At 43.1% G+C, this 230,686-nt stretch carries 183 protein-coding genes and 2 tRNA genes (1 of these 185 cut by a window edge); 80 read left to right on the forward strand and 105 right to left on the reverse strand.

Annotation, left to right across the window (positions count from 1 at the left end; all coding sequences use genetic code 11):
- From ACLI08_RS13290 to ACLI08_RS13315, 6 genes are all read right to left on the reverse strand, one after another.
- Positions 1–10,449 (reverse strand): DUF6443 domain-containing protein (locus ACLI08_RS13290; RefSeq protein ID WP_411428988.1); only part of this gene is annotated, 10,449 nt, incomplete at its 3' end.
- Positions 10,450–10,656: 207 nt separating this feature from the next.
- Entirely contained in the window at positions 10,657–11,355 is a 699-nt protein-coding gene (locus tag ACLI08_RS13295) for a hypothetical protein (RefSeq protein ID WP_411428989.1), read from the reverse strand.
- A gap of 11 nt (positions 11,356–11,366) precedes the next feature.
- A complete protein-coding gene (locus ACLI08_RS13300) occupies positions 11,367–20,675 on the reverse strand; it encodes a PKD domain-containing protein (protein WP_411428990.1) in 9,309 nt (3,102 codons plus the stop codon).
- A 21-nt stretch (positions 20,676–20,696) separates the two neighbouring features.
- Positions 20,697–26,630 (reverse strand): hypothetical protein, encoded by a 5,934-nt coding sequence (locus ACLI08_RS13305; RefSeq protein ID WP_411428991.1) that lies wholly within the window; start codon positions 26,628–26,630, stop codon positions 20,697–20,699.
- Positions 26,627–27,244, reverse strand: a complete 618-nt coding sequence (locus tag ACLI08_RS13310; RefSeq protein ID WP_411428992.1) for a hypothetical protein — start codon at positions 27,242–27,244, stop codon at positions 26,627–26,629. Before ACLI08_RS13310 ends, ACLI08_RS13305 begins: the two co-directional genes overlap by 4 nt.
- On the reverse strand, positions 27,228–27,710 hold the full coding sequence (locus ACLI08_RS13315) for a hypothetical protein (RefSeq protein ID WP_411428993.1): 483 nt from the start codon (positions 27,708–27,710) through the stop codon (positions 27,228–27,230). The genes ACLI08_RS13310 and ACLI08_RS13315 overlap by 17 nt, the downstream gene beginning before the upstream one ends.
- Positions 27,711–28,340: 630 nt before the next feature.
- Between ACLI08_RS13315 and ACLI08_RS13320 the strand changes: the two genes are divergently transcribed.
- Positions 28,341–28,802 (forward strand): transposase, encoded by a 462-nt coding sequence (locus ACLI08_RS13320; RefSeq protein WP_411429201.1) that lies wholly within the window; start codon positions 28,341–28,343, stop codon positions 28,800–28,802.
- A gap of 138 nt (positions 28,803–28,940) precedes the next feature.
- Here the strand turns inward: ACLI08_RS13320 and ACLI08_RS13325 are convergent.
- From ACLI08_RS13325 to mraZ, 15 genes are all read right to left on the reverse strand, one after another.
- Positions 28,941–29,013, reverse strand: a tRNA-Arg gene (locus ACLI08_RS13325).
- 80 nt (positions 29,014–29,093) lie between these two features.
- On the reverse strand, positions 29,094–29,543 hold the full coding sequence (locus ACLI08_RS13330) for a GatB/YqeY domain-containing protein (RefSeq protein WP_411428994.1): 450 nt from the start codon (positions 29,541–29,543) through the stop codon (positions 29,094–29,096).
- Between the two features lie 89 nt (positions 29,544–29,632).
- Positions 29,633–31,729, reverse strand: a complete 2,097-nt coding sequence (ftsZ, locus tag ACLI08_RS13335; protein WP_411428995.1) for a cell division protein FtsZ — start codon at positions 31,727–31,729, stop codon at positions 29,633–29,635.
- Positions 31,730–31,742: 13 nt separating this feature from the next.
- Positions 31,743–33,239: a cell division protein FtsA gene (gene ftsA / locus ACLI08_RS13340; protein ID WP_411428996.1), complete on the reverse strand. Its 1,497-nt coding sequence runs from the start codon at positions 33,237–33,239 to the stop codon at positions 31,743–31,745.
- Position 33,240: 1 nt separating this feature from the next.
- A complete protein-coding gene (locus tag ACLI08_RS13345; protein ID WP_411428997.1) occupies positions 33,241–33,966 on the reverse strand; it encodes a cell division protein FtsQ/DivIB in 726 nt (241 codons plus the stop codon).
- Positions 33,953–35,302 carry a UDP-N-acetylmuramate--L-alanine ligase gene (gene murC / locus ACLI08_RS13350; RefSeq protein ID WP_411428998.1) on the reverse strand — a complete coding sequence of 450 codons (1,350 nt, stop codon included), beginning with the start codon at positions 35,300–35,302 and terminating at the stop codon, positions 33,953–33,955. Before murC ends, ACLI08_RS13345 begins: the two co-directional genes overlap by 14 nt.
- A gap of 98 nt (positions 35,303–35,400) precedes the next feature.
- Positions 35,401–36,495, reverse strand: coding sequence for an undecaprenyldiphospho-muramoylpentapeptide beta-N-acetylglucosaminyltransferase (gene murG / locus ACLI08_RS13355; RefSeq protein WP_411428999.1), 1,095 nt, complete (start codon positions 36,493–36,495; stop codon positions 35,401–35,403).
- A gap of 123 nt (positions 36,496–36,618) precedes the next feature.
- Positions 36,619–37,926, reverse strand: a complete 1,308-nt coding sequence (locus tag ACLI08_RS13360) for an FtsW/RodA/SpoVE family cell cycle protein (protein ID WP_411429000.1) — start codon at positions 37,924–37,926, stop codon at positions 36,619–36,621.
- Positions 37,927–37,981: 55 nt separating this feature from the next.
- A complete protein-coding gene (gene murD / locus ACLI08_RS13365; RefSeq protein WP_411429001.1) occupies positions 37,982–39,313 on the reverse strand; it encodes a UDP-N-acetylmuramoyl-L-alanine--D-glutamate ligase in 1,332 nt (443 codons plus the stop codon).
- Between the two features lies 1 nt (position 39,314).
- Positions 39,315–40,541 (reverse strand): phospho-N-acetylmuramoyl-pentapeptide-transferase, encoded by a 1,227-nt coding sequence (gene mraY, locus ACLI08_RS13370; protein WP_411429002.1) that lies wholly within the window; start codon positions 40,539–40,541, stop codon positions 39,315–39,317.
- A 12-nt stretch (positions 40,542–40,553) separates the two neighbouring features.
- The gene (locus ACLI08_RS13375) at positions 40,554–42,014 is read right to left on the reverse strand and encodes a UDP-N-acetylmuramoyl-L-alanyl-D-glutamate--2,6-diaminopimelate ligase (protein ID WP_411429202.1); all 1,461 of its coding nucleotides are present in this window, start codon (positions 42,012–42,014) and stop codon (positions 40,554–40,556) included.
- Positions 42,014–44,029 (reverse strand): penicillin-binding protein, encoded by a 2,016-nt coding sequence (locus ACLI08_RS13380; protein ID WP_411429003.1) that lies wholly within the window; start codon positions 44,027–44,029, stop codon positions 42,014–42,016. Before ACLI08_RS13380 ends, ACLI08_RS13375 begins: the two co-directional genes overlap by 1 nt.
- Positions 44,020–44,367 (reverse strand): FtsL-like putative cell division protein, encoded by a 348-nt coding sequence (locus ACLI08_RS13385; protein WP_411429004.1) that lies wholly within the window; start codon positions 44,365–44,367, stop codon positions 44,020–44,022. Before ACLI08_RS13385 ends, ACLI08_RS13380 begins: the two co-directional genes overlap by 10 nt.
- Positions 44,368–44,380: 13 nt before the next feature.
- Entirely contained in the window at positions 44,381–45,277 is an 897-nt protein-coding gene (gene rsmH, locus ACLI08_RS13390; RefSeq protein ID WP_411429005.1) for a 16S rRNA (cytosine(1402)-N(4))-methyltransferase RsmH, read from the reverse strand.
- Positions 45,264–45,737: a division/cell wall cluster transcriptional repressor MraZ gene (gene mraZ / locus ACLI08_RS13395; RefSeq protein ID WP_411429006.1), complete on the reverse strand. Its 474-nt coding sequence runs from the start codon at positions 45,735–45,737 to the stop codon at positions 45,264–45,266. Before mraZ ends, rsmH begins: the two co-directional genes overlap by 14 nt.
- 416 nt (positions 45,738–46,153) lie before the next feature.
- On the opposite strand from mraZ, the gene ACLI08_RS13400 reads away from it, so the two are divergent.
- Positions 46,154–46,921, forward strand: coding sequence for an alpha/beta fold hydrolase (locus ACLI08_RS13400; RefSeq protein WP_411429007.1), 768 nt, complete (start codon positions 46,154–46,156; stop codon positions 46,919–46,921).
- A gap of 172 nt (positions 46,922–47,093) precedes the next feature.
- Entirely contained in the window at positions 47,094–47,711 is a 618-nt protein-coding gene (gene yihA / locus ACLI08_RS13405) for a ribosome biogenesis GTP-binding protein YihA/YsxC (protein WP_411429008.1), read from the forward strand.
- A 165-nt stretch (positions 47,712–47,876) separates the two neighbouring features.
- On the opposite strand, the gene gldC is transcribed toward yihA, so the two are convergent.
- Both gldC and gldB read right to left on the reverse strand, forming a co-directional pair.
- Positions 47,877–48,218 carry a gliding motility protein GldC gene (gene gldC / locus ACLI08_RS13410; RefSeq protein WP_411429009.1) on the reverse strand — a complete coding sequence of 114 codons (342 nt, stop codon included), beginning with the start codon at positions 48,216–48,218 and terminating at the stop codon, positions 47,877–47,879.
- Positions 48,218–49,183: a gliding motility lipoprotein GldB gene (gene gldB / locus ACLI08_RS13415; protein WP_411429010.1), complete on the reverse strand. Its 966-nt coding sequence runs from the start codon at positions 49,181–49,183 to the stop codon at positions 48,218–48,220. Before gldB ends, gldC begins: the two co-directional genes overlap by 1 nt.
- An 85-nt stretch (positions 49,184–49,268) precedes the next feature.
- Here gldB and nadE point away from each other — a divergent pair, with 85 nt between their 5' ends.
- Positions 49,269–50,075: an NAD(+) synthase gene (gene nadE, locus ACLI08_RS13420; RefSeq protein WP_411429011.1), complete on the forward strand. Its 807-nt coding sequence runs from the start codon at positions 49,269–49,271 to the stop codon at positions 50,073–50,075.
- Positions 50,076–50,149: 74 nt separating this feature from the next.
- A complete protein-coding gene (locus ACLI08_RS13425) occupies positions 50,150–50,779 on the forward strand; it encodes a LuxR C-terminal-related transcriptional regulator (RefSeq protein ID WP_411429012.1) in 630 nt (209 codons plus the stop codon).
- Positions 50,780–50,887: 108 nt separating this feature from the next.
- Here ACLI08_RS13425 and dnaG read toward each other — a convergent pair whose 3' ends face one another.
- Positions 50,888–52,870, reverse strand: coding sequence for a DNA primase (dnaG, locus tag ACLI08_RS13430; protein ID WP_411429013.1), 1,983 nt, complete (start codon positions 52,868–52,870; stop codon positions 50,888–50,890).
- Between the two features lie 120 nt (positions 52,871–52,990).
- Here dnaG and ACLI08_RS13435 point away from each other — a divergent pair, with 120 nt between their 5' ends.
- Entirely contained in the window at positions 52,991–53,539 is a 549-nt protein-coding gene (locus ACLI08_RS13435) for an exonuclease domain-containing protein (protein ID WP_411429014.1), read from the forward strand.
- Between the two features lie 43 nt (positions 53,540–53,582).
- On the opposite strand, the gene ACLI08_RS13440 is transcribed toward ACLI08_RS13435, so the two are convergent.
- Positions 53,583–53,653: transfer RNA gene (locus ACLI08_RS13440), tRNA-Gln, on the reverse strand.
- 262 nt (positions 53,654–53,915) lie between these two features.
- On the opposite strand from ACLI08_RS13440, the gene ACLI08_RS13445 reads away from it, so the two are divergent.
- The gene (locus ACLI08_RS13445; RefSeq protein WP_411429015.1) at positions 53,916–57,200 is read left to right on the forward strand and encodes a DUF2723 domain-containing protein; all 3,285 of its coding nucleotides are present in this window, start codon (positions 53,916–53,918) and stop codon (positions 57,198–57,200) included.
- A 43-nt stretch (positions 57,201–57,243) separates the two neighbouring features.
- On the opposite strand, the gene ACLI08_RS13450 is transcribed toward ACLI08_RS13445, so the two are convergent.
- Both ACLI08_RS13450 and ACLI08_RS13455 read right to left on the reverse strand, forming a co-directional pair.
- On the reverse strand, positions 57,244–58,008 hold the full coding sequence (locus tag ACLI08_RS13450) for an alpha/beta fold hydrolase (RefSeq protein ID WP_411429016.1): 765 nt from the start codon (positions 58,006–58,008) through the stop codon (positions 57,244–57,246).
- A gap of 1 nt (position 58,009) precedes the next feature.
- On the reverse strand, positions 58,010–58,723 hold the full coding sequence (locus ACLI08_RS13455; protein ID WP_411429017.1) for a pyridoxine 5'-phosphate synthase: 714 nt from the start codon (positions 58,721–58,723) through the stop codon (positions 58,010–58,012).
- A gap of 98 nt (positions 58,724–58,821) precedes the next feature.
- On the opposite strand from ACLI08_RS13455, the gene ACLI08_RS13460 reads away from it, so the two are divergent.
- The 8 genes from ACLI08_RS13460 (at position 58,822) to murI (ending at position 67,242) form a co-directional block, all read left to right on the forward strand.
- Positions 58,822–59,481, forward strand: a complete 660-nt coding sequence (locus ACLI08_RS13460) for a CBS domain-containing protein (RefSeq protein ID WP_411429018.1) — start codon at positions 58,822–58,824, stop codon at positions 59,479–59,481.
- 2 nt (positions 59,482–59,483) lie between these two features.
- The gene (locus ACLI08_RS13465; protein WP_411429019.1) at positions 59,484–60,368 is read left to right on the forward strand and encodes an NAD kinase; all 885 of its coding nucleotides are present in this window, start codon (positions 59,484–59,486) and stop codon (positions 60,366–60,368) included.
- A 158-nt stretch (positions 60,369–60,526) separates the two neighbouring features.
- The gene (locus tag ACLI08_RS13470) at positions 60,527–61,216 is read left to right on the forward strand and encodes a DUF6089 family protein (RefSeq protein ID WP_411429020.1); all 690 of its coding nucleotides are present in this window, start codon (positions 60,527–60,529) and stop codon (positions 61,214–61,216) included.
- Positions 61,217–61,226: 10 nt separating this feature from the next.
- The gene (locus ACLI08_RS13475) at positions 61,227–61,967 is read left to right on the forward strand and encodes an isoprenyl transferase (RefSeq protein ID WP_411429021.1); all 741 of its coding nucleotides are present in this window, start codon (positions 61,227–61,229) and stop codon (positions 61,965–61,967) included.
- Complete coding sequence (locus ACLI08_RS13480) at positions 61,864–64,641, forward strand: outer membrane protein assembly factor (RefSeq protein WP_411429022.1); 2,778 nt, start codon at positions 61,864–61,866, stop codon at positions 64,639–64,641. The genes ACLI08_RS13475 and ACLI08_RS13480 overlap by 104 nt, the downstream gene beginning before the upstream one ends.
- Positions 64,642–64,685: 44 nt before the next feature.
- The gene (locus ACLI08_RS13485; protein WP_411429023.1) at positions 64,686–65,810 is read left to right on the forward strand and encodes an OmpH family outer membrane protein; all 1,125 of its coding nucleotides are present in this window, start codon (positions 64,686–64,688) and stop codon (positions 65,808–65,810) included.
- A 56-nt stretch (positions 65,811–65,866) separates the two neighbouring features.
- Positions 65,867–66,379 (forward strand): OmpH family outer membrane protein, encoded by a 513-nt coding sequence (locus ACLI08_RS13490; RefSeq protein WP_411429024.1) that lies wholly within the window; start codon positions 65,867–65,869, stop codon positions 66,377–66,379.
- A gap of 77 nt (positions 66,380–66,456) precedes the next feature.
- Positions 66,457–67,242, forward strand: coding sequence for a glutamate racemase (gene murI / locus ACLI08_RS13495; protein WP_411429025.1), 786 nt, complete (start codon positions 66,457–66,459; stop codon positions 67,240–67,242).
- Here murI and ACLI08_RS13500 read toward each other — a convergent pair.
- Positions 67,239–67,757: a gamma carbonic anhydrase family protein gene (locus ACLI08_RS13500; RefSeq protein ID WP_411429026.1), complete on the reverse strand. Its 519-nt coding sequence runs from the start codon at positions 67,755–67,757 to the stop codon at positions 67,239–67,241. The two genes, murI and ACLI08_RS13500, sit on opposite strands and share 4 nt — an antisense overlap.
- 91 nt (positions 67,758–67,848) lie before the next feature.
- A complete protein-coding gene (locus ACLI08_RS13505) occupies positions 67,849–68,859 on the reverse strand; it encodes a type IX secretion system membrane protein PorP/SprF (RefSeq protein ID WP_411429027.1) in 1,011 nt (336 codons plus the stop codon).
- A gap of 486 nt (positions 68,860–69,345) precedes the next feature.
- Between ACLI08_RS13505 and ACLI08_RS13510 the strand changes: the two genes are divergently transcribed.
- Positions 69,346–70,248 (forward strand): NifU family protein, encoded by a 903-nt coding sequence (locus ACLI08_RS13510; protein WP_411429028.1) that lies wholly within the window; start codon positions 69,346–69,348, stop codon positions 70,246–70,248.
- 61 nt (positions 70,249–70,309) lie between these two features.
- Here ACLI08_RS13510 and ACLI08_RS13515 read toward each other — a convergent pair whose 3' ends face one another.
- Positions 70,310–73,144 carry an AsmA family protein gene (locus ACLI08_RS13515; protein WP_411429029.1) on the reverse strand — a complete coding sequence of 945 codons (2,835 nt, stop codon included), beginning with the start codon at positions 73,142–73,144 and terminating at the stop codon, positions 70,310–70,312.
- 147 nt (positions 73,145–73,291) lie between these two features.
- On the opposite strand from ACLI08_RS13515, the gene ACLI08_RS13520 reads away from it, so the two are divergent.
- A complete protein-coding gene (locus tag ACLI08_RS13520; protein WP_411429030.1) occupies positions 73,292–75,463 on the forward strand; it encodes a M3 family metallopeptidase in 2,172 nt (723 codons plus the stop codon).
- A gap of 345 nt (positions 75,464–75,808) precedes the next feature.
- Here the strand turns inward: ACLI08_RS13520 and ACLI08_RS13525 are convergent, their stop codons facing one another.
- Positions 75,809–76,231 (reverse strand): arsenate reductase ArsC, encoded by a 423-nt coding sequence (locus tag ACLI08_RS13525; protein WP_411429031.1) that lies wholly within the window; start codon positions 76,229–76,231, stop codon positions 75,809–75,811.
- A gap of 270 nt (positions 76,232–76,501) precedes the next feature.
- On the opposite strand from ACLI08_RS13525, the gene ACLI08_RS13530 reads away from it, so the two are divergent.
- Both ACLI08_RS13530 and ACLI08_RS13535 read left to right on the forward strand, forming a co-directional pair.
- Positions 76,502–77,422 carry a pseudouridine synthase gene (locus tag ACLI08_RS13530; RefSeq protein WP_411429032.1) on the forward strand — a complete coding sequence of 307 codons (921 nt, stop codon included), beginning with the start codon at positions 76,502–76,504 and terminating at the stop codon, positions 77,420–77,422.
- Positions 77,422–77,778, forward strand: a complete 357-nt coding sequence (locus tag ACLI08_RS13535; RefSeq protein WP_411429033.1) for a nuclear transport factor 2 family protein — start codon at positions 77,422–77,424, stop codon at positions 77,776–77,778. Before ACLI08_RS13530 ends, ACLI08_RS13535 begins: the two co-directional genes overlap by 1 nt.
- Before the next feature lie 156 nt (positions 77,779–77,934).
- Here ACLI08_RS13535 and ACLI08_RS13540 read toward each other — a convergent pair whose 3' ends face one another.
- The 4 genes from ACLI08_RS13540 to ACLI08_RS13555 form a co-directional block, all read right to left on the reverse strand.
- On the reverse strand, positions 77,935–79,323 hold the full coding sequence (locus ACLI08_RS13540; RefSeq protein WP_411429034.1) for a serine hydrolase: 1,389 nt from the start codon (positions 79,321–79,323) through the stop codon (positions 77,935–77,937).
- 51 nt (positions 79,324–79,374) lie between these two features.
- Positions 79,375–79,794 carry an arsenate reductase ArsC gene (locus ACLI08_RS13545; protein WP_411429035.1) on the reverse strand — a complete coding sequence of 140 codons (420 nt, stop codon included), beginning with the start codon at positions 79,792–79,794 and terminating at the stop codon, positions 79,375–79,377.
- Positions 79,795–79,933: 139 nt separating this feature from the next.
- Entirely contained in the window at positions 79,934–80,401 is a 468-nt protein-coding gene (locus ACLI08_RS13550; RefSeq protein WP_411429036.1) for a DUF6428 family protein, read from the reverse strand.
- 11 nt (positions 80,402–80,412) lie between these two features.
- Complete coding sequence (locus ACLI08_RS13555) at positions 80,413–80,745, reverse strand: ArsR/SmtB family transcription factor (RefSeq protein WP_411429037.1); 333 nt, start codon at positions 80,743–80,745, stop codon at positions 80,413–80,415.
- A 152-nt stretch (positions 80,746–80,897) separates the two neighbouring features.
- On the opposite strand from ACLI08_RS13555, the gene ACLI08_RS13560 reads away from it, so the two are divergent.
- The 3 genes from ACLI08_RS13560 to ACLI08_RS13570 all read left to right on the forward strand — a co-directional run bounded on the left by ACLI08_RS13560 (position 80,898) and on the right by ACLI08_RS13570 (position 83,592).
- Complete coding sequence (locus ACLI08_RS13560; protein ID WP_411429038.1) at positions 80,898–81,977, forward strand: diphosphomevalonate/mevalonate 3,5-bisphosphate decarboxylase family protein; 1,080 nt, start codon at positions 80,898–80,900, stop codon at positions 81,975–81,977.
- Positions 81,978–82,058: 81 nt separating this feature from the next.
- Positions 82,059–82,997, forward strand: a complete 939-nt coding sequence (locus ACLI08_RS13565; RefSeq protein WP_411429039.1) for a mevalonate kinase — start codon at positions 82,059–82,061, stop codon at positions 82,995–82,997.
- 7 nt (positions 82,998–83,004) lie between these two features.
- On the forward strand, positions 83,005–83,592 hold the full coding sequence (locus ACLI08_RS13570) for a hypothetical protein (RefSeq protein ID WP_411429040.1): 588 nt from the start codon (positions 83,005–83,007) through the stop codon (positions 83,590–83,592).
- A 75-nt stretch (positions 83,593–83,667) separates the two neighbouring features.
- Here ACLI08_RS13570 and ACLI08_RS13575 read toward each other — a convergent pair whose 3' ends face one another.
- From ACLI08_RS13575 to ACLI08_RS13615, 9 genes are all read right to left on the reverse strand, one after another.
- The gene (locus ACLI08_RS13575; protein ID WP_411429041.1) at positions 83,668–84,885 is read right to left on the reverse strand and encodes an NAD(P)/FAD-dependent oxidoreductase; all 1,218 of its coding nucleotides are present in this window, start codon (positions 84,883–84,885) and stop codon (positions 83,668–83,670) included.
- Positions 84,882–85,580 carry a glycerophosphodiester phosphodiesterase gene (locus ACLI08_RS13580; protein ID WP_411429042.1) on the reverse strand — a complete coding sequence of 233 codons (699 nt, stop codon included), beginning with the start codon at positions 85,578–85,580 and terminating at the stop codon, positions 84,882–84,884. Before ACLI08_RS13580 ends, ACLI08_RS13575 begins: the two co-directional genes overlap by 4 nt.
- A gap of 133 nt (positions 85,581–85,713) precedes the next feature.
- Complete coding sequence (locus tag ACLI08_RS13585; protein ID WP_411429043.1) at positions 85,714–87,129, reverse strand: T9SS type A sorting domain-containing protein; 1,416 nt, start codon at positions 87,127–87,129, stop codon at positions 85,714–85,716.
- 90 nt (positions 87,130–87,219) lie between these two features.
- A complete protein-coding gene (locus tag ACLI08_RS13590) occupies positions 87,220–88,686 on the reverse strand; it encodes an alpha-amylase family glycosyl hydrolase (protein ID WP_411429044.1) in 1,467 nt (488 codons plus the stop codon).
- A 27-nt stretch (positions 88,687–88,713) separates the two neighbouring features.
- Positions 88,714–90,552 (reverse strand): glycoside hydrolase family 13 protein, encoded by a 1,839-nt coding sequence (locus tag ACLI08_RS13595; protein WP_411429045.1) that lies wholly within the window; start codon positions 90,550–90,552, stop codon positions 88,714–88,716.
- Positions 90,553–90,674: 122 nt separating this feature from the next.
- A complete protein-coding gene (locus ACLI08_RS13600; protein WP_411429046.1) occupies positions 90,675–92,984 on the reverse strand; it encodes a glycoside hydrolase family 65 protein in 2,310 nt (769 codons plus the stop codon).
- A gap of 11 nt (positions 92,985–92,995) precedes the next feature.
- Positions 92,996–93,652 carry a beta-phosphoglucomutase gene (gene pgmB / locus ACLI08_RS13605; RefSeq protein WP_411429047.1) on the reverse strand — a complete coding sequence of 219 codons (657 nt, stop codon included), beginning with the start codon at positions 93,650–93,652 and terminating at the stop codon, positions 92,996–92,998.
- Between the two features lie 40 nt (positions 93,653–93,692).
- On the reverse strand, positions 93,693–95,054 hold the full coding sequence (locus ACLI08_RS13610) for an MFS transporter (RefSeq protein ID WP_411429048.1): 1,362 nt from the start codon (positions 95,052–95,054) through the stop codon (positions 93,693–93,695).
- Between the two features lie 330 nt (positions 95,055–95,384).
- A complete protein-coding gene (locus ACLI08_RS13615) occupies positions 95,385–96,446 on the reverse strand; it encodes a LacI family DNA-binding transcriptional regulator (RefSeq protein ID WP_411429049.1) in 1,062 nt (353 codons plus the stop codon).
- Between the two features lie 688 nt (positions 96,447–97,134).
- Between ACLI08_RS13615 and ACLI08_RS13620 the strand changes: the two genes are divergently transcribed.
- The 6 genes from ACLI08_RS13620 to ACLI08_RS13645 all read left to right on the forward strand — a co-directional run bounded on the left by ACLI08_RS13620 (position 97,135) and on the right by ACLI08_RS13645 (position 108,889).
- Positions 97,135–100,098 carry a SusC/RagA family TonB-linked outer membrane protein gene (locus ACLI08_RS13620; RefSeq protein ID WP_411429050.1) on the forward strand — a complete coding sequence of 988 codons (2,964 nt, stop codon included), beginning with the start codon at positions 97,135–97,137 and terminating at the stop codon, positions 100,096–100,098.
- A 15-nt stretch (positions 100,099–100,113) separates the two neighbouring features.
- On the forward strand, positions 100,114–101,709 hold the full coding sequence (locus ACLI08_RS13625; protein ID WP_411429051.1) for a RagB/SusD family nutrient uptake outer membrane protein: 1,596 nt from the start codon (positions 100,114–100,116) through the stop codon (positions 101,707–101,709).
- 32 nt (positions 101,710–101,741) lie between these two features.
- Positions 101,742–102,839 (forward strand): SusF/SusE family outer membrane protein, encoded by a 1,098-nt coding sequence (locus tag ACLI08_RS13630; protein WP_411429052.1) that lies wholly within the window; start codon positions 101,742–101,744, stop codon positions 102,837–102,839.
- Positions 102,840–102,906: 67 nt separating this feature from the next.
- Positions 102,907–105,723 carry an alpha-amylase family glycosyl hydrolase gene (locus ACLI08_RS13635; RefSeq protein ID WP_411429053.1) on the forward strand — a complete coding sequence of 939 codons (2,817 nt, stop codon included), beginning with the start codon at positions 102,907–102,909 and terminating at the stop codon, positions 105,721–105,723.
- An 88-nt stretch (positions 105,724–105,811) separates the two neighbouring features.
- Positions 105,812–108,238, forward strand: coding sequence for an alpha-amylase family glycosyl hydrolase (locus ACLI08_RS13640; RefSeq protein WP_411429054.1), 2,427 nt, complete (start codon positions 105,812–105,814; stop codon positions 108,236–108,238).
- Positions 108,239–108,385: 147 nt separating this feature from the next.
- Entirely contained in the window at positions 108,386–108,889 is a 504-nt protein-coding gene (locus ACLI08_RS13645) for a hypothetical protein (RefSeq protein ID WP_411429055.1), read from the forward strand.
- 37 nt (positions 108,890–108,926) lie between these two features.
- On the opposite strand, the gene ACLI08_RS13650 is transcribed toward ACLI08_RS13645, so the two are convergent.
- The gene (locus ACLI08_RS13650; protein ID WP_411429056.1) at positions 108,927–110,951 is read right to left on the reverse strand and encodes a M13 family metallopeptidase; all 2,025 of its coding nucleotides are present in this window, start codon (positions 110,949–110,951) and stop codon (positions 108,927–108,929) included.
- 146 nt (positions 110,952–111,097) lie between these two features.
- Positions 111,098–111,529 carry a hypothetical protein gene (locus tag ACLI08_RS13655; RefSeq protein WP_411429057.1) on the reverse strand — a complete coding sequence of 144 codons (432 nt, stop codon included), beginning with the start codon at positions 111,527–111,529 and terminating at the stop codon, positions 111,098–111,100.
- A gap of 242 nt (positions 111,530–111,771) precedes the next feature.
- Here ACLI08_RS13655 and rplM point away from each other — a divergent pair, with 242 nt between their 5' ends.
- The 6 genes from rplM (at position 111,772) to ACLI08_RS13685 (ending at position 117,786) form a co-directional block, all read left to right on the forward strand.
- Positions 111,772–112,227, forward strand: a complete 456-nt coding sequence (rplM, locus tag ACLI08_RS13660; RefSeq protein ID WP_411429058.1) for a 50S ribosomal protein L13 — start codon at positions 111,772–111,774, stop codon at positions 112,225–112,227.
- 1 nt (position 112,228) lies between these two features.
- Complete coding sequence (rpsI, locus tag ACLI08_RS13665) at positions 112,229–112,615, forward strand: 30S ribosomal protein S9 (protein ID WP_411429059.1); 387 nt, start codon at positions 112,229–112,231, stop codon at positions 112,613–112,615.
- A 173-nt stretch (positions 112,616–112,788) separates the two neighbouring features.
- A complete protein-coding gene (gene rpsB / locus ACLI08_RS13670; RefSeq protein ID WP_411429060.1) occupies positions 112,789–113,559 on the forward strand; it encodes a 30S ribosomal protein S2 in 771 nt (256 codons plus the stop codon).
- A 115-nt stretch (positions 113,560–113,674) separates the two neighbouring features.
- A complete protein-coding gene (tsf, locus tag ACLI08_RS13675) occupies positions 113,675–114,499 on the forward strand; it encodes a translation elongation factor Ts (RefSeq protein WP_411429061.1) in 825 nt (274 codons plus the stop codon).
- Positions 114,500–114,777: 278 nt separating this feature from the next.
- Positions 114,778–115,563: a DUF3050 domain-containing protein gene (locus ACLI08_RS13680; RefSeq protein WP_411429062.1), complete on the forward strand. Its 786-nt coding sequence runs from the start codon at positions 114,778–114,780 to the stop codon at positions 115,561–115,563.
- Positions 115,564–115,725: 162 nt separating this feature from the next.
- Positions 115,726–117,786 carry a M43 family zinc metalloprotease gene (locus ACLI08_RS13685; RefSeq protein ID WP_411429063.1) on the forward strand — a complete coding sequence of 687 codons (2,061 nt, stop codon included), beginning with the start codon at positions 115,726–115,728 and terminating at the stop codon, positions 117,784–117,786.
- A 338-nt stretch (positions 117,787–118,124) separates the two neighbouring features.
- On the opposite strand, the gene infB is transcribed toward ACLI08_RS13685, so the two are convergent.
- From infB to rimP, 3 genes are all read right to left on the reverse strand, one after another.
- On the reverse strand, positions 118,125–121,139 hold the full coding sequence (infB, locus tag ACLI08_RS13690) for a translation initiation factor IF-2 (protein ID WP_411429064.1): 3,015 nt from the start codon (positions 121,137–121,139) through the stop codon (positions 118,125–118,127).
- 75 nt (positions 121,140–121,214) lie between these two features.
- Positions 121,215–122,456, reverse strand: a complete 1,242-nt coding sequence (nusA, locus tag ACLI08_RS13695; RefSeq protein WP_411429065.1) for a transcription termination factor NusA — start codon at positions 122,454–122,456, stop codon at positions 121,215–121,217.
- 19 nt (positions 122,457–122,475) lie between these two features.
- The gene (gene rimP / locus ACLI08_RS13700) at positions 122,476–122,940 is read right to left on the reverse strand and encodes a ribosome assembly cofactor RimP (RefSeq protein WP_411429066.1); all 465 of its coding nucleotides are present in this window, start codon (positions 122,938–122,940) and stop codon (positions 122,476–122,478) included.
- A 176-nt stretch (positions 122,941–123,116) separates the two neighbouring features.
- On the opposite strand from rimP, the gene ACLI08_RS13705 reads away from it, so the two are divergent.
- Positions 123,117–123,944, forward strand: a complete 828-nt coding sequence (locus tag ACLI08_RS13705) for a universal stress protein (RefSeq protein ID WP_411429067.1) — start codon at positions 123,117–123,119, stop codon at positions 123,942–123,944.
- Positions 123,945–124,045: 101 nt separating this feature from the next.
- Here ACLI08_RS13705 and ACLI08_RS13710 read toward each other — a convergent pair whose 3' ends face one another.
- From ACLI08_RS13710 to ACLI08_RS13720, 3 genes are all read right to left on the reverse strand, one after another.
- Positions 124,046–124,654: a GAF domain-containing protein gene (locus tag ACLI08_RS13710; RefSeq protein ID WP_411429068.1), complete on the reverse strand. Its 609-nt coding sequence runs from the start codon at positions 124,652–124,654 to the stop codon at positions 124,046–124,048.
- Between the two features lie 39 nt (positions 124,655–124,693).
- The gene (locus ACLI08_RS13715; RefSeq protein WP_411429069.1) at positions 124,694–124,873 is read right to left on the reverse strand and encodes a hypothetical protein; all 180 of its coding nucleotides are present in this window, start codon (positions 124,871–124,873) and stop codon (positions 124,694–124,696) included.
- Positions 124,874–124,939: 66 nt separating this feature from the next.
- Complete coding sequence (locus tag ACLI08_RS13720) at positions 124,940–126,472, reverse strand: GH3 auxin-responsive promoter family protein (protein ID WP_411429070.1); 1,533 nt, start codon at positions 126,470–126,472, stop codon at positions 124,940–124,942.
- Between the two features lie 40 nt (positions 126,473–126,512).
- Between ACLI08_RS13720 and ACLI08_RS13725 the strand changes: the two genes are divergently transcribed.
- On the forward strand, positions 126,513–127,307 hold the full coding sequence (locus ACLI08_RS13725; RefSeq protein WP_411429071.1) for a DUF2797 domain-containing protein: 795 nt from the start codon (positions 126,513–126,515) through the stop codon (positions 127,305–127,307).
- Between the two features lie 56 nt (positions 127,308–127,363).
- On the opposite strand, the gene ACLI08_RS13730 is transcribed toward ACLI08_RS13725, so the two are convergent.
- The 3 genes from ACLI08_RS13730 to ACLI08_RS13740 form a co-directional block, all read right to left on the reverse strand.
- A complete protein-coding gene (locus ACLI08_RS13730) occupies positions 127,364–128,761 on the reverse strand; it encodes a T9SS type A sorting domain-containing protein (protein ID WP_411429072.1) in 1,398 nt (465 codons plus the stop codon).
- Positions 128,762–128,925: 164 nt separating this feature from the next.
- Complete coding sequence (locus ACLI08_RS13735) at positions 128,926–129,609, reverse strand: LytR/AlgR family response regulator transcription factor (RefSeq protein WP_411429073.1); 684 nt, start codon at positions 129,607–129,609, stop codon at positions 128,926–128,928.
- A complete protein-coding gene (locus ACLI08_RS13740) occupies positions 129,606–130,682 on the reverse strand; it encodes a sensor histidine kinase (protein WP_411429074.1) in 1,077 nt (358 codons plus the stop codon). The genes ACLI08_RS13735 and ACLI08_RS13740 overlap by 4 nt, the downstream gene beginning before the upstream one ends.
- A gap of 200 nt (positions 130,683–130,882) precedes the next feature.
- Between ACLI08_RS13740 and ACLI08_RS13745 the strand changes: the two genes are divergently transcribed.
- Positions 130,883–134,185, forward strand: a complete 3,303-nt coding sequence (locus ACLI08_RS13745) for a T9SS type B sorting domain-containing protein (RefSeq protein WP_411429075.1) — start codon at positions 130,883–130,885, stop codon at positions 134,183–134,185.
- A gap of 56 nt (positions 134,186–134,241) precedes the next feature.
- Here the strand turns inward: ACLI08_RS13745 and ACLI08_RS13750 are convergent, their stop codons facing one another.
- The 4 genes from ACLI08_RS13750 to ACLI08_RS13765 all read right to left on the reverse strand — a co-directional run bounded on the left by ACLI08_RS13750 (position 134,242) and on the right by ACLI08_RS13765 (position 137,171).
- On the reverse strand, positions 134,242–134,571 hold the full coding sequence (locus tag ACLI08_RS13750) for a ferredoxin (protein ID WP_411429076.1): 330 nt from the start codon (positions 134,569–134,571) through the stop codon (positions 134,242–134,244).
- Positions 134,572–134,659: 88 nt separating this feature from the next.
- Positions 134,660–135,712, reverse strand: coding sequence for an NAD(P)/FAD-dependent oxidoreductase (locus ACLI08_RS13755; RefSeq protein ID WP_411429077.1), 1,053 nt, complete (start codon positions 135,710–135,712; stop codon positions 134,660–134,662).
- 87 nt (positions 135,713–135,799) lie between these two features.
- Positions 135,800–136,039 (reverse strand): NifU family protein, encoded by a 240-nt coding sequence (locus ACLI08_RS13760; protein WP_411429078.1) that lies wholly within the window; start codon positions 136,037–136,039, stop codon positions 135,800–135,802.
- A 1-nt stretch (position 136,040) separates the two neighbouring features.
- Positions 136,041–137,171: a P-loop NTPase gene (locus ACLI08_RS13765; protein ID WP_411429079.1), complete on the reverse strand. Its 1,131-nt coding sequence runs from the start codon at positions 137,169–137,171 to the stop codon at positions 136,041–136,043.
- A gap of 584 nt (positions 137,172–137,755) precedes the next feature.
- Here ACLI08_RS13765 and ACLI08_RS13770 point away from each other — a divergent pair.
- Positions 137,756–138,511 (forward strand): helix-turn-helix transcriptional regulator, encoded by a 756-nt coding sequence (locus ACLI08_RS13770; RefSeq protein ID WP_411429080.1) that lies wholly within the window; start codon positions 137,756–137,758, stop codon positions 138,509–138,511.
- A gap of 74 nt (positions 138,512–138,585) precedes the next feature.
- Here ACLI08_RS13770 and ACLI08_RS13775 read toward each other — a convergent pair whose 3' ends face one another.
- The 3 genes from ACLI08_RS13775 to trmB are packed head-to-tail and all read right to left on the reverse strand — an operon-like array spanning position 138,586 to position 140,257.
- On the reverse strand, positions 138,586–138,918 hold the full coding sequence (locus tag ACLI08_RS13775) for an MGMT family protein (protein ID WP_411429081.1): 333 nt from the start codon (positions 138,916–138,918) through the stop codon (positions 138,586–138,588).
- A gap of 20 nt (positions 138,919–138,938) precedes the next feature.
- Positions 138,939–139,580, reverse strand: coding sequence for a LysE family transporter (locus ACLI08_RS13780; RefSeq protein ID WP_411429082.1), 642 nt, complete (start codon positions 139,578–139,580; stop codon positions 138,939–138,941).
- A gap of 2 nt (positions 139,581–139,582) precedes the next feature.
- The gene (gene trmB / locus ACLI08_RS13785; protein ID WP_411429083.1) at positions 139,583–140,257 is read right to left on the reverse strand and encodes a tRNA (guanosine(46)-N7)-methyltransferase TrmB; all 675 of its coding nucleotides are present in this window, start codon (positions 140,255–140,257) and stop codon (positions 139,583–139,585) included.
- Positions 140,258–140,353: 96 nt separating this feature from the next.
- Between trmB and ACLI08_RS13790 the strand changes: the two genes are divergently transcribed.
- Positions 140,354–141,418, forward strand: a complete 1,065-nt coding sequence (locus ACLI08_RS13790) for a glycosyltransferase (RefSeq protein WP_411429084.1) — start codon at positions 140,354–140,356, stop codon at positions 141,416–141,418.
- Here the strand turns inward: ACLI08_RS13790 and ACLI08_RS13795 are convergent.
- Entirely contained in the window at positions 141,392–142,435 is a 1,044-nt protein-coding gene (locus ACLI08_RS13795; RefSeq protein WP_411429085.1) for a sensor histidine kinase, read from the reverse strand. The two genes, ACLI08_RS13790 and ACLI08_RS13795, sit on opposite strands and share 27 nt — an antisense overlap.
- Positions 142,435–143,118: a response regulator transcription factor gene (locus ACLI08_RS13800; protein ID WP_411429086.1), complete on the reverse strand. Its 684-nt coding sequence runs from the start codon at positions 143,116–143,118 to the stop codon at positions 142,435–142,437. The genes ACLI08_RS13795 and ACLI08_RS13800 overlap by 1 nt, the downstream gene beginning before the upstream one ends.
- A 183-nt stretch (positions 143,119–143,301) precedes the next feature.
- On the opposite strand from ACLI08_RS13800, the gene ACLI08_RS13805 reads away from it, so the two are divergent.
- The 5 genes from ACLI08_RS13805 (at position 143,302) to ACLI08_RS13825 (ending at position 151,002) form a co-directional block, all read left to right on the forward strand.
- On the forward strand, positions 143,302–146,112 hold the full coding sequence (locus ACLI08_RS13805; protein ID WP_411429087.1) for a TonB-dependent receptor domain-containing protein: 2,811 nt from the start codon (positions 143,302–143,304) through the stop codon (positions 146,110–146,112).
- A gap of 262 nt (positions 146,113–146,374) precedes the next feature.
- The gene (locus ACLI08_RS13810) at positions 146,375–147,556 is read left to right on the forward strand and encodes a hypothetical protein (RefSeq protein WP_411429088.1); all 1,182 of its coding nucleotides are present in this window, start codon (positions 146,375–146,377) and stop codon (positions 147,554–147,556) included.
- A 187-nt stretch (positions 147,557–147,743) separates the two neighbouring features.
- Entirely contained in the window at positions 147,744–148,079 is a 336-nt protein-coding gene (locus tag ACLI08_RS13815) for a T9SS type A sorting domain-containing protein (protein ID WP_411429089.1), read from the forward strand.
- 106 nt (positions 148,080–148,185) lie between these two features.
- Positions 148,186–149,940 carry a T9SS type A sorting domain-containing protein gene (locus ACLI08_RS13820; RefSeq protein WP_411429090.1) on the forward strand — a complete coding sequence of 585 codons (1,755 nt, stop codon included), beginning with the start codon at positions 148,186–148,188 and terminating at the stop codon, positions 149,938–149,940.
- Between the two features lie 81 nt (positions 149,941–150,021).
- Complete coding sequence (locus tag ACLI08_RS13825; RefSeq protein ID WP_411429091.1) at positions 150,022–151,002, forward strand: acyl transferase; 981 nt, start codon at positions 150,022–150,024, stop codon at positions 151,000–151,002.
- A 51-nt stretch (positions 151,003–151,053) separates the two neighbouring features.
- Here ACLI08_RS13825 and tyrS read toward each other — a convergent pair whose 3' ends face one another.
- A complete protein-coding gene (tyrS, locus tag ACLI08_RS13830; protein WP_411429092.1) occupies positions 151,054–152,358 on the reverse strand; it encodes a tyrosine--tRNA ligase in 1,305 nt (434 codons plus the stop codon).
- Positions 152,359–152,499: 141 nt separating this feature from the next.
- Between tyrS and ACLI08_RS13835 the strand changes: the two genes are divergently transcribed.
- A complete protein-coding gene (locus tag ACLI08_RS13835; protein ID WP_411429093.1) occupies positions 152,500–153,507 on the forward strand; it encodes an NAD-dependent epimerase/dehydratase family protein in 1,008 nt (335 codons plus the stop codon).
- A gap of 40 nt (positions 153,508–153,547) precedes the next feature.
- On the opposite strand, the gene ACLI08_RS13840 is transcribed toward ACLI08_RS13835, so the two are convergent.
- From ACLI08_RS13840 to ACLI08_RS13850, 3 genes are read right to left on the reverse strand one after another with little or no spacing between them, the layout of a single operon-like run.
- A complete protein-coding gene (locus ACLI08_RS13840; protein WP_411429094.1) occupies positions 153,548–153,964 on the reverse strand; it encodes a DUF4296 domain-containing protein in 417 nt (138 codons plus the stop codon).
- A 26-nt stretch (positions 153,965–153,990) separates the two neighbouring features.
- Positions 153,991–155,334, reverse strand: a complete 1,344-nt coding sequence (locus ACLI08_RS13845; RefSeq protein ID WP_411429095.1) for a dihydroorotase — start codon at positions 155,332–155,334, stop codon at positions 153,991–153,993.
- A gap of 9 nt (positions 155,335–155,343) precedes the next feature.
- The gene (locus tag ACLI08_RS13850) at positions 155,344–156,063 is read right to left on the reverse strand and encodes a polyprenol monophosphomannose synthase (RefSeq protein WP_411429096.1); all 720 of its coding nucleotides are present in this window, start codon (positions 156,061–156,063) and stop codon (positions 155,344–155,346) included.
- 103 nt (positions 156,064–156,166) lie between these two features.
- Between ACLI08_RS13850 and ACLI08_RS13855 the strand changes: the two genes are divergently transcribed.
- Together ACLI08_RS13855 and ACLI08_RS13860 are read left to right on the forward strand one after the other, a co-directional pair.
- The gene (locus ACLI08_RS13855; protein ID WP_411429097.1) at positions 156,167–156,829 is read left to right on the forward strand and encodes a DUF4271 domain-containing protein; all 663 of its coding nucleotides are present in this window, start codon (positions 156,167–156,169) and stop codon (positions 156,827–156,829) included.
- A 15-nt stretch (positions 156,830–156,844) separates the two neighbouring features.
- Positions 156,845–157,594, forward strand: coding sequence for a uroporphyrinogen-III synthase (locus ACLI08_RS13860; RefSeq protein WP_411429098.1), 750 nt, complete (start codon positions 156,845–156,847; stop codon positions 157,592–157,594).
- A 152-nt stretch (positions 157,595–157,746) separates the two neighbouring features.
- On the opposite strand, the gene pckA is transcribed toward ACLI08_RS13860, so the two are convergent.
- Both pckA and ACLI08_RS13870 read right to left on the reverse strand, forming a co-directional pair.
- The gene (pckA, locus tag ACLI08_RS13865; RefSeq protein ID WP_411429099.1) at positions 157,747–159,348 is read right to left on the reverse strand and encodes a phosphoenolpyruvate carboxykinase (ATP); all 1,602 of its coding nucleotides are present in this window, start codon (positions 159,346–159,348) and stop codon (positions 157,747–157,749) included.
- Positions 159,349–159,431: 83 nt separating this feature from the next.
- Positions 159,432–159,815, reverse strand: coding sequence for a DUF423 domain-containing protein (locus ACLI08_RS13870; RefSeq protein WP_411429100.1), 384 nt, complete (start codon positions 159,813–159,815; stop codon positions 159,432–159,434).
- A 127-nt stretch (positions 159,816–159,942) separates the two neighbouring features.
- On the opposite strand from ACLI08_RS13870, the gene ACLI08_RS13875 reads away from it, so the two are divergent.
- Entirely contained in the window at positions 159,943–161,313 is a 1,371-nt protein-coding gene (locus ACLI08_RS13875) for a saccharopine dehydrogenase family protein (protein ID WP_411429101.1), read from the forward strand.
- A 135-nt stretch (positions 161,314–161,448) separates the two neighbouring features.
- Positions 161,449–161,919 (forward strand): Lrp/AsnC family transcriptional regulator, encoded by a 471-nt coding sequence (locus ACLI08_RS13880; RefSeq protein WP_411429102.1) that lies wholly within the window; start codon positions 161,449–161,451, stop codon positions 161,917–161,919.
- A 117-nt stretch (positions 161,920–162,036) separates the two neighbouring features.
- Here ACLI08_RS13880 and ACLI08_RS13885 read toward each other — a convergent pair whose 3' ends face one another.
- The 7 genes from ACLI08_RS13885 to ACLI08_RS13915 form a co-directional block, all read right to left on the reverse strand.
- Positions 162,037–162,741 (reverse strand): zinc metallopeptidase, encoded by a 705-nt coding sequence (locus ACLI08_RS13885; RefSeq protein WP_411429103.1) that lies wholly within the window; start codon positions 162,739–162,741, stop codon positions 162,037–162,039.
- Positions 162,742–162,842: 101 nt separating this feature from the next.
- On the reverse strand, positions 162,843–163,526 hold the full coding sequence (locus ACLI08_RS13890) for a hypothetical protein (protein WP_411429104.1): 684 nt from the start codon (positions 163,524–163,526) through the stop codon (positions 162,843–162,845).
- 156 nt (positions 163,527–163,682) lie between these two features.
- A complete protein-coding gene (locus ACLI08_RS13895; protein WP_411429105.1) occupies positions 163,683–164,315 on the reverse strand; it encodes a YiiX/YebB-like N1pC/P60 family cysteine hydrolase in 633 nt (210 codons plus the stop codon).
- The gene (gene truB, locus ACLI08_RS13900) at positions 164,316–165,014 is read right to left on the reverse strand and encodes a tRNA pseudouridine(55) synthase TruB (RefSeq protein ID WP_411429106.1); all 699 of its coding nucleotides are present in this window, start codon (positions 165,012–165,014) and stop codon (positions 164,316–164,318) included.
- 6 nt (positions 165,015–165,020) lie between these two features.
- Complete coding sequence (locus ACLI08_RS13905) at positions 165,021–165,833, reverse strand: undecaprenyl-diphosphate phosphatase (RefSeq protein WP_411429107.1); 813 nt, start codon at positions 165,831–165,833, stop codon at positions 165,021–165,023.
- A gap of 3 nt (positions 165,834–165,836) precedes the next feature.
- Entirely contained in the window at positions 165,837–166,130 is a 294-nt protein-coding gene (locus tag ACLI08_RS13910; RefSeq protein ID WP_411429108.1) for a DUF3098 domain-containing protein, read from the reverse strand.
- Positions 166,131–166,256: 126 nt separating this feature from the next.
- Complete coding sequence (locus tag ACLI08_RS13915; protein WP_411429109.1) at positions 166,257–167,132, reverse strand: cell division protein FtsX; 876 nt, start codon at positions 167,130–167,132, stop codon at positions 166,257–166,259.
- A 5-nt stretch (positions 167,133–167,137) separates the two neighbouring features.
- Here ACLI08_RS13915 and ACLI08_RS13920 point away from each other — a divergent pair, with 5 nt between their 5' ends.
- Positions 167,138–167,272, forward strand: coding sequence for a hypothetical protein (locus ACLI08_RS13920; protein ID WP_411429110.1), 135 nt, complete (start codon positions 167,138–167,140; stop codon positions 167,270–167,272).
- A gap of 135 nt (positions 167,273–167,407) precedes the next feature.
- Positions 167,408–170,512 carry a leucine--tRNA ligase gene (locus tag ACLI08_RS13925; protein ID WP_411429111.1) on the forward strand — a complete coding sequence of 1,035 codons (3,105 nt, stop codon included), beginning with the start codon at positions 167,408–167,410 and terminating at the stop codon, positions 170,510–170,512.
- Between the two features lie 95 nt (positions 170,513–170,607).
- Here ACLI08_RS13925 and ACLI08_RS13930 read toward each other — a convergent pair whose 3' ends face one another.
- A complete protein-coding gene (locus ACLI08_RS13930; RefSeq protein WP_411429112.1) occupies positions 170,608–171,210 on the reverse strand; it encodes a thioredoxin family protein in 603 nt (200 codons plus the stop codon).
- A gap of 102 nt (positions 171,211–171,312) precedes the next feature.
- Here ACLI08_RS13930 and ACLI08_RS13935 point away from each other — a divergent pair, with 102 nt between their 5' ends.
- The 9 genes from ACLI08_RS13935 to ACLI08_RS13975 all read left to right on the forward strand — a co-directional run bounded on the left by ACLI08_RS13935 (position 171,313) and on the right by ACLI08_RS13975 (position 178,445).
- Positions 171,313–172,095, forward strand: coding sequence for a patatin-like phospholipase family protein (locus ACLI08_RS13935; RefSeq protein ID WP_411429113.1), 783 nt, complete (start codon positions 171,313–171,315; stop codon positions 172,093–172,095).
- Between the two features lie 74 nt (positions 172,096–172,169).
- Positions 172,170–172,880: a UMP kinase gene (gene pyrH, locus ACLI08_RS13940; protein WP_411429114.1), complete on the forward strand. Its 711-nt coding sequence runs from the start codon at positions 172,170–172,172 to the stop codon at positions 172,878–172,880.
- Between the two features lie 33 nt (positions 172,881–172,913).
- Positions 172,914–173,474 carry a ribosome recycling factor gene (gene frr, locus ACLI08_RS13945; protein ID WP_411429115.1) on the forward strand — a complete coding sequence of 187 codons (561 nt, stop codon included), beginning with the start codon at positions 172,914–172,916 and terminating at the stop codon, positions 173,472–173,474.
- A gap of 110 nt (positions 173,475–173,584) precedes the next feature.
- Complete coding sequence (locus ACLI08_RS13950; RefSeq protein WP_411429116.1) at positions 173,585–173,833, forward strand: hypothetical protein; 249 nt, start codon at positions 173,585–173,587, stop codon at positions 173,831–173,833.
- Positions 173,833–174,114 carry a type II toxin-antitoxin system RelE/ParE family toxin gene (locus tag ACLI08_RS13955; RefSeq protein ID WP_411429117.1) on the forward strand — a complete coding sequence of 94 codons (282 nt, stop codon included), beginning with the start codon at positions 173,833–173,835 and terminating at the stop codon, positions 174,112–174,114. The genes ACLI08_RS13950 and ACLI08_RS13955 overlap by 1 nt, the downstream gene beginning before the upstream one ends.
- A 27-nt stretch (positions 174,115–174,141) precedes the next feature.
- Positions 174,142–176,625, forward strand: coding sequence for a DUF5686 family protein (locus ACLI08_RS13960; RefSeq protein ID WP_411429118.1), 2,484 nt, complete (start codon positions 174,142–174,144; stop codon positions 176,623–176,625).
- 31 nt (positions 176,626–176,656) lie between these two features.
- Positions 176,657–177,331 (forward strand): DUF6928 family protein, encoded by a 675-nt coding sequence (locus tag ACLI08_RS13965; RefSeq protein ID WP_411429119.1) that lies wholly within the window; start codon positions 176,657–176,659, stop codon positions 177,329–177,331.
- A 39-nt stretch (positions 177,332–177,370) separates the two neighbouring features.
- A complete protein-coding gene (locus ACLI08_RS13970) occupies positions 177,371–177,937 on the forward strand; it encodes a Crp/Fnr family transcriptional regulator (RefSeq protein WP_411429120.1) in 567 nt (188 codons plus the stop codon).
- A 55-nt stretch (positions 177,938–177,992) separates the two neighbouring features.
- A complete protein-coding gene (locus tag ACLI08_RS13975; RefSeq protein WP_411429121.1) occupies positions 177,993–178,445 on the forward strand; it encodes a hypothetical protein in 453 nt (150 codons plus the stop codon).
- On the opposite strand, the gene ACLI08_RS13980 is transcribed toward ACLI08_RS13975, so the two are convergent.
- Entirely contained in the window at positions 178,442–178,768 is a 327-nt protein-coding gene (locus ACLI08_RS13980) for a DMT family transporter (RefSeq protein ID WP_411429122.1), read from the reverse strand. The two genes, ACLI08_RS13975 and ACLI08_RS13980, sit on opposite strands and share 4 nt — an antisense overlap.
- A 160-nt stretch (positions 178,769–178,928) precedes the next feature.
- Between ACLI08_RS13980 and asnS the strand changes: the two genes are divergently transcribed.
- From asnS to ACLI08_RS14000, 4 genes are all read left to right on the forward strand, one after another.
- Positions 178,929–180,362, forward strand: coding sequence for an asparagine--tRNA ligase (gene asnS / locus ACLI08_RS13985; RefSeq protein ID WP_411429123.1), 1,434 nt, complete (start codon positions 178,929–178,931; stop codon positions 180,360–180,362).
- 68 nt (positions 180,363–180,430) lie between these two features.
- Positions 180,431–180,988, forward strand: coding sequence for a hypothetical protein (locus ACLI08_RS13990; protein ID WP_411429124.1), 558 nt, complete (start codon positions 180,431–180,433; stop codon positions 180,986–180,988).
- Positions 180,989–181,107: 119 nt separating this feature from the next.
- Positions 181,108–182,577 carry an RNA polymerase factor sigma-54 gene (gene rpoN, locus ACLI08_RS13995; protein WP_411429125.1) on the forward strand — a complete coding sequence of 490 codons (1,470 nt, stop codon included), beginning with the start codon at positions 181,108–181,110 and terminating at the stop codon, positions 182,575–182,577.
- Positions 182,578–182,580: 3 nt separating this feature from the next.
- Complete coding sequence (locus ACLI08_RS14000; protein WP_411429126.1) at positions 182,581–183,198, forward strand: hypothetical protein; 618 nt, start codon at positions 182,581–182,583, stop codon at positions 183,196–183,198.
- Positions 183,199–183,212: 14 nt separating this feature from the next.
- On the opposite strand, the gene ACLI08_RS14005 is transcribed toward ACLI08_RS14000, so the two are convergent.
- Positions 183,213–183,935, reverse strand: coding sequence for a porin family protein (locus ACLI08_RS14005; protein WP_411429127.1), 723 nt, complete (start codon positions 183,933–183,935; stop codon positions 183,213–183,215).
- Positions 183,936–184,273: 338 nt separating this feature from the next.
- On the opposite strand from ACLI08_RS14005, the gene ACLI08_RS14010 reads away from it, so the two are divergent.
- The gene (locus ACLI08_RS14010; RefSeq protein WP_411429128.1) at positions 184,274–185,032 is read left to right on the forward strand and encodes a DUF2490 domain-containing protein; all 759 of its coding nucleotides are present in this window, start codon (positions 184,274–184,276) and stop codon (positions 185,030–185,032) included.
- A gap of 41 nt (positions 185,033–185,073) precedes the next feature.
- Here the strand turns inward: ACLI08_RS14010 and fabF are convergent, their stop codons facing one another.
- From fabF to ACLI08_RS14025, 3 genes are all read right to left on the reverse strand, one after another.
- The gene (gene fabF, locus ACLI08_RS14015) at positions 185,074–186,336 is read right to left on the reverse strand and encodes a beta-ketoacyl-ACP synthase II (protein WP_411429129.1); all 1,263 of its coding nucleotides are present in this window, start codon (positions 186,334–186,336) and stop codon (positions 185,074–185,076) included.
- Entirely contained in the window at positions 186,333–186,767 is a 435-nt protein-coding gene (locus ACLI08_RS14020) for a PaaI family thioesterase (RefSeq protein WP_411429130.1), read from the reverse strand. Before ACLI08_RS14020 ends, fabF begins: the two co-directional genes overlap by 4 nt.
- 67 nt (positions 186,768–186,834) lie before the next feature.
- On the reverse strand, positions 186,835–187,425 hold the full coding sequence (locus ACLI08_RS14025; protein ID WP_411429131.1) for a TetR/AcrR family transcriptional regulator: 591 nt from the start codon (positions 187,423–187,425) through the stop codon (positions 186,835–186,837).
- Between the two features lie 162 nt (positions 187,426–187,587).
- On the opposite strand from ACLI08_RS14025, the gene ACLI08_RS14030 reads away from it, so the two are divergent.
- A complete protein-coding gene (locus ACLI08_RS14030; protein WP_411429132.1) occupies positions 187,588–187,905 on the forward strand; it encodes an HPF/RaiA family ribosome-associated protein in 318 nt (105 codons plus the stop codon).
- Positions 187,906–187,969: 64 nt separating this feature from the next.
- On the opposite strand, the gene ACLI08_RS14035 is transcribed toward ACLI08_RS14030, so the two are convergent.
- Complete coding sequence (locus tag ACLI08_RS14035) at positions 187,970–188,437, reverse strand: low affinity iron permease family protein (protein ID WP_411429133.1); 468 nt, start codon at positions 188,435–188,437, stop codon at positions 187,970–187,972.
- Positions 188,438–188,602: 165 nt separating this feature from the next.
- Between ACLI08_RS14035 and ACLI08_RS14040 the strand changes: the two genes are divergently transcribed.
- Positions 188,603–190,057 (forward strand): glycoside hydrolase family 30 protein, encoded by a 1,455-nt coding sequence (locus ACLI08_RS14040; protein ID WP_411429134.1) that lies wholly within the window; start codon positions 188,603–188,605, stop codon positions 190,055–190,057.
- A gap of 89 nt (positions 190,058–190,146) precedes the next feature.
- On the opposite strand, the gene ACLI08_RS14045 is transcribed toward ACLI08_RS14040, so the two are convergent.
- Genes ACLI08_RS14045 through ACLI08_RS14070 form a run of 6 tightly spaced genes read right to left on the reverse strand, consistent with a single transcriptional unit; the run spans position 190,147 to position 198,631 of the window.
- The gene (locus tag ACLI08_RS14045) at positions 190,147–191,820 is read right to left on the reverse strand and encodes a sodium/sugar symporter (RefSeq protein ID WP_411429135.1); all 1,674 of its coding nucleotides are present in this window, start codon (positions 191,818–191,820) and stop codon (positions 190,147–190,149) included.
- A 54-nt stretch (positions 191,821–191,874) separates the two neighbouring features.
- Positions 191,875–192,921 carry a UDP-glucose--hexose-1-phosphate uridylyltransferase gene (locus tag ACLI08_RS14050; RefSeq protein ID WP_411429136.1) on the reverse strand — a complete coding sequence of 349 codons (1,047 nt, stop codon included), beginning with the start codon at positions 192,919–192,921 and terminating at the stop codon, positions 191,875–191,877.
- Positions 192,908–194,092, reverse strand: a complete 1,185-nt coding sequence (gene galK / locus ACLI08_RS14055) for a galactokinase (RefSeq protein ID WP_411429137.1) — start codon at positions 194,090–194,092, stop codon at positions 192,908–192,910. The genes ACLI08_RS14050 and galK overlap by 14 nt, the downstream gene beginning before the upstream one ends.
- A complete protein-coding gene (locus tag ACLI08_RS14060) occupies positions 194,089–196,422 on the reverse strand; it encodes a glycoside hydrolase family 2 protein (RefSeq protein WP_411429138.1) in 2,334 nt (777 codons plus the stop codon). The genes galK and ACLI08_RS14060 overlap by 4 nt, the downstream gene beginning before the upstream one ends.
- 55 nt (positions 196,423–196,477) lie before the next feature.
- Positions 196,478–197,575 (reverse strand): arabinogalactan endo-beta-1,4-galactanase, encoded by a 1,098-nt coding sequence (locus ACLI08_RS14065; protein ID WP_411429139.1) that lies wholly within the window; start codon positions 197,573–197,575, stop codon positions 196,478–196,480.
- Entirely contained in the window at positions 197,576–198,631 is a 1,056-nt protein-coding gene (locus ACLI08_RS14070) for an aldose epimerase family protein (RefSeq protein ID WP_411429140.1), read from the reverse strand.
- Positions 198,632–198,737: 106 nt separating this feature from the next.
- Here ACLI08_RS14070 and ACLI08_RS14075 point away from each other — a divergent pair, with 106 nt between their 5' ends.
- The gene (locus tag ACLI08_RS14075) at positions 198,738–199,736 is read left to right on the forward strand and encodes a GntR family transcriptional regulator (protein WP_411429141.1); all 999 of its coding nucleotides are present in this window, start codon (positions 198,738–198,740) and stop codon (positions 199,734–199,736) included.
- Between the two features lie 126 nt (positions 199,737–199,862).
- Here the strand turns inward: ACLI08_RS14075 and pbpC are convergent, their stop codons facing one another.
- The 3 genes from pbpC to ACLI08_RS14090 form a co-directional block, all read right to left on the reverse strand.
- Entirely contained in the window at positions 199,863–202,247 is a 2,385-nt protein-coding gene (pbpC, locus tag ACLI08_RS14080; protein ID WP_411429142.1) for a penicillin-binding protein 1C, read from the reverse strand.
- Positions 202,248–202,337: 90 nt separating this feature from the next.
- On the reverse strand, positions 202,338–207,839 hold the full coding sequence (locus ACLI08_RS14085; protein ID WP_411429143.1) for an alpha-2-macroglobulin family protein: 5,502 nt from the start codon (positions 207,837–207,839) through the stop codon (positions 202,338–202,340).
- Positions 207,840–208,210: 371 nt separating this feature from the next.
- Positions 208,211–208,651 (reverse strand): nucleoside deaminase, encoded by a 441-nt coding sequence (locus ACLI08_RS14090; RefSeq protein WP_411429144.1) that lies wholly within the window; start codon positions 208,649–208,651, stop codon positions 208,211–208,213.
- Between the two features lie 95 nt (positions 208,652–208,746).
- On the opposite strand from ACLI08_RS14090, the gene ACLI08_RS14095 reads away from it, so the two are divergent.
- The 3 genes from ACLI08_RS14095 to ACLI08_RS14105 are packed head-to-tail and all read left to right on the forward strand — an operon-like array spanning position 208,747 to position 212,142.
- Positions 208,747–209,328: a hypothetical protein gene (locus ACLI08_RS14095; RefSeq protein ID WP_411429145.1), complete on the forward strand. Its 582-nt coding sequence runs from the start codon at positions 208,747–208,749 to the stop codon at positions 209,326–209,328.
- 31 nt (positions 209,329–209,359) lie between these two features.
- Positions 209,360–211,135 (forward strand): 1-deoxy-D-xylulose-5-phosphate synthase, encoded by a 1,776-nt coding sequence (locus ACLI08_RS14100; RefSeq protein WP_411429146.1) that lies wholly within the window; start codon positions 209,360–209,362, stop codon positions 211,133–211,135.
- Between the two features lie 56 nt (positions 211,136–211,191).
- Positions 211,192–212,142: a DUF3078 domain-containing protein gene (locus ACLI08_RS14105; protein ID WP_411429147.1), complete on the forward strand. Its 951-nt coding sequence runs from the start codon at positions 211,192–211,194 to the stop codon at positions 212,140–212,142.
- A 175-nt stretch (positions 212,143–212,317) separates the two neighbouring features.
- Here the strand turns inward: ACLI08_RS14105 and ACLI08_RS14110 are convergent, their stop codons facing one another.
- From ACLI08_RS14110 to ACLI08_RS14135, 6 genes are all read right to left on the reverse strand, one after another.
- Positions 212,318–213,658, reverse strand: coding sequence for a deoxyguanosinetriphosphate triphosphohydrolase (locus tag ACLI08_RS14110; RefSeq protein ID WP_411429203.1), 1,341 nt, complete (start codon positions 213,656–213,658; stop codon positions 212,318–212,320).
- 93 nt (positions 213,659–213,751) lie between these two features.
- Positions 213,752–213,985 carry a hypothetical protein gene (locus ACLI08_RS14115; protein ID WP_411429148.1) on the reverse strand — a complete coding sequence of 78 codons (234 nt, stop codon included), beginning with the start codon at positions 213,983–213,985 and terminating at the stop codon, positions 213,752–213,754.
- An 11-nt stretch (positions 213,986–213,996) separates the two neighbouring features.
- Positions 213,997–214,491 carry an RDD family protein gene (locus ACLI08_RS14120; RefSeq protein WP_411429149.1) on the reverse strand — a complete coding sequence of 165 codons (495 nt, stop codon included), beginning with the start codon at positions 214,489–214,491 and terminating at the stop codon, positions 213,997–213,999.
- Between the two features lie 67 nt (positions 214,492–214,558).
- Entirely contained in the window at positions 214,559–215,077 is a 519-nt protein-coding gene (locus tag ACLI08_RS14125; protein WP_411429150.1) for an RDD family protein, read from the reverse strand.
- A 103-nt stretch (positions 215,078–215,180) separates the two neighbouring features.
- Complete coding sequence (locus ACLI08_RS14130) at positions 215,181–217,583, reverse strand: ribonucleoside-diphosphate reductase subunit alpha (protein WP_411429151.1); 2,403 nt, start codon at positions 217,581–217,583, stop codon at positions 215,181–215,183.
- Positions 217,584–217,668: 85 nt separating this feature from the next.
- Positions 217,669–218,646, reverse strand: coding sequence for a ribonucleotide-diphosphate reductase subunit beta (locus ACLI08_RS14135; protein ID WP_411429152.1), 978 nt, complete (start codon positions 218,644–218,646; stop codon positions 217,669–217,671).
- 208 nt (positions 218,647–218,854) lie between these two features.
- Here ACLI08_RS14135 and ACLI08_RS14140 point away from each other — a divergent pair, with 208 nt between their 5' ends.
- Positions 218,855–219,034, forward strand: coding sequence for a hypothetical protein (locus ACLI08_RS14140; protein ID WP_411429153.1), 180 nt, complete (start codon positions 218,855–218,857; stop codon positions 219,032–219,034).
- Between the two features lie 31 nt (positions 219,035–219,065).
- Here ACLI08_RS14140 and ACLI08_RS14145 read toward each other — a convergent pair whose 3' ends face one another.
- Complete coding sequence (locus ACLI08_RS14145; RefSeq protein ID WP_411429154.1) at positions 219,066–219,653, reverse strand: DUF3109 family protein; 588 nt, start codon at positions 219,651–219,653, stop codon at positions 219,066–219,068.
- 248 nt (positions 219,654–219,901) lie between these two features.
- Between ACLI08_RS14145 and ACLI08_RS14150 the strand changes: the two genes are divergently transcribed.
- The 4 genes from ACLI08_RS14150 to ACLI08_RS14165 all read left to right on the forward strand — a co-directional run bounded on the left by ACLI08_RS14150 (position 219,902) and on the right by ACLI08_RS14165 (position 222,454).
- Positions 219,902–220,477: a MarC family protein gene (locus ACLI08_RS14150; RefSeq protein ID WP_411429155.1), complete on the forward strand. Its 576-nt coding sequence runs from the start codon at positions 219,902–219,904 to the stop codon at positions 220,475–220,477.
- A 60-nt stretch (positions 220,478–220,537) separates the two neighbouring features.
- The gene (locus ACLI08_RS14155) at positions 220,538–220,738 is read left to right on the forward strand and encodes a hypothetical protein (protein WP_411429156.1); all 201 of its coding nucleotides are present in this window, start codon (positions 220,538–220,540) and stop codon (positions 220,736–220,738) included.
- Between the two features lie 2 nt (positions 220,739–220,740).
- Positions 220,741–221,349: an FAD-dependent oxidoreductase gene (locus tag ACLI08_RS14160; RefSeq protein WP_411429157.1), complete on the forward strand. Its 609-nt coding sequence runs from the start codon at positions 220,741–220,743 to the stop codon at positions 221,347–221,349.
- A 145-nt stretch (positions 221,350–221,494) separates the two neighbouring features.
- Entirely contained in the window at positions 221,495–222,454 is a 960-nt protein-coding gene (locus ACLI08_RS14165) for a glycosyltransferase family 2 protein (protein ID WP_411429158.1), read from the forward strand.
- A gap of 33 nt (positions 222,455–222,487) precedes the next feature.
- Here the strand turns inward: ACLI08_RS14165 and ACLI08_RS14170 are convergent, their stop codons facing one another.
- The 4 genes from ACLI08_RS14170 to ACLI08_RS14185 form a co-directional block, all read right to left on the reverse strand.
- Complete coding sequence (locus ACLI08_RS14170) at positions 222,488–223,960, reverse strand: hypothetical protein (protein ID WP_411429159.1); 1,473 nt, start codon at positions 223,958–223,960, stop codon at positions 222,488–222,490.
- A gap of 214 nt (positions 223,961–224,174) precedes the next feature.
- Positions 224,175–225,758 (reverse strand): S41 family peptidase, encoded by a 1,584-nt coding sequence (locus tag ACLI08_RS14175; RefSeq protein WP_411429160.1) that lies wholly within the window; start codon positions 225,756–225,758, stop codon positions 224,175–224,177.
- Positions 225,748–226,194: a deoxycytidylate deaminase gene (locus tag ACLI08_RS14180; protein ID WP_411429161.1), complete on the reverse strand. Its 447-nt coding sequence runs from the start codon at positions 226,192–226,194 to the stop codon at positions 225,748–225,750. The genes ACLI08_RS14175 and ACLI08_RS14180 overlap by 11 nt, the downstream gene beginning before the upstream one ends.
- A gap of 48 nt (positions 226,195–226,242) precedes the next feature.
- The gene (locus ACLI08_RS14185) at positions 226,243–226,830 is read right to left on the reverse strand and encodes a HupE/UreJ family protein (RefSeq protein WP_411429162.1); all 588 of its coding nucleotides are present in this window, start codon (positions 226,828–226,830) and stop codon (positions 226,243–226,245) included.
- A 154-nt stretch (positions 226,831–226,984) separates the two neighbouring features.
- On the opposite strand from ACLI08_RS14185, the gene ACLI08_RS14190 reads away from it, so the two are divergent.
- On the forward strand, positions 226,985–227,416 hold the full coding sequence (locus ACLI08_RS14190) for a TerB family tellurite resistance protein (RefSeq protein ID WP_411429163.1): 432 nt from the start codon (positions 226,985–226,987) through the stop codon (positions 227,414–227,416).
- Positions 227,417–227,519: 103 nt separating this feature from the next.
- A complete protein-coding gene (gene nudK / locus ACLI08_RS14195; protein WP_411429164.1) occupies positions 227,520–228,098 on the forward strand; it encodes a GDP-mannose pyrophosphatase NudK in 579 nt (192 codons plus the stop codon).
- 88 nt (positions 228,099–228,186) lie between these two features.
- Here the strand turns inward: nudK and fbp are convergent, their stop codons facing one another.
- Positions 228,187–229,200: a class 1 fructose-bisphosphatase gene (gene fbp, locus ACLI08_RS14200; RefSeq protein ID WP_411429165.1), complete on the reverse strand. Its 1,014-nt coding sequence runs from the start codon at positions 229,198–229,200 to the stop codon at positions 228,187–228,189.
- Between the two features lie 120 nt (positions 229,201–229,320).
- Between fbp and ACLI08_RS14205 the strand changes: the two genes are divergently transcribed.
- Both ACLI08_RS14205 and ACLI08_RS14210 read left to right on the forward strand, forming a co-directional pair.
- Entirely contained in the window at positions 229,321–229,812 is a 492-nt protein-coding gene (locus tag ACLI08_RS14205) for an N-acetyltransferase family protein (protein ID WP_411429166.1), read from the forward strand.
- 20 nt (positions 229,813–229,832) lie between these two features.
- On the forward strand, positions 229,833–230,686 hold the 5' portion of the coding sequence (locus ACLI08_RS14210) for an aspartate kinase (RefSeq protein ID WP_411429167.1). The gene runs 406 nt beyond the window's last position; only the first 854 of its 1,260 coding nucleotides appear in the window; its start codon is at positions 229,833–229,835; the stop codon falls past the right edge of the window.

Raw genomic sequence — 230,686 nt, forward strand, 5'->3', positions numbered from 1 at the left:
GTACGCTACCACATCTGGTTTATACCCTTGTGTAGGGCTATCTATAAACTCTGTAATGGTTAAATTATCTATGTAGAACGTAACCTCGTTTGCCGGTGCGGTGCCGCCGTAAGATAATAAAAATCCAACATTTATATTAGGGTCATTAGCATTTATTGGGTTTGCAGGGGTTTGTATTACATACGATATCTGCCTTGCACCATTTTGTGCAAAGTATTGCATCGTATTCGGGTTTGTTAAATACACCGTAGGTGAGTAATTGGTCTGCATAGCGGTAAAAGCCTGATTACTGGTGCCTAATTCTACATCAAGGGACACATAGTACTTGGTATTTGCCTTTAATGTAAAATTCTTTTTAACCTGAGCTGTACCGGTAGTAACTACTTGAAGCCTATTCCCCACAATACTTGCGGTTATGCCTGTTGCATTTAACCATCCTGCCGGTGTGGTTGTGTTAGGAACATTAAAATTATCTAGGTAAGTAGGCGTACTTGCTAAAATGGCATTACCTCCTACCATCTTACGGTCTGTAACTACGCTTAATACGTTACCTAAGTGATTAGAAAGCTCGTAGCGCTTGTCTCCTACCTTACGCCCTGATAAATATCCAGCCTCTTTAAGCGCAATTGTACCACTACCCTGGTCGTCTCCGGCACAAGGTACTATGGTTTGATCTTCATTCGCAATTCGCGGACAATTATCACATACATCTCCATAGGTATCACTATCGCTGTTGGTTTGGTCGTTGTTAGGTACTTTGTTACAGTTATCGCACCCGTACATTATTTGTCGATTGGTTACCGGATCCAACTCAAAATAAATGTCTCCTACCCCGTCATTGTCATCATCGGTTTGTCTTGGGTTAGGATTATGAATACAGTTGTCGCATACATCCCCTACATTATCATGGTCTTGGTCTTCCTGTAACGGGTTAAATGTAAACGGACAGTTATCTATGTTATTTGTTAAACCATCGCCGTCACTGTCTAAATCTGCGTCGCCACAATAGCCAGCTGTAGCATCTACCCCTGCTTTAATCATAGGTCGCTGTTGAGTAGAGTAGATTGTGCTATTTCTACTTGGTGCATTAGTGCCGGTATAATCAAAGGTAAAATCATTATTATAAGGCTCGGTATTACCTTGTACAGTATACTTATAGTTAAATTCACACATTTGAAGCGGTGCACCTTGCTCAGTAGTGTTAGGTATAAAATTCATATAAGAATTTACATACTTACCTAAAGTATTAAAAATATTAGGGGCAATAACTTCTGCCTTGAGCTTACTTTGCTTTACATCAACAATAGTAGAAGTGGTTTTCTTAAAATCTGCAGTTGTAAATATATTATCATTAATTGTTAATTTAGGTATAAAACTGTTACCCAAATAACCTAAATCTAACGTTAAATCCCATTCTGCGGTAGGAATACTACTTATATTTTCCCTCAACTCAAAAACAGTTTTTGTAGTTTTAAAGTCAATGTAGTTCATCCACTTCCTATTAAGGCTGCCCCCTTCATGGCCACTTCTCCAAACCATTCTTGAAGACTCAATCTCAAGAACCGGTCTAAACGCATTGTTAACTTTCTTTATATAAAGTTTTATATGTGAACGGTTCCACACTTTGTCATCATTAGGGTTTTTACCGCCACCCTGTAAACTAAATACACTTTGTTTAGCATTTGCAGGAAAAGTTTCGGCTATTTTAAACGTCGTAGAGATAATCGCTTTTTTGGTTATCGGGAATCCATCACCACCAAAGTTGAGCGTATATTGATCATCAATCCATGCTGTATTATTGTTACCTGTAAAGGCAAGACCTGCCTTAGTAATTGTAGGAACGCTCGTGGTGGTACGTGCAGTTGAAGCATTTGTTACCCTCCTTGCAGAAGGTGCTTGTGTACTAAGTAGACTAAGGTCTGCTTCTTCCACCCCTAACCTGCTGCTACCATATATATCCTGCTCTTTTAGCCTGTAGTCTGTACCTTGACTGTCTACCGTAAGTACATAAGTACTCATAGGGTTACCCTGGGCATCCCTTAAGTAATAGGTATTAGTTACAACGCCTGTAGCGTTAGTGTAAGACTTAACCAGCCTGTTACCAAGTCCGTCATACTGAAAATCTATATGGCTGCCATCAGTTTTATTAATTCTTTTAACTTTTCCATCAACGCGCCATTCTATATCAATACCTTCGCTGTAATCTTTTACTAACTGACCTATATTATCGTACTCATAATTATAAGGATTTTGTCCTAAATAAGGTAAGTCATTCCTGTTTGCTGTAGTAGCATCTGCAAGGGTAGGCGCAGTATCCCTTATCCATAGTAACTGGTTAGAATTTTTCTTATAATGATAATTTAGCAAATCAAACTGTAAAGTAGGACTTTCTTTACGGTTAAGTGATATAATATTACCATTTCGATCGTACGTAAGCGACTCTTCAAAAGAGTTATAGCCTGTAGGTAAAGGCTGTGCAGATATCTGATTAGGGTAATATAATATCTTTTTAGAATATGATTGAGCTAACCTGTTTAGCTGATCATATCTATAATAACTAAACCGGGTAGGTAATACATTTTCATCAATACCCAATAATGATGTAACCATTTCTTTAATATTCCCGTTATAAAGATTATTACCTCCAGAGGCACTTTTACCTTTAGAGAAATACGCTAACATCTTATCTACAGGAGTATTTGACGAATGAAATCTTGAAGTATAGTCGTTATTATTATAATTAAGTGTAAACGCAAAAGCATCTTTGGCAAATACATCATCACCACCATCTTTACCAGCATCGTAAATATTTCCGATAGCTTCAGAATTTACAGCCTTAAGCCAGCCTTGTAGCGTATATATATAATCCAGCCCCTGTACTTTTTTATCACCAAGTTCTACCCGGGCTAATGGACCATGTTCATAATAACGATACTTTGCATCGTTTTCCCAAATTATATTATCCTTACTGGTTTGTACATTTGTAATACGGTTATCGGCATCATATTGGTATCTGTGTATAAACTGATCTTTCTTACCTGGCTGGTAGGTTACTTTATTAACATTACCGCTTATAAGATCATATTCATAAACAAGATTTTTATGTTTGTGTTCATCGGCAAGCTTCGCGTCATTAATATAAGATACCAGTTCTCTTACGTTGCCATGAATGTCATAATCATAAAAAATTGCATTATCGTATGCAACAGATTCAAAATCTGTGGTGGCAATAGTATTGTAGGACAATATAGATGTAACTCTTTTTCTTGAATTCCACGAATAACGGCTAAACAACGAGGCAGAGTCTTGGTAAGGCACATCATATATGGTACGTGTAACCTCGCGCTTAGTAAAACTTATTGCTGATTCATCAAATCCATTTTGTTCGTTATCGTCGGTACCTAAAATAAGTTTCCCTTCATCATTTATTTTATAAGGCAGTCCTCCTTTATTACCTGCGGTAATTTCTCCGGCTTCAAATATACGGCCTAAGGCGTCATATTTAGTATAGCTAAAAACATTAGCGGTATTATAATTTACTAAACGAAGGCCATATACCGAAGAAACTGGGGTCGCACTATTATAATATAAAGCGGCATCTATCAGCATTGGCGCTGTACCTGCACTCTTAGAATCAAGAAGAGTATAGTTATAATAATAATTTATTACCCCGTTCTTTCTTTCAATCCTAAAAATGTCAGATACTTTTGTTGCTCCCAAATTCCTGAAAGGATTAGGATTATTAGGTGCCCTAAAAAAAGCGTTACCGAACTGATCTATTTCAACAGAATAACCTGTATCAATTATACTAGTACTATTTGTAAAACTTAAACCTATACGTACGCCACGGGTATAAGTAATAGGGGAGATATTTACTCCAGGCACATTATTAGGTGTAGGCAAAGAGAATTCAATAAAACCATCTCCAGGTAATACATACCCGGTATGTGCATCAATATAGCCATTGCCCGGCGCTACTTTTTTCAGCCTGTTGTTTTCCATTACATAATTAGAAGACGGAACAAACTGTGGCACACCATCAAAGCTTACCTGCTGTTTCTCATTCTGTGAGGCTATTATCCTACCCTTATCATCATAGGCAAACTTTGTTGTACCGCCATCAGGAGTTTTTTGCCACACCAGCTGGTTTAACGAGTTATACTTATACTGTGTTTTAAATGTATGCTGAGGCTCCTGTGTACCATCTGTACGCTCCACGCCCTGTGGCGGCACGGTTTGTAAAAGGTTACCTGCCTGATCATAGTAGTAGAGCGTATATTGGTATTCACGATCTGGTGCTGAATATTGTAAGGTTTCTGTAAGGTTTTCAATAGCTTTAGCTAAAAAACGCTGTTTAAATAATTGCTTTTGCTGCTCATAATATTCGTTAGATAACTCTTGCCTATAAGTTTCATTTACTGCATCAACAAAACTGCTACATGGTTCTGCAATCTCTATAGTAATTAGCGTGTCTGTAACCGGTAAAATAGCTTTTGATGTGCATACGCCATTTTTATACATATAAACATGCTTCACATAATCAAGCCATCCCATTTGTGGATCTACCGTTAAGTATTCTCTAAAGGCAGCTATAGCACTTGCGGTAGATGGGTTGCCATACCCTAAATCATTTGAAGCAAACTGTTGAAGCGTAAGGAATAACGGATTTTGTGGATTTTGTATACTTAATGTAGTTATGTAATTAATATAATCGTCTGTTACATACTGTAATTGAGCATCGCAGTATTCTTGTGCTGTAAAGGTTGAAGATATGTTATACCCTATTTGGTTACAAATGTTTAAGTACCTTGTGTAAGCATCTGTACAGGTAACCGGGGAAGGAACAACAGGAATACAACTATAACAAGGAGTTACAGGCGATTCAACACAATTAGGTAAACGCAAACATGGAACATAAATCTCCCAATGTCGATTATCTACCATATTAATATCATGAGTCAAAAGGGTATTACCACAGTAATACGTCTTTGTAGTATCATCAAGACTATAAGAAGGATCATTTAACCAATACGGTATATCAGATACCGTCATTGATTGAAACCTCGCGGTAATCGGACAGTTGGCACCATCAGGTGTAAATGACATAACGGTATAATTAACACCTTGATAATTATATTCATTTACAGTTACATTATGCACTCCAGATGAAGTGTTTGGAAGATATGCAGAAAAAGCAGCCATATTTTGGCTTTCAAAACTATAAATACCAGCCCTATAGTTATTTGATACTTCTAAAAGCAAATTATTAAGCGGTTCATAAGTTTCCTGGGCACATGCTGTACCATAATTATAACAATTAGATGAAAAAGATATTCTATGCGTTCCGGCCGGAATATATTGTGAACCATTATAGTAGGCATCATAATAAGCATCTAAAAAAAACACACCACTATCACGGTCAATTCGAAAATTAGAAAAAAATCTGTAATCTGGGTGGTTCCTCGGCATAGTTACCTTTATACCACAACCACTACTTAAACCAATAGATAAAAGTTCTTCGTTAGGAAAATGTTCGTCATTTTGAAAAGTCAACGATATAATGGGTGTACCGTGTAAGTTGAAATAAGGCTGAATTAAAGAAAAACTACTTGGTTGATAATGTGAATTAATAATATTATCTTTATTTAACCATGTTTCATTTATAAATTTAGTAAAACCTATTTCAAAAGCTGTTAATCCGATTAGTTCCTGTGTACATATACACTCAAAGCTAAACCCATCAGTATATGTAAAACTGCCTTGCACGCTTACTACAAGCCCACTGGTATTTATGTAGGTAATGGTAATTACAGAACCCTGCACACTAACATTTGTAAAACGCACTACATCTCCAGTATCAATAAGTCCGCCATTTAAATTAAATGTCAGACTAAAACCAGGAGAATCTATATGGTACATATCTGAATCAACATACCAGTGCGCCTGTTTGCTATCATCATCTAAAAGTTCAGGCAGTATACTTAAATTATAACCATAAGTATCTACATATAATAGATTTGTTAACGATATTTCGGAATTGTAAAGATTAATGAAATTGTCGGAATTAAACTCACCTCTGGTTTTTAAAACATTAAACATTTTTAACAGCGCCTTTTCAAACTTAGCTCTTTTGTCGCAACCCGAAGCACCGTTGCCTGAAATAGACTCGCTACTTAAAACAGTAGCACCCGGTACCGCAGCATTTCCAAAGGCACATTCTCCAACGGGTATTTTACTAATACCCTGAATCAATATTTCGAGAGGTGCTGAAGATGTACATGATGCCCTTGTTATTTTTGCCACGATATTAAAAGTAAAAGTACCCGTTTGGCTATTGTATGAACCCGGCACATAATAAATGTCTTTAAACTGTGTAATTACAAAGCTATTAAGAGCATAATCGTTCCAGGTTACAGAGGTACAGCCCGATCCTCCAGGTAAAATTGAAAGATCTATATACCCAGTACTGCCAATAGCTAATCTCAGCACTTGTCCTGACGAAGTTATAGAGCCACTCATTTCAGGATTTGTAAGGGTAACATTTCCTCCTAATTGCGTATAAAAAGCGGTATTTAAAAACGGTAAATCAGTAATACTTACCCTATTCAACAATGAACTTAAGGCATAATTCCCTGAAACAAGACTATTTAAAAAGTCCTGCATTACAATTGCCTGAGGACATTTACCAGAAGAAAGGTAAAGTTGAGCTGCAGCGTCTGAGGCTAGATTTTCAGATCCATTACTTCCTCCGGTACTTCCGTCAGTAGTTACGGCGCCAGAGTTGTAACCGGTGTTAGGGGAAATATATTTTTTAGTTTTATCAGCATACAAATACGAGGTACTGCTACTACAAATGGAAAGGGCTCCATTCGCTCCTTGTGTATCATTGTACGCTAATGCAGCATTAATCTTGTTAAGTAGCGAGCTGTAAATATTATTTTGGGTATAATGAGTAAACATTGTGATAAAGTTATCCGCATCGCCTGCAGCCCCTCCAATACATTCGTTATACCTGCGATTATTTGCTGCATAAATGGATGCATATACAAACTTTATTTTTTCTTTAAAATTAAGATAGCTCTCCCTGAACGAAAGCCAAATCCTGTCTTTTGTTGCGGTAGATATAGAGGTATTAGCATTAATTTGCTGTGGTGTTAAACTATTAAAGTCTACCTGAGATGTATTGGGCAGGTTACCATATAATATTGTAAATGCGGCAACTTTAAACATAGAAAGACAGGTACTGTTTATTCTTGCACCTTCGTAAGAAAGATTTGTATATTGTAAAAGTTGTTTTTTAATATTAAATAATGCTGAATCTTCTACGCCTGTATAATTAATATTATAAAAAGGGTCTGGAGAAGTAAATTGAGAAACATTTGTAGACACAGTGCAACCAGTAAGATTGCAGTTACCCGTTGAATTACATATTAGGCTGTTAAGTGTATATGCTGTACCCTGCGTACCAGCGTATGCATCTGCAAAAGTATCTATATTGCGTAATGTGTTATCAAAATCATCAGACGTGATATTGTTATAACGCATTTCTGAAACTTTAGAATGATATTGATAGTATGGATATTCCGGGTGATACGGTAGTAATGAATTTACCCATGAAGGCTCGTATGCCCTTAGAAAATCATATACATATTTCAACTTTTCCGGCTTAACATAAAACTGATCTGGACTTGCCGAAGGAATAAGATCGGTTTCATCCTTAGGTTCAGGAGAATAGGTGTCATCAGCTCTCTTCGTTATTAAGATTTTCGATTCATTACCATCAGAATCTAAATATGGGGTTACAGGATGTCTCCATGAAATCGCAGATATGGGGCTTTCACCTAAAGATTGGGTAGTGTATCCACCGTAATAAATCAAATTCTCATCATTGTAAATACTTAAAGCGTCAGTTTGATTACTTTCTATCTCTTCATTGGTTAAATTACTTTCATCGCCTAGCCCTGTTATATCTCCATATTGCCCACCAATACTTAAATCAGATATTAACATATTTTGATACACCGCAGCATTACTTAACGTAACGCCTGTTAGGCATAAATCCCTACAGTCTACAATTGCTGTTGTAAACTCTGTTTTATACTTATTAACGTAGTTGTTAACTTCGCTATAATCAGTACCATCACCCGCATCTGTGTACAGCGCTTGTGAGCCATTATACAAAAATGTATCGTTATTATATGTAGCCTTTAGTTTCGTGGTTATATAGTTATTCCTGGCAACAGCAATTAATGCTTCGCGTTCGTTAGGGTTACCTAAATCTTCTGGATTTACAGCAGAATTTATCAATGCAGAAAATGCCGTTGCCTGTTGCTGATCTAAATACTGCTTAACAAAATCCTCTTCGCATACTTTACAACTAACATCACAACCTGTAAGTGGTTCATTAGGACCAAATATATCTTTACTTACATAACATGGATTTGTTTGCTGCTTAATCTTTGAAATAAAATCATTAGCATAATTTTCTACAGATTGCGGATCTACAGCGATTTCCTTGTAAAGTGAATATGTGCCTGTAGTTACTGCGTCGGCAGCCATTGCATTATTAACCTCACCTGCAGGGCTCGTTGTACCAGTTGTATCAAAAACACCATATGTACCTGATTTGTTTCCAGTTAATACATCCCGACCACAAATATCTCTAAGGCTTACATACCAATTATAGACAAACGGATATGAAATACTTAAACATGGATCTGTATAAGGCTGGCTATTAATAATATAGTTAAACGTAATTCCGGAAGGCACATTACTGCCAGCAGCAGCAGGTGTTACAAAAGCTATCTCAGAACTTGTTACTACTGCATCTTTATAAACATTAAAGGCTCCGGTAGCCAATTGATTTTCAACAGGCGATTTTTGGTCAATAACTTTAGTTATTAAAGGAGCGGTATTGGGTGCGTCTTTTAGTAACGTTAAATTGTCCGAAGTGCCTCCCGTTAAAGCAGTTGCTATAGTATGGCCTTTAGGATCTATATAGCTCACACTTAACTGGCCGTTAGGGTCTTTAACAGTATTCTTTTTGTACCTGTTTTTGGGTCCTACGTTGCTACCAAATAGACGGTTTAATTCTATCTGTTGAGGCTCAGAGTAAGAATATCTCATCTCAAGCCCGTATGAGTGTCCTAGCTGATATAGTTCCCCTACTCCTCCTTTACGACTTATCCGACCAGTATTATCCGGGGTATACTCAATTTGAGAAAATGGGTATTTGTTGGCAACAGGGACGTAATTCTGAAAAAGAGAAGATGGATTTTGTGTATTGTTACTTGAATAATATTTAGATGCTCCGCTTGTATCTGCCATAAAGGAAGGCATAGCTATATTACACACAGAGTTTCCTAGATCCCAATCGAAATCTAAATGACTATATGGCTTTCCTGTGGAGTTAAGATTAAGTGCGTCATAAAATTTTATAGCAGATTGTTGTAGGGGGACAGGTAAAACCTCTATTGCAGGCCTACCTTGTGTATCATAAATTGTTTCACCTACAATAGTTTGCTTATTAGTGTTCATTCTTGTCACAGTTTGCCTGTTTCTTAATGAACCGTCAAAGTAACTTACTACCTCTTTCTTTTTCCCGTCTTCAGCAAAACTGGCTTGGTACTGCCAGTTTTTGTTACCTTCATAATTTTGCGTAATTTGCAAAACATTTGGCCAGTCACTTACATAAACTTTATCATTTTGCCCACTACTCCATGGCCCAAAATAAGGTTTAGAAATTTCATTTAAAAATCTTCCAACCGCTCTTACCCTGTAGATAAAATAACCTTTAGAAAAAATCAGGGGTATATAATAAAAATTATCTTTAGTTTGAACCCTGGTACTATTGTGCTTGAATTCGTCCTCAGAAAGTGAAATATCAGAAGACGCCAATGTATTATTATCCGGGCCAAAATTATCGACCCATGCCCACTCAAGCTCATAGTATTCAGCAGGATAGTTAACATTATTATTCCATTGTATTTTAATTTCATTTTCTCCTGCAATAATCCCATTGGCAGGTACAGGAGGATTTTCTGTAGTTCCGTTATATGTTATAAGAAACTCTTTAAGCGGAGCAATGTTATTTTGAGCCAGGTTATAAAAACGTTGTACCTCAAACCTTGACCTTAAATATACCGGGGAGCTGTTTACAGCAACTGGAGTTCCATCGTCCTGAGTAAATGTAATTGATGTTATATTAAATATTGCTTTATGTACACCCGGTATTTTGAAAACTGCCTGGTCTACAATTTGCTCACGTGTTTTAATTAAATCATGCGTTATACTTAAACTAAAATTTTCAATAGTGTCTGTACCAGTTAATGTAAAGCTTTTAACAGTACCTTCCACTTTACAATTATAATATTGTAATTTACTTGTATCCGTTTCCAGCGCAGGATTTATATCAAGATATAATAGTATAGCAGGGTTTAAAGAAACCATTCTATGGGTATCGCCTGCAATACTATATGCATTATCTGTTATAGCTAAGGAGTTAGAAATAACAGCTCTGTTAGAATCCGTATTAGACCCTGAACTAAGATAAGGAGATGTTACTTCTTGAATTTGCCCAAAAACAGTTGTGCAAACTAATAAGCTATAAATTAGGATGAGCTTTTTGATATTCATAATTATTAGTCAGTGGTTGGTTTAATTTCTATTGTCAGTTATTTTGTACTCCCTAAACTCAGGTTTTGCGTAAACTTTCTTCTCTTTAATTACAAAATATTTATTAAAATCAATTGTCTTTAGTTTACTCTTACCTGAAGTTTTTAAATATGTTACCTCTAAACGAGGCCTACTTAATTTTTTTTTAGTAAAATCCTCTGAAAAATCTACAACATTTGCATAATACAAAACTTGTCGCCGAAGTGTATAATCACTATTAACAAACAAATCTATTTTTATATAATCATACTTACTTGCCGTTCCATCTGCATATAATAATACTTTCCATCCACTAGGTAACTTTTGAGTCTCTGTTACTTTAAACCCTTTGATAATATCTTTTACGTTAAACTGATCCGGAATTTTAGTCATATTATTATCTACAATAATAGACTTATTAATATGATCAATTTGAGCCGAAATTTTTTCGTCGCAAAAAAATTCCAGATTACCATATTTAAAATAATATTGTGATTTAGCCCTACGGCTTAAAATCCCTTTTTCGCTTTCAATGACTGTTGAACTCGTATAAGTCTTGTATAAATTATAAGTAGTATAGAATTCATACTGATAATCTGTATTAAATTTATTTACCACATGTTCAATAACATCAGTTTTATCCTGAGAATAAGAACAAATACTAAAAAAAATGACAAAAGCTATATTAATTATATATTTCATATTATTAATCATTAGTTCGTAGTTGTTTTTATTTTGTTACCCGAACGGCTTTCCTGAATTGTTTTAACACCTTGTGAAGTCTCTTTTTTAACCCTTATAAGACTTCCCTCTTTATCATATTCATAAAAGGTAGAATAGTTATTATCATCAAGTTCTGCAGCTAGTTTAAAGGTTTCAGGGTCATAAACAAATGTTTTCATACTTCCATCAATTGGATGCAGCCTTATATCATCAAAGAATACAGGAGTACCCGGGCTTGCATTAACAAGTTCAATACTAAACAATGAAGTATTTTCAGGTATACTAAAATTCATAGCAAAACGCTGCCATCCATCTATAATGTCTCCTGAAGGAAAAATCTGAACTGATGTGCCTGTTTCATTTCCTACACTGTCTGTGAAACGAAGTTTGACCAATGCGTTCGCATAGGTAGTAACCTGATAAGTTACTAATTCTTTAACCCACCCTGTAATAAAATAATTACCTTTTTCTGGCTGGAAAGTTTCACAGTCATCACAGTACACTTTTGGGGTAACCTGTCCACCGCAACCGTAGTGAGCCCTTGCCATTTTATCTGAAAAATACGTTTTATCTAATGCAATATCATTAAAGTTTGCATATTCGTAAAAATCTCCCCTGTCTATATCATCTCTATTACTCACAGGAAAATCAGTAGACGGCAATTCAAATAAATACTTTAAGGAAGCTATTAGCTTACCTGTAACTTCACTTCTAACATTAGCGTCGTTATTAGCATTACGGCGCAGAGGGTCTAAATCTACATATGAACCAGAGCCTATACCATAAACATATAGATGCGAATTACTGCGAATATCCCTAATTATGTTTTTCAGGTTTTGCAGGTTAGCGGTCTGAGATCCATCTGTAATCACTACTACAACATCTGGCCTTATGTCCTGAGTCATCGCAGTTTTTAAACCACTAGCCCAGTAATCCGAATTGGGCGTTATTCCTTTCAGTCTGCCTTCGGATGTATAGCCTGCTTTATATCGCTGTAGCCAATTTTTAAAGTCTCTTACTTGATCGTCAGTAGTAACCTGACTGTAGATATGATCGTGACGCGTATCGTTATCTGAATCAGACATACCTATAAAAGATATGTAAGTTTCAGCACCAAAATCATGTTGTTGTTGTACAAAATTGGTCAATTGCATTTTTATATAAGACCCTTCCTCTTCAGATATAGAACCCGATTCATCGAGTACAAAAGAAATGTGTTTACGACATTCGGGCGCTGCCGGACAGAAATTGACATGCTTTATCTGCGCTGTATCAGTACTGCCATTTGCATAGCTTACAATAGCGGTAGTATAATTTCCGGATGTTGTATAACCAACAAAATTTATATCTGTTACTAAGCCATAATTTTTTATAACAACATCCGGAGAAGTGCTATTCTGAGAAAATGAAAAAGATAAGGTTTGACCCGAATAAACAGCGTTATAAATCCTTGGATTATTATCTGTAATAAATTGTATCATGTCGTCTACTTTATCACTAAGATAGCCTGTAGCAGGTAACGACTGTTGTGTAAATATGTCGTTAATCATACTTACAAAGGCATTACTTGCTGTTGATGATCTTTCGTTTGTTTCTGTACAGAAAGATGTACAGGTATTGCTAACTGTTATGGTTTTTGTGTAAGTAGATAAACAACCATCATCAAGCCTTATGCTTAGGGTAACTTTATAAGTTCCCTCCTCGTTGTATATTTTAACAGGAGTTGCACCATGCACAGGTGCACCAATCATAGCACCAAACCTGTCGTAAAAATTCCATGTATAGTCTGATATATGAGTACTATTACCCATATACTTAAACTTAATTTCGTTATTAGTCTGCACACAAGACAAGCCGGTTTCAAGAGCTATAGCACCCGGTTGGTGTATGCAAATAATACCAGGACAAAAGTCAACGTGCCTTACTTTATGCTGTAATGAAGTTATTGGTTGAACCGTTAAACTGTAAGGATTTGAAGCCAATTCATAAGTGATAGCAAGTGTTTGTAATCCTTCATCATTTGCATTGTAGTTAAGAAGGTTAACATCACTTACGCGGTATGGTATCCTAAAATTTATAAAAGGGGTATGAATGTTTAACTTATTTGGAATAAAGAGTTCTACATCATAGTTTACACCATGTGGAGCAAATGAAAACTTGGCAATTCTTGTTGTAGTATTAAACGATAAGTTATAAATACCCGGGTTAGTATCTACTAGATATGGCTCAAGTTGAGAAACTTCAGATATACCCGTACCGTTTACAATAGTATTACCCGCCAAACATGTTGTTATTACCCTATTTAATAAAGCTATATACTTCTGTTTAACATCTGCAGATAAGTCATTGGTTTCAGTACAATAGGTAGAACAATTATTAATACTACCTGTACGTAAAACCGTTAGGTTTTTATAAAAGCTCCCTGTACAGCCATTATTGTATGTTACGTCTAGCTGAATCAGGTAATTGCCCGCAGTTGGGTAACTAAACTCTAAACTAGACACGTTAGACTGTGAAAACAATACCGTAGTATTATCTGAATCAAGAAACTTCCATGTATATGAATTGATATTTGTAGCAGTAGTTTGTAACAAAAATCGCTTCGCTACATTTTGCATTACACATGAAAGACCATCGGCCATCTCTATACTTACATATATAGAAGGACATTCAATGCTTTGACAGAAATCCACACCTTTTATGCTATGTGTCATTTCTACATGACCATTGTTATAAATAGTCCTTGGCATAAAAGCCTGGTCTGCTGAAGTAAATCCAGACAAAAGTAAATTACTTACCGGCACGCCAATATCTTTAACCGCTACATCATAACCAGCATGATCCCCAAAACTGAAAGACAAAATTTGGGTAGCCGGATCATACTGTACATTGTACAGCATTTCTGCATCTGTGTTTAAATACGGTAAAAGTGCTACAAGCTCCTCACAATTATAAGGAGACGTAACAGGATTTTGAGGATATAGAGCTAAAAGCTTATTTATTAAAGCCAGATATAAAGCTTTTATAGTATTAGGATTTTGCTCGGTACAACTTTGTGAATCACAACTTGTTTTAATTTCAAATTCTTTGTGGAAAGTTTCCCTACATCCTGAAGCAGTACTCACTGTAACTTCAAGATCATACATTCCAATAGTGCTTAAACCGTTTAGTAAGAACTCAGAACCCACATAGCTTCTAATCAAATTGCCGGTAGAATCTTTTAAAATCCAGGTTTTAGCAGATTGTACATTACTTTGTGTAGTAAATGTAAATGTAACAGCACTACCTGCTAGTACACACGATTCACCTACGCTTGAAGTTACTAATCCTGTAATAACAGTATTACATGGTATGTCCGGACAGAAATTAATTTTACGTACCTGGCCAGATAAGTTAGCTTCAGTATGATAATAGTCATCGTTAGTTCTTGCAAATTGTAAACTAGTTAACTGGTTTACATCAAAAGTAGAAGTAAAGGCAAACGACTGATAGTATCCACTAGGTGGCATATGTATGGTAACGTCGCTACTTCCATATACTCCTAAAGAGAAATTAAAAGTTATAACATCATTATTTATCCTCAAACTATAAATTCTAGGTGATTCTACAGCTATGTAAGGGGCCAGCGCCATAAGTTCAGGACAGTTAAAACCAGAAAATCGCGGAAGATTATCTCTATTTGCTATTACATAATTTATTAAATTTATAAACAACTGTTTTACCTGCGGCGATCGGCTATTTGTGTCTGCACAGGTTGAAACAGAACCGGAAACGCAAATTAAAAAACTGTTAGGTGTATTTACAGAAGTTGTATATACCCTTACTTTATATGTTTCTCCCGGAATAAGGTTATTAACCATCGTCTGGGAAATATTATCGCTACAATATACCTGTGTAAGATTGTTACAATTACCCGTGTATAGCGCAAATTTAATATGTGTCTCCTGTCCGTTTATGCCTGAAAGCTGGATATAATGTACAGACGATGTAGCAACAAATTCATACCAAACTTCAGCAATAGGTGCTGGAGTACAATTTGTAAGTGGAACAGTAGATAATGAAGCATTACTAAAACTACCCGTTGTAGGACTACAGTTACCTATAGAAGATACCGGTAATGTTGTAGCTCCTTCGCATGGAACGGCACATACTCCATTCGCTAAAACAGTAAATGTTCTTGAACTACCAAATTTACAAGAAGCAGAATAAGAAATATCTAATGTTAAAGTGTAGGTACCTTCCGTAAAGTTATAAGCAAAACTATCGGCATTCCCTGTCATTAATTGTGTACCATCCACTGTACCCTGGAATAGTTTCCAAGTTACCGTAGATATTGATGGGGCACTTGTAAGATAGGTAAATGTCGATAATCCTCCAGGTAGGCAATCAGTTGCGTTTGGTGCAACAATTGATACCGAGTACTCTGGGCAAGCAATATCGCTAGCACAAAACTTAACATGCCTTACAGCATTTTGAGTATCAGTAAGTCCGTTAACGTATACAGTATTTAAATTAATAGTATTTTCCGGAACAGTATAAGTGCTTATATCAATATCGGCTATTGGCACCCCATAATCTTTTACCACTACATCGTAACCTGCATGGTTACCAAAAGAGAAACGTAGGGTATTTGTATTGTAGTCATACAACGCATTATAAATCCCAGGGTTCTGATCTGATAAATGAGACGAAAGCGCAGATAGTTCTGCACAGGTATAACCTTGAGATACCGGTGTTGCAGGATATAAATCTAAAAGATGATTAACAAGACTTTTATATAAATTCTTTATATAAAGAGATTCATCTTCAGGACAAGTAAGTGAAGGTACATCTGTACAAGTACTATTAACCGTTACTGTTTTATAAATTTCAGTATAACAAGTACTAAAAACGCTCGTGCTTAGCATTAATTTAATAATATAGCTGCCAGCGCTAGGAAAAGTAATATTTACAGAACCCGTACCCGGATAAGTCATACTGTATGTACCATCATAACTTTTCACGGTCCAGCTAACGACTGATACATTAGATTCAATGCCAGGAAAATAGGCACTAGTACTTTCACCCTGAACAATACATGGCGACGAAGTAGCTAAAATTATATCTCCCGTAATAGCAGGGGTACAGGGGGCAGAAATATCTTTACAAAAATCAATATGCCTGATGCGACCTTCATTCTGTACACCGTAAAATAAATCCTGAGAGGTATTGGCATCACCTTGAATATATTTTACCAAAGATCCATTAACAGAATAGTCGTCTATATATTCAAAATCAGAAATATAGCCCGGTGTTTGCATGAACACTGTAACATCGCGATCAATACCGTGATTTGCAAAACTAAAAGACAGCGAGTTAGGTGTAGCTGTAAGATTATAAATACCTAAAGTGGGTGCTGCATCTGTGATATACGGAGCCAGAGCTGTTAGTTCATTGCAAGTATATGGCTGTGACTGTCCTTGTATTGCAGAAGAGTTAGCAATTAAATGATTTATAAGGTTAACAAACAGTCCCTTAGCTGTCTTTGCACTAGCCAAATTATCTATACAAGTAGCAGTTGGGCCTGTTACACAAAGCTCAAAATCTAAAGGGGGATTAATTCCTGCAATCGCGTACACTCTTACAAAATACGTATTACCTATAATAAAATTGTTTAACGTAGTTTGATTTTCGTTTCCACAAGCCATAAGAGTCAAGCTATTACAACTGCCAGTATATAAAGCATATCTTAATTGTGTGCCTAAATTACCTGGCGCAGCAAGTTGTATATGTTGTGTATTAGCAGTAGCCTGAAAAGAATACCATCTTTCTACAGTAGGATGCTGGCCGCATATAATATCATTTGGATTTGATGAAAAACCAGAGCTTAAACTACCGGCTACAGGCGTACATTCTCCTGTAGGATATATATTAACATTAGTTACAGTTTGGCAAATAGGGTTACAATTAGTAGATGCAGAATTTATATTAATTGTTTTTGTAAATGTATTTACACAACCTCCTGACCTCACAAGTTTAAGACTTATTATGTACTCACCGGCAGCAGGAAGTGTATAGGTAAAACTATTATTATCATTTCTTACTACAACCGCATTATTTTGAGTAATAGTCCAATGAGCGGATTGGATGTCGCTTACGGGTGCTAAATAAGAAATATTAACAAGATTACCTGTATTTAAACAACTTGTATTAAGTAATATAGATGCCGCATAATCCTCGCAATTGTTGTTTATATTACAAAACTTAACATGTCTTACAGAATTAGCAACAATACTGCCATTTTCATATACTGTAGGTAGTGTTGTTACCAAACTTGTATCTGACGTTACATCAATAATATTGATATCGCTCACATGAGCACCTAAATCTTTAATGGAAATATCGTAACCTGAATGCGTACCAAAAGAAACATTTAAAATATTTGTACTATAGTCGTAACTCATACTCTGTATAGCAGGATTTACATCATTAATATATGGTGCCAGTGCTGTGAGCTGCGGACAAGTATATGGCAATGTAATATTTTCTCCCCCCGGATATAAGTCTAAAAGATGGTTAACCAAATTAATAAAAAGACCTTTTACCAATGTAGAATTAACATTATCGGCACATTGATCAGGGCATATTTTAGAAACAGTATATATAAAACGGAACGTATTAGAACAACCCTGTGCCTCAGCTACTACAGAAACTTGGTAATCTCCATAAGTAGAAAAACTTCTTGTTATACTTGGTACGGTTGTTGTAACAGTTTCAATTGTACTTCCGTTACTTGTAAATGTCCACGTAAAGTGATTTGTAGGACGGCTGGTAGTTACCGTAAATAATGTAGGATGTTGAGCTGATACGCAAGACCCGCCGCCCGCTATTACAATATTACCTGTCATTTCAGGCAGGCAACGAACCTCTGTAGTTGAAGGACAAAAATTTACAAATGTTACAAACCCATTATCAACCGAACTATTTAAATAATCAGCTGAGCTCTCAATGTTACCCGAAACTGAACGTATGGGTGTTTGTGAACTCACACTGAACTGATCCATGAACAAAAAGTTTGATATAAAATCGGTAGCATTCCGGAAATAAATTTTCAAATCGTTGTTTCCGCCATGGTTTGAAAAACTAAACGTAATAGAATTAGGAGTAGCTACAAAATTGTTTATAGACGGATTAGCAATTGTGATATAAGGTGCTAGGAGCGACAATTGGCTGCATGTGTACCCGTTGCCTGTTTGCGCTATTTGGTCCTTATTTACCCACAAATGATTTATAAGGTTTATAAACATGTGCTTTATCGTCGGAAATTGGGGGTTATTGTCAGCACATGTGGTCACGGCTCCGCTTACGCAAAGGTTAAAATCAAGATTATCAGAAAATGAAGTGGCATACACCCTTATCCTATATATCTGGCCTACGGTTAATCCTGTAACAGTACCTTGCGACCCTGAAGAACAATATAATTGTTCTAGATCAGGGCATTTTTTATAAACTGCAAATTTTAAATTTGTATTACCAAGGCTGCCGCTTGTAAGTACAATGTGCTGTTCTGAAGAAGTAGCTGTAAAATCATACCATGCATCTACAACAGGCTGCGGGCTGCAATTTTGTAGTGTTACATTTGATAATGACCTATCCTGTAAGCTACCCTGAACATTTTGGCAGTTACCTGATTGGGATACATTAACGGTACCAATAGTTTGGACACAAGCATTAGTATCATACTGTGTTAATATGTTACTAAGTAAAAAACAGGAAGGATTTTGAGGTTTTTCTAATAAAATATTTACGTTATCTATACCACTGAAAGGCCCAAACTGGTAAGTACCCAGTTCATTTATAGTTTGGCTTGCCGTAACAACTCCATTTACAAGACACTTTGCCACTAAAGACAAAGAACCATCAAAACTAAGAATGTTTGTGCTTACATTGAACCGACCAATATTAGTATCGCTTACTGCGGTGAACGATGCTTGTATACCATTTACACAGGCATTTGATTTTGTCATAGTAAATACAGCTGGATACCCTTTTGGAGTTTCAGGAGTAGCTAACAATGCATAATAGGTATGTCCTGCCAAAGCATGAAAATTAGATATTAATGCTGTATTATTAGCATTGTTTGTAGCAGAAGCAATACAATTATTAGGAAGATTGGCACAATCATCGTATAAAAAAATCCCAAATGCCGCCAGCGATACTACTTTAATATCTATATCTTCTGTTACAGAAGGGGTATATGAGTAAATCGTTTGTCGGTCAGTAAAATAAAATGAGGCATTAGTACCACAATTAGATGGATTACTTCCTCTATAAGAATAATTAATAAATTCGTTATATCCTAGGGGGGAACGATAACGAACAAAAGGTAAAGTAGCAACGAATGGCGCTTCGCACTCTTCTCCGGGTTGAATGCAATAACTTCCAACCTCTTGCCAATCACTTCGTAACCCATCATCACAAACGGATCTGATATTAAGATAAAATCCTTCTCCACTTGATAATGGCTGGCCCAAATGATTTGTGCTTATGTTTATTGATGGCTGATTAACTGTTATAATATTACCAGGATAATTATTATACGAATCCCCTATTCGAATTTCCCAATGCGAGATGTTTTCAGGGCAGGTCCATGAAAAATCTACCGAATTTAAATGTTTATCTACAATCACATTTCTGGGAGCTGCACAACCAACAGAAAAATCTCTTAACACCCAATAACTATCCGAATTAAAAGAACTGGAATTTGTACAGTCAACTAAAAAAAAGATGCATTTTTGCTGCCCTCTGTATATAGAAGGTATAGGAATATGCAAATATTCAATTGAATAGATATCCCTATACCTACCAGTATCTGTATTAGTAGTCCCTACAGGAAATTCAAATATTGGAGTACTATTAATTGTGGTTACATCATTAGGATTATCTCCAATAAAAACCTTCAAGCTTGACCCTGAAGGCAATTGTGAATTTGAATAAAAAAATGACCCAATCCTAAGCTCACTTTCTGTAACAGCCGGTAACGTAAACACAGGTGAAATAAGCCAGTCTTTACCTCCGCTTTGTTCAAAACATGAAAGTTCACCGTATGAAGTAGGACCAAATTGCGATTCCCCCCATGAAAATGAACCAGCTTCATTAAATATACGCCAATTTCCACTATGGGTATAATTTACTGTACTAGAATTTCCCACAGTTGTAGTTGGTATCCGAGGAAAGTATGAGAAATCCTGTTCTATAACCTGCGCAGAAGACAGGTTAACTACAAATAATACAATTAAAAAAGATATAATTTTTTTCATAGTTGGCAGGTTAATGGTAAATTAGTTTCCACTTGCCGGAGGACAAGGCTTTATTTGTTTTACTATTGAGGCTTTTTTACCCGGAGATACCTTTAGGCTCTTTTTACCAGTATGAGATTGCTCTTTCGTAGTATATACCTGGTTAGGCACAATACTTCCTTCAACACTAAAGTGCGCCTCTGTACCACAATGATTAAAATCATAATCTTCAAAACCGTCTGAGGCTATTTGGCTGTATTTAGCATTGCTACTTACAGCAACAGGGAAACGGTAATTATACCCGTAAATAGCTGCCGAATATATACCAAGGGCATCTTTGTTTTCTACCTCAAAGCCGTAAGGGTTATACTGAGTTATTTCAGATGCAAATTTCCATTTGTTAAACATCGTTCGGGTTTGCTGATCTGTAGCATTATCCGGAACAAATATTGACCACTTGTTAAGAGATGGATCAAAAACATAAAATGGCATAAAGTTGTTGTAGTAACCACTGGTTCTAATTAAGATATTATCATTAGTATTAGGCACTGAACCAGGATTAACATTACGGGAGGTAAGATAAGCGTAAGACTTATTAGGACGCCAGTTACCTTTTACATTATACTTGTAAGGATTGTATGTTTTATCTCCAAAAATGCCTTCATCTTTATAATTAAATGTTAACTTCCCGTTGTTATCATACTTCATTTTAGGCAGATTACATTCGCATTGAGCAGCCCATTCATCCTGATATTGTATTGCAGAAGCGTTTACAATACGGTAGTCTGACCAATTTGAAGATTTAAATAAATCATTCGGAAGCTTTCCGTTAACAACTTTATCTAAAGGATTAACCATAGAAGTTATAGATGCCATACCTGCGGTAGCCAAATTTCTTCGTCCGGATCTTATCACTGTTATTTTTGCTTTATCTACCTGGTCTTTTGTTATATATTTACCGTCCTCTGTAATCAGTGTAAATAAATTATTTTCAAGCTTAACTACATACGCCTTTATTTCATCCCTAAAGATTTCTCTTGATTCATCATAGTTCATCACATAAGGTTCTACCCAAAGTTCATCTCCTTCAGTAAGGTAATCTTTAGCTTTGTAAAGAGCACCTGAAAACCTGTAAGAATAGTTTTCACCCCCTAAAAAATCAATTTCCCAAGAAGTACCTATGTTTTGCGCTGACTGACCCATAAGGTCATACGCCCAGTAAGCAGGATAATTAAACGTATAATACTTATCGTTAAATTCATTAATAGTTTCTGTAACCAGTACTTCTCCTGTATTAGCATCCCAGGCTAAGTTTCTGGTATAAACATTAGAGTCTCCATCAAAAACCCTCTGTTCCCTAAGTATGCCTATACTATTAATAACTTTTGTAACAACAGCAGTACGTGCTAAACTCTCTGTATCAGAAAAATTAGGTAAGAAAGTTCCTGAAGTAACTACAAAAGGCCCCGCACTATTTACTGCAATATTTGCGCTTACACCTCCCTGCCCCGTTTCAATGTAAGACTCTCTAAAATCATTTATGCAGTCATAGTCAACTCCCATTACCCTTTTAGACACGTTGCCTTTAGGATCTATGGTTGTAACTTCGTTATTCAGCTTACCTTTAATGTTGTTAGCCGCATCAGATGTTTGCGTTGAAGGCGATACATCATAAATATACTCCGTTTTAGATATTGGGTTATCATCCTTATCTTCTGCGTAAACATACTGACCTTTCATTTTACCGTCCATATCGTTAATGTGGATTGTATATCCTTGCGATAAGGTTAAATGTGTTTTGGTTGAACCCTTGGGGAATTTAATACTAAAACCACTTTTATATCTCGTTACCATATCGGTCATCTCTGTAAGTGTGGGGTAGTCCTTAGTGGTAAAAAATTTGGTGACTACTTTTCCTGTAGCATGTCGTTTTACTTTTACAGCAGTATTATTTACAGAGCTCTCTCTGGCAATATTTTTAACTGTTACTGTACCATAAGTAATCCGGGGAGAAGGAAAGAACATTTCTCCAAAAGGTTTTTCAACGTAATTTTCTAAATCCGGCCCTAAAATTGCTGTCCTATCTCTTGCGTCATAGAAAGGCTGAACAAAAGGGTTTTCTTTATTACCTAATGGCTCATAAGCCGCCACACCCGAAGTGTTAGCAGATTCATCATCATAGCTGTATTCTTGTCCGTAATATTCACTATAAATATCGTCACCATTGTGATTGGTCATAACATCCCAATTGTCATAAATTTTTATACTCTTAACCCTTGATCCGCCTCCAAACTTTCTCCCAGCAGGATTCATTAGCCTTACCCAGGCTTTACCTGCCACAAATTTTTTAGCAATACCCGAATTATAGAGCAATCCGTTAGGGCACTTAAAAATATCCTTAATATTAGAATATGCACGTACAATGTTTGTAAGGATTTCACCTAAATCATCCGTAACTTCATCTGATGGATGATTATAAACCAAATTATTTAAGTACTGTCTTCCAAACTCCCAACCCGCCCTACTAATAGGATTTACCATAAAATTTGAACTAGAAAATCCATCACCTTTAGATTCCTTCTCTACTTTTATACAGGCATATTTAATTCCATTATAGTTTCTAAGTTTATACTCACCGGCAAATTTCATATAACCTGTAACATAATCATACCTGTCCTGGTAAGTACCAGGAGGCGCCATATTTAACAGGAAACGGAAGTATACAGGATTATCGGTTAGCTGTTTGATGTAGTGTTTAATTAAATCTTCATCACTATTAATATTATTAACTACTACATCATCGTTAGCGCCTGTGAGTTTTATATATATGTAAAAAGGATTAATATCTATATCCGTATAAAAATCGCCATATAAATTAGTATTTGTTACATAAGCCGCGCCAGGATCAGAAGAAACTCCAACACCAGTTACTTTAAACATTTGCATAACTTCCTTATCCTGAACATAGGCATAGTCATCAGATTCATAGTTTACTGCTAACCTACCACCGGAAGGTAAATCTACCGCATTTAATAACCATTTTGTATTATTAAAGTCTGCCTTGCTCTTTGTTTGTTCTGTAAATGGGAATTCCCCATTCGTAGGAGTATCCAGAGCCCCCGTGCCAGACAAAGGGTCATTCGGTTTATAGTTACCCCAACTATCAAACGCCTTAGGATCGTAATTATCTGGTAAATCAGCAGGTGCAGATACATACGAAAATTCATAAGGTGTATATTTACCCATATTTGACTTACCATATGTAAAATATACTTTTTTTAATGTAAGCTTACCCCTGTCATTAGATATTTCATTGCTGGTTAATGTACCAGTAAAATTATTTGGAACATTTTTACACAAACTATAGTCATAAACAAAATTTGCAGTTTTTATGGGTATGGCATTAGCCCCCTTAGCTATGAACTCAGGTTTTGAGTACAATTTAATCTTATCTAATTTGTACATTGGGGCTGAAATACCAATAGCGCCGCCGCCATTTTCACCAACAACTCCGTAACCATCCTTTCTTTTAGAAATCTCAAAAATTGCAATATGGGTTTTGGTTACAATGGTATCAATATATAATAATTCCTTTTCACCATAAATATAACTCCCTTTGTCATCTTTTTTACTTGACTTCAATCCCTCATCATAATTTGCCTGCATATTTCCATAAGGCATTCTCCATTTATACGGAGTATTTCCTGTTTTAGAGTTATATACAAATTTTGTATAGCTTCCTAAATCATCATCGCTGGGTCCATTTCCGGTTAAATCAGAATAATCATTGGATAGCACAGAAGTAAGTAGATAAGTATGAGCATAAGCCGGAGTAGTTATAGCATTAAAATAATGATCTCCCCCTGCATTATTTTTTATGCTGTTATCACCAGCACCGTAGGTTACAATACCTGAGTGACCATTAAACGACCTTCCGCTTACATCAAACGTTACTTCTTTCTTCTTAATATTATAAGCTGCCCTACCGTACACGTAGCGCTCTCCTCCTTCTTTTATTATTCTAATTTCGGAAGTATGGTGGTCATGTATATATGGTTTACAATGCTTACTGAATATAGTACCAAAACCATATTTAGTCGCTTCTTTACGAGTTAGCTTTTGTATTACCTGTCCACGAAGTGCGCGGTTAGTCCTTTTTATAGGGGATGTTATATCTATTGGAGTAATTCCAGTAGCCGAAGATTTAAATTCATACCTGCTCGCTAGGCTTGCACTGTAGTCTTTGCCATCAACACCATTTCTTACGGCATTATAACCACCTATTTTATCCCTAAAGCTGTTTGCATAATCAGCATCAATATTACCAACACCAATATTTTTAAAATATATTTTTTCGTAATCCGGTCTGTTTCCTGATTTAATTTCTCTTAGTTTAGGAAGTATGTTGTTATTATTTTCCCATAAGCCTGTATGACTATTACTCTTTACAATATCTACATCTACACCAAATTTAAAGTTAGGGCTTGTAAGTCCGAATTCCAACCCCAAAGACTTACTTTTAGAATTATCATTTACCTGCCTGTCATAAATATATCCTACCTGGTTACTGTATGGTCTGAAAGTTCCCCCTACTCCTTGGCCTTGTACAGTATATATATCATATGTATAGTTTGTAAGTGGAAGAGACTTCGTGTTTTTACTAAAAGGCCGATCTTTTTCCCGGTTAAAATCTACAATATCATTCCTTGTAGCTTTAAATGTATTTTGATAACCGTATGCTTTCTCCTTAGTTATTTTTTCATTATCAGGAATAAATTGCTTAGATTTAAAACCTGTTAATTTAGGTCCTGGTTCTACTCCCCACATCTCACCGGTGTACATGGCACTGTAAGTATTGCATTCAGACAACATAGTAGCGCGCCTTGAAGGAGTATACGACGCATCTACAAAAGATATACTACTTCCAAAATTAAGTCCTCCCCCCCCTTTGAAACCTCTCTTACTGGACTCTCCTGTTCTTGCTTTCTCATAACCTAAATTCAACGACCTGTTTATTGAAATTGACTCCATACCCCTTCTACTACTGTAAGAAGTACCCATATTCAATCCTAAATCAACACTTTTATTTTTAAGAAATCCCATTTGGTATCCAAGGCCTACTGTAGAAGAAATAGATGGCCCGTTACTGCCCGAAGAGGAGATACCGATACCACCATCTATACTTAATGATTTTAATAACGGATATCCAAAGTTTGCACCAACGTCAATTGTATGGTCAAAACCAGTATAATTATTTAAAGTTACACCCAAGGATGCACTTAAGCGAACTGATAAACCATCGGCTAAGTCTGTTGTGCGTATTGGCCCGCCTGAAGACCCCCCAGATGGACCAGTAGGAGAACTACCAGAACCTCCAGTAGGAGAACTACCAGAACCTCCAGTAGGAGAACCTCCAGAACCACCAGTAGGAGAACCACCAGAACCACCAGTAGGAGAACCACCAGAACCACCAGTAGGAGAACCACCAGAATTATTAATAGTTGAACCTGAACCCCCTCCTTTTTCTCCATTTTCACCTATACCGATAAAAGCCAGCGAAGCACCTAGTTTGCCCCCTACGGTAATGTTTTCCTTCATACTATTCTCGTAAGTCATTTCATCGCCATCAAAATCATCCGGTATCCCTCTAACCTGGCGGTTAATCTGACCTATACTTAAATCCCATCCTAAACCTACCCATGATGCTTCTTGATCCATAGAAACATTAGATGAGTATGCAAGGTTTATAGGATAACCACCTACATCCATAATAGGAATATTATAGCTAAAATCTCCACTGGAAAGATCTACCATATCTGAGGTACCTATAGGGGTAAAAGAGTTAAATTCAGGCTGTCCGGGCCCTCCTGTTAATGCATAAGCACTCATAGGCGCTAAAATCTCCAGCAACATCATCATTGCCAGATACATAGACACAACCTTAGTAACCTTACTTTTTCGGATTTGTTGGATCATAATACTATTTTTGTAATGTTTTCTTTAAAACTGAATTTTACCAAACCTTTTCCAAACAACTTATCATCATAAACAAGTTGAACCGGCCTGTTAGGTGCTACACCACTAAAAAAGAGGAGCAACTTACTGGACGGAGAAACCTTATAAGCACTTTGGAATAAGACACCCTGGCAACGGATAGTGTCTTTTTGTGCGCTAACCAAAAAAAAGTCTTTATAAATATTGAAAGACATGTATTCAACCGCGCTTTCATAATCCATGGAAAGGAGATTACTTTCTAACAAATTCTTCTCCTCATCATGTAAAAATTCAAACTCAATAATGCGCTCAGTTTTGTTAGCCTTACTGATGGAATCTGCAACCACAACATCTTTACTCTCTTGAGAATTTAGTATATAGTAATCAAGTGGCACCTCAGTGGCAGTATAATGTATATCATCAATCTTTTGGGAATTGCTAAGAGATTTCCAGCCTTTTTCCTGAAAATTATAATATCGTTCCTCTACCTCGTTCTGTTTTTTTTCTCTAGCTGTTGACGATTCCTTTTTACAGGAACTAATGCAAAAGCATACAATTAAAGAAATCATTAATAGTTTTTTACCGATCTCCTTCATATCTTTTATTTATATAAGATATAAACTCCTCTGTAACATCATTTTTACTGTCGCCGGAAATAACGGACATATCAGGACCTAATCCCAATAAAACTGAATACCCTTTAGAATTTGAAAAATCTGTACCGTAACTTCTAATCCTTGAGTTAATTTTTTTTAATTCCTGGGACATTAAATTATTGCTAAGAATTTCCAGATTATTTTTTTCAGCAATAAGCTGTTGCATAATCTTTGTTTTAGTATTCGTTTCATTAGAAGCTTCTAGAGATGAATATAAACTATCTACCCGTTTTTGATATTCATAAACTTCCTTATTTGAATTAATATCCTTAGACATTTTGAATTCATTCAAAACTTTAGAAAAGTTTACATATCCAACCTTAGGTAACTGGATATAAAAAATATAAGAGATAAGAATTAATGCAGATAAAAGAACTACTGATAGAAGTACTAAGGTCCTATTCATTTACTTTGGTAGATTGGTTTATGCAAAGTTATTTTTTTTTTGGATAAAAAAACCTACAAAAAAAAATTTAATTATATCCCAACATTTTATTAAAAAAATATTCACATTGCAAACAATACACAACAAAGAGGTATGAAAAATATAAAAAATCAAATTTTACACACTACCATTATATTTAGATGTATTACCGCACAGTTAAACCGATTAACAAAAATATGCCTTACAAATTATGTATCCACTAAATCAAAAAAATGTCTATTTTTAATAAGGAATTATTTAGATAGTGTTTATAACAGGCGTAGGTGAAAGCTTTTTCCGTATTTTGAACATTTAAGACAACGCCTTTCAGATTGCTTTAATGAGTTTGAAGATTGCTTTATTGTGAATGGTATACCTTTAGAAATATGTAAGTTATCACGTTCAGCAAGAAGTAGGATTTGTAAAGAATCGCCTTTAAGTTATCTAAATAAAGGCTACTGTGCAGCGCAATCAAAACACTATTATGGCTATAAGTTACACGCGGTATGTTCTTTTAGTAGAGTGGTTAAGAGCCTTGACATTACAACAGATTCAGTACACGATATATAGTCTCTGAAGAATATTCAACATCAGATTAAAAACTATACATTACTGGGAGACAGAGGGTATTTATCTTCTGAAAAACAACTTAATCTTTTTGAAAGCTGCCAGATAAAATTAGAAGTTTCGATGCAAAAAAATCAGCACAACCATATGCAACAACTCTATATTTTTGGAAAATGCAGAAAAAGAATAGAAACATTTTTCTCTCAGCTATGTGACCAGTTTATGATACAAAGAAACTATCCGAAATCTTTTGAAGGGTATAAAACAAGAATCCTATCAAAGATAACCGCTGCAACTTTAGTACTGTATATCAAAAAATTATCTTTGACAGGAATATCAATAATATTGAAACCAGCATTATTTAAAATGCTCAACGGGATAATATATAAAAAAAGGGAAAGTCTTCCGGCCATCCCTCTAAAAACTATAACCTTGGTTAAGCAAAATAGAAACTGGAAAGACCAGCCCAACCGAAGAACTTATGCACAAGTTAGCAGAATCAGTTAACACACGTATCCGGTACGGAGAACTATAAACTGGCTGTAAAACGCTTGTTATAACACGTATCAACGGGAAAATAACGGTAATTTACAACAGGTTTTAGTTTTAAAATAATGTAAATAAACTACTTACAAAATCATTAAGTGACCCCATCGGGATTCGAACCCAAATCGTCAGAACCGGAATCTGATATTCTATCCAATTGAACTATGGGGCCTGTTATTTTGTTTGAGGTTTAAAGCTTCAATTTGAGACAGAACACCCAAAAACCGAAACTTTAAGCCTCAAACAAATTCCTTAAGCCAGTGCTTTTTTAACCGCACCCGATATTGTTTTACCATCTGCAGTACCGGCAAGCTCTTTATTAGCAATACCCATAACTTTGCCCATATCGGCCATACCGCTAAAACCATTTTCGGCAATAATTCTGCGTACTACGGCTTCTACCTCCTCTTCGGTTAGCTGCGCAGGAAGAAACTTTTCTATAACAGCTGCCTGTGCAAGTTCCGGATCAGCTAAATCCTGACGCCCTTGCTGTATGTAAATAGCCGCGCTGTCTTTACGCTGCTTTACAAGCTTCTGAAGCAGTTTTATTTCGTCTTCAGCAGATATTTCTTCTTTAGCACCACTCTCTGTTTGTGCCAGTAGTAGGCCTGATTTTATAGCCCTGAGCGACTCCAGCGCTACGGTATCTTTTTCTTTCATGGCCGTTTTCATGGCGTCCATGATCTGTGATTGCAAACTCATAACTCGTGGTTTTATTTGTGGGGCGAAGATAAAAAAATAACCCGAAAACATCATTATATTTTCGGGTTAAGGTTCACATTCGGGTTAGTTTAATCTACATTATCATGAAGGAACGAATTGTTCGATCTGATTTGCAAATCATTATTACTATCAAATCCTAACGACAGGCGCGACCTGTTACTAGCACTTTGAGAATCGTTTAAATCTATGCCCATTCTCTTATAAGCGGGCTCTTTTTCTATCTCGTCAATTCTTGAGTTGTGGAATTTATGGTTAAACTCCTTCATCTTCCTCCTGCGTTCTTCAGCACGTAACCTAAGGGTTTCCTCAATGGTCATTTCTACCGGAGAAATCTCCTCGGCCACCGGCGTAAACCTTGGCGCTACAGGCTCAGGCTGAGCTGGTGCTACAGGCTGCTGTGCTACAGGCTCTACAACAGGTTCTGCCGGAGTTACAGCTTCATTAGCAGGCTCAAAAATATTTCTTAGCGTAAACTGAAGTTCCTGTGCCAGTGGTTCCTCTTTTTGCTGTGGCTTAGAGTTTAACAACTCGTTCTCTTTTTCAAGATAGTCCTCAAGCGAATAACGTACCACACCACCTTCATTAACTTGCGGAGCCGGCACTGCGTTTACAGCAAGAGCAGCAGGTGCTTCGTCGTTAAGGCTAAAGTAAGTAGCTTTTTCCTCTTTCCTTGCATTGTCTATAGACAGGTCAAATGAAAAAGCAAACTGATCCTCTTTCTTCTCTACTATTACAAACTCAGGATCTATTACTTCAATATCCCTGAAATCTTTAATAGCAGGAGTGGCAACAGCTACAGGAGCGGCAACAACCGGCGCAGCAGCAGCAGCAGGAACAGCAACTACCGGGGCAGCCACAGGCACCGCAGCAGCGGGAGTTTCTTTTACAGGAGCCACAATTTCAAAGAAAACATCAAGGTTATTTATAAATTCTGAAGCGGGCTCCGTTATGGTCACTTCAGCTATTGGCTTTTTTTCCTCAACCTCCTCCTCAAGGGTATGTACAATACGTGTTTCTGCAACAGGCTCAGCAACCACAACCGGTTCGTGCTTGGTCTCTGTAGGCGCAGAAAAATCAAATGAAGTCACTACTGTTCTTTTAGACAGGTCGTGTACCATTTTTTGTTCTTCTTCCAGCGCGTGTACTATCTTCTTCGGCTCGTTGTTTACAATTTCGTTTTGCTGTTCTATGTTAAAGCCTGTAGCTATAATAGTTACAGCAATAGCATCGCCCAGGGTTTCGTCTTCGCCCACACCCATAATAATGTTGGCATTGTATCCTGCCTCACTTTGTATATGGTCGTTGATTTCACCTATTTCGTCAATGGTAATTTCAGTAGTACCAGAAACGATAAGAAGCAGTACATTTTTAGCACCGGTAATTTTATTATCGTTAAGCAGCGGGCTGTCCAGCGCACTAACAATAGCATCTTTAGCACGGTTTTCGCCCACAGCAGTTGCCGAACCCATAATGGCCGTACCACTGTTGCTTAGTACTGTTTTAGCATCTTTAAGGTCAATGTTTTGAGTGTAGTGGTGCGTAATTACCTCTGCTATACCGCGAGATGCCGTTGCTAACACTTCGTCGGCTTTAGAGAAACCGGCTTTAAAGCCAAGGTTACCATACACCTCCCTAAGCTTATTATTGTTTATAACAATAAGCGAATCTACCTGTTTACGAAGACGCTCTACACCTTTAAGTGCCTGCTCGCCCCTTACCTTACCTTCAAACTGAAAAGGAATGGTTACAATACCAACCGTAAGTATATCGCGCTCTTTAGCCAGCTGAGCAATAACAGGTGCCGCACCGGTACCGGTACCACCACCCATACCTGCTGTAATAAAAAGCATTTTGGTATTGGTATCGAGCATTTTTTCTATGTCTTCTATACTTTCAAGAGCAGACTGTTGCCCTACCTCAGGGTTGGCACCTGCACCAAGACCCTCGGTTAGGTTTACACCCAGTTGAATTTTTGTAGGGACAGGGCTGTTTTGAAGCGCCTGGCTGTCTGTATTACAGATAACAAAGTCTACCCCTTTAATCCCTTGCTTAAACATGTGGTTGATTGCGTTGCTTCCACCGCCGCCAACACCTACTACCTTGATCACGTTCGACTGGTTTTTAGGTAAGTCAAACGAAATACTTCCAAAATCTGTGTTCATCATAATCAACGGGTTATTATTCTGCGTTATCTAAAAAATCTTTAATCTTATCTATATACTTGTCAAAAAACGACCTCTTCACTTTTTTCTCGGTCGATTCTTCCATCACGTTTTCTACCATTGGCCTTGTAGCTGTAGCAGTGGCTGTAGCCGATGCCGTTTCCAAAACAGGTTCTTGTGCTGTTACCGCTACAGGTTCCGGCTGTGGTACTGCTGCCTGTGGCTGCGGGGTAACCGGTTTAGCTGTCGTAGCTGCATTTACAACCAGCTGTACCGGCTGCTGGTACCTTACTACCGGTGGCTGTTGGTACATAGGCTTTTGCAATTCTACAAGCGGTGTAGCACTAAGCGTATTGTTCCTTAGGCTATTCATTACAAGTCCTACTGCTGTAGCATAAAGCGGGCTCGAAATTTCTTCGCCTGATTTGCCGGCAAGGTGCTCGTTAGGGTATCCTATACGGGTATCCATACCGGTAATATATTCTACAAGTTGCTTTATATGCTTAAGTTCGGCACCACCTCCGGTTAGCACAATACCAGCAATCAGCTTTTTGCGCGGATCTTCGTGCCCGTACGCCTTAATTTCTGCAAATACCTGTTCTACGATTTCTACCACGCGGGCGTGGATAATCTTTGAAAGGTTTTTAAGCGAAATTTCTTTTGGCTCACGTCCGCGAAGGCCGGGGATAGAAACTATTTCATTATCCTTGTTTTCACCTGGCCACGCCGAACCGAATTTTACCTTAAGCAGTTCTGCCTGCTTTTCTATAATAGAGCAACCTTCCTTAATATCGTCAGTAATCACGTTACCGCCAAATGGTATAACCGCTGTATGGCGGATAATGCCATCTTTAAAAATGGCCAGGTCTGTAGTACCACCACCTATATCTATAAGTGCTACACCAGCCTCTTTTTCTTCCTGGCTAAGTACTGCATCTGCAGAGGCAAGCGGCTCAAGGGTAAGGCCAGAAAGGTCTAAGCCCGAACTTTTAATGCATCGGCCCACATTACGTATGCTGGATGCCTGACCCACTACCACGTGGAAACTGGCCTCAAGCCTCCCGCCGTACATGCCTATAGGTTCTTTGATTTCTCCTTGTCCGTCTATTTTAAACTCCTGCGGAAGAACGTGTATTATTTCCTCACCCGGAAGCATGGCCAGTTTGTGCACCTGGTTAATCAGTAAATCTATATCAGCATCGCCTATTACCTCGTCAGGGTTCGTCCTGCTTATGTAATCACTGTGCTGAATGCTGCGTATGTGCTGGCCTGCTATGCCTACCACCACATCGTTTATACGATAGCCGCTATTAGACTCAGCCTCTTGTATGGCCTGTTGTATAGACTGTATGGTCTGGGTTATGTTATTAACCACACCACGGGCCACACCAAGGCTTTTAGATTTCCCTATGCCCAGGATTTCCAGTTTACCATACTCGTTCTTTTTACCTATCATCGCAACGATTTTCGTTGTTCCGATGTCTAATCCTACTGCAATGCTCTCTCTTTCCATATTACTGTTTTTTGGTGCACACAACCTGCTGCGCAAACTTCAGGTTTATTGTTTTGTATTTCTCTGTCAATGTATCCTTAATGGCGTTGTGCAAAAACGCCTTGTAATTATCAAATTTCCTGTCGATGTTAATCGGACTGCCAAACATTATTTCAAAATCATACCCCCGTGGAATCATAACTATATTACCCTTAGGTAAAATTTCCATTCCGGTGATGTGCTTTTTTAAAAAATCATCATCATAAATATAATCCAGCAAAAGCTTCAGCCTTTTTTCCTCTACAAGGCCACGGCTGCCTGTAAGCAGCGGAACCCTTGCGGTTTCGTTTTGGCTCAGCGGCATCTCTTTGCCTTCATAATCAATATAGAACGATTTGGCTCCCTCAAACACTCTCGCAACAGGTTTTCTTTGCGTTACTTCAGCTTTAAGCTTTCCGTCTACAGTGGCGTAAACTTCAGCCTTACTTACCATAGGATTTTCACAGATTGTTCTTTCCACCCTACTCAAATCTAGCTGAACTTTCTTAATGCTTGTAAGTGAGCCCAAATTTTGTTTCAACAACTTATTAACGTCTTCTTTCGTTATAAAACTCTCGTTGTCAACGAATACGATTTCAGGCTGCTTTAAATTCCTGTTTTCATTACGATACGCCGAAAAAGAATACAGGAAAACTACCACCGCCAGCATAACCACCAGCCTTATGTTTGTCCAGTTAATATTTTTCATGCAAAAACGCTTTTATTTCAGGTACCATTTCGCCTATATCGCCGGCACCTATGGTTATTACCACCTGTGCATCTGTTTCTTTAAGCAACGGCAGCAAATCTTCTTTGCTTACCAGTTTCTTATTAGGGTTCTGTATCTTATCTAACAACCACTGGCTTGTAATGCCTTCCATAGGCAATTCCCTTGCAGGGTATATATCTAACAACACTATATTTTCAAACTTGCCAAGGCTTTCTGCAAAACCATCAGCAAAATCACGCGTACGGCTAAACAAATGCGGCTGAAACACCGCCAGTACCTTTTTACCCGGGTACAGCTCTGTAACGGCCTGGTATACCGCGTTAATCTCTGTAGGGTGGTGTGCATAATCGTCTATATACACCAGTTCATCAGTTTTTATCTGGTAGCTAAACCTTCTCCTTACACCTTTAAAACTTGCCAGTGCAGCCTTAATATCCTCAGCCGAAACACCGTAGGTATACGACATTGCTAAAGCCAGCGTAGCATTGGTTAAGTTATGGTGACCCGGCAGACCAAAATGTATATCGGTAATTACACCGGTTGGTGTTACCACGTCAAATACATAGGCGCTGTCTTCTATGCGAATGTTTTGTGCCGAAAACGCTCCGCTGCCCACACCTACCGTTACACCTTCAAGCGGAAGACCTGTAGCTACAAACAGCTTACTTTTATCTTCTACTTTATCTGCAAATTCGCGAAACGATGCCTCTATAGAAGCCGTATCTCCGTAAATATCTAGGTGGTCTGCATCGGTACTGGTTACGCACGCTATATTTGGGTGCAGGTGCAGAAACGAGCGGTCAAACTCATCTGCTTCTGCTACGGTTACCGTTTTACCACTGCCTATAAGGTTAGAGTTGTAATTTTCTACCACACCGCCTATAAACGCCGTAACATCTACACCGCTCTGGAACAATATATGCCCCAGTATGCTGCTGGTGGTAGTTTTACCATGGGTACCGGCTACCGCAAAAGAAAAGGTTCCCTTAGTGATAATGCCCAGCACTTCGGCACGTTTTTTTACTACAAACCCATTATCAGTAAAATAGTTCCACTCTGTATGCTGTTTAGGCACAGCAGGGGTAACTACTACCAGTGTATGTTCTTTATCAAGGAACGCATTTTCAATCAGGCCGGTATTGTCGTCAAAGTGAATATTTATCCCTTCGCCAACCAGCTCGTCTGTAAGATGGGTGGGAGTTTTATCGTACCCTGCTACATTTTTGCCTATGAATTTAAAATAGCGGGCCAGGGCGCTCATTCCTATGCCGCCAATACCAATAAAATAGACATTTTTAATGTTTGCTAATTCCATCTCCGTTTTATGCTTCTGAGTCTGCAAGGCGTGTATACCCTGTTTACAAACTCAGTATTTCAGTATAAATTTATCCTTCTTAATCAGTGGAAAAAAGTTTAGCTTTTAAGCAACTTTATCACCTCTTCCACAATGTCGTTTGTGGCATTAACTTTAGCAAGCTTCTTTATTTTTTGGCTCAAAGACTGCTGCTTTTCTACGTTGCTTACCAAATCTGCAAACACCGGTTGAAACTGCGTATCGAGCTGCGCTTCTTTAAGCAAAATTGCCCCGCCTTTGCTTACAATGGCTTCAGCGTTTTTAGTTTGGTGGTCTTCAGCCACATTTGGCGAGGGTATAAAAATTACCGGTTTACCTACAATGCACAACTCCGACACCGAAGAAGCTCCTGCACGCGACACTACAAAATCGGCCGCAGCGTATACTAAATCCATCCTGTCTATGAACGCCAGCACCTGAACGTTGTCTTTTTCGCTATGGTGTTTGTACTGATCGTAGTACAGTTTCCCACACTGCCAAATTACCTGTACATCATGCGCCTGTATGTAAGCAAGTTCTTTATCTATCAGTTGGTTTACACGGCGTGCCCCAAGGCTACCACCTAAAACCAACAATGTTTTTTTATTTGGATCAAGCCCAAAGTGCTTTATGGCTTCGGCACGTTTGGTATCGGTATCTATTAAATCCTGCCTTACCGGGTTCCCTGTAAAAACAATTTTGTTTGCAGGAAAAAAACGCTCAAGATTATCGTATGCCACACATATTTTACTTGCCGTTTTTGCCAGCCATTTATTGGTTATGCCCGGAAAAGAGTTTTGCTCCTGTATTACCGTAGGCACACCCATGCCAGATGCAGCTTTTAATAACGGTCCGCTGGCAAAGCCTCCGGTGCCTATCACTACATCGGGCTTAAAGTCTTTAATAATGCGCCTCGACTTTAAAAGGCTGCTGGCCAGCTTAAGCGGAAACATGGCGTTGTCTAACGTAAGCCTGCGCTGTATGCCCGCTATCCAAAGGCCAATGATTTTGTAACCGGCCTGTGGCACTTTTTGCATTTCCATTTTGTCTGAAGCACCTACAAAAAGTATTTCGCACTCCGGGAAACGCGCCTTTAACTCATTGGCAATAGCCACTGCCGGGTAAATATGCCCGCCAGTACCGCCACCGCTTAGTATGAATTTAGGTTTGTTCATTTTTTAGCAACTGAGTCTCTGAGCCGCTTAGCGGCTTAGTTTCTCAACATATTTTAATTTATCAACTTATTTTTTTCTATCACTTAAAAGCTAAGAAGCTTAATTACTCAGTAGCTAAGTGGCTCACTTCATTACCGCCCTCATTGGGTTAGCACTGTCTTCTATAGAAAAATCAGGCTTCGGCTCCAGGCCAAGTGCTTCGGCTTCTTCCTTATTCTTTTCACGCTGTATGTGTTCGTCTATCAGCTGCTGTAATATGGCTTCGCGTTCCAGCTTCTCTGCTTCTTCCTGTGCCACTTCTTCTTCTTTCTTGGTAACACTAAGGATAATACCTATAGAAATACATGTCATCCACACACTACTACCACCGCTGCTTATAAGCGGTAATGGCTGGCCGGTTACCGGAAGCAACTCTGTAGCCACCCCCATGTTTATGAGCGCCTGGAAAATAATAGGGAACCCCAGGCCTACTATAATCAGCTTACCAAACATAGACTTTGACTTATTAGCCTGTATAAGGAACCTGAAGAACAACATGAGGTACAGAAACAGTACCGTAAGCCCACCCAATATGCCATATTCTTCTACAATAATCGCGAAGATAAAATCAGATGACGACTGCGGCAGGAAGTTTTTCTGTACACTTTTGCCGGGGCCCAGTCCGTATACCTGACCGGTTGCTATGGCTATTTTGGCCTTCTCTATCTGGTAATCGTCTTCGTTTGGCTCATCATTAGTAAAGCGCTCTATACGCCCCATCCATGTATCTACACGGTTTGGCATAGCATCCGGAAATGCTTTGGCAAGCCCTATGAACATGGCAAGGAATAATACGCCCATACCTATAATACTGCCCAGGTAACGCAGCGGATAACCACCTACAAAAACCAACATACACACCATGCTGAAAATAAGTGCCGTGGTACTAAAGTTGGCAGGTAATATCAATGCCAGTATGATGAATACCGGAATCCATAATTCAATGAACGATGCTTTAAAGGAGTACTCCTTATCCTGCATTTTAGCCAGGTAGCGCGCCACATACACCATAAGCACAATCATGGCAAACGACGATGTTTGAAACGTAACCCCTATAAACGGTACTTTTATCCACCGGCTGGCATTAGCCCCGTCTATAACCGTACCCTGAAAAAAGGTATATATAAGCAATACCGCTACTACCGGCATAAACATTATAGACAACCCTTTGTAATAATGGTAAGGCACCCTGTGAACGAAAAAAATCAGTGCCAAACCTATAAATATATGTACAAGATGCTTAAACAAATAACCTATTACAGAACCCTTGCCTATAACATACACCAGGTTACTACTGGCGCTGAAAACCGGCATGAACGATATAAGGGCCAGCAAAATCACAAACGACCAGATGCCTTTATCTCCCTTAAGGTTATTTATTAATTCTCTCATGTTCTACTTCATTAATGTTGCCTTTAGGCGTTGTTCCTTTACTACCGGAACGCAATTACAAATTTTGTACGGCAGCCTTAAACTGCTTGCCACGGTCTTCATAGCTTTCAAACAGGTCAAAACTTGCACATGCAGGCGAAAGGAGAACGGTATCACCTTTTTCAGCAAGCCTTGAGGCCATTTTTACCGCTTCGGTCATGCTGGTAGTTTCTGTAACTACATCTACCACATTGCCAAAGGCGTGTATAATTTTTTGGTTGTCTACACCCAGGCACACTATGGCTTTTACCTTTTCGCGCACCAGCTGCATAAGCTCGTTGTAGTCGTTACCTTTATCTACCCCACCTACAATCCATACAGTAGGCGTGTTCATACTGTCCAGCGCAAAATAAGCCGAGTTTGTATTGGTAGCCTTACTATCGTTAACGTACTCTACACCCTGAATTTTAAGCACCTTTTCAAGCCTGTGTTCTACACCCTGAAAATTAGAAAGACTCTCTATGATGGTCTTTTTCCTGATATTTTTTAATTGTGCAACCGCTATAGCAGCCATGGCATTTTTTACATTGTGCTTACCTTCCAGTGACAGTTCCGTTATTGGCATTGTAAACTCGTTTTTAGTTATTTTACTCACTATTGTATCGTCTTTTACATACACTCCGTTTTTATTATTGCCCGAAAGCGAAAACGGAATCAGCGTTGCTTTTGTTTTATTGTGTGCCAGCCAGTTGTTAATGGCTTCGTCGTCGGCATCGTACACCAGATAGTCTTCTTTGGTCTGGTTCATGGTAATACGAAACTTAGCGGCTATATACAGGTCGTACTGATATTCGTAGCGGTCCAGGTGGTCCGGGCTTATGTTAGTAATCACGGCTATGTGTGGCCTGTAATCATTAATCCCGTCTAACTGGAAACTACTAAGTTCAAGAACGTAACCCTCTACCTTATCTTCGGCTACCTGCCAGGCGAAGCTTTTACCTATGTTACCCGCCAGCCCCACATTAAGCCCACCTTGTTTAAGCAGGTGGTGTGTAAGCAGCGTGGTGGTGGTTTTACCATTGCTACCGGTTATGCCTATGGTTTCCTTATCGTTAAACTGTTCGGCAAATTCTATTTCAGATATTACCGGTATGCCTTTTTCCTTAAGCTTTTTGACTATAGGCGACTTATCGGGTATGCCCGGGCTTTTCATCACCACATCGGCATTAAGTATCAGCTCCTCTGTGTGGGTTTCTTCTTCCCATGCCAGCTTGTGCAGTGCCAGTATCTCTTTGTAGTTGTTCTTTATCTTCCCAAAGTCAGACAAAAAAACATCGTATCCTTTTTTCTTCCCAAGGATGGCAGTACCTACACCGCTTTCACCTCCGCCTAATATTACCAGCCTCATATTACCTTAGTTTTAATGATACCAGTGAAAATATGGCCAGGAGTATGCTTACAATCCAGAATCGGGCTACGATTTTACTTTCGTGATACCCTTTCTTCTGGTAATGGTGGTGTAATGGCGACATAAGGAATATCCTGCGGCCTTCGCCAAACTTCTTCTTGGTATACTTAAAGTAGCTTACCTGAAGTACTACCGAAAAATTTTCTGCCAGGAAAATACCGCACAGTACCGGTATAAGCAGCTCTTTACGCACGGCAAGTGCCAGCACTGCTATAATACCACCTATGGTAAGGCTACCCGTATCGCCCATGAATACCGACGCCGGATAGGTGTTATACCAAAGGAACCCTACGAGCGAACCGGCAAAGGCGGCTATATACACCGTCATTTCACCGGAGTTAGGTATATACATTATATTGAGGTAATTACTAAAAATAATATTACCCGATACAAATGCAAATATCCCCAGAGTGAGCACCACAATGGCGCTGGTACCCGCCGCAAGCCCGTCTATACCATCGGTTAGGTTAGCACCGTTACTTACGGCTGTGATGATAAAAATTACCACCGGTATAAAAATCAGCCACGCCCATTTGGAATAATCGCCTCCCATAAATGAAAGCGCTTCGGCATAATCAAATTCATTATTTTTAAAGAACGGAATGGTAGTGGCTGTTGATTTTTCCTCTACCGGAGCCTGCGTGATTACGTTACGCCCCTGTTCAAACTGCACTATGTTAGCATTATCTGTACGCACTGTAACCCCCGGATGGAAGTAAAGCACATAACCTACTATAAGCCCAAGACCTACCTGCCCTACTACCTTAAACTTTCCTTTAAGGCCTTCTTTATCTTTTTTGTGGATTTTAAGGTAATCGTCCAGGAAGCCTATGGTACCCATCCACAGCGTGGTTACTATAAGCAGTATTACATAAATATTATCAAGCTTTGCCAGTAGCAGTACGGGTATAAGAGTTGAAAAAATAATAATCAACCCGCCCATAGTAGGTGTACCTGCTTTTTGGCTCTGGCCTTCAAGGCCCAATTCGCGTACGGTTTCCCCGATTTGCTGGCGGCGCAGGAAGTTAATAATGCGTTTTCCGAATATGGTAGACAATAGTAGCGACAGTATTACCGCAATGCCCGATCGGAACGTAATGTACTGAAACACGCCCGTACCGGGAATGTCTAGTTCTTTGTCCAGAAACTGAAATAAATAGTACAGCATATACTCCCTTTGCTATTTGTTTAATTGGCTCAATAATTCTTTTACTACTTCCATGTCATCAAAATGATGCTTTACTCCTTGTATTTCCTGGTAGGTTTCGTGTCCCTTACCGGCTATGAGTATTATGTCGTTTGGCCTTGCCAGCTGGCATGCAAGCTTTATGGCTTGCTTACGGTCTACAAGGGCCACCGTTTTTTTATAGTCTTGTGGCTCTACGCCCCTTTCCATGTCTTCTATAATATCTTCAGGCACTTCACTACGCGGATTATCGCTGGTAAATATCGCCTGATCGCTCATGCTGCTGGCTATCCTGGCCATTTCGGGGCGTTTGGTTTTATCCCTGTCGCCACCGCAGCCCACAACGGTTATCAGCTTTTCGTTTCGTGTGCGAATGTCTTCTATGGTCTTAAGCACATTTTCCAGAGCATCGGGCGTATGGGCGTAGTCTACAATCGCGGTTACATTAGTAGGGCTTACAATAAACTGAAACCTTCCGCTTACGCTTTCCAGCTCGCTAAGCAATCTCAGCACCTCTAACTCTTCCAGTCCCAGGTTAACTGCAGCGCCATATATTGCAAGCAGGTTATAGGCGTTAAACGTACCGATAAGCTTAACCCAAACTTCCTGGCCGTTTATTTTTAACAACAAACCCGAAAGTTGGTTTTCTAATATCTGCGCCTTATAATCGGCTATGCTTTTAAGGCTATAGGTAAACTTTTTTGCTGCCGTGTTTTGCAGCATCACCGGGCCGTTTTTATCATCAGCATTAGTTATGGCAAACGCTGTTTTAGGCAAATGATCAAAGAACGACTTCTTAACATCCCTGTACTCTGCAAACGTGGCATGGTAATCAAGATGGTCATGAGACAGGTTTGTAAAAATACCCCCGGCAAACAACAATCCGCTGGTGCGGTGCTGGTGTATACCGTGGCTGCTAACTTCCATAAAGCAGTAATCACAGCCTTGGTCTGCCATTTGGCGCAGGTAACGGTTTATGGTAAGCGAATCAGGCGTGGTATGTGTAGCCGGATATTCTGTATCGCCCACCATTATTTTTACCGTACTAAGCAAACCTGTTTTATAACCCGCGTTTTTAAACAACTGGTATAATAGTGTAGCAATAGTGGTTTTACCATTAGTACCGGTTACCCCCACAAGTTTTAAACTTTCAGACGAATTACCATAAAAATTTGCCGCCATGTAAGCCAGTGCCGCGTGGGTGTTACGCACTACCACGTAAGTAATGCCTTCGGCAGCGTTATCAGGCAATGTTTCGCAAACTACTGTTGTAGCGCCCTGGCTAACCGCTTTATCTATGTACTGATGCCCATCGCTAAGGGTGCCGCGTATTGCCACAAAAGCATCGCCTTCACCCGCCTTGCGCGAGTCGAACTCTATTTTTGCCACAGGTATGTCGGTTGCCCCTTTTACCTGCTCTATGGCTACTTTGTATAATATGTCGCGCAACAGCATCACGATAATTCCAGTATTATAATTTCATTTTTCTTTAATGGGGCGCCTGGCGATAGCGATTGCTTTTTAACCTTGCCCATCCCTTTTATCTGTACTTTTAGCCCCATGTTACCCAGTAGTGCTACAGCATCCATACCGCTCATGCCCACTGTATTAGGAACTGCTTTTTGTTTCGCAGCGGCTTTTTCCTCTTTATCATAGTAAGAAGCATATAATTGCTCCTGTTCTTTAATGTTTTTATCCAATTGCTTTACCTTATTGGTAGAAGGTACATCGGTATAAATTTTTTGCGCTATCCTTCGGAACACCGGCCCTGCAACGTCTGCACCATAATACCCTTTGGCTACATGTGGCTTGTGCACCACCACTATGCAGGAGTACTGCGGTTCATCTGCCGGGAAGTATCCTACAAACGACGACGAATAATACATTTCGCCATTGTTTTTACCTCCTTTACCGTAGTTAACCTGTGCCGTACCGGTTTTACCTGCCATACTGAAGTTTTCAGAATACAACTTAGAACCCGTACCCTTTTTTACCACGTTAGCCATAATGGCTTTTACCTGCTTAATGGTTTCCGGAGAACACATTTTAGGGTTAATTACCTCTTTGTCAAATTTCTTTATCGACTTATCCCACGCCCTGATTTCCTGTACAAAAAGCGGTTTTACCTTTTCGCCGTTATTAGCAATCCCGTTATAGAAAGCCAATGTTTGCAGTGGCGTAAGGCTTACCCCGTAACCAAATCCCATCCAAGGTAACGAAAGCTTCGACCAGCTTTTTTCTTCCGGTTGCGGAATCCTGGGCTTACCTTCACCTTTTAGCGTTACCCCCAGCCTGTTGTTTAAGCCCCAGTTATTAAGGTGCTTTACAAACGTGTTAGGGTCGTCTTTATAACTGTTGTACACCGCCTGAACCAGCACGGTATTACTTGAAACTTCAAAACCACGCGCCAGCGATATTTTACCATAGCCGCCTTTGTGCGAATCGCGTACGTGCTTACCTGAGTAGGTAATATCGCCGCCATGTGTATCAAATACCTGGGCAGTATCTATCCTTCCGTCTTCCAACATGGCTACAAGCCCGGCAAGCTTAAATGTAGAACCAGGCTCCTGGCTCTCGCCTACTGCATAATTTACCGTTTCGTAATACGAGCCATCTTCTGCACGCCCCAGGTTACTTATAGCCCTTACATAGCCGGTTTTGGTTTCCATAACCACCACACAGCCGTGGTCTGCTTCGTAATATTCCAGCTGTTTTAAAAGAGCGTGATGCGCTATATCTTGTATATACACATCTATTGTACTTATAACATCGAGCCCATCTATAGGATCCAGCTCATTTACATCGCTTATAGGCTTCCAGTGGTTTTTTGCTATCTTCTGCATCATGTGGCGGCCGTCTTTACCTTTAAGATAATCAGCATACGCCCCTTCTATCCCCACATACAGCATATCTCCATCTTCATCTATACGCTCATAACCTACGGTACGCTCGGCTATTTTACCTATAGGATGCTCACGCACAATTTTTTGCTCTGTAATAATACCGCCCTTAAACGGCCCGCGCTTAAACAGTGGAAAGCTTTTTATACGCAGCAATTCTGTATAACTTAAGCCCTTTGCTACCAGCATATAGCGGTTTTTGCGCTTACGGGCCCTTTTAAACATATCTATGTACTCATCAGCAGGTTTACCAAACATAGCCTGAAGCGAATCGGCCAGCGGCTCCAGGTCTGCCTTAAAATCTTCAGGCTTTGGGGCCACAGCATCAAACCTTACAATATAATTAGGTATAGAAGTAGCCAAAAGGCTGCCATCACTACTGTACACATTACCGCGGTTAGCCGGGATGGTAAAATTCTTTACTGTACGCTGGCGTGCCAGTTCCCTGTAGTGGTCTCCCTGCACCCATTGTATATTTGCAAGCTTTACAGAAACGAGAATAGCCATCACAAGCAATGCGAAGGCTACCAGATACACCCTGAAGGAGATACTTTTATCCTCTATTCCCATAATAGTTTAAAAAAATTCTTTTGCTCTTCTTTTGTTACCACAATTTTTTGTGGCGGTACCGCTGCCGGAAACACTTGCCTTGCTTCCATTTTTGCCGCTACGGTACTTTCCATTTTCAACTTCATCAGCTCGCTCCGGCGGTCTACAAACTCGCCCCTTAGCTGCTTTATCTCGCTCTCCATTGCACTTATCTTATATAGCTTTTCCTCATAATTATGCGAATTGGCTATCATAAGCATGGCTATAAAAATCAGGAACAGTATAAAACGCCAGTTTTTCATCGAGCCCTGGTCTACCAGATACTTTGCTTTCAGCAAACTGTAAATTCCGCCTTTCATACTTTAATATATATTATAGTTTTTCTGCCACCCTTAACTTGGCGCTGCGCGCCCTGTTGTTTACAGCAATTTCTTCTTCTGTGGGCACTATCAGTTTTTCAATGATTTTAAACGGCACCTCAAACCTGCCAAACATATCGCGCTCCGGCTCCCCTTCAAACATGCCGTTTCGCACATAGCGCTTTACTAAACGGTCTTCCAGCGAATGATAACTTATTACACTTAGCCTTCCACCCGGTTTAAGCACCTCTACCGTTTGCTCTAAAAACTCTTTAAGCACTTCCATTTCCTGGTTTACCTCTATACGGATGGCCTGGTAAATCTGCGCCAGTATTTTATTGCTTTTGTGCGCCGGGAGAAACCTAGCCAACACCTGTTTCAGTTCACCTGTATTCGCAACCGGCTTATCTTTCCTTGCGTTAACAATGGTATACGCAAGGGCGCCCGCATTTTTTAATTCACCATAGTCAAAGAACACACGCTTAAGCTCCTTCTCATCGTATTCATTTACCACCTTATACGCGTCGAGGTCATTTTTTTTACTCATCCTCATATCCAGGCCGGCATCAAAACGGGTACTAAACCCGCGCTCTGCCACATCAAACTGGTGCGACGACACACCAAAATCTCCCAGTATACCATCTACCTCTTTAACACCATAAAACCTAAGATACCTTTTAAGAAACCTAAAGTTTTCCGGGATAAGGGTAAAGCGTTCATCATCTATCACATTTGCCTGGGCATCTTCGTCCTGATCAAAAGCAAACAGCTTACCGTTTGGCCCCAGCCGTTTCATTATCTCTCTCGAGTGTCCGCCACCACCAAAGGTTACGTCTACATACACCCCATCAGGCTTTATATTAAGTCCATCTACCGTTTCTTTTAGCAGTACAGGATTATGATATTCCATCTTCGTCGTCCATTATATTACCCATCACATCTTCAGCAAGGCTTGCAAAATCTTCGTCAGACACATTTATAGAAGCCTCATAGCGCTCTTTATTCCATATCTCAACAATGTTTACCGCAGACGATAGTACTACTTCCCCCTCTATCCCGGCAAACGTAGCCAGGTCTTTCGGGATCAATACACGGCCCGCCGTATCCATTTCTACCATTCGCACACCCGCTGTAAATGCCCTGATGAAATCGTTGTTCTTTTTTACAAAACGGTTAAGCTTATTTAGCTTACTCATCATCTTTTCCCACTCCGCCATAGGATACAGCTCTAAACACGGCTGGAAAACCGACCTTTTTAAAACAAAACCTGTCCCCACACCTTCATGCAATTGCTTCTTCAAAGGAGCAGGTATCATCAACCTTCCTTTGTTATCAGCCTTACATTCGTATGTTCCTATAATGGTATTCAAGCAGTTATGTTTTAGGTCACGTCAAAGCAAATATAAAACAATTTTACCATTTCCTCCCACTTACTCCCACTTTGTTGATAAGTTTTGGTTTAACCCTCCCACTTTGCCCCAAAGCCCTAAATCCCAAGGTTTTGTAAACACTACGAAAAATTTTCATTAAAAAACCTCACATATTGAAAAATACGCAACAAAAACCCACTGAAACCCTACTGATTTAAAGATATTTCAATGCGAAAAGAACACTACGGGTAGGATTTTTTAAACTTTATTTAACCAATTGCGGTGGGAGGAAGTGGTACGCGCGGTGGTAAAAAGTGGAGAAACCACACAAATGATTACCCTACTAATTTAGTAGGGTAATTTTGTAACTATTAATGTTATATATTTGTGCCGTTTTACGAAACAGATAAAAACTAATGCATAGCAACAATAACGAAGGAAAGTACCACTATTACGAGGCCGGCGAAGGCACTCCCATCATTGTACTGCACGGCCTTATGGGCGGCTTAAGTAACTTTGACGGCGTGGCAAACTACTTTCCGCAGCACGGCTTTAAGGTAATTATACCACAACTGCCGCTATACACACAAAGTATACTAAAAACCAATGTTAAGGCTTTTGCCAAATGGGTAAAAGACTTTATAGAATACAAAGGTTTTGACCGCGTAATACTGGTGGGCAACTCACTGGGCGGGCACATAGCACTATATTTTAGTAAAATGTATCCCGAAAAAATGCTTGGCCTGATTATTACCGGAAGCAGCGGGCTTTATGAAAGCGCCATGGGCGACAGCTACCCTCGCAGGGGCGACCGCGAATACATAAAGAAAAAAGCCGGCGAGGTGTTCTATGATCCAAGCATAGCTACCGAAGAACTGGTAGACGATGTATATGCTGTAGCAAACGACCGCATAAAGCTACTTAAAACCCTTACTATAGCTAAAAGTGCCATAAGGCATAACATGGCAAAAGACCTGCCAAAAATGCACGTGCCTACTGGTATAATATGGGGAAGGCAAGACGGCGTAACGCCGCCAGATGTGGCCGAGGAGTTCCATAAGTTGCTGCCAAACAGCACCCTGTACTGGATAGACAAGTGCGGGCATGCCGCCATGATGGAGCACCCTGATGAGTTTAACAGGCTTATGCACGAATGGCTTCGCAAAACAGGATTGGCTAAGTAATTTAAGATTTCAGATTGTAGATTTCAGAATAAACTTAACCCGAAATCTAAAAATATAAAAGGCGCAAAACTATTCTGTTTTGCGCCTTTGTTTTTTCTGTTTATACTGAAAAACCTGAATACCGAATTCTAAAATCTGAAATACGTATCTTTGCACCTTAAATAATGATGACATGAAGATTAATACCGCCGAGTTTATAGTAAGTAACTCCGATGCTGCAAAGTGCCCAAAAGACCTGATACCCGAATATGCTTTTATAGGCCGCAGTAATGTAGGTAAGTCGTCATTAATAAACATGCTTACCGGGCGCAACTCCCTTGCCAAAACATCGGGCAGGCCGGGTAAGACTCAACTTATAAACCACTTTAAAATAAATAACAACTGGCACCTGGTAGACTTACCGGGTTACGGCTACGCCCGTGTATCTAAATCTACCAAACAGGTTTTCCAGAAGTTTATAACCGATTATTTTGAAAAACGCGAACAGCTGGTATGCGCTTTTGTACTGGTAGACATACGACACGACGCGCAGAAGATAGACGTAGAGTTTATAAACTACCTTGGGGAAGCCGAAGTACCGTTTTGCATTATATTTACCAAAGCCGACAAAATTAGTAAAGGTAAGCAGCAACAGCACGTAGCGGCTTACCGCAAACAAATCATAGCCGCAGGGTGGGAAGAAATGCCGCAACATTTTATAACCTCATCTGAAGATGCCACCGGCCGAGAAGAACTGCTGGCTTACATAGACGAGGTAAACAAAGGGATTTTTGAAAATCAGGGATTTTAATATATATTTGTCATAAAACCTAATACCACCACCATGAAAGAAATAATGAAAAACTGGAGCGAAAACACCTGGAATGGTTTTTTCTGTTTACTTATAGCATTGGCCTTCATTCTGTTTTTGGCTATTGTATAAAAAATAAGCGACCTTTTTGGGTCGCTTATTTTTTTACTTACCGGTTTTCAGTTCCAGCTTTTCTGCAAAGTAATCGCAGAAATCGCGCATGGTGTCGGCCATTTTTTCATCGCCTGTAGCACGCTGAAACGTATCGGCCATACTTACCAGCGTTTGATGGAAAAACACCTTCATTTCATCTACAGGCATATCTTTGGTCCACAGGTCTATACGCATACTTTCCTGCGGCTTACTGTCCCAAACGCTAAGCATAAAAGCTTTTGTAGGCTCAGCCACTACACCACCGTCGCGGGCAGTCCAGCTCAGTTTTTCGGGCACGCGGTTTTCGTCCAGTTCTATGGTAATCTTTATATCAGATTTAATTAATTTCGACATTATTTTGCGGGTTTATATTTAGAGTTATCAAATATTACTTTGGCATCCATAGCCAGCATTTGCTGTAGCGTTACCTTGTCGTTATGCTCCATGTAAGAGCGCACTATCTGCCAGCCCAGCCACTGCCCCAGCCTGCCCGGAGTTTCGTTATCAAACCCCATGTAAAACTTGGTAAACGGCGCAGGGTTTATAAAACGGTTTGGCAGTTTAGGGTCGGCATCAAAAAAGAGTTTGTTGTCTACAAAATAGCGCCATATCTCTGCCTCGTTTACCTTTGCCCATGCCAGTTGTTCCTTTGTGTAGCCTATTTTATTAAAATCGGTTGTTTCTGGTATCAGCTTGTCTTTCATGTAAAGCTCTTTACCGTAGTACACCATAAGCGACAATAGGTTGTGGTCTTTTGGAGGTGCTATTTTACCATAAGAAAATGCCGTTACCATATCGGGCATTATTTGTGTAGGCTCAAATTCCTGGCGTTGGTATTTAGGAAAATCCACATAAAACTTATGGTCTTTGCCCAGGTACAAATCCAGCGACACCAGCGCAAGCGAATCGGTATAAATCGCACGGTTTTTATAATCCATTTCAGATATAAGCGTTACCACCTTAGGTATATGTGCCTGCGGGTAGTAAAACTTTATATGCTGGTACAGGTTTGTAAAATCATCTTCAAGGGTACTGTTGTTCGGGAATTTTATATCTACCTCTTTGTGCAATTCCTGCAGTAACGAGTCTTTCATTTTAGCCTCCCATACGGCATCGGGGTTACCTTCCGGAAAAAAATAAGGGAACTCACTCTTAAGTTTCGGCAAATCAGCGGGCTTTGCGTTATAAAACATATCGTCAAAACGTACCACGTTTACATTTTCTACCTTTACTTCGGCTATTTTGTCTTCCACCTTGTTTTCATTTTTACACGAAAACAACAACAGCGCTGCCAGCGAAAGTGTTATGTATTTTTTCATTTTTGATCTTTAAATGCTACGTTCTTTACTCAGTATTATCTAATTTTATGGCAAATATAGCACAACCATTTAATTTATTATGACCATGGAGGTACATTCAAAATTTGAAACCCAAGCCATTAACGACCATATAGTAAACTGGCTGCGCGATTATGCCCTTAACGCAAAAACAAAAGGATTTGTTGTAGGCATATCGGGCGGTATAGATTCTGCCTTAACCTCAACACTTTGCGCGCAAACCGGCCTGCCTACACTGTGTGTGGAAATGCCCATACACCAGGCAGAAAGCCACGTAAGCCGCGCCAAGGAACACATAAACTGGCTTAAAGATAAGTTTAGCAATGTGTCGTCTGTAGAAACAGACCTTACCAGCACCTTTATGCACTTTAAAGAGCAGGTTCCAAAAGCAGCTACGCAGGCCGTAACAGACCTTACCGAAGCCAATACCCGCTCCCGCCTGCGTATGATTACCCTGTACTACCATGCCGGCATACACGGCTACCTGGTAGCAGGCACCGGAAATAAAATTGAAGACTTTGGCGTAGGCTTTTATACAAAATACGGTGATGGAGGTGTAGACATAAGCCCTATTGCCGACCTAACCAAAACCGAAGTACGCATACTGGCCCGCCACCTGGGGGTTACAGATACCATACTGGTAGCAAAACCTACCGATGGGCTTTTTGGCGATGACCGAAGCGATGAAGACCAGATAGGCGCCAGCTACGAGGAACTGGAGTGGGCCATGGAACAGGACAGCCACGGACGCGAAAGCCATGAATTTACCGGACGCGAAAAGGAAGTTTTTGATATTTATAAACGCCTGAATACTATTAATCAACACAAGATGCAACCCATACCGGTATGCACGATTCCTAAAAATTTGAAATAAAATTCTTTCATTCACAATACTTTAAGAAACTAATGGTTAATTTTACTACTATGTAAACACAAAACACGCTTATTATGATTAAGTTATGCCTTGCGGATAATCATCCGGTAGTACACTACGGGATGAAGTCGTTTTTTAACGACAATCCTCAGATAAGTTTTGTGGGAGTGGTAAATAATCTGGACGGGCTTTTAGATGTTTTAAACAAAAAAACAGTAGACGTAGCCGTGGTAGACCTGGAGCTGGAAGGACTTACTAGCATTAGCAATGTTAAGAGCCTTATTAATGATTTTCCGGAAACGAAGGTGGTAATTTTTACCAGCCTTGCCGAACAGATCTATGCACCTAATGCGCTTAAAGCAGGGGTATCTGGCTATGTGCACAAAAGCGCACGGCTGGACGAACTGGAAAGTACCATTAAAAGGGTGGTAAACGGCGAGGTGGTATTTAGCGATACCGTAAAAAAGAACCTGGCGTTGCTTAACAAAGGTAAAAAAAGCGAACGCCTTTACCGAAAGCTGTCGTCTCGTGAAATTGAGGTATTGCGCTACCTTAGCGAAGGAAAAAAGAACAAGGAAATTGCCCAGTTGCTGGACCTGAACGAAAAAACGATCAGTACCTACAAACTAAGGCTGCTTACAAAACTGCACGTTACTAATCTTGTAGACCTTGTAAACAAGGCTAAGACCCTTGAAATTGTATAAAGACAAATACTTGTCAGAGAAAGAAGAAACCACTACACACTAAAAAACACTTCTGAAACGCACCAGAAAAACGAAAGCGTCCTTACGGGGACGCTTTCGTTTTTATTGTTAATAGAAGTGGCTACGCAGCCTGCTAAATTTTCGTGACAGGTAATTTACCAGCGTGTTATAATCCATTACAGACATCAGTATTTCCATGTTATCGCCATCTGGTGTTACCTGCAGCTTCAGGTCTTGCACCAGCCTGCCCAGCAGCAGCCAGCGCAGGTCTACAATATGTTCTGTGGTATACGCCGCTATGGTCATATTCTTGTGCTTTACGGGTATTTGCTTACGCTCTTCCCATTCGTGCACGTGGTAGCGTTCTTCCTGCATGTATATATCGGCCACTACCTGCTGCAATTCCTGCGGAAGCGCATTTAAAAAAGCATCGGCCTCCAGTGATTCGTGCGCCATGTAGTAATCTATTGTAGCTTTATACAAATCCCTGAACACCGGGTTTGCAAACTGTATTTCGTCTTCCTGCAGGTTCAGGTAAATACGTTCGTACACCTTATACTCTTTTCGTTCTGTGTGTTCAAACTCCTTACCAAACTCATCAAACTTTATATACACATCTTCAAACTCCTCGGTGTTGCCACCGTATAGTAAAAGGATTTCTATTATCTTTCGCTCTACCCTATCCAGTATATCTATCCGAACCTGCTCTGCCGTAAACTCATCTTTTACGGGTTTCATGGTTTGGGCAGCGCGTTCTTCTTTTAGTTTTTTATCGGCCTCTACTATATCTTTTGTAGCCAGCTGCGCCAGTGTACTTACCAGCACCTGCTCGCTTATATCCATGATACGTGCGGTTTCCTGTATGTACACCTCACGCTGAATACGATCTGGTATTTTAGAGATACTGGTTACCATATCCCTTATAAGGCCGGCTTTTTTTACAGGATCTTGCTTGGCTTCATCCATAAGCAGCGACGCCTTAAACTGTATAAAGTCTTTCGCGTTATTTTCCAGGTACGCCACCAGCTCATCATGTGGGGTACGTTTTGCAAAGCTGTCCGGATCATCACCATCGGGGAAACCACATACCTTTACATTCATACCCTCTTCCAGTATAAGGTCTATACCCCTTATAGAGGCGCGTAAGCCTGCCGCATCGCCATCAAACAGTACCGTAATGTTTTTGGTAAGCCTGCTTATAAGCCGTATCTGGTCGGGCGTAAGTGCCGTTCCGCTCGATGCCACCACGTTTTCTATACCCGCCTGGTGCATCTGGATAACATCGGTATATCCTTCTACCAGGTAGCAGTTGTCTTTTTTGGCAATGGCCTGCTTGGCATGGAAAATACCGTACAGCACCTTGCTCTTGTGGTAAATGTCGCTTTCGGGCGAGTTAAGATATTTGGCAACCTTTTTATCGTTACCCAATATACGCCCGCCAAACCCCAGCACGCGGCCGCTCATACTTTGTATAGGAAACATTACCCTACCCCTGAAACGGTCGGCCATACGGCCGTCTTCGCGCACTATGGTAAACCCTGTTTTTTCCAGGTATTCCAGTTTATAACCTTTACCGAGGGCATCTTTGCTAAAAGCGTCATACCCTTCGGGAGAATAGCCCAGGCCAAACTTTTTAATGGTTTCGCCGGTAAAGCCGCGCTCCTTAAAATAAGAATAGCCTACGGCCTGGCCTTCATCGGTATTCATCATTATATCCTGAAAATACCGCTGTGCGTATTCTGAAACCAGGTACATGCTTTCGCGCTCGTTCATTTGCTCTTTCTGCGCGTCGGTCTGTACCGTTTCCTCTATTTCTATATTGTATTTTTTAGCAAGGTAGCGAATGGCCTCGGGGTAGCTAAAATGCTCGTGCTCCATAAGGAATGCCACGGCGTTACCGCCCTTACCCGAACTAAAGTCTTTCCAAATCTGTTTAACGGGAGATACCATAAACGATGGCGACTTTTCGTTACTAAACGGGCTCAGCCCTTTTAGGTTAGTACCAGATCGTTTAAGCACCACAAAATCGCCTATTACCTCCTCTACACGGGCGGTTTCAAATACGGTGTCTATGGTGTTTTTAGATATCAAGGCTCTGGTGAAATATTGGGAGGGCAAAGTTAGCCATAAATAACAAATTTTGCCCAATATACAGCTAAGTTAACGAAGTTAGCCAAAATAACTACCTTTACTACAGCTAACCAATGTATTATGGCAAAATTATTAGACAAAATTGTGGTGGTAGATGTAGAAGCCACGTGCTGGGAAGGGGCAAACCCACCCGGAATGGAGAATGACATTATAGAAATAGGCATTTGCCTGCTTAATGTACAAACCGGTGAAATCACAGACAATCGGGGCATTATAGTACTCCCGGAACGCAGTGAGGTAAGCCCGTTTTGTACCAAACTAACCACCATAACCCCTGAAATGGTAGCCCGGGAAGGCATACCATTTAAAGAAGCCTGCAATATACTAAAGCAGCAATACCTTAGCCAAAGCAGGGTATGGGCAAGCTATGGCGCTTATGACCAAAAACAATTCCAGCGGCAGTGCAGCGCCATGGGAATAGGGTATCCGTTTGGGCCTTCGCATATTAATGTAAAAACACTTTTTGCACTAACGCATAAACTGAGCCACGAAACCGGTATGGCAGGCGCGCTGGAGCGGTTACAGCTTCCGCTGGAAGGCACCCACCACCGCGGGGTAGATGATGCGCTTAACATAGCAAAAATTTTGAGGGAACTATTAAACCCATAAAGGCTTAAAATAAAAAAGCCTCCCGATTGGGAGGCTTCACCAGTTGGTCTACTAGGACTCGAACCTAGAATGACTGAACCAAAATCAGTAGTGTTACCATTACACCATAGACCATCTTGGTTGCGTATTGCGAGTGCAAATGTACTACATATTTTGAGTTTTGCAAATGCTGAAGCAAAAAAAATCATCATTTTTTTACCCTAAATGCGGAACAAAAATTTAACTTGCTGTAAAACAGTAAATAAAATCCCGTAACTTTTTGCACTTTTTTGGCTTTAAAACTAACTTTTTTATCGACCCGAATTGTTTGGCACAAAATAATAAATTCTGCTCCGTACCGTTATCCGTTTTAGTAACCAGCAAAAACTACACCTTAATGAAAAACTTTACCTTTAAACAATGGAACAACATAGCCGGATGGCTGCTGTTTTCTATAGCTTTTACGGTCTTTTTTAACACAGCAGAACCCTCTATGAGTTTTTGGGACTGTGGCGAGTACATAGCCACATCGGCCAAGTTACAGGCGGGGCACCCCCCGGGAGCACCATTGTTCCAAATGCTGGGGGCTGTTTTTGCAGGGTTTGCCATGAGCGCAAAACAGGTAGCATTTGCGGTAAACATGGTTTCGGTACTGGCAGGCGCCTTTACCATACTGTTTATGTTTTGGTCGCTTACCCTTTTGCTAACCGATGTTACGGCAAAAGAAACAGAGGACCCAAAACAAAAAAACCTTATGATACTGGGTGCATCGGCGGTAGGCGCGCTGGCTTTTTTATTTTCAGACAGTTTTTGGTTTAATGCCACAGAGGCCGAAGTATATGCACTGGCATCATTATTTATAGCACTTATCTTATGGGCAGGGCTACGCTGGGGCAGGGATATGCACATGCCTAACGGCAACCGCTGGCTACTGTTTATAGCCATGCTGGTAGGTCTATCGTTTGGGGTGCACTTCCTGGCACTGCTTACGTTACCGTCTGTAGGGCTTATATACTATTTTAAAAATTACGGCAAAGTAACCCTTAAGAACCTTATAGTGGCGAACATAGCCGTTATAGCCGTGCTGTTTTTTGTATTTGCATTCCTTATGCCATACACCATGGCGTTCTTCGGGAAAACCGAAATATTTGTGGTAAACAACTTCGGGCTGCCGTTTAACTCCGGCACCATATTGGCTTTTGCAATGGTTATAGGCGCTTTTTGGGGCGGGTTATCGTACACTAAAAAGAAGGGCTGGGCACTAACAAACACCGCCGTACTTTGTGTGCTGTTTGTACTTATAGGGGCATCGTCGTGGATAATGCTGCCCATACGTGCCAACGCCCACGTAGTGCTAAATGAAAACAACCCTAATAACGCCGCCGAACTACTGGCGTATTATAACCGCGAGCAATACCCGGAACAAAAGACCTTTTATGGCCCCATGTATACCGAAGAGTATGCCGGGCTGGATGCAGAGCAGCCGTATGTAGATGAAAAGCCGAATTACGAGCGCAACTATATCACCGGTAAATATGAAATTGTAAACCAGTATAAAAACGCCAGGCAAAATACAGACAATGCCCATAAAGGCTTTTTACCCCGCATGCACAACAGCAGCGCAGCGGTAAACTATATGGAATTTGCAGGGCCGCCTGAGTTTAAAATAAATCCGGAATATGATTTTAGTACAGACCTGCGCCGGGCAGGGGTTAATGTAGAAGAACTAACGGAAGACCAGGCAATGCAGGCAATAGCTAACGCACAAGGCCAGCTTGAAAGCATTGTTGCCGATTTTAAAAAGGCCTACCAAAAGGGCGAACTGGGCAATAATGAATACCATGAGTTCCTGAAACACTATGGCCGTTACCTTGTGGTAGAAAAACCCTCGTTAGGGCAAAACCTTTCGTTTATGGCACAATACCAGTTTGGCTATATGTACCTGCGCTACCTTATGTGGAACTTTGCCGGCAGGCAAAACGACGAGCAGGGCACTTACGATATACTAAACGGCAACTGGATGAGCGGCATTAAACCGCTGGATGAGGCAAGGCTGGGATCTCAGGAAAACCTTTCGGCAGACATGCAAAACAACAAAGGCCGAAACATCTACTATATGCTGCCACTGGTACTGGGTATCATTGGCCTGGGATACCACGCCCGCAAAGACCTGAAAAGCTTTTACGTATTGCTGGTGCTGTTCCTGTTTACCGGCATAGCATTAAAAATATTTTTAAACGAAAAACCTTTTGAAGTACGCGAGCGTGATTACGCGCTGGTAGGCTCGTTTTATGTATTTGCCCTTTGGATAGCCTTTGGCGCCTATGCGCTACAACGCTTTATAGCACAATATTCAAGAGTAAGGATTTTGGCTCCTGCCGGTATAGGGTTGGCACTGTTTGCAGGCCCTGTACTTATGGCCACGCAAAACTGGGACGACCACGACCGCAGCGACCGCTACACGGCAGTAGCATTGGCAAAAGCTTACCTGGACAGTTGTGATAAAAACGCCATATTGTTTACGGCTGCAGATAACGACACCTTCCCGCTGTGGTACGCACAGGAAATAGAGGGCTATCGTACCGATGTGCGGGTGGTGTGCACAGAATTACTGAATACCGACTGGTACATAGACATGATGAAACGCAAGGCATACGAGTCTGAAGCTCTGCCCATATCCTTTACTCACGAGCAGTACCGCGCCGGTACCCGTGATTACCTTGTATACGATCCGCGTACCGAAGACCGCATTGATATTAATGCCTTTATGCAGTTTGTACATCTTGACGATAAACGTGCACAGGTAGCCCTGGAAGGTGGCAAAACAGCACACGCCTACCCTACTAACAAGGTTAGATTCCCGGTAAACCGAAATATAATACTGAAAAATAACGTAGTACCTGCCTATAAGCATGATTCAATAGTTCCCTACATAGACATAAACCTGCCACAGGGAGCCATTTATAAAGGCGCCATGGCGATGCTGGATATAATACGCAACAACAACTGGGAGCGCCCCATTTGCTTTTCGGGCCGAAGTAACGAAGATGCTGATTATGGGTGGATGAAAGAATACCTGCAAGCGCAGGGACTGGTGCTGAAACTTGTACCTGTAAAAACCGCCATACCCGAAGATTCACGCCCGTATGAGCTGGGTTATGTTAATACAGAAAAGTCGTACGACACGGTAAAGCACTGGGACTGGGGTAACAGCGGTAACCCTAAAGTGTACCACGACCCGGAGACGAGGCACAACGGGATTACATTCCGCAGTAATATGGCCCGCCTTAGCGATACGCTTATAGAAGAAGGCAAGTACGATAAAGCCCGCGAAGTAATAGACCTGGCCATGAAAAAAATGCCGGTAGACCAGTTTGGCTACTACACTACCGTAACCCCGTTTGCTAATGGCTATTACAAAACTGGTGATAAGGTAAAAGCCCGCAACCTGCTGGCACAGCTTACCCGTAAGTACCAGGATAGCCTGGGGTATTACAGGGGGCTATCGGCTGCAGACCAAAACCTTGTGGCGAACCAAATTGTAACCGACATAGAACGCTACCGCAGCCTGCTGTGGGTAATGCAGGATAACGGCGATACCGAAACCTACAACAAAGCAAGGAAAACCTTTAACGATTACAACCGCTGGTTTTCGCGCTTTGGCCGAAAAGATGAAATATAAAATTAAAATGGGCGGTATCATAACTGATACCGCCCATTTTAAATTATGCAGTTAAAAACTCCAGCGTGTACTGCAAAAACTCCTGTGGATTCTCGGCGTGTATCCAGTGGCCGGAATTGGTAACGGTTTTTAATTCGTATTGTGGAAAATGCTTTGCAATGAGTGGCACATCTTCCTGGCGTATGTATTTAGACCTGTCGCCGCGCAGAAACAGCACCGGGCCGTTATACACCGCGTCTTCCGGCAGAGCCTCGCCTATATTGCCCACTTGCTCATTAAATACCGGGAGGTTAATCCTGAAGCCGAGCTGCCCCGGCTCTACCCAGTACAGGTTTTTCATTAAAAACTGCCTAGTACCGGCATCGGGCAGGTGCTGTGCCATTACAGCCTCTACTTCGCCGCGCGAAGGCTTAGTAGTAAAATCAACGGCATTTAGCGCCCCTAAAACATCCTGATGGTGCGGCGGATAGTACTGCGGGCCTATATCGGCCACCACAAGCTTGTTAAGCAACTGTGGGTACTTCATGGCAAAGAACATAGCAGCCTTCCCCCCCATGCTGTGACCTATAAGGTCTACCTTTTCCAGTTTGTTAAAGTTAATGTATTGCGCCAGGTCGTCTACCATGGCGGCGTAGGTAAAAATATCGCTATGAAAACTGCGACCGTGGTTACGCATATCTACCGCGTGCACCTGAAATCCCTTTGCGGCATACTGCCCTGAAAGTGTTTTCCAGTTATCGCTCATACCCATAAAGCCGTGCACAATAACCAGTGGCTTCCCTTCGCCTTCTATTTTGCTGTACAGCATACTATTTAAGTTTTTGAAGGTACATGTTTACCACATTCTCTAATCCCAGGTAAAGCGACTCCGCTATAAGCGCGTGGCCTATAGATACCTCTAAAAGCCCCGGTATGTTATCTTTAAAAAATTTAATATTATCCAGGCTAAGGTCGTGCCCGGCATTTAAGCCAAGGCCAAGTTCGCGTGCAAGTACTGCAGCTTCCGTATACGGCTTTATGCCGGCGTGGTTACCCAATCCGTACTCGTGGGCAAAAGCCTCTGTGTACAGTTCTATGCGGTCGGCACCGGTTTCTTTGGCCCCTTCTACCATTTTAAGTACAGGGTCTACAAAAATAGAGGTACGTATACCATTACGCTGAAACTCCTGTATTACCTCTTGCAGAAAGCTTTTATGGGCTATGGTATCCCATCCGGCGTTGCTGGTTATGGCATCATCAGCATCGGGTACCAGGGTTACCTGTGTAGGTTTTGTTTCTAAAACCAGGTCAATGAATTTACGCACCGGTTTACCCTCGATGTTATACTCCGTGTACACCACCGGCACCAGTTCGCGGGCGTCGTTGTAGCGAATGTGTCGTTCGTCGGGCCTTGGGTGAATGGTTACTCCCTGGGCTCCAAACTTCTGCACATCGGCAGCTACCTGTAAAAGGTTTGGCACATTACCCCCGCGCGAATTCCTTAGGGTGGCAATTTTATTTATGTTTACGCTAAGTTTCGTCATTTTTAGATGTTAAAAGTTAACAGATGCACAAAAATACAAAGTATATAGGGGAAGCTATATTTATTTTTGATTATTTTGCATATAAATTAACCCTCAGGATGAACGAAATTACCGACTTCCTTAACACTAATATAAAAGCCCTGCGCACTACAGATTCTGTAGCCGATGCACAGGATTTGTTTGCCGAATATCCGTTTACGCACTTTCCTGTACTGGAAAACGGCGTGTACATAGGTTGCGCCATAAGCGAGGATACTGAACTTATGGATATAGAAAAACCCATAGGCGACATGCGCTATAGTTTTGAGCGTTTTTTTGTACGGAACACCACCATGTGGCTGGATGTACTTGAGGTTTTTGCCAAAAATGAAACTAACCTGGTACCGGTGCTCAACGCAGAAAATTCGTACCTTGGTTATTATGAAATAACGGATATTATAAGGTTTTTTGATGAAACCCCTTTCCTTAAAGAAGAAGGCGGCATACTTGTAGTAGAAAAAGGTATTACCGAATACAGCATGAGCGAAGTAGCCCAAATTGTAGAGAGCAACAACGGCAGGCTGCTGGGCGCTTTTATAAGCGAGGCAGAGGGAGACCGCGTGCAGATAACCGTAAAGATAAGCCTGGGCGGACTGAGTGAAATTATTCAAACCTTCCGCAGGTACAATTACAGCATTGTTACAGAGCATCAGGAAGATGCGTACCTGAATACCCTGAAAGACCGATCTGATTACCTGGATAAGTACCTTAATATATAGTTATGAAAATAGCTGTTTACGGCCAGTACTACAAAGAAAACACCGATGAAATCATTGAAAAAATGATGGTGGTTTTCGGGCAGTACAACCCTGAAGTGGTTTTTGAATACAATTTTTACAACGTGCTTTGCGAGAGGAATATCCTTAAGGAAAGCTATCCCACCTTTACAGACCACGAGGAGCTTAACAACGGGTTTAACCTGTTTATAAGCATAGGCGGAGACGGCACCATGCTGCGCGCCGCCACGTTTGTGCGCAACAAAAACATACCAATTGTAGGTATAAACGCGGGCAGGCTGGGCTTTTTGGCCACAGTACAGCAGGAAAACATAGAAAACCTGCTGCCGCTTATCTTCGAAAATAAATATAAAATATCGCCACGCTCGCTGCTTACCCTGCACTACCCCGGTGGCACAGACCAGCTGGAAGACCTTGATTTTGCGCTAAACGAAATCACTGTAAGCCGCCGCGACACCACTTCTATGATTACTGTGGAGGTAAAACTAAACGGTGACCACCTTACCAGCTACTGGGCAGATGGCCTTATACTAAGCACACCTACCGGCAGCACTGGCTATTCGCTTAGCTGCGGAGGCCCACTGCTTATGCCCGAGGTAAACAGCCTGGTAATAACCCCCATAGCACCACACAACCTTAACGCCCGCCCACTGGTAATACCCGATGATACCGAGATAGAACTGCGCGTAAGCAGCCGGGAGGAGCAGCACCTTGTTTCGCTGGATTCGCGTATTATAAGGCTGGATGTAGAAACCGTGATTACTGTTAAAAAAGCCAATTTTAAAATAAACCTTGTAGAGTTTGCCGAAGAGAAATTCCTTGATACACTGCGCAAAAAGCTGCTTTGGGGTGAAGACAAGAGGAATTAACAGGCTAAAATTTTATATCTGTACATACTACTTTTGGTGTTCTGCCGTTTTCAACTCAGTATTAATCGGAATATGCTGGTAAAGCTGCGGTAAAATGTCTAATTATTAGGCGTATTACAAAATCTATATTGTTATATTTGCACCCAATTTTTGTTTAAATGAAGCGTTTGCTGTACATAACTGCGTTAATAGCTACAACCTTTTCGGCTGAAGCCCAGATAAATGAGTTCGGGTTAATAGCCGGTGGCGCTAACTATGTAGGCGACGTGGGCCCTACCAATTACATTAAGCCAAAAGACATGGCGCTTGGTGTATACTACCGCTGGAACCGTAGCCCGCGCCATTCGTGGAGGGCGGCTTTTAACTACGGACGCATATCGTCTGACGATGCAGACAGCGATGTAAGCGGCAGGAAACTAAGGGGGTATCAGTTTAAAAATACCATAAAAGAGTTATCTTTAGGGCTTGAATTCAATTTCTTTGACTTTAACCTGCACGAGGAGCACTTTAAATGGACACCATACATATACACAGGTTTGGCGTACGCGTGGTATAATGAGCTGTACAGGGACACAAGCAAAAACAAAGGGCGCGATTATGACAACGGCAGCAGCCTTGCCATACCTATGACAGTGGGTATAAAAGCCCACGTATCAAGGGACTGGATTATAGGCCTGGAAAGCGGTGTACGCTACAGCTTTACAGACAACCTGGATGGCAGTAACCCGCCCGACAATAAGTACGATGCCGTACGTTTTGGCAACACTAACAGTAATGACTGGTATGTGTTTACTGCCTTTACAATATCGTACACCTTTGGCGATAAGCCATGCTATTGTTCTGATTAATAAAACACCAATGAATAAAACCATTACGCCAGATACCGGCAATTTGCCGAAGCACATAGCCATAATAATGGATGGCAACGGCCGATGGGCCAAGCAGAAAGGTATGCTGCGGGCTTTCGGCCATGAAAACGGCGTAAAGTCGGTTAGGGAAACTGTAGAAGCCTGTGCAAAATTAAACATAGCCTACCTTACCCTGTACGCCTTTAGTACAGAAAACTGGAACAGGCCAAAGCTGGAGGTAGACGCGCTGATGAGCATTCTTATGAATTCGCTTAAAAAAGAGCTGCCTACCATGCAAAAAAACAACATTCGCCTTAATACCATAGGTAATGCACACATGCTGCCCGAAAAGGCACGCAGGCAGTTGTTTGAAGTAATTGAGGCTACTAAAGAAAATACCGGCATGACGCTTACCCTGGCATTAAGCTACGGTAGCCGCGAAGAACTGGTAAGTGCCATTAAAGAAATTTGTAACGAAGTACAAACAAACAAAATAGATATAGCTACCATAAACGAAGCTACAGTACAAAAACACCTGTACACCCACAACATACCAGATGCAGACCTGGTTATACGCACCAGTGGGGAGCAGCGCATAAGTAATTTCCTGCTATGGCAGGCCGCTTATGCTGAGTTGTATTTTACCGATGTACTGTGGCCGGATTTTAGGGAAGAAGACCTGCATAAGGCAATTTTTAGCTATCAAAAACGTGAAAGAAGATTTGGAAAAACCAGTGAACAGCTTAAATAACAAAGTAAGGTTTCTAAGAAACATTGCATTATTTATCGGATTTTTATTTTTTGCAACGCTTACTGCCCAAGCGCAAACCGACATACTGGGCGAAAACAGGCCCGAACCCGGAAAATACATACTGGGCGGGGTTACCGTAAGCGGAAAAATATCGTATAACGAAAATACGGTGGTAAACTTTACCGGCCTTGAAAAAGGACAGTACATTAATGTACCCGGCGAAGAAATCAGTGCCGCCATTAAAAAGCTGTGGAGGTTAAATCTTTTTAGCGACGTAAACTTTTACGTAAACGACATTCGTAACGACTCTATTTTCCTTGACCTTAATATTATAGAGCTTCCTAAGCTAAGCGATGTAAAGATGCAGGGTGTAAAAAAAGGTAAAATTGAGGGCCTTCTTAAAGATACAGAACTTAAGAAAGGAAAAACCGTTAACGAAAACCTTATTACCAATACTAAAAACTATATTGAAAATAAGTATCGTAAAGACGGCTACTACAACACCAAGGTATACGTTAACGTAATACCGGATAGTACCAATACGGTAAAAATGGTGGTAAATATAGATAAGGGTAAAAAGGTACGAATCAGTAAAATAAACTTTACCGGAAACGAAAAAATATCGTCTTCTAAGCTGAAAAAAGCGATGAAAGACACTAAGGAAGTAGCTTTCCCCAACCCGCTGCGCCTGTTTAAGCCAAGTAAATTTATTGCAGATAAATACAAGGAAGATAAGGTAAAACTTATAGACCGCTATAAAGAAAAAGGTTACAGGGATGCCCGTATTATAAAAGATACTGTAGTGTACAACCCTAAAACAAACAGGGTAGCCATAGATATTCAGGTAGAGGAAGGGCGTAAGTATTACTTTGGAGATATTAAATTCCTGGGTAACACCATTTACAACAACCAGCAACTTGGGCAGGTATTGGGCATTAAAAAAGGCGAAGTATACAACGGCGTACTGTTACAGGAACGCGTGGCTAACCCTAAACCGGATGCCGACGACATTACTAACCTGTACCAAAACAACGGTTACCTGTTTAGTAACATAAACGCGGTAGAGGTTAAAACAGCTAATGACACCATAGACTTTGAAATCCGTATTGTAGAAGGGCCTATTGCCTACTTTAACAAAATTACGGTAGTAGGTAATGATAAAACCAACGATAAGGTAATTTACCGCGAACTCAACACAAGGCCGGGACAAAAGTGGAACAAGGAAAATGTAGTTAACACCATACGCGAACTGGGTGCACTGGGCTTCTTTGATGCCGAGACCATTCGCCCAGACGTTAAAAACGCTGACCCTGCATCGGGTACTGTAGATGTAGAATGGCACGTTACCGAAAAAGGATCGAGCCAGATAGAACTACAGGGTGGTTACGGTGGTGGTGGCTTTATTGGTACGCTGGCATTTTCATTAAACAACTTCTCTGCTAACAATATGTTTAAGAAGGATGCGTACAAGCCGCTGCCTATGGGAGACGGACAAAAACTGTCGCTTAGGCTACAGGGTAGTACGTATTTCCAAACCTACAGCTTATCGTTTACAGAGCCGTGGATGGGAGGCAAAAAACCAATACAGTTATTTACGTCACTATCGCACAGTAAGCAGTACTCGTACAACTACAGCACGCGCGATGTTAACCGCAGCATGAGCTTTACCATATCGTCGGCTACAGTGGGTATATCTAAAAGACTTAGCTCACCAGATATGTTTATGACGTTGTCTAACTCGCTTACCTTCCAGTACTATGCGCTGAGCAACTATAACATTGGTTTATTCACCTTTGGTAATGGTACCTCACGTAACCTGGCATACACTATAGAACTTACCCGTAACAACAGGGGCCGAAACCCTATCTTCCCTATTTATGGATCGTTGTTTACAGCAAGTTTCTCTACTACGTTCCCGTACTCATTGGTTAACGGGGTAGATTATAACGACCTGAAAAATCAGGCAGAGTACAAAAAAACAAATACTACAACAGAGTCTTACGAGGGACCAAATGGTCAAACCATATTTCCGGGTGATTACATAGATGTAAACGGAAACAGGGCAGACGATTATACCACGGCAGATGTAAACCAGTCTAAAATTGACCAAAAGCGCTTTAACTGGCTGGAATATTATAAATTTAAGTTTAAAGGAGACTGGTATACCAAGCTAATGGGAACACCAGATCATGCACTGGTACTACGTATGCTTGCTGAATTCGGATGGATGGGCGCGTATAACGGAGACAGGGGCCTTGTACCATTCCAGCGATTCTTCCTTGGAGGAGACGGTATGGCTAACTACGCGCTTGATGGCCGCGAGGTTATTATGTTAAGGGGTTATCCTAACCAGTCGTTAAGCCCGTATGTAAACGGTACCCAGGTGGGTGCTACGGTATACAATAAATTCTCACTAGAACTACGTTACCCTATTACGCTTAAGCCGCAAGCCTCTATTTTCCCGCTTGTATTTGCCGAAGCAGGTAACTCATGGAGTGGTTTTAGTACCTACCAGCCTTTTGATATAAAACGTTCGGCAGGTTTTGGTCTTAGGGTATTTATGCAGGCCTTCGGTATGCTGGGTATCGACTTCGGTTACGGGTTTGACCCGCTTCCGGGCTACCAAAAACCAAACGGATGGGAAACGCACTTTATCATAGGCCAGCAGTTCTAAAAAAATTGGCATGATATTTTCTAATAAGTAAATGAATGAAGGTTATGAAGAAACTTTTAGTCCTACTGCTCACACTGGGCGCTGCATTAACTGCAACCGCGCAGACCAAAGGCATTAAGATAGCCTACATAGACATGGAATACATACTGGACAAAGTGCCCAGCTATGCCGAAACAAAAAGCCAACTGGAGCAGCGTGCCGCTAAGTGGAAGCAGGAACTGGATGCTAAAAAGAACGAAATAACTCGTCTTAAAGAAAGCCTTCAGACCGAAAAGCCACTGCTTACAAAGGAACTTATTGAAGAACGTGAAGAGGAAATAGCACAGCAGGAAAAAGATATGAGCGAGTTTCAGGAAAAGAAATTTGGCCCAAAAGGCGAGCTCATAACACAAAAGGCGGTGTTAGTAAAGCCAATACAAGACCAAGTGTTTACCATAGTACAGGAAATTTCTGCAACGCGTAAACTTGATTTTGTTTTTGACCGGTCGTCTGACCTTACCATGTTGTTTGCAGCTAAAAAGCATGACCTTAGCGACCTGATTGTAAAACGCATGAGCCGTGCCGCTAAACAGGAAAAACTAAACAGCAAGCAGGCTAAAAAACTTGAAGAACAGGAAAAACAGGACGAGCTGGATAGCGACCCTGAAGTAGCAGACCGCAAAAAAGCACTGGAAGAGAAAAAGGCAGCAAGGCAAAAAGCACTGGAAGAGCGTAAAGCCGCCGCCGAAGCAAAACGCCAGGAAGCAAAAGAAAAAAGGGAGCAGCAGATAAAAGAACGCCAGGAAGCGCGTAATAATGCTAAAACGGCTAAACCTGCTGCCAAGCCCACAACAACCGGAGGTAATACCCCCGCCGGTGGAAAAGATGACATAAACAGCACAGACGACGAAACGCCGGACGCACCTACCACAACAGGTAAACAGGCTACAGATAAGCCTGCACAAAACACTACTGCAAAACCTGCAGGTGCCACAGCAGAAGACCGTGAGGCAGCAAGGAAAGCGGTGATTGAGGAACGCAACAGAAAAATAAAAGAACGCCAGGAGGCTCTTGCCAAAAAGAAAGAACAGGCACAGGCAAAACGCGACTCTATAGCGAAAGCACGTGAGGATGCTAAAAAGCCTAAACCTACCACTACCGATGGCGGATCTTTAAACGATAAAGATTAAATTGAAATTAAAAGGAAACTAAAAACAAAAAATTAATAATTAATACTTTTTACACGATGAAACAACTTAAAACCTTATTAATAGCAGCCATGCTTTTTGTAGGTGCAAGTCAGGTAGCTTCTGCTCAGGCTAAGGTAGCACACATAAACGTTAGCGAACTTATGGATGCATCACCTGACATGAAAGCCGCAAAAGCGCAACTTGAAAAACTAAGCGCAGGTTACGAAACCCAATACAAAACCATGGTTGAGGAATTCAGGAAAAAAGCAAGCCAGTACGAAAAAGAAGCAACTACTGTTACTGATGCTGTAAATGAAACACGCAGCAAAGAGCTACAGGATATGCAAAAAAGGATTCAGGATTACCAGGAAAACGCTTCTAAAGAGCTACAAACTAAGCAGGAAGCTATTGTAAAACCTATCCTTGAAAAAGCTAAAGCAGCAATACAAAAAGTGGCTAAAGCTAAAGGTTATCAGTACGTATTAGATTCTACAATTGGTGCAGGTGTACTTGTGGCTGATGGTCCGGATCTTAGCGCAGACGTTAAAAAAGAACTTGGTTTTAAATAAGAACCAAAAGCATAACATTGTATTTACGATGTAAAACAGGAACGGCCTTTTTAGGCCGTTTTTTTTATATTTGTACTATGGAGGATAAAAGCACACAACCTATAGGACTTTTTGATTCGGGTATTGGAGGGACTTCTATATGGAAAGAAATCCATGCCGTTTTACCTAACGAAGATACGATTTACCTGGCCGACACGGCTAATGCCCCGTACGGGCAAAAAAGCAAAGATGAAATCATAGCGCTAAGCTTTAAAAATACAGAGTACCTGCTTAAGCAGGGTGCCAAGATTATTGTGGTGGCGTGTAATACTGCTACAACAAATGCTATTAAGGAAATGCGTTCGCATTTTGATGTTCCATTTATAGGAATAGAACCGGCTATAAAGCCCGCTGCCATACATACCGAAACCGGTAACGTGGGCATTCTGGCTACAAAAGGCACACTAAGCAGTGAACTTTTCCATAAGACTGTAGCGGGATTTAGCGGCATCAATTTTATAGAGCAGGTGGGGTTTAACCTTGTTACTTTAATTGAAAGTGGCAAAATAAACTCCCCGGAAATGACCGCGCTGCTGCAAGAGTATATGGAACCTATGATTAAGGCTAATATAGATTATCTGGTACTGGGGTGCAGCCACTATCCTTACCTTATTCCGCAGATAAAAGAAATTTTGCCTGAAACGGTAAAAATAATAGACTCCGGCGAGGCCGTGGCAAAACAAACGAAAGCCGTACTGCAACAGCACGGCTTACTTAATACAACCCCTCATAAAGGGACTAATACATTTTATACCAACGCAGACACAGCGGTGCTGCAAAGTATTATCGGCAATGATTTTAAGGCCGAAAAAACGGCGTTTTAATCTTCTTTAAGCCAAGAGGCATACATTACATAATTGTTTGATATACGCGCTATTTCGCCGGCAAAATCAGATGCGTTTATTTCTTTCACCTTCTTTGCCGGCACACCGGCATAAATGGTACCGCTTTCTACGCGGGTACCCTGGGTTACTACCGCACCGGCAGCTATAATACAATTACTTTCCACTACGCAGGCATCCATAATTATGGCGCCCATACCCACAAGTACATTATCATGGATAGTACAACCGTGTACTATGGCATTATGACCTATTGATACGTTGTTACCTATCTCTGTAGGATGTTTTTGATAGGTACAATGAATCACCGCACCATCCTGTATGTTTACCTTATTGCCCGCTTTAATATAATGTACATCGCCACGTACCACGGCATTAAACCATACGCTACACTCAGCACCAAAGGTAACATCTCCAATTATGGTAGCGTTTTCTGCTACGTAACAATCTTCAGGAATCACGGGGCTTTTACCCCTAACCGGTTTTATAAGAGCCATAAATATGAGTAATTAAGTTTGGGTTATACGCAAAAAAAAACGTCCCGAAATATACAATTTCGGGACGGAATTAATAATATCTGCTCTATAATTAGTTATTAACTGCAGGACAGTGACACTCGTAGCGGTCGTTTTTACAGTTCAGGTTAAGACCAATGGTAATTTGGTGGAAACCTGAGTTATCAAACTTAACATCGCCTGTTAAATACGAGTAGGTGTAAGAGAACATAAAGTTTTTATAGTTAACACCCACTATTGGTGTTACATACTGCATATATTGCTCTTTAATTGAGTTACCTGCCCTGTCTGTATACTGCGCGCCATCAAGGCTACGACGGTATGAAAGACCTCCCCAAACACGACCGAAGTCAAGTTCTTTGTAGGCTTTTAGGTTAACATCGATAGTTTTCTCTGTAGTCTCTGTAATAGACTGGAACATAACAGATGGCTCCAGGCTCCAGGTATCATCCGGCAGTGCAAACACATAACCTAATGATAATAGGTAAGACGTAAGGTTACTACTCTCTACATCGCTGTATAGTGCCCTTTTACTCTTAATTACGTTTTTAGCAGTAAATATGGCATAGAAATCAAGGAAGTGGTATGCTGCCCCAATATCTACATTAAAATAAGAATCTTTTTGTACAACACCACCATTAACATTTGGATCAAAAGGCTGACCGTTAAGGAATTCTGTTTCATCAAGACGGCTTTGTACAAGGCCGGCGCTCATACCAAATGAAAGCATGTTCAAATCGTAATCGCTTCTCGAAAATTTAATGTGGTGAGCGTACGTAAGCTTGGCACCTGTTTGAGAGTGGTAACCGTTTTTGTCATTAAAAACGATAGCACCAATACCAGACTGCTCACCTAATGATGTGTTAAAACTTAGCGTTTGCAGCTGTGGTGCATCTTTCTGTCCGAACCATTGCTGGCGTGCTGTACCACGTATTTTGGCGCAGTTTGCGGCACCTGCCATAGCCGGGTGAATCAGGTAATAGTTGTCTGACAGGTAGTCTGAATATACAGCTACACCTTCCTGACCGAAAGACATTTGGGCTAAAAATAATCCAAAAATGAGATAAACCTTTTTAAAATTCATGTTAACCTTTGATCGTTTTAATGAAATTTGTGCTTTTTATTAGTCAGGCTTTGCAGCAGTTACCGCCCAAATAAGCAATAAGTAACCCTACAAAAGCCCTGTGTTCCGAGCTTACTAAACAGTAATTTTCCTTAGCGGTCAAATATATAAATTTTTGTCATAGGTTCAATAGTCAATCTAAATATTATTATAAAAATTGCTGTTAACTTTAAAGTGCTTTTACATTTTAGGGTATAATTTAACTAATCTTCATAAAACAGCTACAAAATTTACCTAATTAAATGCAATCCTTAAAAACTTAACGGTATGTTAAACCAAACTGTAATGTGTTAAAGTTTATAATCAATCGTTCAGCGCTACGTTACGACCGCCTGTACAACTCAAAATTTTATAAATCACCGTGCTTACTATACTATAATATGAGTAAGCTACAGATGCCATACTATTGGTTTTTGTCGTAATTTTGCCTAAACTTTAATACGCATCATGGAAAAAGTCACCATAAGGGCCACTCAAAACCCTGCTATCATAAAATTTGAGTTTAGCGACTTCATAGCAAGCCGCACTAATTACGAGTTTAAAAATATAGACGATACCGCAGACAGCCCACTGGCACGCCAGCTGTTTTACCTGCCGTTTGTAAAAACCGTTTACATATCGGGCAACTTTATAGCCATAGAACGCTACAGCATTGTAGAATGGACTGATGTTCAGGACGAGGTAGCCGAACAGATAGAGAATTTTGTAAACAACGGCGGCCAGATTTTAATTGAAAACCAGGAAGAAGCAAAAAAGAAAGTACCCGTTACCGTATATGTAGAGAGTACACCAAACCCTGCCGTTATGAAATTTGTAAGCAATAAACTGCTTACTAAAACCATGGCCGAGTTTAAAAACATAGACCAAACCGCTCCATCGGCACTGGCGCGTGAGCTGTTTAAGTTTCCGTTTGTAAAAGAAGTATTTATAGACGAAAATTATATTTCGGTTACAAAATATGACATGGCCGACTGGAATGAGATTACCGCCGAAGTGCGCTCTTATATCCGTTCGTTCATAGAAGATGGCAACACGGTAATAGACGAATCGTTGATTCAGCAAACACCGGCTGCAGAAAAACAGCAGGAGGCTTACTTTGACAATCTCGATGCTACATCGCAACGTATTATAAACATCCTGGAAGAATATGTAAAGCCTGCAGTACAGGGCGATGGCGGCAACATAGCCTTTGAAAGCTACGACGAGGCCGACAAGCGCGTTAAGGTAATACTGCAAGGTGCCTGCAGCGGATGCCCCAGCAGTACATTTACCCTTAAAAGCGGTATAGAAAACATGCTTAAGGATATGCTCAACGACAATGATATTAAGGTAGAGGCAATTAATGCCTAACAAAAACGAAAGGCGGTTTCAGGATTTGAAACCGCCTTTTTTGTGTTTATGTACCCGTTAACTACTCCTTCTTATCCGGTTCTTTCGTCACTTTTTCTTCGCTTATTACCTTATTGGTTTTGGTATCGTACACCGCTTCCTTAATGGCTTTACCGGTTTTGCTGAACACCTTAATCTTCGGTTGGCTGTGCGTGCCTGTAACCGTTATGGGTATACCTATAAGCCCTGCAGGCGGTAACCCCAGGCGTACGCGCAAATCAAGCAGGCCGTTAAAGCTGGTAGTACCTTTTATGGTAGGCCTAAACAACGACACCTTAAAAGTAAACGGCTTTATGTCTATTACATTATTATTAATGGTACTGTGCACCACTATGTCTTTAAAGGAAGGATTGTTAATACTCCCCTGCCCTGTTTTCTCGCTAATGGCACCAAACATCTTAAGCCCTTTTACCTTAATATCACGCAACGTTATGGTACCTCCGCCGTGGAGCGACTCATATATAGGAGCCATGTTAGCATCAAGGTCGCCCTTTATGGTATAGTCAATAGATATAACGCCCTCTGCCTTATCTGCCGCGGTGGCCATTTCCCTAAACATAGGTAACTCATTATATGCGCGTTTTACATTAAAATCCTTAGCGGTAAAGCGTGCATCAAAATTGGCCGCCACCGCCGACTCATTTTTATAACGTGCGTCTATACCCACTTTGCATCCTATAATATCAAACTTCGCGCCCTTCAGGTACATTTGTCCGCCACTTATACCCGCGCCTCCGGTCAGGTTTTTTAGCAGCAGGCCATTATATGCCACCTCATTAGCATCGGCTTTAAGCCAAACATCAAGGTTATGCGGTACAGCCACTACCCCACTGGCTTTAGGATGGTCTTTTTTAACCGAAGCTTTTGCCGCATCGGCTTTGCTCTCAGCCGGGCTGGCAGCATCAGCGGGTTGCAGCGCCATAAACTCATCTACATTTATCAGTTTTGACTTTAGCCCAAACTCCCCATGCAGCGTGCCTTTACCACTAATAAAATAATTAATAGTATTACGCAGGTAGCCATTTAGCGCAAAATCACTTTTGCCATAGTGCGCCGTAAAACGCTCAAACCACATTTTTTCATTTTGGAACCTAAACAACCCCTCGTTTATATAAAATGCCTTGGGAAACAAGTCACTACGGGTTTTTATATCTTTAAGAAGCAGTGTACCCCTGTTATCCAGCTTGCTGTACTGCCCGGTTGTGGCATAGCTTTGCCTGCCGTTAAGGCTTAGGTCGGCTTTTACATAACCGGTTACATTTAGTCCCTTACGTTTAAACACCTTATATATACGCCCTACATTAAGCTCGCCCTTAATACGGGAGGTATACAAAACATCATCAAGGTTTTCGGCAGTAGCGCTCACGTAAACAGGATTACCTTCAAACTCAAAACTTGCCGGGGTAAGCGCCATTTTTAACCCGCCAAACGTACCGTCGGTATCTGTAATATTAGCTACCAGGGTAATACGCTGTATAGGGTTTGGGTAATACGATGTTTTCAGCCATCCTCCTTTAAGGTCTATGCTGCCTTTGGTTTTAGGGAACAGGCGCTTTTTAGCGTTAAAGGTACCGTTAGCCACAATATCGGTACGCAGCATGCCCTTCAGGTCTACATCGGGCAGGCCAAGTGTAGCGTCGAGCTCAGCAAGGTTAAGTGCTGCTTTTATATCAGCTTTCACTGCCATGGTTTCCAAGCCCTTGGTATTAAGCAGGGCTTTAAAGTAGCCGTTTTTGCCAATGTTAAAATCAAACGCTTTAACATCGAGTACCATACGGTTTACATCCAGCGACGGCAATGTAGCGTTAACATCTACCCGAAGTTTTTCCATGGAAGCAGGCGTATTATTGTACGCCAGTACACCGTTATTTACCTTAAACACCATGCCTAAATCAGGCTGCTGGTTTTTAGCAGCGTTGTACCTGCCTTTAAAAGTAAAGCGCAGGTCGGCATCGCCCTCTATACGGGTTTTTTCCATCCAGGTAAGGTACTGCGGGGGCGCTACACTAAAAATATCTTTTAGCGTGGTGTTACGGCTGGCGGCGTTTATACCTATGTTATAACCATCTCTAAGTATGGTAAAAAACCCCGTAAACTCCAGCGGAAGCTCATTAATACGCAGCTCATTCTTTTGTAAAATAAACGAAAGCGCATTGGTATTTACCCGGGTTATAAGATCGGCATGTACCTCCTTGCGTTCCAGGTACGGAACGCCATTGTAATAAAAGTCTATGGCATCTATATTAGCGTCAGTCTCCATGTCAAAAACATCTTTGGTAAAACCGCCACGCCCCAGGTAATTAAACCCGCGGGCATCTACCAACATATTGGCAGAGCGGTCGTTATAGGTAATATGGCAGTCCGAAAAATCAATCCGGTCAAACTGTATAGCGGTGCCTTCCTCAGGGTCGGTAGGTTTTTTAGGCGTGTCTTTCGGGCTGATGTATACATTATAGTTCGCCTGCCCCTGCTTGTTAACCTGCACGTTTATAACGGCATCGTCTACATAAAGCTCGTCTATTTTTACGGTGTTGTCAAAAATCAGGCGCTTAAGGTTAATGCCCAGTGCTACCTGCCGGGCACGCACAAGAGTATCGTTCTCAAAGGGTTTTGACCCCATGAGCGACACGTTATCTATAGACACGGTAAGCGATGGAAAATGGGTAAAAAAGGATAACTTGGTGTTGCTAAACTCCAGCTTTGAGGCCAGGCTTTTATTAGCCAGTTTCTTTACTTCCGACTCTACTTTGCCCGGAAACAGTATGGGCAGCAAAAACAGCAGCAGCAATACTACCACTACCGTTATACCCAACCATTTCAGCGTTTTAAGGGCTATATGTTTGGCTGATATTTTCATAATTCTATACTTTACTACACAATAAAGTTAGGTTTTTCCCTGTTAAAAAGAACAGGTTTAACGCGCCTTTAATACTTTAAGAAAGCATTATGGTGTAATTTGCCAAAACAATTCACCGATACTAAAATTTTGGGGTAACCCATAGAAATGATACCTTTACAAATGATGACCAAAATTGCTAAAACAGCACTAATATTAATAGTAACCGGAATGTTTATGTCTTGCAAAGAGAACAAAACCGGGGCCCTGGGCGACGATAATCCGCTGCTGGCCACCTGGGATACCCCGTATGGCGCCCCGCCGTTTAATCTTATTAAAAATGAGCACTATAAGCCGGCGCTTACAGAGGCCATGCGTATACACGATGCCGAAATAGCCGCCATAGCAAACAGCCACGAAAAGCCTGATTTTAAAAATACCATACAGGCACTGGAAGACAGCGGCCAATTGCTAAACCGCATATACACAGTGTTTAACAACCTCAACACTGCCGAAACAAACGAACAAATGCAACTGATAGCGCAGGAGATAGCGCCAGAAATCAGTAAGCATAACGATAACATTTACCTGAATGAAAAACTGTTTGCACGCGTAAAGCAGATTTGGGATAACCAACTGGACCTTAAGCTAGACAGTGAAGATGCTAAACTACTGGAACGTAAGTACAAAGCTTTTGTACGGAACGGTGCCGGGCTACCCGCCGATAAGAAGGAACGCCTGCGCAAAATAAACAGCGAACTGGCGGTAATATCGCTTAAGTTTGGCGATAATGTACTTGCAGATACCAATGGATATCAGTTGGTTATAGACAATAAAGACGACCTTGCAGGACTACCGGAAAGCGTTATAGCTGCCGCTGCCGAAGAGGCAAAAGCCAAAGGCAAAGAGGGCAAATGGGTCTTCACACTCCAAAACGCCAGTGTAATGCCTTTCTTACAATATGCTGATAACCGTAAACTGAGGGAGGATATCTGGAAGGCGTATCAAAACCGTGGCAACAATGGCGATACCCACGATAACCGTATTAACATTATACAAACGGCTAACCTGCGCATGGAACGCGCACAACTACTTGGTTACAAGACACATGCTGACTACGTACTGGAAGAACGCATGGCGCAGACACCCGATAAAGTATACACGCTGCTAAACCAGATATGGGAACCTGCCCTTGAAAAAGCAAAGCAGGAAGAAGCTGACATACAACAGCTTATGAAGGCTGACAAGATAGAAGGCCCTGTACAGCCGTATGACTGGCGTTATTACACGGAGAAGATCCGTAAGAGCCGCTATAGCCTTGATGAACAGGAGCTTAAACCATATTTTAGCCTGGATGGCGTACGAAACGGTATTTTTACCGTATGCGACAACTTGTATGGTATTAGTTTTAAGCAGGTTACAAACGTACCGGTGTATCATAAAGATGTAACTACCTGGGAAGTACACGATAAAGACGGTACGCTGCTGGGCTTGTTATACATGGACTTTTTCCCTAGGGAAGGCAAAAAGGGCGGCGCCTGGATGACCAGCTACCGCAAGCAGAAAACCGTTGACGGTAAGCGCATTATACCTATAATTTCTATTGTATGTAACTTTACCAAGCCCACTGCAAACACGCCCTCGTTGCTTACGTTTGATGAGGCCAGTACCTTCTTCCATGAGTTTGGGCATGCGCTGCACGGACTACTGAGTAATGTACGCTACGAGAGCCTTTCGGGGACCAGTGTACCTACTGATTTTGTAGAGCTTCCATCGCAGATTATGGAGAACTGGGCTGCTGAACCTGAAGTACTTACTCTATATGCAAAGCATTATAAAACCGGAGCGCCCCTGCCTGCCGAACTGACAACAAAAATGCAGCAGGCAGCTACGTTTGACCAAGGATTTGCAACAGTAGAATACCTGGCAGCCAGCTATTTAGACATGGATTACCACACCATTACAAAGCCCATAACCCAAAACGTAACCCCGTTTGAGGATGAGGCAATGAAGAAGATTAACCTGATTAACAGCATAATACCGCGCTATCGCAGTACGTATTTCAGCCATATATTTGCGGGCGGATACAGCGCAGGCTACTACAGTTATATATGGAGTGGCGTGCTGGATACCGATGCTTTTGAAGCGTTTAAGGAAACCTCTTTGTTCAATAAAGAGAAGGCTACCTCTTTCAGGACTAACATATTAGAACGTGGTTTCACGGCAGACCCTGCTGCCATGTACCGCACGTTTAGGGGTAGCGACCCAAGCATCATCCCGCTGCTAAAAAAACGCGGACTGTACCACGAAGTACCTACCGGTGCAAACATGAAAAATTAAGCCATAAGTCGAACAAAATAAAAAAGTCCGAAACTGATTTGTTTCGGACTTTTTTATTTTTTTGAGACAACCAACTACATTGGCTATAGTAATTTAGCAAAGGGGTAATATTCCGCAAAGTGTATATTTTTTTCCTGAAAATATACCGTAAAACTGTGGTAAATGTTCCACAACGCCAAAAAACGTATTTTTGATTACCAGCACGTTACACATTATTCTTCCGCTTTTACATCAAAAAGCAACAATGTATACCCTTTACACCCGTTTAATGAGCCGTTAGTAATTTTACTGAATAACAGCCTTCAGTACTATGCAGAAAAAGCCGCCGTAATTTTGCAATCGGGTTTAACAGGATATATGGGTGGCCACAAAGTTTTGTGCAAAGGTTTTAATTTCATTTCGCACCTTCCTGAAGGCTTCGGCAACCTCTTCATCGGTACCGGTTGTGGCAACCGGGTCAGGAAAATTATAATGGAACTGCTGTACACGTTCCGGGAACACCGGGCAGCGTTCATCTATATCACACACGGTGATTACATAGTCAAATTTTACATCCCTGTAATCGTCTACATGGTTACAGCTATGGCCGCGAAGGTCTATGCCCTCTTCTGCCATTACGGCTACCGCCTGCGGATGTATGCCTTTAGTTTCAAGCCCTGCGCTGTATACATTAGCCTCACGGCAGGCATAAAATTTAAAAAATCCCTCCGCCATTTGGCTACGGCAGCTGTTGCCCCCACACAGTATTAAAATATTCTTCTTCTCCATACTACTTCTTGTCCTTTTAATATGCTGCTGCACTGTAAAGTGGGATAAACACCACAACCCTACAATATTAGTAGAAAATTAACTTAAAACCACAAAAGCAGATTTTTGAAACAAAATGTTAATCAAATGTTAAATATAAAACATTGCAAGTTTCATCACTAAGCAATATTCTAATATGGATTCTATGTTAAAACATTGGTTCACGGCGCACTGTAAAACTTTCTGCTTTACATGATTAAAATGCTTACTTTTGCAAAAATTTTTATCAGAATGAATAACAACAGGCGCGGCGGAACAACCGGAAGAAACGGAAACAGCAACAGCAGGAAGAAAAATGATGGCGGCAATAAGCCTTTTGACGGACGTAAAGAAAAACCGGGAGCACCTAACGGCGACCGCCCGGTGCGCAAAGCAGCCTTTGTTAAAGGGAAAGGCCCTAAGCCGTTTGAAACCAAACAGGCAAAACCTAAAGTAGAAACCGAGAAAGACGAAATTCGCCTTAATAAATACATAGCTAACAGCGGTATGTGCAGCCGCCGCGATGCCGACATATACATACAAAGCGGTAATGTAAAGGTAAACGGCGAGGTGGTTACAGAAATGGGCTACAAAGTAAAACTAACCGATGTGGTAGAGTTTGACGGTACCCGTATTACTCCCGAAAAGAAAGAATACCTGCTGCTAAACAAGCCTAAGAGTTTTTCTACAACGGGCGAAAGCGACGCTAAAAACGCGTTTGACCTTATACAGGGTGCCAGCAAGGCTAACCTGCAGCCGGTGGGCCGTATGGATAAAAACACAACAGGCCTTATATTGTTTACTAACGATAGCGATTTGCTGCGCAAGTTTTCGCAACCCAACCAAAAGTCGTTTAAAATATACCAGGTATCGCTTAGCCGTACCCTGAAAGCCGAAGATTTTGAAAAGATAAAAGGGGGCGTAACCCTGGATGGGCACCGCCTGTTTATAGACGAAATAAGCTTTATAGACAACCAGCCTAAATCAGAAATAGGCCTTAAACTGCGCACGCCAAACGTAAAGGTGGTACGTGCTATTTTTGAAAGTTTTGGCTACGATGTACTTAAGGTAGACCGCGTTATGTTTGCCGGGCTTACCAAAAAGAACCTGCCAAGGGGTAACTACCGTTTCCTTACAGATCAGGAAATCATTAATATAAGAAACGCACAGTAATGCTTACCACAGAACAGATAGCACACGAGTGGATAGATGCCTTTAACAACCGCGACCTTAACAGGCTGGTAGGGCTGTATGCCGAAGATGCCGAGCACTTTAGCCCGAAACTGAAGGTACACAAACCCGAAACAAACGGACTGGTTAAAGGCCGCCCGGCACTGCATGAGTGGTGGCAGGGCGCTTATAACAGGCTACCCTCTTTATTTTACAAGCTGCTTACTGTAACGGCTAACAACGACCGCGTTTTTATAGAATACATACGCGAGGTAGAAGGCGAAGAAGACATGGCTGTAGCCGAAGTATTTGACGTTAAGGATGGGCAAATCGTATTTTCGCGCGTATACCACGGATAAGAAATTTACACCACAACATACAACAAAAAACCACAGAACATCTGTGGTTTTTTTATATTTATTAAGCACAACCAAATTAATCGTTACATTAACCCATCGCTACATTGCTACATTGATAAATTATTACACTGTTACATTAACCCATTGCTACATTGATTAATTCATTTTAGTGGCCGGTATATTACGCCCTCCCTGTTTTATGGTCAGCCCCGTTACGTTACCCTTATCATTTTTAGTAAACACCAGCTTTGCCGGTACCTCCTTAAGGAAAAAGTTAGTTTCACTTTCGGCAAACACCTCAAACCTTGGCTGGCCGGTTATCTGGGTGTACAGCGTGCCCTCTACAACACTCATTTCCATCACAATGCCGGGTCCCAGCAGGTACTTACCCACCAGTGGGGTAAGCTTATCCGGGCTAAGCGTTATTTCTTTAGTATCAGGTTTTTCAACGTCCTTACCGTACATAAGCCTGCGTAGCGGTTTTAAGAAATCCAGCTTACCCTCTTCATGGTTTTGCAGGATAATAATGGTTTTATCATTATCTATATCGCGCTCTATAAACGTTACGTAGCCAAACCATCCGCCGGAGTGCACCGTAAGCTTACCGTAATCGGGATTCGTATCTATTACCCAGCCAAAACCATATTTGGTTTTTTCACCGTTAGGCAATGCTGGTGGGGTTTGTATAAGTTCCATAGATTTTTTAGACACCAGGGTATTGGCATACAGCGCCCTGTCCCACTTTAGTAAATCAGGTGCCGATGCGTTTACGGTACCATCGCCCACTATGCCATCCAGCCACCACACCACATGGTACTCCGGCAAATCATCTGGCAGTTGTTTTTTATGCGCTTTATCGTATACGTAGCCGTAGGCGTAGTTGTCTACTTTTTTTGGCGACAACCTTCGGGTGTACACAAAGGTGCTGTTCATTTTAAGCGGCCTGAAAATATTCTGCTGTAAAAAATCGGCGTAGGTTTTCCCCGAAGCCTTTTCTATAACCGAAGCCAGCAACGCGTAGCCCGTATTGCTGTACTCGTATTTAGACCCCGCAGCAAAAACAGGCTCAGGCTTTTCTTTGGCAAAAAGAGCAATCATGTCTTTGTTGGTCCATATTTTCGTAGTGTCGCCTTTGGCTTTAATAAGATCCATATAATCCGGCAGGCCCGCGGTGTGGTTAAGCAGCTGGCGCAGGGTAACATCTTTATAAAACGCGAGTTCGGGCAGGTACTTACCCAGCTTGTCATCGTATTGCAGCTTACCTTTTTCCTGTAGCAATACTACAGCCATAGCGGTAAACTGCTTAGATACCGATGCCAGCTCAAAAACCGAATTGGCATCCAGCGGCAGCTTACGGGCTTCATCACGAAGGCCGAAACTTTTCTGGTAAATGATGTTGCCTTTTTCTGCCAGGAGCACGTTACCGTTAAATTGTTTTTTAGCGCTCAGGCTGGTAAACAGGCTGTCTATTTGGGACAGTTTTGCCTGCTGGGCATTTAGGGCGAGGGTAATGAATGCCGCCGTGAATAGTAAAAATTTCTTCATGTGGTTTTTGATTGATGATTATTGGTTTTAGACGAGCCACATGTAAAATTGTTACAAATTATCTTCTACAAAATCCCGTGAATAATCTTTAATCAATTGGCGCACGTGGGCAAACTGCGCACGCACCTCCTCATCGGTTCCGGTAGCCTTAGCCGGATCAGGAAAGTTGTAATGGAACCGCACCGCCTGCGATGGAAAGTAAGGGCAGCGCTCTTTGGCATTGTCGCATACGGTAATAATGTAGTCAAACGCTATGTTAGTATACTCATCTACGTTGTTGCTGGTATGATTGCTTATGTCTATACCATCTTCGGCCATGGTAGCTATGGCTTTAGGGTTTACGCCGTGGGTTTCTACCCCTGCACTGTACACGTTAGCCTTTTCTCCGGCAAAATGTTTCAGGTAACCTTCGGCAATCTGGCTGCGGCAGCTGTTACCGGTACATAGTACTAAAATGTTCTTTTTCTCCATAAAAACTATACAAATAACCAAATGATATTAATGATAAAAAACTTGGCATCCCACCCGAAAATGAGTTGCAACACCACCACCGAAAGGGTAATAATAGCACACTTGCGGTAGTGGCGTTTTTTGGCCTGCGCATCCATACCTAGCAGCACCCCGAACCCGGCGCACAGCTTTGTTGCGCCTGTAATTCGCTTAATTTACGCTTTGGCTTGGCCGCGGGTATACCGCATTGGTCTTCAGCAAGGCAGGCTGTTTTTTTGCTGGTAAGCACCAGGTGCTTACCGTTATACTCCAGTCCGTATTTACCTATGGTACCCGCCTGGTATTCTACCTCTATTTCGCCATCGGTAAGGCCAAGTTTATCTTCAGACAGCGCTATAATGTGCAGCAGCTTTGCGGGAGCCAGCCTGTGGTCTGTGTCGTTAGCGCTCCATAGCTGAAAATTAACCGTGTACTCAGTGCGCACAGTACCCCCGCAGTCTATAAAATGCTTGTTTACCGCACCTACTTCGGTTACGTGGAAATGTTGTGGCACGGCGGTGCCGTCTTCCAGGTAAAACGCTAAATCAGCGGCGTTTTCCAGTATTGATTTAAGTTCAGAAAGTTTCATAATATATCAATTTAACAACAGTTATCCTTTTTACATTTCAGCGAGGCCTGCATAGTACCAAAGTACTGCGTAAGCAATGCCACGGCATTTTCGTCTATGCAGTAGCAAATAGCAGTACCTTCTATATTGCCTTTTATAAGCCCGGCGTTTTTCAGCTCCTTAAGATGTTGCGAAACTGTGGGTTGTGCCAGGGGCAGCTCGTTTACAATATCGCCACAAATACAGCTGTTTACCCTAAGCAGGTACTCTATAATAGCTATACGTGCGGGGTGGCCCAGCGCCTTCATAATGGCCGCCATGCGGTTTTGGGCTTCAGTAAAATGTTCGGTTTTAGAAATCCCCATATCATTGCTTTATTACTATATCGCAATATTACGATAAATAATGATATGCGCAATGGTTCAGTATTATTTTTTACTATGTTTGTTATGATCCGCGGATAGCAGCAACTTTAAAACCCAAAACCCTATCTTTGCAATTCCAAAACAAAAAACACATGGCATCCGTACAGGATTTTATACCGCAACCGTATACCGCCACTGCCGAAAGCGGCAGCTTTCAGTGGAGTGCACCCAGCAATATAGCCCTTGTAAAATACTGGGGTAAAAAAGCCAACCAAATTCCGGCAAACCCCAGCATAAGCCTTACGCTTAATAACTGTAAAACGGTAACAAAACTTTCTTTTGAACCAAAGGAAGACAATGGCGCATTTTCTTTTGACCTGCTTTTTGAAGGCCAGCCGAAGGAAAGCTTCCGCCCGAAAATTGAAAAGTTTTTTGAGCGCGTACACCCCTACCTGCCGTCCCTTACACAGTATCATTTTACTATAGATACCCACAACACGTTTCCGCACAGCAGCGGTATAGCTTCGTCGGCTTCGGGAATGGCGGCGCTTGCCGTTAACCTTATGAGCCTGGAGCGCCTACTGAATCCGGGTATGACACAGGAATACTTTGACCAAAAAGCATCGTTCCTGGCGCGGCTGGGCAGCGGAAGCGCCTGCCGCAGTGTTACGGGTAATGTGGTTATATGGGGTAGCCATGCTGAAACTCCGGGCAGCACCGACCTCTACGGCGTAGAATATACCACCGTAGCCGACGTGTTTACTACCTACCAGGATACTATTTTACTGGTGGACAAAGGCGAAAAACAGGTAAGCTCTACTCTGGGGCACGACCTGATGCACGGGCACCCCTTTGCGGAACAGCGTTTTGCACAGGCGCATACTAACCTCAGCGCTATGAAAACGGCGCTTGCCACCGGCGATACCGACGCGTTTATAAAAATAACCGAGAGCGAGGCCCTTACCCTGCACGCCATGATGATGACCAGCAACCCGTACTTTATACTGATGAAGCCAAACACGCTGCAAATCATTAATAAAATATGGGAGTTCCGTGCCGAAACCGGCATACCAGTATGCTTTACGCTCGATGCCGGAGCTAATGTACACGTGCTGTATCCGCAGGCAAACCGCGAGGCAGTTACAGGGTTTATAAAATCCGATTTAGCCACCTACTGCCAAAACGCCCAGTACATTGAAGACCAAGTGGGTTACGGTGCTGCAAACCTGTAAATTAAAGATTGGTTAACACACATCCTGATAACAAAAAAATACGTACATTTACATCGAAAAACAGATAGCAATCACACAACGATGAAAGGTCCATTATTCTACTCAAAAATATTACTTTTCGGAGAGCACGGCATTAACAAAGGTTCTAAGGGTTTATCTATTCCGTATAACTTTTATAACGGTGGGCTAAAACTTACCGATACTGATACCGAAGCGGCTAAAAAGAGTAATGCCAGCCTGCGTGGCTTTGCCACTTATCTGGAAAACCTTCAGGCACAAGAACCTGAACTGGTAACCTTTAACATCGATGCACTGAAACGCGATGCCGAAGCGGGTATGTATTTTGACAGCAGCATACCGCAAGGCTACGGCATAGGCAGCAGTGGCGCGCTTGTGGCTGCTATTTACGACCAGTACGCCACAGATAAAATCACCGTACTGGAAAACCTTACCCAGGAAAAACTACTAAAGCTTAAAAAGATTTTTGGGCGTATGGAAAGTTATTTCCACGGTACCAGCAGTGGTCTTGATCCGCTAAACAGCTACCTGAGCATCCCTATCCTTATTAACTCTGCCGAAAGCATTGAAGCCACAGGCATACCTATGCAAAACCTAGAGGGCAAAGGCGCTATCTTCCTTTTAGACTCCGGTATTGTAAAAGAAACTGCCCCTATGGTGCAGATTTTTATGGAAAGCCTTAAGGATCAAGGCTTCCGTACCATGATTAAAAACGAATTCCTTAAATATACTGATGCCTGTATTGCCGATTTCCTTAACGGTGATGCCAAAGGCCTGTTTGCCAACATAAAGCAGCTGAGCAAAACGGTTTACCACAACTTTAAACCTATGATACCGGAAGGTTTCCATGAGCTGTGGCAAAAAGGCATAGAAAGCAACGACTACTACCTGAAACTGTGCGGATCTGGTGGTGGCGGCTACATACTGGGCTTTGCGCCAGATATAGACCGTGCCAAAAGCGCACTTCAAGGCCATAAGGTAGAGGTGGTGTACCAGTTTTAATATATAAATGGAAAATCTTACTACTACTGCAATACTGCAAACCCTGTTTACCGCTATGTTTATGGGTTTTGGGATACTTATTGCTTTATTCCACCTGATTAAAACGGGCAACCTTAAAGGCATTGCATTTAAAGAACTTTTTATAGTACAGGGCATACAGGGCATTCGCCTTGCCGGCATACTAAACCTAATACTGCAACTGCCGCTTATGTACAACCTGTACGCGCTGCAACAACCGCAGGCAAACGGTGTTAATGTAAGCATACAGGGCGGTAACCTTGAAAATTACGGATGGGTTATCTTCTACGGGCCGGTACTGTATTTTATACTTACACAGCTCCTTTGGATAAAAAAACTGTACACACACCGCATTTTACTTATAGTAATTGCATTACTGATTCTTATACTGCCATCGCAGCCGGTGTTAGACCTATGGGTATCGCTTACCCATACGCACTACATTGCGGCTAACCGCGTGGGGCAGTTGGGCAACCTTGCCATACAGCTTGCCATTAGCGTGGTGATTTTCTTCTTTATTACTTTTATGCTGATGCAGCTTACCGGAAAAATGAAGAAAGTAAACGCAGCTTCTTAGTTTAAAAATATACACTACAAACACAAATACAGGGCGCAGGTTTATAATCTGCGCTTTTTTTGTATACTAACCCGGCTAAACTCCTGCTATACTCTCCCCTACTATAAACCCGCCTGTCCAAGCGTTTTGGAAATTAAACCCTCCGGTAATGGCATCTATATTCAGTATTTCGCCGGCAAAATACAAGCCCTCGTGCAGCTTGCTTTGCATGGTTTTAAAGTTAACCTCGCGCAGGTCTATGCCCCCGGCCGTAACAAACTCCTCCTTAAACGTGCTTTTACCGTTAACAGCATATTCCCCCTGAACCAACTCTGTAGCCAATTTATAAAGCTGCTGCTTACTTAGGTCGGCCCAGCGTGTTTCTGCGCTAATGCCTGCCGCACGGGTAAGGCTCTCCCAAAGGCGGTTAGGAAAATCAAACGGACTCTTTTTAGCTACCGTTTTTTTAGCATGCTCCAGTTTTAGTTCGCGCAGGGTTTCCTCACATTCTTCAAAGGTTACGTTATGCAGCCAGTTTACCAGTATGGTGAACCTGTAATCCTTATCGGCAAGTTCCCTGGCGCCCCATGCCGATAGCCTTAAAATACCCGGTCCACTCATACCCCAGTGGGTAATAAGCGTAGGGCCAGATGCCTTTAGCTTACTGCCTTTTACCTTTACCTCAGCCACTGCCGAAACCCCCATAAGATCTTTTATACGCGGGTCCTTTATATTAAACGTAAAAAGTGATGGTACCGGCGGTACTATGGTGTGGCCGAGTCCGGCCATCATATCCCACATTTTGGGGTTGCTGCCCGTAGTCATTACCAGATTTGGTGCTATATACGTTTCGTCCTGGGTTTGTATTTTCCAGTAATCATCCGCATGGTAGAGCGATTGTATGCTCTGTACGGTAAGTATGTGTATGTTGTATTTTTTGGCTGCAGCCAAAAAACAGTCGATTATGGTTTGCGATGAATCGGTTACGGGGAACATCCTGCCGTCTTCCTCTATCTTTAGTTCTACCCCATGCTTTTCGAACCACTCTATGGTATCGCCACTGCAAAAACGGTTAAACGGACCTTTTAGCTCACGTTCGCCACGCGGGTAAAACTTTACCAGCTCGTTAGGTATAAAACACGCATGGGTAACATTGCACCTGCCCCCGCCAGATACGCGCACTTTAGCCAGTACTTCTTTGCCACGCTCCAGTATAGCTATTTTTAGATTTGGGTTGCGTTCGGCTATATTTATGGCGGTAAAGAATCCGGCGGCACCGCCCCCGGCTATTACTACATCGTATTGTTTGCTCATATTCGGTCAGGGAAATCAGTTATAATACCATCTACGCCCAGGGCTTTTATATGGGCTATATCGGCAGGTTCGTTTACGGTAAAAGTATATATTTTATAACCCGCCTCTTGGGCTTTGGTTACATTGCTTTCGGTAAGCAGGGTGTAGTGCGGATGCAGCGCCACGGCATTAAAGGCGGCGGCCCACCCCCATGCCTGGTGTACGCTTGCCTCAGTAAGTACTCCCAGCGGAACATTTGGGTTAAGGCTACTCATGTCCTTTAACTCCTCGTACTGAAAACTCGACACTATAAAATCAGCATACGTCCACCCGCTTTTCGCAATATATTCTTCTATAATAGCGCTGACCGGCTGTGCCGTGTGCCTGCCTTTCATTTCTATGTTTACAAGGCATTGCCTGTTTACCAAATCCAGCACCTCGCGTAATGTAGGGACGCTATGCCCTCCCCTAACATCAAGCGCCTTTAGTTCGGCCAGCGAAAACTTTGCCACCTCCCCCGTGCCGTTAGTCAGGCGGTCTACCGTAACATCATGAAACACCACCAGCTCGCCTGTGGCGCATACATGCACATCTAGCTCTATGGCTTGTACGCCAAGCTCCAGGGCTTTGGCAAACGATGCAATAGTATTTTCGGTAACGTGGCCTTTGGCACCTCTGTGGCCTATGGTAAGCATGGTATAGTATGTTTGCTGCAAAGATAAGGTTTTGTTTATTGGTGGATTCGCGGATGTATGGATTTATAAACTTGTGCAGTGGGCAAATAAAAAAAGCCCGGACATTACTGCCCGGGCTACAAAAACTATCACTAAAAAACGCTATGAAAGAAATTTAGTTCTTTACCACGCGGATTACAGTATTTTGGCCTCCTGCTGTTACAGTAGCAAAATACACACCATTAGCCAGGCCGGTAGCGCTTACAGTAGCTGTAGCTCCGTTTACGGCTTGGTTCACCACGGTTTTACCGGTAATATCGGTAAGTTTAATATTTGTAAGTTCAGCGCTACCTGCATTAAAGTTCCATGCGGTTGCCGCAGGGTTAGGGTAAGCAGCCACTCTATCTTTAGTTACGCTGGTTGTACCGGCCACAATAAGGAAGTTAAACGCACCTGTAGTACGGTTAAAGGTAACATCATAAGTACCTGCGGCAACAGGGATGTCGTTACCATCTTGTGTTGCAGTACCAGACGGGAACGCACTTGCACCCCAGTTTACACCCCATGCGTGATTAAGGCGGAATTTAATAGCACCATCGTTAAGCACAACAGCCGGCTTAGAATAGTTAACACCATCGGTAGTTTCAAGGTCAATATCTACAGACCAGTCAGGATCAATGGCTGAGCCAATAAGGCTTACCACAGGAGGCCCGAAGCTGTAAGCTCCTGTCATTACATTAAAGGTAATGTTATACGTACCTGCCACTACGGCGATATCTGCACCACCCTCTGTAGCTACACCCGAAGGAAAATCAGCCGATCCCCAGCTCATTGTCCATGCGTGGCTTTGCCTGAATTTAGCACCGCCATCAAGCAGGGTAACGCCCCATTTTGTATAGGTAATACCATCTGTAGTAGTAAGGTCTATATCAGTAGTCCAGGTACCGTCTACAGCGCTACCTATAAGGCTTATAACCGGGAAACCAAAGTTATACATCATGGTATCGTTATTCCAGGTTAACTGGTAGGTACCTGCAGGCACATTTATAGATATACCTTCAGATGCCGTACCCGAAGGGAAGGTGGTTCCGCCCACCATAACATTATTATTAATGTTAAACATATACTCACCTGCGGTAAGTGTAAGCCCTTGGTAGGTATAGTTAACACCATCTGCTGTGCTAAGCGTGTATGTAGCACCGCCTCCCATAAGTGTAACTGTATCATACGTAACCCCTACCGGAGCAAAAGTATAAGCACCGGTTACACGGTTAAAGGTAACATCATACGTACCATTGGTAGCCGGAATGTTCGGGCCGTTTTGTGTAGCTACACCGCTTGGGAATGTATTAGCGCCCCAGTTTGTAGTCCAGGCGTGATCCAGGCGAAATTTAACACCCGGGTCTGATGCCGGAACCGAAATTACAAGGCCGCTGTAGGTGTACGTTACATTATCTGTGGTGGTCATGTCAAGGTCGCCCGTCCACCCCACAGGAGTAGAGGCACCAATGATGCTTACAAGGTTTTGCGCTACCACCCCACTGGTAAACGCCGTAAACAACGTTACTAATAAAAGTAATCTTTTCATCATAGAATTAAGGATTTAGAGTTGTGAAAACGTTATAGTAAATATAGTCAAAAAAAGCTCCTTTTTGGTTATAAGGAGCATAAATTTTAATAGTTAATCAACTAATATCCAGTACTGCCATGGCTTTAAAGCCACTTTTGCACCTTGCTGAAACACTACCTTTTCGCCGGTTAAATAATCTTTATACTCTCCGTCTAACTTTACTTCGAAAGGAATTTCCTCATCGGCAAAATTGGCAAAGAAGTATACCCTTTTTTTACCACTTTCGCGATAAAAGGCAAGTATCTTAGTGTCTTCCCCCGTTTGTAAACGCACATACCGCGCACTATTTTTAGCTCCGGCAAGTGCAGGATTGTTGTTTTTTAACTTACCAAGCTTTTCGTAAAAGTTAAACATCTTGTCGTTATCATGCCTGGCAGGGTCTTGTTCAAAGAATTTCAAACTCTTTGTGTTGCCAAATTCCTGCCCGGTATAAATCAACGGCATTCCCGGCATTACATAGGTAAGGGCTGCAAATAACTCGGTGTGCTTACCCATGCGCTCGTACTCGCTGCCATGCCACGCATTTTCGTCGTGGTTACTGGTAAAGTTCATAAAGTAGTCGTCCTTCTGGTACTTCTCCTTAAATTTATTGATAAACTTATCCCAGTCAGCCACGTTCTTTTTACCCTGCGCCATGTCGTTCATCAGGTGGTGTGCTTCCCATCCGTAGCCCATATCAAACGATTTGGTAAACAGGTATGGCTTTTCACTTTCCATAAGCATAAACAGCGGCTTTACCTTACGAAGCTGCGGTGTAGCCCAGTCCCAGAAATCCTGGGGTACGTTATCGGCAACATCACAACGGAAACCGTCTATGTTTTGCTGCTTTACCCAGTACATCATTTCGTTTTTCATGGGCTCGTACACCTTTTTGTTGCTGTAATCCAGGTGTGCCACATCTGTCCAGCCCCATGGCTCGCCCGTTTCAGGGTTTAGCGGATCGGTAACTTCGCCTTTAGCATTTTTCTGGTAATATTCCGGATGTTCCTTTATCCACTTATGATCCCAGCCGGTGTGGTTAGCCACCCAGTCCAGTATTACATACATACCGTTAGCGTGCGCTGTAGCTACCAGTTTTTTAAAGTCGGCCTCTGTACCAAGGTCAGGGTTTATGGCAGTATAATCACTTATGGCATACCAGCTGCCCAGGTATTTTTTCTTTTCTTCCGGGTTAGTAATATCCTCTATAGACTTATCTGCTGTAGCCTTACGCCTGGTCATAGATATAGGATATATCGGCATAAGCCAAAGCACCTTTACCCCCAGCTGCTTTAATTTCGGGATATCTTTTGTAAAAGCATTAAATGTACCCTCTTTAGAGTAGTTCCTTATGTTTGCCTCGTAGATTACCGCCTGTTCCAGCACGGCATCGCTTATGGGGGCTATGTCTTGTGTGGTTGCTGCGGGTTTAACCGCTGTGGTACGGGCTTTGGCCGGTTTTACAGGAGCTTTCTTTTTTTGTGCGTTCCCCGCAAAAAAAGCTCCCAGAATAAAGGCTCCTACTAATAGTTTTTTCATACCTGAAATGTTCGGTTTAAATAAAAATTATTTCAATTCCAGCACCAGTACTGATTTTGGCTCTATGGTGATATCTTTAGTAACATCTACCACTTTACCACTTATAACATCGATACCCTTTGTAAAGGTTTTAATACCCTCTGCAAAGCGTGCCGTTTTAAAGGTACGGTTTTCTGCGGCATTGTTTACCACCACCATTACAGTTTCTTTGTCGTTGTAGCGGAAGTACACATACACGTTATTATCGGGCAGGAAGTGCATGGTTTTACCATTATGAATTACATCTTTCCCTTTTCTCCAGGTAAACAGCTTAGAGGTAAAGTCAAAAAACTTTTGCTGCTCTGCCGTACGGCCTGCTTTAGTAAAGGCGTTGTTGCTATCGCCTTTCCAGCCACCCGGAAAATCGCGGCGTATGTCGCCATCGCCTTTACCCTTATCGCCCGCCATACCTATTTCAGACCCATAGTACAACTGCGGTATACCGCGCACTGTAGCCACTAAGGCCATAGCCATTTGATACTTTTTAAAGTCGCCCGCATAGTTTTGGTTAATGCGGTTGGTGTCGTGGTTTTCGGCAAATACCAGTATGCTGTTTATGTTTGGGTACAAAAAGTCGTTAGTAAAGTTGTTGTACACGCGCTGCATGCCGTTATCCCAACCCGAGTTATCATCGTTAAATGTCCATTGCAGGGCATCGTATAACGAAAAGTCCATTACACTGGGCAGGTGTGAGTTAAAGCTTTCTATGGCTCCCACTTTACTGTCTTTTTGCCAATAGGCCATATGCGCAGGATTCTGCATCCACACCTCGCCCACTATGTTAAAGTACGGATACTCATCGGTAATGGCTTTTGTCCATTTAGAAATCCCGTCTTTGTCGTTGTAGCTGTACGTATCTACACGGAAACCATCCAGGTCTGCATATTCTATCCACCAAATGGCATTTTGCGTAAGGTATTTTAATACCAGCGGATTGCTTTGGTTAAGGTCGGGCATAGAAGGTACAAACCACCCGTCTACACACTGCCTTTTATCTACCTGGCTTGCATTGGTATCAAACTGGGTAGTCATACGATAGTTACTCTGCGAATACCCCGGAAACTGGTGTACCCAGTCATAGGTAGGCAGGTCTTTGTACATCCAGTGCTCTGCACCCCAGTGGTTGGTAACATAATCCAGCACCAGCTTCATTTTACGCTTTTTAAGCTCACTGCTCAGGCGAAGGTAATCTTCGTTAGTACCATAGCGCGGATCTATTTTATACACATCGCTTTGGCCGTAACCGTGGTAGCTGCCCCGCGGATCATTATCCTCGCAAAGCGGTGTACTCCATACCGCCGTAGCACCCAACTCCTGAATATAATCAAGGTGGTCTATAATACCCTGAATGTCGCCGCCGTGGCGTCCGTTTACCGCACTGCGGTCAGCTTTTTCGGTGGTAGCCTTAGTAGCATCGTTAGCAGGATTACCGTTAGCAAAACGGTCGGGCATAAGCAGGTACATCATATCCGCCGATGTATAGCTGGCGCGTGCCGCCGAACCCTCCCTGCGCTGTTTCAGGTCGTACTTTTGGGTAAAAGCCACTTTGTTCTTATCGTTTTTAAACGAAAAGGTAAGCTCCTTTGCCGGTACGTTCTTAGTATCTATGGTTACAAACACATAGTTAGGGTTTTCAGTTTTTACCACATTGGTAACCACCACCCCATCGGATACTTCAGGTTTGTACTGGGCAATGTTTTTGCCGTAAAACATTACCTGCAGCTCCGGGTTGTGCATGCCGCTCCACCAAAACGGAGGTTCGGTTTTTTGTACCTGGCCAAAGGCTATGCCTGTGCCCAGTAATGCTATGTAAAGTAGTTTTTTCATTGTTGTTGTTTGTTCTGCTGCAAGGTTTTTAAAACCTTGTAGCTATTTATTACGAAGCTTTTCAACTTCAGATATTAATTAAAACCTACAAGGTTTTAGAAACCTTGCAGGTTATGGGAAAACTACACAGTAACCAGCTCGTTTGGTTTCACGGCTACTGTAGCGCCGTTTACCACGACGTTCAGTTCGTTACTGCCCTCAAGGGTAAAGTGCGTGGCTTCGGCCTGAACCGAAACCTTAAGCACCTGCCCGCGGAAGTTTATCTTAAACGAATAGCCTTTCCACTGCGCCGGGATTTTCGGTTCAAAGTGCAGGGTATCGTTTTTAACGCGCATACCGCCAAAGCCTTCTACTATACTCATCCACGTACCTGCCATACTGGTAATGTGCAGGCCTTCTTCTACCTCTTTGTTGTAATCATCAAGGTCCAGGCGCGATGTCCTTAGATAGAACGTATAGGCCTGTTCCATCCTGCCCAGTACCGCAGCCTGTATGCTGTGTACACATGGCGAAAGGCTACTTTCATGTACCGTAAGCGGCTCATAAAAATCAAAATGCCTTTCAAGGTCTTCCTTGCTAAAGTGGTCTTCAAAGAAATAGAAGCCCTGTAGCACGTCGGCCTGCTTAATGTATGGCGAACGCAATATCCTGTCCCAGCTCCATTTTTGGTTAATAGGGCGCTGAGAACGATCGAGCTGGCTTACCGGAACAAGTTCCTTATCCAGGAAACCGTCTTGCTGCAGGTACACGCCGTGCTCCTCGCTGTACGGGAAGTACATACCATCGGCTACTTCTTTCCATGAGGCAAGCTCCTCGGCATCTAGTTTTACTATGTCCATAATACGGGCATAGTCTGCCGGGTAATCCGCCTTAACCACATTTAGCTGCTCTGCCGCGTAGCGTATACACCACTGCGCAATGTAGTTGGTATAAAAGTTATTGTTTACGTTATTTTCGTACTCGTTTGGCCCCGTAACACCAAGTATCATATACTTGTTTTTGTGCGATGAGAACGTAGCCCTTTGGTGCCAGAAACGCGCTATGCCGATAAGTACTTCAAGGCCTTTTTCAGGGATGTAGCTGTAATCGCCGGTAAAGCGGTAGTAGTTGTAAATGGCAAAGGCTATGGCACCGTTACGGTGAATTTCCTCAAAGGTAATTTCCCACTCGTTGTGGCATTCCTCGCCATTCATGGTAACCATAGGGTACAGTGCCGCACCGTTTTTAAAGCCCAGTTTTTCGGCATTTTCTATGGCTTTGCCCAGCTGGTTATGGCGGTACGTAAGCAGGTTGCGTGCCACTTGTTGGTCTTTTGTAGCCATGTAAAACGGTATGCAGTACGCCTCAGTATCCCAGTAGGTAGAACCTCCGTATTTTTCGCCGGTAAAACCCTTAGGGCCTATGTTTAGCCTTGGGTCTTTACCCAGATAGGTTTGGTTCAATTGGAAAATATTAAAACGGATACCCTGCTGCGCCTTTACGTCGCCATCTATGGTAATGTCTGCCATTTCCCAAATGCCCGCCCAGGCCTGTTTTTGCTCCTCAAGCAGCGCATCATACCCTTTGGCTTTCGCCGAAGCAATAACCGCCTTTGCAGCATCTATCAAAGCATCTTCGGCATGGTTTAGTGTTACCGTATACCCACCAAATTTTACAATACCTACGGTATCGTTTTGGTTTGCCTCTACGCTGTAGGTAAACTGCACCCTGCTTTCGGTAGCCTCAGCAGCAACCGGCAGGGCCTCTATGTCGTTACCGTTTAAGAAAATGCTGTTGTGCATATAGGTAGCCGCGCCAAACCTGGTTTTAAACGTACGTGCCGTTACAAAACCTTCGTTAACGCCCTGCTGCACCCCGGTAGGTTCCCAGAAGGTTTCCTCCCAGTTAGCATCCATATTTTTTACACCCGCATCTACATACGGTGCGTAGGTAATTACCGCCGCACGGTTAAGCGGGGTAACTTCGTATTTTATAACGCCCAGTTCATCTTCCGTTACCGAAAGGAAGCGTTTTACATTCACTTTAATCTCAGTACCGTTTTGCAGCACTGCCTCAAAAGAGCGGCTGTACCACCCCTCTTTCATATTTAGTTCGCGGCGGAAGTTATTTACCACACTGCATTTGGCAAGGTCTAGTACCTCGCCGTTTACTGCTACATCTATGCCTATCCAGTTTGGCGCATTAAGCACTTTGGCAAAATACTCCGGGTAGCCGTTTTTCCACCATCCCACTTTTGTTTTATCCGGATAATATACCCCGGCTATATAGCTGCCCTGAAACGTGTGGCCGCTATACTGTTCTTCAAAATTGGCACGCTGACCCATGGCGCCGTTACCAATGCTAAAAAGGCTCTCGGATGAACGTACCCTCTCTGCATCAAATCCTTCTTCAATTACCGACCAATTGTCTGGTAGTATATAATCCTGGTTCATTGTGTAGTAGCTTAATTGTTTGTAAGGTTTTCTAGGAAATGTGTGTTTATCTTGTCAAAAGAGCTAAAGTTGTAATGCGCCCCCTGCAATACGGCCGGGTCGCCTATGCTTACGCTGGTCATGCCGCCTATGTTAGCCGCTTCCACGCCAGCCATGGAGTCTTCAAAAACAATGCTGTCGGCAGGTGTTTTGCCCAGCAGCTGCGCCGCCCTGAGGAACACCTCAGGATCTGGCTTGGCATTGGTTACATCATTGCCGTCTACAATAGCATCAAAATAGTGCAGTATGCCTACTTTTTCCAGTATAGGACGCGCGTTTTTACTTGCCGAACCCAGTGCTATAAGCTGGTTATTGGCTTTAAGCCAATCCAGTACAGGCACCACGCCATCCAGGATTTCATCGGCCTGCATGTTGTTTATATAGTTAAGGTAATCGGTATTTTTTTCTACAAGCCAACTTTCTTTTTCTTCATCTGTAGCCTGTATGTTACCCAGGCCCAGTATAATTTCGAGCGATCGCACGCGGCTTACGCCTTTTAGCAGTTCGTTATGTTCGTGCGTAAAATCAATACCCAGGCGGTTGGCAATTTTTTTCCATGCCAGGTAGTGGTACTTTGCCGTATCTACAATTACGCCATCAAGGTCGAAAATGAATGCTTTTTGTTTCATTTTAGTTAGTTCAAAAACGTTTGGGGAAAAATTTTGGTTTTTATGCTTTTGTGTCTTCGGTGTCTTTTACACGGGTTACAAAAAATGCCGCAATAATAAACGAGATACCACTCGCCACTATGGCATACACGGCATTACCGCCATACAGGTATTTTACCATAGGGCCGCCTATAATGGCATTTACAATTTGAGGTATTACCACAAAAAAGTTGAATATACCCATGTAAACACCCATTTTCCTGGCCGGTATAGCACCCGAAAGTATGGCATACGGCGTAGCCAGTATACTGGCCCAAGCCACACCCACGCCCACCATAGAAAGGATAAGCCAGTTAGGATTTGGAACAAAATACACTGATATTAGCCCTGCACCACCAATAATAAGCGCATAGAAATGGGTTTTCTTACGCCCCAGTTTGTGGGCAATAGCCGGTATAAACAGCGCTATAACCGCCGAAACGGCGTTGTACACCCCAAAGATGATACCTACCCAGTCTCCCGCCTTATTGTACAAGGCAGTTTCTGCAGGGGTAAATTCACTAAGCTCTTTAAGCGGGGTACCATAAAGGTGGTGTGCTATGGCAGGGGTAGTAAATACCCACATGCCAAATAAACCAAACCATGAAAAGAACTGCACCCAGCTAAGCTGGCGCATGGTTTGTGGCATTTTAGCAAAATCAGTAAAAATGTCTTTTATAGAATGAGCTTCTTCCTTTGCCTCAACTTCACCGCTAGCGGCCTCAAAAGCTGCCATTTCCTCGGGTGAGTATTCTTTTGTAGTAGCAATGGTAAACAGTACCGCGCCCAAAAGGCACGCTGCACCTATTATAAAAGATAAAATAAGATGGTAAGGTACACCACCATCGGTAGCTGCATCAGACACGCCAAACCAGTTGGTTAGCGCATACGGGAGCCATGAGCCTATTACGGCTCCAAAGCCTATAAGGGCCGTTTGTACGCTAAAACCCAGGGTACGCTGGTCTGCCGGAAGTATATCGGCCACCAGTGCACGGAAGGGTTCCATGGCTACGTTAAACGAGGCATCCATTATCATAAGGAAGCCTGCCCCTACCCACAATGCGGGCATAATGGCGGTAAGCGCACCCGCCTGCGGCATACATACAAGGCCAAGAGCTGCCAGTAGCGACCCTGCGAGGAAATAGGGTTTACGGCGCCCGAAACGTGTCCAGGTGCGGTCGCTGTAATGGCCAATAACCGGCTGTACTATAAGTCCCATAAGTGGCGGAATGATCCAGAACCAGGAAAGGGTGTGCACATCTGCACCAAAAATCTGGAGGATACGGCTGGCGTTTGCGTTTTGTAACGCAAAGCCCATTTGGATTCCGAGATAACCGAAGCTCATGCCCCAGATTTCCCAGAAGCCTAATTTACGCTTTTCCATTATCGTAATTTAATGATTATTAATACGATAAGCGCGTAGCTTATCAAAACTTAATTGTGTGAAGTGAAATTTTAAGCTTTGATAATCAGCACAAATATAATGGTTTTTTAATCGGTTGGTTCACATAGGGCAAAAAAAATTCCGCCAATATGGGCGGAATTATATTTTTTAATATACTGTTTTTAAGTTTATTACCCAAAACTACAAGGTTGTCGTAGTTTTTTGGTTATGCGGTTATTTGTGGACTTGGTTAGCAAAGGTTACGTAGATAATCAAAGCAACGAAGCTCCCCCTCCCCCGAATAACCAAATTATCAAATAACCGAATAAACTATTCTGTGCTTTCGCGCACCACCAGGTGGGTTTCTATGAGTTCGGTACGGTAATGTTCCGGCTCGCCTGTTTCCTCTTCCTCTGATTCCAGCCTGTCTATGAGTAGCTTAGCAGCACGCCCACCCATTACTTCGCCATTTTGGCTCACGGTAGTAATTGCAGGGCTGCTAAACTGCGAAATAATACCATCAGTAAACCCTATTACCGAAAGATCTTCAGGTATGCGTATACCCATTTTTGAGGCCAGTTTTATGGCTGTTACCGCAAACAATTCGTTTACCGCAAATATGGCGTCGGGCTTGTTATCACGCAGTAGCGCTTCTATTTTACTCGCACAGCCGTCTATGTCTTCAATTTTTACAATTAGGCTTTCGTCTATGGCTAAGCCGTGGTCGCTCAGGGCGTTTACATAGCCATCGGTACGCAGGCGACCCACACTTACGTAGTCTACCGTGGTTATAAGGCCTATTTTTTTAAACCCTTTACCTATAAAGTAATCTACAGCTTCGTAGGCAGCAAGCTGGTCGTCTATTATAACCTTATCGCACAGTACATCGTTAGTAACCCGGTCAAACATCACCACCGGCATACCCTGGTTTATTACTTCCTGTATGTGGTGAAAATCACGCTTTTGCTGGGTTTCTTTACTAAGTGCCATAATAAAGCCATCGGTACTGCCGGTGGCCAGCATTTCCATGTTAATTACCTCTTTATCAAACGACTCGTTACTAAGGCACACAATTACGTTGTACCCATGGTCGTTTGCCACCTGCTCTATGCCGCTGATTACCGTGGCAAAAAAGTGGTGTACAATTTCGGGGATAATAATACCTATGGTCTTGGTTTTCTTATTTTTAAGGCTCAGCGCTATGTTATTAGGCTTATAATTATACAGTTTGGCAAATGCCTGTACTTTAAGACGGGTGTCTTCGCTTATTTCAGGGCTGTTACGCAACGATTTAGAAACCGTACTTATAGACACATCGAGCTCTTTGGCTATTTGTTTCAGGGTAACTTGTCTTTTCATATTGTATAGAGGAGTATATGTGGCCGGAGTCAACCCGGCGCGTTGGCACCGCGCAAAGGGTGCTTTTTACAAATATAAGGCAGAAATGCATAAATACTGCCACGGGATGTTAAAGAGGCAAATTTACTGTTTTACAACCTATTAAAACCATATTGTGCTTAAGAAACAGTTTTATAACAGCAATTAACGAAACGAAATCGTTTGAAAAGTGGTAGGTAAACCGATATAAACTGGTAGGTACCGGTATGTTATAAACCATAAATGATATAATTTCGTAAATATAACCCAAGCTTTGACCCATAAAAATCTGCTTATTGCTATTAAAACGGCTTGTATAATGCCAATATCTCAGATTTTTAAATAATTATAAACGAAAATAGCCTATGTAGAAAACCAAACGCGCAAAAACTCACAAAACTCACGCAAACTTATTTGCAAAACTCACACACATTAATAAGTACCCATAACCCACAGGATTAACAATTTTAAATCTAATGTGGTATTTATTTATGAAATTGAAAATGTATTGATTTTATATTTTCAAAAACTCAATATTCATCGCTTCTAACGGGCTGATTATCGAAAGTTTTCAACACGACAACGTTGTAGTAAGGGGTGTTTGGCGAAAACGTTTTTTTCCTAAACTCCTTTTAGATAATTTTAACTCGTGAAGTGATTTTTTAAGCTATACAAAAACGCAAATTTAACCTAAACAACTTGTATGAAAACTATGTATCAGAAGTTTTTACTGTTATTGCTGATGCTACCTTTAGGGCTTTGGGCGCAAACCGGAGCACTAAAAGGTACAGTACGCGATAACACTACAGGCGACCCTCTACCGGGCGTAAACGTATTGGTAGAAGGTACGCAAAACGGTACTTCCACAGACATGGACGGTAACTATACCCTACCGGCCGTAAAAAGCGGAAGCCGTATTATATTCTCATTTATTGGTTATGCCTCGCAAACGGTATCGTACACAGGCCAGAAAACCTTAGATGTAAAACTTGCCGAAGAAACTACCCAACTTAAAGAGGTGGTAGTTATTGGTTACGGTACTACTACTAAAAAGAACAACTCTGCAGCGGTTACTACCATTAATGCAGAGCAGTTTCAAAAAGGCCCTATTGTAGGTGCAGAACAGTTAATACAAGGTCGCGCAGCCGGTGTACAGGTTACTACTGCCGGTGGTGCTCCGGGTTCTGGCTCTACGGTACGTATACGTAGCGGATCTTCATTAAACTCTAACAACGACCCTCTTTATGTTATTGATGGTGTTCCACTGGAAAACGGTGGTGGTGGCGCAGGAGGCGGACGTAACCCGCTGGCAACCATTAACCAGAATGATATAGAGAGCATGACCATTCTTAAAGATGCTGCCGCTACCGCTATTTACGGTTCACGCGCTAGTAACGGTGTGGTTATAATCACTACAAAAAGAGGTAAAAGTGGCGAAATGAAGTTTACCTACAACGGTAACTACCAGGTATACCAAATTGCTAAAAAAGTTGATGTACTTAGCGCAGACCAGTACAGGGCGTATGTAAACGACCCTAAAAACGGTGCTACTGCAGATCAGATAGCGCTGCTTGGTACTGCTAATACAGATTGGCAAAAGGAAATTTTCCGCACGGCTACCGGTACAGACCACAACATTGCTGCTCAGGGCGGTACAGACAACCTTACCTACAGGGCGTCTATGGGATACACTAACATGAACGGTATCCTTAAAACCGACAGTTTTGAAAGAACTACCCTGGGTGCTAACCTTACAGGTAACTTCTTTGACAAACACCTTAAACTGGAAGTAAACAACAAATCATCTGTAATGCATAACATTTATGCAAACGGAGGTGCTATAGGTGCTGCCATTGCATTTGACCCTACAAAACCGGTACGTAATGCAGATGGTACATACTTCCAATGGACAAAACCTAACTCTACTACATTTGAAACCCTTGCAAGCCGCAACCCTGTAGCCATGCTAAACCAAATACACAATTACGGTAATAACTTCCGTAGTATAGGTAACGCTAAGCTTGATTACAAAATCCACGGCTGGGAAGATATGAAGCTGATTGCTAACTTTGGTTACGACTACGCTAGCGGCCGTACCTATGGTAATACAGATCTAGACTATATTGTTCCTGGTGAATTTGGTAACTCTTACACAAACAGCAGTACAAACAAAATCCAGGTTATGGACCTGTATTTTAACTACACTAAATACCTGGAGTCTATAAAAACAAACTTTGATGTTACCGGCGGTTACAACTACCAGAACTTCAACTACCAGGGATCATCATCAAGCTATTCTTACCAGAATAACCTAACTACCCCTGGTTTACCTTACAACAATGTACTAAACCTTCAGTCGTTCTTTGGCAGGGGTACTATTACCATTGCAGATAAGTATATCTTAAACGGTTCATTCAGGGCAGATGGTTCATCTCGTTTTACAAAAGACAACCGTTGGGGTTACTTCCCGGCTGCTTCTGCTGCGTGGAAAGTAAAAGAGGAAAGCTTCCTTGCTGACAGCAAACTGGTTAGCGACCTTAAAATCCGTGCCAGCTGGGGTATTACCGGACAGCAGGATACAGGCGCACTTTACCCATCAGTGCCGTTATATACAGTAAGTAATAACACTGCACAATACCTTGTAGGATATGATGCCAGCGGTAACCCTATTTACTCTACTACGGCAGCCCCACTACCTAACAACAAAAACCTTAAGTGGGAAGAAACTACAACCTACAACATAGGTGTTGACTATGGTTTCTTTAACAACCGCATTACAGGTTCATTAGAGTACTATGACCGTACTACTAAAGACCTTATACAGTATGCCCAAAACCCTCAGGGTGTTAACTTCTCTAACAGGTCTTACTACAACATTGGTGACCTGAAAAACAAAGGTGTAGAGTTCTCAGTAGATACCTACCCTATTAAAAATGACAAAGTAACCTGGAGAGTGGGTGGTAACGTAACGTGGCAAACCTCTGAAATCACAAGCCTGTTTAACCAAAAAGTACCAAACTTCCCTGGGTACCTTACAGGCGGTATTAGTGGCGGAGTAGGTTCTACGATACAAAACAACCAGGTAGGCTTTTGGCCAAACTCTTACTACGTGTTTGAGCAAGCGTACGACGCTAACGGCAAACCGGTTGAAGGTGTTTATGTAGACCGTAACAAAGACGGCGTTGTTAATGGAGACGATATGTACCGCTTCCACAAACCACAGTCTGATGTTTTCTATGGTTTTAACACAGACCTTACTGTAGGCAACTGGTGGTTAAGCATGAGTTTCCGCGGTAGCTATGGTAACTATAACTACAACAACGTAGCTTCTAACACCGGTAACGGTAACACGGGCATACCTACAAACGGTTCGTACCTTAACAACATGACCGTTAATGTACTTGAAACCGGATTTGTAAGGCCACAATACCTGTCTGACTACTACATACAGAAAGCAGAGTACTTAAGGATGGATAACGTAACACTGGGCTATACCTTTAACGATGTATTTAACCAGGGTACAACCATGAGGCTTACAGGTGCCGTGCAAAACGTATTTGTAATCACTCCTTATAAAGGTATTGACCCTGAAATTGCCGGCGGTATAGACAACAACCTATATCCTAGGCCACGCATATACACTATTGGTCTTAACCTGAACTTTTAAAAAATTGACCGCACTATGAAAAATTTTAATATTAAACTTTTTACAGGACTGCTACTGGCGTCGCTTTCGCTGACCTCGTGCCTTAACGAGCTGGATCAGTCAGACCCTGCCACAGCATCGCTGCCTACCGCAGATGAGCTGTACAGCACTCCCGAAGGATATACACAAGCCCTTGCAAAACTATATGCAGGCTTTGCCACCACAGGGCAAACAGGCCCTGCCGGTTCTCCGGACATCTCTGGTATAGACGAAGGTTTTAGCCAGTACATACGCGGACTTTGGTACATGCAGGAACTTACAACAGACGAAGCTGTTATAGGCTGGAATGACCAAACTATTAAAGACTTCCATTACCAAACCTGGTCTGCAGGCGATAACTTTATCAGTGCTACCTGGAGCCGTTTAGACTATGAAATTAAAAACTGTAACGAGTTTTTAAGGCAGAGTACAGATGAAAAACTGGCTGCACGTGGCCTTGATGCCGCTGCAAAGGAAAAAATTGCGCTGTACCGCGCAGAAGCACGCTTTTTAAGAGCGCTTAGCTACTGGCATTTTATAGACCTTTTTGGCGGACGCGTAGGCCTTGTTACAGAAAATGATCCTACAGATTACTTTTTACCGGAGCAGGCTACTACCCGCGAGGTATTTGATTTCGTAGAAAAAGAGCTTAAAGAAATAGAACCTCTACTGAAAGAGCCTCGTACAAACGATTACCCAAGGGCAGACAGGGCAGCAGCATGGATGCTTGAAGCAAAACTGTACATGAACGCGCAGGTATACATAGGTACAGACAGGTTTAACGATGCCTTTACGCCACTAAACAACATTATTGGTGCAGGCTACTCGCTACACACCGATTATGATGAGCTATTTTTAGCAGATAACGACCGTAACGGCGCGCAAAACGAAGTAATATTTGCAATAGCGTTTGACGGTCTTAAAACCCAAACCTACGGTGGTACTACCTTCCTTGTACATGCTCCTATAGGCGGCAGCATGAACCCTACAGACTTTGGTGTTGCCGGCGGATGGGGCGGTGTGCGTACTACAGCTAATTTTGTAGATAAGTTTGAGGCAGGCGCTCCGGATGACCGTGCTAACTTCTATACAAACGGCCAAAAACGCGAAATAGCCGATATATCTACATTTTCTGATGGCTATGCCATAGCAAAATGGAAAAACGTTACAGCAGCAGGTGCACAAGGATCTGACGCTACGGGTACTTTTGCAGATACGGATTTCCCTATGTTCAGGCTTGCAGATGCATACCTTATGTATGCAGAGTGTGCTGCAAGAACAGGCGCTAATACAGCGCAGGGAGTTAACTACCTAAACCTTGTTAGGGAGCGTGCCTATGGCAGTAATGCATTTAATGTAAGTTCTCTTAACCTAAACTTCATCCTGGATGAAAGGGGCCGTGAACTACACTGGGAAGGACACCGCAGAACAGACCTTATCCGTTTTGGCAAATTTACAGGTGGATCATACGTATGGGAGTGGAAAGGCAATACTAAAAATGGTAGCCCTACTCCTAGCTTCAGGAAATTATTCCCTATACCATTAACAGCGTTAGCAGCTAACCCGTTACTGCAACAAAACACCGGATATTAATATTTTAACGTAAGATTTTAGCTCAAAATAACATGAAAACTATAAAAAATTCCATCATAGCGATACTGGCCATATTTGCCGTATCTTGTAATTCAGACGATGTAGAAAACAGGCCAGTGGTACAAGCCAGCGGTAATGTAGTACTATCTGCACCGGAAGAAGGCAACTCATACGTTCTTACCCAGGAAACTGAAGAGGCTACTGCAGAACGTTTTGTTTGGTCTGCAGCCAGCTTTGGCGAAGGCATTATAGCTAACTACGACCTTGAAATAGACGTAGCAGGCCAAAACTTTGATACACCATACGTATTTGCTACCACTGTAGGTACTACACAGGTTGCAATTACAGGAGGTATACTTAATGATGCTGTTACAGCACTTGGCGCTACTCCAGATGTTCCTGCTACATTTAATGTAAGGGTAAAAGCTCACGTAGGCGACCAGGTTATATACAGTAACTCGGTAGAAATAAGCGTAACTCCGTTTACAGGCGTTGTGCCTCCAAAACAAATGTACATGGTAGGAGACGCTACAGAAGCCGGCTGGAGCAACAACAACGGTAACACACCGCTATTTAGGGATGCCGCTAACAAAGATCTATTCTACTTTACAGGATACTTTAAAGCAGGTGGCCTTAAATTCCTTAACACTAAAGGAGCTTGGCAGCCACAATACGGCTCTAGCGGAGACGGAGTTTTAGGCGTTAACGATGGTACAGGAAGCGACCCTGAACAAATATCGATTGCTACTGCAGGTTACTATACTGTTACAGTAAACACTGCTGACAACACGTACAGTGTTACTCCGTACGATGCTTCTGCGGCACCTACATACAACATTGGTATCTTGGGCGACGCTACACCTACTGCATGGGATAGCGATACAAACCTTACAAACTCTACTGATAACCCTCACGTATGGCACCTTGCAAGCATAACTCTTGGTGTGGGCGGAACAAAGTTCAGGGCAGATGACCAATGGACAAACAGCTGGGGCGCAAACAGCTTCCCTGCCGGAAAAGGTGCTAACGCAAGCGATCCTAACATACCTGTAACTGCAGATACAGCAGGTAACTACGAGGTATGGTTTAACGACCTTGACGGAAGATACCTGTTTATTCCAATAAACTAATATCTGTTATAAGATTAAAACCCGGGGGCTGTTTTTTGCAGCCCCCTTTTAATAAAAAATCGAAGCAATGAAAAAGATTACTTTACTTATTTTATTGTTCCTGTCTGTTTTGGTTCAGGCACAGGTAACCACCACCCCATCTCCGGGTATACCTACCGCTCCTATAACCCTTAATTTTAACAAGGCAGGCACACCACTTGCTACCTATACAGGTACTATTTATGCCCACATAGGCCTTACCGTAGATGGCGCGCAGTGGCAAAACGTAAAAGGCTCATGGGGTAACAACACTACCCAGCCGGCTCTTACCCTTGTAAGCGGCACTAACTATAAGCTGGATATTACTCCAGATCTTTACACCTATTTTGGCGTTCCTACTACCAGCACCATAACCCAAATATGTGTGGTATTCAGGGCAGCTACAGGTTCACCCCAAAGTTCAGATTACTTCGTTAACGTAGGCGCCTTTCAGGTTACACTAACCAGCCCTGCAGAAAACAGTACAACATTATTAAACTCGGGCGGAAGCCTTAACATTGCAGCTACCAATACCGGTGGTAATGCAAGCTACAGCCTTAAAGCTAACGGTACCGAGATTAACGCTAATGCATCTACAGCTTCTTACAGCTTTACACATAGTAACATTACAGAGAACACCCACTACGACCTTGTAGCTACCATGGGTACAAATGTAATTACCAAGAGTTTTGACGTTATGGTAAACCCTGGCATCCTGAGCCAAACAATGCCATCTGGCGTTGTAGACGGAATTACCTATAACGATGCCGATAATACAAAAGCTACCCTTGTGCTAAACGCACCGGGTAAAGACTTTGTATATGTAGCGGGAAGCTTTAACAACTACACCCCTACCAGTGCGTATGCCATGAAAAAAGATCCTGCAACCGGTAAATTCTGGTTACAGCTTCAGGGCCTTACACCGGGTCAAAATTATACCTACCAGTATTGGGTAGTAGACCAAACCCCGCTAAGCGGCACCCAGGCGCTTGTAAAAACAGCCGACCCTTTTAGTACCCTTGTACTATCTCCTTTTGACGATCCGTATATAACCAGCGATGTATACCCTAACCTACCGGCCTACCCTGCCGGGCAAAAGTTTGAAGTATCTGTACTGCAAACGGGCCAGCAGGCATACAACTGGCAGGCTACAAACTACCAGCGCCCTGCTAAGGAAAAACTAATCGTATACGAAGCGCTAATCCGCGACTGGGACGTTACTAAAACCTGGGATAACCTTTCGGCTAAAATAGACTACCTTAAAAACCTGCATGTAAACGCCATAGAGCTTATGCCGGTTATGGAGTTTGAAGGAAACATATCTTGGGGTTACAACACAGCGTTCCACATGGCTCCGGATAAGTCTTACGGTACTGCCGAAAGCATGAAAGCCTTTATAGACCTGTGCCACCAAAACGGCATAGCGGTAATACTAGACGTAGCCCTTAACCACGTATACGGCCGCTCTCCGTTGGCACGTATGTGGGCAGCAGATCCAGATGGCGACGGCTTTGGCGACCCTTCTACAGAAAACCCATATTGTAACACCGTGGCAAGGCACTCATATAGCGTAGGTAGCGACCTTAACCACCAAAGCGCCCTTACACAATACTATGTAAAACGTACCGTAGAGCACTGGATTAATGAGTTTAACATAGACGGTTTCAGGTGGGACCTTACCAAAGGTTTTACACAAAACTGTACCGCTTCAGACGATACCTGTACTAACGCCTACCAGGCAGACCGTGTAGCTATTCTTAAGCAATACGCCGACTATCAGTGGGCTGTAGACCCTAACCAATACGTGATTTTTGAACACCTTGGTGTGGGCGGCAGCGCTAACGAAGAGGTAGAATGGGCTAACTACCGCATTGCGGAAGGCAAAGGTATAATGCCATGGGCTAACTTTAACAGCCAGTTTAACCAGCTTACCATGGGCTACCAGGACAACAGCAACATAAACAACCTGGATTTTGAAAACCGCGGCTACTCTGCCCCAAGGGTAATGGGCTATGCCGAAAGCCATGACGAAGAAAGGCTTATGTACAAAAACCTGCTGTATGGTGCCTCTGCCGGAAGCTACAACGTACGCACACTGGCTACTGCCCTTGAAAGGCAAAAAGCGGTAGGCGCACTGCTATTTACCGTACCGGGCCCTAAAATGCTTTGGCAGTTTGGCGAGCTTGGTTACGATTATGGTATTAACTACTGCGAAAACGCTACTTACAATACATCATGCCGTACTAACCCTAAGCCTATACCATCGGCTATAGGATATACTACTAACGATAACCGTACCGCTATCTATGATACCTGGGCGAAAATCCTAAACCTGCGCATGAGTAACGAGGTGTTTAACACCACTACGTTTACCATAGCGTCGGGTACGCTTACGCCAAGGATAGATATCTGGAACAACAACCTTACCGAAAACAACCTTAAAGCGGTAATTGTACTGGCTAACTTTAGCACCGGTACACAAACCGTAAACACATCGTTTTCTATAGCCGGAGACTGGTACAACCTTATGGATGGCACTACCATAGCCAGCACCGTAAGCACGGTAACACTACAGCCGGGTGAGTTCAGGATTTACGGTAACAAGCCGGGATCTCTGGGTACACAAACACCACAGCAGCTTACTGCCTCTGTACTATACCCTAACCCTGCTACAAACCAGTTCTACGTAAGTACGCCGGTAAACAAAGCCGAAGTATACGCCCTTACAGGCCAGCTGGTAAAAACCTTCGGGTCTAACGCTAACGGCAACAGCTTTGACGTAAGCGGACTGAGCAAAGGTATTTACCTGGTAAAAATTACCGATACCACTAACCGCGTAAGCACGGTTAAACTGGTAAAAGAATAAATATATTTGTGTTAGTTAAATAAGTTTAAGTTAGGCAAAGGGCTTCCCTTATTAAAGGGGAGCCTTTTGTTATAAATCATTTCCCCGAATGAAAACATTTCCAAAAAACATCTTCCTGTATTTTGCACTGCTGGCTGCCGCCATTGGCTACAGCCAAACCACCAGTGTAGCATTCAGGGTAAACATGAGTTACCAGATTACCCTGGGCAACTTTAATCCATCCACACAAACCGTAGATATTGCGGGCAGCTTTAACAACTGGGGCAGCCCTACTACAGTGCTAACCGATACAGATGGCGACCGTATTTATACCGGAACCCTGCAACTTACCGTGGGGACAAACTACCAGTTTAAAACCCGTATAAACGCCCAGTGGAACGGCACAGAAGAGTTTCCGGGTGGCGGCGCTAACCGCAGCTATACCGCCGTGGCTAATGGCGTGGTAAGCTACTGGTACAACGACCAGATTCCGGCTAACGCGCTTGCGGTAAATGTAACACCATCGGCACTTATAGCACAGCCAGGTCAGGTTATAACATTTAACGATGCCTCATCGGGCACGCCTGTACAATGGTCGTGGTCGCTACCGGGAGCTACACCGGCTACGTCTACAGCCCAAAACCCTAACGTTACCTACGCTACCCCGGGCAACTACAGCGTTACCCTTACCATTACTAACGCTGCCGGAGAAACCGCAACCCAAACCTTTACCGACCTTATACGAATAGACCCTATGGAAACCCACTGGTGGAACGACCGCGTGTTTTACGAGGTATTTGTACGCAGCTTTAAAGACAGCAACGGCGATGGTAAAGGCGACATACAGGGGCTTATAAGCAAACTGGATTATCTTAACGATGGCAACCCTAACACCAATACCGATCTTGGCATTACAGGGATTTGGCTTATGCCAATAATGGAATCGCCAAGCTACCACGGTTATGATGTTACCAATTATATGGCGGTAGAGCAAGACTACGGCACTAATGCAGATTTTGCAGCCCTTATAGCGGCCTGTCACCAGCGCGGCATTAAGGTAATCATAGACCTTGTTATGAACCACACCAGCAACCAGCACCCGTGGTTTACACAATCGGCTGCAAATACCACTAACGGCTACCGTAACTGGTTTGTATGGAATAATACCAATCCGGGTACACCGGGTCCGTTTTCGGCTAATGCATGGTATTTGCAAAACGGCAGTTATTACTATGGCGCCTTTGCCAGCAGCATGCCGGATTTAAATTATAACAACCCTGCCGTGCATACCGCATTTCAGGACATAGCCTCTTTTTGGCTAAACGACATGGATGCCGATGGCTTTAGGCTGGATGCCGTACGCTACCTGTACGAAAGCCCGGGTGTAGTGCAGGACGACCCACAGACCATAGCCTTTTGGCGTGATTTCCGCACGTACTATAAATCGGTTAAGCCCGATGCCTTTGCCGTAGGCGAAGCCTGGGATGTAACCAGCGTGGCAAAACAATATACTAACAACAACGGGCTGGACTACTGCTTTGAGTTCGATCTTTCAGACAACATTATTACAAGCCTTACAACGGGCAGCGCTACAGGACTTATAAACAAAATGAATGAGGTTATGGGCAGCTATCCGTTTTTACAATGGGGTACCTTCCTTACAAACCATGACGAAAACCGCCTTATGAGCCAGCTGGGCAACAGTACCGATAAGGCTAAGGCGGCAGCGGCACTATTGCTTACCCTTCCGGGCATACCATACATTTACTACGGTGAAGAAATAGGTATCACGGGTATTAAGCCCGATGAAAACATACGCACCCCTATGCAATGGACAGGTACCACTGGCGCAGGCTTTACTACCGGTAGCCCGTGGCGCAGTGTTAATGCCGACTATACTACTAAAAACGTAGCCGCCCAGCAAACTACAACAGGCTCTTTATGGAACCTGTACCGCGACCTGATAAGCATACGTAACAACGAAGTAACGCTTAGGCAGGGTACTTACCTGCCGGTAACAGCATCTAACGCCGCACTTATTGCTTTTGTACGCCAGTACCAGGGGCAAAACATACTGGTTGTGGTAAACATGGGCGGTACGGCAATAACCGATGCACAACTTACACTTACTAACGGTAACATAACCCCGAGTACGTACGCGTTTACAAACCTGCTAAACAATGCGGAGGTTATAGAACAGCAAGTAACCTCAGATGGTGGCTTTGCAGGGCTTAACCCAGGTAACATTCCGGCACTGGGCTTTAAAATATTTAAGCTTACAGATACGTTATCTATCGGTACGGTTAAAAACACAACACCATTACTACTGTACCCTAACCCGGCAACATCGGGCTTTAAAGTAACGGTAACCGGTAGCGTGGAAATTTTTAGCCTTAACGGCCAGCTTATACGCAAAAAGACGGCTGTTACAGCAAATGAAAACATAGACATAAACACCTTTGCCAAAGGGGTATACCTGGTAAAAATTACCGATACAACCGGACGCACAGAAACCGTAAAGCTTTTGAAACAATAGTTTGGGTTAATTTTGTTTCAATGAAGAAAGGCTTCCATGAGGGGAAGCCTTTCGGTTTTTATACGGGTAATGTTAGCGTTATATAAATATTAAAGCACTTGCACGTGCGCCACTGTAGGATTATCTTTAACGCAAAATGCCGCGATTATGAAAAAGATACTCCTGCTGCTGCCCCTGGCACTAACGCTTGTAATGTGCAAAAGCACAAAACGTAAAACCACTGCCACAGCGGGTAAAATAAGCAACATATCCTATAGCGAGAAATTTAAGGGCGCATCGGCTGCAGAAACGGCAACGCTGCTAAAAACCCTTGATGCCAGCGCCGAAACAAAATCAGTACTGGTGCTTACGCAAAACTTTATTGGCGGCGAGGTTACCGTGGTTTCGGCAGGGAAACAGGTATACAAAGGCTACCCTATAACCGACAAAGGCACCGGCCTTGCCGAACGCATAGCCATAAGTAACACTGCAGATACCCGTGTACTCGACTCATATACGGGCAATGAGGTTGTACTATCTGCATCAGACACTAAAAAATATAAGTTTGCCTACGTGGCACGCACGGGTAAACCCAAGCCCGCCTATAAAGTGCTTTACAGTACCAAGCTGAAGGTTTTTAAACCAAAGAAACAAAAAACGGCTGCCCGATAAAGGCAGCCGTTTTGCTTATGTGCTTATGCGTATAACATTACCAGATAGATACCTTAAGGCTATCGGGCTGGTACATTTTATCGCCCGGTTTTACACCAAAGGCTTCATAAAACTCCGGTATATTAGCCAGCGGGCCATTTATACGGAATTTTGCCGGAGCGTGTACATCGGTCATTATTTGCTGGGATAGCGCTTCTTTTTTAATGTTTACCATCCAAGCGTACCCATACGCAAGGAAATAACGCTGCTGCGGTGTAAAGCCGCCTATCTTTTCATTATCCTTAAACTGTTTGGTCTTTTTAAAAGCTTCGTACCCCATAACCACACCACCAAGGTCAGCTATGTTTTCGCCCTGTGTAGCATCGCCGTTTACAAACTTGCCTGGCAGCGCCTCAAACTTGTTAAACTGTTTTACAATACGTGCGGTTTTTTCCTCAAACTTCCTTTTGTCCTCTGCAGTCCACCAGTTATTAAGGTTACCTTTCTCGTCGTACTGGCTGCCCTGGTCATCAAAGCCGTGGGTAATCTCGTGCCCAAAGGTGCTCCCACCTATAATACCATACAGTATGGCATCGTCGGGCATGCGGCCTTCAAAGCCCGGCACTATAATATTACACGCAGGCACCACGATTTCATTATTACTTGGATTATAATACGCATTGTAGGTTTGCGGATACATACTCCACTCGGTTCTATCTACCGGCTTGCCTAGCCTGTTTACCATATCATTGTACGACCACTTGTTTACAGCCACCACATTGTCGCAATACGAAGCGCGGGTAATGTTTACACTACTCATGTCTTTCCACTTATCCGGGTAGCCCACTTTCATAATTATTTTATCCAGCTTGTTAAGCGCTTTTACTTTGGTAGGTTCGCTCATCCAGTCCAGTTTTTTAATATGGTCTGCATATACGGCCTTAATGTTATTACCTATTTCAAGCAGCTTTTCTTTAGTGCCTTTGGGCAGATAGTCTTTTACATACACCTGGCCTATAAGTTCGCCCAGGGCACCATTGGTTTCGTTTACCACACGTTCCCATCGTGGCTTTTGTTCAGACACGCCACCCATAACGGTACTAAAAAAGTGGAAATCCTGCTTTTCTACCGGCGTAGAAAGGTACTGAGCCATGCTGTTAATCACATTCCATTTAAGGTACGTTTTCCATTGGTCTACGGTAAATGTGGTAAGCGCTTTATTAAGCCCCGTAAAAAATTCCGGCTGACCTACAATAACCGTTTTTACATTTTTAACCCCCAGCTGTTTAAGGAGTGCATCGGTATTAATGGCGGGCATAAGGGCTTTAAACTGCGCCAGGTCCATTTTGTTGTAGTTTTTTTCAGGATCGCGCAGGGCCTCCAGCTTGCGCGAATTTTTAGCCAACTCGGTTTCAAGGTTCATAACATCCTGTGCAGCCCCGGTAATATTACCCAGCTTAAGCATGGCCTCCAGGTGCTTCAGGTATTCTTTACGAATGTTTACTGCTTCGGCATCGGTATTAAAATAGTAGTCGCGGTTACCCAGCCCCAAGCCACCCTGCATAAACTGCGCGGCATATTCGGCACTGTTACGGTCATCCTGCCCTACATAAAAGCCAAAGCCCGGGCGAATACCTGCCGGGCGCAATGCCGCCATAACCATAGCTACATCATTTGGCGTAGTTATAGCATCTATTTGTTTAAAGTATGGTGCAAGCGGGGTAACGCCGGCTTTGTTTATGGCCAGGGTATCCATACCGCTACCGTAAAAATCGCCTATCTTTTGTTCGTTACTGCCTTTACGGGCGTCTGTCCTGGCTGCGGATGTTTCGCATATTTTGCGCACCTGGGCGTTTACGGTATCTTGTATGGTACGGAAAATCCCGTTACTACGGTCAGACGCCGGTATGGGGTGCTTTTTAAACCAGCCGCCATTGGCATACATAAAAAAATCTTCGGCAGGGCTTACGGTAGTATCGCGGTTTACCACCAGCGGATCTGGCCCGGCGGGTGTTTCTTTCTTAGAACAGGCCGCTAAGGATGCCACTGCGGCTGCCGTAAGGAGTATTTTTTTTGAAATCATGCAGTTTGTGTTTTGTGTTTAACTGTAAATACAAAACAAACTTATAAAATACTCAATAAAATCAAACCTAAGTATTATGGAAATTACTTATCTATAATTAAATATTTGATTTTTTTTAATTATTGGCAATAAGTAATTTAATAGCTCTAATATCGGTGTAGCTCAACCAACCTAGTCCTACCGTTTTTTGATTTTTCAAAATATTTAAGAACCGTGCGGTTTTTACTCACCAAAAATTTCCATGGTATAGAATCGCATCGTGTAGCTGGCTTATATTTAGGATCATCATTTAGTTCATCAATGATTAAACGCTTCTTTTTAAAATAAACGAGTAAGGTATCGTTATTTAGCTTCCAATTGCCACTTCCGTTTATAGAACAATTAGAATAGGTAAAAGTGAAATCATTTTTAAGGTCCAGGTGTTCATTTGCAGCAACCGACATATTTTTTAACCTTGCTAAAACTAATTCAGGAATACTCCATTCAGGGGCTTTATAAGTACCTGCCATGCTTACAGAACGGTTAGCAGAACAGCACACTAATAATAAAGCGCAGACAAGTAAAACAATATTTTTCATACCATAAAAAGGTTAGGTTGGGCAAGCGGTAATCAATTTATCAAATATAATAAATTAGCTGCTTCAAAATTTGTAGTTGTTAATAAATAGCACACCCTCAAAAAGATGCAGTTTTAGTACGGTGCACGGTATAAAATACATTGTGAGTAAAACTTTTTGCTACGTATTTGTATTTCACATAAATAATTGTACTTTTGCACTCCCTTTATTGGGGATGGAATGTTTAATTAAAATAATTTACTGTGAACACATTAAGCTACAAAACAGTTTCTGCAAACAAGGCCACTGCACAAAAAGAGTGGATAGTTGTTGATGCTGAAGGGCATAATCTGGGACGTTTTGCTTCAAAAGTTGCGATGCTTTTAAGAGGTAAATACAAAACAAATTATACTCCGCACGTTGACTGTGGCGATAACGTAATTGTTATCAACGCTGACAAAATCAACCTTACCGGGAACAAACTGGAAGATAAGACGTACATCCGTCATACCGGTTACCCAGGTGGGCAAAGAAGTCTTTCTGCTAAAAACGTAATGGCTAAGAACCCTGCAATTTTAGTAGAAAAAGCGGTTAAAGGAATGCTGCCTAAGAACAAACTTGGCGCTCAGCTTTTCCGTAACCTAAATGTATACGTAGGACCTGACCACAAACATGCTGCTCAGACTCCTAAAACCGTTAACTTAAACGACCTAAAGTAAGATGGCGACTATTCACAAAATCGGCAGGAGGAAAACTGCTGTTGCCCGTGTGTACCTAACTCCGGGTGAAGGAAAAATTACGGTTAACAAAAAAGATGTTGCTGTATACTTCCCTACTGCTACACTACAATACAAAGTGCGTCAGCCACTTTCTCTTACTAACTCAGTAGAGAACTTTGACGTAAAAGTAAATGTATATGGTGGTGGTATTACTGGCCAGGCTGAAGCTGTACGTATGGCTATCGCTCGCGCTATGTGCGAAGTTGATGCTGAAAACAGAAGCATCCTTAAACCAGAAGGACTATTAACAAGGGATCCTCGTATGGTAGAACGTAAGAAATTCGGCCAGAAGAAAGCCCGTAAGAGATTCCAGTTCTCTAAACGTTAATATTTGTCTCTTCCTGAAATTGCTCAGGATACTGATTATTGATTTAATAACAAGAAACCATGTTGCTGTTGCCCCGCCGAGGCGAAGGGTTAGTTTAGCATCTAAATGCACAGGGCCTTTACTACAAGCCACCTGAGCATTGCTTACTCAACAGAACGTAAACTATTACAAAAATGGCAAACAAAGTAGATGTAAAAGAATTACTGGAAGCAGGTGTTCACTTTGGACACATGACCAGGAAATGGGACCCAAACATGGCCCCGTATATATACATGGAGCGTAATGGTATACACATTATCAACCTGTATAAAACTGCAGCTAAAATAGAAGAGGCTAACGAAGCCCTTAAAAAAATCGCTGCTTCTGGCCGAAAAATCCTTTTCGTTGCCACAAAAAAACAAGCTAAAGACATCGTAGCTGAAAAAGCAGCTGCCGCTAACCAGCCTTACATCACAGAAAGGTGGCCTGGTGGTATGCTTACTAACTTCGTTACTATCCGTAAAGCCGTTAAAAAAATGGCTTCTATTGATAAAATGAAGAAAGACGGTACATTTGACACTCTTTCTAAAAAAGAGCGCCTACAGGTAGATCGTCTACGTGCTAAGCTTGAAAAAAACCTTGGTTCTATTGCAGACATGACAAGGCTTCCTGCCGCGTTATTTGTAGTAGACATTAAGGCTGAACACATCGCAGTAAAAGAAGCTCAAAAATTAAACATTCCAGTATTTGCAATGGTTGATACTAACTCTGACCCACGTCAGGTAGAGTATGTAATCCCTGCTAACGACGATGCTTCTAAGTCAATAGAAAAAGTTCTTTCACTTGTAACTGGTGCTATCACTGAAGGCCTTGCAGACCGCAAGTCTGACAAAGAAGATACACAAGACCTTCCTGCTGCAGAAACTGTAGCTGCTGAAGCTCCTGCCACTACTTCGGAAGAATAAAAATTAACATTACAGTAAAGCCGTTGTGCGGGGTAGTGTTTACATTTGTGGCATTATCTGTATAACGGCTTTATTTTTTTTAAGTACAACATCAAATAAAAAACAACATATTAAAATGGCAAATATTACTGCTGCAGACGTAAACAAACTACGCCAGGTAACAGGCGCAGGTATGATGGACTGTAAAAAAGCGCTTGTAGAAGCTGAAGGCGATTTCGACAAAGCAATTGAAATCCTTCGTAAGAAGGGTCAGAAAGTTGCTGCTAACAGGGCTGACCGCGAATCTAGCGAAGGTGCTGTTATAGCTGTTGTAAACGCTGACAAAACTGAAGGTGTAGTGATTTCTCTTAACTGCGAAACTGACTTCGTGGCTAAAAACGAATCATTCCTTAAACTGGCTAACGACTTTGCTGCTCTTGCCCTTGAAAGCGCTTCTCTTGAAGAACTTCTTGCCAAGCCTTACGAAAGCATTACTGTAGGTGAAAAACTTACTGAGCAAACAGGTGTAATCGGTGAAAAAATTGAAATCGGTTCATTTGAAAAACTTAGCGGTGCATTTGTAGGTTCTTACATCCACGCGGGTAACCGTATTGCTACTCTGGTAAGCCTTTCTGCTAACGTAGAAGGTGCAGAAGAAGCTGCTCGTAACGTAGCTATGCAGGCTGCCGCTATGGCTCCTATAGCGCTTAACGAAGATGGTGTAGACGCTGCTACTATTGAAAAAGAAATTGAAATTGCTAAAGATCAACTTCGTCAGGAAGGTAAGCCGGAAGCTATGCTAGATAACATTGCTAAAGGTAAACTAGGCCGTTTCTTTAAAGATAACACACTTGTAAACCAGGATTACATTAAAGACAACAAACTAAGCGTAAGCCAGTATGTTAAGTCTGTAGATGCAGCTCTTGTAGTTACAGGTTTTAAAAGGGTTGCACTTGCTTAATTAGCAAAAACTCTTTTAAACAATACAAAATCCTGCCGTTTGGCAGGATTTTTTTATGGCCGTAAGCCATTGTAAATCAAATTTGTTATTAACAGAAAACCTTTTCGCAACCTATTACGTAACTAACATCATAGATTTAATGCAAATATTTTGAGAATTTTGACGTTTGTTTTACGTATTCTTATCATAAAGAGGCATTATCTTTGTATAATAAAAAGTAATTGCAACCGCTTCATGCCGAAGCAATACTTACATAAATTTGTTTTAAAATAAGTGCTATGAACATCAGTACCATTAACAGCGCCCTTACTCCCCAAAGAGAAAAGCTGTTGAGCCACCCACTGTATGAGAGGGTAAAAACCGTAGACGACCTAAGACACTTTTTGGAAGGACACGTGTATGCAGTATGGGATTTTATGTCGTTATTAAAAGCATTGCAGTCTAAGCTTACCTGTACCACCACCCCGTGGCTACCGGTAGGCAACCCTGAAATACGTTATTTAATAAACGAAATTGTGCTTGCCGAAGAAACTGATATTAACGCAGAGGGTAAAAGGCAAAGCCATTACGAAATGTACCACGATGCCATGGAGGCCTGCGGCGCAGATACCGTGGCGGTAAACGATTTTTTGTCAGATGTGGTAGAAACACAAAATATATTTGTTTCTATTAAACAAAGTAGCCTGCATCAAAACATAAAGGACTTCCTTGATTTTACTTTCAGGGTAATAGACGAAGGAAAGCCTCATGAAATTGCTGCGGCATTTACCTTTGGGCGTGAAGACCTTATACCGGCTATGTTTACCGAAATACTGCGGAATTTTGAAGCAAACTTCCCGGAAACAGATCTTAGCAAGCTTATCTATTACTTTGAAAGACACATAGAGCTGGATGGTGATGAGCACGGCCCTATGGCCATGCAAATGGTTACTGAGCTTTGTGGTAACGATGCCGATAAGTGGAAAGAGGTACAAGACGTTTCTATAGCAGCGCTGGAAAAACGCATAGGCCTTTGGGACGCGATTGAAGAAAAAATGATGCACCAGGACCTGGCTTCCATATAAATAATACTACCTAACATTAGGTATTTTTCACCAAAATCCACGGTAATACCGTGGATTTTGTCGTTTTTTTACAGGCGGGCTTTTGCCATTAGGCAGAAATAACTGATATTTGTACCCAGACCTGTATAATTCATTAGTAATCAACTAGTACCAAAATCGCTTATGAAAAAAACTACCCTCGGTACGGGATTGTTGCTTCTGTGTGCGTTGTTTTCTCAGCATGCCGTAGCACAAAAAACCCGTAATGCAACAAGCCGCTCTAAGCTGGAAATGGACGGAGCACCGAAACAAAATGCAGCTGCACCGGGCTCGGCTACTTTTGAACGATGGATATCTAAAAAAATAGATACTTTTAAAAACAACCACACCACAGCACGTAATACACATTCGGTTATTACAATCCCGGTAGTGGTACACGTTATACACGATGGTGACGCGGTAGGAACCGGCGAAAACCTTAGTGATGCACAAATACTTTCTCAATTAGTGGTATTAAACCAGGATTTTAGGCGCGCTGCCGATACTCCCGGATTTAATACCAACCCTGTAGGAGCAGACGTGGAAATAGAATTTTGCCTTGCCCAGCGCGACCCTAACGGCCTTGCTACAACAGGTATTGTACGCTACAACATGGGCGATGATAACGGTTTTGATGTGTCTGAGCTGGATAATAACGTAAAACCCAATACCATTTGGGATCCCACCCGCTACCTAAACATTTGGGTTGTAAAAGACATTTACAGGCAAATATCTAACTTTCAGGTTAGCCAGTCTGCCTACACCACCTACCCTACCGCTTCGGGGCTTGAAGGGATAGATGTAAACGTAGACGCTGATAAAGATGGTATTGTTATAGGCGCCAAATATTTTGGTACCGAAGACATTTTTCCGAGTAGGGATTACGTCGATGGACGTAAAAAAGGCCGCACCGCAACACACGAAATGGGCCACTACCTGGGGCTTTTAAACATTTGGGGCGATGGCGACTGTAGTATGGACGACTACTGTGCCGACACCCCTGTAAGTGCAGATGGTAACATAGGCTGCCCTACCGATGTAGACAGCTGTACAGATAATCCGGGGATGGATATGGTGCAAAACTACATGGACACCACCAATGATGAGTGCCAAAATGTATTTACACAAGACCAAAAAACCCGTATGCTTACCGTATTACAAAACTCTCCAAGGCGTGCTACCCTGGGTAATTCAGACGGATGCCAAATGGGTATAACGTATGATAACGACGCAGCTATTAAAGTAGAAAACGTAGCAGTAAACGTGTGCAACAATACGTATACCATAGCTGCATCGGTAGTTAATGCGGGGTACAACCCCATAAATACTGCTTCTATACACTACGTAGTAGAACGCGTAGCAAGCTCTGGTAATATAGAAGTACTTTCTGGCGACTACAACTGGAGTGGCGCTCTTGATTACAAAGCTGAGCAGCTTATAGAGCTACCGTATAATACCGTGGCTACGGCTCCTGTAGGTAATTACAAAGTTACCCTTACACTAACCAGCGTAAACGGCACAACCGACCAAACAGCGCTTAACAACGTTAGCGTAAGAACCTTTAGCGTGGTAGACCCGCTTCTTGCTGTTACAAACACCATTTACGTAGCTGTAAAGGCAGACCAGTGGGGCCGGGAAATAAGCTGGAAACTGTATGACAGCAGCCGCTCTCAGGTATTGCTACAAAGTGATACGTTTACAGACGGACAAGTTCAGGTAAAATCGTACAACGTAGCCGTAAACACCTGCTACATCTTTGAAATTAAAGATGCATACGGAGATGGTATCTGCTGTTCTGAAGGTGCAGGTTTCTACGCTATTACCAAAACGAATCCGGGAACACCACAGGCGCTTAATGCTATTACCGCAGCATCTATTGTAAAAAGCGGTGGCAGCTACGGTAGTGGCGAAACGGTAACCTTTAAAATTGTAGACGAGGAATATGTAAACACCAAGACCTTTGATAAAAACGCTGTAAAACTGTACCCTAACCCAGCAAGCAGCAGCATACGCCTATCGGTTCCGGCTACTATGGAGTTACCAGACAGCTACACCATATACAACAGCCTTGGGCAGCGTATAGACAGTGGCAGGGTTACCTCTAACGACCAAAACTTCGCTATTAGCAACTATGCAAACGGCGTATACTTTATTACCCTTACGTCGGGCGATAACACAAGTACACTGCGATTTATAAAGTACTAATAGGATATAACACAAACATGCCAAAGACCGCCTTCGGGCGGTCTTTTTGTATTCAAACAAAGTCACACTAAGCGTATAAAAACCGTAGAGAGCAGTTAAAAACGTTGAAATAAGCGAGCAATAACCCCGCTTGTTAACAACACGGAAAATCATTCAGGAAAAATTTCCTATTAACCATTGTGCTTATCAAAAGCATAACCAAAAATAAACCTCATAACGTCCGGGCAATGCTATTACTAATATTGCAGGAACTTAGCGCCAGAATAATCGTAACCCTTGGTTAAGGCATAAAAAAAGTCCCGCTTTGCAGCGGGACTTTCCTGTTATATATAGAAGTATTACTTCAGCTTTTTCTTAACCTCCACTTCCTGGAAGGCTTCTATAACGTCGTACTGGTGAATGTCGTTATAGTTCTTAATCTGCATACCACAGTCGTACCCTTTAGAAACTTCTTTAACGTCGTCTTTAAAGCGTTTTAGTGTAGCAAGCTCTCCGGTGTAGATAACCACGCCTTCGCGGATAAGCCTTATCCTTGAGTTACGGAATATCTTACCATCGGTAACCATACAACCAGCAATACTACCCACTTTAGAAATCTTGAATACTTCACGGATTTCTGCAGTACCGGTAATTTCCTCTTTCATTTCCGGAGAAAGCATACCTTCCATAGCGTCTTTCAGGTCGTCTATAGCATCATAGATAATAGAGTAGTGACGGATGTCTATTTCCTCTTTATCAGCAAGCTGCTTGGCGTTACCTGCAGGGCGTACGTTAAAGCCTATAATAATGGCATCTGAAGCCGACGCAAGCATTACATCACTTTCGGTAATAGCACCTACACCTTTGTGAATAATCCTGATCTCGATTTCTTCGGTAGACAGTTTTCCGAATGAGTCGGCAAGCGCCTCAACCGAACCGTCCACGTCACCTTTAATAATAAGGTTAAGTTCTTTAAACTGCCCCAGGGCAATACGCCTTCCAAGCTCTGCAAGTGTAGTATGTTTTTTAGTACGTGCAGACTGCTCACGGATAAGCTGTGTACGCTTAGCGGCAATTTGCTTCGCCTCGCGCTCGTCTTCAAATACGTTAAACTTATCACCCGCCGCCGGAGCACCATCTAAACCAAGGATAGATATTGGCGTAGAAGGGCCTGCCTCTTTAATGTTGTGGCCGCGCTCATCGTGCATTGCCTTAATCTTACCATGGTTTTTACCGGCAAGTACGTAGTCGCCCACGCGTAGTGTACCGGCCTGAACCAGTACCGTAGACACATAACCACGGCCTTTATCAAGCTGTGCTTCTACTACTGTACCCACAGCTGGCTTATTAGGGTTAGCCTTAAGGTCAAGGATTTCGGCTTCAAGCAGTACTTTTTCAAGTAGTTCCCTTACACCTATACCTTTTTTGGCAGATATATCATGCGATTGGTATTTACCACCCCAGTCTTCTACAAGGAGGTTCATACCGGCAAGTTTTTCTTTAATTTTCTCAGGGTTTGCCGTAGGCTTATCTACCTTGTTAATGGCAAATATCATAGGCACGTTAGCTGCCTGTGCGTGTGCTATTGCTTCTTTAGTCTGCGGCATTATATCGTCGTCTGCAGCAATTACAATAATAGCAATATCTGTCACCTGGGCACCACGTGCACGCATTGCGGTAAACGCCTCGTGACCCGGTGTATCAAGGAAGGTAATTTTTTGCCCATTATCCAGGGTAACACCATAGGCACCAATGTGCTGGGTAATACCTCCTGATTCGCCCGCAATAACGTTAGCCTTACGGATGTAATCCAAAAGCGATGTTTTACCGTGGTCTACGTGACCCATTACCGTAACAATAGGCGCACGTGTTACAAGGTCTTCTTCGCGGTCTACCACCTCTTCGGCTGCTTCTTCAATATCAGTAGTTACAAAGTTAACTTCATAACCAAACTCGTCTGCTACAATCTTAAGCGTTTCGGCATCCAGCCTCTGGTTCATGGTAACCATTAGTCCCAGCGCCATACACGTACCGATTACTTTAGTAATAGGCACCTCCATCATGGTAGCAATTTCGCCTACCGTAACAAACTCGGTTACGTTAAGCACTTTGCTTCCTTCTTCGGCTAAGCGTTGTTCTTCGTCGCTACGCTGACGGTGTGTTTCACGCTTGTCCCTACGGTATTTAGATGCTTTAGACTTAGATCCTTTACCCTGAAGTTTTTCAAGGGTTTCGCGGATTTGGTTTTTTACTTCTTCTTCGGTAGGCTCTACCTTAGCTACAATCGCAGGGCGTTTGTTAAAGTTATTACCGCCACCACCGTGAGGCCTGTTACCGCCACCCGGACGGTTACCACCGCCATTGTTTGGCCTGTTACCACCTTGGTTGTTACCGCCGCCCTGGTTTTGGTTGTTACCACCCTGGCCCGGAGTACCCGGCTTAGGCGCTATACGGTTACGCTTCTTTTTATCGGCGTTGTTGTTGTTATTGTTGTTGCCACCTTGTGCACCACCCGGCCTGTTATTATTGTTGTCTTTACGGAAATCTTCTTTCTTTTTCTTTGGTTTATCAAACTGAGAAAGGTCAATTTTTTGTCCTGTAAAGGTAGTACCGGTAAGTTTTTGGTACTGTGTTTCAATTTTTTCAGGAGCTGCAGGCGTTTCGTCTGCTGCTTGCTGAGTGGCTGCCGGTGCAGGAGCCGGTGCCTGCTGTTGTGCCGGTGCCGGAGTTTCCGCTTTCGGCTGTGCCGGAGCCTGTGGTTTAGCAGGAGCCTGTTTAGGCTGCTGTGCTGCTACAGGGGCTGCTTTTGGCGTTTCGGCTTTCGGCTGTTGTGGCGCAGGTGCCTGTTGTACCGGTTTAGGCGTTTCCTGTACCGGTGCGGCTTTTGGTTCTTCTGCCTTAGGGGCAGCTACCGGAGCCGGTGTCTCTGCCGGTTTTTCGGCTACTGGTTGCGCAGGTACAGCATTGTCTGAAGATGCTGGTTCCGGAGCAGGTTCAGTTTTCTTAGGGTTTAAATCTATTTTACCTACGGCCACGGGTCCGCTAAGTGAAGCGCGTGCGCGGATCACTTCTTGCTGCTGCCTTTGCTTTTCTTCTTCCTGCTTCCTTTTCTCCTCAAGCTCGCGTTCTCTTTCAAGGCGAAGCGCTTCTTTTTCCTTGCGCTTTTCCTCACTTACTTCAAGAGAAGCAGCTTTGTTACTTTGGTCGGCAGAAAATTGCTTTATAAGGGCATTATACTCCGCGCCTGAAATCTTGGCGTTAGGGCTCGATTCTATAACGTGTCCTTTCTCTTTAAGAAAGTCTACAGCCCTGTCCAGCGAAATGTTTAATTCCCTTAAAACTTTGTTTAATCTTATTGCTCTTTCTTCAGACATAAATTTTTATTACTGTTATCGTCGGTGCGTTGTGTTGTGGTGCTGTTACAGCAGGTTTAGTATGTTGTGTACGTGTTAGTCTTCAAATTCCTCCCTAAGTATCCTTACTACTTCCAGTACGGTTTCTTCCTCAAGGTCTGTTCTTCTTACAAGGTCTTTTACATCCTGGTTAAGTACGCTACGGGCAGTATCAAGGCCTATCTTAGCAAACTCTTCTATAATCCACTGATCTATTTCATCAGAGAATTCTGTTAGCTCTACATCTTCCTCCTCTGCCAGGTTACCCTCGCGTATTACATCAAGCTCATATCCTGTAAGCTGGCCGGCAAGTTTAATGTTATGCCCGCCGCGGCCTATGGCTTTAGAAACCTCATCAAGCTTAAGGAACACATCAGCTCTTTTGTTAGCCTCATCCAGTTTTATAGAAGAAACTTTGGCCGGGCTCAGTGCCCTTGATATAAACAGCTGTGTATTTGCTGTAAAGTTAATTACATCTATATTTTCGTTACCCAGTTCACGTACAATACCATGTATACGGCTACCCTTCATACCCACACAAGCACCTACAGGATCTATCCTGTCATCGTAAGAATCTACGGCTACTTTTGCTTTTTCGCCCGGTATCCTTACTACTTTTTTAATGGTTATAAGACCGTCAGACACTTCAGGGATTTCCTGTTCAAAAAGTTTCTCAAGGAACTTTTCTGAAGTACGCGACATAATGATTTGCGGCTTGTTACCTTTAAGCTCTACGTTTTCTATGATACCGCGCACGTTATCTCCCTTACGGAAAAAGTCAGACGGAATCTGTTTTTCTTTAGGCAGCACGATTTCGTTACCCTCATCATCCACCAAAATTACAGCTTTTGGCCTTACGTGGTGTACTTCGGCAGTATAAATATCTCCTATAATATCCTTAAACTGCTTATAAAGGTTTGTGTTATCGTGTTCGTGTATCTTAGAAATAAGGTTTTGGCGCAGTGCAAGGATAGCCCTGCGGCCCAGCTGTATAAGCTTCACTTCTTCAGAAACCTCCTCGCCCACCTCAAAGTCGGGTTCTATTTTACGGGCTTCAGAAAGTGAAATTTCAGAGTTAGAGTCTTCCACCTCGCCATCGGCTACAACCACGCGGTTCCTCCATATCTCCATATCTCCTTTATCAGGGTTGATGATAATATCAAAGTTATCATCAGATCCGTATTTTTTCTTAAGGGCGTTCCTGAAAACATCTTCCAGGATGGCCATAAGGGTAACGCGATCGATAAGCTTATCATCTTTAAACTCTGAAAACGAATCTATTAATGCCAGGTTTTCCATGCCAACGTGTTTATTTTTTTTAAAATTTTATTACAACAACTGCTTGTTTTATATCTCCATAAGGGATTTCGGCCCTTTTTGTTACGGTTTCTTTTCCTTTACCTATTTTTTTAGGTTCGCGCGCGGTCCATTCCAGCACAGCCACCTCATCTGTAGCATCTACAAGCGGGGCTTCAATTTCGCCTTCCGCTGTTTTTACCAAAAGCGTGCGGCCTATGTTCTTTTTAAACTGCCTAGGCTGCTTAAGCGGGCTTGCCGCACCGGCCGATGCCACCTCGAGGGCAAAGTCTTCCTCTTCCCTGTCCAGGTTATGCTCTACCGCACGGCTCATGTCTATGCAGTCTTGCAGGGTAACACCGTTATCTCCGTCTATGGTAAGGATGATTTTATTATCTGTACCTACTGTAAGATCTATAAGGAAAAGGTCTGTACGCTCTGCAAGGGCAGCGGCTACCAAAGCCTCTACTTTGTCTTTTAATGCCATAACTTGTATAAAAAGAGGGGACTCCGTGTCCCCTCATCATTTATGATTTAATAAATAACGGTGCAAATATACATCTTTTTTTTATATCTTGAAAATCATTGGTTAATGTAAAATTAATTCTTACCTTTCCACTGTTTATTATAGCAACCAAAACATTTTTAACAGTACATTTTATTATGAAAAAAATCCTGGTTCCCACAGATTTTTCTGATCATGCCGAATATGCTCTTAAAGTAGCCGCTAAAATAGCACGCGAGCACAACGGCGAAATTTTCCTGCTTCACTTACTGGATTTACCAAGCCAGGAAAACGATGCAGTTGTGGCCGGAGCCGAAGTGCCCGAGGTGGCATTTTTCCTTGCTAAAGCGCGCGAACTTTTTGACGACATAAAGTCAGCCGATTATCTGGACGGAATTACCGTAGATGGCTCTATACTGTACGCCAAAGCTTTTGACGGTATTATTAAAACTGCCCAAAAACACGAAATAGACCTTATTGTAATGGGATCTCACGGTGCCAGCGGCTTTAAGGAAATGTTTATAGGCTCTAACACAGAAAAAGTAGTTCGCCTGTCTGACATACCTGTTCTTGTAATCAAGAAAGACGAAGCAGCCTTTAACCCGAACAACTTTGTATTTGCCTCTAACTTTACTGCCGAAATCAAGAAACCTTTTGCTCAGGTAGTAGACTTTGCAAATAGCTTTAAGGCAAAACTACACTTGCTGTATGTAAATACTCCTAGCGACTTTAAATCGACCCACGCGGCCGAAAAAATGATTAACGACTTTGTAGCCGGTTTTACCATAGAGCACGGCCACACGGTTAACATTTACAACGATGTTAATGTAGAAAAAGGTATACTACACTTTAGCAACAGCATTAATGCCGACCTTGTAGGTATGTGTACACACGGACGCCAGGGTATAGCACACTTCTTTAACGGAAGCATTAGCGAAGACCTTGTAAACCACGCGGTACGCCCGGTTGTTACCTTTAAGATATAATTTCTTTACACAGAAATATTTTGTATGTATGTCCCCTTGCTGCGCAAGGGGATTTTTTTATGCAAAAAAAAGCTGCCTGTTGCAGCTCTTTTATGTATCAACTAACCCTGTTGCTTTTTTAGCGCTTCCGCTACTTTCTTAGCTACAGTTTCATCTAGTTTTTTTGTTTTTAATTCCAGCAATTCGGCTTTAATATCCATTTCGGCTTTAGCCCTGCGCATTTCAAGCAGGTTGGTTACCTGCCTTGCCAGTATTTTAAGCGCCTCCATTTGCTTGTCATTAAGTTTACGGGGTACATTATCTATAACACAAAACGAACCTATACCATACCCATCATGACTTTTTAGCGGTATGCCGGCATAAAAAATAACATCTGGCGCACCGGTAACCAAAGGGTTATCTTTAAACCTGTCGTCCAGGCGCGAGTCTTCTATTATAAAAGGCTCATCGGGCGAAATTATAGCATGCGAGCAGAACGAATGTTGCCTGTGCGTTTCTTCGGCACCTAAACCATGCCTGGATTTAAACCATTGGCGGTCTTTGTCTACCAAGCTTACCAAGGCAATAGGTGTATCGCAAATGATAGCCGCAAGCCGGGTCATGTCATCATAATCCTGCTCTGGAAACGTATCCAGTATATCATACTGCCGCAGCGCCTTCAGCCGCTTTTGGTCAAATTCTTCGGTAAGTCCGTGGTATTTTACCTTCATACAATAAAGTTAGTAAATACAATCCTGAAAAACAGGTTTTTATCCATTAATATGAGCTTCCTGTGCAGTCATCCCATTTTGGGGTATTACTGCAGACAGCGATATGCGGCAACGCCTGTTACAACCGTAGCGGTGTACAGGGCTACACGCCGAAAACAGCAGCAGCGTAGCACTACAAATCATTATAAACTTTTTAGCCGGCATTTGTATCTTCTTCATAACAAAAGTTTTATGCTACAAAAGTAAGCAAACTACAGGCCAAATATTTTCGGTGCTGTGTTAAAGTTAGGCCACGCTCCCATCTTCTACCTGAAGGGCAAGCAGTTGCTCTAAATACGCCCTTTCGTTACTAAGGCGCGGTATTTTGTGCTGGCCTCCCAACTTATCGCGCTCCTTAAGCCAGTCGTAAAACAGCCGTTCCCTGGCTACATTAAGCACCAGCTTATTAAGGGTCATGTTATTATATCGCTTGGCTTCGTAATCGCTGTTTACGGTTTGCAACGCTAAATCAAGCCGCTCCCTAAACGCTTCTACATCTGCCGGATGTTTCTTAAACTCTACAATCCACTCGTGGGCGCCTTTTTCCTTCCCCTCCATAAACACAGGCGCTACGGTATAATCAAGCACTTCGGCACCGGTTTCCTCGCAGGCTTTTGCCAGTGCCTTATCGGTGTTCTCTACCATAAGCTCCTCGCCAAACACGTTAATGTGGTGCTTGGTACGCCCCGTAACGCGTATACGATGCGGGTACAGGCTGGTAAACCTTACGGTATCGCCTACCTGGTAACGCCACAAACCGGCATTAGTAGTAATAACCACAGCGTAGTTTTTACCCTCTTCTACCTCGCTCAGCGGAATTACACGCTGCCTGTCTGTTCCGTACGTATCCATAGGGATAAACTCGTAGAAGATGCCGTAATCCAGCATTAGCAGCAAATCCTTACTGTAATTACTGTCTTGTATGGCAAAGAACCCTTCTGAGGCATTATATATTTCGTAATACTTAAAACTGTCGTTTGGCACAAGGTTACGGTACTGCGTGCGGTAGGGCTCAAAACTTACCCCTCCATGAAAGTACACTTCCAGGTTAGGCCATACCTCCAGCAGGTTTTGCTTTCCGGTGGTTTCAAGTACACGGTTCATAAGCACCATCATCCAGCTGGGTACGCCGGCAAAGCTGGTTACATTTTCATTAACCGTTTCCTCTACAATCGCAGCGAGCTTGGTTTCCCATTCGCCCATAAGCGACACCTTGTTACTTGGCGTACTGCTAAACTCAGCCCAGAAAGGCATATTGTCTATAAGTATAGCAGAAAGGTCGCCAAAGATACTGTTATTATCTTCGTATAACTGTTTACTACCGCCCAAACGCAGGCTTTTGCCGGTGAATAGCTGAGATTCTTCGTTATTGTTAAGATACAGGCACAGCATATCTTTGCCCGCTTTGTAGTGGCAGTCTTCCAGCGCTTCGGGGCTTACGGGTATAAATTTACTCTTAGCGTTAGTGGTTCCGCTGCTTTTGGCAAACCATTTTATTTGGGTAGGCCAAAACACGTTTTGCTCCCCACAGCGCGTGCGCTCTATAAGAGGTTCTAAATCTTCATAGGTACTTACGGGCACCCTTTCGGCAAAGGTGCGGTAGTTAATAACCGATGAAAAATCATATTTTATTCCTGTAAGTGTGTCTTTTGCAGTGGTTACAAGCTGTAACAGCAGTTCTTCCTGTACCTCGTTAGGGTACTTAAGGAACAACTCCATGTCGTGAATACGTTTTTTAAGAATCCACGAAGCAATAGAATTGATAATTGGCAAGGCCATATTTTATATCTTTATTGCCCTAAAAATAGTGATTTTTTACATGCAATACCAAGGCGTACTTACAAAAATGCAAACCGAAGCGGGCAACCCGATTCAGTATTACCTGGTTTTTAACGATGGTTTTATACACATGAACCAGCTGCTGGGCCAGCCCTTTTCTATAAACGTTACAGGCTACCAATGCCTTAGCTGCGGCAAATCAAAAAAAATATGGCGCCAGGGCTTTTGCTACGACTGCTTTTACAGCAGGCCCGAGGCAGGCGACTGGATTATGCGCCCGGAGCTAAGCACGGCACACCTGGGCATAGCCGACCGCGACCTGGATTACGAAAGCCGCGTGCAATTACAGCCCCACGTGGTGTACCTTGCCGCTAGCAGCGACATGAAGGTGGGCGTTACACGCAAAACACAGGTACCCACCCGATGGATAGACCAGGGCGCCAGCTGTGCCACGCCGCTTATAGAGGTACCTAACCGCTACCTGGCCGGTATTACTGAAGTGGCGCTGAAGCAGTATTTTTCGGATAAAATAAACTGGAAAAAAATGCTGATGAATAACATAACCCCGTTTGACCTGCTGGCAAAACGCCACGAAACAAAAGCCCTGCTGCCCGATGAAGCAGCCCCTTTTTTTGATACCACCCCGGAGGTTTTGTATACCCTTGATTATCCTGTGCTGCACTATCCTGCAAAAATAAACAGCCTTAACCTGAGCAATACGCCAAGATACAGCGGTACGCTAGTGGGCATAAAAGGGCAATACCTTATTTTTGAAGACGGCACCGTGCTAAACGTACGGTCTTATGAAGGCTTTACCGTTAACATAGAAATATAAAAAAAGCGGGAAGCAATCTTCCCGCTTTTTAGTTCCCAAGAACCGGTATGTATAGTTTAGTTTTTAACGAATTTAAACGTTTGGGTTTGGTCGCCCTTGTCTATGCGCACAAAGTACGTACCGGCAGCGTAAGACGCTACGTTTACCGATAGGTTAGCCGCGCTGCTCACTTTACCGCTGTACATGGTTTGGCCAAGGCTGTTGTATACCGTAACAGCATCAGGTAGCTCACTGCCCTGTACAGCAATGTTTAGCACAGACGAAGCAGGGTTAGGATACAGGTTAATGCTGTTTAGCAAATCACTTGCCCTTGATGCCGACGGTGCCTGGCAGGTAGTAGATGTTTTTAACGATACCCTGCGGATGGAGTTATTCATAACCGCATTAATACGGTCTTTTTGGTTTAGGGTAAATATATTCATACACTGGTCATCGGTATAATCCATATAGTTCTCTATCATGTCTGACCCTGTGCGTGTAGGGCAAGAATCGGTAGGAGTACAACCGTAATTATAATCGTTTGTAGCAGGCGTATCAGGGCAGTAGTCTTTTACAGAGTCTGACGTATTTACGGTACATGTAAAATCATCGCCACACACGTGCAGCAGGCCGAAACAGTGGCCTATTTCGTGTGTAGCGGTACGGCCATACATATACGTTTGCTGAGAATCGTACGTACCATTAGGGTAAATATCATACGAACCAAAATACTGGTAGCCTATTACAACACCATCTGTATTTGCAGCACCTTCGTTAGAAGAAAGCCCTCCAAGGCCCGATGTACTCGGAAACTGCGCGTATCCTAAAAGGTCTGAGCTACTGCCAAAGTTTACTACCCAGATATTAAAGTAACGGGTAGGATCCCAACTTGTAGAAGGCTTAACACTTGAGTCTATAACCGTTTCATCTGCCCAGCTGGCGCGATTTAAATTTACACGGTGTATACCGGTAGTAGCATTACCGCTAGGATCAGTTTGCGCCATACAAAACTCTATTTCAATATCGGCACCCACCGCATTGGTATTATACCCCGGGGTATTTACCATACGCCTGAAATCCTGGTTAAGCACCGTGATTTGAGACAACACCTGTGCATCTGCTATATTTTCGTTAGACCCCACAGCGTCGCCGTTGTGTATTACGTGTACTACTACAGGAATGCTAACCACTGCCTTAACAGATGTAGTACTCTTGTTTGCAAGGCGTTTTTCTCTTTCTTTTTCTACCAGCGGTGCCAGCCATGCTTCAAACTCATCTCGGGTGGCACGCTTAGGGTCATTCTCCTGAAGGTACTGCTCATATTCGGCAGAGGCACAACGGATTTTCCCGTTTACGGGGTTAACACTCTTTACGGTACGGCCAAACACCTTAGGCAACTCCTGTGCCTGAGTACACAGGGCAGCCCCTATAAAAAACAGGGCAGTAAGGGCGTATTTTGTGGTAAAATTTTTCATGTTTAGATAGTGCTTATATTATTTTTTAAAAAAGGGATGCAATAATACATATTTAACCTGAATACCAGTTACATATAAATGTTAAATTTAACAAAAATCAAACATATTACATTTTTTTATAACAAATCAAACGCTGCGGTGTATGGTGTGTAAACAGCGGTAAACTAAAAATATTTAGCTACTGTATCCTTATACGTATCCCCTACCGGGATAACAAAATCCTCAATCTGGATGGTTTTGTTGTACAGGCTCTTTACTTTATTCATAGGTATAATATAAGACCGGTGTACCCGTAAAAACTCTGGTTGTGGCAACCGCTCTAAAATTGCCTTCATGCTCAGGCGTGCCGTAATAGGCGCTTTACCTTTAAGGTGCACCCTTATGTAATCATCTAAGCCTTCTATAAGCAGTATGTCTTCAAAACCTATACGATGAAGTTTATAATCAGCGCGGAGCATCAGGTAATTGTCTGTAGTTTTCTGTTCGCGGCGTACCCGGTATTCTTTACTCGCCTTATCTGTAGCGGCAATAAAGCGTTCTGCCGAAAAAGGTTTCAGCAGGTAATCTACCGCATTTACATTAAAGCCCTCTACAGCATACTCGCTGTAGGCGGTGGTAAATATAACCATGGTTTCCGGCTTTAGCATCTTGTAAAAGTCAAGCCCGTTTTTGCCCGGCATCTGTATATCCAGGAACAGCAGGTCTACCTCATTGTTTTCCAGGTATGCCAGCGCTTCGTCTGTTTTGGTAAATGTCTTACAAAGCTCTATGTAATCTACCTGAGCACAAAAATGGCTTATTACTTTAAGGGCAAGAGGCTCATCATCTATAGCAATGGCTTTAATCATACGAGCAGTATTATAAGTTTAACTTCAAATATATCTTCGGTTTCATTTATACTAAGGCTGTGCCTTTCCGGGTAAAGATACTCCAGCCTTAGCCGGGTGTTTTCTACTCCCCTGCCACTTACTTCTTCCGGGGGCAGCGTGGTAATAACCTTATTGTTTCGTACTACCATAGTGAGCTGGTCTGCTTCAATAGAAATGGCAATGTGTATTGCCGACTCCTTTTCGGGGTTAAGCCCGTATTTAAAGGCGTTCTCTATAAACGGAATTAATATAAGCGGCGATATTTGCCTGCCCACCACAGGGCCGGTTACCGTATAGTTAAACGTAGTAGCCTCATCCATACGCAGGCGCTGCAGGCTTATATAGTTTTGTATGTAATCAAGTTCGCTTTGCAGGGCCACACGTTCGCGGCTGCTCTCAGTAACCACGTAGCGCATCATCCCTGATAGTTTTAGTATGGCATTTGGCGCGGCATCACTTTTTTCGAGGGTAAGCGCATACAGGCTGTTAAGGGTATTAAATAAAAAGTGTGGGTTTATCTGGGCTTTAAGGTAACTCACTTCAGTTTTTAGCTTTTCGCTTTCCATAGACGAAAGACGCTGGTTTACACGGACCAAAAACGATAAGGAAGAAACCAGCAAAAACTGCCACAGCCCCCCTCCAAAAAACAAGGGCATGTGCCTGTGGCGGCTAAATGCCATGGTATTGCCACTTTGCGGCGCAGGCATGCCGTTTGGCATACTGGTGCTAAAACCTCCCGGCGGATACATCATTTGCCTGTTCCACGGAAAAACATAATCCGGCAGAAATGAAATTACCGCGAAGCACACGGCAAGGCCAAGGACAAACAAGAAATACCGCTTCCTGAAATAAAAATGAGGTATCAGGTAAAAATAATTTACATAAAAAAACACTAACAAAAGTACGTACTGAAAAAAACTTTGCCTGAACGGTGCTATATCAAACAAGTGGGTGTGCGCATTGGTAAGGTCCGGTGAAGACAGTACCGGAATGCTAAGAAACAGGAGGCTTCCCGTAATGTGCACAATGTATTTTTGCAGGTGCTTTGGCATGATTTATTAAAATTAAACAAAAGTAGGCAGTATATAAAATAAGATTTTTAAAAAAGAGGTGAAAATACGGATTAGAGAGGTAAAAAAATAAGTGTGTTAAAACCAACTTTTTGTAGGGGAAATGTGTTATTTTTGAAGGTTTTAATTTTTTAATTTTGAGATTAAAAGTCACCTTTCTGCTCCTTATAACTACCTTAGGCATGTATGCCCAAAAGGAAGCTAACAACTGGTATTTTGGTATAAATGCCGGTATAAAATTTAACGATGACGGCTCTGTAAGTCCGCTTGATGGCGGACAGACCCAAACCAATGAGGGTTGCAGTTCTATAAGCGACCCAGACGGGAACCTGCTGTTTTACAGTGACGGCCGTACCGTATGGGACCGCAACCACATTATAATGCCTAACGGAAACTATTTTGGCGGCACAGGCCTACTGGGCGACCCCAGTAGTACGCAGTCTTGTATTATAGTGCCTAAAAAAGACAACCCTAACATCTACTATATCTTTACCGTAGATGAGCCGCACCAGCAAAACGCCGATGTATACCCTAATCAGTTTAACGGGATTTACAGCGATTCTAACGGAGGTGTTCCTGATCAGGATGATGGATTTAACAACGGGCTTAATTACTCTGTGGTAGATTTATCCGTAATAGGCACTAATGGCAGCATTGGCGATATAACCACGCGCAATGTGCAACTGGTTACCTATGACCCTGCTGATATTAACCAGTTAAAATACAAATGCTCAGAAAAAGTAACCGCGGTAAAAAACGGTAACGGCAGCGGATTCTGGGTAATAAGCCAGTTCATAGACAAGTTTTATGCTTTTGAAGTTACGGCAGCAGGTGTTAACACCACACCTGTGGTTACACAAATAGCACCAAATATTACTATAAGCGGTTACCGCCGCAATGCTATAGGGTGTTTGCGTGCATCGGCTAAAGGGAACTACATTGCCATAGCCCACCAGCAAAACGGCACGGTAACCGGTGGCAACAGCAATAACGGATCTGTTTACCTGTACAATTTTGACAAAGCTACAGGTACAGTATCTAACCCCACGGTAGTACAGCAAGACCAAAAGCCTTACGGTTTAGAGTTTTCGCCAGACGAAAGCCGCCTGTACGTATCGTCTGAAAACCCGGGCAGCGGCGATGGCGAACTGTGGCAGTACACCATTACAGATCCATCTGTAGCCAGCACCACCGGCGTAAGGCTAACAAATGGTTCATCTACTACCACCCTGCAGCTGGGGCCGAATGGTAAAATTTATAAAGCCGTTAATGGGGGTACAGCATTAGATGTTATTAACAACCCTGATGCACAGGGGCTAGCCTGTACGTACAGGGCTGGGGCTGTACCCCTACCCGCAGGCAGTGCTTCAATATTCGGGTTACCGCCTTTTATAACATCTTTATTTTCTGCAAGCATTCAGGCAAAGCTTACCTGTTTTGGCTCGCCTACCAAATTTAGCCTGTATAGCAATAAACAAATACAATCGGTTGTTTGGGATTTTGGCGATGGATCTGCTACTACTACAGACACCACACCTCAGCATACGTATGCTGCACCGGGTACTTATAAGGTTATAGCAGTGATTACCCACCAGGATGGCACCGAAACCATTGACAAAGACATAACCATTACCGTGCCACCCGTAGCCAATACCGCTACCGATATGGTAATTTGCGATACGGATACCGATGGGAAAGCCTCGGTTAACTTAAGCGGTAAAACGAACGAAATACTAGGCAGTCAAAACCCGGCTAACTTTACCGTATATTACTACGCTACCCAGCAAGACGCTATAGACAACACAGCACCACTAAACGCTACAGACTACACTAACACAGTAAATCCACAGGTTATTTATACCCGTGTTGTAAGTAACGTAAACCGTGATTGCTACGCCTTAGGTTCGTTCAACCTTATTATTTCGGGTAAGCCTGCCGCAAATGTAGCCGTAATCGCTGCCTGCGATGACACAACCGATGGTAACGATACTAACGGAAGTACTACGTTTAGCCTTAATGCTTCATCGGGCACGGTAATAGCAAACAGCGATTTTTTGGTTACTTGGCATGCCAGCCAAAACGATGCTGATAATAACATTAACCCGCTTCCTGCAAATTACTATGCTGCAAACGGTACTACGGTGTATGTTAGGGCAGAACATAGAACATATAACTGTGTGTACACGTATCCGGTAAACCTTGCCGTAAGGGCACTACCACCTGTTGTAACAGGGGCATCGCTGAGCCAGTGCGACCCACAGGTAACGCCCGATGGTATTACCAAATTCAACCTTACACAAGCCGACAGCCAGTTTACGGGCGGTAACAGTAACTATGCTGTAAGTTACTACACATCGGTAAGCGATGCAGAACAAAAGATTAACGAAATTACAGGCGCTTATACTAATGCTGTTGCGTACTCAGACACCGTTACTGCAAGGCTGGAAAATGTAGCTTCGGGCTGTTACAGGTTGCTTACGCTTAACCTTACGGTTACTACAGCCAGCTATGCCCCGGTAACACTATCTGAATGTGATGAAGTAACCGCAGAAGACGGCTTTAAGCAATTTAACCTTGCCGATGCAGGCTACGAAACCGCCGGCAACACCGTTACCTATTATGCCAGCGAACAGGATGCGCTTTTAGAACAAAATGCACTCCCGGTACTATTTACTAATACAGTACCAAACAACCAGACCGTTTACGCACGCGTGGAAAATAACAACACCTGCCTTGCCATAGCAGTAATAAACCTGCAGGTATTTACACTGCCAAACATTGTACAGCAAGACACCGGCATTGTGTGCCTTAACACAGGCGAATACATAACCCTAACCGCTGGCATATCGGGCAGCCAGTACCGCTATCTGTGGTCTAACGGGGCCGTTACACAGTTTATTAGCGTAAACACACCAGGCGTGTATAGCGTGGTGGTAACAAACGTAAATACAGGCTGTAATAAAACACGCACCATAACGGTAACACCAAGCAACGTAGCTACAATAAACGATATTGAAGTAACAGACCTTACCGAGAACAACACGGTAACCATAATTGCTACGCCTACCGGCGGGGTAGACACTACCTACCTTTACAGCCTTGATGCGCCAAACGGCCCATGGCAGGCAGAACCGCTATTTGAAAACGTAGCTGCCGGCATACACACTATATACGTATACGACACAAAAGGGTGTGGTATTGTTAAACGAAATGTGGGTGTGTTACAAATACCTAAATTTTTTACCCCTAACGGCGATGGCACTAACGACTACTGGCGTATACCGGGTATTGCCGCCAGTAACTATTATAACAGCCGCATTTATATTTTTGACCGATACGGAAAACTGGTTGCAGGGCTTCCACCATACAGCCAGGGATGGGATGGCACGCTTAACGGGCACCCGCTACCCAGCACAGACTACTGGTACGTGATTGAACTTACCGACGGACGTATAATAAAAGGACACTTTAGCCTAATACGATAAAAATAGGGCTTAACCTAAAAACAAAAATCCCCAAACATTGCTGTTTGGGGATTTTTTTATTCGTGTGGGGCTAGTGCTATTTCAAGCCCGTCTATTTCTTCGGTTATGGGTATCTGGCAACCCAGCCTGCTGTTTGGCTTTACGTTATAGGCCTCGGCCAGCATGGCATCCTCATCGGGGCCCATTTCAGGCAACGAAACATCATTAAGCACATAACACTGGCATGATGCACACATGGCCATACCACCGCAAATGCCTATGGTACCCTCGGGTGCCAGCTCATACGCACGCACCACTTCCATAATGTTCATGGCCATGTCTGTAGGCGCTTCCACCTCATGGGTTATCCCATCGCGGTCTGTTATTTTAAGTTTTATCTCACTCATTCTTCAGGTTTATAGTTCATAGTTTATGGTTTATGGTTTTAGACCGCTTAACGAACTATAAACTACAAACCATAAACTACAAACGCTTTTATTCTATCGCTTTAACCACCTGTTTTTCGGCTTCCTTACGGGTACCGTCAAAACCATCTACGCCACTTACGGTGGTATATTTAAGCACATACTTTTTACCGGGGTTAATACGGTTGTACACACTTTGGCACATAAGGGTAGCTTCGTGGAAACCACACAATATAAGCTTTAGCTTACCCGGATAAGTATTAACATCGCCTATGGCGTATATACCCTCTATATTGGTCTGGTAATCCAGTGCATTGTTTACTTTAATGGCATTCTTTTCTATTTCAAGACCCCAGTCGGCAATAGGCCCAAGCTTTGGCGTTAAGCCAAAAAGCGGTATAAAATAATCCGTTTCCAAGATTGATTTTTCGCCTTCAATATCAAGTTCTACAGCCTCTACCTTACCGTTACCTAATACATTAGTAATCTCGGCAGGCGTAACCAGGTTTACTTTGCCCAGCTTTTTAAGTTCCTGTACCTTCTCTACGCTGTCCAGCGCGCCACGAAACTCGTTACGGCGGTGTACCAGTGTAACCTCGGCAGCCACATCGGCAAGGAAAACCGTCCAGTCCAGCGCAGAGTCGCCTCCGCCGGCTATAACAATGCGCTTATCGCGAAACTGCTCAGGATTCTTTACAAAATACTCTACACCTTTTTCCTCATAGTTGGCTATACCATCTATAAGAGGTTTACGGGGTTCAAAACTGCCCAAACCACCCGCAATAGCTACCGCCTTGGCATGGTGCTTAGTACCTTTATTAGTAGTAACAATAAAAGTACCGTCTTCCAGCTTATCTATGGTTTCGGCACGTTCGTTAAGGGTAAAGCCCGGCTGAAACTGCTTTATTTGCTCCATAAGGTTAGTAACCAAATCTCCCGCCAGTACCGAAGGATACCCCGGTATATCGAAAATAGGTTTCTTAGGATACAGTTCGGCAAGCTGCCCGCCCGGTTGCGGCAGTGCATCTATAATATGGCACTTTAGCTTAAGCAGGCCTGCTTCAAATACGGCAAAGAGCCCTGTGGGCCCTGCACCTATAATAAGTATATCTGTACTAATCATTTCGTATAAAAATGGGTAAAAACGATTTTGGTGGCAAAATTGCCAAAAAGCGCTTTAAATAAATATGATAAAAATCATTATAGCGGCTTACGCCACATTTACTACCGTTTCTATTTGTGGCACGTACTTTTTAATGGTGGTTTCCACACCGGCGCGCAGGGTCATTTGATTTACGCTGCACCCCACACAGGCACCTTCAAGGCGCACCTTTACGTGCTTATCATCTTCAATGTCTATAAGGCTTATGTTACCCCCGTCTGATTCCAGGAACGGGCGGATTTCATCAAGCGCTTTTTCCACATTGATTTTTATTTCTTCTGTAGTCATATTATTTCTTTTTTACAGCCGAACACCCGGCCATGGTAGTAATCTTAATCGCTTCGGTAGGCGGCAGGCTGTCGTTACGGTCTACAGTTTCCTGCACTACGTTTCGCGCCAGTTCTTCAAAGGCAGCTTCAAGCGGTGTAGCGGTTTGCAGGGCAGCAGGGCGGCCATAATCTCCGGCTTCGCGAATGCTCTGCACTATAGGCACCTGACCCAGGAAAGGTACATCCAGGTCTTCGGCAAGATTTTTAGCACCTTCTTTACCAAAAATGTAGTATTTATTTTCCGGAAGTTCTTCTGGGGTAAAGTAAGCCATGTTTTCTATAATACCCAGTACCGGCACGTTAATAGCCTCCTGGCGGAACATAGCTACACCTTTCTTAGCATCGGCAAGTGCCACAGCCTGCGGCGTGCTAACTACTACGGCACCCGTAATAGGCAATGCCTGCATAAGGCTAAGGTGAATATCTCCCGTACCCGGTGGCAAGTCTAACAATAAGAAATCCAGCTCACCCCAGTCGGCATCAAAAATCATTTGGTTCAGCGCCTTACCCGCCATAGGGCCACGCCAAATAATGGCTTGCTCAGGCGTGGTAAAAAAGCCTATAGAAAGGATTTCTACTCCATAACTGGTAATGGGCTTCATTTTGCTTTTTCCGTCTACCATTACAGATATAGGCTTTGCACGCTCTACGTCAAACATTATGGGCATAGAAGGGCCGTAAATATCGGCATCCAGCACACCTACCTTAAAGCCCATTTTAGCAAGGGTAACGGCAAGGTTAGCCGTAATGGTAGACTTACCTACCCCACCTTTACCAGACGATACGGCAATAATATTGCTTATGCCCGGTATTTGCTTACCCTTGATTTCGGGTTTTTCAGGAGCTTCTACCCTTACGTTTACCTTTACCTTAGCTTCAGGCGAAACCTGCTCGTGTATGGTTTTTACAATATCGGCTTCAGCACGCTTGCGTATGTGCATGGCAGGGTTTGTTAGTACCAGGTCTACAACGGCTTCATCGCCAAAGGTAAGCACGTTGCGCACGGCACCGCTTTCTACCATATTTTGTCCCTCTCCGGCCAGTGTTATGGTTTCAAGGGCTTTTAATATTTCTTTTCTGTCGAGTTTCATAATTTTAAAGCTAATCGTCTCTTATTAAGACTGATTTCAAATTGCAAAGATACTATGAAAAGTTTATTTACCGAAGTTTTTTGTGAGTATACATTTTATGTTTTTCATCATTAAAACCACTTTAACAACTGTAAATACTAACCTATGTTAATTAACACTTTTTAACATTTGCAAGTATTACCGTACAACCTTTAATCCCGGAAAGCAGTTGTACTATTGCATTGGATTTGCATCACTCTCAGTTTTAATGTAAAATCCATCATTTTTTGGGGCAGGCTATGAAAAAAAAATTTTTTTCACCCTGACCTATGGGGGCTTACTTCGTTGCATTCTGCAACGGGTAATTATTTAAAAAGTGCCGCATAGCTATACCAAGGTATACTATGCGGCTATTTAATTTAATGACAACGATTTCGGTTTTGATTCGCTAAAACACAACACGTTAAATAATTATCAAATATTTATTATCTAAATAGTGCATAAAGTTAATATCTCGCGTGTTTATCAACAAAAAAAAGTGTCAGACTAATACTGATTTGCACTGAAATTACCCTCACTTTTGCCCATTAAAACCAGTACACAAAATGCATCAGGAAAAAATCATCAAAACCGGTGCACGCTTTAAAGACATCAGTTTAAGGCGGCACCACGTCCCGGACAGGGACGACGAAAAACATCATTTTGCGCATCGCTACGAAAACAGGAACATACCCGACTACCTTACCTGGAGCTACAACCTGCGTGATGACAGCTTATTGTTTATAGGTAACAGGGCTAATTTTCCGGGCGTGGAAGATTATAACTTTTCTACCCTGGTAGGCCGCATAAAAAGCTGTTTCCGCAGCCAGTTTACAGACGCCGTTTTTGGTTTTTTGTCTATGGTAAACAACCGCCCACTGCCCGAAGGCATATACCTGTGTGTAAATGTGCCCATAAAACTAAAACCGGGAAACGATCATTACTGTAAAACATCGGTGGTATGCCACTCGCGCGCTAATACGGTAACCGAAATGATTTTTGTAGTAACGCCCGTAAAACGAAACGACAACTACAATTTTTTTACCGAAATTAAAATCAACGGTATAGCCCACGCTGATTTTACAAAATTGCTAAAACAACACATAAGTCCCCCAGACGTAAAACTTACCAAAAAACAGCATGCCATACTACAGGCGCTGAAAAATGGTAAACCCGCCGCCGAAATAGCCCAAACCAATGGCGTAGGTATAAATTCGGTATACAAAATAAACCGCAAGATTATGGAAAAGCTATCGCAATTCTATGAAATGGAGTTTAAAGATGCTAAGGAAGCAGCCGAATACTATTTTCAATCATTTTAAAAAAACCACACCCAACAACTTTCTCCTCACCCTTATTTTTTAAGGCTGCGCCTGTTAGTACAGGTGCAGCTTTTTTAGGCAAGCTCTGTGGCAGGATCCCAAAAGTGTTTTTCAAAATCTACAATCCTGTTGTCTTTTACCATTATGCCTTCGCTCTCCAAAAGCTGCTGCATAAGGTTAGTACCCTCAAAATGATGTTTACCCGTAAGCAGCCCCACGCGGTTTACCACACGGTGCGCCGGCACATCTTTATCATGGCTGCCGTTCATGGCCCAGCCTACCATTCGGGCCGACCTTGCGGCTCCCAGGTATTTAGCAATAGCACCATAGCTGGTAACGCGCCCGTAAGGCACAAGCCGCGCCACAGCATATACTTTTTCAAAAAAATTATCGTCTTGCTGTGCCATAGTATTTAATGTAGGGTAAATCAGTGTTGGTTTCTCAGTATTTTTATAAGGGTAATAATGGCTACAATGCCCGTAACCGAACCTATAAAATAGTGTACGTTTCGCATAAAAAATTCGGTCTTATGCTGAAATTTTTTAAACGAAACAATGTATAGGTAAAATACCGTATACGCTCCCAGTACTATGCCTGCTACAAACAAAAAGGTATTTAGCGCAGAAAAATCAAACGCCCTGCCCCTGCTGAATGATACGGTAACAAATACATAAAACGGTATGGGGAAAAAGTTTAATGCAGAAAGCATGGCACCCATAAGGTAGTTGCCTGTTTTGCTGCGTACTTTTAGCTCCATGTCTTTTTTCTTTTTTTCCTTCTTTTTGGCAAAGAAAAAAAAGTAGACGGTAAGTATGGCAAAAATACCCACGCCCACCTCCTGCAGCTCGGCTATAAGCTCAGGGCTGCGGCTTATAAGCCGGGCAAAGGTTACCGCTACATACGCCTGAACAAATACCACGGTAGCAGCACCAATGGCAAATATCTTGGCGCTTTTTCGGCCTTCTTTAAGGCTTACCTTAGCGGCGGTCATGTTAAGCAATCCCGGTAATGCGGTAGCTACAAATGAAATAACAAAACCCAGTACTACCGGAATTACATAACCAATCATTATTACTTTATTTTAAACCTTATGTAGGTAATAGCCTTACCTATTTCCAGGTATTGCTGCTCATAAAACGTTTGTATGCCGGTTACCATTTCCGGAGCACCTTCGTTTCGGTACACATTGTGGTTTGCATATATAACCTCGTGGCCTTCGCCATGCAACAGCCCAAGGGTATACCCATGCATAAACTCGCTGTCGGTTTTAAGGTTTACAACACCATCGGGCTTCAGTATCCTTTTATAACGCTGCAAAAACTCGGTGTTGGTAAGCCTGTGCTTGGTACGTTTGTACTTAATCTGAGGATCCGGGAAGGTAATCCATATCTCGGTTACTTCACCCTCGGCAAAAAAGTGCTCTATAAGTTCTATCTGTGTACGAAGGAACCCCACGTTAGTAAGGCCTTTTTCTACAGCGGTTTTGGCACCACGCCAAAAGCGGGCACCTTTAATATCTATACCTATATAGTTGTTTTCCGGGAAACGTTCGGCAAGGCCTACAGTATATTCGCCTTTGCCACAGCCCAGTTCCAGTACTATGGGCTTATCATTTTTAAAGAAATCCTCGTTCCATTTGCCTTTTAGCGGAAAATCGCCGGCTACGGCTTCCTCCCTTGAGGGCTGAAGTACGTTACCAAAAGTGTCGTTTTCCTTAAAGCGTTTCAGTTTATTCTTGCTTCCCACTGTTAAAATTTAAATTTTTGGTAAAATTAGGGAAATATATGAGAATTGAAATAATTTTAGATTGCGTGGAACTAACTCTTTATAAAAACATAACACTTGGAACCGCGCAAAAAAATATTGGTAGCACCCCTTAATTTTGGCTTAGGGCACGCCACACGCTGCATCCCGATTATAGAAGCGCTGGAAAACCATGGATACGAACCCATAATTGCATCAAACGGGGCATCGTTACACCTGTTGCAAAAAGAGTTTCCGCACCTGGCCTCTGCCGAACTACCACACTATCAGCCAGAGCATACCAAAAAAGACGCGCTTATAAACCCAAAATCAGTACCGCAACTGCTACGTATGTTTAGCGCCATACGCCGCGAACGCCGCGCTGTAAGCCAGCTGGTAGCGCAGTACAATATTTCGGGCATAATATCAGACACGCGCCTTGGGGCTTATCACCCGGGGCTGCCCGCAGTGCTCATTACCCACCAGGTAAATGTGCTGTGCGGAAATACATCGGGCCTGGCAAGCCGCATTAACCGAATATATTTTAAAAAGTTTACTCAATGCTGGGTACCCGATGTTAAGGACAGCCCTAACCTATCGGGCAAGATGGGGCATACCGAAGAAACCATACCTAACCTTAAATATATAGGTACACTAAGCCGCCTGCACAAAACAAACGCCGAAAGCCGCCTGTACGACCTTGCCGTGCTGCTTAGCGGCCCGGAGCCTTACCGCACCCAGCTGGAACAACGCATTATGGGAGAACTGCAAGGGTACGAAGGTACTGCGGTAGTTATACGCGGGCTTATACAAGATGGCCAGCACGTAAGCCATAACGGAAACATTACCACATACAATTACATGGACAGTGCCGGGCTGGAAGAAACCCTTAACCGCAGCGAGCTGGTACTGTGCCGCCCCGGCTACAGTAATATAATGGATTTAGCCAAGTTGTGTAAAAAAGCTTTTTTTATCCCGGTGCCGGGTAGCGCAGAACAGGAATACCTGGCCCGCAAGCTAAAAAAAGCCACACTGGCTCCGTATGCAAAGCAAGACAGTTTCAGGATTAGGGATTTAGAAAAAGCCCCGCTGTATAAAGGGTTGCGGGATATAAACGGATTGGGTAAATGGAAGGATTTATTTAGCCTTTTCGAGGGTAAATGAAAACTCTGACCCCTGCCCGAAGTTACTTTCTACGTAAATTTTTTCGTCGTGGGCCTCTATAATATGCTTTACTATGGCAAGCCCAAGGCCTGAGCCGCCTTCGGTACGGGCACCACTTTTATCTACGCGGTAAAAACGCTCAAAAAGTCGGGGTATGTGCTTTTGCTCTATACCTTCCCCGTTATCTTTTACGCGTACAATTACCTTGTTGTTTACAAGATCTTCTATACTTATTTCGGTAGTACCGTCTTCTTTACCATATTTTATAGAGTTCATAACCAGGTTAGTTACCACCTGCTGTACCTTATCCTGGTCTGCATACACCATTATAGGCTTTATGTACTTCATGTCGAACATTAGTATAATGTTTTTGCTGTCGGCTTTCATTTCCAGCAGGTCAAAAACATTTTGTATCAGCTCTACAATATTAAAACGGGTATAGTTAAGATTTAGGTCGCCCACCTCCATTTTACTAATCATGTCCAGGTCCTGCACTATGTATATAAGGCGTTCTACACCTTTTTCGGCACGTTGCAGGTATTTTTTACGGAGGGTTTTGTCGTTCATGGCACCGTCCAGCAGGGTAAGCAGGTAGCCCTGAACGGTAAATAGCGGGGTTTTTAGCTCGTGCGATACATTACCTAAAAACTCCCGCCTGTATTCTTCCTGAACCTTAAGGGTTTCTATTTCGAGTTTTTTGTCGCGGGCAAATTTTTCCAGCTCACGGGTAAGGGTAGCCATATCGGTCATTACCGGCTTACTGCGCATGGGGCTTGCTTCGAGCAGCGAAATATCGTCATAAATTTTCTTTACCCTGCGGTAAATAAAATGTTCTACGCGGTATTGCAGTACAAAAAACGCAAAAACAAAGAGCGAAAACGTAAATACAAAAATAAAAAGCCAGTTTACGGTATGCATAAAATACAGCAATGCTGTAAGCATAGCGGCAGAAAATAACGATATGTACGAGGCCGATTTTACGGCAAACCTGTATGACTTTTTAAATTTTATGTTCACTAAATTTCAAGCTTGTAGCCTACTCCTTTTATGGTTTTAAATATTTCGTCGCCTATTTTTTCGCGCAGTTTGCGTATGTGCACGTCTATGGTACGGCCTCCTACCACAACCTCGTTACCCCACACTTTATCCAGGATTTCTTCGCGTTTAAACACCTTGCCCGGCTTGCTTGCCAACAGGTAAAACAGCTCAAACTCCTTGCGCGGAAGCACAATTTCGCGGTCTTCTATTACTATTTTATACTCTTCGCGGTTAATTTCTATATTACCCACTTTAAGTACATCTTCTTTGTTTTCGTCTTCTTTAAGCCTACGCAGCAACGCCTTTACCTTACTAACCAATAGTTTCGGCTTTATAGGCTTGGCTATGTAATCATCTGCGCCGGCATCAAATCCTGCCACCTGAGAATAATCCTCGCTACGGGCTGTAAGGAAGGTAATAATAACATTAGCAAGTTCTGGTATCTTCCTTATGTTTTCTACAGCTTCCATACCGTCCATTTCGGGCATCATCACATCGATGATAATCAGGTGCGGCATTTCTTTTTTTGCCTTGGCTACGGCCTCTTTACCGTTAACCGCCGTAACAATCTGGTAGCCTTCCTGAGACAGGTTATATCCCACAATTTCAAGGATATCCGGTTCATCGTCGACTAACAAAATCTTAATGTCTTTCTTCTTCATCTTGACGCTATATGAATGTTTAGCGGTGGTAAAGGTAAAGATAATAAAAAATGATAAAAGAGTGTTAACGGTAATTTAATCTGTTAACAATTTAATAATAAATACTAAATCCAAACCTAACGATTCTCTAACATTCGGTTTAATGCCTCACAGCATCTTTGCACCGAATTTAAACAACACGCAATGAAACTTAAACTGTTAGTAATAACACTACTTACTTTTGTAATGGGATTTGCCCAGGAAAAAGGCACAGTAACCGGTAAAGTTACTGATAAAGACCTTGGTGGCGAAGCCCTTCCCTTTGCAACCGTAACGGTTAAAGGATACCCTAACACAGCCAACACAGACGAGAACGGTGTATATACACTTAAAGTAAACGCCGGAACCTACACCATAGTATTTGCCTTTTTAGGATACGAATCTAAAGAGGTTAAAGTAACCGTAGCCGCCGGAGAAACTAAAACAGTAGACCAGCAACTGGGCAGTACCAGCGTGCAGCTGCAAGACGTGGTGATAGAAAAAACGGTAAACCGCGAAAAAGAAACCGCCCTGCTTTTAGAACAAAAAAACGCGGTAGAAATTAAACAGAGTATAGGTGCACAGGAACTTAGCCGTAAAGGTATAGGCGATGTGGAGGAAGGCCTTACTAAAATTACCGGTATTACTAAAGTAGACTCAAGGGGTATTTTTGTACGAGGACTGGAAGACCGCTACAACAGCCTTTTAGTAAACGACCTGGCAGTACCCTCTAACAACCCGTTTAAAAAAGTACTTCCGCTGGATATTTTCCCTACAGATATTGTAGGTGTGGTAGATGTATTTAAAACATTCAACCCTAATATTTATGCTGACTTTGCAGGTGGTACGTTTAACATTGCCACTTCTAAAGGTAATAAAGATGTAACCAAAGTAAGTGTGGGCGTAGGCTACACTACAAACAACAACCTGGCCGACTTTAAAATAGATAGCGATGCACATGGTGCTCAGGGCTTCTTTGGGCTTGCAGGTAGCGACAGACAACTACCGGGTATTTTTGGCGGAAGACCTTCGTCAAAAACACTTACACCGGCTCAGTCTAAATCTGCGTTCCCGTCTGGGTTTAACGTAGACAGCTACAAGAGCCCGCTTAACAGCAGCATAGGTTTTTTACACGCAAGCAAATTCGACTTTAAAAACGATGCCAAGCTTACCTACCTTGTGTCGTTAAACTTTGATAACAGCTACACCATACGTAAAGGTGCGGACCGTAACCTTTTTGGCGGGCCAAACACGGGCGTGTATTTTTATAACGACTTTTATGCAAGCGAGTATAAATACAAAACTAACGGTAGCGCGCTTATAGGTGCTGCCTACAAAACAAAAAGGCTAGACCTGGGTGCTAATGTGTTTTACCTTAAAAATACCGAAAACTCTATTAAAGACCAGTACGGTATACTAGAGGCACAAACCATAAACCCTAACTACATGCTACGTACCAACCAGCTGGACCAGAGTGATTATGTAACTGCACAGCTAACCGGTAAGTACTTTGTTACCGAAGATAAAAACCAGTACGTACGTGGTGGCGCATCGTTTTCGAGCACATCGTACCAGCAGCCAGACCGTAAGTTTTTTGGTGGTACGTATGACCCTGCTACAAACCAAATCATTGGATCTTATGGAGGTAACAACTTCCTACGCCAGTACCTGGATATTAAGAGTAACATGTATTACTCTGGCATGGCCGAATACAACCTTAAGTTTGGCAAAGGGGATGATAAGCAAAACCTGCTTACTGTAGGTTACAACGGATTTGGGTCAGATATGGAAACGTCTTACCGTTTTGCAGCTACCTTCCGTACCGATGGCGCGCCGGCTTACTACACCAGCAACATAGACAATATAGACAGCCAGTACAATACAGACCTTGACCAGGCCAACTTTTACTACAGGGAAACCTCTAACGCGCAGTACAAGTCTAAACTGTTTGAATCTATAAACGCAGGATATGCTAATGTGCTGTTTAAGTTTAACGATAAGTGGGAAATAAACGGCGGTATACGTACAGAGCAGGTAAACCGCGAAACAAAATACCGTGAAAATGGTTCGTTTAACGACCCTTACATTAAAAAAACATTCAACAAAAGCTACATACTGCCATCGCTAAATGCTAAATACGGCCTTAACGACAACTCTAACCTGCGTCTTGCCCTTAGTAAAACCTATACTAAGCCGGTGCAAATGGAAATGCTTGCCATTACATACATTAATGCCGACGGTACATCGGTAAGTGGTAACCCTTACCTTGTAAACAGCGACAACTATAATGCCGACCTTAAGTATGAGTGGTTCCCGTCTAAATCAGAAACTTTCTCTGTAGGTGCTTTTGGTAAAAAAATAAACAATGCTATAGAGCGTACGTACCAGCCGAATGCCGGTGGCCCTATAACAACGTTCTTTAACACGGGCGATGCTACACTTTATGGTGTGGAAGCTGATTTTATAATGGAACTTTCCCGCTTTAGCGAAAGCCTTAAGAAGTTTACATGGGGCTTTAACACCTCTGTAATGAACACTAACGTAAAAACAAAAGACCAGTACGTAAACAGTAACGGCGGTGTATCTCCATCTATAGAAACACACAAAGAGCGTCAGCTACAGGGTGCCAGTAAGTGGCTTATAAACTCTGACCTTAAATACCAGTTTAACCTTAAAGAAAACTGGACAAATACAGCTACGCTTGTGTACTCTGTATTCGGAAAAAGGATTTACAGTGTAGGTAGCCTTCCTATGGATCACATTTATGAAATGCCGGTAAGCCGACTAGACCTTGTGTGGAGCAGCCAGGTAAACGAGCACTTTGATTTTAAAGTAAGTGCAGACAACCTGCTTAACCCTAAGGTGCGTTTTGAAGAAGGTAAAAACGTAGCGGCTACATATTTTGCCGACTCTTATGTACTGAAAGAATTCCGCCGCGGGGTAGGTTTCTCAGTAGGGGTTAACTACACGTTTTAACAAACAGCAAACAACACTTCGTATATTTAAAAAATCAGGAAATTAATTTATACGGATTAAATGGCCGCCTCTACAGGGCGGCTATTTTGTTTTACACTAAACTTTACCTTGGTAACATTAGCATAACGCTTTAGTGCTTTTACTTTAATAATCAAATAACAATCCCCTAACCGTTTTAAGTGATGACGAAACTACTTTTGAACCATCAAAATTTTTAGAAAAACATTTAACTATTTACACTAAAAAATAAACAACAAAACTTATGAAAAAAATTCTTTTAGGAGCCGTTCTTGCAGGAGCAATACTCACAGGATGCAGCAGCAGCGATGACGACAACACACCGCAGCCGGTTGAAGGTTCTATTTCTGGAAACATTACAGCTAACAAAACATTTGCTTACGGTAATTACACCCTTTCGGGCATTGTAAAAATCGCCTCTGGTGTTACTGTAACTTTTGAAGCCGGTTCTACAATCACTTGTAATAAATCAACAGGAGACAACGCTCTTGTAGTGCTAAACGGTGGTAAACTTATAATTAACGGTACTGCCGATGCACCGGTAGTATTTACTGAAGCTTCTAAAACTCCGGGAGCATGGGGTGGTATAATCATGTACGGTGATGCGCCTATTAAAGCAGCATCTGGTGCTACAACAGCTACTTCAGAAGATGGTAACAACCAAACTTACGGCGGTACAAATGCTGCACACAACGGTGGTGCACTACACTATGTACGCGTAGAATACGCAGGTGCTAAACTTGCCGATGGTACTAAAGAAAACAACGCATTTACATTCTACTCTTGTGGTACAGGTACTGTACTAGATCACCTTGTAGCCTACAAAGGTGCTGATGACGGATATGAGTTTTTTGGTGGAACTGTAAGCGCTACTAACCTAATTTCTTACGGTAACTTTGACGACGCTTTTGACTGGCAAGATGGCTGGCAAGGCCAAAACAACAGCAACTGGTACGCTTACCAAACTGTTAAAGGTAACTTCGGTATGGAAATCGAATCATCTAACAACAACAACACGTTCTTCCCTAAAATTACTAACATCACCCTAAAAAGGGCTGCTGGTACTACTCCGGAAGTAGCAGGTGCAATAGAAATAGATGCTATACAATTTAAGAAAGAAGGTAATGGCGACTTTAGCAACATTATAGTAGACGGTTACGGTAACTACACAGAAGGTACTACTGTATACGAAGGTGCTGCACTTAAAATACAAGACGCTAACACTAATACCAACCAAGTTAACAACGGAAGGATTAAAATCAACAACATTAAAATTACAAATACCACTCACGACATACTTGCTGCATCATCTTCGTTTACAGTAACTATGCCTACAGGTTCATGGTCTGCAAGCAACTCTGCTACAGGAGCTGCTATAACTTCAGGTACATGGTCTGTTGTAGATGGTACACAACTTATAAAGTAATACGTTACTTCATATTTACAAAAGCGCCGGCATTGCCGGCGCTTTTTGCTTTATATACAGCTAAAAAATAAAATATTCCGCAACCCAAATGTTAAAAAACAACCTTAAACTTTAATATTTTTTCATAACAAAATTTGGTACGGTATTTGAAAATAATTTTATACATTTACAACAAGATTTATGGCGTATGAAGAAATACTACTATTACATCACCGTTTTCCTGTTTACACTGTTTTCGTTGACTGCAACGGCACAGGAAAGTAAGTCAGGAATTTCTGCCGGAAAGGAACCGATAGAAGGCCTTAATATTTACCCTAACCCGGTAAGTGGCGGTAAGCTGTATATTACTTCTAAATCTGGCCAAAGCAGAGATATCGAAATATTTGACGTACTGGGCAAGCGCATACTTGCCGCGTCTATTTCGGGTAAAGAACTAAACATTTCAGACCTTACACCGGGCGTTTATATCATAAAAGTAAAAGAAGGTGAAGCATCAGAAACAAGAAAGCTCATTGTTAAGTAATTAACACTGGGCTTTCCTGCTAAATTAATCATAATTTTACCACTTATTGTTTTTATATTTTTTCCTGTTTACTATCTTTGTTGTTGGATTAATAACAAATTAGAACATGAAAAAACTTTACATCCTATCAATGTTCCTTTTAGGTCTTGCTGGTGCAACTGCACAAACGATCTACACGGAAGGCTTTGGACCTGGTGGAAACGCATCCCCTTACCCACTTGTAACTGCTTACACCCAGTACGAAAACACCACAGTAACATACAGCGGAACATCATCTGTTCGTGGTAATGTACAATCAAGTGGCTACGCTGGAGCTACAGGAGCTGGAGCTATCTATTTCGGAGCAGATCAAACCTTTGAAATATCTGGTATAAACACAGCAAGCTATAACGGCGCTAACCTGGTGCTTTCATTTGGTCAGTTACAATCAGGATCAGGAACTATAGATACCGCTGCAAGTTTTACTGTAGAAACAAGTACAGATGGTACACAGTACTCTCCATTAACATACACGCGTTCTTCTGCGTCAGGATGGAATCTTATTACTATAACTAACGCTATCCCTTCTACATCTAACCTACGCCTACGTTTTACTCGTACAGCAGCAAGCGGAAATACACAATACAGGGTAGACGATGTTAAAGTAGCAAATGTATCTGCTAACTGTACTCTTGCTCTTCAAACACCAACAACAGCTTGTGATGCCAGCACTTACGGTACTGACACTTACACCGCTACCATTCCTTTTACAGGTGCAGGTAACGCGGCTTACGTAGTAAGCACTACTGCTGGTACTGTAGGCGGAGACAATCCTGCTACAACAGCTGCCGGTAACATTGTAATTTCTGGCATTACAGAAAATACTAACATCAGCGTAACTGTTGCAAGTTCTGCAGACTGTACACAAACAATTGCCGTTACTGGCGTATACTGTAAGCCGGTAAACACACTTCCTTACAGCGAATCATTTGATTACGCAGAAGCTAGTATACTTACTAATTCAGAAAAATGGTGGACAGGTAACTCTGGAGATGATGTAATAATAACAAGCCCAGGCTTAACTTATGCAAGCCTTCCTTCTGCAGGTAATGCAGCACTTTTTGGTGGTGCAGGTAAAGAAGCGTTTACGCCATTTACATCTACAACTTCAGGCACAGTTTATAGCTCATTCCTAATCAATTTAGACCAAACAAATGTAACTACAGATGGTACTGCAACATACTTTGCAGGTTATCTTTCATCTAACACTGATGTTGCATCTTACACTACTAAATTTTTCTACAAAAAATCAGGTGATCAGTTTGTAATTGGTATTGGTTCAGGTACTGATGCAACTACTACAGCATACACTACTACACTATATAACGCAGGATCTACAGTACTTGTAATTGCATCTTACGACTTTACAAACAACGTAATAAATGCATGGATAAACCCTACAGTTAGCGGATTTAACGGTACTGCTACACCTACACTTACATTTACACCTGCTACTGCATTTACTACCCTTGGTGGTTTTGTACTACGTCAGGACGATACAGCAAAAACACCTAACATTACTTTTGATGAGCTAAGGATAGGTACTGCTGTAGCTGATGTTATTACAGATACTTCAAGCGTAGCTCAAAACGAAATAGAGGGCCTAAGGATGTTCCCTAACCCAATGAACGGCAACGTGCTAAACATTACATCTAACAGCAACAACGTTAAAGCTGTAGCTATCTATGATGTACTTGGTAAGCAGGTATTTGCCGGTAACACTGTAAACAGTGCAGTAAACGTAAACCTTACTGCCGGTGTATACATTGTAAAAATTACTGAAGGTGCACAATCTGCAACAAGGAAACTTGTAGTAAAATAAGCTGCCTTTACACTATATACTAAAAGCACCGCCGCAAGCGGTGCTTTTTTATTTATTACCTTTGTAAAAAATAAATACACTTTGGTTAGCGCAGCCGACATATTTACGATATCCTCTAAAAAGGAATTTGAAAAAATAACCCTAAAGGTATTCCGTCACCAGTACGACAACAACCCGGTGTACCATGAGTTTTGCAACTTGCTGAAACGCGATAAGCAAAACGTAAAACGCATACAAGACATACCGTTTTTACCCATACAGTTTTTTAAGTCGCATAACGTACTCAGCACTACAGACCCGGTACAAGAAACCTTTACCAGCAGCGGAACTACCGGCGCCATAACCAGCAAACACCTGGTTACAGACCTCAGCTATTACGAGCAGAGTTTCCGCATGGCGTTTTCGCAGTTTTATGGCAACATAGAAGACTATGCCGTACTGGCGCTGCTTCCCTCCTATCTGGATCGCGAAGGCTCGTCGCTCATCTACATGGTGGCCGACCTTATAGAGGGCTCTAATAACCCGCACAGCGGCTTTTACCTGCGCAACTATGATGAACTTATAACAAAGCTAACTACACTGGATAACGAAGGCCAAAACGTACTGCTTATAGGCGTTACCTACGCGTTGCTGGATCTGGTAGAAAAACAATCATTCAACCTGAAGAACACCATTATTATGGAAACCGGTGGCATGAAAGGCAAGCGCAGGGAAATGATTCGGGAAGAGCTGCACGAAATTTTATGCAAAGGCTTTGGCGTGAGCAAGATCCATTCTGAATATGGCATGACCGAGCTATTATCGCAGGCATATTCGCTGGGAGATGGTATTTTTGAGTGCCCCCCGTGGATGGATGTGCTTATCCGCGATACGGAAGATGCCCTTACCTATATAGACTACGGCAAGACCGGCGGAGTAAATGTAATAGACTTGGCCAACTATAATTCGTGTTCGTTTATAGCCACACAGGATTTAGGTAAAAAATACCCCAACCAAAGTTTTGAAGTACTGGGCCGTTTTGACAACAGCGACATAAGAGGCTGCAACCTTATGGTAATGTAACAACTGAAACTACAACCGTATATAACAAAAAAGAGGCTCAGGCCTCTTTTTTTATTTTAGCGTTAAAACAAACGATTTGTTTTTCCCAAACTGTACCAAAATGTATTTGCCCAGCACCAGGTCTTTTTCGGTGATTTTGTAATCAGCCGTGATTTTCTCTTTGTTAACCGCTACCGCGTTTGCCGCAATACCTTTCCGCGCCTCGCCACGAGACGGGAATATTTTGGTAATATCGGCAAGCAGTTCTACAAGGTCTTGCTCCTCACTCAGCTGCTCCTTAGTAACATCAGCATAAAAGAACTCACCAAAAATATCTGTAAAGAAATCCTCGCTTAATGCGTTCAGCTGCTCATAGTTATATTTAGAAAACACAAACTCGCTGCGGCGGATGGCCTCATCAAGCTGTTCCTGCCCGTGCACAAAACGCGTTACCTCTTCGGCAAGTTTCTTTTGCAGCTGCCTTAAGTGTGGTGCCTCCCTGTGTGCCTCTATAAGCGCATTTATTTCTTCTTCCGGAAGGAACGTAAATATCTTAATATACTTTTCGGCATCTACATCGGTAGTTTTTACCCAAAACTGGTAAAACTTATATGGCGATGTTTTATCGGCGGTAAGCCATACGTTACCCCCTTCTGATTTACCAAATTTACTACCGTCTGCCTTAGTAATAAGCGGGCACGTCATAGCATATGCCTCTTTTTTACCTTCTTCGGTATTCATACGGCGGATAAGTTCTGTACCCGTAGTTATATTACCCCACTGGTCGCTACCGCCCAGTTGGAGCTTGGCACCGTAGGTTTTGTGCAGGTGGTAAAAATCGTATCCCTGTATAAGCTGGTAAGTAAACTCTGTAAACGACATACCCATACCTGCTTCGCCGCTAAGGCGCTTTTTAACCGAGTCTTTTGCCATCATGTAGTTTACGGTAATACGCTTACCTACATCGCGCGCAAAGCTGATGAATGAAAACTCCTTCATCCAGTCGTAGTTGTTTACCAGTACCGGGGCATTAGCCTCTTTCGACTCAAAATCAAGAAAGCGAGACAACACCGCCTTAATACCGTTTACATTTTTTTCAAGGGTAGCTTCATCAAGCAGGTTACGCTCGTCTGATTTGCCCGAGGGGTCGCCTATCATACCGGTAGCACCACCTACAAGGGCAATAGGCTTATGGCCGCTGCGATACAAATGCACTAATATGATGATTGGCACAAGGCTGCCTATGTGAAGGCTGTCCGACGTAGGGTCAAACCCTATATACGCAGTCGTCATACCTTTAAGCAGTTCCTCTTCAGTTCCCGGCATAATGTCGTGCACCATGCCCCTCCATTGTAATTCGGCTACAAAATTTTTCATATTAGTGATTTTAATGCGGTTGCAAAAATACAAAGGCTATTCTACTTTCAGGAATATTTTTCGGCATTATTTGCCAAAACATATATGTTAACTACCGCATGCCCGGCAAGCCGCAAGCGTAAAAATTGTATATTTGTTACTATGATACTAGTTACCGGCGGAACAGGATTAGTAGGCGGCCACCTGCTGCTTACACTGGCTCAGGGAAACACCCCTGTAAGGGCCACTTACCGCAACAAACAGCATATAGAAAAAACACAGCGGCTTTTTGCGCAAAGCAATGCCACAGCCCTGTTTGAAAAAATAGAATGGATAGCCGCAGATATTAATGATATACCGCGCCTGGAGGAAGCTTTTGCAGGCATAAAACAGGTATATCACTGCGCTGCAAATGTGTCGTTTGACCCAAAAGACGAAGACCTGCTGCGCAAGGTAAATATTGAAGGTACCGCTAATATGGTAAACTGCGCACTGGCATTTGGCGTAGAGAAGTTTTGTCACGTAAGCTCTATTGCAGCCCTGGGCGACCCTACGATACCCGGCAGCACCATAACCGAAGAAACGGAATGGAACCCCGAAGTATACCACAGTGATTACCAGATTACAAAATACGGCGCCGAAATGGAAGTGTGGCGCGCCTGGCAGGAAGGCCTTAATGTGGTTATTGTTAACCCCGGGCTTATCTTTGGGCCGGGTTATGGTGATCAGGGCAGCGGTGCTGTATTTAAGGCCGTAAAGCGCGGGCAGTATTTTTATACCAACGGCAACTGCGGCATAGTAACCGTAACCGATGTGGTAAACACAATGATACTACTTATGGGCAGCAACATTAACGGCGAACGCTTTACCGTAGTGGCACAAAATGTAAACTTTAAACAAATGCTGGATGCCATAGCAAGAGGGATGAACAAGCAGGGGCCTTCCATTTATGCATCTAAACTGCTTATGGCAGTGGCATGGCGGGTAGACTGGCTGCTAAGCAAACTGCTTATGCGAAAGCGACTGCTTACAAAACACATGGCGCAAACAGCCTTTACCACAGAGCATTTTGACAATACTAAAATAAAAACCGCACTAAACTACACCTTTACAGACACATTACAATACATAGAACAGCTTGCTGCAACCTATGTGCAGAAAATAAAATAAGCTCCTTTAAAGGAGCTTATTTTATATAAAAGCAGGATCTTTATTTTAGTTGCTGAAACCGGTTCTGCGGATCGTTTTGCTTAACCTCAGGTGCTATTCCCGAGTTTTGCTTGTTAGCATTTGCAGGTAGGGTTTTGTCTTTTTCTGCCCTTATCCTATCAGCTACCGCGTGGAGCATCTTTTCATATTTTTCGAGATCAGATGCGTAATATTGGTGGTTTTTAGAAAGCGTAAGGCTATCAATCTTATACTTCTTGTAAATATACGTACGGGGGTTAATGCCTTTTTCTTCCATAGAAACCGTATTATACGATTTCATGGCCTGTAGTAATGACATATCGTACAACACGTCGGTCATTTCTTTTTCGCTAAGCAGGTGCTCCGGCTTCTCTGCGCCATTTTTACGGCAACTAAGCAGCAGCGCAGGCAGCACTAAGGCCAACAGGAGTTTTTTCATGGCAAACCTTTGTTTTGTTCTGTTTACTATTCGCGGTTAAATAACAACCTTTCGCCACAGCGAACGTCTTTTACCTTAAAGTTATTGTATACAAGCTGCCCGTTTACAAATGTATGGGTAATACGCGATTTAAAGTTAATCCCCTCAAAAGGAGACCAACCGCACTTGTACAGTATATTTTCTTTTTTAACGTTCCACGGCAGTCCCGGGTTAATAATAACCAGGTCGGCATAATAGCCCTCGCGTATAAAGCCGCGCTTTTCTATCCGGAATAATTTTGCCGGATTGTGGCACATTTTTTCTACAATTTTCTCTACCGATATTTTCTTTTGATGGTACGCCTCAAACATAGCTACCACACTGTGCTGTACAAGTGGCCCTCCGCTTGGCGAAGAGGTGTACGGCTTTTTCTTTTCCTCCAGCGTATGCGGGGCATGGTCTGTAGCTATTACATCTATACGATCGTCCAGCAGGGCTTTCCATAGCGCATCTCTGTCGGCTTCTGATTTTACCGCAGGGTTCCACTTTATAAGCGAACCTTTAGTGGCATAATCAGCATCGGTAAACCACAGGTGGTGCACACATACTTCGGCAGTGATTTTTTTATCCTCAAGCGGGATTTTATTTGTAAACAATTCCGTTTCCTTAGCTGTAGAAAGGTGAAAAACATGTAGCCTTGCACCGGTTTTCTTAGCCAGCTCTATAGCGCGGGATGAAGATATATAACACGCCTCTGTACTGCGTATTTCGGGGTGGTATTTTACAGGGATATCATCACCATACTCCGCCTTAAACTTTTCCAGGTTTTGCCTTATGGTGGCCTCATCTTCGCAGTGCGCTGCTATAAGCATGCTGGTACTGCTAAATATTTTTTCGAGCACCTGTTCATCATCCACCAGCATATTACCGGTAGAGGAACCCAGGAAAAGCTTTATACCGGCCACATTACGCGGATTGGTTTTAAGCAGCTCATCAAGGTTATCGTTAGTACCCCCCATCATAAACGAGTAGTTAGCATAAGACACCTCTGCAGCACGCTGGTACTTTTGTTCCAGCAGTTCCTGCGTTACAGCGTTTGGCACCGTATTTGGCTGCTCTATGTACGAGGTTACACCACCGGCTACTGCCGCGCGCGATTCGGTTTCTATGTTACCCTTATGGGTAAGCCCCGGCTCGCGGAAGTGCACCTGGTCGTCTATAGCGCCCGGTATAAGAAAACTACCTTCAGCGTCTATAATCCGTACATCTGGCGATTTAGGGCTTATACTTTCGGCGATTTCCTTTATAATCTTGTCTTCAATGTAAAGGTCGCCTTCAAAAATTGTACCCTCATTTACAATCCTGGCGTTCTTTATCAGTGTTCTGTTCATTTGGTAATGTTATAGTCTGTTCAGCATCTTTTTCCAGCGCAATCTTATAACGCCAAATATGGCCTCTTTAAATATAGCCGAGCTCATTTTACTTTGTCCTTTAGTACGGTCTGTAAATATTATAGGGACTTCTACAATATTAAACCCGTTACAATACGCGCGGTACTTCATTTCTATCTGAAACGCATACCCCACAAACTTTATCCTGTCCAGGTTTACGCTTTCCAGCACTTTTCGCTTATAGCATATAAACCCGGCGGTAGCATCTCTTATGGTCATTCCGGTAACCGCCCTTACGTAGCTGCTGGCATAGTAGCTCATAAGTACGCGGCTCAGGGGCCAGTTTACCACATTAACCCCCGTTACGTAGCGTGACCCTATAGAAAGGTCGGCCCCGTTGTGGCACGCCTGGTATAGCTTTACCAAATCTGCCGGGTTATGCGAAAAATCAGCATCCATTTCAAAGATGTAGTCGTATTTACGCAGGATTGCCCATTTAAAACCGTGCACGTATGCTGTACCAAGCCCCGATTTACCCTGGCGCACCTCCATGTGAAGGTTAGGATATTCGGCTTGCAGCTCGCGCACTTTTGCCGCGGTACCATCTGGCGAATTGTCGTCTACCACAAGCAGGTCGAATGCTACAGGCAGCTGAAACACAGCCCTTACAATGGCTTCTATGTTTTCAATCTCGTTATACGTAGGAATTATTACAATACCATCGTTCATGTACCGGGGAAAATTTTGTGCAAAAATAGTTATTTATTAACGGGTAAAAAACAATTAAATGATAATTAACGGGCACGTTTATAAAAAATACTAATTTTGCGCAATGGATAACTTTACGCTGCACGAACGTATAACCGGAGCCCACGACTGGGCCACCATACTATTTGTGTTATGTTTTGCCCTTATTGCCGTAAACCGCGCCGTGTTTGAGGTAAGGTTTAGCGAGTTTATAAAACTGGCATGGTCTGATAAGTACATAAAAATATACAAAGACAGCAGCAACCTGCAAAGCTGGTTTACCATATCTTTATTTACCATACAGGTTATTTCTTACGCATTTTTGCTGCGCTTTATACTGGTGTATTTTAAGTTTTCAGACGGTGGATTTCTTAGCTATATTCAGCTCCTTACCGTGATTGCCACCTTTATTTTGGCTAAATTCCTTATAGAGAAAATTATAGCCACAGCCTTTAACATAGAAGATTTTAATGAGCAGTTTAACCTGCACAAGGTAACCTACCGCGCTTACATAGGCATGTTACTGCTGCCGGTAAACGTAATATTGTTTTATAATCTGGCTCCTAAAGCCTTTGTACTGTACATTTTACTGGGTCTTATAGTGGCCGCAAGCATACTTTCTTATCTTATTTCGCTGAGGATTTATCAAAATTTAATACTCAGCAAAATCTTCTATTTTATTTTGTATCTTTGCGCACTTGAAATAGCACCCTATTTCTTTCTGTATTATTGGTTTGCCAATCGCTAGTTAATAAACTATATTATGAAAGTGAAAACAATTTTGGTTTCGCAACCGGAACCTAAAGTAGAAAATTCACCGTACTTTGAAATTCAGAACAAGCTGAAAGTAAAAATAGACTTTAGGCCGTTTATCCACGTAGAGGGTGTTAGTGCAAAAGACGTGAGGGCTCAGAAAATTGACCTGAACAACTATACCGCCATAATCCTTACCAGCAAAAACTCGGTAGACCACTTTTTCCGTGTGGCCGAAGAAATGCGATACAAAGTACCGGAAACCCTTAAATACTTCTGCCAGAGCGAGGCCATTGCCTTTTACCTGCAAAAGTATGTAGTGTATAGAAAAAGAAAAATTTATGTAGGCCAAAAGGAGTTTGCAGAGCTTTCTCCGCTGATTAAAAAATACAAAGACGAGAAGTTTTTACTACCGGCTTCAGACCAGCTAAACGAAGACGTGCCGCAGGTGCTAAACAGCCTTAAGGTAGACTGGACACCGGGAACCTTTTACCGCACGGTTATGAGCGACCTTAGCGATCTTAAAGACGTGTACTATGATGTACTGGCTTTCTTTAGCCCTACCGGGATAAAATCGTTGTTTAAAAACTTCCCTGATTTTCAGCAGAACAATACGCGCATTGCGGTATTTGGCCCTACAACACAAAAAGAAGCGCTGGACCACGGCCTTCGTGTAGATATAATGGCACCCGCTCCGGGAACCCCGAGCATGACTATGGCTTTAGAAAAATATATAGCAGAAGCAAATAAGGCAAAATAATATTACTCTTACATACATAAAAATCCCGCTTTTGGCGGGATTTTTTAGTTTATACAGTACGCTATAGTAAACACGCAGACAGGATTAGGCAAAAAAATAGCTGCCCGTCCCCGGGCAGCCCTTTCCAAAAACATCTATTCTAAAATCCACAATTATGCCAGCGGACCGCCAGCAATAATTTCGTAGTTTGAGAACTCCTCAAATTTAGTGAAATTTTTTCTAAAATTGTCGGCAAGTTCATGCGCTTTTTCATCATACGCTTCCTTGCTTTCCCACGTATCCCTTGGGTTTAGTACTTCTGTAGGAACATTAGGGCAGCTCTGTGGCACAGACAGGCCAAAGAACGGCTCTTTTACAAACGCTACATTATTAAGTTCGCCATTAAGGGCAGCGGTTATCATTTCGCGGGTGTAGCGCAGTTTCATGCGGCTACCCACACCGTAAGGCCCACCGGTCCAGCCGGTATTAATAAGCCATACATTTACGCCAGCCTCACGCATTTTGTGTATCAGCATTTCGGCGTATTTAGCAGGGTGCAGCGGCATAAACGGCGCACCAAAACAGGCCGAGAAATTAGGCTGTGGTTCTTTTACACCTTCCTCTGTACCGGCCACCTTAGCGGTGTAACCCGATATAAACCAATAAGCAGCCTGCCCCGGGGTAAGCTTGCTTATAGGAGGCAGTATGCCAAACGAGTCGGCACTAAGGAAAAATATATTTTTAGGGTTATAGCCTACAGAGCCAAACTGTATATTATCAATAAAATCAATAGGGTAGCTTACGCGGGTGTTTGGCGTTATGCTTACATCTTCATAATCTACCTCGTTTGTTCCCGGCTTAAATTTAATGTTTTCCAGCAGGGCGCCTTTTTTAATGGCACGGTAAATGTCCGGCTCATTTTCTTCGGTAAGGTTAATTACCTTAGCATAGCATCCGCCTTCAAAGTTAAACACGGTATTTTCGTGCGTCCATCCGTGCTCGTCATCGCCTATAAGCCTGCGAGCCGGGTCTGCCGAAAGCGTGGTTTTGCCCGTACCCGATAAACCGAAGAAGATAGCCGTATCGCCATCTTTACCTACGTTAGCACTACAGTGCATAGGGAAGGTATCTTTATCTACCGGAAGTATAAAGTTAAGCGCAGAGAAAATACCTTTTTTCATTTCGCCGGTATAACCTGTACCACCTACAAGGGCTATTTTTTTGGTAAAGTTTAGTATAGCAAAGTTTTTGCCGCGCGTACCATCGGTATCAGGGTCTGCCTGAAAACCCGGCGCAGAGATTACGTGCCACTCCGGCGAGTAATCATCAAGCTCATCGGCATCGGGCCTTAAAAACATATTGTAGCAAAACAGGTTACCCGATGGTAACTCGTTTACCGCCCTCACATTAAGCCTGTAATTAGGATCGGCACATACATAAGCATCGCGTACAAAAAGTTCTTTGCCCGATAGGTACTGCATTACTTTGTTGTAAAGCGCATCAAACTTCTCTGGGCTGAACGGAATGTTTACCTTACCCCACCAGACTTTGTCTTCGGTAATGGCATCTTTCACTATAAAACGGTCTTCGGGAGACCGCCCGGTGAAGGTTCCTGTGTTAATGGCCAGGGCACCAGTACTGGTTTCTACCCCCTGCCCTTTTTCAATCGTTAGGTTATGAAGCTCCTCCGGAGACAACTGATACCTTACTGTAGCGCCTGTAATTCCTAGGGATTCAAGCGAAATCGTTTTCGTAAAAAGGCCGTAGTTATCCATAGTTTGGGTTTATGTTTGGGTTGTATCAATGCCCAAAGATAAGAATTTTATCAAACCATGGATAAAAAATTATAGGCTAATGGTCATTTTTGTTTAATTATATTCAAAAACAGCATCCCCCACGCCCCTATTAGTAACAATCCTCCAATAGGTGTAATAATCCCGATTTTCTTTATTTCAAACGGAATGTATTTTTTTAAGGCCAAAAAATAAATAGAAACAGAAAAAAATACCACTCCTGTTACCACTAATGTAAAAATCTGTTTCTTGGCTGCCTCGTTAAGCAATGTGGTTGTACCAATAAATAAAAGGAACAACGCATGATAAATTTGGTACCTAACCCCCGTTTCAAAAGAAGCTACAGACTCAGGTTCCACGATTTTTTTTAATCCGTGTGCGCCAAAAGCACCCAGTAAAATACCTGTCATTCCTAAAAAAGCGGCAGTAGCCAATATGTTTTTATCCATTTTCTTTAAATTTTGTGGCGTAAAGTTAGCCACTAATCAACATTTAACAATACAAAATCACAAGATTATATATAACAATTTACTACTTTCGTGTTGCAAAAAAACCCGAACAAACAAACAGCTTACAATGCGAAACCTCCTTATTATTGGCGCAGGCCGCTCTGCAACCTCGCTAATAGATTACCTTTTAGAAAAGTCAGACACTGAAAACCTGCACATTACCATAGGCGACCTTTCGGCAGAACTGGCAAAACAAAAAACTAAAGGACACCACAATGCCCGTGCTATAGCCTTTGATATTTTTAACGAAGCGCAGCGCCATGAAGAAATACAAAAGGCAGATATAGTAATAAGCATGCTACCGGCTCACCTGCACTACGAAGTGGCTAAAGACTGTATTACCTACCGTAAACATATGGTTACGGCATCTTACATAAGCCCCGCAATGGCCGAACTTGACGAGAAAGTGCGCCAGGCAGGACTTGTTTTTATGAACGAATGCGGGCTAGACCCCGGCATAGACCACATGAGCGCCATGAAGGTGATTGATGAGATACGTGCCAAAGGTGGAAAAATGTTATTGTTTGAATCGTTTTGCGGCGGCCTTGTAGCCCCTGAAAGCGATAACAACCTGTGGAACTATAAGTTTACATGGAACCCGCGCAATGTAGTACTTGCCGGGCAGGGCGGCGCAGCCAAGTTTATACACGAAGGCAACTACAAATACATACCGTACAACAAGCTGTTTCGCCGTACGGAGTTTATGGACGTGGAAGGCTATGGCCGTTTTGAAGGTTATGCTAACCGTGATTCGCTTAAATACCGCAGTATTTATGGCTTGGACGACGTCCACACACTATACAGAGGCACGCTGCGCCGTGTAGGATTTTCGCGCGCGTGGAATATGTTTGTAACCCTGGGCATGACCGATGATACATACGTTATGGAAAACAGCGATACCATGAGCTACCGCGAGTTTACCAATTCGTTTTTGCCATATCACCCTACCGATAGCGTGGAACTGAAACTACGCCACATCCTTAAAATAGACCAAGACGATATTTTGTGGGAAAAACTACTGGAGCTGGATGTATTTAACCCCAATAAAAAAATTGGCCTGCATAACGCTACGCCTGCACAAATACTGGAAAAAATACTATCAGATAAGTGGACGCTGGCACCCGATGACAAGGACATGATTGTAATGTACCATAAATTTGGCTATGAGCTTAACGGCAAAAAAGAGCAGATAGACAGTACTATGGTGTGCATAGGCCAGGATCAAACGTATACCGCTATGGCAAAAACGGTAGGCTTACCTGTAGCTATCGCCGCGCTAAAAATACTAAACGGGCAAATAAACACCCCGGGTGTACAGCTGCCTATAACTAAAGAGGTATACAGCCCCATACTTAACGAGCTGGAAACCTACGGTATAGTATTTAACGAAAAGCAGGTGCCTTACCAAGGATACAACCCGCTGAACGTGGCGAGTTAAAAATCCTTATGCCAGCAAATTACAAATACAACCTCCCCACTAATGGGGAGGTTTTTGTTTTTACATAAATAACCTGTATAGACTACAGTTTATTACAAAAAAATTATATTTGTAGTAAATATGTAATTTAAAACCATGAAGATCAATCAAACCCAAATTGAAATAGACGGCATAGATAAGGAAATCCTGCGCGACCTTATGGATGATGCACGTAAACCGATTCTACAAATAGCCAATAAAATAGGCATATCAGGTGCGGCCATACACCAACGCCTGCGTAAGCTGGAGCAATCAGGGGTTATAAGCGGCTCTAAGTTTACCGTAAACACCCGCGTGTTGGGGTACAGCACTATGGCATTTGTGGGTATTTACCTGGAAAAAGCATCGAGCAACTCAGAGGCTGTAAAAGAACTCCGCAAAATACCCGAGGTGTTAGAGTGCCACTACACCACCGGTAACTGGAGCATCCTTATAAAAATCATTTGCCGCGATAATGAACACCTTATGCAACTGCTTAATACCCGCATACAGCCCATACCGGGGGTAAGCCGTACCGAAACCTTTATATCATTAGAACAGCAGATAGAACGACAAATACAACTTTAGTCGAAAGCCGAAAGCCAAAGTCGAAAGTCGAAAACAAAAAACAAGGGCTACTCTTTACCGAGATAGCCCGTACATATATTACAAACGTAATATGGATATATATAGAGAGAAATAATTTTAGTCTCTGGATCTGCCGCCAAACAGCATTAAACCGTAATAAAGCAAGGTAGCTACGGCACCTATTGCAGCCACCAGGTAAGTGCGCGCCGCCCATTTAAGTGAGTCCTGCGCTCCATCGTATTCCTGTGGTGTAAGCATGTTTTTATTTTTTAGCCATGCCAGGGCACGGTTACTGGCATCATACTCTACCGGAAGGGTTATAAGGCTAAAAACAGTAGCTATAGCCATTAACCCGAAACCAGCCACCGCTATATACCACCCAATGCCCATTTTTACCACAGCGCCCATTAAAATTCCTATAAAAAGCAAAGGCATAGATAACTGCGATGCTATGTTAGTAACCGGAACCAACTTACTACGCAATTGCAGCGCACTGTATGCGGTAGCGTGCTGTACAGCGTGCCCCACCTCGTGTGCTGCCACGGCCGCAGCGGCGGCATTACGCTCGTTATACACGGCTTCGCTTAGGTTTACCGTTTTATCGGCAGGGTTATAGTGGTCTGTAAGGCGGCCGGGCGTACTTATAACCCTTACATCATAAATGCCATTATCATGCAGCATTTTAGTAGCTATTTCTGCGCCGCTCATACCGTTACGCAGGTGTACACGGCTGTAGTATTCAAACTTGCTCTTGAGCCTTGCACTTACTGCAAAGCTGGCTATACCTATAATTAATATCAGTAAATAATATCCTCCAAACATCTTCTTTTCTTTTATTAGTTGTTTTACGCTTAATTGTATAGCAAAAAAAAGGCCAGTCTATACAGACCGGCCCCGCACTGATAATTTGTCAGACAGTGGCGTTAATAATTTATGATAAGTTTAGCAAAAAAGCGTCCTTGTCCGCCTTCTTTGGTAGTGTTGTATACCTTAGCCACGTCAGAATGCCAGCTTGCGCGCGCCACATTCCATTCGTAACCTGTAGTTAGCCTTAGAGAAGCTGATTTATCCTGAAACAACCCGAACGAAGCCGATGGCCCCAAGTACCAACTGTTGTTATATAAACTTATACTCCTGGAATCACCTGGATCTATATTGTTTAGGTCTACGCTATTGCCCGGGTCAAAAATAGATACGGTGTTATACATATACGACAAATCAAAACCAGCGGCGGCAAGCATCCCTTTTTTGTAAAAGAAAATATACTGTGGCCTCCACTTAATGCCGGTATTAAACGAGCGTACGGTGGCACCGGTAACCTTTTTGTCTTTATAATAATCACTGGCCCATTCTAAATCGGTTAGCAAACGCCCCTGGATTTTAGTAAGCCCTATACCCAGTTCAAACAGGTTATCTGAAATTTGCGGCAGGTTACTCTGCTTAAGCTTATCATTTAATTTGTGTGGAACAGTTACATAACCGGCGCTAATAAAAAACTGTCCCCAAGGCTGTTTAAATTCGGGGGTTACGTTAAGTGTGTCTTTTTGCTGCGCAAAAGCTCCCAAGCCCATACAGCACAATACTGCAACGAGTAGGTTTTTTTTCATGATGATTGTTGTTTTAAATTGGAATTAAATTACAACTATTGTTTTTGATTTGATACAATAGAATAACCAAATGCCATGCCAAATTTTCCTACTAATAAAATCTTAAGTTTTAGACAGAGCAGGAATAATCAACGTAAACAAATGTGCAACAATAAATTAAGGCAGCAATAAATCACCCAGTACGGTTAGTTTATCACTTTTAGAAATACCTCCCGGATTACAGCCCGGCAATCCCTGAGGTATGGGTTTACCCAATGCTTTATAGTACGCTACCCACGCCGGAAAAAACGTATCGGTTCCCGGCTGTTTGTAGGTCATGGGGTACAACGCAAAGAATGGCTTATTGCCATTGGCATACAAAAAAGCATCGTAAATAAGTTCAGAACAATAATATGCCCCGTTATTGTACACATACTCATCATCATACGGCACCCCGATTTGCTTTAGGGTAAAGTCAAGTGCCGCAGGGATAAGCGAGGTGTATTTAGCTTTAAGCCGCATAACCAGCATGGGCTTTTTTGTGTTTTGGGCAAATTTTGCCAGCGGAGTAAGCCGCACCGCCTTTCCCGCAGCCTCAGCAATATAAAGGGTATCGTTTTTATGAAAGACCATGCCCATGTGGCTAAAATCGCGCCCTGCATAACCATCGGTTACGGCTTCTATGGCATCGCAAAGCGGGCCGCAGTCCATATCCTGAAATATAAAATCGCCATCCTGCAACTGTGCAGGTTTTACCTGTGCCAAAATAAGGCCGGGTAAAAACAACACTATGCATGTCAGCCATTTCATTTATTCGGCAGGTGTTATAGAGTCTTCAAAATCGTTTGGAGAAATGGCGTTTACCACATCAAACTCGCCTATTTTGGTACGGCGTAATGCGGTAAGATGCGCACCGCTGTTAAGCGCCACACCGTAATCATACGCCAGCGAACGGATGTACGTGCCCTTGCTGCACACTACCCTAAAGTCTACTTCGGGCAGGGCTATACGGGTCAGTTCAAACTCGTATATGGTAGTTTTGCGCGCAGCGATTTCTACTTCTTCGCCTTTTCGGGCGTGTTCATAAAGGCGCTTACCGTCTTTCTTTATTGCCGAAAACACCGGCGGCTTTTGGTCTATTTCGCCCAAAAACTGTTGTACGGTTTCCTGTAGTAGCGCTTCGGTAATATGTTCTGTACAAAAGGTTTCGTTTATTTCGGTTTCAAGGTCGTAACTCGGCGTGGTAGCCCCTATTTGGAATGTGCCGGTATACTCTTTTACCATACCCTGTAGTTCCGGAATACGTTTGGTAAATTTACCGGTGCAAATAATAAGCAGCCCGGTAGCCAGGGGATCCAGCGTACCGGCATGGCCAACTTTTAATTTTTTTAGCCCCAGGTGTTTTTTAAGGACCCACTTTACTTTGTTTACTGCCTGAAACGAACTCCATGTAAGGGGTTTGTCTATGAGCAATACTTTTCCTTCGGTAAAATCTTCAGCTAATGCCAATACTAATTATTTAAAGTACGTAAAATATACCAGTAACAACGTACCGGCCACAATACGGTAAATACCCCAGGGTTTAAAACCGTATTTTTTAATAACACCAATAAAACCCTTAATAGCTATAATGGCTACAATAAACGCCACTACATTCCCCATAAGGAATAACTTCATGTTATCGCCCTCCATAAGCATGGTGTACCCTTTTACTTCGGCACCTGCTACCTCATACTTTTTAAACACTATAGAGTACACAGTAACGGCAAGCATGGTAGGTACCGCAAGGAAAAACGAAAACTCAGCTGCAGCCTCACGGGTTAGTTTTTGCTGCATACCCCCTATAATAGAGGCTGCGGCACGGCTGGTACCCGGCATCATGGCTAGGCACTGCCAAAAACCTATGGTTACGGCTTTTTTTATGGTAATATCTTCTTCGTTAGAAATCTCAGGGCTGTGGAAAAACTTATCTATAAACAGCAGCACCACACCACCTACAATAAGTACTATGGCTATAGGCACAGGCTTGCCCAGTACATCGTCTATCATATCGTCAAACAGCTTACCCAGCACCAGCGCAGGGATAACCGCACAGGCCAGTTTTACATAAAAACTAAGTCGGCTAAAATCAAAAAACTTTTTCCAATACAGGGCTACTACGGCAAGGATGGCACCAAACTGTATGGCGGTTTGAAACAGCTTTACAAAAGCATCTTCCTGTATGCCGTATGCCGAGCTGGCAAATATCATGTGCGCCGTAGACGATATAGGCAGGTATTCGGTAAGTCCCTCAATAATGGCAAGAACCAAGGCTTGAATAAAATCCATATACTACTGCTTGTTTTTTATGGGTTTGTCTTCAGGAAAGGTAGTCCCGGCAGTAGTACCCTTTGGGCTTTTAAGTATAGAATAAATGGTAATCCCAAAACCAATCAGTACCACGGTAGGTGCAAGGCGAATCCTCCTCCAGCTAAAAAGTTCGGCTTCGTTAAACACGTTAGGGTCTTCACTGCCTCCGCCACTCATAAGTATAAAGCCCAGTGCCACTACGGCAAGGCCTATTAATAAGAAGGTATAGTTTTCCTTCGTAAAAAGGAATTGGTTTTTTAAAGGGCTTTTTTCCATCTTTTTTGTTTCAGGTTTAACGTGTCAGGTTGCAAGTTTTGCACCGTAAAACACTCTAATTTATTTTAACAGTAAATTACCTCCCGATAATTTAAAATTTATAATTCAAAATTTAAAACAGGCCTATTAATAAAGGTCGTCTGTACGCAGGTTAAGGAACCTTTGTGTAGCAAAGAACGTGCTTATGGCGGCTATTATTATACCGGTAGACAATACCCCGGCAAGCACTATGGCGGTAGGTATCCAGTCTTCCCAAATGTTTAGTTCGGGCAGCACGCCATCGGCCCAGTGTACCAGGTACAACAGCACCAGTATGCTGAAAAATGCGCCTATAAGGCCCAGCTTGATACCTTTCCATATAAACGGCCTGCGGATAAACGCTTTGGTAGCACCCACAAGCTGCATGGTTTTAATGGTAAATCGGTGCGAATAAATACTTAACCTCAACGCACTGTTTATAAGCAACATAGAAACCACGGCAAAAACCGCGCTAACCACCAGCACCCAGTACGATATGGATTTAATGTTTTCGTTAGCCAGCTCTACCAGTACTATATCATAAATTACATCGGCTACGGCAGGGTCGTTCCTTAGCTCTACCTCTATGTCTTTTATATGTTTTTTGTCTACAAACTGGCTTTTAAGGTGAATATCATAACTGTCCAGCAGTGGGTTTTCTCCTTCCAGGAACACCTCGCTGTCCTCCATAAGGTCGGGGTTATTTTTAGCACCTTCTTCCTTACTTACAAACTTAAGGTCTTTAACGTACGCGCTGTTTTGCAGGCGTGTAGCAAAAGCCTGCGCGGTAGTATCGGTAACTTCGCGTTTAAAATATATGGTCATGGGTATGTTTTCTTTTACATACCCCGATATTTTTTCGGTATTAATTACAAATAAACCCAGCGCCCCAAGCAGGGTAAGCACTATGAAAATACTCAGTACAACAGAGAAATAGGACGATATTACCCTGCGTTTCTGAAACTTCTCAAAAGATGATGCCATAGTATATGCTTAAATTAGCCGTAAAAATAAGAAAGTATTTTTTATTAGCTGCTGAGTTTCTGAGTTTCTTAGCTTATGAGCAAAAAAGCTTAGCGGATCAGCAGCTAAGAGGCTCAGTAGCTTTCCAAAAAAAACACTAAATTTGCGTTTCTTAAGCCACTTAGCTTCTAAGCAGCTTAGCGGCTTAGCCCCAAGCTGGTAAACAGGAATTACATAATTAATAGAAAAACAAAAAGCTCAGCAGCTCAGCAGCTCAGCAGCTCAGAAACTGAAAAATGAAATACAACCACAGAGAAATTGAGGCCCGCTGGCAGAAATTTTGGGCAGAAGACGGTACCTTCCGTGCCGAAAACATATCGGATAAACCGAAATATTATGTATTGGATATGTTCCCTTACCCAAGCGGGGCGGGGCTGCACGTAGGCCACCCGCTGGGCTATATAGCCAGCGACATCTATGCCCGATACAAACGCCACCAGGGTTTTAATGTACTGCACCCACAGGGGTACGACAGCTTTGGCCTTCCGGCAGAGCAGTACGCCATACAAACCGGGCAGCACCCTGCGGTAACCACCGAAACCAACATTAACCGCTACCGCGAACAGCTGGATAAAATAGGTTTCTCGTTTGACTGGGACAGGGAAGTGCGCACCAGCAACCCGGAGTACTATAAGTGGACACAGTGGATTTTCATTCAGTTGTTTAACTCTTGGTTTAATTACAACAGCAACAAGGCAGAGAGCATCTGCACGCTTATACAGCATTTTGAACAACACGGTAACGCAGGTGTTAATGCTGCTGCCGACGATAATATACCTGCTTTTACCGCAGCCGAATGGAACGCATGGAGCGCAGACGAGCAAGAGCGCATGTTGCTTAAATACCGCCTTACCTTCCTTGCCGAAACTGAGGTAAACTGGTGCCCAGCACTGGGAACCGTACTGGCTAACGACGAAATTGTAAATGGCGTAAGCGAGCGCGGTGGCCACCCGGTTATCCGTAAAAAGATGACCCAGTGGAGTATGCGTATTTCGGCGTATGCCGAAAGGTTGCTACAAGGCCTGGACACCATAGACTGGACAGAGTCACTTAAAGAAAGCCAGCGCAACTGGATAGGAAAATCAGTAGGCGCAAGCGTAAAATTCCGCGTAATGCAGCCAAACGAGGTGGATGCAGATGGTAATGACCTTGCCGAGTTTTTTACAGACCTTACCAGCCCGCTTGAAAACCAAACGTATATAGAGGTGTTTACCACCCGCCCTGATACTATTTTTGGCGTTACGTTTATGACCCTGGCTCCGGAACATGATTTGGTTGCCAAAATAACCACGCCGGAGCAAAAAGCCGCTGTTGAAGCATATGTGGAAGCTACTGCAAAACGCAGCGAACGAGAGCGTATGGCCGATGTAAAAACCATTTCGGGGGTATTTACAGGTGCCTATGCCGAGCATCCGTTTACTAAAGAGCCGGTACAGATATGGATAGGCGATTACGTACTTGCCGGTTACGGCACAGGCGCTGTTATGGCCGTACCTGCAGGCGACCAACGCGACTATGATTTTGCCAAACACTTTGGCATTGAAATAAAGAACATTTTTGACGGAGCCGATATTTCAGCGGAAGCGTACGCCAGCAAAGACAATGTAAAGCTTGTAAACTCTGATTTCCTTAACGGGATGGATTATAAGGCTGCCACAAAAGAAGCCATTGCCGCCCTGGAAGAAATGGGTCAGGGTAAAGGTAAAACCAACTACCGCCTGCGCGATGCTGTTTTCAGCCGCCAGAGGTATTGGGGTGAGCCATTCCCGGTGTACTACGTAAACGGGTTGCCAAAAATGATAGCTACCGAGCACCTGCCTATCCGCCTGCCGGAGGTAGAGAAATATTTACCTACCGAAGACGGACAGCCACCGCTAGGTAACGCTACCGAGTGGGCTTGGGACACTACCACAAACACCGTGGTAAGTACAGATAAAATAGACAACGTAACCGTATTTGCATTGGAACTGAATACCATGCCAGGATGGGCGGGTAGTTCATGGTACTGGCTGCGATACATGGATCCGTTTAACAACGATGCTTTTGTATCTGAAAAGGCGGAGGCCTACTGGCAGAATGTAGACTTATACATAGGTGGTAGCGAGCACGCCACAGGCCACCTACTATACAGCCGTTTTTGGAACAAGTTCCTTAAAGACCGTGGCTTTATCAACCAGGAAGAACCGTTTAAGAAACTGATTAACCAGGGGATGATATTGGGTACGAGTGCATATGCTTATAGAGTTAGATATTCAATAGACAGTGCAGTTGATATCAATGAAATGCCACAGGAGTTAAACAGCTATCAAAACAGCCTGCCTAGCAAATATGGAGAAATATTCGTTTCTAAGGAAGTAATAGATTCTAAATTCGAATTAGAAAACCTTATTTCTAAAGTTCCATTTTATGAACAAATTATAACTGATTGGAAAGAAAAAGCTAAATCATTAGGGATTTCTGAAGAAAGAGTATATCTTAAATTCCAACATGTTGATTACTTGCCTGTTCCTGTGAGTTTCTTGATAGGAACATCAAATTATGTAGACTTAACTAAATATAAGAAATTCTTCAAAGAATTAGAAAAAGCGATATTCTTTGATAAAGATGGTGAGCTGGTAAATGATGACCACAAAGAATTTTCATCTTTTAGAGAAGTTGAGAAAATGTCAAAGTCTAAATACAATGTTGTTAGTCCTGACGAGATATGTGAGGAATACGGTGCCGATACGCTTCGCCTATACGAAATGTTCCTTGGACCGCTTGAACAAGCCAAGCCATGGAATACCGCCGGTATTACCGGGGTAAGTGGTTTCCTTAAAAAACTATGGAAGTTGTACTTTGACGATAGAGGCTTTATAGTAACCAACAACCAGCCTACAAAAGACGCGTATAAAACCCTGCACAAAACCATTAAAAAGGTACAGGAAGATATAGAGAACTTCTCGTTTAACACCTCGGTAAGTTCGTTTATGATTGCCGTTAATGAGCTTACCGCCATGAACTGCCACGAACGCCTTATCCTGGAGCCGCTTGCCGTACTGATTTCGCCGTACGCGCCCCACATTGCTGAGGAACTTTGGTACCAACTGGGTCACAAAACCAGCATCAGCACGGTAGCGTTCCCTAAGTTTAACGCTGAATATTTGGTAGAAAGCAGCAAGGAGTACCCGGTGTCGTTTAACGGAAAAACCCGCTTTAAGCTGGAGTTTCCGCTGGACATGCCTGCTGCCGAAATAGAAGCCGCCGTACTTGCAGATCCCCGCACTACCGAATATCTTAACGGCAACGCCCCGAAAAAGATTATTGTAGTACCGGGCCGTATTATAAACGTAGTGGCATAAACATACCATTGCCAAAAGGCAACCATAAAAAAAAGCACTCTGTAACAGAGTGCTTTTTTTTATGGTATAATTTTATGTGCCGTTAAAACTGCTGCTTATTTTAAAAGCGACAATATTTCGTTCATGCTGCTAATGCCTTTATCGTGCAGGTACCATTTTTGCAGTGCCACCTTAACCTCCTCGGTAACGGCACCGTACTGTGCCTTAAGGTCTACCACCAGTTTTGCAGCCTCCGCAGGCCTTGGCCCCCAGCTGGCTACAGGCTCCAGTGTATCGGCGTTAAGCACAATAAGTTTTGGTATAGAGCGGGAACCGTTAGTAAGGTACGCATCCATAAGTTCGGTATTTTCATCGCGCAGTACCGTTTTCAGGGTAATTTTATCTGTAGCCTCCGCCATTTTATTCATTACAGGCAGCAGTTGCGCCGCATCGCCACACCAGCCTTCGGTAATTACTAAAAACAGGTACGATTGTTCCAGGGTGTTTAGCTTTTCGGCTATTTCGGCAGGTACCGTTATGGTTTTATCCAGCCTGTTCATACGGGTTTCGTTTAGCGAGCTGTAGTGGGTAAGCGCCTCGCTTTGTTCCGGGCCGGTGCTCATTCCTTCGTTTAAAAGACGTGTTACCAGCGCGCGGTATTCGGTATACGATTGTGCCTTATTAAGGCTTTGTTGTATTAGGGTGTCTGTAGTTGTCATCTCCTCAAAATTTGGGGTAAAATTAATGTAATTATTGTTATATCAAAAAAAAGGCCATTCGGTAAAAAGGTGTAATTTAGTCAGGCAAATCAAAAACCAGGTATGAAGTTTGACGGAAAAAACATAGGCCTTACCCTTTCGGGCGGAGGCACCAAAGGCCTTGCCCACGCCGGGGCATTAAAATTCCTTGACGAGCAAGGCATTAGGCCAAACCATATAGCAGGCACCAGCTCTGGCGCCATAGTATCTTCTCTGTACGCCTGGGGCAAAAAACCCGAGGAAATACTGGAGTTTTTTAAGTCGATTTACTTCTTCCACTGGAAACACTTTACCTTCCGCAAGCCGGGGCTCATAGATTCGCTGGCGTTCCGTGATTATTTCCACAGTGTTTTTGGCGATGCCACCCTGGGTGAGCTTTCGTTTAAAATGCACCTCACGGCTACTGACCTTGTGTCAGGCAAGTTGCGTATTTTTGAAGACAACATAAAAATAGCCGATGCCGTACTGGCCTCGTCGGCATTTCCTGGTATTATTTCACCTTACGAAATAGACGGCCGCCTATATGGCGACGGCGGCATAGTAAACCACTTCCCTACCGATATACTGCAGGGCCGCTGCGATACCAATATAGGCATATATGTAAGCCCGATACAAAAAATACAAAAAGAAGACCTTAGTAACATAAAGGCAGTAACCGCCCACGCTTACGACCTGCTTTCGGCAAACAGCAACATGCAAAAGTTTACCCTGTGCGACTGGGTTATAAGCCCGGAGGAGCTGGCATTGTACAGCACCTTTGAGACCAACAAGCAAAAAATGCAGGAAATTTTTAATATAGGCTACGAAGCCGCGAAGAAATCCTATAACGATGTGATTATTTTGTAGCAGGGCAGCGTGGCAAAAATTGTTTAGTTGGAAACAAATATTGCTATATTTGCACCATCAAAAAACAACACCCTATGAAATACAACCGAATCCTGTTAAAACTAAGCGGCGAAGCGCTTATGGGCGAAAAGCAATATGGTATAGATCCTAAAAGGCTTGCCGAATATGCTGCCGAGATTAAACAAATTCATGACAAAGGCGTACAGATAGCCATAGTTATTGGCGGTGGTAACATATTTAGGGGTGTGGCAGGTGCTGCAAACGGTATGGACAGGGTTCAGGGTGATTATATGGGTATGCTGGCTACCGTAATAAACGGTATGGCACTACAAGGCGCCCTGGAAGATGCCGGTATGCAAACCCGCCTGCAAACCGCACTTGAAATTAAAGCCATTGCAGAGCCGTACATAAAAAGGAGGGCCGTACGCCACCTTGAAAAAGGCCGTATTGTAATATTTGGCGCCGGTACCGGTAACCCGTACTTTACTACAGATACTGCTGCCGTACTTAGGGGTGTAGAGGTAGATGCCGATGTTATACTTAAAGGTACTCGCGTAGATGGTATATACACTGCCGACCCGGAGAAAGATCCTTCGGCTACAAAATATGAAACGCTGACTTTTGAAGAAGTGCTTGCCAAAGGCCTTAACGTAATGGACACTACAGCCTTTACGCTTAGCCAGGAAAACGCGCTTCCTATTATAGTGTTTGACATGAACAAGCCCGGCAACCTGCAAAAGGTGTGCTTAGGCGATGTGGAAGTAGGCACAACGGTAACCGTTTAATAATAAAGAACAGAAAACACGAACGTAAAAGCTATGGAAGAAATAGATTTTATACTGGATAGCACCAAGGAAAGCATGGAAAATACCATAGCCCACCTTGAAAAAGAATTTTTAAACATACGTGCCGGTAAGGCAAGCCCTGCTATGCTGGGTGGTGTAAGGGTAGACTATTACGGCGCTGCTACGCCGCTTTCGCAGGTAGCAAATATTAATACGCCAGATGCCCGTACGCTTACCATAACACCATGGGAACGTAACCTGATTAAAGACATAGAAAAGGCCATTCTTATTGCAAACATTGGGTTTAACCCAATGAACAACGGTGAGAGCATTATAATAAACGTACCGCCACTTACAGAGGAGCGCCGCAGGGATCTTGTAAAACAGGCAAAGTCTGAGGCTGAAGATGCTAAAATAGGTATACGTAACTCTCGTAAAGATGCCAATACAGACATTAAAAAGCTGGAAAAAGATGGCATGAGCGAAGACGTATGTAAAGGTGCAGAAGAAAGTGTACAGGAACTTACTAACGCGTTTATTAAAAAGATAGACGAGCTGCTTGTAGCAAAAGAAGCAGAAATTATGAAGGTATAACCTCCTGAGATAAAAATATGTTAAAAAATCCGCCCGGCTGTGGCGGATTTTTTTATACATCATATTTTCGGCAAAATGTCGTTATCTTTACATAGCAAAATCAGATTACTATGGACGCGGCTAAAAAACTGGAAGTACTGGACTGGGTATTACATCTTGAAGACGACACGGTATTTAATAAGCTACTGGCTATAAAGCAGAAACACTATAACAGTAATGACACCGTGGCGTATACTGCGCTTGGAGAGCCTTTAAATATAGAACAATACCACGCTAAAGCAGAAAAAGGACTGACAGATATAAAAGAGGGAAGATACCAAACGCAGGACGAACTGGAAAATGATATACAATCCTGGTAATGCCGCTACAGAAACCAATCATAAAATGGTCTGCAGAAGCCATATCAGACCTTAAAAATATTTATTATTCGCTATTAACTTCCCGTAAGGCGAGTACTGCAACTTTAATACGTAAAGAACTTTTAAATGCGCCTAAGAGCATTGTATTTTCTGAACAATATCAGCAGGATGAAATCTTTCCTAAGTTTCGTAGAATAATTGTGCGAAACTACCGGATACTTTACGTAATAGAAAACGACAGTATTTATATAGTAACCATAGTAAACTCATTGCAAAACTAAACCGGTAAAAAGCAGAACATCGCCTACATGAAAATCCTACAGGTTTTGTTGTTTTTATTTACGCTATGCACCGCAGCACAGGCGCCCCTTACCGTTACCGTAAGAGACGCAGCAAACAACGCGCCCCTGCCCTACGCTACCGTAAAAAGCAACGGTAAAAACTATGTGGCCGATATAGACGGTAAACTTTCCCTTACTGATTACGCAACATCGTTTACGGTTACCTACACGGGCTACGATGCGCAAACCATAAGCATAAAGCATCATACCACCCACTATGCCATTTTGCTGAAAATAAAACCGGAACTGCTTGGCGAGATAATCATTTCCCGGCAAAACCCGGCAACCGAAATTATTGGCAAGGCCATACGCCGCAGGCCGGTAAACGATCCGCAGCAGCACCTTAACAGCTACAGATATAAGTCTTACGACCGCCTTGTGGTTACTGCCGACCCTGATTCAGTACAGAGCCGCATAGATACTATTCTAGCTTACGAAAAAGCAGGGCGTTTTATCGAAAAGATAGACTCGGCAGTATTTAAGTTTAAAAAAATTGTAAGCCGCCAGCACCTGTACCAAACCGAAAAGATTTCAGAATTTTTATACGATAAAAAACAAGGGCTTAAAGAAAACGTATTGGCAACCCGTATGGCAGGGTTTAAAAAACCGTTGTACGAGTTCATAGGCCTTAAGCTGCAATCGTACAGTATTTACACCGATGATATAGACCTGTTTGAAAACAAATATGCCGGGCCACTGGCGCGCGATGCCTTTTTTGAGTACAACTACAAGTTGCTCGATACCATAAGCATTAACAACCGCCCCACCTACATGATTTATTTTGATGCCAAGCGCCGCCTGAAACGCAAGCTGCGCGGGGTATTGTACATAGACTGCGAAACCTATGGTATTGCTAAAGCCATACTGCGGGTAAAGAATGTTATAGACATTACATCGGTACATTACTTTGAATACGAGGAAGAGCAAAAGCTTTGGTTCCCCATAAAAAAGACGCTTAAAATAACCAAGGGCAATAACAAGGAAGACATACGCATACTGGGCGAAACCATAAAGTTTGACGCCGTAGACAGTAAAGACCCTAACCGTAAAAAAGAACCGTCTGACTATGTGTACCTGTACTCTGAGGCGCATAATTTTGACATGGAGTTTAATACCCCGGTAACCATATACCGCCGCGTTGTAGACATAGAAATTAAAGACAACGCCGTAAACCGTCCCGATGAATACTGGCAGCGTTTTCGGCCTGATTCCCTTGATACCCGCAGCCTTACCACCTACATGGCGCTGGACAGCCTTGTGGCAAAAGACAACTGGGAACAGCGCATTATATGGGGGCGCCGTGTAATAAATGGCTACATACCTGCCGGCGCGGTAGATATAGACCTGAGGCAGATTTTTAAGTACAATAACTACGAGGGCTTCCGTGTGGGGTTTGGCGGTATTACAAACAATAAACTGAGCCAAATTTTCAGGGTGAGCGGTTATGGGGCGTACGGAACTAAAGACGGCGCGTTTAAGTACAGCGGCGGCATGGCGCTAAGGCTGGGCAGGTTTTCTAACTCATGGGTAGGCGCCTCGTTTACAGACGATATCCGGGAGATAGGTAGCACGTCTTTCGCTACAGATAAGCGTACGTTTAAAATATACGATCCGCGCCCGTTTAACCTTACCACGTTTTATAATTACCAAACCTGGCAGGGGTACATAGAAACCCGGATTATACCCAAAACCGACAGCTACTGGCAGCTTACGCGCAGCCGTATAGACCCTAAGTTTAACTACGTTTTTATGCAGGGGCAAAAACCATACACGGTATTCGACCTGGTTATGGCATCGGTATCAATACAATGGAACCCGTTTAGCGATTTTATGCAAACCCCTGACGGGCGTGTAGAGAGCGAAAAACGTTTCCCAAGGTTTGCATTTCAGTACACACAAGCTGTATCTGGAGTTTTGGGCAGCGATTTTAATTTTGGCAAGTTTGATTTCAGGGCAGAGTTTCAGCATAAGTTCCTTAACGGGCAAATTACTTCGGGGTTGCTGCAAACGGGTATAGCCAGCGGCGATGTACCCATAACGCACCTGTACAGCACCTCGCCAAACAGCCTGCTTAAAGACGGCATACTGCAACGTATAACCATATCGGGGCGTAACAGTTTTGAGACCATGTACTTTAACGAGTTCTTTAGCAGTGAGTATGTTACCCTGCAACTGAAGCATGGCTTTACACGCTTTACGCTATACAAAAGCCTGAAACTTTCGCCCATGCTGGTTACACGCTTTGCCTGGGGTAACCTGTCTAACAAGGATGCCCACCTGGGCTTTGCCTATAACACACTGGACAGGGGCTACTACGAAAGCGGCATAGAGCTAAATGAAATTTTTAAAGGCCTGGGCATTACGGGCTTTTACCGGTATGGTCCGTACCAACTGCCTCATTTTGACAAAAACGTATCGGTTAAGGTGTCGTATGTGCTGAATTTGTTTTAATTTTTGTAGGTTTATACAAAAAGAAGAAACTATGGGGTGGAAAGCTTCATTTATAATCGTTAACAAGCCCAAAACAGTTGATGTTAAAACACTACTAAATGAGTTAGGCTTTCAAAATTTGACAAAAATAGATGATGCCCATTTTGAATTTACCATTAACCCTAAAGAAAACACGGTTTATGTTGGTAACTACAAGGACAACTTACTGATTTGCACACCTGACCTTCCAATGTCTTTCTTTGAGGACGGTGAATCATCCGCCGAAAAAATACTGAACAATTTTTTTTCCGATTCCGAAATTTGCTCAATCGTACTTCATAGCGTTGTAAACTTATGGGGATATTCCATAAGTAGATCTGGTAAAAAAATAAGGGCTCGTGCGGGAAGCGCAGATTACGGTACATTTGTTGACTTAGGTAACCCAGTTGAAGAAGAAAAAGGATTGCTAAGCAAATCCAGACTCGACGAAAACAGGAATAGGGTATATTCTTTTGAAGAATTTCCTGATGAAGAATTGTCTGAAGACCAGGTTGGCGAGAACTTTGTTTTTGAAATTTGTTCCCGCTATTTTGGAGAAAAGCTGGACCACGCCGATGATTTGCTTTTTGAGACACTATTATCGGGGTTTGAGTACGGAAAAACAAATGTCAAAAACAATCAAGTTAAACCAAACAGCACAAAAAAACAGTGGTGGAAATTTTGGTAGTTAAATAAACCTCTAACGCATCATATTATAACCCAATATATGCACCAGATACGCCAACTTTTTGAACAAAAAGACAAACTCAGTGATGCTGACTGGGCTTATTTTTCTGCCCGGCTGGTGCGTACTGCATATCCTAAAAAGCACCTTGTACTAAAATCCGGTGAAGTAGAAAATACCCTGTCGTTTATAGAAAAAGGCCTGGTACGTTTTTACATTCCACAACCAGATAAAGACCTTACCTTTGGGTTTGCCTTTGAAGGGAACTTTGTAAGCGGTTACGATTCGTTTTTAACCCGGATGCCATCGCACTACGCCATAGAAACGCTGGTGCCTACCGTACTGTGGCACCTTACCCACAATGATTTAAAAGACATTTACAACAACACTGCTATAGGCAATACCATTGGCAGGCATGCCGCTGAAGATTTATTCCTTAAAAAAAGTAAGCGCGAAATCTCCCTCTTGACCCAAACCGCCCAACAGCGCTACGAAAGCCTGTTTACAGAGCAGCCTCATCTTATACACCAAATCCCACTGAAATACATAGCATCTTACATAGGCGTTACCCCGCAGGCACTTAGCCGTATAAGAAAGCGTATTACTTAACCCGGGTTCATTGTTTGGCGTTAACGGCTTGCAGATATTTGCCTTAAAAGAAAATATGAAACCACTACTGGTATTACTCTCGGTATTTATTTTAAGTGCATGCGCTACACGGGTTACACAAGGGCATTTTTTATATGCGTTCTCCGGGCGTGTTGCGTTGTGCATCATGCTGTTGTTTACGGCATTGGGGCACTTTATGTTTCCTAAAGGAATGGAAATGATGCTACCTGAATCCGTTCCGTTTAAAACTATTGTTATTTACTTTACAGGAGTTTTAGAAGTTATGGCAGCCGCAGCGTTGCTCTTCCCTGAAACTAAAGTATATGCAGGATGGTTTTTAATAGCTTTCTTTATTCTTATCCTACCTTCCAACATTTATGCCGCAATAAAACATGTAGATTATCAAACAGCTACGTACACCGCCAGTGGCACGGTATATTTATGGTTTAGGATTCCGCTACAACTGCTGTTTATACTATGGGCGTATTTTTTTGCCGTAAAAAATTAATGCGATACAAACTTAAGCCCCACGATTGAAGCAATCAGCGTAGTAAGGAAAAACAAACGCCAAAAGTCGGCTGGCTCTTTAAATACAAAAATACCCACCAGTACCGTACCTACAGCGCCTACACCCGTCCATACCGCATAAGCCGTACCTATGGGCAGCGTTTGCGTGGCTTTGTACAGCAGTACCATACTTACGGTAAGGCACAGGAAAAAGCCACCCATCCAGTATTTGGCTACCATGCCCGTACTTTCGTTGGCCTTACCCAGGCACGATGCAAAACCTACCTCAAACAGGCCGGCTATAACCAGTAATATCCAGTTCATAGTATACGTGTTTAGGGTGCAAAGGTACTTTTTTTAGCAGTATGAGTAATGGTTGGTGAAAATTCGTGAAATTCGTGTCAGCAAAAAAAACGCTTTTTAGTACATTTGCAGGCATTTGCAACACATAATTCTAAACAAAAGAGGATTAATTTACAACAAAATGAAACTGACAAAGATTAAAGACCTGCTGAACAGCACCAAGCCGATTGATGATGTACTTGTAAAAGGATGGGTAAGAACCTTTAGAAATAACCAGTTCTTAGCCATAAACGACGGGTCTGTAATTCATAATATACAGGCGGTAGTTGACTTTGAAAATACCCCTGCCGACACCCTTAAACGCCTTACAACAGGTGCAGCCGTAGCGGTAAAAGGTGCGCTTGTACCTAGCCAGGGTGCAGGGCAAAAATTTGAAATCCAGGTAAAAGAGCTGGAAATACTGGGCGACAGCGATGCGGAGAAGTTCCCGATGCAGCCTAAGAAACACTCACTGGAATTCCTTCGCGAAAACGCCCACCTTCGTGTACGCACTAACGTATTTGGCGCCATTATGAGGGTGCGTTCAGTGCTGTCGTTTGCCATTCACCAGTACTTTCAGGAGAAAGGTTTTGTGTATGTAAACACGCCTATTATTACAGGGTCTGACGCTGAGGGCGCAGGCGAAATGTTTCAGGTAACATCGCTTCCTGTGGGCAACCCGCCGCTAAACGAGGAAGGTAAAATAGACTACAAGCAGGATTTCTTCGGTAAGGAAACTAACCTTACGGTATCGGGTCAGCTGGAAGCCGAGACTTTTGCTATGGCACTGGGCCAGGTGTATACCTTTGGGCCTACATTCCGTGCAGAAAACAGTAACACCAGCCGCCACCTTGCCGAATTCTGGATGGTAGAGCCGGAAGTGGCTTTTAACGACCTGGACGATAACATGGACCTGGCAGAAGACTTTATACAGTACGTGATTAAGTTTTCCATGGAGCGCTGCAAAGACGACCTTGAGTTCCTGGACAAGCGCCTTGCCGATGAGGAAAAAACCAAGCCTACCGCAGAGCGTAGCGAACTTGGCCTGCTTGAAAAACTGAACTTTGTTCTTGAAAATAAGTTTAAGCGCGTAAGCTACACAGAGGCTATAGACATCCTGAAGGCGAGCAAGCCAAACAAAAACAAGAAGTTTAGCTACATTATAGAGGAGTGGGGTGCCGACCTGCAGAGTGAGCACGAACGCTACCTTGTAGAAAAGCACTTTAAGTGCCCGGTAATACTGTTTGACTACCCTGCAAAAATTAAGGCTTTCTACATGAGGCTGAACGACGACAACAAAACCGTACGCGCCATGGACATACTGTTCCCTGGTATTGGTGAAATTGTGGGTGGATCACAAAGGGAAGAACGCCTTGATGTGCTGCAACAAAAAATTACCGACCTTGGCATAGACGAAAAAGAACTTTGGTGGTACCTTGATACGCGCCGTTTTGGTACGGCAGTACACAGTGGCTTTGGCCTTGGCTTTGAGCGCCTGGTGCTGTTTGTTACCGGTATGGGTAACATCCGCGACGTGATTCCGTTCCCAAGGACACCGCAGAACGCTGAGTTTTAAAATATTATGAAGCCTCCCAATCGGGAGGTTTTTTTTATGTATTTTTGAGGAAACCAATAACCTACAAAATGAAGATCCGACAGCTCCTTGCAATTGTATTTGGTACGACGATAATTTACCGAGCCTATAAAGAAATCTATGAATCTATTTTTTTTGAAGCTTTTATATGGATCCTATTGATACTAATAGGAGCTACTTTACTCTCTATTTCGATATTCAAAGACTATAAAAACTACAAACAAAATAAAAAGCTTATAAATTTCAGTTCATCTTTCTTAATTGTAGGATTTACTATCATTACAATGGCAATCCTAATTAAAACAGAATTGAATTTTGATAAACCAACTCTAATAGCTGCTTATCACGATGATGATGTTGGAGGAGTGTACATAGATTTTAAAACCGATGGTTCATATATCTTGGCCAGTACCGCAATAGGATACAGTAATTACAGTTACGGCACTTACAAAATATCTGGGAATAGAATTACTCTTAACAAAATTCCTGACCAGTATATAACATCGTGCCATCTCGAAATAGTACCAAATGAGAACGGAAAAGAACGTTTTATGAAAGAAATTTCAGGATATAATTTTACTTTCACAGTTAAAGAAGATAACCGCTAAACCAACCCCTCCTCAAAAATTATACCCAACTTCTTTTCGTATTAATTTTTTCTAAAAAAACACAACAGTCAAAAACGGATTTTTGTATCTTTATCCTATTAAAATAGTCCGTTTTTATTATGCTCAAGCAAAACCTACAGCTTAAATTATCGCAAAAACTTTCACCACAGCAAATTCAGCTTATGAAGCTGATACAGCTGCCTACGCAGGCTTTTGAACAACGCCTGAAAGAGGAAATGGTAGAAAATCCTGCGCTGGAGGGCGGTAAGGAAGACGAGTACGACTATGACCAAGACGAATACGGCAATGACGAATACGATGAGTATGACGACTATGATAACGAACGCATAGATGCCGACGAAATAAACATAGACGAATACCTTAGCGACGACGAAATACCGGGCTACAAGCTACAGGCTAACAACTATAGCGACGATGACGAAGACCGCTCACTGCCGTTTGCCGCTACGGTGAGTTTCCACCAGAGTTTGCTGGATCAGCTAAACACGTTTATAATGAGCGAGGACGAGCGCGAAATAGCTGAGTTCCTTGTGGGCAGCATAGACGATACCGGTTACATACGCCGCAGCATTCCGGATATTGTAGATGATATGGCGTTTACACAGGGTATTTATACCGATGAAGCTACGGTAGAGCATGTACTGCACTATATTCACCAGCTTGATCCTGCGGGAGTGGGCGCGCGCGATTTGCAGGAGTGTTTACTGCTGCAACTTAAAAGTAAAACCCCTACCCCATCTATAGAGCTTGCCGTTAAAATTATTGAAGACCAGTTTGAGGCGTTTACCAAAAAACACTACGATAAACTGCTTCAGAAATTTGATATACAGCAAGATGACCTGCGTCGCGCTATAGACGAAATTGAAAAACTAAACCCAAAACCTGGAGGCGCTTACGAAAGTAACGCAAAACCTATAGAACACGTAGTGCCTGATTTTGGCATTAAAATAGTAGATGGCGAGCTGGAACTTTCGCTTAACGGACGTAATGCACCGGAACTTCACGTAAGTAAAGACTACCAGGAAATGCTGCAAAGCTACAAGGAAAGCCGCCAGAAAAGTAGCCAGCAAAAAGATGCTGTACAATTTATAAAGCAAAAACTGGATAGTGCCAAGTGGTTTATAGACGCCATCCGCCAAAGGCAGGAAACGTTGTTTGTAACCATGAACGCTATTATGGAATACCAAAAGGAATACTTCCTTGACGGCGATGAGGCAAGGCTAAAGCCCATGATACTTAAAGATATTGCTGATATGGTGGGGCTGGATATTAGTACCGTAAGCCGTGTTGCAAACAGTAAGTACGTAGAAACCCCATACGGCACCAAGCTGATTAAGGATTTCTTTAGTGAAGCTATGAAGAACGACCAGGGCGAGGACGTGAGCACTATCGAAATCAAAAAGATACTGCAAACCGTTATTTCTGAGGAAGACAAGCGCAAGCCATTACCCGATGATAAACTGGCCGATATACTTAAAGACCGTGGCTACCCTATAGCCCGCCGTACTATAGCGAAATACCGCGAACAGCTGGATATTCCGGTGGCGCGTATGCGTAAGAAAATATAGGGTATGGAAAAATTAATCCGTATTTTTTCGTACCTGTTTTACCCTTTATTTATACCTACCTACGCCACGCTGTTTTATTTTATACTGGCAGGAAAGTTTTTTGTGGTTAACGAACTGTACCTGATTTTCATTCAGGTATTTATACTTACGGTACTGTTGCCGGTTTCTGTATACTACCTGTTGCGCTCATTAGGGCTTGTTTCATCCACAATGCTGTCTGAAAAAAAAGAACGTCGGCTGCCGTTGGCCATTAACTGCCTTTTACTGCTAATGCTTACCGAGTATAGCTTTAGGGAATTTCACGTAAAAGAGCTTTACTTTTACTTTTTAGGCCTGCTGATTAGCTTTGGCGGCGCACTGGTTATGGTATTACGCCACGTAAAAGCAAGCCTACACATGATGGGAATAGCCTCATTAACCATGTTTATCATAAGCCTTTCCATGTATTACCACGTACGGCTGGTTGTAGTAATCGCTTTTCTTATTATGTGTTGTGGCTATGTAGCAGCATCGCGCCTTCAGGCAAAAGCACACACCCCTGCCGAACTTATTATAGGGACCTTCCTGGGCATAATGCCACAGGTAGCCCTGTGGTATGCATGGCTTATACCAGCCTTATAAATTTTATACCCAAGTTAAAGGATATAAAACATAAGCCCAAAACTTACCGGGCGCAGTTTCAGCTTATCATTATTCTCCTGTATAGGCATGCCTTTATAAATGGTATTAAAACCATAATAGGTATAAAAATTCCACGTATTGTACCCTGCCGAAACATACATACCGGTCATAATGCGGTTCATGTTAGGGTCGTTGGTTATTTTTATTTTGGTATCGCCATCGGGTTTATACTCTGATTTGTTGTAAAACAGATAGCTCACTTTAAACCCTGTATATACCCTCCAAAAACGGTGGTCTGTATCGTTACTGGTACGCCAGCGAAGTTCCAGCGGAAAATCAAGGTAGTGCAACACCAGCTTGTTTTTATCAAACGCCGCCTGCGATATTATGCTGTAATAATTGGCTCCCTCTGTTTGCTGCGTTACCACACTGTGCTTAAGGTTAGTGTAAGAATATCCTACACCCAGCGCTATGGCGTAGTTTCGGCGTTTATTCAACGGAACATCTCGCAGTATTCCAAAATTTAAATTCACCGGTACAGAATACTGAGAGTACCCTGCCGGCTTAGCCTGCACCAGCACATACGAAATCCCTGCATAAAACTGGTCTTCCCTATAATGCGGATCGGGCACCAGTATTACGGTGTCTTTTTTGGTCTCTGTTTTTTCGGCAACGCTTTGGGCCATCCCTGTAGCACCCGCCATAAACAGCAATAAAAGTAGTAGGTAGCGCATCATTTAAAAAAGCTTACGTTATACAAAGATGCAAAAACTTTGCGGTATATAAACAGCCGCATACGTTAACAGCGTGCCAAATGCAAACAAAAAACGCCGCCCCGGATAACCGGTAACGTTTAGCACCTAAACAGATGTGATAGATACTTCTGCTCACATCGTTCATTACCTTTGTTAATACCAGTATACACATTAACTTTCCGGTAGATTTTTACTAACCTCTGCTTGAATCTCTAAAATCATTGCCGCAAAAACAACAACATACCAGTTTTAAGAATCCTTTAGCAGTGTTTTAAAATCCCGCACCCGACCTTTGTAACACACACGAAACTAATACACTTATGCGATTACTTATATGCGCCGTGGCATTAATTTGCTATGGTAGTAGCCACGCACAACTGAGTCCACCCGGACTTGGAGAGACACACTCGGCGTACTGGAACGCGGCAGGCGTACGGCAAAAAATAAACGAAAAAAACACCTCTGTAACCTATGTAGGCACCGGAAGGATAAGCGGACCCGAGGACGAAAACCCATTAAACAAACCGTCTATTTTTGTGGTAAACGAAGAAGTATACCACAAAATAAATCCTGCTTGGCAATACAGCTACGCGCTAAGCTACCGAAGGCAATACCACTACAGCCACCTTGTACAAAACCCTGATGACGCCGAAATTCACCAGGAATATAGGGCATACGGACGGATTAGCCGCACCAACACCTTTGGTAACTTTAAATGGAAAAACACACTGAGACAGGAAGTCCGCAGGTTTTTTGATGCAGAATTTGGCAATATAAACAACAGCCTGCAACTGCGTACACGCTTAAAAACCCAACTTTCGGCTGGGATTGACGCGGCAAAAACGAGCAGCGTAAGTGCCAGCGCCGAAGTACTGTTTTCTATACCGCATGACGCCGCAGAAAACTGGGGGAATTATGAATATAAGGAAAGTAGGTTTTGCCTGTACTACACCTACAAGCCAAAAGAAATGCCCATAACCTTTGACTTGGGATATATGAATGATCTTATAGGCACAGGCCATGATATTGTAGATGCCAATTATATAGCTTTTGATATAATACTGGAAAACCCCTTTTAGCCAAACTAAAAGGGGTTTCCTTATCTAACAGCTTTATGTAATTACAGCACTTTTTTAAACAGGCTGCTTGCGGTGTGCCCACCAAACCCAAATGTATTATTTAGCACATAGTTGAGTTGGGCTTTTTGGCTTTTGCCAATAACCAGCTTTGTGTTTTCAGGAATACGCTCGTCCAGGTTCTCCGGATTGGTATTTATGGTCCCTGGGATAATACCATCGCGCAGCGATAATATACTTATAATACTTTCTACAGCGCCGGCAGCCCCCAGTAAGTGCCCCGTCATACTTTTAGTAGCAGTAACGGTTACATTATACCCCTCAAACAAGGTGGATATACCGGTAAGCTCCCCTATATCGCCCAGTGGCGTAGAGGTGGCATGGGCATTTACATAGCCTTCGGCAGCTATTTCGGCAGGCGTTACACCGGCCTCTTTAAGCGCACGCGCCATGCCCAGCTTGGCACCAAGGCCATCGGCAGGTGTACCGGTTAAATGGTAGGCATCGGCAGCCATACCACCACCTATAATTTCGGCATAAATTTTTGCACCGCGTGCCACAGCGTGCTCCCATTCTTCCAGGATAAGCGCGCCGGCACCTTCGCCTGCCACAAAACCATCTCTGGATTTATCAAACGGGCGCGATGCACCCTCCGGGTTATCATTGCTTTTGCTTAATGCCTGCGAGGCGCCAAAACCGCCAATGCTCGATGGCGTAATGGCTGCCTCGCTACCGCCGGTTACCATAATGGTAGCCTTACCCATACGTATGGTATCTGCTGCTGCAATAATGGCCGAGTTACTGGATGCGCAGGCCGAAACCGTAGCATAGTTAGGCCCATGCAGCCCAAAACGTATAGAAAGTACGCCCGCAGCAATATCTACAATCATTTTAGGGATAAAGAACGGGTTAAAACGCGGCGTACCATCGCCGGCGTGGAACTCCTGCAACTGCTCCTCAAACGTACCGATACCGCCGTTACCCGTACCCCAAATCACACCCACATCGTAGCGTGCTTCCTGGCTCATGGCTGCAAAATCAAGCCCTGCATCTTTAATGGCTTCTTCTGTAGCCACTATAGCATACTGTGTATAAAGATCGTATTTCCTGAGTTCTTTTTTCTCGATAAAATCTTCGCCTTTAAAACCCTTTACCTCACAGGCAAAACGTGTTTTAAACTTTGCCGCATCAAAGTGTGTAATGGGCGCGGCACCGCTTTTACCGGCCACTATGTTATCCCAAAATTCGGCTACCGAATTTCCTAAAGGGGTAATAGCTCCAAGGCCGGTTACTGCTACTCTTTTCATTTTATAGGTGTTTTTATAAGATTCGAATATCCTTTGGCTAGCAATTTTGTTTTATCTTCATTCCACACATCACAGTGAATGTTTACAATTTGCCTGCCGCGTTTTTGCACGCTTGTTTCTGCAATAATAACATCGCCTGCGCGTGCCGCCGCAAAGTAATCTACAGATAAATTTACGGTTACATGAAAAACGTCTTCGCCATAGGTAATTAAGGTGGCTCCCATGGCATCATCTATAATAGCCGCCGTTACCCCGCCGTGCAGCGTACCAAACGGGTTGGTCATTTCCGGGCGCACGGTGTATTGAAACGCCAGGCTGCCTTCCTCTACCTTGAGTATTACAGGCTGCAACCAGTTCATAAACGGCGATGGCGAATCCTGCACCTGCCTGCCTATATACCGGCGCAACATTTCTGCTTCTTTTGTTTCCATAAGCACACACTAAAAACCAAACGGTATTTTATTTTTATACCATTTGGTATATTTATAGTCAAAAAAATTATTTCTCTAAATCTTTTATCAGCCGCTTTGCCGTTTTTAGGGCAGCAGCAAGTGCTTCTTCGTTACCCGTAAGCTTCCAGAGCATAACACCGCCTTCTATAAGCGCTATAAAAGACAAAGCGAAGGCCGCAGCATCTGCACTCTTTTTTATTTCCTTACGTTCCTGCCCTTCCTTTACAAGCGTTACAAGTGCACGCTTCCATCCGTTTATGGCTTTACGCGCCTTTTCCTTAAGTGCGGGGTGCGTATCATCTGCCTCTACCGCGGTGTTTAGTACCGGGCAGCCATATTGCAGCACAGGATCGGCAGGGAGCGCTGCATATACCGCCACATAAGCCTTCAGCTTATCTACGCTATGCTGGTAACGCTCTACCTTGTCGCCCACAAGCTGCGTAACTCGACTAAAGTTATAATCAAATGCAGCAAGCGCTACATCGTCTTTACTTTCAAAATTACCGTAAATACTGCCCTTTGTTAGGCCGGTAACATCGGTAAGGTCTGATATAGAGGTGCCGGCGTATCCCTTACGGTTAAATACCGGGGCGGTTTTTTCTATGATAAACTGTTTTGTTTTATCTGCCTTAGTCATAACACAAAGATAGGAATAAAAATATACCAATCGGTATAAATATATAAATTTTCCCAATTATGATTTTTATCACAACAGGGAGCCGAAAGACTTCTTAATTTTAGTTTCAGGAATACGGAAAATTCCGTAACTTTAGAATATGAACCTTAAAATGTAAAAGCTATGCAAGTACATTTGAATACAGACAACCACTTTGAAGGCACAGGAAGAAAAGAAGGCTACTGGACTGAAGTAGCACATGAAAAATTAAAACGATTTGAAGAGCGCATATCTACACTCGAAATTCATATTTCAGATGAAAACAGCGGCGCAAAACAGGGGGCTACCGATAAAAAATGCACCATTGAAGCGCGCGTAAGCGGATATTCTCAGTTGTCTGCCAGTTGCAAATCAGACAATATAGAAAAAGCAATTTCGGGCGCACTTGATAAGCTGAAAAGTGTACTAGAGCACGCGCTTGATAAAGCAAAAACACACTAAACAAACAGCATTTATATATAACCGAAACAGCTCCTGTATTTTACCATACAGGAGCTGTTTTATTTTACGGGTGCTTACGCGCACTGGATTTTATCTGCTGGTTTTCTTCGGCATCATCTATAGAATGCGTACGCGAAAGTTCGTTATCTTTCTCCGCCAGGTCGCCCAGCTTTTTATAGTACTTTTCTATAACCTTCATTTCTTCCTCGCTTATATCTTCTATATCTACCAGGCGGTTGCTGGCATTTTTATGCGAGGCAAGCAACTCGTTCAGCTTTATTTGTATGGCAAGCGAGTCTTTATTTTGCGCCTTTTGTATTAAGAATACCATAAGAAATGTTATTATGGTAGTTCCGGTGTTAATAACCAGTTGCCAGTTCTCTGAGTAGTTAAATATCGGCCCGCATATACCCCATATTACTACCAGGGAAAACGCGCCCACAAAAACGGGCGTACTGCCTGTGGCCTGTGTTACTTTTGTGGCAAAGGTATCAAATATACTACCCCTGCCCCGTTTACTTTCGTTGTTCATGATGTGTGTATTTTTATATTAAAGCTACGAAAACCAGCAGCTTAACACACGTGGTTTAACCCAAGTTTAATACACACAGCTTCCACATTTGTTAAATAAAAGGCCGGTATACACCCATTACCGGGATAAAGTAATACTTTAGCAACATCCAAAACATCTGTTATAATGAAAAAACGTATTTTAAGCACAGTACTGCTTACCGGCGTACTGGCACTTCAATTCTCTTGCTCATCGTCATCGGGCACACCTTCTGAGGACAACGGTAACAACAATCCTACGCCCGGAACTAACGACATAGACCTTTATCTTACCGAAGGCGACCAAAGCGTGCTGCTGCAAAAGCAAACGACCGTATTGGACCTTAACACCACAGCACAGATTTACCCCAACGTAATAGACGTTACCGACGGTACCACGTACCAAACCATAGACGGTTTCGGGTACACCCTTACCGGCGGCAGTGTGCAGGTAATCAATACACTTAACACGGCGCGCAAACAGGCACTGCTACAGGAGTTATTTGGCAATGGCGGCATAGGGATAAGCTACCTGCGTCTTTCCATAGGGGCTTCTGATCTTAATGCATCGGCGTTTACCTATGATGATATGCCTGCGGGGCAAACCGACCCTACACTGGCTAACTTTAGCATGGAAAATGATAGTGCGGTAATTGCCATGCTAAAAGAAATACTGGCTATTAACCCAAACATTAAAATGATTGCCACCCCATGGTCTGCCCCGGTATGGATGAAGACCAACGAAAACTTTAAAGGGGGGAACCTTAAACCGGAATACTACGCCGCCTATGCGCAGTACTTTGTAAAATACCTGCAGGCCATGAAAGCCGAAGGCATAAACATAACTGCCGTAACCCCACAAAACGAGCCGCTGAACCCGTATAACGAGCCAAGCATGGTTATGGATGCTACCTCTCAGCGTGATTTTATTAAGAACAACCTTGGCCCGGCTTTAGCAGCAGCTAACCTTACTACAAAAATCATAGCCTACGACCATAATTGCGATGTTACTACCTATGCGGCAACTATATTTAACGATGCCGCGGCCAGCCAGTATACTGATGGTAGCGCATGGCACCTATACGCCGGCGATATTAACGCGCTGAGCAGCGTACATAACAGTTACCCTGATAAAAATATTTATTTTACAGAGCAATATACCAGCGGCGGTGGCAGTTTTGCGGGCGACCTAAAATGGCACCTTAAAAATGTAATGATAGGCGCTACCCGAAACTGGAGCAAAAACGTGCTGGAATGGAACCTGGCCAGCGATGGTGGTTTTAACCCGCATACACCGGGGGGCTGCAGCGACTGTAAGGGTGCTATTACCATTACCAGCAGCGACAGCTACCAGCGCAATGTGGCTTACTACATTATAGCGCACGCGTCTAAGTTTGTTCCTGCGGGCTCTGTACGTATAAGCAGCAACAACAGCAACACAAACGGTAACCTTAATAACGTGGCGTTTAAAACCCCTGAGGGTAAAACGGTACTTATTGTAGAAAACGACAACGCCGTGGCCATAACCTTTACCATAAGGCAGGGCGGGCAATGGGTTACAGCCAAGCTAAACGGTGGTGCTGTGGGCACTTATGTGTGGTAACACTGTAGCACAATAGCATAAAAAATCAAAAAGCGCGGCTTGCAGGCCGCGCTTTTTTTGTGTGTGTAAAAAAACATTTATTAAACAATCTACCAAAAAATGGTGTAGAGTGCCGCTGTAATGCCGGTAATAACCAGCGCTCCTACGGTAAACGCAGGGGTAACTTTAAACATTGTGGTGTCTACTTCTAATCCGTTAGTATTAACACCTTTTTGTGATTCTTTGGTGCTTATGAAGAACATAGCTACTACGCAAAGCACAAATACTATAGCCATCCTGTCCAGGAACGGTATTTCATACACGCCCTCTGCATTTGGTACGGCCCAGCCAATAGGGTTTAGGAAAGACAAATCTACAACAGCCGGAAGGAATTTTAGCACACAGCTAAAAATAAATCCGCCAATGGTGGCAAAAAGTGCCGCATTGCTGGTAGTTTTCTTCCAAAAGAAACCAAGAAGGAACATGGCAAAAATACCCGGGCTTACAAACCCTGTATACTCTTGTATAAACTGGAAACCTCCTTTTTTATCTATGCCAAGGAACGGCGCTATGATAATAGCAATAACCATAGCCGAAACCACCGTGATTTTACCCACGTTAACCAGTTTCTTTTCGTCTGCCCCTGTGTTTATGCGTTTTTTATAAATATCAAGGGTAAATATGGTGGCTATACTGTTTGCCTTACCTGCCAGCGATGCCACGATGGCGGCAGTAAGTGCCGCAAACGAAAGCCCCTTAAGACCTGCCGGTAGCAGGTTAAGCAGCACAGGATACGCTCTGTCTGGATTTAGTTCACCCGCCTGCATCATCTCCGTTTGAAAACTACCGTGCTGATACAGCACATAAGCAGCAATACCCGGAATAACCACAATAAGCGGCATCATAAGCTTAAGGAACGATGCAAACAGTAGTCCGCCACGCGCCGTTTTAAGGTCGGCACCAAGAGCACGCTGCGTTATGTACTGGTTACAACCCCAGTAATTAAGGTTTACTATAATCATACCGCCTATAAGTACCGAAAGGCCCGGCAACTCTGAGTAGTTAGGATTGTCTTTATGGAAAATCATGTGGAAGTGGTCGCCCGCTTCGGCTGTCATGTGCTTAAAGCCATCTAAAAGGCCGTCGCCACCAAACTCGTGCGAAACAAGGTTAACCGCAAGGTACGTGGTAATCAATCCGCCAAGTATAAGGAAGAACACCTGTATAACATCGGTAAAACCAATAACCTTCATGCCACCCAGGGTAATCATAATACTAAATATGGCCAGGAACGCAATACACAGGTTAAAATCTATACCGCTAATGCTGCTTATGGCAAGCGCACCCAGATATAGAATAGACGTTAGGTTTACAATAACATACAACAACAGCCAAAACACCGCCATAATCATGGCTACATTAGCGTTATAGCGCTGGTGCAAAAACTGTGGCATGGTAAATATCTTGTTTTTAAGATATACCGGTATAAAAAATACCGCTACCACTATAAGGGTTATGGCGGCCATCCACTCGTATGTGGCTATGGCAAGGCCCAGCTTAAAGCCGCTGCCGCTCATGCCTATAAACTGCTCAGCACTAATGTTACTGGCTATAAGCGATGCACCAATGGCCCACCAGGTAAGCGAACCTTCGGCAAGGAAGTAATCACTGCTCGAAGCGCTTTCTTTTTTCTTGCGGTTGTATATCCATAGGCCATACCCTACTATCAAAACGAAGTAGACCAGGAACACTATGTAATCCGCGGTTGCTAATGAAGACTGCATAATTGTGTGTTTGTTGAGATTTGGGTTATAGAAAAAATTTGCGTTATAGTTGTGTTATTGCTTTTGCTTGTAGTGTACCTCTGAAAGCTCCCTGAGCGTGGCAGCGCTCTTTTCAGGCGAAATATCACGTTGTGCTTCGGCCATAAGTTCGTAGCCCACCATAAACTTCTTTACCGTAGCCGAACGTAGTAACGGCGGATAAAAATGCATGTGGAAATGCCACTCCGGGTGTTCCTCGCCATCGGTAGGCGCCTGGTGTATACCCGATGAGTACGGGAACGACGTTTCAAAAAGGTTATCGTACTTAACCGTAAGTATTTTTATGGCTTCGGCAAAAGCAAGTGCTTCCTCCTCTGTCATGTCTGTAATTTTGCCAAAATGCCTCTTGCTTACAATCAGCGTTTCAAAAGGCCATATGGCCCAAAACGGTACCAGTACTACAAAATGTTCGTTCTCGTACACAATGCGCTCGTTACGCCCCAGTTCTTCTTTAAGGTAATCAGCAAGCAGGCTGCGTCCTTTAGCTTCGTAATACTTTTTAAGGTTCTCCTGGGTTTTGGCAATGTTTGTAGGCAGGGAGCTTTGGCTCCATATTTGCCCGTGCGGGTGCGGGTTACTACAACCCATAACAGCCCCTTTATTTTCAAAAATCTGAACGTGGTTTATAAAATCACGACTGCCCAAATCCAGGTATTGCGCTTTCCATACATCTACCACTTTTTTAATGGCTTCTACCTCCATTTCGGGCAGTGTAAGGTCGTGCCTTGGCGAAAAGCATATTACACGGTTAATACCTCTTTCGGGCTCTATACGAAACAGATCTGTGCTTACCGGCTTTTCTACCTCCTCCTGTAAAAGTGATGGGAAGTCGTTATCAAACACAAAAACATCGGTATACTTATCGTTATACACACCGTTGCTGCGCTCATTACCGGCACACAGGTAGCAGGTAGGGTCATAATGCGGACGCTCTTCGCCTCCGGCACTTTCCTTTTGTCCCTGCCAAGGCCTTTTAGCACGGTGCGGCGACACCAGCACCCATTCGCCCATTAGAGGGTTATATCTTCTGTGCGGATGTTCATTATTATCAAATGCCTGCATATTCTGTTGTATATTGGCTGGTACCTTTAGATATTTTTACCTTGTAGGCTTCCAGTTTAATATTAAATTTTTCTTTGTACTCCTGGCTTACACGCTCTATAATGCCATTAACAGCATCCTTTTTTACAAGGTTAATGGTACAGCCCCCAAAGCCGCCACCCATCATACGGGCACCCAGTACATTTTCATCGTTACGCACGGCATCGGCAAGGAAATCAAGCTCCTCGCAGCTGACCTCGTAGTTTTTGCTAAGGCCATCGTGCGTGGCAAACATTAGCTTACCCAGTGTGGCAAAATCCTCGTTTTCAAGCGCAGTAACCGCATCGAGCACACGCTTAATTTCGCGCACTACAAACAAGCACCTGCGGTACACCACATCGCCCAGTATGTTTTTACTGGCCTCTACCTGCGCTTCGGTAAGGTCGCGGAAGGTTTTTACCTCCGGGTACTGCTCCTTAAGCAGCGCCAGCCCCTGCTCTACCTCGTTACGGCGGTCATTATAGCCCGACGTAAGCAGGGTATGTTTTACTTTGCTGTCCAGCAAAAGCAATGAATATTCTTTAAAATCAGCATTGTGGTATTCGTACTCCAGCGAGTTACAGTCCAGTTTTATAACCTTGCGTTTTTTACCAAACACGCTGGCAAACTGATCCATAATACCACAGTTTACCCCCACAAAGGTGTGCTCTGCCTTTTGGCCGATAAGCGCCACGGCCTCGCGGCTAAGGCCCAGGTTATACATTTTATTTAAGGCAAAGGCAAAACCACATTCTACTGCTGCCGATGAAGACAGGCCTGCGCCCATAGGTATAGTACTGCTAAAAACCACGTTTACACCACCAAAGGCCAAACCTTTTTCTTTAATAAGGTGTGCCACCCCCAGGAAGAAGTTGGCCCACATAAGGTCGCCCGGCTTCAGGGGTTGGGTAAGGTCAAAGCTGTAGCTTTCGTTAAGGTCCTTGGCAAACAGGTTTACGGTATTGGTTCCGTTATCTGAAATGGCAAAGCACACGTATTTGTTTATGGCTGCCGGAAGCACAAAACCATCGTTGTAATCTACGTGCTCGCCAATAATGTTAATACGCCCGGGAGAAAGGAATATGTGCCCCGGCGCTGCGCCAAACTGTTCTTTAAAACAGGCCGAAACCTGCTGTACTAACTTTTTCTTCATCGCTTAATTTCTAGTGTCGCTATTGGTAATCCGGCTGCAGAAGCCGTAAGGGTTATTGTTTTACTAAGGTTTTCGGTACGCAGCAGTGTGGCTGCAATACCGGCACCCGCAGGTATTGTTTTTTCTCCTTCTATTACCGCATTACCGCCGCTAAGGCTAAAGGTAATCGGGTTAGTGGCATCGGGTAGTACCGTGCCGTTTTCGTCTACTATTTTAGCATATACAAACACCATATCAGGCTTATCTGCATTTAGCGCCTTACCCGAATAATCGGCTTCCAGTACTATTTTTGCTGCCTTACCTGCGGTGGTTACGCTGGTTTCAGTTACTTCTTTACCATTAATATAGCCCACAGCTTTTAGCGTTCCGGGTGTAAACTTGCCCAAATCAAACACAAACGGCGCGTGCGGCAGTTCATCGGTAAATGCGTCTTTTACGGGTTTTTGTTTGGCTACGAGTGTACCGTTTAAGTACAGCGCCACCTCATTACAGTTGCTGTACACCGTAACCTTAGGGCTCGATTTTTCGTTCCAATACGACGCGATAAACGCCATAGGGCCCTGGGCTACGTTCTTATCCAGTTTTTGCGATGCATCGCGCTGGCTTTGGTAGAAATAGTACACAAACTTAGGCAGGCGGAAAATATCGCTAATGCCCGAGGTTTCAAGATCAGGGCTGTAGCCGCGGTTATAGTCAAACATAAGCCAGTTTGCGTGGCCTATGGTGTTTTTACCTTTCAGGTTAGAGTTATAGGCCTCCATAAAGTTAAACGCCTGTTGCAGCTGTCTTTTTTCGCCGCTTTCGCGAAACTGCCTGCTGGTGCGTTCTTCCTCTTTTAACCCGCTAAAAGCCGTTTGATTAAAGCCTGCATTTTGTGCATAATACTCCCAGTCGCCATATTCGGCTATAAAAATCTTGCGGTTGCCTTTATCATATTTTGTCCAGTAATCCGGGGCTTTGCCATGCTGGCGCGCCGGAATGTACAGGGTATAGTTAGGGTTATCCATCCAGCCGGCGGTAACAATATCTTTAAATGGAAGCTCCTCGCGCAGGGCCTTATTAGCGGCTGCCATGTAGGCTTCGCTCATTTCACTTTCGTTTAGCGATACCTCCCAGAAAATAATACTTGGGTGGTTACGGTCACGGCGGGCAAGGTCGCGTACTTCCTGTATAGAATTCTTTTGGAATACCTCATCGCCAAAAAACTGCCATCCGCTTATACAATCCATAACTAGTATGCCCAGTTCATCGCAGGCATTAAGGAACGCCTCGCTTTGCGGATAGTGCGAAAGGCGTACAAAATCGTACCCGGCACTTTTTATTTTTACCGCATCGCGGTACTGCGCTTCATCTGATATGGCATAACCCAGGTATGGATACTCCTGGTGGCGGTTAGTACCGTTTATAAATAACTTCTCACCGTTAAGGTAAAAGCCATCGTTACGCAATTCGGTTTTGCGTATGCCTGTTTTAGTGGTGTAGCTGTCTACTTGTTTACCGTTTTCTAAAACACTAACGGTAACAGTATACATATCAGGGTTTGTAATACCCCAAAGCTTAGGTTTAGGGATGCTTATGTTTTGGGTAACATCTGCATCAGCGCCCGGTGCTATGGTTTTTTCCGCCGAAGTAAACTCAGCCGATGCACCATTAGCATCTGTAAACACCGTTTTTACCGTTACTTTTTTAGCTTCGGCAAAATCGTTCTTCAGGTTTACCTTAACCCACCCGTCTGCTTTTATTTTGCTCACCTCGTTAAAGTGTACAAACACCCCACCGCCAGCGGTTTTGTTTGCGGCTACAGCATCTGTTATGTACAGCTTGTTAGTGGTAATAAGCGACACGTTTCTGTACACGCCGCCATAGTAGTTAAAATCGAGTTCGGCAAGCGGCTTGCCCGGCTGTATGTGTTTGTTATCCTTATTGTTTACCTTTAATGCCACCGAATTATTTAACCCAAACTTAACCCAAGGGCTTATATTTACAGTAAACGGGGTATAACCACCTATGTGCCGGGCAACAGCTTTACCATTCACCCAAATTTCAACTTCGTGCATAACGCCCTCAAAGCGCAGAAACACGTTGTTATCTTTAGCTGAGGCTGCTACCTCAAAGTCTTTTTTATACCAGCAATCCCCCTGCCACTGGTTTGTTACCACCAGTGGCTCGTTGTTAGCGGTGTGTGGCAGGCTCACGGTTTGCCACGCACCACCAAGGCTGTCTTTTGTAAACTGCCAGCTTTGTCCAAAATCTGCCTTCCTCACGGCAAACTCCGGCTTATGGCACCCAGCCAGGGATAATGCTAAAATTATATATGCTAACTTTTTCATTTGTAATTCTTGTTGTCGTAAAAATTAAAGGCAGGTAACGCCTTTACTGTTATTGCTACTGAAGCGTTTGTGCAAAGGCTCCCATAGCAGGCTCTGCATTGTTATCAAAGCCCCAAAGCGCCTGGTTTTCCCAGGTTGAGCCATCGGTAGCGGTAGTGCCTTTCCATGCCGTCCATTCGGCGCCCCAGTAACAAAAACCAAGACCCCCGGATGTAGTTTCCACCATATTACGTATGGCTTTTACAAATGCCAGTTGCCCATCGGGCGTGGCGGCATAACCCGGCACAAGCTGGCTGCTTTGCCCTACCACATTATTTGTATAGTCATTATAGCCCAGTGTAAACGGGTACGATGTTTCGGCAATAAACACCTTTTTGTTATGCGCTGCCCCTAACGACGTTAACGAACTTTTTATGGCCGCCAGGTCTTTACCATGCCATATAGGATAATACGACAGGCCTATGTAATCATAATCTACATTTGCCACCTTGTTAAAGAACCAGTCGGCACCGTTAGTACCGGCGTGGTGCAGCATTATTTTTACAGTGGGCGACTGCTGGCGTATTTTATCACTTATGGCATTTACCAGCTGCAGGTATTGGCCCTCGTTATTAGTAAGGTTACCGGCAGGGTACATAAACCCGTTGTTCGTTTCGTTACCTATTTGTATAATATCAGGTTTAATATCTGTAAGGATTTGCCCGGTATAGTTTACCGCGGCGGTCTTTAGGTCGGCAAAACTAAGGCTTGCCCATTCGGCAGGGATTTGCTGCGCAGAAGGATCTGCCCAAGTATCTGAGTAATGTACCGTAAGCCAAACTTTTAGCCCGGCGTTGTGCACGCGTTGTGCAAAGGTTTTTACCTCATTAAACGTGCTGTGCCCCGTAGCAGGGTTTTTCCATAAACGTATGCGGATGTAGTTAACACCGGCCTCTTTAAGCGTGGTTATGGCATCTTGGGTTACCCCGTTATTTTTGTATACGGCACCGTCTGCCTCTGCGGCAGGCAGGAACGACATATCTACAGCACGTACAAAACCCGTGTCCGGTGTAGGATCAGGAGCCGGAGTGCTGCTGTTATTGTCATCGCCACCGCACCGCACCATTGTGAGGGCGAGCAATGCGAAGGCAAAAAGTTTGTTAAACGTTTTCATTTAGTTTGTGAGTTTGAATAAAAATTTGGTTTTCTGTTCATAGGTTTGCCCCGGGTGTAATACCGCGCTTGGGAACTCCGGACGATTTGGCGCATCCGGATAATTTTGGGCTTCAAAGCAAATGCCGCTGTACCTGTCGTAATCAGCTCCTTCTTTACCTTGTAGTTGCCCAAAACAATTACCGCCCACATATATGTGTACACTGGGCTGGTTAGTAAACACGGTCATTTCTATACCGGTTTTAGGGCTGTACAGCCTGGCTGCTTCCCGGTTATAATCCTGAGGCAACACAAACGAATTGTCTATAACCTTAGGGCATACCACGGGTTGGGTTAAATCAAGAGGCGTGTTAGCCACGTCGTCATACCTGCCGGTAGGTATCCCCTCCTGGGTTACCTGCAGTATTTTGCCCGAGTTTACCTGTACTGTTTGCCTCTCTAACGATTGCGAATGTCCGTCTAAATTAAAGTAACTATGCTGTGTAAGGTTCAGCACCGTAGTTTTATCGGTTACGGCAGTGTAGTGCACCAGCAGTTCGTTATCTGGCGTAAGGGTGTAGGTTACCTCTACGGTAAGGTTACCCGGAAAGTGCTCTTCGCCATCGGGGCTGGTGTATGTAAATACTATACTTGGCCTTTCTCCGCCCTGTATGCGTTTCATGGTCCAGTAGGCACGTCCAAAGCCTTTTAACCCACCATGCAGGGTATTGCCATTGTTATTGGCATTAAATTTATAAACAACGCCGTTCAGTTCAGCTTCCGCCCGGCTGATGCGGCCTGCATAGCGGCCTATTATCGAGCCAAAGTAGGGAGCAGACGGAAGCCCGAACGACTGAATGTAGTTTTCTATACTATCAAACCCCAGCACTACATCTACCGCCTGGTCTTCATGACCCACTTTTAGGGAGGTTATTGTAGCGCCGTAATTAATAAATGTGGCTTCGAGCCCCCGGCCGTTGCTTAGGGTGTAGCTGAACACTTCTTTTCCGCTTGGCAGCATACCAAACGAATTCGTAACACATTTGGGTGTAAAATATGAAATAGGGGAATTTTCCATATTAATATTATTAATTCAACATCAAAAGTAGAAATAAATTCTACCCTACCATACCAGTACCCACCAGTTTTTGTATATTAGCCACCAGTTTAAAACGTTGTAGCTTATGAAACTCATACACATAGACAGTTTTCGCAGTTTACCAAAATACCGGCAGATAGTGCTTTCTGTAGAAACTGCCATAAGCGAAAAACGCCTGCGCCGCGGCGATAAGCTGCCCAGCGTAAACAAGGTAGCACTGGAATTTTCGCTTTCGCGGGATACTGTGCTGCTGGCCTATGAAGACCTTAAAAAGCGAGGTATTATTTATGCCCGACTGGGCAAAGGCTACTATGTAAAGAGCGAGGAGTTTACCCTGGAGCAACGGGTGTTTTTGCTGTTTGATGAGTTTAACTCGTTTAAGGAAGACCTGTACAACTCGTTTAAGGAAACCATGGGCAGCAGCGCACAAATTGATATTTTCTTCCATTATTTTAATATCGACGTGTTTAAAAAGCTGGTTAACGAAAACAATGGCGACTACAGCAAGTATGTTATAATGCCTACCACCCTGCAGGGCGTACCGGACATTATTAAGGCATTGCCCAAAAACGATGTGTACATACTGGACCAAACCAATGCCAGCCTTGCCGAATACCCATCGGTGCATCAAAACTTTGTTACAGATATGTATAATGGGCTTACAGCAGGCATAACCAAACTGCGTAAATACAGCAAACTGGTTTTAATTTTCCCGGCATTTAAACAGCCACCGGGTATGAAAGAAGGTTTCCTGAGGTTTTGTACAGATAATGATTTTGCCTACGAAGTAATTCCCGATTTTGAAAACCACAGCATAACCCCTGGCGAGGTATATGTAATACCCAATGACCGACACCTGGTAAATGTAATAGAACAAGCGCGGGTACAACAGCTACGAATAGGCAGGGATGTGGGTATAATATCCTATAACGACATACCGCTTAAAAAAGTGGTGGGCAACGGTATTACCACCATTTCTACCGACTTTACCGCCATGGGAAAAATACTCGCCGAGATGATTGTGCTACAAAAACGCGAGAGTGTAGAAAATGCCAGCAGGCTGATACAACGTGGGTCGTTGTGATTAACCACCCCGGCTTTCAGCCACCCCTCCGAAGGAGGGGAATGTTCACTCATATTTTCACAACTACAATTCCCCTCCTTCCGAGGGGTGCCCGTAGGGCGGGGTGGCAAAAATTCAAAAATAATATTATTCCGGCGCTTCAATCTTTATCGATCGCTTTGCTTCGTTACCCTGTTCATCAGTTACCGTGAGGTAGTAATTCCCGGTACCGGCACGTACCTGCATTTCATGAAACGTTTGGGTTTCGCCCAGGTAGTTGTTACCCAGGTACCAAAACAGCTTTGCTTTCGGGTTAGTATGCGCGGCTTTAAAAATCACAGGTTGCACCTCCCCGGCAAAATTACGTGTAAGGTACACCTTTCCGTTTTCTTTCGGGTAAATAAAATCCACATAGCTACCTGTACCGCCTTCGCAACCCGGCTTATACGGGGGTAACGGGCGGTAATCCATGTGTAGGTTTTTGTAGTACCACTCCATAACCGGTGGCAGTACAAACCAGGTTTTAGTTATCATATTGTCTATGCTTTCGCAACTGCTGTTTACACGGTATTGCCCTGTTGGGTCCAGCTGTACGGATTTATGGTATGGGCAGGGTTTGGTTTTACTACCGTTTAGCGGAATCCACTGTTTAGACACCGGGCAATGCTCCCCAGCAAGATGCCCGCTTACGGCACACACCTCAACTTCCTGAAGGTCGTTGTACGGGGGTGCAAACCATTTTTGCCTTGGCAACAGGTTAAACACATCAAACAAAATGGGAGCGGCACTACCCACCCCGGTAAGTGTAGGGCGCCCCTCACCCGAGGCATTACCTACCCAAACCCCCACCACATAGCGACTGTTAGTACCTATAGCCCAGCCGTCGCGACCGCCAAAACTGGTACCTGTTTTCCATGCAATTTCTAAAGACGAATCGTAAAACTTCCATGCCTCATCGCCTTCGGGGCGGTTTACTTCCTTCATGGCGTTGTAGGTACACCATATAGCCCCTGCCCCGGCATGCTGCTTCTGGTAGGTTTCTTTGCCAAAACTTCGGGTAACGGTATTGTCGTAATTCAGGTCGGCAAACTCATTGGTGCGGTATTTGGCCTGTGTGGCAGTAAAATAATTTAATGTAGACGTAAACCCGGCATAGGTGCGGCACAAATCCCACAGGTTACTCTCTGCACCGCCCAGTATAAGCGACAATCCATAATGGTTAGGCGACTTATTAATATTGCTCAGCTTAAAATGCTGTAAACGGTCGTAAAACCGGTATACGCCATACTCCTTAAGCATAAGCACCGCCGGTATATTAAGCGACCGCGATAAGGCACGCTGTGCAGGCACGGCGCCATCGTAAGTCATTTCATAATTCTTAGGGCTGTAACCTGCTATTTGTGTAGGTACATCGGCTACGAGCGTATTGGGTAAAAGTTCGCCTGCATCGAGCATCGACTCAAACAACAGCGGCTTTAAAATACTGCCTGTACTGCGGGGAGCCGATATAATATCTACATCTTTCTGGTGGTTTTTATCCGTTGGTGCATTACCCACATACGCTATTACATTACGGGTTTTTACATCAACCACTAAAATGGCGAGGTTATGCACCTCGGTTTGCCGGTATTCCTGGTAGTAGCGCGCTGCAATTTGGTTCACCCTGTTTTGTAACGCGGCCTTTACTGTAGTACGTACACGCTGCCCGTTTTGCTTTTTAGCCACCCGCTGCAATAAATGCGGTGCCACCTGTGGTAAATCAAACGGCTTTTGGGGCAAATCCTCCTGAAGCGAAAGTTCGTAAGTAGTCTTATCTATTACTTTTTCGTTGTACAGTTTTTTAAGCAGGCGGTCGCGCTTGGCGCGCAGCAGTTGCTGGTTTTTACCAGGAAAAATAAGGCTTGGGGCATTCGGCAAAACCGCAAGTGTAGCGGTTTCGGCCCACGAAAGCTGGTGGGGCTGTACGCCAAAGTACCGCCAGGAAGCCATTTGCAATCCCACTACGTTACCTCCGTAAGGCGCATGTGCCGCATAAAGCCCCAGTATTTCGTTTTTACTGTACCGAAGTTCCAGCCGGGTGGCAAGGATGATTTCGATAAACTTTTCAAAATAACTGCGCTTTTGGTGTTCCCTGCTCAGGCGGATAACCTGCTGGGTAAGTGTACTGCCCCCACGCACCACACGCCCGGCGTCATGGTTTTGTTTCATGGCCTTGACAATGGCTGCAGGGTTAAACCCCGGGTGGTGGTAAAAATGCTGGTCTTCAAAATACACTATGCATTGCCTGAATTTATACGGAACGCTATCCTGCGCCGGAAAACGCCACTGCCCATCGGCAGCAATACGCGCACCAAGCAGTTCCCCTTTATCGCTTTCTATAACGGTACTGTAAGGAGCGTTAAACAGCGTTTTCGGGAGGCAAAAATAGTAGCCCACCAGTAGTACGGTAAAAATACCCGACTTTATTTTGTTGGTTTTTATCCAATGCCAAATGGCACGGAAACCCTTTTTTGCTTTCTCTTTAATACTCATTGGATTGTGCAATCCTTGTTTTTCAAATCCGTATAAACATGGCATTTTGGGCGACATAGCTATACCGCCCCTCCAAAGCTATACTATTAATTACTTTACCACCTTAACCCACTGCCCTTTTGTCCTCGCCACGTAATTATTATCGTACATGGCTTCCGCCTGAACGCCCGGCAGGTAATACGTACCGGCATAACTGGCATTAAGCAATATCCTAAATGTACGGCCTTCCTGTGCTTTAAGGCTAAAGTAGAAGTTGGTACGGTCATCGCGTATATCAGTGTAGTCTGCTTTATTCTCGGCAAAGCTGCCAAAATCTGTAAACCTTGTATTTACAATTTCCCAACCGCTTGGTATAATTTGCGTCAGTGCAATGTTTTCTACCCTTTCGCCGCCACGGTTAGCAACCGTTACCTCAGCCACAAACTCGGTTCCCTGCGCTAATGCCGAAGGGTTAATAACCTTACCGGCACGGTCTTTAAACACTATACCTGTACTCAGCCCGCGTTGTTCGGTTTGCTCCTGCCCTACCGGAAGCACACCACTGTACACCACTTTTACATACAGGGTACTCTGCTTGTTATTGCGTAAGGTTACCTTGTTGTTTGCTGCTACATTCAGCACGCGGTCGGCAAAGGTTTTGGCTGTTTTTACATCTGCTGCCTTCCCGTTAGCGGTGTAACTTATGTCTATGCCCTTAGGCCCGTTATTCTGTGCAAACTTACTCATGCTGTACAGGCAGTACGCTGTAGTCTGGGTACTCATCCACTGGTTACTGCTCATTTGTTTGGCAAGCTTGGTAGCCAGGGTAAACGCACGTTCTTTTTCGCCCAAAATAATCAGGGTTTCCAGTGCCATAGCGCGGTTACGTTCCGGCGAACCATAGTAATAATAGGTATACTCATTGGTTTCATCAAGCACGCTTTGTGCCAATAGCTGTTGCCCCACACCTTTTTGCCCGGCAAGCGCATACGTGGCAGCAAGGCGAAGTTTTGCTTCGTTGCTTATTCCGCCGGTTTCGCGTAGCCTGTTCATCGCACTTAGGTCGGGCTGACCGGCTAATGCCAATGTATACAACCTATAGGCCTGAGCCAAATCGTTATGATATCCTGCCGAAAAACGCCAGTCGCGCGCCATGTTTCTTTGGTAGCGCAGCCAGTCTTTCTTCATGTTAAGCGGTAACACGTAGCCTTTCTTCTCGGCCTCTACAAGGAAATGCCCCGCATAGCTGCTGCCCCATTCATCAGGTTCAGGCTGACCCGACCAGTAGGCAAAACCGCCGTTACCCGTTTGAAAGCCCTGCAACCTGCGTATGGCCGCCGTAACGTTACCCTGTATTTTGTTTTTACGATTTTGGTCGATGTCGGCAATATCGGCAAGGTACAACTGCGGGAATACCGACGACGTAGTTTGCTCCACACAGCCGTGCGGGTATTGTATAAGGTAATCCAGCCTACGGTTAAAGTCGATGCTCGGGAACGACGACACCTCAAGCCTTGCCTTGTTGCTGCCGGGCACACCAAAAGGTTTCCAGTCGATACTTGCCGAAGCGCCTGGTTTAAGCACCAGTTCCTTAAAGCTGGTAGTAACCGGGTTAGGATTTACCACATCGAGCTCTACATCATAGCGCGTGCGCTCGCTACCGCTTGCGGCGGTAATGGTCACCTTACCTATACCCAGGGTATTTGGAACCTCAAGGTCAAAATACGCTACTTTTTCATCTGGTTTACTAAAGCTTACCTGCTGTGTAGCACTACCCACAACCTTAAGTCCGGCATTGGTTTTCACCTGAAGCGTAACATTCTTTATTTTATCTTCCATGGCAAATATGGTAACCGGCAGGGTTACTTTTTCACCCGGCGTTACTTTGCGTGGCAGCGATGCCAGCAACATAAGCGGGCTGCGTACCGGGGTGGTTTTTTCTACACTGCCGTATGCACTGGTTTTATCATCTGCAGCTACCACCATAGTACGCACCGAACCGACATAATTAGGCAGTTGTATGGTATGAGTACGGGACTGGCCTTTTTCTAATTTAAACGGCCCAAAAAACAGCACCACCGGTTTAAATCGGTTAGCTTTCTTGGCCTTGCCTCCGCCCATATCTTCATCGCCACCTATGCTGAATATCTGGTTTACCTTACCGCCATACGCACCTATTACCTGGTCGTACACATCCCAGGTTTTTACGCCCAATGCTTCCTTGGCATAAAACGCTTTCCAGGCATCCGGGGTTTTAAAACGGGTTAAATCCAGCAAGCCATCATCTACCACCGCTATGGTATACGTCATGGCATGCCCATGCTTTTCGCTTACCTTAACGGTAGTTTTTTGTTCCGGTCGCAGTACGTCGGCCATACTTATCTGCGGCTCAAGCACGGTAGTTTTATCTACAATTTCTATTGGCACTATACCATACAGGCGAATAGGCGCATCGTTTTTAGTATTGGCATGCGGTTGTAGCAGGGTTACGTTGACGTACACGTTTGGCGTAAGCGCGGCGGTTATAGGCACCTTAACCTGGGTTTCACCTTTTTGGGTCTCCGCCCAATAAGTTTTAACCACCTTACTGCCGTTTTCAAGCGAAATCAACGCGCGGCCACCCTCGCTTGATGGGATAGATATGGTAGCGGTTTCGCCCACTGCATATTTCTCCTTATCTGTTGTAAACATAAGCATGGCTGCTTCCTCGCCGGTTGTGGCACGGCTGCGGCCGCTCCAGTACGGATAGTCTATAAGCACACTGCCCCCCGCCGAGTGCCCGCCTTCTAAATCGGTTACACGGATAAGATAGTTACCCCAGGCCTCGCTATCGGTTTTAAAATAAAAACTTCCTTTACCCGAAGCATCTGAAGTAATTATTTGGCTAAACACCGGCGTATTACTAACGGCACTGCTGTAGGTAGACACATCGCTGTTAGCCGAATCCCACCACCAGCGCCACTCGGTTTTATACACTTTTACATCCAGTTTCCGGCTGGCGCGCGGCTTACCGTTTGCATCTACGGTAGCCACCTCAAAACGGTTACTTGTACCGGTTTCCAGCATACCGTATTTATTGCCCTTCGGCATACGCACACCCACATACGTATCGTAAGGCGAATAGGTAGCCGAAACCACATCAGTACTTACATCGCCGCCTTTTTCATAGGCTTTGGTAATAATGGCCGCTTTAAGCAAGCCCGGTGCGCGTACCTGTAGCCTTGGCTCTACGCTTACCGCAGCAAAACCATTATCATCTACCTTACCCGAAAATATGTTTACCTCCTCTGTGCTAAACGGCTGTGCAGGATCATCAAAGGAGTAGTTTGTGTAGTTTTTAAAGGCCGTAACCTGTTTCATAAACTTGGCCTGCATTTCTACCTTAAGCCCTTTGGCTACGGCGCCATGCAGCCACGCCACGTTTAGCGTACCGTTGTTTTGCTTGTTGGCAAAAAGCGTTTTACCATCAAAACTGTTTTTTATTTTGAGCCTGTTTGGCTTTATGGTTTCTATTTTAACGGCTTTATAAAAATGCGCCCCGCCTACAGACACCATGGCTTCCCAACTTCCGGTAGGCGCACCGCTTTGCGTAGGCACTACAAACACATAGTGGTTTAGTGCATTGCGTGCCTGTACCGCCTGGTGCATCAGCTTACCGTTAGGATCTGTAAGGCGTAATTTTACCGGATGTGTAGCCGGCAGCTTGCTTTCCTTGTCGTTTAGTATAAAGCTCAGGTACAGGGTGTCGCCGGGGCGCCATACACCGCGCTCACCATATATAAAACCTTTAAGCCCTTTTTGAAGCTCGGTACCATCTACCGGGAAATTACTTACCGATAGCGCATACCCTTCCTCAAGCTTTATGTAAGTAGTATTCTTATCTTTTTTAATGATGGCAAAATAGGGCTTTTTGTTGCTCTCCAGCATTAGGGTACCATCGGCACCGGTTTGCCCCGAAGCCACTTTTTGCTGCTGGTAGTTGTACAACGCCACGCTGGCACCACTTATGGTTTTTGTAGAAGTAATACTGGTTACGGCAAAAAAGAAACTGTTATTTTCTCCTTTTTTGGCAATAACACCCAGATCGCTTGCCAGCACGTTGGTTTCAATTTCGCGGTCGTAGTAGTACGAGCTGCTGCACGGGTTTTCGCGCTGGTCCCAGTCATAATCCTCGTGGTAGTAGTCGTTGTCTTCAAATTCGGTAAAATCATCCTGCTCTGCCTCATCCTCTTCGGCAGGCTCGTTAGACGCTACACCTTCGGTACCCTCGCACTTATAAAGCGAATACGATTTTCGCATCGACATCTTTATATGGTAAATTGCCCCGGGCTCCGGTTTTATAAGTTTAGATAAATCCAGCGCATAGGCATTCCACTTGCCGTAGTTAAGCAGCTTATTTGTGTTTAGGGTAAGCTTGGTCTTTGCTACAGGCAGCGCCACATCGCGCAGGCTATACCCGCCTTCGTTAAGGTTATTTTGTTGCAGGAACTGCATTACGTTACTTTCAAAAATACGGTACACCCGCACGTCTACCGCACTAAGGTTAACCGCCTCAAAATTCAGTTTCAGGTTACTGCTTGCCGGCAGTATGGTACCGTTTTTGGCAAAACGCACCTGTGGCATTAATTGTTCAAAAATAATACCCTGGCTAAACGGTACCTTGGTTTTATAGCCCTCGGTACTCTCTATCCCCGGAAACACCTCTACTTTAAACGCGCCGTTTAGCGGTTCGGCAAAGTATACCTTTAGCAGGTTACCTTCGGTAGAAAACGTAGGGTTGTTAACGGTTTGTACCGCTACAAGGCCACTAAAATCCTGGTCACGGCGCAGTGGGTCAGAGAAGTTAATCAGCAACGTTTGGTTATCGCCCTCTACCGCCTGCATGCTTATTACCTTAAAATTATCTTTCCCGGGTATGGTATATTCCATACTGCCTTCGGTTTCTATATCGTAGGGCTTGCCGTTCCATTTAATGGTTATATCGCTATCCTGAACCGGGCGCGTAATATTATCTATAACCAGGTTAAACTCGGTTCCTCCGGCTACCTCGCCTACCAGCTTTACGGGCAGTGCTTTTCCACCCTGTGTTGCGGTAACCAGTTTTGCCGCTGTGGCCTTATCCAGGTTATCTGCAGATTTAAGGGTGAGGTTTAAAAACTGCCTGTCGCGGTTGTAGCTTTGCAGGTCGTTTGGCGTTACGGTAAAATCCTGTTTCAGGGTTTTTACGTGAAATTTAAAATCGGCCAGGCTGTCGGGCACTTTGGTAAACTTAGACAGGTGCAGCGTTACAAAATAGTCGGTATCCTGCGCCAGCCTTTTTGTAGGGCGAAATGCCAGGGTATTGTTTTGCAAGAGCAGCACCTTACCTTCCGCCGAGGGCGATACGGTAAAATAACTGCTGCTTAGTTCCTGGTTTTCCTGCCATTCGCTTTTGGCAAACGCAAGCCCCACCAGGATGTCTGCTTTGGTGGAAACCACCCCCGAAGAAAAGTTAGTAATGTACTCACGGAATTGTGAAAAATCAGAGTCGTGCTCTGCGCCCGTTTTTTTAGTACAGGCAGTAAAGAACCATGCGATGGCCGCAAAGCAGCACACCAGTTTCAGCGTTTTCATAAAAGGCCGGTTTTAATAATAAGGTTTAAGTTAGTTAAATTTTGGTTCCCGGAAGATTGTTTAACACTTTAGTGCACGGGGATTTTTTAAGGAAGGGAACAAAATTGGGTGGTATAAACCTTAGAGGGTGCGGCCCGCAAAAGCAATACAGAACAACCTTGTGAACTTAATAAAAACCTTTGTGAACCTTGTGGTTATGCAACCCTCGTTTTTTTTGGTATAACAGCGTATACGCGCTAAATATTGTGTGAAAGTAGTAATTTTTTTTATTCAAAAACAAGCGGTTGTAAAATATTGTTTTTCAATGATTTTAAGCCCTTTATTTTTACTATAAAATGCCTTAAATAATTTACAGGAAAACAGAAACCCGGCTAACGCCTGCGTTTAAAAAAATCCTTCATAAGTGCGCTGCATTCTTCTTCCATAATACCGGTAATTACCTCGGTTTTAGGGTGGAATTTACCACCCATAGCGGTATAGCCGCGGTGGGTGTCGTGGGCGCCGTATACTACACGGCTTATCTGGCTCCAGTACAGCGCGCCGGCACACATTTGGCAAGGCTCTAACGTTATGTAAATGGTACAGCCCGTAAGGTATTTACCACCAAGCGAACCCGCCGCTGCGGTAATGGCCTGCATTTCGGCATGGGCGGTAACATCGGTAAGGAGTTCGGTAAGGTTATGGGTTTTAGCAAGGATGGTATTGTTTGCCACTACCACTGCCCCTACGGGTATTTCGCCTTTATCAAAAGCTATAAGTGCTTCCTGATAGGCCTTTTTCATAAAATACTCGTGGGTAAAGATGTTTTCCATACTGCAAAAATACACCTTATGGGTATATGTTGCTAAAAAGCATATTCTTAAAATAAACCTGCCAGATTGTGCGTTATATTGTTAAAACTAACCTCATGAAGATCTCCATACCAAAACCCTGCCACGAAAACTGGGAAGGCATGACCCCCGAAGAAAAAGGACGCTTTTGCGGCATGTGCCAAAAAACCGTTGTAGATTTTACAGAAATGGCTCCTGCTGAAATACGTCATTTTTTTAATGAGCATGATGGGCAAAAAATATGTGGGCGTTTTAGAAACGACCAGTTGGCACAGCCAACGAAACCACTTTTACCCGAAGCATTGGTAAACCGTATAGCCAGCCGCCCTATGGGTTTCAGGCAAATGTTTATTGTAGCACTTTTGGTGTGTATGGGTAGTACCCTGTTTAGCTGTAACAATACTAAAGTAGAGCCAGCAATGGCTACTGAAACACCTGTAGATACCACAGCTGCGGTTTCGCGCACTACTGGGATATCTGCAGTTAGCCTAGATACTAACGTAATAGAGGAGGTTAAGCCTAAAGCTATTGTCCATAAAAAAATAGCTAAAACAGAAGAGCCTAAGGAATTTCCTGCATTGATGGGCGAAGTCGTTCAAAATCCATCAGTAAAAGCACCTCCCGTACAGGGCGATACCATTGTTGTACACAAGCCTTAAAAGCACTTACAAAATATTGTAACTTTGCACCATGCAAAGCACGCTACTAAGCACCATTAATTCTCCTGCCGACCTCAGGAAACTCAGCCCGGAACAGTTGCCACAACTGGCAGCCGAACTGCGTGCGTTTATCATAGATGTAGTATCGGCTAAGGGTGGTCACCTGGGGGCCAGCCTGGGCGTGGTAGAGCTTACCATAGCGCTGCACTATGTGTTTAACACCCCAAACGACCTGCTTGTGTGGGATGTGGGCCACCAGGCATACGGACACAAAATACTTACCGGCCGCAGGGATGCTTTTGAAACCAACCGCAGGCTGGGTGGCATTAGCGGTTTCCCAAAACGTGATGAAAGCATATACGATACCTTTGGCACCGGGCACAGCAGCACTTCTATTTCGGCGGCGTTGGGTATGGCTATAGCTTCTAAATTGCAGGGCGATGTTACCAAAAACCACATAGCGGTTATAGGGGATGCCAGCATAGCATCGGGTATGGCGTTTGAAGGGCTTAATCATGCCGGGGTTACTGATGCTAACCTGCTGGTTATACTTAACGATAACGCCATAGGCATAGACCCCAGTGTGGGCGCACTAAAGCACTACCTTACCCAGGTAAAGGAAGGCCGTAACCCTAGCCAGAATAACATGATAAGTTCGCTTAACTTTGATTATACCGGGCCAATTGACGGGCATGATTTTGCAGCGCTTATCCGCGAGCTGCAACGCCTTAAAACCATAAACGGGCCAAAGTTCCTCCACATTACCACCACTAAAGGCAAAGGATTAAAACAAGCCGAAGAAGACCAGGTACGCTACCATGCTCCGGGTAAATTTGACAAGCTTACCGGAGAGGTTTTGGCTGTAGCCGAAGACCATCTGCCGCCAAAATACCAGGATGTATTTGGGCTAACACTTACCGAGCTTGCGGCACAAAACAATAAAATTATAGGCATTACCCCTGCCATGCCATCGGGCAGCTCCATGAAGTTTATGATGGAAGCGTTCCCAGAAAGGGCTATAGATGTAGGCATAGCAGAGCAGCACGCCGTAACCCTTGCCGCCGGTATGGCTACACAGGGCATAGTGGCGTACTGCAACATTTACTCTACATTTTTACAACGCGCTTACGACCAGGTAATACACGATGTAGCCCTACAAAACCTGCCGGTAATTTTTTGCCTGGACAGGGCGGGATTAGTAGGCGAAGACGGAGCTACACACCACGGCGTGTTTGATATAGCGTACCTTAATTGCATACCTAACCTTATCATTTTTGCGCCGCTAAACGAAACCGAGTTGCGCAACATACTCTACACAGCACAGCTTGGACTGCCGCACCCTATAGCCCTACGTTATCCGCGAGGGCGTGGCGAAGGCACTAACTGGCAACTGCCATTTGCCCCAATAGCCATTGGCAAAGCCAAACAACTAAAACAAGGCAGTAAAATTGCCGTGCTGAGTACCGGCACTATAGGCAACAACGTAACCAAAGCACTAAAAGGTTTGCCGAACGAAAACCTGTTTTCGCACTGGCATTTCGGGTTTATAAAGCCACTTGATGAGGCTGCACTGCATGAGGTGTTTTCTACCCACGAAAAAATTATAACAATTGAAGACGGAGTTGTTACAGGCGGATTCGGCACAAACATTAACACATTTGCCACCACCCACAACTACGCACTGAAAATCAAAAACTTAGGCGTAAGCGATGCGTTTATTGAGCACGGGTCAGTAGAAGAACTGCAACATTTGTGCGGAATCAGCGTTAAAAGTTTAACAGATGTTTTTAGTTTAGAACAAGATTGACAATTTTTGCATGATTTTTGCAAGAAATTGCAACCATAAAACACAATTAAAATACAATGAAGATAAAAGCCTGCCTTTCAGCATTGCTGTTTATTGCCTTCCTCCCAAAAAGTTTCGCCCAGGCCCTGATTACCACCACGCTACCCGACAGCATTTCGCATTGGGAGCAAACCAATAGTGTAGGGCTTGATATTAATGAAATAGCCTTTGTAAACTGGAGTGTGGGTGGTAACAATTCGGTTACGCTGCTGGGTAAGGGTAACTTTACACGTAAGTACACTAAAAAAAATGTAAACTGGCTAAACGAACTTATAGTGCGTTACGGGCACAACTCCCAGCAGGGGCAGGTACCCCGCAAAACCGATGACCAGTTTCAGTTTAACTCCACTTTTGGGTACAAGCACGACACGATTTCTAACTTTTACTATAGTGCCAAGTTCAACTTCAACACGCAGTTTGCTAACGGGTACAACTACCCTAACAAAGAGCACGTGATTTCGGCACCGTTTGCCCCGGCGTATATTTTCCTGGGTATAGGTTCTGAATATGTGCGCAAAGACTGGGGTTTTAATGCGTATTTTTCTCCGCTTACCGATAAAACCACACTGGTACTTAACCAATACCTTGCCGATAACGGCGCATTTGGGGTAGAAAAAGCCGTTCGGGATGCCGATGGAAATATAATAGTACGCGGTAAAAAATCGCGTACAGAGCTGGGTATACTGTTTACCAACCAGCTTAAACGACAGATTTTTAAAAACATAATGCTGGATAACCGCCTTACGCTGTATACCGACTACCTTAACAGCTTTGGCAATGTAGACGTTAACTGGCAGTTTAATATAGATATGACCGTAAACCAATACGTAAAGGCTAACATAGGCGCTAACGTTATTTACGACGACGACATTAAAGCCACCGAAGAGCGCGACGGCCAGGTGGTTACTGTAGGCCCTAAAATGCAGCTGAAACAAATGCTGGGCGTAGGCTTAAGCTATACTTTTTAATTTCAGATTTTTGAATTCAGATTTCAGATTGAACTACACTCGTGGTTTGATTATAGTTGAAAAAGATATGATATTCTTAGCCAAAAAAACAGACGCCATAAGTTTACTTTCTTATGGCGTCTGTTTTTATGTTTTGGTGTAGTTCAATCTGAAATCTGAATTCAAAAATCTGAAATCACCTACTCCCGGTAATGGTGTTATACAACAGTACGGCATTACCATCTGTAAGGGTACTTACAAAATGGCATATATGCAGCAGGCGTTCGTATACGGTCATTTTTTCGGTAACAAATTTTTCGGGCAGTAGTTTTAATATCAGCTTGTCGTAATTGCTTTCACGGCCTTCAAACTTATTGTTATAAGCAGAACAAAAAGCATCGAGAAGGGTATTTATAATACGGTAGCCCATTACTTCCTTTTCTACCACCTCACGGCTTTGGTAAATGTTTTTTACGCTCAGCTTTATAATATCTGCCATCTGCGCCGTGTAAGCCCCTTTATCGGTCAGCGCATACGGAAACTTGCCGGCAAGTATAGCCTCCTCATTATCCATAAACACGGTAACGGCATCGTTTATCAGCGCGCCTATGGCCAGTGCACGCAGGTAGCTTATGCGGTCTTCCTTAGTGGTAAGGCTTTTGTATTTTTCTACCTGTACGTTGTCTTTAACCAGCTTAATAAGGTATTCCAGGGCGTAGTCTTCAGAAATCAGCCCAAGGTTTATACCGTCTTCAAAATCTATTATGGTGTAGCAGATATCATCGGCAGCTTCTACCAGGTAGGCCAGCGGATGGCGCTCAAAGCCCACATCGTCGCCTGATTTGTTTCGTATAAGGCCAAGGTCTTGCGCCACATCCTGAAAAAATGGCTTATCGGCCTGGAAGAACCCGTATTTTTTATCGGCTATATCATTAGTAGGCTTTTTCGGCAGCGACTCTTTGGGATACTTCATAAACGCGCCCAGCGTAGCATACGATATACGCAGGCCGCCCTCTATGCCCGGGCGGGTAGCTGTAAGCAGGCTAAACCCGTTTGCGTTACCTTCAAAATCTATAAGATCCTGCCATTCTTTATCGTTAAGGTAGGCGCGGTATTTATAACCGTTACCTATTTTAAAATATTCGCCAATGGCTTTTTCGCCACTGTGCCCAAAGGGTGGGTTACCTATATCATGCGCCAGTGCCGCAGCGGCTACTATGGCACCAAAATCATTCATGTGGTAGCCATGCACTTCGGCAAGGTGCGGATGTTTCTCTATAATCCTCTTGCCCACCAGCCTACCCAGCGAACGCCCCACCACACTTACCTCAAGGCTGTGTGTAAGGCGGGTATGCACAAAATCAGTTTTGCTTAGCGGTATTACCTGTGTTTTATCCTGCAGGCTGCGAAACGCCGATGAAAATATAATACGGTCGTAATCTACCTCAAAACCCAATCGGGTTTCGTCTTGTTCCTTACGCAGCCTTTTGGTTGTATCGCCCTGTTTCTTTAAAGACAGTAGCTGTTCCCAGTGCATCATTTTTTATGGTATTAAGTATTAAGTACAAAGCATTAAGAGATATATCGTAAGAATCCCCAAAACTTAATACTTAATACAAACGTCTTAATACTATTTTATAAACTTCTTCTCTGCCTTGCTAAAGTTTTTAGACTTTTTAGGGTACTGCTCGTTGCTTTTATCGCTTGGGTTATCTATAACCGTTTTTATGGTTATCATATCGCCCACGTTAAAACCACCGGTAGCTACAGCCTTATAATCCAGCATAAATGAACCGCAAAAATAGTTGCCGTTTTCATCTTTTTCTATGGCACCTGTGTAGATGCCCTTTACTTCTTTACTCATAAACTATTTTATTAAATATCGGTTTTTTGTTGTTTGTGGCGTTGCCTTTGTAGTTCGCGTTCGTATTTATAAATATCTATAACCAGTGTGCGGCTCAGGCTGTCATGAAAACCTATGGGGAACGCCCCCATAAACGACAGTGCCTCAAACGGTATAAACCTTAGCAGGGTACGCAGCAGTATGTTCCATTCGGTAGGTTTGGCGCCATCAAGGCGAATTACCCTGGTGCCGGTTAAAAACTTGCCCGGGGTACGCTGAAGGTAGCTTTCAAACAAGCCGTAAAACATTATGGAACAAAAGAGATAGAAGAAATTTATTTTAGAATTCTCTACCACAAAGTCGCCCATGCGCAGGTATTCCATGCCATAAGAATCAGCAAGGTAGTTACCCAAGTAGCCCAGCGCTACGGTAAGCAGGAAGATAAGTACTAAATCCGTAAACCAGTTAAGAAGGCGTTTATAAAACGGTGCCAGCATTTGTGGCAGTATAAAAGGAGTTTGCTCCATATAGTAAAAAATATATGGAGCAAAAATACCTATTTTATATGGAATGCTGTGGTTTGGGCAGCAACAATTACACTTCGGCAGTAACTGGGGTACCTTCCTGCGGTGCGCCTATCTCGTCAAATGAATGCTTTAAAGAAACAAGCTCTTTCCACCTCTTTGTTTTTACTACGTAAACCCCGGGAGCAGAATCATGCCAACCCCTGTTATTACCTAAAAAGCTAAGCGCGTCTAAACCTATTAAACGCAATAAAGAACGCCCTGCAAGCGACGGCATAGACGGCTTTTCGCCAGACGCATTAACTACCATGGTACCGGTTATAAATTTACCAATGGTGCGCTGCGTAAAAGCTTCAAAAAGGAAATAGTACAAAAAGAATACTGCTACCGTAAATAAGCGGTCTTGTGCACCGGAAATATTTTCAAACCACAACGCAGGCCCCATTATACCAAGGAGCGTTAATAATTGACATGATATAATGATGATAAAAATAATTACATAGATGCAAATTACATCTATTACAAGATTGGCAAAGCGGAGCCATCCGGTTACCTGTACATCGCCCGTGTGAAGTATATCTTTATTCATAATACGGTTGGTTTTTTTTACAAATGTAAAAATTTTAACACAACAAAAAAGGGCTTCAAAAAAAATTGAAGCCCTGATCTGATTAAGTTTATAGTAAATAGATTTAGGAACCACACATTTCGCAGTCATCCGGTTCGGCATTACGGCTGCGTTGCAGCATAGCCTGGAACTCGCTAACCGCCATAGATTCGCCTTGTGGTGCAGCAGCAACAGCCTCTGCTACCGGCTCTTCTTTTTTATCGTTGCTCAGGGTAAATTTAATAGCATCTACCGCGCTCTTAGTACGCAGGTAATACATACCCGTTTTTAGGCCACTTTGCCATGCATAGAAGTGCATAGAGGTAAGCTTAGCGTATGTAGCACCTTCCATAAACAGGTTAAGTGACTGGCTCTGGTCTATAAAATAACCACGCTGGCGGCTCATGTCTATGATGTCTTTCATACTCATTTCCCATACGGTTTTGTACAAGTCCTTTATATCCTGAGGGATGATGGCAATGTTTTGAACCGAACCGTTTGCCCTCATGATTTCCTGTTTCAGGTTTTCGTTCCAAAGGCCCAGGTCTACAAGGTCTTTAAGAAGGTGCTTGTTTACTACAATAAACTCACCCGAAAGCACACGGCGCGTGTAGATGTTAGATGTATACGGTTCAAATGCTTCGTTGTTACCTAAAATCTGAGAGGTAGACGCTGTAGGCATTGGGGCCAGTAACAGGGAGTTCCTTACACCGTGCTCCATAACCTCTTTGCGTAGCGACGCCCAGTCCCAGCGGCCGCTTAGGTCGCTGTCCTGTAGTCCCCACATATTGTACTGAAACTCTCCCTGAGAAATAGGCGACCCAGCAAATGTAGAGTACGGGCCTTCTTCCTGGGCAAGCTCTTTACTGGCGGTAACGGCGGCAAAGTATATGGTTTCAAATATTTCCTGGTTCAGCTTTTTAGCCTCATCGCTGGTAAATGGCATGCGCAGCATTATAAATGCATCGGCAAGGCCCTGCACACCAAGACCTACCGGACGGTGGCGCATGTTACTGTTGTATGCCTCCTGTATAGGGTAGTAGTTACGGTCTATAACCCTGTTAAGGTTACGCGTAATACGCTTGGTAACGTCGTACAGGTACTGGTGGTTAAAGGTGCCGTTTTCTACAAACATAGGCAGCGATATAGAAGCCAGGTTACACACAGCTACCTCATCTTCGCTGGTGTACTCCATAATCTCTGTACACAGGTTAGACGAGCGTATGGTACCCAGGTTCTTTTGATTACTCTTACGGTTAGCCGCATCTTTGTACAGCATGTAAGGTAATCCGGTTTCTATTTGAGATTCAAGGATTTTTTCCCAAAGCTCACGCGCTTTAACTGTTTTACGTCCGCGGTTTTCGGCTTCGTATTTAAGGTACAGCGCATCGAACTCCTCACTGTGCACATTGTACAGGTTAGGGCACTCGTTAGGGCACATAAGCGTCCACTCGCCGTCTTCCTGAACACGTTTCATAAACATATCCGGAATCCACATGGCCAGGAACAAATCGCGCGTACGCATTTCTTCTTTACCGTGGTTTTTCCTCAGGTCAAGGAAGTCAAAAATATCGGCATGCCAAGGCTCTATGTACACCGCAAAGCTACCTTTACGCTTACCTCCGCCCTGGTCTACATAGCGGGCAGTATCGTTATATACCCTTAGCATAGGTACAATACCGTTACTGGTACCGTTTGTGCCACGAATGTAAGAACCTGTAGCCCTTACGTTATGGATAGATAAACCTATACCACCTGCCGACTGCGATATTTTGGCCGTGTTTTTAAGCGTGTCATAAATACCGTCTATACTGTCGTCTTTCATAGAAAGCAGGAAACAGCTCGACATTTGAGGCTTTGGCGTACCCGAGTTAAACAACGTAGGCGTAGCGTGGGTAAAGTATTTTTTACTCATCAGCTCATAGGTTTCTATGGCCGATTCTATATCGTTAAGGTGGATACCTACAGATACACGCATAAGCATGTGCTGAGGGCGTTCGGCTATACGGCCGTTTATACGCAGCAGGTAACTGCGCTCCAGGGTTTTAAACCCAAAGTAGTCGTAGTTAAAATCGCGGTTGTATATTATTTTACTGTCCAGTATTTCGGCATTTTCCTTAATTACCTCATACACCTCATCGCTAATAAGCGGCGATGCCATACCGGTACGCGGATTTACGTACTGGTACATCTCTGTCATGGTTTCAGAGAATGATTTGGTAGTGTTTTTATGCAGGTTACTTACCGCAATACGGGCTGCAAGCAGGGCATAATCCGGGTGGGTAACAGTCATTGAAGCGGCTGTTTCGGCAGCAAGGTTATCCAGTTCAGATGTAGTTACACCATCATACAAACCTTCTATAACGCGCATGGCTACCTTAACCGGGTCTACAAGGTCATTAAGCCCGTAGCACAGTATCCTTACCCTGTCGGTAATTTTATCAAACATCACCGGCTCGCGTCTTCCATCTCTCTTAACTACATACATATCTTCAACTATTTTTAGGTTAACAAATCCTCCGGCAGAACCCGCTGTTGCAGCATCTGCCGGAGAACGAATGATATTTTATTTATTAAAAATCAGCGTCGAAGCTAATTTTCTGGGCATCTGTATCTTTATTCATAACACCTGCCTTTTGGTACTCAGACACACGCTTTTCAAAGAAATTAGTTTTACCCTGAAGCGATATCATGTCCATAAAGTCAAACGGGTTGTTTACGTTATACACCCTTTCGCACCCCAGCTCTACCAAAAGCCTGTCTGTAACAAACTCCAGGTACTGTGTCATAAGCGCGGCATTCATACCTATAAGGCTTACCGGAAGCGACTCTGTAATAAACTCGCGCTCTATGTTTAGGGCGTCTACAATAATCTCTTTAATACGCTCTGCCGGCACCTTGTTTACCAGGTGATTGTTGTGCAGGTGTACCGCAAAATCACAGTGAACACCTTCATCCCGGCTAATAAGCTCGTTAGAGAATGTAAGCCCCGGCATAAGCCCACGCTTTTTAAGCCAGAAGATAGAACAAAATGCACCCGAAAAGAAAATACCCTCTACCGCTGCAAATGCAATAAGCCTTTCGGCAAATGAGTCGCTGGATATCCACTTAAGTGCCCAGTCTGCCTTCTTTTTAATGGCCGGGAATACCTCCAGCGCGTGGAACAGTTGGTCCTTCTCCGTTTCGTCCTTTACATAAGTATCTATAAGCAGCGAATAGGTTTCGCTGTGGATGTTTTCCATCATAATCTGGAAACCGTAGAAAAACTTCGCTTCAGGATATTGCACCTCGTTCACAAAGTTTTCGGCCAGGTTTTCGTTAACAATACCGTCTGAAGCGGCAAAGAAAGCCAGTATGTGCTTAATAAAATACTTTTCGTCTTCCGTAAGCTTGTTATTCCAGTCGTTAAGATCCTGGTGCAGGTCTATTTCTTCCGCCGTCCAGAAACTGGCTTCCATTTTTTTGTACCAATCCCAAATGTCGTGGTGTTTTATGGGAAAAATCACAAAGCGGTTTTTATTTTCCTGCAAAATTGGCTCGGGTAAAGACATAGTATTTTGACTTTTATAACGTTAGGTTTTTATGAATATTTAACGGTCGCTGACTACAAAGGTTGTCAATTAGATTAATAATTCCAAAGGGTAGTTATCCACAAAACGGGCGAGTTTTTAACAACGTAAAAAATTTCCGTAAATAATTTTTTAAAAATATACAATACTGAAAATCAAATTTTTACAAACATTTAACAATTCTTAAAAAATGGCGTTAACCCCTGTAAACAGGGCAACTCCGAGGCATTTTATAAATGCTTGTTATGTGACTAAAATGTACCTGGAAATTTTCCAGCCCCAACCGAAATCTGATTATATAAAAGCAGTACACCACTACACCGAAAGGCCACTAACCTCCAGTGATAACATACACGTTACTGCAAACTAAAATATTGTGGATTTAAAACGGCAAAAAGGCGCTACCTCCTGCCGCGGGGCTCATCTTTTTTAAGGTCTTCGGCTACTTTTTCAAGCTCCGCATACCAGTCGGCACCAAAACGGCGGATCAGGGCTTCCTTTACAAACTTGTAAACCGGCACCTCCAGTTCTTTACCCAAAGCACAGGCATCAGAACAAATATCCCAGCGGTCGTAGTTTACCGCTGCAAATTCAGAATAATCTTTTACACGTATAGGATACAGGTGGCAGCTTACGGGTTTTTTCCACGTAACCTCGCCCTGGTTATATGCCTGCTCTATACCACAAAGCGCTGTTTTGCCATCAAAAATAACATAGGCACAGTCTTTATTATCTATAAGCGGGGTTTCCAGTTCGCCATCGGTACCCACCACCCATTTGCCCTGCGCCTCTATGGCAGCAATACCTTCCGGGCGAAGGAACGGCTTTACCTTATCATAAATTTCGTCGAGTATCTTGGTTTCCTCTTCATTTAAAGGTGCACCGGCATCACCATCTACACAGCAGGCGCCGTGGCAGGCCGTAAGGTTGCACACAAATTCTTTTTCCAGTATGTCTTCAGACACTATTGTTTTACCCAGTTGAAACATGCCGCAAAGATACCTATTTTTTTTAAAAAGCTATGGGACCGGCAAGGTACTTCGCACCTCAGAAACATAAATACCCGCAGGTTGTAAACATGTATAACACAATTTACACAAACACGTGCTTCGGCTAAGCAACTCACAAGCTAAGCCACTTTACCAACTACAACGTTCTTGTTAAAATTTATCACAAAACTATTGGCACATGTGATATAATAGGGTAATTTTGCGCCCCAAAAAACACACGTAACGTTATGATTGTTAACTGGAAAGACGTTTTTACCGTAAGCATGGTACTGTTTGCCGTAATAGATATTGTAGGAAGTATTCCTATTATTGTAGACCTGCGCAGTAAACTGGGCCATATACAAAGCGAAAAAGCATCGATAGTAGCACTGGTTATTATGGTAGCGTTCTTATTTGTGGGCGAAGAAATCCTTAAGCTTATAGGCATAGATGCCAATTCGTTTGCCGTAGCAGGTTCGTTTGTGTTGTTTTTCCTGGCGCTCGAAATGATTTTAGGCATACGCCTGTATAAAGAAGACAACCCCACCACAGCCTCTATAGTACCCATAGCGTTTCCGCTTATTGCCGGTGCCGGTACCATGACTACGTTGCTGTCGTTACGTTCGCAATACGACAAAATAAATATTATAATTGCCATAGCCATAAATGTGGCGGTAGTATATGTAGTGCTAAAATCTTCCGCAAGGATAGAAAAAGCGTTGGGCAACAATGGTTTAGGCGTTATCCGAAAGGTGTTTGGGGTAATATTACTGGCTATTGCTGTTAAATTATTTGCAGGTAATGTTAAACAGCTGTTTGTGTAAATTAAATATTAACTAATTTTACGCTGTAAATCACCAAAGTATATCAAACAGACTTTTATCATGAAAGTGTTCATTTATGTATTGATGGCCCTAACTCTTGGGCTTACCGTTTTCAACCTGAGCCAGGTAGACTATAACAATGCCACCATGGAAGGTAATAGCGGTTTAGCGCTTATATGCTCTCTGCTTTCGCTGTGCGCCCTTTTTATACTCCTTATTTTTAACACTGCTAAACGCATAGACGAAAAAACACGCAACTAATAATGTTAGACGTTCTTATTATAGGCGGAGGCCCTGCAGGGGTTTCCTGTGCCCTTATTATAGGGTCGGCACTTAAAAAGCCGTACGCCGAAGGCAAACAAGTAGCCATACTTACCCACCAGAAAGCAAGCGCCCTGCAAGACGGACTGTACAACAACGCCTACGGCATAGCGCCCGGCACACTGGGGGCAACCCTTATGGAAACCAGCCTGGAGCACCTGCAACAGCAATACCCTGAGGTAGCACAATTGCCAAACGAAAAGGTAATGCACATAACCGGTACTGCCGGAAACTATACCGTTACCACAAACAAAAACACCTACACCGCTAAGATTGTAGTGGTAGCCACCGGATCTGCCCCGGCAAGCGCCATTGAGGGTCTTGAGGCATATACCGAACCGCACAAGAAAGCGCTTCCGGAAAAAAACCGTATTCAGCTGCGAAACAACGACCACCTGGTAACAGAAGGCCTGTACGTAGCCGGAACCCTTGCCGGGCAACGCAGCCAACTGGCTATTTCGGCAGGTAGCGGCGCGTCTGTAGGAACCGACATCCTTACACTATGGAACAGCGGCAAGCCTACGCAATCGCATGACAGCGTACGCAAGTAACAAGCTTTAACGCAAGGCTTACTTTGCCACAAAAACATATACAGCAGCCCGTAAAGGCTGCTGTTTTTATTATATCCTGTTTTTAAAATGGATAGAATTTAAACTATATTGCACCATTAAAAGCAATTGTCGCCAAACAAAACTAATGAACCAGATAATTATAAGGCCTGTGATAGGCATAGTGTCTCCGTGCTACAACGAGCAGGAGGTTTTACCCGAAACAGCAGCACAGCTAAACGCCCTGCTAACGGTGCTTATACAGGATAATATTATCTCTGAAAAAAGCTTTGTGGTTTTTGTAGACGATGGCAGCCGGGATGCTACCTGGCAAATTACCGAAAACCTTGCACAGCAATACCCACTTATAAAAGGGCTTAAGCTGGCGGGCAATGTGGGCCACCAAAATGCACTGCTGGCAGGCCTGCTCACCTTTAACAGCGAAGCTGATGCGCTGGTGTCTATAGATGCTGACCTACAGGATGACATTAACGTTATCCCGGAAATGATAGAAAAGTTTGTACACGGTGCCGATGTGGTATACGGCGTGCGTCGCGAACGCACTACAGATACCGCCTTTAAACGAAATACGGCACTGATGTTTTACAAATTCGCCAAAAAAATGAAGGTAAACCTGGTGCACAACCACGCCGATTTCAGGCTGTGCAGCAAAAGGGTTATCAGTGCACTATCGGGCTACGCAGAGGTAAACCTGTTTTTGCGCGGCATTATCCCTTCTATAGGCTACAGTAGGGAAATGGTGTATTATGACAGGCTGGAACGTTTTGCAGGTACCTCTAAATATCCGCTAAAAAAAATGCTTTCGTTTGCCTGGAACGGCATTACATCGTTTAGTAACTATCCGCTAAAACTGGTAAGTGTTATAGGGTTTGTTATTTTTGCTGTATGCCTGGGCATGAGTGCGTATGCCTTATTGTCATTATTCTCGGGGCATACCGTACCGGGGTGGGTATCTACGGTGCTGCCCATGTACTTTTTGGGCGGTATACAGCTGTTCTGTTTTGGGATTATAGGCGAATACATTGGCAAAATTTACGCCGAGGTAAAACAACGCCCACGATATATAATAGACAAAAAAGCGGAATAAGTAGTTATTCCGCTTTTTTGTCTATTATATAAATTATTCTTTCCGGGGCTCATAATGCTCTTTGTAATGAACATATATCTTCCGTGGTGTTATGTGGTAAAAATACAACAGGTTTGCCACCGCTTCGCTCTCTTCACAATTAGGGTTTTGCCACCAGCTGGCTATTGGCGTCCAGCGTTCCAGCAGTACACAATCTTCTTTAGAAGCCGCTACAATTTCCATAAATTCCCTTTCATCCCGCCTTGAATATACCGTAGGCATTTGCATGTCTGCTGCCTCAAAATGTAAGCAAACTACAACAATAACCAGTAGCGGATAAACCTTGTTTTTACCGCTATAGCTTTTTAGCAAAAGCATGGAGGCAGTTGTAAACACAAACATTAGCACCATGTTTACCGGCAGCGTGGTATCGCGCCGTAGCAGCAAAGGCCTGTAACTGCGATATCCGCCTAAAGGAAGCAGAAAAACATACAATACGCAAAACACCGCAAGCCCTGCCACCAGATACAGAAAAGTTTTTTGTTCTTTGCGGTACAAAAACGTAAGTAATGCCACGCTTATAACGGTTGCAACAAATAAATACCCTACTCCGGATTCTGTAGTAAAAAATACTTCTTTAATGCCCTTAAACAAAAAGCCGAAGCGTTCGCTTAATTCCATAGGCTGTACACTTTCGCTGTTTTTTGTGCCCACGTAAAAAGAGTAGAGCGCAAATGTAAGCGTAATGCATAGTAAAATTACAATAGTACGGTTTAATCCCTTTAGCACTGGTAACAGCCCCCTTGCTCCCATTGGCTGCCTTTGGTAAGAACGCCATAAAAGGCCTAACCCACACATAGGCACTATAATAAGCAGCAATGCCGCAGGCAGTGGCCCAAAAAACACCATAACCAAGGCAAAAAATGACCATGAGGCTATAAACCACGGCGATGAAGAAATGGTACCGTTAAGATAGTACTTATAAAAAGGGATAAGAAACAGTAACAATATTGCCAAAGGAAACGGATAAAACATGGCATAGGTAACACAGGCATCTATGATTGCAAGATGTTCTACGTACATATTACCGCCTATAAAAAACGGGGTCATTATAGCCCCGGCAACAACGTAGCTTTTCCATTTTGCCCATTTAAACCAAACGCTTACATAATAAGACATAACCCATAGCAATAATAGGTGTATGCCAAACTTAGCCAATGTAATACTGAGATACACACTATTTATAGGCGACATAAAGTTCTGGAACACAAACGGCAGCGTTTTAAAATACACTGACATAAACTTGTGCGCCGTGTAGCGGTTAGTACCTACATAGGTTTCACCTTTCCATGTTGCTGCCCCTAAAGGATCATGTAATACCTGGTCATAACCGTTTTGCCCTAAAACAATGTTTGGCACATCGCCATCAATAACACTGCAGTTATACTGTAAATAGGAAAAAACAAGATCACCCAGCAGCACCACCGCCATGATGATAAAAAAGATTTTTGAATAATTGACTTTCATTGGTAGTGCAAAAGTATAAATATGCACTACTAATCAAAATGTTATTACTTAATCAATACGTTTTTTTAACATTTTTTCTAAAACTACAACGATGCACACAATTTTATAATGAATTTATAACCGTGCGGTTTCTACCAAAAAAAACTCCGGCGCGTTTAACTGCCGGAGTTTATTTAATGCAATTCAATACTCTATGATATTATAAGTGATAAAACTATTTTTTTAAAACTTCCTTTATCATGCTATCGTGCTGTAGTATCATGCTGTAGTATGCCTGCTCTCCTATAAGCTGTTTTACAAACTCAGCCGCCAGGTATTGCTTTACCATATCTTTTTGCTTGTCTAAATTTAGCACCAGGCCGTTCCTGCCCAGGTAGGCATTAAACGCAGCAAAGTACAAGTCGCCTTTGGTTACCTTATCCGCTATTTGCTGCTGGTTAAGCGCTGCAAATTCCTTACGGTTTTTATCCAGCTGTTCAAACACAAAGTAGCTTACCACGCCGCTTTGCATAACACTGGCCAGGGCCTCGTTACCGTGCTTGCCATCAAGCGGCACAAACGCATCGGGTATAATGCCCCCGCCGCCATAAACTACGCGGCCTTTTAGCGTTTTAAACTTCAGCGTATCGGCTATCTTAATACTGTCGGCAGCGTATAGCTCACCGCTTTCGTAGCGCTTTTCCAAGTCATTAAAATACGCCTCGCCACCCTCTTTATAACTGCGTTGAATGCTGCGCCCCGACGGCGTATAGTAGCGCGCTATGGTAAGGCGTACGGCACTACCATCGCCCAGCGGCATTTCGCGCTGAACCAAACCTTTACCAAACGAACGCCTGCCCACCAGGGTACCACGGTCGTTATCTTGTATGGCACCCGCCAGGATTTCGCTTGCCGAAGCACTGTTTTCGTTTATAAGTACGTACAATTTACCGGTTTCAAAGCTGCCCGTTTCGGTAGCGCGGGTAGTATCTACACGCCCTTTTTTGTTTTTAGTTTTTACAATAACCTGTCCGTCGGGCAAAAGCTCATCGGCTATTTCTACCGCCTGCTCCATGTATCCGCCACCGTTATCGCGCAGGTCTATAATAAGCGCTTTGGCACCCTGTTTTTTTAGCTGTGCCAATGCCGTGCGAAACTCAGCCGCCGTGGTTTCGGCAAAGCGGTTTATTTTTATGTAGCCCGTTTGCGGATTTGCCATAACGGCAGCATCTACGCTTTTTATGGGCACCACATCACGGGTTACATTTACTTTAAACTTACGCCTGTCGCTTTTACGATATATGGTAAGCTGCACATTACTACCCTCCTCGCCTTTCAGCTGGCTGTACAGGCTGTCGTTTGGCAATTTACGCCCGAATAGCTTATAATTATTGGCATATAAAATACGGTCGCCCGGTTTTATGCCGGCCTTATCGCTGGGGCCTCCCGGCAGTGGCTTTATTACCGCAACAGAGTCTTTGTACATATAAAAGTTTACGCCAATGCCCACAAAGTCGCCCTTCATGCTTTGGCTTACCTGTTCCATTTCCTTTTTATCTATGTACACGCTGTGCGGATCCAGCTTTTCCAGTATGCTGTTTACGGTAATATCTACAATACTGTCTGTATTAACATCGTCTACATACTCGCTTTCTATAAAATCTACCAGCTTATTAAGCTTGCCTTTACCGCCGGTAGTGCCGGTAATAAATCCCCCGCCGCCTTTTTGTTCGGGGTAGTTAAGCATGCCGCCCAGCAAAACACCTATGGCCAGTGTGGTGGCCAGTGCTATGGGCACGTATATTTTTTTAATCTTCATGGTTTATTATATCCGGTTCTGCAACCTGTACTACTTCTACACCAGCCTTTTCTAAAAAATCAACTCCGGAGCGGTCTTTATACAACGCTTCAAACACCACGCGCTTTATGCCTGCCTGGTGAATAAGCTTGCTACAGTCTTTGCAGGGCGACATGGTTATGTACAGCGTAGCGCCTTCGCAGCTTTGTGTAGAGCGCGCCACCTTAAGTATGGCATTTGCCTCGGCGTGCAGTACGTACCATTTTGTAGTACCCTCATTATCTTCGCAGCAGTTTTCAAAGCCCGACGGCGTACCGTTGTACCCATCTGAAATTATCATTCTGTCTTTTACAATAATTGCGCCAACCTTTTTTCGCTGGCAGTACGAAAGCTGCCCCCATTCTCGGGCTATGCGCAGGTATGCCCTGTCGTATTTACTAAGTTTACTGTGTTCCATATGTGGTGCTTTACCCTTGCGGTAAAGAACTTTAAAATTACGTATAAATTACCAAAAACGGCTACCTATAATTATAGGCAGCGAAATCCCTGCCACAAAGGCCGATAAGCCCAGCTGCCAGTCGCGGCGGCTTACCTTTAGCACATCTGTAGCCAGTAAGGATAGTATAACAACGGCTAAAACGGCTATAAGTTGTGCCGTTTCTATACCCAGGGTAAATTCCATTAGGGTTACAAACACACGCTGCTTTTGTCCGGCAATAATCATTTTAAATCCATGCGAAAAACCCAGCCCGTGTATAAGGCCAAAAAATAATGTGGTTAAAGCCGAAAAATTCAGCATGCCCGAACTGGAACGGTTTTTGGTAAAAAAGATATTAGATAACGCAGTAACAAAAATGGTTATGGGTATTAAAAACTCCACCGGGCCCGGGTTTACATCAGCTATGCCGTATACCGAAAGTACCAGTGTCATGGTATGGCCTATAGTAAATAACGTACTGAGCAGCAGTAGCTGTTTCCAGTCTTTAAACGTGTAAGGAAGGGCCAGCATGGCCAGGAACAAAAGGTGGTCAAACCCATCGAGGCTTAGCACGTGCTTAAAGCCTAACAGGAAGTATAACTGAAAATCACTCATCAGCCTGTATTCTTAAAATTTGATTAGGAGTATGTAAACTTACATTATTTTGCCGTTTTAACGAACCATTATGTAAGAACTATTAAAAAATGTTTGCTAAATTTATGGTACGCAAAAATTTTCAGGAGGATAAAAACAAATAAACACAAAGATTATGTCATTCTCAGATTTATTCGACACAGGATTTAAACAACGCAACCAGGGGCACTTTGCCTCTATTGTTAGGGTTGCTATGGAAAACGGCCACCTAAGTGCAGAAGAAAGGGCTTTTATAGACAAGCTGGCCAAAAAACTTGAAATTACAGAAGACGAGTATAAAGAAATACTGGCCAATCCGTATAAGTATCCTGTAAACCCTCCGCACCTTTATGTACAACGCCTGGAAAGGCTGTACGACCTAAGCCGTATGGTATATGCAGACCATATACTGGGACCAAAACAAAAAGAGATACTAACACGTTTTTCGCTGGCACTGGGCTTTACACCGGGTAACGTAAAGTATATTGTAGACAAGGCACTGTCGCTCCTGGTTATGGGCGTAGACAGCGAAACTTTTGTATACGAAATGCAGCACATGAACAAATAACACCAAGACCCTCCCGTACCGGAGGGTTTTTTATTGTACTTCTATTCACACAATAAAAAAACCGAATTGCGTTTTTACACACTTAAACGTTTATAAGAAATTTATGGCAAATACCGTTAAGATCATCAAATCAGAACTGCTATCAGACAACTGGTACATATTAAAAAAGGTAACCTTTGAAATTACCCGGGAAGATGGCTCTACCGAAATCCAGACAAGAGAATCGTATGACCGGGGTAACGGCGCCGTAATACTATTATATAATACCGCCAAAAAAACGGTAATTCTTACGCGGCAGTTTAGGCTACCTACCTATGTAAACGGTAACGAAACAGGTATGATGATAGAGGCCTGCGCCGGGCTGCTGGATAAAGACAATCCGGAAGATTGTATACGTAAGGAAACCCAGGAAGAAACCGGCTATAAAATTACCGAAGTACAAAAGGTATTTGAAGCCTATATGTCGCCCGGGTCTGTAACCGAAATACTGTACTTTTTTATAGCCGAATACGCTAAGGAAATGAAGATGAGCAGCGGCGGCGGCTTAGCACACGAACAGGAAAACATAGAGGTACTGGAACTATCTATAACAGATGCCATGAACATGATAGCAACCGGCGAAATAAAAGATGGCAAAACCATAATGCTGCTGCAACACATAAAGCTAAGCGGCATACTGTAATAAAAAAACAAAAGCCCGCGGTGGCTAATCCCGCAGGCTTTTAACTAAAAAATCAGGAAACTATAAATGGACTTGAGTTATAGCATATTTATTGCTCTGCGTACTGTGCCATAAATTCTTCTGCCTTTGCCACCATATTGTAGCTTCCGCAAAAAAACGGCACACGCTGGTGCAGCTCTGTAGGCTTAATTTCCATAATGCGCTGGTAGCCGTCTGTAGCCTTGCCCCCTGCCTGTTCTACAATAAAGGCTATAGGGTTGCACTCGTACAGCAGGCGTAGCTTGCCTGAAGGCGCCTTGCTGCTGGTAGGGTAAATGTATATGCCCCCCTTAATCATGTTACGGTGTATATCGGCCACAAGGCTGCCTATGTAGCGGCTGGTATACGGGCGGTTGCCCTCCTCCTTTTGGCAGTATTTTATATAATCTTTTACCCCCTGCGGAAAATGCACATAGTTACCCTCGTTTATAGAGTAAATATTTCCGTTTTTAGGAAACTTCATATCCGGGTGGCTCAGGTAAAACGTGCCTATGGCGGGGTTTAGCGTAAAGCCGTGCACACCGCGCCCTGTTGTGTAAACAAGCATGGTACTGGTACCGTATATTACGTATCCGGCAGCTACCTGTGCATCGCCGGGTTGTAAAAAGTCTTCCAGCGTTACGGGTGTACCCGGAGGCGTTACCCTTCGGTAAATAGAAAAAATGGTACCCACAGGCACATTTACATCTATATTGCTGGAACCATCCAGCGGATCCATAAGCAGCACATACTTGTTGTTATGGCTGTCGTCCATACCTTTAATGGTAATAAAATCGTCGTTTTCCTCGCTGGCTATACCGCATACAATTTCGCGGTTTATAAGCGTTTGCATAAACACTTCATTGGCAAAAACATCCAGCTTTTGCTGGTCTTCGCCTTGCACATTCTGGTTACCGGCTGCCCCGGTAATGTCTACAAGCCCGGCCTGGTTCACTTTATAGTTTACCACCTTTGCCGCCAGGCGAATAGAATTTATTAGCCTTGAAAGTTCGCCGGACGAGTACTTAAAATCTTCCTGCTTTTCAATGATAAATTCGCCAAGGGTTTTGTTTCTTTCTTCCATTGCGAAATCGTTATAGTTTGGGTTGGCACAAATATGCGAATTTTTGTGATACCAAAACAATTTATTATTCAGCAGTTTGTTATTCTTGTATTTTTGCAACAAACTGTCTTACGCACAACAATGATAATAAGGAGAGGATTACAACAAGACATGCCCGCCGTGCTGGAACTGATTACAGAACTGGCGGTTTTTGAAAAAGAACCCCACGCCGTAGAGGTTACCGTACAAGACCTGGAGCGCGATGGTTTTGGCCCACAGCCGCTTTTTGAAACTTTTATAGCCGAACTAAACGGCAACATTATAGGCATGGCGCTGTTTTATTACCGCTACAGCACCTGGAAGGGTAAAACCATTCACCTGGAAGACCTTATAGTAAAAGAAGAACATCGCGGTACAGGTGCTGGCAGCAAGCTATACGCCGCCGTAATGCAGTATGCAAAAGATCAGGGGCTACGCCGGGTAGAATGGGCTGTATTAGACTGGAATACCCCGGCTATAAACTTTTACGAAAAAAGCGGCGCGCGCGTGTTTACAGACTGGCGCGTAGCACAAATGGACGAGCAGGCACTACAGCAGTTTACCCTGCAGCAACAGCAAAAGAACCTAAACTAAACACTACATATACCCCATAAATGAAAGTATTTAAATTTGGAGGCGCATCTGTAAAAGATGCCGACGGCGTAAAAAACGTATACAGTGTGCTACAGCAGGTAGGCCATGAAGATGTGCTGCTGGTTATAAGCGCCATGGGAAAAACCACCAATGCCTTTGAGCTGGTTATAAAAAACTATTTTGAAAAATCTGCCGGATTGCAGGCAAGCATACAGGAAATTAAAAAATACCATAACCAGATTTTGCTGGAACTGTTTGAAGACGACAAGCACCCGGTGTTTACCGCAGTGGGCACCATATTTGCAGGGCTTGATTCGTTTTTGCAGGGCAATAAATCGCCTAACTATAACTTTGTGTACGACCAGGTGGTAAGCCTGGGCGAGGTGATTTCTACCACCATTGTAAGCCATTACTTTAACCACGTGGGCCTTACTAACACCTGGGTAGACGTAAGGGAAATTATAAAAACCGACAACACCTACCGCGATGCCATAGTAAACTGGGATGCCACCAAGGCGGCCATTACCAAGGCTGTAAAAAAGAAAAAGCTAAACATAACCCAGGGCTTTTTAGGCAGCGACGAAAATAACTTTACCACCACACTGGGCCGCGAGGGTAGCGACTATACAGCTGCTATTTTTGCCTACTGCCTGGGTGCCGAAAGTGTTACAATTTGGAAAGACGTGCCGGGTGTGCTTAATGCCGACCCTCGTTATTTTGAAAACGCCATGCTGCTAAACCAGATAAGCTACCGCGAAGCCATAGAGCTGGCATTTTACGGTGCTACCGTTATACACCCTAAAACACTGCAGCCACTACAGCGCAAGGAAATTCCGCTGTATGTAAAGTCGTTTGTAAATCCGCTGCTTCCGGG

This window comes from Flavobacterium sp. RNTU_13 (genome assembly GCF_046614455.1).
Lineage (GTDB): Bacteria > Bacteroidota > Bacteroidia > Flavobacteriales > Flavobacteriaceae > Flavobacterium.

What these genes read in the sequence shown, in the direction of transcription:
- ACLI08_RS13295 (WP_411428989.1), bottom strand. Translation starts at nt 11,355, where the DNA reads ATGAAATATATAATTAATATAGCTTTTGTCATTTTTTTTAGTATTTGT.
- ACLI08_RS13300 (WP_411428990.1), bottom strand. Translation starts at nt 20,675, where the DNA reads ATGAAAAAAATTATATCTTTTTTAATTGTATTATTTGTAGTTAACCTG.
- ACLI08_RS13305 (WP_411428991.1), bottom strand. Translation starts at nt 26,630, where the DNA reads ATGATCCAACAAATCCGAAAAAGTAAGGTTACTAAGGTTGTGTCTATG.
- ACLI08_RS13310 (WP_411428992.1), bottom strand. Translation starts at nt 27,244, where the DNA reads ATGAAGGAGATCGGTAAAAAACTATTAATGATTTCTTTAATTGTATGC.
- ACLI08_RS13315 (WP_411428993.1), bottom strand. Translation starts at nt 27,710, where the DNA reads ATGAATAGGACCTTAGTACTTCTATCAGTAGTTCTTTTATCTGCATTA.
- ACLI08_RS13330 (WP_411428994.1), bottom strand. Translation starts at nt 29,543, where the DNA reads ATGAGTTTGCAATCACAGATCATGGACGCCATGAAAACGGCCATGAAA.
- ftsZ (WP_411428995.1), bottom strand. Translation starts at nt 31,729, where the DNA reads ATGATGAACACAGATTTTGGAAGTATTTCGTTTGACTTACCTAAAAAC.
- ftsA (WP_411428996.1), bottom strand. Translation starts at nt 33,239, where the DNA reads ATGGAAAGAGAGAGCATTGCAGTAGGATTAGACATCGGAACAACGAAA.
- ACLI08_RS13345 (WP_411428997.1), bottom strand. Translation starts at nt 33,966, where the DNA reads ATGAAAAATATTAACTGGACAAACATAAGGCTGGTGGTTATGCTGGCG.
- murC (WP_411428998.1), bottom strand. Translation starts at nt 35,302, where the DNA reads ATGGAATTAGCAAACATTAAAAATGTCTATTTTATTGGTATTGGCGGC.
- murG (WP_411428999.1), bottom strand. Translation starts at nt 36,495, where the DNA reads ATGAACAAACCTAAATTCATACTAAGCGGTGGCGGTACTGGCGGGCAT.
- ACLI08_RS13360 (WP_411429000.1), bottom strand. Translation starts at nt 37,926, where the DNA reads ATGAGAGAATTAATAAATAACCTTAAGGGAGATAAAGGCATCTGGTCG.
- murD (WP_411429001.1), bottom strand. Translation starts at nt 39,313, where the DNA reads ATGAGGCTGGTAATATTAGGCGGAGGTGAAAGCGGTGTAGGTACTGCC.
- mraY (WP_411429002.1), bottom strand. Translation starts at nt 40,541, where the DNA reads ATGCTGTACTATTTATTTCAGTTTCTGGACAAAGAACTAGACATTCCC.
- ACLI08_RS13375 (WP_411429202.1), bottom strand. Translation starts at nt 42,014, where the DNA reads ATGCTGTTGCGCGACATATTATACAAAGTAGCCATAGAGCAGGTAAAA.
- ACLI08_RS13380 (WP_411429003.1), bottom strand. Translation starts at nt 44,029, where the DNA reads ATGGGAATAGAGGATAAAAGTATCTCCTTCAGGGTGTATCTGGTAGCC.
- ACLI08_RS13385 (WP_411429004.1), bottom strand. Translation starts at nt 44,367, where the DNA reads ATGAAAGGCGGAATTTACAGTTTGCTGAAAGCAAAGTATCTGGTAGAC.
- rsmH (WP_411429005.1), bottom strand. Translation starts at nt 45,277, where the DNA reads ATGGAATATCATAATCCTGTACTGCTAAAAGAAACGGTAGATGGACTT.
- ACLI08_RS13400 (WP_411429007.1), top strand. Translation starts at nt 46,154, where the DNA reads ATGCATAGCAACAATAACGAAGGAAAGTACCACTATTACGAGGCCGGC.
- yihA (WP_411429008.1), top strand. Translation starts at nt 47,094, where the DNA reads ATGAAGATTAATACCGCCGAGTTTATAGTAAGTAACTCCGATGCTGCA.
- gldC (WP_411429009.1), bottom strand. Translation starts at nt 48,218, where the DNA reads ATGTCGAAATTAATTAAATCTGATATAAAGATTACCATAGAACTGGAC.
- gldB (WP_411429010.1), bottom strand. Translation starts at nt 49,183, where the DNA reads ATGAAAAAATACATAACACTTTCGCTGGCAGCGCTGTTGTTGTTTTCG.
- nadE (WP_411429011.1), top strand. Translation starts at nt 49,269, where the DNA reads ATGGAGGTACATTCAAAATTTGAAACCCAAGCCATTAACGACCATATA.
- ACLI08_RS13425 (WP_411429012.1), top strand. Translation starts at nt 50,150, where the DNA reads ATGATTAAGTTATGCCTTGCGGATAATCATCCGGTAGTACACTACGGG.
- ACLI08_RS13435 (WP_411429014.1), top strand. Translation starts at nt 52,991, where the DNA reads ATGGCAAAATTATTAGACAAAATTGTGGTGGTAGATGTAGAAGCCACG.
- ACLI08_RS13445 (WP_411429015.1), top strand. Translation starts at nt 53,916, where the DNA reads ATGAAAAACTTTACCTTTAAACAATGGAACAACATAGCCGGATGGCTG.
- ACLI08_RS13450 (WP_411429016.1), bottom strand. Translation starts at nt 58,008, where the DNA reads ATGCTGTACAGCAAAATAGAAGGCGAAGGGAAGCCACTGGTTATTGTG.
- ACLI08_RS13455 (WP_411429017.1), bottom strand. Translation starts at nt 58,723, where the DNA reads ATGACGAAACTTAGCGTAAACATAAATAAAATTGCCACCCTAAGGAAT.
- ACLI08_RS13460 (WP_411429018.1), top strand. Translation starts at nt 58,822, where the DNA reads ATGAACGAAATTACCGACTTCCTTAACACTAATATAAAAGCCCTGCGC.
- ACLI08_RS13465 (WP_411429019.1), top strand. Translation starts at nt 59,484, where the DNA reads ATGAAAATAGCTGTTTACGGCCAGTACTACAAAGAAAACACCGATGAA.
- ACLI08_RS13470 (WP_411429020.1), top strand. Translation starts at nt 60,527, where the DNA reads ATGAAGCGTTTGCTGTACATAACTGCGTTAATAGCTACAACCTTTTCG.
- ACLI08_RS13475 (WP_411429021.1), top strand. Translation starts at nt 61,227, where the DNA reads ATGAATAAAACCATTACGCCAGATACCGGCAATTTGCCGAAGCACATA.
- ACLI08_RS13480 (WP_411429022.1), top strand. Translation starts at nt 61,864, where the DNA reads ATGTACTGTGGCCGGATTTTAGGGAAGAAGACCTGCATAAGGCAATTT.
- ACLI08_RS13485 (WP_411429023.1), top strand. Translation starts at nt 64,686, where the DNA reads ATGAAGAAACTTTTAGTCCTACTGCTCACACTGGGCGCTGCATTAACT.
- ACLI08_RS13490 (WP_411429024.1), top strand. Translation starts at nt 65,867, where the DNA reads ATGAAACAACTTAAAACCTTATTAATAGCAGCCATGCTTTTTGTAGGT.
- murI (WP_411429025.1), top strand. Translation starts at nt 66,457, where the DNA reads ATGGAGGATAAAAGCACACAACCTATAGGACTTTTTGATTCGGGTATT.
- ACLI08_RS13500 (WP_411429026.1), bottom strand. Translation starts at nt 67,757, where the DNA reads ATGGCTCTTATAAAACCGGTTAGGGGTAAAAGCCCCGTGATTCCTGAA.
- ACLI08_RS13505 (WP_411429027.1), bottom strand. Translation starts at nt 68,859, where the DNA reads ATGAATTTTAAAAAGGTTTATCTCATTTTTGGATTATTTTTAGCCCAA.
- ACLI08_RS13510 (WP_411429028.1), top strand. Translation starts at nt 69,346, where the DNA reads ATGGAAAAAGTCACCATAAGGGCCACTCAAAACCCTGCTATCATAAAA.
- ACLI08_RS13515 (WP_411429029.1), bottom strand. Translation starts at nt 73,144, where the DNA reads ATGAAAATATCAGCCAAACATATAGCCCTTAAAACGCTGAAATGGTTG.
- ACLI08_RS13520 (WP_411429030.1), top strand. Translation starts at nt 73,292, where the DNA reads ATGATACCTTTACAAATGATGACCAAAATTGCTAAAACAGCACTAATA.
- ACLI08_RS13525 (WP_411429031.1), bottom strand. Translation starts at nt 76,231, where the DNA reads ATGGAGAAGAAGAATATTTTAATACTGTGTGGGGGCAACAGCTGCCGT.
- ACLI08_RS13530 (WP_411429032.1), top strand. Translation starts at nt 76,502, where the DNA reads ATGAATAACAACAGGCGCGGCGGAACAACCGGAAGAAACGGAAACAGC.
- ACLI08_RS13535 (WP_411429033.1), top strand. Translation starts at nt 77,422, where the DNA reads ATGCTTACCACAGAACAGATAGCACACGAGTGGATAGATGCCTTTAAC.
- ACLI08_RS13540 (WP_411429034.1), bottom strand. Translation starts at nt 79,323, where the DNA reads ATGAAGAAATTTTTACTATTCACGGCGGCATTCATTACCCTCGCCCTA.
- ACLI08_RS13545 (WP_411429035.1), bottom strand. Translation starts at nt 79,794, where the DNA reads ATGGAGAAAAAGAACATTTTAGTACTATGTACCGGTAACAGCTGCCGC.
- ACLI08_RS13550 (WP_411429036.1), bottom strand. Translation starts at nt 80,401, where the DNA reads ATGAAACTTTCTGAACTTAAATCAATACTGGAAAACGCCGCTGATTTA.
- ACLI08_RS13555 (WP_411429037.1), bottom strand. Translation starts at nt 80,745, where the DNA reads ATGGGGATTTCTAAAACCGAACATTTTACTGAAGCCCAAAACCGCATG.
- ACLI08_RS13560 (WP_411429038.1), top strand. Translation starts at nt 80,898, where the DNA reads ATGGCATCCGTACAGGATTTTATACCGCAACCGTATACCGCCACTGCC.
- ACLI08_RS13565 (WP_411429039.1), top strand. Translation starts at nt 82,059, where the DNA reads ATGAAAGGTCCATTATTCTACTCAAAAATATTACTTTTCGGAGAGCAC.
- ACLI08_RS13570 (WP_411429040.1), top strand. Translation starts at nt 83,005, where the DNA reads ATGGAAAATCTTACTACTACTGCAATACTGCAAACCCTGTTTACCGCT.
- ACLI08_RS13575 (WP_411429041.1), bottom strand. Translation starts at nt 84,885, where the DNA reads ATGAGCAAACAATACGATGTAGTAATAGCCGGGGGCGGTGCCGCCGGA.
- ACLI08_RS13585 (WP_411429043.1), bottom strand. Translation starts at nt 87,129, where the DNA reads ATGATGAAAAGATTACTTTTATTAGTAACGTTGTTTACGGCGTTTACC.
- ACLI08_RS13590 (WP_411429044.1), bottom strand. Translation starts at nt 88,686, where the DNA reads ATGAAAAAACTATTAGTAGGAGCCTTTATTCTGGGAGCTTTTTTTGCG.
- ACLI08_RS13595 (WP_411429045.1), bottom strand. Translation starts at nt 90,552, where the DNA reads ATGAAAAAACTACTTTACATAGCATTACTGGGCACAGGCATAGCCTTT.
- ACLI08_RS13600 (WP_411429046.1), bottom strand. Translation starts at nt 92,984, where the DNA reads ATGAACCAGGATTATATACTACCAGACAATTGGTCGGTAATTGAAGAA.
- pgmB (WP_411429047.1), bottom strand. Translation starts at nt 93,652, where the DNA reads ATGAAACAAAAAGCATTCATTTTCGACCTTGATGGCGTAATTGTAGAT.
- ACLI08_RS13610 (WP_411429048.1), bottom strand. Translation starts at nt 95,054, where the DNA reads ATGGAAAAGCGTAAATTAGGCTTCTGGGAAATCTGGGGCATGAGCTTC.
- ACLI08_RS13620 (WP_411429050.1), top strand. Translation starts at nt 97,135, where the DNA reads ATGAAAACTATGTATCAGAAGTTTTTACTGTTATTGCTGATGCTACCT.
- ACLI08_RS13625 (WP_411429051.1), top strand. Translation starts at nt 100,114, where the DNA reads ATGAAAAATTTTAATATTAAACTTTTTACAGGACTGCTACTGGCGTCG.
- ACLI08_RS13630 (WP_411429052.1), top strand. Translation starts at nt 101,742, where the DNA reads ATGAAAACTATAAAAAATTCCATCATAGCGATACTGGCCATATTTGCC.
- ACLI08_RS13635 (WP_411429053.1), top strand. Translation starts at nt 102,907, where the DNA reads ATGAAAAAGATTACTTTACTTATTTTATTGTTCCTGTCTGTTTTGGTT.
- ACLI08_RS13640 (WP_411429054.1), top strand. Translation starts at nt 105,812, where the DNA reads ATGAAAACATTTCCAAAAAACATCTTCCTGTATTTTGCACTGCTGGCT.
- ACLI08_RS13645 (WP_411429055.1), top strand. Translation starts at nt 108,386, where the DNA reads ATGAAAAAGATACTCCTGCTGCTGCCCCTGGCACTAACGCTTGTAATG.
- ACLI08_RS13650 (WP_411429056.1), bottom strand. Translation starts at nt 110,951, where the DNA reads ATGATTTCAAAAAAAATACTCCTTACGGCAGCCGCAGTGGCATCCTTA.
- ACLI08_RS13655 (WP_411429057.1), bottom strand. Translation starts at nt 111,529, where the DNA reads ATGAAAAATATTGTTTTACTTGTCTGCGCTTTATTATTAGTGTGCTGT.
- rpsI (WP_411429059.1), top strand. Translation starts at nt 112,229, where the DNA reads ATGGCGACTATTCACAAAATCGGCAGGAGGAAAACTGCTGTTGCCCGT.
- rpsB (WP_411429060.1), top strand. Translation starts at nt 112,789, where the DNA reads ATGGCAAACAAAGTAGATGTAAAAGAATTACTGGAAGCAGGTGTTCAC.
- tsf (WP_411429061.1), top strand. Translation starts at nt 113,675, where the DNA reads ATGGCAAATATTACTGCTGCAGACGTAAACAAACTACGCCAGGTAACA.
- ACLI08_RS13680 (WP_411429062.1), top strand. Translation starts at nt 114,778, where the DNA reads ATGAACATCAGTACCATTAACAGCGCCCTTACTCCCCAAAGAGAAAAG.
- ACLI08_RS13685 (WP_411429063.1), top strand. Translation starts at nt 115,726, where the DNA reads ATGAAAAAAACTACCCTCGGTACGGGATTGTTGCTTCTGTGTGCGTTG.
- infB (WP_411429064.1), bottom strand. Translation starts at nt 121,139, where the DNA reads ATGTCTGAAGAAAGAGCAATAAGATTAAACAAAGTTTTAAGGGAATTA.
- nusA (WP_411429065.1), bottom strand. Translation starts at nt 122,456, where the DNA reads ATGGAAAACCTGGCATTAATAGATTCGTTTTCAGAGTTTAAAGATGAT.
- rimP (WP_411429066.1), bottom strand. Translation starts at nt 122,940, where the DNA reads ATGGCATTAAAAGACAAAGTAGAGGCTTTGGTAGCCGCTGCCCTTGCA.
- ACLI08_RS13705 (WP_411429067.1), top strand. Translation starts at nt 123,117, where the DNA reads ATGAAAAAAATCCTGGTTCCCACAGATTTTTCTGATCATGCCGAATAT.
- ACLI08_RS13710 (WP_411429068.1), bottom strand. Translation starts at nt 124,654, where the DNA reads ATGAAGGTAAAATACCACGGACTTACCGAAGAATTTGACCAAAAGCGG.
- ACLI08_RS13715 (WP_411429069.1), bottom strand. Translation starts at nt 124,873, where the DNA reads ATGAAGAAGATACAAATGCCGGCTAAAAAGTTTATAATGATTTGTAGT.
- ACLI08_RS13720 (WP_411429070.1), bottom strand. Translation starts at nt 126,472, where the DNA reads ATGGCCTTGCCAATTATCAATTCTATTGCTTCGTGGATTCTTAAAAAA.
- ACLI08_RS13725 (WP_411429071.1), top strand. Translation starts at nt 126,513, where the DNA reads ATGCAATACCAAGGCGTACTTACAAAAATGCAAACCGAAGCGGGCAAC.
- ACLI08_RS13730 (WP_411429072.1), bottom strand. Translation starts at nt 128,761, where the DNA reads ATGAAAAATTTTACCACAAAATACGCCCTTACTGCCCTGTTTTTTATA.
- ACLI08_RS13735 (WP_411429073.1), bottom strand. Translation starts at nt 129,609, where the DNA reads ATGATTAAAGCCATTGCTATAGATGATGAGCCTCTTGCCCTTAAAGTA.
- ACLI08_RS13740 (WP_411429074.1), bottom strand. Translation starts at nt 130,682, where the DNA reads ATGCCAAAGCACCTGCAAAAATACATTGTGCACATTACGGGAAGCCTC.
- ACLI08_RS13745 (WP_411429075.1), top strand. Translation starts at nt 130,883, where the DNA reads ATGTATGCCCAAAAGGAAGCTAACAACTGGTATTTTGGTATAAATGCC.
- ACLI08_RS13750 (WP_411429076.1), bottom strand. Translation starts at nt 134,571, where the DNA reads ATGAGTGAGATAAAACTTAAAATAACAGACCGCGATGGGATAACCCAT.
- ACLI08_RS13755 (WP_411429077.1), bottom strand. Translation starts at nt 135,712, where the DNA reads ATGATTAGTACAGATATACTTATTATAGGTGCAGGGCCCACAGGGCTC.
- ACLI08_RS13760 (WP_411429078.1), bottom strand. Translation starts at nt 136,039, where the DNA reads ATGACTACAGAAGAAATAAAAATCAATGTGGAAAAAGCGCTTGATGAA.
- ACLI08_RS13765 (WP_411429079.1), bottom strand. Translation starts at nt 137,171, where the DNA reads ATGAAACTCGACAGAAAAGAAATATTAAAAGCCCTTGAAACCATAACA.
- ACLI08_RS13770 (WP_411429080.1), top strand. Translation starts at nt 137,756, where the DNA reads ATGCATCAGGAAAAAATCATCAAAACCGGTGCACGCTTTAAAGACATC.
- ACLI08_RS13775 (WP_411429081.1), bottom strand. Translation starts at nt 138,918, where the DNA reads ATGGCACAGCAAGACGATAATTTTTTTGAAAAAGTATATGCTGTGGCG.
- ACLI08_RS13780 (WP_411429082.1), bottom strand. Translation starts at nt 139,580, where the DNA reads ATGATTGGTTATGTAATTCCGGTAGTACTGGGTTTTGTTATTTCATTT.
- ACLI08_RS13800 (WP_411429086.1), bottom strand. Translation starts at nt 143,118, where the DNA reads ATGAAGAAGAAAGACATTAAGATTTTGTTAGTCGACGATGAACCGGAT.
- ACLI08_RS13805 (WP_411429087.1), top strand. Translation starts at nt 143,302, where the DNA reads ATGAAACTTAAACTGTTAGTAATAACACTACTTACTTTTGTAATGGGA.
- ACLI08_RS13810 (WP_411429088.1), top strand. Translation starts at nt 146,375, where the DNA reads ATGAAAAAAATTCTTTTAGGAGCCGTTCTTGCAGGAGCAATACTCACA.
- ACLI08_RS13815 (WP_411429089.1), top strand. Translation starts at nt 147,744, where the DNA reads ATGAAGAAATACTACTATTACATCACCGTTTTCCTGTTTACACTGTTT.
- ACLI08_RS13820 (WP_411429090.1), top strand. Translation starts at nt 148,186, where the DNA reads ATGAAAAAACTTTACATCCTATCAATGTTCCTTTTAGGTCTTGCTGGT.
- tyrS (WP_411429092.1), bottom strand. Translation starts at nt 152,358, where the DNA reads ATGAAAAATTTTGTAGCCGAATTACAATGGAGGGGCATGGTGCACGAC.
- ACLI08_RS13835 (WP_411429093.1), top strand. Translation starts at nt 152,500, where the DNA reads ATGATACTAGTTACCGGCGGAACAGGATTAGTAGGCGGCCACCTGCTG.
- ACLI08_RS13840 (WP_411429094.1), bottom strand. Translation starts at nt 153,964, where the DNA reads ATGAAAAAACTCCTGTTGGCCTTAGTGCTGCCTGCGCTGCTGCTTAGT.
- ACLI08_RS13845 (WP_411429095.1), bottom strand. Translation starts at nt 155,334, where the DNA reads ATGAACAGAACACTGATAAAGAACGCCAGGATTGTAAATGAGGGTACA.
- ACLI08_RS13850 (WP_411429096.1), bottom strand. Translation starts at nt 156,063, where the DNA reads ATGAACGATGGTATTGTAATAATTCCTACGTATAACGAGATTGAAAAC.
- ACLI08_RS13855 (WP_411429097.1), top strand. Translation starts at nt 156,167, where the DNA reads ATGGATAACTTTACGCTGCACGAACGTATAACCGGAGCCCACGACTGG.
- ACLI08_RS13860 (WP_411429098.1), top strand. Translation starts at nt 156,845, where the DNA reads ATGAAAGTGAAAACAATTTTGGTTTCGCAACCGGAACCTAAAGTAGAA.
- pckA (WP_411429099.1), bottom strand. Translation starts at nt 159,348, where the DNA reads ATGGATAACTACGGCCTTTTTACGAAAACGATTTCGCTTGAATCCCTA.
- ACLI08_RS13870 (WP_411429100.1), bottom strand. Translation starts at nt 159,815, where the DNA reads ATGGATAAAAACATATTGGCTACTGCCGCTTTTTTAGGAATGACAGGT.
- ACLI08_RS13875 (WP_411429101.1), top strand. Translation starts at nt 159,943, where the DNA reads ATGCGAAACCTCCTTATTATTGGCGCAGGCCGCTCTGCAACCTCGCTA.
- ACLI08_RS13880 (WP_411429102.1), top strand. Translation starts at nt 161,449, where the DNA reads ATGAAGATCAATCAAACCCAAATTGAAATAGACGGCATAGATAAGGAA.
- ACLI08_RS13885 (WP_411429103.1), bottom strand. Translation starts at nt 162,741, where the DNA reads ATGTTTGGAGGATATTATTTACTGATATTAATTATAGGTATAGCCAGC.
- ACLI08_RS13890 (WP_411429104.1), bottom strand. Translation starts at nt 163,526, where the DNA reads ATGAAAAAAAACCTACTCGTTGCAGTATTGTGCTGTATGGGCTTGGGA.
- ACLI08_RS13895 (WP_411429105.1), bottom strand. Translation starts at nt 164,315, where the DNA reads ATGAAATGGCTGACATGCATAGTGTTGTTTTTACCCGGCCTTATTTTG.
- ACLI08_RS13905 (WP_411429107.1), bottom strand. Translation starts at nt 165,833, where the DNA reads ATGGATTTTATTCAAGCCTTGGTTCTTGCCATTATTGAGGGACTTACC.
- ACLI08_RS13910 (WP_411429108.1), bottom strand. Translation starts at nt 166,130, where the DNA reads ATGGAAAAAAGCCCTTTAAAAAACCAATTCCTTTTTACGAAGGAAAAC.
- ACLI08_RS13915 (WP_411429109.1), bottom strand. Translation starts at nt 167,132, where the DNA reads ATGGCATCATCTTTTGAGAAGTTTCAGAAACGCAGGGTAATATCGTCC.
- ACLI08_RS13920 (WP_411429110.1), top strand. Translation starts at nt 167,138, where the DNA reads ATGCTTAAATTAGCCGTAAAAATAAGAAAGTATTTTTTATTAGCTGCT.
- ACLI08_RS13925 (WP_411429111.1), top strand. Translation starts at nt 167,408, where the DNA reads ATGAAATACAACCACAGAGAAATTGAGGCCCGCTGGCAGAAATTTTGG.
- ACLI08_RS13930 (WP_411429112.1), bottom strand. Translation starts at nt 171,210, where the DNA reads ATGACAACTACAGACACCCTAATACAACAAAGCCTTAATAAGGCACAA.
- ACLI08_RS13935 (WP_411429113.1), top strand. Translation starts at nt 171,313, where the DNA reads ATGAAGTTTGACGGAAAAAACATAGGCCTTACCCTTTCGGGCGGAGGC.
- pyrH (WP_411429114.1), top strand. Translation starts at nt 172,170, where the DNA reads ATGAAATACAACCGAATCCTGTTAAAACTAAGCGGCGAAGCGCTTATG.
- frr (WP_411429115.1), top strand. Translation starts at nt 172,914, where the DNA reads ATGGAAGAAATAGATTTTATACTGGATAGCACCAAGGAAAGCATGGAA.
- ACLI08_RS13950 (WP_411429116.1), top strand. Translation starts at nt 173,585, where the DNA reads ATGGACGCGGCTAAAAAACTGGAAGTACTGGACTGGGTATTACATCTT.
- ACLI08_RS13955 (WP_411429117.1), top strand. Translation starts at nt 173,833, where the DNA reads ATGCCGCTACAGAAACCAATCATAAAATGGTCTGCAGAAGCCATATCA.
- ACLI08_RS13960 (WP_411429118.1), top strand. Translation starts at nt 174,142, where the DNA reads ATGAAAATCCTACAGGTTTTGTTGTTTTTATTTACGCTATGCACCGCA.
- ACLI08_RS13965 (WP_411429119.1), top strand. Translation starts at nt 176,657, where the DNA reads ATGGGGTGGAAAGCTTCATTTATAATCGTTAACAAGCCCAAAACAGTT.
- ACLI08_RS13970 (WP_411429120.1), top strand. Translation starts at nt 177,371, where the DNA reads ATGCACCAGATACGCCAACTTTTTGAACAAAAAGACAAACTCAGTGAT.
- ACLI08_RS13975 (WP_411429121.1), top strand. Translation starts at nt 177,993, where the DNA reads ATGAAACCACTACTGGTATTACTCTCGGTATTTATTTTAAGTGCATGC.
- ACLI08_RS13980 (WP_411429122.1), bottom strand. Translation starts at nt 178,768, where the DNA reads ATGAACTGGATATTACTGGTTATAGCCGGCCTGTTTGAGGTAGGTTTT.
- asnS (WP_411429123.1), top strand. Translation starts at nt 178,929, where the DNA reads ATGAAACTGACAAAGATTAAAGACCTGCTGAACAGCACCAAGCCGATT.
- ACLI08_RS13990 (WP_411429124.1), top strand. Translation starts at nt 180,431, where the DNA reads ATGAAGATCCGACAGCTCCTTGCAATTGTATTTGGTACGACGATAATT.
- rpoN (WP_411429125.1), top strand. Translation starts at nt 181,108, where the DNA reads ATGCTCAAGCAAAACCTACAGCTTAAATTATCGCAAAAACTTTCACCA.
- ACLI08_RS14000 (WP_411429126.1), top strand. Translation starts at nt 182,581, where the DNA reads ATGGAAAAATTAATCCGTATTTTTTCGTACCTGTTTTACCCTTTATTT.
- ACLI08_RS14005 (WP_411429127.1), bottom strand. Translation starts at nt 183,935, where the DNA reads ATGATGCGCTACCTACTACTTTTATTGCTGTTTATGGCGGGTGCTACA.
- ACLI08_RS14010 (WP_411429128.1), top strand. Translation starts at nt 184,274, where the DNA reads ATGCGATTACTTATATGCGCCGTGGCATTAATTTGCTATGGTAGTAGC.
- fabF (WP_411429129.1), bottom strand. Translation starts at nt 186,336, where the DNA reads ATGAAAAGAGTAGCAGTAACCGGCCTTGGAGCTATTACCCCTTTAGGA.
- ACLI08_RS14020 (WP_411429130.1), bottom strand. Translation starts at nt 186,767, where the DNA reads ATGGAAACAAAAGAAGCAGAAATGTTGCGCCGGTATATAGGCAGGCAG.
- ACLI08_RS14025 (WP_411429131.1), bottom strand. Translation starts at nt 187,425, where the DNA reads ATGACTAAGGCAGATAAAACAAAACAGTTTATCATAGAAAAAACCGCC.
- ACLI08_RS14030 (WP_411429132.1), top strand. Translation starts at nt 187,588, where the DNA reads ATGCAAGTACATTTGAATACAGACAACCACTTTGAAGGCACAGGAAGA.
- ACLI08_RS14035 (WP_411429133.1), bottom strand. Translation starts at nt 188,437, where the DNA reads ATGAACAACGAAAGTAAACGGGGCAGGGGTAGTATATTTGATACCTTT.
- ACLI08_RS14040 (WP_411429134.1), top strand. Translation starts at nt 188,603, where the DNA reads ATGAAAAAACGTATTTTAAGCACAGTACTGCTTACCGGCGTACTGGCA.
- ACLI08_RS14045 (WP_411429135.1), bottom strand. Translation starts at nt 191,820, where the DNA reads ATGCAGTCTTCATTAGCAACCGCGGATTACATAGTGTTCCTGGTCTAC.
- ACLI08_RS14050 (WP_411429136.1), bottom strand. Translation starts at nt 192,921, where the DNA reads ATGCAGGCATTTGATAATAATGAACATCCGCACAGAAGATATAACCCT.
- galK (WP_411429137.1), bottom strand. Translation starts at nt 194,092, where the DNA reads ATGAAGAAAAAGTTAGTACAGCAGGTTTCGGCCTGTTTTAAAGAACAG.
- ACLI08_RS14060 (WP_411429138.1), bottom strand. Translation starts at nt 196,422, where the DNA reads ATGAAAAAGTTAGCATATATAATTTTAGCATTATCCCTGGCTGGGTGC.
- ACLI08_RS14065 (WP_411429139.1), bottom strand. Translation starts at nt 197,575, where the DNA reads ATGAAAACGTTTAACAAACTTTTTGCCTTCGCATTGCTCGCCCTCACA.
- ACLI08_RS14070 (WP_411429140.1), bottom strand. Translation starts at nt 198,631, where the DNA reads ATGGAAAATTCCCCTATTTCATATTTTACACCCAAATGTGTTACGAAT.
- ACLI08_RS14075 (WP_411429141.1), top strand. Translation starts at nt 198,738, where the DNA reads ATGAAACTCATACACATAGACAGTTTTCGCAGTTTACCAAAATACCGG.
- pbpC (WP_411429142.1), bottom strand. Translation starts at nt 202,247, where the DNA reads ATGAGTATTAAAGAGAAAGCAAAAAAGGGTTTCCGTGCCATTTGGCAT.
- ACLI08_RS14085 (WP_411429143.1), bottom strand. Translation starts at nt 207,839, where the DNA reads ATGAAAACGCTGAAACTGGTGTGCTGCTTTGCGGCCATCGCATGGTTC.
- ACLI08_RS14090 (WP_411429144.1), bottom strand. Translation starts at nt 208,651, where the DNA reads ATGGAAAACATCTTTACCCACGAGTATTTTATGAAAAAGGCCTATCAG.
- ACLI08_RS14095 (WP_411429145.1), top strand. Translation starts at nt 208,747, where the DNA reads ATGAAGATCTCCATACCAAAACCCTGCCACGAAAACTGGGAAGGCATG.
- ACLI08_RS14100 (WP_411429146.1), top strand. Translation starts at nt 209,360, where the DNA reads ATGCAAAGCACGCTACTAAGCACCATTAATTCTCCTGCCGACCTCAGG.
- ACLI08_RS14105 (WP_411429147.1), top strand. Translation starts at nt 211,192, where the DNA reads ATGAAGATAAAAGCCTGCCTTTCAGCATTGCTGTTTATTGCCTTCCTC.
- ACLI08_RS14110 (WP_411429203.1), bottom strand. Translation starts at nt 213,658, where the DNA reads ATGCACTGGGAACAGCTACTGTCTTTAAAGAAACAGGGCGATACAACC.
- ACLI08_RS14115 (WP_411429148.1), bottom strand. Translation starts at nt 213,985, where the DNA reads ATGAGTAAAGAAGTAAAGGGCATCTACACAGGTGCCATAGAAAAAGAT.
- ACLI08_RS14120 (WP_411429149.1), bottom strand. Translation starts at nt 214,491, where the DNA reads ATGGAGCAAACTCCTTTTATACTGCCACAAATGCTGGCACCGTTTTAT.
- ACLI08_RS14125 (WP_411429150.1), bottom strand. Translation starts at nt 215,077, where the DNA reads ATGAATAAAGATATACTTCACACGGGCGATGTACAGGTAACCGGATGG.
- ACLI08_RS14130 (WP_411429151.1), bottom strand. Translation starts at nt 217,583, where the DNA reads ATGTATGTAGTTAAGAGAGATGGAAGACGCGAGCCGGTGATGTTTGAT.
- ACLI08_RS14135 (WP_411429152.1), bottom strand. Translation starts at nt 218,646, where the DNA reads ATGTCTTTACCCGAGCCAATTTTGCAGGAAAATAAAAACCGCTTTGTG.
- ACLI08_RS14140 (WP_411429153.1), top strand. Translation starts at nt 218,855, where the DNA reads ATGGCGTTAACCCCTGTAAACAGGGCAACTCCGAGGCATTTTATAAAT.
- ACLI08_RS14145 (WP_411429154.1), bottom strand. Translation starts at nt 219,653, where the DNA reads ATGTTTCAACTGGGTAAAACAATAGTGTCTGAAGACATACTGGAAAAA.
- ACLI08_RS14150 (WP_411429155.1), top strand. Translation starts at nt 219,902, where the DNA reads ATGATTGTTAACTGGAAAGACGTTTTTACCGTAAGCATGGTACTGTTT.
- ACLI08_RS14155 (WP_411429156.1), top strand. Translation starts at nt 220,538, where the DNA reads ATGAAAGTGTTCATTTATGTATTGATGGCCCTAACTCTTGGGCTTACC.
- ACLI08_RS14160 (WP_411429157.1), top strand. Translation starts at nt 220,741, where the DNA reads ATGTTAGACGTTCTTATTATAGGCGGAGGCCCTGCAGGGGTTTCCTGT.
- ACLI08_RS14165 (WP_411429158.1), top strand. Translation starts at nt 221,495, where the DNA reads ATGAACCAGATAATTATAAGGCCTGTGATAGGCATAGTGTCTCCGTGC.
- ACLI08_RS14170 (WP_411429159.1), bottom strand. Translation starts at nt 223,960, where the DNA reads ATGAAAGTCAATTATTCAAAAATCTTTTTTATCATCATGGCGGTGGTG.
- ACLI08_RS14175 (WP_411429160.1), bottom strand. Translation starts at nt 225,758, where the DNA reads ATGAAGATTAAAAAAATATACGTGCCCATAGCACTGGCCACCACACTG.
- ACLI08_RS14180 (WP_411429161.1), bottom strand. Translation starts at nt 226,194, where the DNA reads ATGGAACACAGTAAACTTAGTAAATACGACAGGGCATACCTGCGCATA.
- ACLI08_RS14185 (WP_411429162.1), bottom strand. Translation starts at nt 226,830, where the DNA reads ATGAGTGATTTTCAGTTATACTTCCTGTTAGGCTTTAAGCACGTGCTA.
- ACLI08_RS14190 (WP_411429163.1), top strand. Translation starts at nt 226,985, where the DNA reads ATGTCATTCTCAGATTTATTCGACACAGGATTTAAACAACGCAACCAG.
- nudK (WP_411429164.1), top strand. Translation starts at nt 227,520, where the DNA reads ATGGCAAATACCGTTAAGATCATCAAATCAGAACTGCTATCAGACAAC.
- fbp (WP_411429165.1), bottom strand. Translation starts at nt 229,200, where the DNA reads ATGGAAGAAAGAAACAAAACCCTTGGCGAATTTATCATTGAAAAGCAG.
- ACLI08_RS14205 (WP_411429166.1), top strand. Translation starts at nt 229,321, where the DNA reads ATGATAATAAGGAGAGGATTACAACAAGACATGCCCGCCGTGCTGGAA.